Genomic DNA, 230,686 nt, shown 5'->3' on the forward strand with positions numbered 1-230,686 from the left:
TCATTCTCTTCCAGCGTTTTGGGAAACAGATAGAATGCTCCTTCCGGTTTTACACAGCTGTAACCCATAGAAGTTAAGCCTTCAAACAAGATATTTCTATTTTTTTCATAAATAGAAATATCTGCTATATCTGCCGCACAACGCGCAATAACTTGTTGAAACAGCGCTGGTGCGCAAACATACCCCAGCACACGTCCAGCGCCGCAGATAGCAGCATAAACGTCTCCAAAATCATCTACTGTGTTCGGCACTAAAACATAGCCAATACGTTCCCCGGGAATAGATAATGACTTAGAATAAGAATAACAAACCAACGTATTCTTATATTTCGGTGCAATAAATGGAACCTCTATACCATCAAAGATAATTTCACGGTAAGGTTCATCTGAAATCAGAAAAATAGGATGGCCATATTCCTCTGATTTCGTAGTAAGGAGTGCGGAGAGCCGGCTAATGGTTTCAGCCGAATAAACTACACCTGTAGGATTGTTAGGAGAATTAATCACAACCCCCTTCGTATGAGGGTTTAACTTTTTCTCGAATTCTTCGAAGTTAATCTGAAAGTCCTGTACCTGAGCGGGAATCACTACGCACTTAGCACCAGCTCCATGCTCAATAAATACCTGATACTCTGGAAAAAACGGCGCAAAAACAATGAACTCATCCGCCGGCGAAGCTGTTAGCGCCTTAAAGCAGAGCGAAATAGATGCAGCTGCACCAAGAGTAAGATAAAGATTTTTCGCCGAATAATCGGTTCCAAAACGGGCGTTTAAAGACTCCGCGATGGCAGTACGACTGTCTTCACTCCCCTGCGCCGAAGTATAACCGTGAATCGCTGACGGATGCTTAGTATTAATTATATCACGAACGGCGTGTTGTACTGAATCCGGTGCAGGCACATTGGGATTGCCCAGTGAAAAATCAAAGATGTTTTCCCGGCCAACAAGCTTTGCCCGCTGGTTACCAAATTCAAAAATTTCACGAATTGTCGAGCGCTTCTTGCCGAGCGCCAAAATATTTTGATTTAACATAAAAGTACTCCTCCTGAAAAATCATTTTAAATCATGCGGGCAAACTTACAGTTCTATTGTAATTACCCTTTTTACTTTACTGATGATTTGCTGCGATCATATCATAATATATAAACAACTAAAATTTATTCTATGAATCGCCTTCAAATCCTGCTATGGACTGAACTTTTTATACCTGTTCTACTTGGGTTTATTGCTTTTTTGACATATTGTGCTTATGTGTTATAATTAAAGGATATTATATTTTGATAGAAGGTTTTTTTATGTCTATTGTAAAACGTTGGGTTTTATTTTTTTTCGGCCTTTTCTTTGTAGCTCTTGGTATTTCCTGTATCGTTAAAAGCATGCTGGGTACCGCACCGATTTCCAGCACACCTTATATTTTGAGTTTGCGTTATCCTATTTCTCTCGGCGGCTTTACCTTTATCGTAAATATGCTATTCCTACTTACCCAAATTCTGATCTTGCGGCGACAGTTTCCATACATTCAGTTGCTGCAGATTCCCATAACCGGTATCTTTAGCTGTTTCATTGATCTTACAATGTACCTGCTTAGTATAGTGACACCGGAATTGTACATCAGTAAATTTATTACATTACTGGCGGGAACCGGCATCCTCGCCCTAGGCGTTACTCTGGAAATCATCGGCAATGTTGTCACTCTGCCGGGTGAAGGCATTGTCAATGCCATTGCCATTCATTGGCATTTAGAATTTGGCAATACAAAGACCTGTTTTGACACTAGCATCGTCCTCATAGCAGGTATCTTATCCTGGATTTACTTTGGCGAAATCCATGGCATTCGTGAAGGCACAGTGATTTCTGCCTTCATCACTGGTTCCATCGTCAGATTTTTCATCAAACATTTAAGCTACATAGACAAAAGCGGCAGCCGTATCTTCCATCTTCCGTTCACACCATTTCCTGATGATGTTAAAAAAAATCATAGCTATCAGTACAATTGAAGAATTGCCCCTGTATTCTCTTTTGCTTGAGATTGCAGGGGCTTGTTTTTGCTCTTCGATTGCGCCAGGACAACTACCCGCTTGCCTGCTCTGCCCCTACGCCATTTGCCGGCGAGCCAGGATGGCAAAAAGACCACTTTGCGCCATCAGTTCCGAATACGTGCCACGCTCCACAATCTCACCCTTATCCAATACATAAATAATGTCGGCGTTGATCACCGTGCTCAGCCGGTGCGCCACTACAATACGGGTGGCATTGAGCCGGTCAAGACTCTCGGTCACTATCGCCTGGGTTCTGTTATCTAACGCGCTGGTTGCCTCATCAAACATAATCAGCCGTGGCCGGTGCACAATGGACCTGGCAATCAGTATCCGCTGCCGTTGGCCGCCGGAAATATTGGAAGCCCCCTCGCTGATCAGAGTATTCATGCCCATGGGCATGGCTTGAATATCCTCAGCCAGCCCCACCATTTCCGCCGCCTGCCAGGCATCGTCAATGGTCAGCGGCAAAGAACCGATAATATTAGATAGAATATCACCCGCCATCATTTGGCCGTTTTGCAGCACTACTCCCATCTGAGCCCGCACCGAAGCCACGTTTACCTCCGCCAGGTCCTGACCATCATAGTAAATAGAACCGGTCTCGGGTTTTTCAAAACCCAGCAGAAGACGCAGTAAAGTAGATTTACCACTGCCGGATGCCCCCACAATGGCGACGAATTGTCCCGGATGTATATTCATGGATATATTGCGCAATACTGGCGGCATGTCAGGTCCGTAGCGAAAAGAAACATTACTGATCTCAATCTGTCCGCTTAATGCGTCGACCTCGGCTTTGCCATTGATTATTTCCGGCTCAGCCTCCAGTATAGGACGCAGCCGTTCGACCTGGGGCACAATATCAAGTAAATTGGCACTCAACGTTATCATGCCGGTCAACGTGGCGTTAAAGCCGACTAGCGCCGAGTTGAAGCCCATGAATTCCGGCAAGGTTATAAAGGCTGCTTGCATCCCGGTGCCTTCGGGCTCAAGCCAGCGCATTGTCAGCCAAAAAACCAGCATGATCAACAGCACAGGCTGCAACGTGTTGACAATTTCCAGCCAGTTGGACTTCCACCGAAAATCCCTGTTCCATTTCCACTGTTCGCCAAATCTTCTGGACCATAAATAAAAAGCCTGGGCTTCCGCACCCTGCATGCGGAACTTGCTCAAACCGTTAAATATTTGTAATACCTGACCAGCCGTTTCTCCTTCAGCCGCCATCATACGCCGTTTAGCCACTACCATACACCATTGCAGATAAACGGTTATGACAAGATAGATAATCCACACCGTCCCCGCTACCAACGTAAGCTTCCAGCTGTAATACAACATAACTAACAGGCTCCAAAAGGAAAACAGCGTATTAAACAAGGCTGATACAGACGCATTGGATAACAGCATAAATATCTGGCTGACACTATGCATGCGTTGGGCTAAATCTCCGGCCTCATATCGCCGGAAAAAAGCAACAGGCAAAGACAGCAAACGCAGCCACAATGCAGCCTCGGCGACCAAATGCGACCTGTTTTTAACTCTCAGAAAGGTAACACCGCGGGCAAAAGCGACGCCGGCTGTAGCAAATGCGGCTACCATCATGACCTGTACAACGATCACCAAGCCCTGGCGCTCATAATTGGGGATAATATGTTCAAAAATAGTTTGGGTAACAAACGGGGTTAGTATAGGAATGATACCAGCAATAAGGCTAATAAATACAACAGCCCATATATCACCAGGCCAGCACTTTTTAGCCATGAAGCTCAGCAAACCGGACACACTAATTGATTCCTTGGGTAAACCGGCATAAACCGTATAAGCAATAGGCTCAATCTCGTGGGTTGTCTCTTCTCTAACTAGTACCGTTTCCGCTCTGCCGGGATCAAACAAGCGGTACTTATCCGCTGTTACCGGCAATATAGCCACCATACGCCGTTCAGGTCCCCGGAAACCGATGAGTGGCCCGTTATCCTGCCGCTGCCATCCCGGTTCCAGGCAGACCTGGCGAACCTGCATACCAGCCAGCCGGACAACACTTCTCAGCATGGGCATGTCCTGTCGCAACGGATCCTCCCCTAACGGTATAGTGACTTGCTGTTCTGCTACCCCTAAATAGCTGGCTACCGCTCTTACCACCATCAGTAAGGGAGAATGCAAACCTTCCACTGTCACCGCGGGGGCCAATTCGGGCATATCGGTACGCAGCAGATGATTGGCAGCACCGTACAACAGCCGTTCTCGCAGTTGCCCTCTGGCGGCCAGCCGTTCGCTGTCGCGCCTGGCGGCAGTAGCAAAATGCAGTTCAATAAACGAGCTAAATAATTGATGACATCTGGCAAGCGGTTCCCAAAAAACCGCCAAGTCCCCATTAGCGGGCAAGAGAAACACCTCTTCCGTAGCTAGTCCTCTAAGACTGGACTTGTCGGCAGCTGTCAACCACCACTTGGACATCAGCGGAAAATCCGTTTCCTTAGTTAGTACATATTCCGGCAGAGGGCCATACCGCACATCACCGCTCTTCACCTGGACCCAAATCATATTTTTCTGTGGTCTGAGCTTCTGCCCCTGTTGGACGGTGACCGATTCACCGACCTCCAGGGATATAAAAGAACGAGGGGGCGGGTCAATTACTGCCGCGGACAGTAATGCTTCCAGCCATTCCTCCAGCATAAACCAGATAGCTTCCAGGATATGCTCACCACTGCGGATGGCCTTCGCCAGTATTTGGCTGCGCGCCATCTGTTTACCTATCGCCCCCCGGGGCGCAAGAACAAGAAGCTTTACCATCCCTTTGCTCTCTGCAGGCGGCAGCCCAAAGAGTGTTTGCCCTTCCCCGGCCTCAAACAAAAAAATTTTCTGACCTTGCCAGGTGCCTACTGAAGCAACAGCATATACATCCACAGTACCTGAGGAGATCTGCAACATTATCTCTGGGTCATCGAGCCATAAAAAGTCACCCGGCGCCAACTCAATATACTCTGCTTGTTTCGCAGAATTCCCCGTTGTCATATCGGTTCTCCTTTCTGTGCAGCTGTCATGTCGCCGGTGTCATAAGCTACTAATTGCCGATAGGGGCCGTCGACAACAACCATTTCTTCATGCGTGCCTCGCTGCACAACTTTACCATCTTGCAGCACAATAATTTCATCGCAGTCTCTGATGGTGCTCAAGCGGTGAGCGACCACTAAACAAGCGCAACCCCGGCGGCGGATATTGTTAACAACCGTTTGTTCAGTCAAGGGGTCTAACGCGCTGGTCGCTTCATCAAGCACAAGTATCGCAGGATTCATAGCTAATGCCCGGGATATTTCCAGCCGTTGCCGCTGTCCGCCGCTGAAATTTCGTCCACCTTCCTGCACATTTGCCTCGTAGCCTCCCTGCAGCGCGGTGATATCGCTGTGAATCGCGGCATCTTTGGCCGCCCGCACAACTTCAAAACGCGAAAGGGTGGAATCAAACAGCGAAATGTTGTCCGCTACTGTACCGGCGAACAGGACAATTTCCTGATCCACTGCTGCAACAGAATTAACAATTACTTCCCGGGGAATCTGGCGGCGGGGCAAACCATCGAATAGTACTTCCCCCGACCATGGCTGATACAGGCCGCATACCAATTTGGCCACTGTAGACTTGCCGCTGCCTGATCCGCCGACCAGCGCCACCCAGCGCCCAGGTTCGATGGTCAGATTGAAGTCTTCAATCAGCGGCGCTTCCAGCCGGCTATAGCCAAAAGTCACCTGCCGTAATTCCAGCCGGCCGGACAGTTTGGCTTTGCCAATGTCTGGCGGCGGCTCGGCGGGATAGTTGTCCTCGTCAACCTGATAACGTGCCACATCATCAAGACGCTGCATCTGCATCTGGGTCGTCTGCAAGGATTGACTTAGATTAAGCAGATTGTTTAACGGTTCTTGAAATTTGCTCATCAGATTCTGAAAGGCCACAAAAATACCGGCGGTCATCAGCCCGTCCATGATCTGAAACCCTCCCACCGCCATAATGACAGCGGTATTTAAGCCGGTTAAAAAGGACGGTGCAAGCATAAAAACTTGTGAGGACAATTCAATTTTTTGCATTGTTTCCAGCATTTTGCTCTGATAGCCTGCCCATTTGTTAAAAAAATCACCCTCATTGCCGCTCGCCTTTAATGTTTCGATGGTTTGAATGCCGGCAATAGTCGTACCATAGGCTTTAGCCGTATCTTGCTGAACCCTCATCTGCTGCTCAGTCATCCAACGAAACATTAGATAGAGAATACCCACATTAATCAAACTGAAAGCGATACCAATACAAGTTAATGTGACATTATACTGAAACAGCAAGCCTAGATAAAAAATTGCTATCGTCACATCCAAAACTGCCGTAGCGGCAGGACCGGCCAAAACCGACGCCACCGCTTCATTAAACTGCACCCGAGAAGCTACTTCTCCTCCATAGCGCTGTTGAAAAAACTCCATCGGCAGCCGGAGCAAGTGCCAGAAAAACCGGCTGGACTCCCCGATGGTTAGCGCCCCTTGCCAACGAGTAAGGCACCAGGAACGCAGCCAGGTCAGCGTCCCCTGCAGCACCATCGCAATCCCCATGGCCAGCAGTAAATTAAATATCCAATCCGCGTGTTTAAAAGATAATATATCATCTAAAAACACCTGGCTGAACACCGGGATGGCCAGTCCGGGGACAATCAGCCCGGCACCGGTCAGCATTGCAAAAAGCAATGATTTTTCCTGACCGCGAAACCGCCTGGCCAAAACCGGCATAATACCAGGCGGTGAACCGCCTTTTTGAAAACCGGGTCCGGGTTTTAACCGCAGTGTGACACCGGTAAAGGACGTGGTAAATTCCTCCCAAGTCACTGTCCGGTGGCCGCCTGCGGGGTCATTTAGGTAAACTAATTCACCTTTAAAGCCTTCCAACACGAGAAAATGGTTAAAATTCCAATGAATGATCAAGGGCAGTTCACTGCTGCGCAGTCCTTCCGCGCTGTCACGGAAGCCGGCGCCCTCCAGTCCCAGGCGCCGGGCCGCTTTCATTACATTGCTGGCCTTGCTGCCGTCACGGGAAACGCCGCATTCTATCCGCAGCTGCTCCAAAGGGAGAAACAGACCGTGATAAGCGAGAATGATCCCCAGGGACGCAGCCCCGCATTCCACTGCTTCCATTTGTAAAACCGTCGGAGTCTTGATAACTTGTGTTTTCGTCATTTTCAATCACTCCGCAACCATTGGTTTAGTTTCAGGAAGGCCTTAGTAACCGGTGCCTGCCGTTTCACTACAACATTTCCCGTACAGGTCGTCCCCGGTGTGATTTTTTCCGGTGCGCCGTGAATGGAAGACCACAAATAACCTGTCGCCGTCTCGCTGTCCTTGATTAGGTCGACCTTAACCTCCATAGCCGCGCCGCCGGTTTGCTTCAATATCCACGCGGTCAATTCCTTGTTGCCTGTCCAGTTGGTTATGCTGTCAGCCAGGACGGGAAAGTTCGATACACTGCGTACCTGACCGACTAAGCTGCCATATTCTGATGCATCCACCGATCCAGGCGCGATTTGTGCCATCATGCCTGGCTGAATCTTCTTGCCCTCCAGTACCGGCACATAAAACAAGACCATCATTTCGCCCTGGTACTCCTCGTCAAGGCGCACATTTAACAGCGGCGTACCTGGCGATAAAATATCACCCATCCCGTTAACGATCTGGTCGGCGACAACTCCGTCCACTGGACTAACCACTCGGCTGTTGCGCTGCAGTTTGTCCTGCAGTTCATTTAGACTGGCCACCCTAGTTGCCATATCTTCACGAGATATTGTGGTATTCAACTCCCGATTTTGCCTGGCAATCTGGGCCTCAATATCCGGCTGCTCAACCGTGGCGACGACCTGTCCACGATGCACCCGGTCACCAACTTTTACCCGCAGTTCTCCCAACCGTCCGCTGACATTAGAGCTGATATTAACTGAGCCGTTGGCATCAACGATCAGACCTGTCCCATTAACCTTAGTAGCCATCACACCAAAGACCGACCAAACCAGTGCGGATAATACCAGCAGCAATATGGCAGCCAAAGCTATCCAAGCCACGGGCGTAGTCGGAGCAAACAATATATCCAATTGATCCGGTGAACGCAGACGTTCGAGCGCTTCCTGGCGGAAGAGTTTCTGGGTTTGTTCCTTCTGCATATCTTCTTTCAATCCTTCCCGGGTTGACATATACCCTATAAAGCTTGTATTACCTGCACTTTCATACCTGGCATAAATTCGGTATCCTTACCGGCTACAACGACTGTCTCATTTTCCGTCAGGCCAGATTGTATTTCCACAAATTCGTCATCCCTGATTCCAGTTTTGACCGTTCGCCGCTCCAGGCGGCTGTCCGGGTCGATCACCAAAACATAAGGCTCCGCATCACCCATTAGGGAGCCCTTCGGCACAGATAATACCCGTTGTTTGCCTGCAGTGTAAATCTTGACCTGATAGTAAGTACCCGGCTCGATCAAACCGCTGGAATTATTGATTTTATACTCCACGGTACGGTATTGGACCGGCGTCTCCAGCGGTGGTGACACTTGTGCAATTGCTAGCTCAAAATCGTTTTCTCCACCAGGATTCCCGCCTTTTATCAGGGAAGCATAGACCTTCTCCACAACTTTGTTTCTTTTTATCGCCATTTTGAAGTTTCCCGTAAGTGGCTGCAATTGTTCCAGAACATCGCTGGCAACATTATTCCGAAAATACAAGGACGCCAGTTCACCGATCAACACCAGCGATTCACCACTGCGCACGACCGCACCCGGCGTATGATACACCTGCAGTACATCGCCGTCACAGGGTGCCGTGATATGCTGTCTTCCTAACCGGGCAACCATTTCTCCGTGGTATGCCTGTGCCGAAGCCAGTTCTCCCGCAGCTGCCCTGAGGCTTGTGTCCGCCTCATCCAGCTGCTGCTGGGAAACCGCATTCTGCACCGCTAACATCTGGTACCTGCGCAATGTATTTGTCCATTTTACAACATTAGCTTCGACGGAACGGACTTTCCCTTCTGCCTGCAGTACTTCAGCGGCCAATCCGCTATTGGCGATTTCACCCAGCAACTGCCCGGCCCTTACTCTATCACCCGGCTTGACATAAACCTGCTCGATAGTACCATCAGTTTCAAAATGCACATCCAGCATATTCGGCGAATATATATTTACGACCGGAAAGTAAACTACCGGCGCGATATCCCGGAACGAAACCCGCGCGTTTCTTACCCGGACATACTGGGAAGCGGCCATTTTCGCCACATGAGCGCTACTGGAAGTATTTACATAGATGCCATACCCCACCAGTAAACCGATTAGTATAATTGCACTAGCGAAAAACACATAAACATACTGTTTCTTCATCGCACTCTCTCCCAGATACAAAATCACTACATATTTTACAGCCGCCTACAGCATGTATTAGATTCGCTCACCTTGCCGAAAATCTGCTGACTGATTCTCATACTCAGAGTATAGTCCCACCACCGTGTTGTCAGCACAATTCGTACTTTGAGGCAACGCCCAAGCTTCCCGGCTTGGGCGTTACCTCAGGAATTCCAGACCCTTTACTAATTCTCCCGAAAAGACAGAGACCTCAATTCCTTTACTGGCCATCATTTCTGCCAGCGACATATGACCTAGGCTCAATCTGAGTAATCGAATGAGTCCGCGTTCCTCAATGAACCAGCATCAGTTTCAAGTTAATCGTTTTCACTCTGTGCCTCCAAATCCCAGTTGTTCCTTTTATTCATTTTTAAGGCAAAATTGGCATTATTTTATCTCTAGTTTATTCTTCTTTTCGTATTTTGTCTATTTTTTTATGGCTTCACTAAATCGTTAGGCCTTACCTTACATCAACCACAAAAATGTTTTATCAGACTTAATACACTATCAATATTAACTGATAAACAAAAACACTTTGTAATTAAAAATAGGGCTTACCAATTCGATATATCTTTCTCGAAACTAACTTTGTCTATATAATTAAAAAGAAAAGGAGAAATTCGAAAATGGAATATATATATTTAATCTTATTGTGGTGCCTATGGTGTACGCTTCATAGTGTAATGATCTCATTGACCATTACAAATTATCTTAAAAATAGAATGGGAAGCAAATACCGATTTTATCGACTTATATTTAATCTTATATCGCTAACAACTCTAATGCCGGTAGCCTTTTATAGTACAGGTTTAAAAAGCGAGGTGTTATTCCAGTGGAGTGGCTTTTCGCTGATAATCCAGTCATTATTAATGATAATTGTAGTAACACTTTTCTTTGCAGGCTTAAAAAAATATGACATGCTACAGTTTTTAGGAATTAGGCAAATTAAATCTGGAAACTCACATATTCTTTTGTCTGCAACTGGTGATATTGACACATCGGGAATTTTTAGATTAACACGACATCCCTGGTACTTAGCGGTAATCATCTTTATTTGGCTACGCGATATATATGTTTCAACGCTGATTATTAACCTTATTCTTACAGTTTACATAGTAATCGGTACGGTTCTTGAAGAGAATAAGATTATTGCAGAGTATGGAACTAGTTATCGCAGGTATCAAGAAAAGGTATCCATGCTTTTCCCATTTAAGTGGCTATTTTCGAAAAAATTGTTTTAACCCCATCTCTTTGCCGCTGGCCCGCGTTTTTCATTCCACCAAAAGTACCGGCAGGCAGCCGAGCAGAACCTTTTTGTCCTACCGCGTGTTTTTGCCGAATCGGAATTTTATAATGAATCTAACGAAAAAAGGCTTTTTACATAAAATCTCGGTTATACTAAATGGGCTGAAAGATTGTATAATTGCGTCAATTTTTAGCTGTGACATAGTAAAGCAAAAATATTGGGAGCGTGTAATTTATGGAGATGAAACTGAATCCTGTAGTTTGGTTTGAGATTCCTGTGGTGGATATGGAAAGAGGCAGAGCTTTCTATGAGTCAGTATTTGACAGAAAACTTACTATTGTCGACATGGGTTCGAGACAGATGGCTATGTTTCCGATGGAAATGGGTGTTCCTGGCGTTGGCGGGGCGCTGGTGCAGGAGGAACACTTTGTGCCGTCCTATGCTGGAACAATAGTATACTTTTCTGTGACCGACATAACCAATACACTGAACAAGGTAGTTGCGAACAAGGGGAAAGAGCTGATCCCTAAGACTAGTATCGGAGAATATGGTTATTGCGCTTATTTTGAAGACAGTGAGGGCAATCGGATCGGGCTGCACACAATGTAGTAATTCCAGACACTAAATCTGATCTACGTCTTACTTCATTAGAGTTAAGTTGTATAGTGTGAGAACCTGGATTAGAATCCAGGTTCTCATTTTGATGATGCAATTACTTACCGATTCAGTTCATAGAAAATCGCAGTTTAGCTGTAATAAAAATAAGTATTACAATACCAGCACCCAAAAACAGCCAAAGAGTTTGGTAACTTCCCTGAGAAAGCAACAAGCTGCCAAGAGCAGTGCCTAAACCCCCACCACCAAAAAGACCTAAGCCAATTAACGCTGAAGGAAGTCCTTTATTTTCAGTTGCAACATCAAAAGCAATTGTCGCTAAGGTAGATTGAATAAAAATATATCCAAATCCTAAACTAATCGTAGCCAGCCACCCCGCTTGCCAATAAGGGAAAATTACCAAAGTAAGAGCTGTGCATAAAGCAAGAAACTCACCGATTATAATCGTCTTTTTGTGACCATATTTTTGTCCAAACTTGCCAACTTGAGAACCAGCAAGCAGACAAGCAAAACCGTAAAACATCACTACCATCCCAACTTGTACGTAATCCAGACCTGCAATTTCATGCAAAAATGCTCCTAAATAACTATATAGGCCAAGTAATAAAAATCCCGTAACCAATGCAAGCGGAAAGATTATCATTCCCTTAGGCGTCAGGGCTACCCGTTTGATTTCAAGAAAAAAATTGCAGTTTAATGGCTGGGAAGCATCTTTAGGCAGTTTTTTCAAAAAGGTGAGCATACAGAGCGTTAATACGGCAAAAAAAATAAAAGCTACGCGCCAGCTAATGAAGTTAGCGAAAATCCCTCCTAATCCAACACTTAACCCTTGACCAAGAAAAACAATCCCCATAAACCTTCCTACATATTTCTGACGCTCCAATAAGGATACCGTGTCACCTATCACCGCCAATGACACAGCAATCACCCCGGCAGCAAAAAAGCCTGTTATAATCCGCCAAAGACATAACATCCATAAAGAAGTAGCAATGGCACAACCAAGAGTACCCAAAGCAAGTCCACATACAATCCACTGTAGTATCCTAGCTTTACCCCAACGGTCACTAATAAACCCATAGACAGGCTGCATTATCCCATAGGGCATCATATATGCGGTTAGTATAATGCTTACTTGAGAGACCGAAACTCCAAATCCAACTGCAATTGCTGGCAAGATAGGAGAAACAATCCAATTATCCGCCGCAGAAATAAATCCTGCAAAACCTAATATCCAAACTAATTTATTATCTGTCATTGAACATTTGCGAATCATTCGTCTCACCGCATTTTCTAAAAAATCACTCGCCGTTGTTTGTAATGTATATGTGCCACTACAACTACTTAACTTTTAGCATATGGATAACTCCATTATACCGCTAAATGCTAGTAGTATAAATTAAAAAACCATAGTTTAAGCCTGCTACGGCTTCCTATCGGTTTTTTGCCATGTTCTACAATATATAGCCATGTCATTTCCGTCCCAAAAACTGTACTGCTACACAACTTTTGATTGAAAATTTTGGCGAAGCAAAGTCAAAAAACCTCTCCACAAATATGCAGAGAGGATATCTACGATTTCTAAGCATTTATTTAATTTACACTTTCGTTCATCGTTTTTTATTTTGCATCTTTTATAGTGATGATAAAAATGCCATGTAACCCTTTTTAGTTTCGTACACATCGGCCTTGCTTACGACCTCCCAAGGAGCATGCATATTGAGCAATGCCACACCGCAATCTATTACTTGCATACCATAAAGTGACAAAATATAAGCAATGGTACCGCCGCCGCCAAAATCGACCTTCCCAAGTTCTGCTGTCTGATACGCAACGTTATGTTCATCTAAAATTTGTCTTAATTTTCCAATATATTCTGCATTTGCATCATTTGAACCGGATTTTCCCCTTGCGCCTGTAAACTTGTTGAATACCATTCCTTTTGCAAAATAAGCGGCATTTTTCTTTTCAAATGCCGAAGCAAATGTTGGATCAAAGGCTGCGCTAACATCTGATGATAACATTCTCGAATTAGCAAGTGTTCTTCTAAGTATAAGTTCTGAATATCCGCCCATTGCATTTAATACTTCTGCTACTGTATTTTCAAAAAATTTTGATCGCATGCCGGTTGCACCAACACTGCCTATCTCTTCCTTGTCAACAAGGATTGTACAGGCTGTTCTCTTTATGCTGTCAAATTCAAACATTGCTGCTAAGGAAGTATACGCGCATACCCTATCATCATGACCATAAGCCATAATCATGCTCTTATCAATTCCCGCTTCCCTTGCTTTTCCTGCTGGAACCACTTCTAATTCTGCTGAAATAAAATCTTCTTCCTCAATGCCATATTTATCCTTGATATGTTTTAAAATCTGTTTTTTTACAGCATCTTTTTCTTCACCCTTTAATGGCTTATTTCCAATAATTACATTAAGTTCTTCGCCTTCAATTACTTTTTCCGCCTTCTTTTCAAGTTGCTCATGTGATAAATGAATAAGCAAATCTGAAATGAACACCACAGGATCTTTCTCATTTTCACCAATTACTATTTCAACAACCGTTCCATCTTTTTTTACTACAACGCCATGGATTGCCAGTGGTAAAGTAACCCACTGGTATTTTTTTATTCCGCCATAATAATGAGTATCAAGATAAGCTAACTCTGTATCCTCATATAATGGATTCTGCTTAATGTCAAGTCTTGGAGAATCTATGTGTGCCCCTAATATATTCATTCCTTGTTCAATTGGATTTTCACCAATCAAAAATAAAGCAATTGCCTTCTTCATATTTATAGCAAATACTTTATCTCCGGCCTTTAACTTTGTTTTATTTTTTATAATGTCTGCCAGATTTTTATAACCGGATTTTTCTGCCATTTCCACAGAGATTTTCACGCATTCTCGCTCTGTTTTTCCGCCATCTAAGAATTTTAAATATTCATTATTGACCGATTCTAATTCCTTCAATTCTTCATTATCATATTTTGTCCAAATGTTTTTTCTTTCCATGAACAAATACCTTCTTTCTTTCTCTTTTGCACTAACAAGTATTGTATCACATCTCGATTCTGTTTGGAGCTAAAGGATCAAGTTCGTATCATTGTGTAAAAAGGAAGTAGCAGCCCTACAGGAGAAAAAAAACCGCAAAATAGTGGCCGACATAAAATAGCCACCATTTTGCGGTTTTTTATTTACATTTTCCCTAACATTTTCTGCCTCAGGTTATGCCTTTACACTTGCTGCAATCGCATCAGCCAAAGCATCTAGTTCTGCCTCTTGTTCCGCTTTTAATGAGGACTTGAAATCCAACGCATCGCCAATGAGCTCGGATTTTTTGAAGTATTCTGTTACATATTCCACCATGCGGTTTTTCGCCGCCGATGCCCAGCTATGGTTGCCAACTACAGCAAATTTACGGTTTTGGAAATGCAAGCATTTGAGATCATGAAGCAAATTTTCCATGGTAAGGTACAGGTTTAGATTATAGGTCGGTGCAGCCAATACCAAGTGGCTATACTTCCAAGCTTCGGCAACAACGAAGGAAGAATGGGTTTTGGATACGTCAAACATCCGCATATCAGTGATGCCGCGCAATGCCAATTTATTGGCCAAAGCATTGGCAACAGCTGCGGTGTTGCCGTACATAGATGCAAAGGCAATAAGCACGCCTTTCTTTTCCGGCTCGTAACTGCTCCAAGCGTTATATTTGCCCACTATGTATTGAATCATTTCCGGGGTACGATAGATTGGGCCATGTAGCGGTGCAATCATTTCAATGCCAAGCGGCAATAGTTTTTTCAACGCCAATTGGACTTGTGGCCCGAATTTGCCGACGATATTGCTGTAATACCGGCGAGCATCGGCAAGATACACGGCTTCATAATCCACTTCGTCTGCGAAAATGTTGCCGCTGAGAATACCAAAAGTACCGAACGCATCGGCGGAAAAGAGAAGCTTTTCTGTTTGTTCAAAGGTAACTGTAACTTCCGGCCAATGCACCATTGGCGCTTTGAATGATTGTAGTTTGTGCCGGCCGAGATCAATGACATCCCCTTCGCCGACAGTAACATAGTTATCCGGACAAGGCTTTCCATAGAATTGCTCGAAGAAGGTAAAGATTTTAGCGTTGCCGACAATTTTCACATCCGGGTACATTTCCACCAAATCCACCAAGGCTGCGCAGTGGTCAGGCTCCATATGGTTGATAACAAGGTAGTCTAATTTCCGGTTCTGCAGTAAGTATTTTACATTGGTCAGAAATTGCACCCGGATTGATGCGTCGACCGAGTCAATTACTGCTGTTTTTTCATCTAAAATAAGGTAGGAATTGTAGCTCACCCCATTAGGTAGCGGAAGCATATTTTCAAACCGTTCGGTAGAAAAATCGTTGCCACCGATCCAGTACACATCCTTCTTAATCTCTTGTATACATTGCATGACATTCATCCTTCCTGATTTATGATTCCTATTAATTTGTTTTCGTCAGTTTTATTGTAACAAAAGTCTAAAATGTCTTCAATTATGCATTTACAATCTGTTTGAGTTTATGGCTGATTTCTGTAACATGACGTTGCTCTTCACCTTTTAATTTCAAAAATACAGTCTTTGCATCTTCAAATTTGGAACATTTAGCTAATTCATCATAAAGTAAAATTGAATCTTTTTCAGCACCTAAAGCTAATTTAATAATATTTCCCACAGTTGCCAACTCATTGATAATGCGCTCTGCATCCTGTTCAGTCGGAAATACATGGGATTCTACCAGTACAGTTAAATATTTTGAAGTCTCTGCATCAAATAAATATTCCGCACTATGAGCCTCTTTGCAAGCTTCAATCCGATTGAAATACTCTGTAAAGGTACTTAGATGTTCTTGTTCTTCTTCCATTAATATTTTAAATAACGCCTTAGCTTGTGTATCATTAAATTTGTTATATGCCTTCTGATAGAAATTGAAACCTCTTTTTTCAATGTTCATTGCAATTCTCAAGCCTTCAAGATCACTCAATAAATTCTCCATATTATACCTCTCTTTTGAATAATTGTTATCCTTTGATATCAGTTCTATAAAATTTAATATCTTCCTCCTTTTTTACAAAAATTTCTGCATAAAATGTTAAAAATTTTGATAGTGCCAATAAATATGCGCAAAAATCATCGTTGCGCCCCAAAATGTAGGCCGCTTTTTGATAAAAGTCTTTCACCAGGTCCCAACTCGACAAGCGAAAAAAAAAATACCCAGCATAGTTGCTGGGCCGAAGAAAGTGCTCCCACATAGTAGAATTTGACATATGGATTATATATCTTCAAAGTGCCAGTTAGTTTACCTATAAAACATTAACCAATGATATTTTGCCAAGTGCCTTACCTGACTCAAGATACTCATGGGCTTTACTGATGTCAGTAAAGGCAAATTTTTGTGGATCCTGCAGAATGCGTAAACTTCCTTGTTCAATTAATTGTCTCGCCTGGTCTAAGATTATTCCATGACGCTCCCGCTCAATATCAAATAGCATGGGTGCGGTCATCAACAATGCATGAAGAGTAATCGCTTTTGAATGCATCATTCCTATGTTGAGCGTGGCTCTAGCGTTGGTAGTACAAACCGTACCCTTTAGTTTGACAGCATTGAAACTATGAATCAGATTATTTCCGCCCACTGTATCGAAAACTGCATCAAAGCCCTTACCATCGGTAAATTTAGCCACATAACTTTCAACTGATTCATCATTAGCCACAATTACATAATCCACACCATATTCTTTTGCGATAGCAACCTTTTCAGGGTTCGTGACAGTACCGTAAACAACAGCCCCTTGCTGTTTCGCCAATTGTACTGCGATATGACCTACACCGCCTGTAGCACCATGGATTAAAAGTTTTTCTCCCGGTTTCGCTAAGGACTTTTCTACAATTCCTTCCCAGGCAGTTATCGTGACTAGTGGAAATAAAGCTGCCATAAAGTGATCGATATTTTCTGGTTTTTTGGCTATCAATCGAGCATCAGCTAACATATATTCTGCCAATGCCCCCTGCAATTGACCAACTCCGCCGGTACAGCCAAATACCTGATCTCCCACTTTCCAAGGGTCAGTTCCAGCGCCAACAGCTACAATCTCACCGGAGACGTCGGCATTCAAAATGGCAGGCAGCACCGGCCCTATATTGGCAGCCAATCCAGAGCGAATTTTCGTCTCAAGTGGGTTGACACTGCTTGCCACAACTTTTATCAATACATAACCTTCGCGAAGCTCCGGATTATCTACGTCCGCTAGCTCAAATACTTCAGGACCCCCGTATTGACGAATTACCATTGCTTTCATATTTTTATAACCCTCCCTTTCGCAAATTCAAGGCACAGCAGCCCCTTTTATTTATTCATTCCATCTATGACAAAAAGTCTTGGCGGATGGGAGTAAAAATGTCGATAATTACCGAGCCTTCTTCGAGTGCTGTTACACCGTGCAACATATTTTTACCAGCGTAAAAACTATCTCCTTGTTTGAGAATTTTTTTCTCGTCTCCAAGTATTATTTCGAAGCTGCCTTTAGTGATGTAAGAAACTTGCTCATGATCCGTATGCTTGTGGGGCGCGCCAACGCCGCCTTTTTTAAACAGGTTTTCCACCGACATGATGGTATCCCCATAGCTCAGTACTCTTTGCGACTGTTTATCGGTAATTTGCTTATAGCTGACGCTTTGACTTTCTACAATCATTTTGTCCATTTGGCTGCCTCCTAATTATTTTGTCGTTATAGAAGTTTTTTCTGTAACAAGAAAATAAAGAAAAAAATATTTATTCTAATATTTTAAATTTGATTACTAAACTAAAAACACCTTCGGAAAATTTTGATGCTTACTATAAACTTATTGACGAGCCGACCGAAAAATTCCAGCGCGATAATTTGACCTTTATCATGTAAAGGTGTTCCTGGCACAGGTATCCTTCGCATGACTGCCATTACTTTTACATGGTAGTCGTGCCCGCATCATTTCATCAATAAGCTCTTGGTAGCTATGCTCCGGCCCAATAGGCTCCACGCAATAATATAGATCAATCTGCAGCTTATACACATTAGTGCCACTTAATCGCCCGGCACTGAACCCATGATATGATACCGCTTAACAAAGTAACAACTATACCTTCAAGAATAATACCTGCGATAACATTGGTATAATTGGCAAAAACATTGTTATTTTGGATATAATAGCCCATACCATGTGTAGCGCCTAACATCTCTGCAAAATTTAGCATTAATAGAGATGTCGTCATGGAAACTTTTAGTCCCGAAATAATGCCCGGAAAAACATAAGGCAACACGATTTTCCACATCATAGTAGAATTTTTCACATTGAGGACTCTGGCCGAATCCTCAATGCGCTGGTCAATAGAATTTACCCGTATCATCATGTTTAAAAAAGTAGGCCAAAAGATACCAAGAATAATTACAACAACCGATGCACTACGAAAAGTAGGCATTATCGCAACAAGATATGGCGAAAAAACCACCGCCGGAATCGGCGTCAGCACATTGGCAATAGGAAAGCTAAACTCACGCAAACGCTGTATCCGTCCTGCAACAATACCGAGTATTACACCGCCGCTAAGGCCAGAAAAAAAACCAATAAGTAGTATTTCCATAGAATAGGCAACATTAAGTAATAACTCCTTGTACTGAGTCGCGAAAACATTAAACACATCTTCAGGGTTCGGCACTAAAACAGGATGGGCGATATCGAGTTTCGTTGTACATAATTCCCAGATAATAAATACTAACCAGACAATAATAACAATATCTGACGGCGCTCTGCATTTTATATTTTTTCGTTTTAAGTTGATTAACTTATATATATATATTAGCTCAATAAGGGCAATAGTAACCAACAAAGGAGTTATAGACATTACTTTTTTTTGTCCCGGCACCAGAACAAGCAAAATCAATATGACCAGTAATACAGTTGCCGCAAAAAATTCCTTATACTTAAAGTAATTCTTCATTTTCGTCTAACTCCGCCTCAAGATAGAATAATTCCCGCAATTCATTTTTAAGTCTCTCATAGTGTTCTGATTTTATAAATTCGGCTTGATTGCGCGGTCTTGCATAAGGTATTTTGATATCTGCACAGATTTTTCCGGGACGCATAAAAATAATACGGTCGGCCAGAAAAATTGCCTCATCAATATCATGCGTTACAAATACTACGTTTTTTTTTCGTTCGCTATAATACCAAAGGGACTCTAACAGCAATTGCAGCCCGCGTCTGATTTTGGCATCGATAGCGCCAAAAGGCTCATCCAAAAGCAATATTTCGGCGTCCATAGCCAAAGCTCTGGCAATAGCCACTCTTTGCTGCATACCGCCGGAAAGTTGATAGGGATATTTATCCTTCGCGTTTTCCATCCCAACTTTTTTTAAATACTCAACTGCCAATTCCTCAACTTGTTGTTTAGACAAGTTTTTCTTTGCTTGCTGAATCCCAAATTTTATATTTTTTTTGGCCGTTAGCCAGGGAAATAGGGAATAATGCTGAAAAACCACGCTTCTATCAGTCCCGGGACCACGAATAAGTTGATGATCTATAGATACTTCTCCTTCAGTAGGAAGTGCCAGTCCGGCTAAAATTCTAAGCAACGTGCTTTTACCACAGCCGGAATGACCAATAATACAGACGAATTCTCCATTTTCAATCGTCAAATTAATATCATCCAAAACTAATTCAGTATTATCCTTATAACTATAAAAAAGATGGTTCATATGAATAGCTCCCATTTTGTATGCCCCCAAAACTTGCTTCCAGGAAAATTCTAATCAATTAAACTATCACTGCACTGCATGATTAATGCAGTGCAGTGACTCGCTTAAAACTATTTAGCGATTTTTAGCGCGAAATTCATCCACTAATTTTTTCCAGATGATATTATTCGGTTCGCGTTTACTCAATTCTTTTAACGCATCTTCATAAACATCTGTGGCGATATAATTTTTTATATCATATGAGGAATTGGGATCGATTTCTCCTAAAGATTTTAAGGTTTGATGAAAAGCAACAACGGCGTTTTTATTGGGATCTAATGAAACTGTCATCACATTTTCGTAATCAGCAAGACCATACATGCTTGCTTCCACATAATCAGGTTTTTGCCCTGAATATTCAGCCAGTATTTCGATGGTGCTCTGCTTTTCATTTAAATAGTATTGATAACCACGCAATAAGGCAATTTCAAATTTGACCAGAGCATCATGCTTATTATTATAAGCATTGCGAGAGCAAAACTGGCGGCAGCAAGGATAATCAGGCACAAACTGCCTGACGGTTCCCGCCACAATCAAGCCGGATTTTTTGCCAATATAGCCCATTGCATTATTGCAAATATAGAAATCATACTCGCCCTTCCTTACGCCTTCCATACCGACAGTCTCTTTATCAACATAAACGAACTTTACGTCAGTACCAAGCTTAAGACCGCATTGAGTTAAGTAATCCTTTAAAACCATCTGCCCTGTTTCGGCACGCGATACGGCAATAATACGGCCTTTAAAATCTTCGGCAGTTTTCAAAACTCCCTTAAAGTTCTGTGATGCAAGAATTTCACTGCCTTCGGATATTGTACCACCAAAAATAACCATATCCGCACCCTTAGACACAAAGGTACAGGGAGCAACAACGCCAAAAGGAAAGATATCCATATCGCCTGTAGAAACGGCGGTCGTGGCATCATTTTGATTACCAACCTTCTCCAGTTGAACATTGACTCCCTCTTCTTTAAAATAACCCTTTTTGTCGGCAATAATAATGCCAACCGGTTTCATCAAGGTACCTGACATCCCCACTTTCAGTGTTGTGACTTCTCCTGTTTTTGCTGTACTGTTATCCACATTTGTGCTCTTTGATCCCATGCTGCAAGCAGTTAATGACAGCATAAGAGCAACAAGCATTACACTGCCAAACTTCAAAAGTATTTTCATTTAGAATTCTCCCTTTATAAATAAGGCTTACTTCCACACGGATAACGGTTCCTTATAAGTAACTATGCTATTCATTCTTGTTGCAGAATTTGTAACCATACTTCTCAAACCACGCCTTAGCCTGCATAGCGGTAAAATGCTTCCATTCGCTGTCGGGAACATATTCGGTATCGCGGGGATTTGCACCAATTTCAATACAGAGGCTATTACACCCCCATGCCACTGCCTGTTCGCAGGGAGGGTGGACGCTAACATCACCTGTACCACTGGCTAAGCGTATAACTGCAGTAATCTGAGCAAGTCTTCGCTCGGAAATTTGCGGCAAATCAGCGAGGGGCGTTCCTTTTACCGGTACCCGCGCCATGCTACCTATTCGCGTTGCACCATATTCGCAGCCAAGCAAAAACCGGTCCGCAATTTCTTCATTGCTATGTTCTATTCCCAATGGCTCAACACAAAAATTTAGTTTTAAAGGAGAATCCTTTACTGCTTGCATTGTTGCCAGACGGTCAGCTATAGCAAATTTGGTGTTTTTACCCTCACCCAGCCTTAAGGTATGGTAAATGCAATCTACACCGAACTCAGCTAAGCGATTGGCTGTTTCCAAATCAAACTCGCCGATATTAAGCACAAGTTCATACTTTCCCGGTATGTTTTTTTTGACTTTTTTCGCCAAAACACCCAGGATTTCCGGACTATAAAATTCGGTAGTCCGGAGGGTTATCCGACTCGCCCCTACTTCCACGAATTGCTTTACTTTATCAATTATCTCATCATCGGTGTATTTAACTTCCTTCTGAACAATACCCCATTTTTCGCCAAGTGAACAAAATTCACAATTCATGCTGCAAGGGGTAAAGTCGACTCCAATTGAGCCCGATATATAAGCCTTGTCTCCGATAATAATTGATGATACCTCGCGAGCTGCTTTCCCCAAAGCCTCACATTCCGGTGAGTCGGGTGAAATAGATAGTAACTGTATAATACTCTCTCTATCAAGATTTTTACCTGACATCGCATTCTCTTTTGCGTACGCTATCAGTTCCAAATTAGTCATATAATTGGTCCTCCATAATAAAAGATTATTTACATATGTAATTAAACTGGAATGTTACCGTACTGCCATGTGCTTCAGACCCTATTGCCACTATCATTATATAGCAGCATATCTATAATTGCAACTACAAATAAACTTGCAATTATAGATATTTTACTCACAAACTATAATTTTGTTGTTTTGCGGTGCCGCCCAGCGTCTAGCAACGAAGGATTGAGCCTTTTTGACTCCTGCCGCAGCTTGTGGTTGGCAGCAACAACTTTGGTCATCCCTATTCCAGCTTTTAAATTCAATTTTCGCTGATCCTATTATTTTGAAATTGAGTATGATTTTTACTAAAAGCGCAAAAACCACAATTACCTGGACAGGGGGAACCACTTCCACTCCGATCTGCCCCACAATGACAGCTGAATTATCATTGCGGCTCCAAATAATATAAATTCGCCGGCCTTTTCTTTGCATTATTTTACAATTTTCATTATAAGACTAGCACATTTAGTAGAATAGGTCAATTAATACTTGGCATGCGCTATGCAAAGAATTTTGGACACTCTAAAGCTTGATATAAAATATAAATTTTACCACAACAGCTACAAATAACTTTGCCAGCAAAAGGGATCATATCCTCGTCTTGTCTGAGCTATGTAAACATACAAAAAAACGATATGTTGCCTCTCTCAAGCCGAGTTGTTTGAGGAAACATATCATTTTTTCTAAACACATATTGTGGAGTGGCCACTATGTTCATACACTACTTTCGTGGTTTCTTCTCTTTGCAGGAGAACTACTAGCTCATCTAGCAAATCATTGCCAGCCATGTAGATTACTATAATATGGGTGTCCAATACTACACCAACTTTAACCCTCGCGGGCAAAAGCTAACTCTTCCAGGCCATTCATGGCTACCAAGAGACTGCCGCTGCCAAGCTCAATAGAAGTTCGTCTCAGCCCTCAATAAATTGGCTTAATACTTTATTGAACTTATCCTTCTCATCATAGAATAATCCATGACCGCTATATCTAAAAGGTATAAGGTGTGAGTTTTCTATCTCTTGATTTTGGGCTTCTCCCAGGTCGAAATGAACAACTTTATCATGAATTCCGTGAAGTATTAAGGTAGGCACACATATTTCTCTCATATCTGAAAATAAAGTTTCATCAAGCCAAGTTTTAGCAATTGCCGCTGTTGACCACCCTGCGGCCTCTAGTCCTAATTGTAAAAACCAGTTGGAAAATGACTGGGTAACATACTGAAAGAAAAACATATCTCCAAAACCCTGTAGCATTTTTGGACGGTCATTATAAGTATCTTGAATAATTTTAATGACATCTCCTCGTTTTAGGCCATAAGGAAAGTTTGGGCGTTCAATAAGACTCGGTGCGGCTGCGGCGAAAAGGGCAAGCTTTGAAACACCATATCCTTGATGACGTGCCATATAACGAATCGCTATCGCCCCCCCAGTGGAGTGACCAGAAAGCGTAATATCTTGCAATCCAAGCGCCTCAATAACACACCTAATATCGTCTGCTAATCTATCATAAGAATACCCTGTTAAAGGCTTATCTGATTTTCCAAAGCCCCGCGTATCCACACCGATACAACGGTAACCTTTACAGGAAAATTCATTAAATTGGTATTCAAACATCTTATGATTCGCAGGCCAACCGTGGATAAACAGTATAGTCTGATGTCCCTCTGGGTATAAATCTTCAACATAAATTTTTATGTTTTCCTCTACCGAAATATAATATCCCATTTATATTCCCCTCCAAATATCAAGTTCTAATACATTTTATTCTTTTTTACATATTGTGCTATCTAAAGCATGCGAAAAGGATTTCATTTAGCCCGCTTCTGCTTTTTTAGTTCTTTGCCACAGCCATACAAATAAACTGCATGATATAAAAAAATGATTAGAACCTCTCTTTAAGAGGCTTTACTTTTAATACATAGCAGGACTTAGCGTTTTACTTCTACCTTGGCAAGTTTCTCATAATATCTTACCAAACTGCTGTGATCATCTTGGTCCAAACCATCAACTTTAAGCGACTGCATCATTTCCATAACTGCAGAAGTCAATGGTAATGGCACACCGACTTCGTGAGAGGTCTCCAATACGTTATTCAGATCTTTAATATGCAGATTGATTCTAAAGCCTGGTATAAAATTGCGATCCATCATCATCGGAGCTTTAGCATCCAATACGGTGCTACCTGCCAAACCTCCTCTGATGGCCTGATAAACCAGTTCAGGTTCCACACCTGCTTTACTAGCCAATACCAGAGCTTCAGAAACTGCTGCAATGTTAAGAGCTACAATAATTTGGTTGGCTAATTTAGTGATATTGCCTGCACCGGCATCACCGGTACGAACGACCGAGCCAGCCATAGCCTTCAATACAGGATAGCATGTATTGAAAACTTCTTGTTTCCCGCCAACCATAACCGAAATGGTACCGTCAATAGCTTTTGGTTCGCCGCCGCTCACCGGTGCATCCAGCATTTCTACCCCTTTTTCTCCCAGCTTTTGCGCCAATTCCCGGCTGACCAAAGGAGCAATAGAACTCATATCTACCACAATTGCGCCTTTTTTAGCGCCTTCAATTATACCATTCTCGCCTAAAACAACTTCTTTTACATGCGGAGAATTAGGCAGCATGGTAATAATGATATCTGCTTGCTGTGCAACTTCTTTAGGAGTTGTAGCTGCTTTAGCGCCTGCTGTTACAGCTTCAGCCACTGCTTTTTGGTTTCTATCCATAACCACCAACTCGTAGCCAGCCTTAAGTAAATTTTCGCTCATCGGCTTACCCATAATTCCTAGTCCAATAAAACCAATTTTCATGCTCAATCTCCCCTATCTCAATTTGTAATAGTAGCTTCCCCTAAATTGGAATCGGAATCGCTTTCGACAAGAGTGGAAATATTTATATCGTTCAGAATTGTATCAAGCACTAAAAAAACATGGCCACATAATGATAGTGGCCATGTTTTAATTTTAGGACTGTAATGTACCATCAAAATAGATAAACTACTCTCCCTTTCTAGTTATATGGTAGTTTTCCAAAGACCGTGGAGGTTGCAATAAGCATAAATTTCTACGTTCTCTTTATCGCAGAAAACTGCTTCAGGCTTATCTGACGGAGAAAGAGAAATACGCTGAGTATTTGTACCATCAGTAACGGCAATCCATTCGATATAATGTGCTTCAGTCATCGGATGCTCAACACTACCCACTTTAACATACAATTTCCCATCCCTGCGTTCAGCTACAGGAACATGTTTTTCGACAGCGGCATCAGTGGTATTAGCCTCCAATTTTTCCATTGGTTTACCACAGCAGACTAGCTGTCCTCCCCCTTTTTTAATCAGCTCGACAATATTTCCACAAACATTGCAGCGAAAAAAAATAATGTCTTCTTTCATTTTTTCAACCTCACTTTCTTTTTTTCATTTACTAGTTTTTACTACTAGCTTCTTCATATATTTGCCACTTACTATAATAATCCTGCAAACACTCTGTGGTTTTAGTTTTATTTCGACATAATTAATATGTATTTGTTCAGCCCCTCTTTGTGACGGCTGTCATTTGAGCCGAAATACCCTTAAATATCAGTCGTGGCAGTCAATAGTATGCTACTGTTTTCCTTCACCCATGTCAACAAACAGTCTGGTAATATCGGTTTTAGTCAACCGTCCTACCACTTCATAGGTCTTATTTCCGGGCACACTGTCCACACCAACTACCGGGAGGCTGTCTACTTCGTTTTCAATAAGTTTTTTAGCGGCTTTAAACGCCGATTCTTCCGGAGTAGTTACAATAATCTTAGGTAAAGGCGTCATTAAAATTTTTATTGGCATTTCTTTCATATCATTGCTACCAATGGCTACTTTTAAGGCATCTTTTCGTGAAACAATGCCAGCTAGAATACTCCCTGACTCAACCACAAACACTGTCCCCACATCATTCATGAACATAGTAACCACAGTATCATAGGCACTGGCATTAGTAGTAACTACAACGGGAACAGACTGAATGTCTCTGACCTTTATCTGGCTAATTTGCTCGGTTAACAATGTCTTAATGTTTTTTCCAGTGTAATAGTAGCCTACTTTGGGGCGAGCTTCAATTAGGCCGGACATTACCAAAATGGCTAGATCCGACCGCAATGCTTCTCTGGTAACGAACAAGCGCGCGGCTATCTGTTTACCGGTTATTGGACCTGTGGTTCTTACTATTTCGGCAATCTTTTTCTGACGCAGCGTTGTTAAAGCGATCACCTCCCCCTCTCTAAATACGGTAAGATCCTGCTAGCCATGGTTACCAACTATAGTCTTCTTGATCAACCAACCCTCGGCCTGTCAACTTATCCAGCATTATTCGCTGTTCTACCTGGGCCACATGTTTTTTGGTTGATTTAACTGCATCGGGATTAACCGAAATAGAGTCAATCCCGCTTTTAACCAGAAACTCAGTAAAGTCCAAATACACGCTAGGAGCCTGACCGCAAATTGACACGGTCTTACCGTCCCGATGAGCCACTTCAATAAGCCGTCTGACAGCTCGCTTAACCGCCAGATCTCGCTCACTGAAAAGATGAGATACGGTCTCATTATCCCTGTCACAGCCGAGGATGAGCATTGTCAAATCATTAGATCCGATAGAGTAACCATCAACAAATTTATTGAAGCAATCAGCTAAAATTATATTGGATGGAATTTCGGCCATTAGCCATACTTTGAAATCCGGTCCGCGCCACAGTCCTTCATTAGTCATCAGCTGTGTTACCTTTTCCATCTCAGCTACCGTTCGACAGAAAGGTATCATGACGTTAAGGTTCTTGAACCCGTAATCTTCCCTGACTTTACGTACAGCTTTAAGTTCCAATTTAAATGCCCCAATATATTTAGGATCGTAATAACGGGAAGCACCACGCCAGCCTAATAGCGCACTTGGTTCATAAGGCTCGTATTTATCTCCGCCTTTTAAATCGCGATATTCACTTGATTTAAAATCGCTGAATCGAAGTACTACCGGCCGTGGAGCCAACGCCTGACATACCTTTCGTATGCCTTCAGCCAAACCATCTACGACCCGTTCTGGACGGCCTGTTTCCATTAAATAAAGTGGATGTTCATGGATATATGTTGTCCAGATAAACTCTTCCCGCATTAGCCCAATACCATCACATGGTAAAGAGCCATATTTATCAGCTAAATCCGGATCTCCCAGATTCATATATATTTTGGTTCCGGTTACAGGGATAATCTCGGCCACGGTCAGGCTTTCCGCCGGTTTCTCCGCAGCAGCTACCAAATCCTCAATAGTACCTTGGTACACCACGCCATTGCTTGCATCTACCGTTATTGTCATCCCGTCTTTGATAGCTTCAGTGGCTCCAATACCACGGCTTTTTGTTCCTACAATGCAGGGAATGCCCAATTCTCTACTAACAATAGAGGCATGACAGGTCATCCCGCCTAAGTTGGTAATAATAGCTTTGGCTTTTTTCATGGCAGGAACCCAGTCAGGCGCTGTCATTTCTGTAATTAAAATTTCACCATCTTTAAACATATCAATAAGTTCCGGATTATTAACAACTCGTGCTACACCACTGGCTTTGCCAGGACTTGCCGGCAACCCCTGCACAATTATTTTGCGACCAGAGATGATTGGCGTCGAACCGTTGACCATTATTGGGTTATCTTTGTTGCTGCGTGACCAGACAGTCTCCGGCCGGGCCTGCAGTATCCACATTTTTTGGTTCCGTTCGTCAATACCCCATTCAATATCCATATATGATCCGTAATGTTTTTCAATGTCTAAAGCATACTGGGCCAGTTTTTTAATCTCATCGTCACTTAACACCTGGGCGTTTACCAAATTCCTTGGTACTGGCTGCTCCTCACACCCGCCGGTAGCCTTTCGTACCAACATGACAGCCTTTTCGTTAATATTACGGTTTTTAATCTCAAGACAGTTTTTACGTACCCAAAAGCTATCAGGAGTAACAATTCCCTGGACAATGTATTCACCTAAACCCCAGGCTCCTTCAATAAGGATGTTGTTATCATCGCCTGTAGCTACATCCACAGTGAACATTACACCTGCAGCCTTGGAAAATACCATCATTTGCACAACAGCGCTTAACGCTACTTCCAATTGGCCGAAATTCTTCGTCGCCCGGTAGTATACGGCCCGATCGGTAAAGGTAGACGCATAACATTCTTTGATTTTAGCAATCACTTCTTCGACACCGCGGACATTAAGATACGTATCCTGTTGACCGGCAAAGCTAGCATCAGGCAAATCTTCAGCGGTAGCACTTGAACGTACGGCCACAAACGGATCGTTCTCGCCAACTTTGGTAGCCAATTGCTGATAGGCCATACTAATTGCCGTTGCCAATTTTGTCGGCATAGAAGCCGCCATGATTTCTTTGCGAATTTCAGCACTAATATTTCTAAGTTTTTTGCTATCCTCTACGTCATCAAGTTTTTCTAGAAAAACAGCTATTTTTTCTTTTAATTTACTTTGCTCCATAAAATAGTTATAAGCTTCGGCAGTAGTGGCAAATCCATATGGCACCGGTACACCAGTGCTGGAAGTCAACTCTCCTAATGATGCTGCCTTACCACCTACAATCCCCACATCACCTTTATTAATCTCATTAAACCACAAGACTAATTTAGCTTCTTTATTCATTTTTATTGCCTCCCTCTCCACCATATTAATATTTGTTATATACTAATACGCTTATAATCAATATATAGTATATACTATATATTAATTATACTATATAAATTCTATGTTTCCTGCAAAATTAACGATATGATAAATAATATTTTCATTTTTTACCAATTAACTTGAACTGTGTAACCTGTCCACTCTATACTCTAGCATTCACTTTTATTCAATTACTAAGTTAAAGAGCCGAGTTTCCATGCTAATGAAAACCGGCTCTTTATTTTGTATGATTGACTATTATTTTCATATGCTATAGGAACAGTTACAGGACTTATTTCTCCAACTTGGGGGCGGTCAATATAAGCGTCAAATATTAATGATATAATTGATAGTCTCAATTATATCATTGTTTCTTTTTGGTACCAGAACAAAAAAAACACCAGCTAAGCCAAATATGTCATAGCTGATGCATCTAACCTAATGTTATTACTGTTTCAATCCACGCCCCTGTGATGAGGGCGATATAGATTTTTTGTTATCTTTCTGCAATTTTTATTGGTACAAATATAGTTTTACCGTCCCTATAAATTAATACAACCACTTCGTCCCCAATCTTTGCATTCGATACTTCTTTCTTTAATCTATCGGGATCACTCATTTTTTTCTTATTATATTCAAGAACAATATCTCCCCGTTTAAGACCTGCCTTTTGGGCAGGAGAGCTTTCTGCAACTGCACTTATTAATACTCCTTCAGGCTCTTGTAACCCAAAGTAATTAGCAAGTTCCTTAGTAATGGGTTGCATGTAAATCCCCAACCATGGTCTGATAACTTTTCCTTCATTAATAAGTTGGTCTACTACTTGGGTAACAGTTGAACTAGGAATTGCAAATCCTATTCCTTGAGCTTGCGCGTTAATTGCCGTATTAATACCAATTACTTTTCCTTGAAGATTTATTAAAGGACCACCACTATTGCCCGGGTTAATTGAGGCATCAGTTTGTAAAAGATCTGTAAACTGATTTTCATTAATAGTAAGTGGTCTACCTTTTGCGCTTATAACACCAACTGTAACAGTATGGTCAAGTCCATATGGGTTACCAATTGCTATAACCCAGCTGCCTACTTCCAGTTTGTTGGAATCCCCAAATTCCAGAGATGGAAGATCATCACCGGCGTCAATCTTTACTATCGCCAAATCCAATTGTTCATCTGAACCAATTAATTTAGCAGCATAGGGTTCTTTTCTATTGGTTAAATAGGCATGTATTTTTGCAGCGCCGGCAACCACATGATTATTAGTTACGATATAACCATCTTTAGAAATAATAAAACCTGAACCCAATGCTTTTGTTAGTCCCGGTTTTCTTTTATACTGTTCTCCAAAGAAATCTCTAAAAAAGGGATTATTTAGAAACGGATCACCATTGTTTTGAATTTGTGTCTCAGTCTCAATTTTTACTACAGCTGGTCCTGCTTGTTTTACGATAGTTTGGATTGTGTCAGGCCCTAGAAATACATTTGGTGAGGCTGCTTCCAGATTTTGAGCTGCCTCAACAGATGAAACTCTGCCGCCAAGAATCAAACCAACAGTAAAAAAAACAGTTACGCTAATAAGAAGAGCAACGCTTAACAGTGATTTTTTATTGTGCTTCATAATGTTCTACCCCCTTTAAAATCCTTTCATTGAGTTGTTATAATCATCAATTGATGAAATACATCACTCTATATTACATTTTTCACCAGAAGGTAAAATTCCTGCAAAAAGTTTTTTCAAAACTCTACATTTCCTTAATTCTAAAGATTATTTATTCTCTAAATTACATATGTCCTTCATGATTTGGTTACTTAACTTTGTATCATCAACAACTAAAATACGTTGCCTTTCATACTCCAAAGTTATCATCACTTCACGAAGGTAATCGATATAATCCCGTTGACGTAAGCATATCCAGTACTGAACCTGTGGCTCCTCTCATTGATATGTTAACACCTTTACGTCTTCCTTCAAAGACTATTGCGGCAATAACTCCAACACCGGCAGCATCCATATAAAGAGTGTCTTTAAAATCAAGACAGATAGCTGTAGATTCACCTTTAAAGAAGCTGTAGACTTTGTCGCGAACGCAATCAGCATTAACGGCAAGACATTCAAGACCAATAGCAACCACAAAATAATTATAATTCTCTTTCACCAGTCCACCCCCGAAGAATACGTACAAAATATCAATGTAAAATGTATAATAATATCCAATAACGTACGATAAGACTTGGCTTGTGCCAAGTCCTTTAAGACGCTGGCAAAAGCCTTAGTCGTTCTATCCAGGAGAAGTAAACCTTTCCTTCTGGATAATAAAAAATTGCAAGTTTCAGCTACCTTTCATGCTGCAACCTGGCAATCTTAGACTAGAATCTTTAGACCCATGGCTTTGCGTCCCACCTTTTCAGGAGGTTTGCAGGAGGTTTGCCGATATTATTTTTTGTTTTATTCTGCATAACGCTTCAGAATCCTGCTTAGAACAAAAAAACATGCGTAATCTTCTTTAATAGCAGCTTCTGCTTTATCTTAGTACGCGAGTCAAGACTCCCGCCTCTACAGGCGGCATTAATTCAGGTGGAGTAGACTCTCCACCTGAATCCCCAATGTTTCAGCTATGCTGAAAAACGAGTTCACTATACAGATTGTTACTGCTGAGCTTCTAACTTTATCGCGTGACTAACCTATTCCGATCCTTGAAGGCTTCCTATTCAAATTTGATATTAATTTCAACAATCTCTGGCTGGTTACCAAGTCTTATTGGTGGGCCCCACGTACCATAGCCGCACGATACAATAAGTTGATACGCATCTTTTTTCAGATAGCCCCAGTCTTGTTCATATATTCGTTTGGTGATCAGATTATTGGGGAAGAACTGACCATTGTGTGTATGTCCGGATACTTGAAGATCCACACCTTGTTGAGCTGCTTCATTAATGCGTGATGGTTGATGATCCATTACTATTATTGTTTTCTTCTTATCAATATCTTTCATTATATCTGCAAGTGTCCCTGTTCCTTTGGCAGCATATCGGACAGCAGAAAGATCATCACGACCTACTATATAAATTGCATCACCAATCATGGTCCATTGATCTTGAAGGACAGTAATACCGTTATTTTTTAACAGTGAAACTGCTAAGGCCGGTTGTCCGCTAATATATTCATGGTTGCCAAGAACTGCATATGATCCAAAATGGGTTTTTACATTTCGAAGTGGTTCTGCGATCTTGTTGTTTACAACATATGTTGCGTTATCATCAATTTGATCGCCGGCATATAAGACTATATCCGGATTCAGTTCATTTAAGGATTTTGCTAATCGTTCTACTCGGTCAATTCCAATGACTCGTCCCATATGAATGTCTGACACCAAAACAATCTTTAGATTATCGATTCCTTCGGCCTGTTTATTTATCGACATATCATAGCGGGTTATTACCGGGTTTAGCGCATTCCAAGCACCGTAAACTAACATTCCCAGGAGGATAAATAAAACTATATAACCCTGGTTGGTCATGTCTTTAGCTATAGCCGGTAAGAAATTCAATCGTTTATCAGCGACTTTTGTAATATCTACAATAAACCACAACAGCACTGACCAATAGGTTATGGCTAACCACCAATCACCGATGATAAGTAAGCTTTCTGCCTTAGCTATACCCGCCCGTGCCAGTATACGTGAGAGAATAGGAGCGGATGCTACTAATATAAATATAGCCCAATAAAATATTGACGGAACGCTTACCAAGGTTTTTAACCAGTAAAAAAAACGATTGCCAATATATACGTTAGCCAGTCCATAAACGATTGAGAAGGTTAGAAGAAATCCCATATTAGCCCCCTGAAAAAACAATCATTTTTTATATTACAACGTAAATAAAAATCTATAAAATAGTAACAACCTAATGCAAGCATCCCCATAAATCTTTAAAACTCCTGCCATATTTTTTATAACTATGACGGGAGTTTCTTTCGGTTTATTTGAGTAAATATTGTTTAGCCCTGTTGCTGGCACTTATATTGCAGGACTTGTAACTTTCTTTACTTTGAACCCAACCCTCATAATTGATATTAGCACATGAAGTTAACTCCATGTCAAGTTTTTTTTGAGGAGTGCAATATTATCATCCAGGGGCTATTTGTCCAATCTCTGCCGATGAAGATTCCTGCCAGCGCAAGAGTAAGGAAACATGGCGTAATGCCAATATAGTTAATGAAGAGGTTATGGTTGTAACCACCGATTAAAACAGGACCTAACGCCAGAAATGATTTTCCATTCAGGGACGGCCCCAACATCAACACGGCTAACCAAAGCAGTATTGTGCCCGCATAAAGGTGCGGAGTGTAAGGAAGCAGCTTTCAAATAGGTTTGTACCATACGATTTTGTTCTAACGACATACAATCGCCTCCCCGAGAATCTGTTCCACCGCCGAGCGGAATACAACCCACTCCCGCCTTTTTTCTTCAAGCTGCGACCGGCCCCGCTCGGTCAATCGGTAGTATTTCCTTTGCCGATTCCCCTTGGCGTCCGACCAATAGGCTTCAAGCATCCCGTCCAGTTCTAGCGAATGCAATATAGGATAAAGCGTTCCTTCCTTGAAGTGAAACACCCCACCTGAAGTATTCTCCATCTCTTTGATCATTTCGTAGCCGTACATCGGTTTTCGTTCCAGCAATTTCAGAATAAGGATAACCGTACTTCCCTTAAGCAGTTCCTTATTGACCCGCACTCTTGAATCCCCCTCATTTAAACATCGTTATTCAATGCATAGTATATCTATGTATTATAGTAATACACTTCCCAATTTTTTGCAATAGATTGTTCATTTAACAAGACTCAACTCTGTGCAATCTCTCTTAGAGAAAGGAATTTTTGGTCTAGGCCTTAAGGGCAATGTCTATTCCGAGACAATCTGTAAGCTTTGGGCGACTGCAGCATCCGCGGGAGCAAGATCGTACTGGTTCAATTCATGAATATCTACCCAGGCAAACATGTCGTGATCAGTCAAGACTGCATCTCCTTCAACCCACTCAGCCCAATAAAATAGCAAGTTTATCGGACCCCGTGAGTGCTGGTGCCGGACAGACATGAAATGTTCTCGCGCACATACACGCATACTTAATTCCTCAAATATCTCCCTCTCAAGACCTTGTTGGGGAGTTTCATTTTTTTCGATTTTACCGCCTGGAAACTCCCACTTACCATTTAGCTCTGGTGGAAACGTTCGTCTTGTAATTAGAAGTTTGTTATTTTTTTTTATTAAACCGGCTACTACTTCTTTCATAAATGTAATCTCCTATATTATATTTTTATCTTAGTACGCGAGTCAAGACTCCCGCCTCTACAGGCGGCGTTAATTCAGGTGGAGTAGACTCTCCACCTGAATCCCCAATGTTTTAACTATGCTGAAACGAGTTCATTGTAACTGTATAGCTGTTCAACAGTTCTTATATTCATATCAACTCTCTAGCTTGTGTAATGCCTTAATATCTTTTATCAGCATTTCAACGTTTTCTTTCTTCGTAGCCCAACTGGTACAAAATCTCACAGCACTGTGTTCAGTATCGACTTTTTCCCAGAAAGAATAAGAATACTTTTCGCTTAATTTGATTAACACCTCATTCGGTAAAATTGGAAACTGCTGATTTGTCGTAGAATCATATCGGAAAGAAAATCCTTCTTCAGCAAATACCTCTCGAATCATCAGCGCCATATCGACGGCATGCTGAGAAATTTCATAGTATAAACCATCTTCGAATAAGGTTTCAAACTGAATCCCCAATAATCTCCCCTTAGCCAGCATTCCTCCATTTTGCTTGATAATATACCGGAAATCTCTTTTCAAAGCATTATTTATAATTACTACGGCTTCCCCCATCAATGCTCCGATTTTCGTTCCCCCTATATAAAATATATCACATAGCCTTGCAATATCTGGCAAAGATAGATCACTATCTTTAGCAGCCAGACCATATCCTAATCTAGCACCATCCATAACAAGTGGCAATCCACATTCCCGGCAAACTTTACTTAGTGCTTCCAACTCGGATTTACTATAAATGGTTCCATTCTCGGTAGGGTGAGATATATAAACCAATCCGGGCTGCACCAAATGCTCGTGAGTTATATCATTCCAGTGAGCATCATATAGCTTTTTTACATGTTTTGCCTGTATCTTTCCATCATCACTCGGCAAAGTAAGCACCTTATGACCAGTAGCTTCAATCGCTCCCGTCTCATGGATTGCGATATGTCCAGTAATTGCAGCAACTGCTCCTTGATGCGGGCGCAGAATCGAAGAGATGATAGTGGTATTCGCCTGTGTTCCTCCAACTAAAAAGTGTATATCTGCATCCTCTACATGACAGGCTTTTCTAATATAAGCCCTGGCTCTTTCACAGTGTTCGTCCATTCCGTAGCCTGTTGTCTGCTCTTCATTAGTTTCCATTAATCGTATCATTATTCGCTCATGAGCACCTTCTGTATAATCACTCTCAAATCGTATCATCTTTAATCTTCTCCAATTTTTCTAATTTCTTCAGAATTAATAACTTTGTTCCGGTGGGGTAGACTCCCCACCGGAACCCGCCGATGTTCACTGTACAAATCACGGACTATTTTATAATACCCCTACCTTTTTTTGGGGTGAAGCATACTATTCCTGTATTCCCGGTATTTTAGGAAGCTTGTCAAAGCCCTTCTGAAGCTCTTCATCCGTTGGAATGTGGTCGATCATAGTTCCTTCGTGAAAGGAACTGTATGCCGTCATATCAAAAAATCCTGTTCCGGTTAATCCAAAAAGGATGGTTTTTTCTTCTCCTGTCTCCTTACATTTCAACGCTTCATCAATAGCAGTACGAATGGCATGAGCAGATTCCGGAGCTGGCAGGATGCTTTCGTACTTAGCAAAGAAAGTAGCCGCTTCGAATACCTTTGTCTGCTCTACTGATACTGCTTCCATGTATCCCTCGTGATACAGCTTAGAAAGGATTGGTGCCATTCCGTGGTATCTCAATCCACCCGCATGGATTGGTGATGGAGCGAAGGTGCATCCAAGTGTGTACATTTTGGCCATAGGTGTAATCTTTCCGGTGTCGCAGTAATCATACATATACTTTCCTCTTGTCAGAGATGGACAGGATGCCGGCTCAACTGCGATTAAGCGCGGATTCGCCTTACCTGTAATCTTATCCCTCATAAACGGTGCAATTAGTCCACCAAGATTGGAACCGCCGCCAGCGCAACCGATTACGACGTCTGGATATTCTCCAAGCATTTCCATAGCTTTTTCACTTTCCAAGCCGACGATTGACTGGTGGAGAAGTACCTGATTAAGTACGGAACCTAACACATATTTATATCCCTCTGTAGTAACAGCCTTTTCTACTGCTTCAGAAATTGCACATCCAAGGCTTCCGGAAGTGTTCGGATTCGTTGCCAATATCTTTCTTCCAGCTTCTGTAGTGTTGCTGGGGCTGGCGATTACAGTTGCACCAAAGGTTTCCATAATTGATTTACGAAAAGGCTTCTGTTCATAGGATGCCTTTACCATATATACAGTAAGTGGAATTCCGAAATAGCAACAAGATTCTGCAAGAGCGGTTCCCCACTGACCTGCTCCTGTTTCTGTTGTAAGTCCCGTTAATCCCTGCTCCTTTGCATAATAAGCCTGCGCAATAGCAGAGTTGAGTTTGTGGCTTCCAGATGTATTATTTCCTTCAAATTTGTAGTAAATCTTCGCTGGAGTTTCCAGAGCCCTTTCTAGATTGTATGCACGACATAATGGTGAAGGCCGGTAATTCTTGTACATTTCCAAAATTTCTTTAGGTATGTCAATATACCTAGTTGTATCATCGAGTTCCTGATGAGCCAACTTTTCACAGAATACAGGATATAAATCTTCTGGTATTACTGGTTTTCCTGTTGCCGGATTTAGCATGGGATCAGGCTTCTCGCTCATATCTGCGCGCAAATTGTACCATTGTGTTGGCATCTGATCCTCAGTTAAATATAATCTGTGTGGAATTTTCTTTGTCATGATAAACTCTCCCTTCATTCATCTACATTTTGATAAATAAAAAAGACCTTTGTCTCAAATTTCATTGAGGCAAAAGTCTTTACATCTGCGGTACCACTCAAATTGATGCGAAAACGCACCTGCTTTTTCTGCATACACTATTATGATATGCACTTCCTTGGTAACGGGTGAAGTTCCCGTCAGGTACTACTAGGCAGCTGTGCTTGTAGCCGCTTTTCGTCTTGCCCTCTTAAGTCCATTCAGCTAAGGCCTCTCTGTTGCGATTTCACCACCCGCAACTCTCTGTAAGTGACCAGCACAAAACCTACTCTTCTTAATCATCGGTTTTAATATATATCTTATCAGCTACAGTATAAGCTTCCGAAAATATTTTGTCAATTATTTCTTATTTTCTTAAAGATATCTACTATTTTTAGTGATATCTTTGAAAATATTATACATCTTTCTCAGTCGTTTTAAGATCTTTATACAAAAATAACGCTGCATAAACTATATAAATAGCATAAATCTACGAACTGATAACAGCCAACCAGTTTCCGTCTATTTTGTTATGCCGGTGTAGTAATTTACCAGTTCTTGATAGGATTTCAGTTCAGCGGAACCAGTTTCGGTGAGACAATATACCCCGCGGGCGGTCCGCTGAAACCAATGATAATAATTATTCTGCAGAATTCCGGCTGTTTTATTAGCGTCAGTTCCAAGTTCTTTGAGCTGCTTCACGCTTAGCGAACCGTATTTGAGCAGTAATGCAGCAATATGAATGGCAATTTCCCTATATGCAGTTACTATTTTTTTGCCGGTGCTGCCGCCGGTATTAAAGTCTCCATGCCGTCTGGAAAATTCGTCCAGTAATTGCTTTCTTTTCCGCTTGGCTGACCGCCTGCTTATCTCCCTGTTAAAAGGTTCCGGCGCCAGGGCCTCTTCGACAACTACCGGTGTTTTGCCGTTAGTGACCAGCAGCAGGCCAATTTCAAGCCGTCGCAACAAATGGCATATATTCCGCCACTTTACGGTCAATAAGACTTTATTGTTTTTTGGCACTGCTATATATACAATATCGGCAGTACGCTGTCTTTGCACCGCCTGTAATATGACTTCAAGATTGACTCGCAGCTTCATTTCAATAACCAGGAGAATACCGGCATTGTTGATTGCCGTGACATCGCAGTAACTAATTTCACCTTTAACGGTATAGCCCTGCCTGACAAGATAATCCCGTACCGGAATATACAGATCCTCCTCCCGGTTGATTATTGTTGTTTTATCCATCATACACCCCGAATTTTCATACAAGTTGCGCTTCCCCAGGATTAAAGGCGACCTTAATATGCATCCCTACTGATAATCTGCCGATAACTTTCTCTCTTTGAACACGCACTGTCAAAGGCAACCCTTGTGCCTCTACCATAATGCGATACATCCCAATTCCTGGCACTATCTGTGAAATAACACCTCCCATAACTACCCATGGCTTATCCTGATAGGCGAACTGTTCATCGCATACATACAGACAATCTCCTGGCAGGCAACAGACCGTCGCCGCCAGAATAACTTCTCCCGTCCAGGCAAAACGCACACCGTTAACCAGTTTCACAAAAACGGCATCAGCCTGTTGCTCCACCTGACAAGGAACGATATTATCCATTTCGACCAAACTGGCAATTGCCTTATTCACCGGGCGGCGCAAGATTTCTTCCGGCTTATCATCCTGTACGATACAACCTGCCTGCAACACCAAAGCCCGCGCAGCAAAATACAGTACATCGTTAAAATTATGACTGACTAACAGTACTGTAGTACCACGTTCCATAGCCACCTGCCTTAGTTCAGCCAGCAAGGTATTGCGGGTAGGCGAATCAAGAGCGGCAAACGGTTCATCTAACAACAATAGTTCAGGTTCATAAACCAGGGCACGTGCCAAACAAACCCGCTGCGCCTCTCCTCCAGATAAATTCCGGGCCCTTCTTGTAACCAAGTGAGTACAATGAAAAGCCTCTAACGCCCTATTTACTTTTTCTTTGATTATGCTAGGAGACATGCCACGAAACTTTAACGCCAATGCCACATTATTAAATACAGTATCATCTAATAACATTGTCTCTTGAAAAACCATCGCACATCGGCGGCGTAGCGTCTGTTTGTCAGCTCTGTCAACATCTTCTCCGAATAAATACATCTTCCCCACTTTAGAGGACAAATGCATATTAATCAACTGCAACAGCGTACTTTTGCCTGCACCATTAGGCCCGACTACAGCAATAATCTCACCTGCCGATATTGACAATGCTTCAATATTTAATATCTGGCGCTTATTACGAAAAACTTCTATATCAGCTATTTTCAGCACTGTTTGCCTCATACAATTTCCCGCTTTCCATCGTTTTGCATATAGGTCAGCAAAGCGACTATCATATAAGCAACCATCAGCAAAACAAAACTGAAAGCCAGTGCCATGTCGTAATTACCTTTGCTAACTTCCATAACTGTGGCTGTAGTCAGCACCCTTGTCTCGCCTTTAATATTACCACCGACCATCATCGATGCTCCTACCTCTGAGATCACGCCGCCAAAACCGGCCATTACTGCTGCTAATAAACCCATTTTAGCTTCTTTAATTAGTAACCAATTAGCCTGCCACTCGGTAGCGCCCAGTGAAAGTAGCTGAAACCGTAGTTTAGGATTGAGTCCACTAAGCGCCGCAAAACTTAAGCCAGCTACAATAGGACTGGCAATAACAGCCTGGGCGATAATCATCGCCCAGACCGTATACATCAAGCCTAGCATACCCAATGGTCCGTATCTCCATAAAAACAAACTCACAACTAACCCTACTACCACTGGTGGCAGCCCCATACCAAAATTGATAAAACTAAGGCACAGTTTTTTTCCCGGAAAGTCTTTTAAAGCTAACCATAGACCCACCGGAATTCCTACCCCCACACTAATCAGAGTTGCCCAACCAGATACTTTGATAGTCAAAAGGGCAACATCATAGACCTCAGCATCACCATTTACCAAAAGATATAGCGCTTGGAACAAACCTGAAAATATACTATCCATATATAACTATTCCTTTCGCATGCTCAAGGCACAAAACAGAGTGAAACCGTTGCCTTTGAGCTTATTTTTTCCGCACCTTTCCTCAGAAAAGCATAAATTAACAGCACGTTCCCAAATTCTATGGTGATCAAATATAATTTGTCATAAAAGGTTTTTTTATGTTACTATTTTATCAAATTTTCAAATAAAGGTATACGGGTTCTCACCTAAAAACATATATTTTGCCCCAGCTTAGCCATCATCCCTGTTGGCAGCCCCATATCCATAGCAATCGCATAGATGTGTCTAGAGCGAGTATACAAGTGAACTTGTTTCAACATAGCTGAAACATCGGCAGGTTCAGGTGGGGAGTCTACCCCACCTGAACAAACGCCGCCTGCCGAGGCGGGAGTCTTAGTTCACCGCAAAAAATAAAGCGTCAATTCCTGTAAAACCAGGCAATTAACGCTTTTGGTAATTGGGAATAGCATACAATCGCATCTTATTATATAGAGTTTTTCGAGATATCCCTAATTCTTTTGCTACTCGACTAACATTGCCAGCAAATGCATCGAGCTTACTAATTATCTTATCTTTCTCCGTAAATTCCGCTATCTTCTTCCGCTGTTCCCTGCTAAAAATAGTGTCATTTGGTTGTGGGACTGCTTGTTCCCTGAGCGAAGATGGTGCATAAAACACTTCAGGTAAATGCCCCACAGTAATAACTCCATTTTCCGCTAAGCAGGCCGCGTGTTCGATCACGTTTTGTAGTTCTCGAACATTACCTGGCCAGTGATATCTGTTTAAATAAGCAATGACTTTGAATTCCACAGAATATTGGCAACCCTGTTCGCGGCTCAACTTTTCTAAAAAATGTTCAAAAAGCGGTTGTATATCTTCACGCCGCTCCCGCAACGGCGGAATAATGATCGACAACACATTTAATCTATAATAAAGATCAAGCCGAAAGGCTCCTTTTTCTACTTCTTCCAACAGATTTTTATTGGTTGCACAAATCAAACGAATGTTAATCGGGATCGTCTTATCGCTGCCAATTCGCGTTACTTTTCTTTCTTGTATCACTCTAAGTAAGGCGATTTGCTGTTCGAATGGCATGTCCCCGATTTCATCCAAAAAAAGAGTTCCACCAGAAGCTAGTTCGAACTTCCCCGGTTTACCGCCCCGTTTTGCCCCTGTAAAAGCCCCTTCATCATAGCCAAATAGCTCACTGCCAATTAGCTCCCGGGGGATGGCCCCGCAATTGACAGCCACAAATGGTCCATTATGCTTGGCACTTTGATTGTGAATGGCTTGGGCAAATATTTCTTTACCTGTACCACTTTCACCAGTCAGCAAAATATTTGATGTAGTAGTCGCAGCCCGTGTAGCAACATGGATAGCTTCGCAGATTTGAACACTTTTTCCAACAATATCGTTGAACTGTAACGTGGCAGAGTTGCCAATAAAACGATTAACCATATTTTTCACTTGTTTGAGCGATCTGAGGAAAATGATGCCGCCAGTTACCACGTCTTGCTCATTAATTATCGGCTCACGAGAAGCTACACACTGACATCCGCCCCCCTGGATATTCACTGTTATCTCGACATCGTGATAACTTTTACTAGCAGTTAGCATTTCCCCTGATCTACTGTCAAATAAGCGCTTAAGTTCTATTCCTAAAATATGTTGTTCCGACTTTCCGAGCATAGCCTTAGCTGCCGGATTTATTTCGATTACAACCTCATTGTTATCAACTAACAGCACGCCATCGGAAACGGTATTTAAAAAATTGGTTACTCTTTTATTAAGCAAAATCAATTCACAATTTTTTTGCCAAATACTTAACTGCGCCGTAATAGCTTCAGCAATAACTGCTACCATTCCGAGTGTATGCAAATGGGACGCATGAGACGCGTGAGATATATCTAAAACACCAATAATCCGTCCATTTGAATCATAAATCGACGCTGCCGAGCAGGCAAAAGAATGAATTTTTTTGCAATAATGCTCCGCACCTGATACCTGAAGTGGTTCTCCCAACTTGATCACTGTTCCAATGGCATTAGTCCCTACATCTTCTTCCCGCCAGCTAACGCCAGGATAAAAGCATCTAGTCATTGGATTATGCTTATTATCTTCGTCGCATAACATTTCAAGAATACAGCCATTTTCGTCAGTTAATACAATTATAAAGCCGGATCCTTTAAAAAATTTATAAAGCTTAGACATAAAGGGTTTTGCGATCTGAATAAGTTTTTCTTTTTCTTTCAAAACCTTATGCAGGTCCAAAGCATCTAACTCGTGGTGAATTTGATCATCATAAGGATCTACTCCCTCATGATAGCACCTGTCCCACGACTCAATAATCTGTTGACGAGCTTTGCACGTATCGGGATTACCTGTCTGTAAGAATTTTTCCCATTCCATATAAACAGGGTCCATCATAGGCAAAGCAATAATCGTCATACAAATCACTCCTTTCTTGTTAGCCATTCACCTGTCGCAATAATCATCAATACACCAACTAAATCCCCTTTGTTCAGTAAGATAAGACTTGGCTTGTGCCAAGTCCCTTAGGACGCCAGTAAGAAGCCTTTGTCGTTCAATCCAGGAAAAGCTAACCTTTTCCTTTTGACCAGAAAGCCGGGCTTAAGCCCGGCTTTACATGTCTAGAAATTAAATACTTCGTCGATTTCTTCGTCTGTGAAGTCCCAGGTAGTGTTATGTGGTGCACATTCTTCCTCAAAGAACTCCGGCAAGCGGTCATCGGCATTGGTAAAGCCGGCCCGATGGTTGAAGCCGCGCTCAGCCTTGAGAACAGATTTTCCGAGCTCAGTAACATCGTCAGCGGTAAGGGACAGACCGTACTGGGCATTAATCATATCAATCAACGCCTGGAAACCATCGGGAATATCCAGGATAGCGAAAGCAACAAACAGGCACATACCGGTGCTGTCAACAGCGGCAGTGGCAATTTGCAGGTTGCGGGACAGTTCGATATTACCCTCTTTTTTCAGCGGGTCGACATCGCCGCCGATCTTGAGGATATTGGTAGCAACCGCATAACCGGACGTATGGTCAGCGCCCATCGGAGTGGTAGCGTAGGTCAAACCTACACCCTTAACCGCACGCGGGTCGTACGCTGGAATTGCCTGGCCCTTGACGACAGGAACCCTGGAAACGCCATAGACGCGTCCTACGGTTGCTGCACCACAGCCGAGAATCCGGCCTTGGGGAGTTCCCTTGCGAATTTCTTTAATCAGTTCCATGGCAGCCTTGCCATCGCCCCAGGGAATGACACCGCCTTCCATATAAACACCAATGGCAACAGTGATATCAATAGAATCTACACCAACATCATCGCATTCACGGTCGGCATAGGCAATAAGGTCAAGGTCATTAATTTTGGCGTTGGCGCCAAGAGCCCAAATAGTCTCATACTCAAAACCGCTGGTAATATATTTGCCTTGCTTATCAACATAGTGCTGGGAGCAACGCATGATGCAACCGGCATGGCAGCCGTGGCTAGGTTTACCACCGCGGGCTTCCATGGTTGCAGTCATGGTTTCGCCGCCGATGTCATTGGCCCATTCGTTCCGGCCACGACGGAAATTTTCAGTAGGCAGACCGCCGGCTTCGTTCAGAATGTTGACCAGAATGTTGGTACCATATTTGGTTATACCCTGACTGGTGACCGGGTGAGTTGTAAGGGCTTTGGCAAATCGCTTGGCAGCACTCTTGAAATCCTCGCGATTAACAATGGGAACACCGGGAGCGCCAGTATCATCGATAACAACCGCTTTTATCTTCTTGGAACCCATGACAGCGCCCAGGCCGCCGCGGCCAGCGCTGCGGATATTGCTTTCAGGATCGGCAAAGGAAATGTTGGCTGCCGAAAGCTTCATTTCACCGGCCGGACCAATGATGGCCACACCGGCTTTAGCACCGTATTTTGCCTGCAGGACTTTAATGGCTTCGTAGTTACCCATGCCGATGGTTTCAGCGGGGGCATCTTCAATGGTCACATCATTCATTGTAATTTTGACGATGAAATACTTATCTTCTGCCGGAATTCCTTCAAACACAATTGCCTTAATGCCCATTTTGGCCATCTTTTGACCAAACGTGCCGCCAGTGTTACTTTCTTTGATACCACCGGTTAACGGGCTCTTAGCGCCACAGGAAAGCCGGCCAGAATTGGCGGCGTTGGTACCGGTAAGATAGCCGGGTGCAAAAATCAATTTGTTGTTTTTCCCCAGTGGATGACAGGTTGGCTTCACTTCGTCGGCAACGAAGTTGGAAGTAAGCGCACGGCCTGCTATGCCGGCGTACTTCTCGGGAACTTCGCTGGTAGCAACATTTTTCGTTGCCATGTCTACACGGATAAACTTACTCATAAAAAACCTCCTCAACAATTATGATTTTATATAAAAAGAGATGCTAAAAATATTTAGTAAACTATTTTAGTAAATATTTTTTAGAACCTCTTCTTTAATTTTTCTTCAAAGGGTGTCCACCAGAATAAGAAATAAGCACGTAAACAACAAAAAAGGAAGCCCGTGTTACGGACTTCCTTTGCGTAATGGCAGGCGCAAAAATTCCTCTTCGCACCCTGTTTACTATCACCTGGCTGGCGATAGCAACTCGGAACTCTTAATAATGTATATATTTGCTCCATACTTTAAGATTCCTGCAAGGGGAAAATTTTTTTTTTAAAGAAGATTTCTAATATATACTTACCGAGTAATACTTTTTGCAGGAATTTAGTTGGTATAAAGAGAATATATCCTATCAAGAGTTCCGAGTTACTATCGTCAGATCGGCGATAGTAAACAGGGTATGAGAAGGAATTCTCATACCAGCCATTGCGCAAAGGAAGTCCGTTAACTCGGGCTTCCTTTTTGTATTTTGCCTAATTATTAGAGAAAATGTGCTTTCTGTTGATTTTTGGTGGCATCAACGGAAGCACACAAAAGAAACTACGTTCAAATTTGCATAATATAATATACTACTGGAGGTTGGAAAATGGCCGAAAAGTTAGAAGTGGCTCAGAAAAAGTTGTTAAATCTAGTTCAACTTATGCCGACAGAGATGGTAGAGTTAAGCGAAAGCTGGCGGAGGGTATTGGCTGAAACCATAGTGTCTACTATGGATTTTCCGCCGTTTGACAGGTCTCCTTTGGACGGTTATGCGATCGTAGCCAAAGATGTGGAGGGGACTGTACCTGGCAAATCGGTAATTTTGCGTCAAGTGGATTATGTCCCCGCAGGGGAAGTTCCACATCATAATATTATATCAGGAACGGCTTGCCGGATTATGACTGGAGCCCCTCTGCCGCCTGGAGCTACTGGCGTTGTACGTATTGAAGACACAATTGCAGATGGTGATAAGATCATTATTTTGGATGGTCATGGGGCAGAAAAAAATATTTGTTTCCAGGGTGAAGAGATTTCATTCGCTGAAGAGGTAATCTCTGCCGGTACGGCGATAAATGCGGGAGTAATCGGCATGCTGGCAGTGTTGGGAAAAGCGCAGGTATGTGTTTTTCGTAAGCCGCTGGTAGCGATTATTGCCACCGGCAGTGAAATTATTCCTGTAGATTCTCAGTTGACACCTGGAAAAATCCGCAATTCCAATAGTTACATGCTTAGTGCTCAAGTAGCGGATGCCGGGGCAAAAACTGTCCTTATGGGCAATGTGTTAGATAATGTAGATGAAATAGCTCTGGTGCTAGAGAATGCGTCTGCCTGTGATGTTGTAATTACGACAGGCGGAGCCTCGGTAGGTGATCACGATCTGATTGGCGAAGTGTATGAAAGACTCGGGATTACCTTATTGTTTGACAGAGTAAGCATTAAACCGGGAATGTCGATGCTGGCTGGTATAAAAAACGGCAAGCTTTATCTTGGATTATCTGGGAATCCGGCAGCAGCAGCTATTTCATTCGAACAGTTAGTTAGGCCAATATTGATGAAGATGTGCGGCCATAAGTCATGGTGGCGGCCACGGGTAAGAGCGGTATTAGCCTCTCCGTTTAATAAAAGTACAGGGGCAAAACGTTTTGTTTGGTCGCATTGCTGGCAAAAAGATAATGGTATTTTAGCGGAACCTTTACGCCTGCAAAGTAATGGTATGCTGAAATCAGCAATGGTTGCCAACTCACTTATTGTAATTCCGGAAAATACTCCTCCATTGCCGAGCGGAAGCGAAGTCGAGGTTATTTTGCTAGTCAATGCTTAACCGAGTTTAAATATAGTAACAGGTTACCCAATACTTCTTGCATTGGGCAACCTGTTATACTGTCAACTTTTTTAGGAGTAAAGTTAATTGTTATCCTGATGCTTCCCATAAAAGCCCAGATGTATACGGTATGGACCAGGACAGCCCGGTGGTACAAAAGCTACCCGGTCGCCTGCTTGTATAAGATCATTCATAGACTGAGCACGACCATTGATAAAAATTATTTCAATTTCATTTAAAGGAATCTCTAATTTCTCAGCTAGCTCAGTTCCCGAAATTGGCCTTTCAATCTCAAGAATTAAAGGCATGGGCCAGTTCTTTTTCTTGAAGATCGCACTCAATTGAATAAAAGCCCTGACCTCAATGCTTTTTTCTTGTTCTGACATATGTATCCCCCCTTTTTTATAATAATTTAATTAGCTTCCTTAAGCATTGATTCTGTATCACTTTTGCTTTCGCTGGTCACAATAATCTAATCCACACCATTAACGCGCCCCTTACTACCTCTCTAAATTGTGTCACTCACACCTTCCTTCTTCTCGTATAATCCCTGAACAGATTTGACGTTCAATGAAACTCATTTCTGTGTTATTTACTGCAGTGAGGAGATAGGGTAAAGCTTCCGTCACTAGCCCGTGCTTTTCTTCGGGAATCGAATTCAATATCTGTTCGAAGTAATTCTCCATATTACTATTGATTACTTCAACCATCTCATTCCCCTTTTCGGTTAATGTAATCTTCATATATCGTCTATCCTCTTTATCGATTTGCCTTGCTACCACTCCAGCGTTGACAAGATTATCGACCGTACGGCTCATGGTACTTTTATCGAGAGTAAGTAACTCTGATAATTCATTTAGCGATAAACACTTCGACTTGCCAATCTCCACCAAGGTTTGGCATTGCGCAACCGTAATCCCACAACAGGAAGCGTCTGCCTTTTGTAACAAGCCCAGCTTCCGCACACAGGTCCTAACAATGTCCCGAAAAATTTCGGCGATATTCGCATCTGCCAATATAATTACCTCTCTCATTTTGTCTTTTTAACTTAATTTGATGCTGCTATTATTTGTTGACAGACATTGGCTATAAATTCTTGTTTAAAAATTGGGGATATACCGCACTATACAATTCTATATATTGCTAATTAAATTGTAACATAAAACAGTTTGATATCACAACTGTGTTTGATTGTTTATAAACCAAAACAGGCACCGTTTTAAAAACGATACCTGTTTGCATAAAATACACTATCATTTCAAACGGGAGCCTTAACTCGCCGCAAAAGATAAATCTTACTTAAGCACCATCATTTCAGTAGCTTTTACCAAAGCCGTAACTTTGTCTCCGGGAACGAGGTTCAAGTCTTCAACAGAATCTATCGTAATGGCAGCTACCAGTTCGGTACCTTTATAATCCATGACGATTTTAGCCATAACAGTTCCTTTAACAACCTCTTTAACAGTAGCTTCTAACTTGTTTCTTCCGCTGATTTTCATTGTACAACACTCCTTATTTTTAAATTTTGGAAGCTCTTCCTGTAAATAAAATAACATATTATTTGGCAAAAATCAATAAAAAAATCCAAATTTAATCAAATTCAACTAAATTTAAATAATATAATGATATATCTCAATATATCTACGTGTATCTATTAATTAAATCAATTATCTATGTCATTTACTACTTTGAAATAATGGCTGTGTTAGCTATTGTCGGTGGAAGTTGCCAGCACGGACATAAAGTCACTCTTTTGGGAGATGTTGGGACTAACTGTCTTTAGCATAAGCTAACAAAAACACAAAAGCTTCCTACTAATAAACCCAAAAGAGAGCTAACAAATTAGGTAGCTCTCTTTTTGATTCTTACATTCACTATATGAAACTTTACTGAAATTATTTATACTTCGGCATGCTACAACACTTTTCTCTAGATAAGGTACAATAAGTTTCGCAAATTGAAATACGGCTAAAAAAGAGGACAAGTTTGCAGTTCCCCGGTAAAATGAAGTCACCACACACCATTTACCGAAAGGGGAAGAGCAAACATGTCCAAAGAAATTATACAGTTGAATGAAGAAATCATCAAGGTAGAACTGAAGGAACTGGTGCGTAGCAGCGTGGAGGAAACGCTCAATAACTTGCTGGATCAGGAAGCCAAAGACCTAACCCAGGCGGCCCGATATGAGCGTACTGAAACCCGTCAAGGTTACCGCTCCGGTCACTACGACAGGCGGTTGACTACTACCTCCGGCGATGTCACGCTGAAAGTTCCCAAGCTCAAGGGCATTCCTTTTGAAACCGCCATTATCGAACGCTATCGCCGGCGGGAAAGTTCCGTAGAAGAAGCGCTCATCGAAATGTATCTAGCTGGCGTATCCGTCCGGCGAGTGGAAGACATCACCGAGGCTCTGTGGGGCAGCAAGGTATCGCCGTCCACCATCAGTGAGTTGAATAAGAAGGCCTATGTCCACATTGAAGAGTGGCGCAGTCGGCCGCTGCAAAGTGGTAAGTATCCCTATGTTTACGTCGACGGCATTTACTTACGCCGCAACTGGGGCGGTGAATATGAGAATGTGAGCGTATTGGTGGCGATTGCCGTCAACGAAGACGGCTACCGTGAAGTGCTGGGAGCGGCCGAAGGCATGAAAGAAGACAAAGTCAGTTGGCTGGAATTCTTCAAATGGCTGAAAAGCCGCGGTTTAACAGGCGTCCAACTGATCATTGGTGATAAATGCCAAGGGATGCTGGCAGCGGCAAATGAGGTCTTCCCCCAGGCCAAATACCAGCGCTGCACTGTTCACTTTTACCGCAATGTCTTTTCAGTTGTTCCCCGCTCCAAGGTCAAAACGGTTGCGAAAATGCTCAAAGCGATTCATGCGCAGGAAAGCAAGTCCGCTGCCCGGGAAAAGGCGGCACAGGTAGCAAAAAGCTTGCGCGACATGAAACTCAAAGAAGCGGCGGCCAAAATCGAGGAAAGCATCGAGGAAACGCTTGCTTATGCCGACTTTCCCGGCGAGCACTGGACAAGAATCCGGACTAACAATGTGATTGAGAGACTCAACCGGGAGATCAGGCGGCGAACCAGGGTCGTGGGTGCTTTCCCGGATGGGCAGTCCGCTCTGATGCTGGTCTGCGCCCGCCTTCGCCACGTTGCTGGAACCCAGTGGGGCAGTAAAAAGTATATGAATATGAAACATCTAGAAAATACCGACCCTGAGTCGGATTTTAGTGATGACTGATTTTACTACCTAGGACTGCAAACCTTTTTGCGAAACTTTCTTGACACTACCTTTCTCTACTGAATAGGAAGGAACTGCAGCAGTGACCATCTGTTGGATGGTCAGGGGAATGTTAGTTTTGGACACCAGCCGACAGAGAGACAGTGTTAAGCCCCCTTATCCCCGCCTTACCGTTTCCGGCGTTCCATTAGGATATCATAAAACATCTTCTTTTCAGTAATTGTTTTAATTATGCCAGGCTTTTCTTCTTCCATGGCTATTTGCAATTGTTCTTCTAAACTAGCGATTTCTTTACGTAATTCCATTTCTGGTGGAAGCGATCCTGAGTTTCTTAAAGCCAAAAATGCCGCCCGTTGCTCCGGGGGAATAAATCGCAGATCGACAAGTTTTTGAGCTTTTCCCTTACCGGGTAAGTCATCAAAAGCCCCCTGGTCAATTGCCTTTTTAATGTTTCGCTCTATTATCCGGCTTATCCTGTCCATCGTTCATGTTTCCTCCCTGGATTTAATCCAAAAGCCACCACACCGCATAGCGTTCCTAGCGTTATTCAAGAATTACCCGGCCTTCATCCCCATCAACTGTAACGATTTGGCCATCTTGAATAGCCTTCATAACACCTGGTACGTTAATTACTGTTGGGATCCCATATTCTCTGGCAATAATTGCTCCATGCGAAATATATCCTCCAGTTTCCATTATCACAGCACAAGCTTTCAAAAACAGAGGAGTCCAACCTGGGTCGGTAGAAGGGGTCACCAGAACCTCACCCGGCTGCAGCTTGTTTCCCTCGCCAGGATGATTGATCAAGCGGGCTGTACCAGTGGCTTTATCAGCTGCCGCTCCCACGCCCTGCAAGTAATTGCCTGAGGGAATAATAGCAGGCTGCGAGCGCGTTGCCTTATCACCCTGGATACTGTCCGGAGGGATGAGCAACTCATTGGCTTTATGAGTTGCAGGAAGTCAAGGAAGAGCAATCCATTTGGTGCAGAAGGCCAAAAAAGCCAGCAAAGGTAATTTTTCAACCTCTAACCGGCTTATTTTCTCTCTATTTAAATATAGTTTTTGTACAATTGTGGAGAATGAAGCCGCGGAAAGCACAGGAGGGTAACCTTTTCGCGTTATCTAATGATACGACTCGCCGAACCGGGTATGCTGCAGTATTCGACAAGGGCTTCAATGAGTACATCAATATCGCTTTTACTATTCATAGGCGAAAAGCTGATTCGTAGTGCACTGTCGGCCAAAGCGCGGCTTAATCCAAGCGATTCCAACACTGAAGGACCTCGGGCATGATTGGATTTACATGCTGCCCCGCTGGAAATATAAATACCCTTACTGTCAAGATAATATACGACCGTTTCATTTTTTATCCCCGGCAAAGAAAAATTTACGATATGGGGTGCACCCTGGTTATTTGAATGTAAAACCGCACTGGGTATTTTATCAGCGATGGCCCGGATGCAATAATCTCGAAGCCCGGTCATATGCAATATATCCTTGCGCAAATTAGCAAAAGTTACCCGTGCCGCTTCACCGAAAGCGGCGATAAGCGGAGAACTTTCTGTCCCTGAACGCAGGCCGCGTTCTTGCCCGCCACCGAACATAGTAGTATACATATTTATACCCTTTTTCACATAAAGAGCGCCAGCACCCTTAACACCATGTATTTTATGCGCACTAATACTGATAAGATCGGCTCCAATGCCAGCTGCGTTGAAGGGTATTTTCCCAAACCCCTGCACAGCATCGCAGTGCAGCAACGCCGGGGAATGTTTTCGCTTAATTATTGCTTTTATTTCATTTATGGGGAAAATAGAACCTATTTCATTATTAACCATCATAGCACTTACCAGTACGGTTTGTTCATTAATCGACCTTTCCATAGCTTCCATATTTAGCTTACCTCCAGGTGCTGAAACATACTCCACCTCCCAGCCCTGTTTTTTCAGATTCCGTATCGTTTTAGTTACGGCGGCATGCTCAGCTTCAGTGGTTACTATTCGTTTGCCACGATTGGAATTGGCTAAACAAGCACCAATTATGGCGAGGTTGTCGGACTCTGTGCCGCCAGAAGTAAAATAAATTTCTTCAGGCGTTACATCAAGTGCATCAGCAATATTTTGACGGGCTTTCTCAATTTCGAACTTACTTTTCACCCCTAGCCGATGTAATGACGACGGATTTCCGTATACCTCCGTGAGCATGTTCACGACCTTTTCCGTTACCTCCGGATATGGCCTAGTGGTTGCGCTATTGTCCAAATATATCTCTGGCACTTTTCTTCCTCCGTTCTTTTCACTATTTCCAAGCCTACCTAGTGTTGCTATATTATTATGGACAAGCTATAATTCTTCTGGCCCAAAGGCATTCGGCGCACGACGGGCTATTGGCCCAGCAATCCATTTCATTACTATCCGTATAATTACACCCGTCAAGCATCCTGCAATCTGTACAAGAAGGAAAGCGATAATCATTAACAGTCTGTCTAAAATTAACATAACCGGAATCCATCCATATTTCTCGCAATGTTTTTTCATTGACATTTCCTAAATAACACGGGTACATTTGTTTTTGTCTACCATATACATAACACTGATAAGTATGCATTAGTGGGTAACAGGGACTAACGTTTCCCTTATGGTTGATACATAAAGACTTGTCCTGTACAAACTTACAGTACCGTTCTGTTCTTAATTTCATATTGGACATATTAGCCTTAAGAGAAATTAGCAAGGATTCATAAGAGTGACAACCAAACATAGCACCCGTGTCATCAGTATCGTAGACGATTTCGTCCTTCATGGATTCATGATAAGGCAGCAAATTGGTTACGATAACTTGGCTGGCTTTTAAATCCCAGGCCATGCGGATTAACTTAGGCAACCGATCAAAATTCTTCTTCATGGCGACAAACTCAATTCCAAGTTCCGGTTTTTTAGTCCTCCTTTCCCGCTTCATAGCCTGTAAATTTACTATATTGCTATAAACGCTCTGAAAGTTAGCCCCTTGCCGAATTTCATTATATTCTTCCTCTTCAGGGCTATCGAGAGAGGTAAACAAAACATCTACTTGAAGGCCTATTAATTTTTGAATAACTTCTTCCCGTAGAAAGGAACCGTTGGTGATCATTTCCACATTCAAGCCAAGTTCCTTCACAGCCTTCAGCATGTCAAAAATCCTAGGATGCAGCAAAGGTTCACCAAACCCGCCAAAATGAACCGACTCCAGGTCCGGCAATTCTTTTAGGCTATTTAGGATTTTCTCAAAGGTGCTCCATTCCATATGTGTCAATTCATCCTGCCAGGAACTACGAATACACGTTATACAGGCAAAATTGCATTTGGTAGTAACCTCAATATATACTCTTTTCACATCCTGTATCAGCGTAATTAGCCGATATCCACTATCAGTAGGAACAAATAACACTTCTTGATCCGTATCCAAAGAAACGGGTAATTTTACATAACCATCCTTAGCAATCTGAACTTTTTGACCTACCGGCAAAACTTGGTTTATTGTCTTCTTAGATGTTTTTTCCATTTTTCCCTCCCTAAATGAGATTACTGGGGCTTTGGATCATATATTACTGCTGCTTTTTTATGATTATAATCAAATTTATACATGTACGCAATAAAACGTTTACTGTTTTATCTAATTGCCACATCCGCAATTATTTTCTCTGTACTTTTTAGCCGCGCTAAATCTTTTTGTTGTAACTCGCCCCCCTACCAAAAAAAAGCCTAGAACTGAAGTCTAGGCGAATATAAAGCACACATATTTATAAAATAAAAAGCCTGCAAGCACACGGCATCTTGTGATAGTGGCCGTGTGTTTATTTTTTAATAAAATACAGTTTTTTCCGGCAATGTCCATTTTCCGTGGGCCGGGCATCCAGTATAATAATAAGTAATTATGTATTTTTTCCGCTACACTCGGAGGTTACCGGATGAAACCTTTGCTGCAAAGATTAGAAACCACATTTTTCCGGCCTGAACTGGATTTCCGCGTACGGCTGTTTAACCTGCTCGCCATGGCAGGAACCGTCATCAGCCTTCTTGCGATAGTGTTCTCACTGCTGGCTGCCGGCGGACCTTTTATGGCCGTACTCAATTTGTTCATTGCCGGACTTTCCTTCGGACTGCTTCACTATTCCTACACCAGCGGACAATACCAACGGTGTTATCTGATCAGCATCCTCTTTATCTTTTTTATGGGATTTGCCTGTCTCTTCGTTTACGGCGGAGGGTACCGGAGCGGCCTTCCTTCGTTCTTCATTTTCGGCATCGTATTTACCGTATTTATGTTGGAAGGACGGAGGATGATTGCCGTCACCGTTCTGGAACTGCTGTTTTACACCGGACTGTGCGTCTATGGGTATTATGTACCCGGGCATGTTGTCTGGTTTGAGACCGAAGGGCAGGTGCTCGCGGATGTCATCATAGGGTTTGTTTCCGTCAGCGTTGCGCTAGGTATCACGATGCACCTTAGCTTCCGCATGTACAACAGCCAGCAGCGGCAGCTGGAGCAAGCCCGGGAAGAGGCTATCCGGGCTAACCAGGCAAAAAGCATGTTCCTTGCCAGTATGAGCCACGAGATCCGCACGCCCATCAATATCATGCTGGGTATGAATGAGATGGTTCTGCGGGAAAATCCCTCCGCGGAGATCATCAGCTATATCGCCCGTTCTCAGGATGCCAGCCAGATGCTGTTGTCCCTCATCAACGATATTCTGGACGTTTCCAAAATCGAGTCCGGCAAAGTGGAGCTTTGGGAGGAAGCCTATTTTACCGATGACCTGGTGCAACAGTTGATACAGATGGGCAGGGAGCAATCGGAAAAAATGGGACTCTCCTTTTCCGCAGAGGTTTCCGGGTTGCCTGCCATGCTCTTGGGGGATACCCTTCATATCCGTCAGATTGCCGCTAATTTTTTGAGCAATGCCGCGAAATACACTGAATCCGGTTCGGTCAGGCTCTCCGTCACCGGAACGGAACTGCCTGGCGAAGACGGCACCTTGCTTTCCATCGCAGTGACGGATACGGGCATAGGCATCCGTCCGGAAAACATTGACTTCCTGTTTGAGGCGTTCACCCGCAGCAAAGCGGCCCGGCATCTTAAAATCGAAGGCACCGGCCTTGGCCTCGCCATTGTCAAGGAATTGGTAACCCTAATGGGCGGCCGTCTGTCTGTGCAAAGCGAATATGGCTACGGCAGCACCTTCACTGCTGAAATTCCCCAGCGTTACGTTGCAGAGGCGCCTGATTCCACGCGCAAGTCCGCCGTCCCCCTGACCGAGCAGAGCTTTTTCGCCCCCCAGGGACGAATTCTTGTTGCGGACGACAATGAAGGAAATTTGGATGTGGTAACATCGCTGTTGGCCCGGACCCTGCTGCAAATCGACACCGCGCTGAGCGGTCGGCAATGTCTTGAGTTGGCATGCCAAAACCATTACCATGTCATTTTGCTGGATTACATGATGCCGCAGTTGGACGGCATCGAAACCTTGCACAGACTGCGGCAAATGAACTGTCACACTCCCGTCATTGCGCTGACCGCCGATGTTACCGCCGGAACGCGGCAGAAGCTTCTGAACGTGGGCTTTTCCGGCTATCTCGCCAAGCCTGTTCCCTGGACCAAGCTGGAGCAGACCCTGCTGTCCTTGTTACCGGAGCAGCTGGTGACGCACACAACCGTCGGCGTTGGACACACCTGCCCTGATACGGCAGAGGAACTCCGGCAGCAGCTGCAGAAATATGATATCTCTTTAGAAGCCGGGCTTCAGTATCTGAGCCAGAGTCTGCCCCAGTACAAAACCATTTCCAGACTCTTCCTCACGCACACCGGGCAGACCGCAAACCGTCTTACCCGGCTTGCCGAGGCGGGCGACCTCCCGGCGCTTTCCCACTCCGCCCATTCGCTCAAAACCCTTGCCCGGCTCCTCGGCGCCGAGGAGCTTTCCGCCATTGCCCGGCGGATTGAGCAAAAATGCTGCCGCAGAGAAACAAAGTACATGCAAACCGCGCTTCCGCTCCTGCTCTATGAACTGGAAAACGTCCGCCAGGGACTCGCGCAGCTCATGGACCCGGACGGAACTGCATCCGCCAGTGATCTTCCCGCTTCCCTTCCCCCTGATAAAAACCTTGCCGCATTGATTGCCTGTGTGCAGACTCACATTGCCGGCTATCACTGCACAGAAAGCCGGCAGGCGCTGTCGCTGCTGCTCACGCTGGAGCAAGACCCGGGCCGCAGGCGGCTTCTGGAGCAGGCCCGCGCGGCTGTGGATGACCTCAGTTTTGAAGACGCCGAGGCGCTTTTCCAGCAATTCTGCAATAGACGGACAAGAGAGGAGGTTCCCCGTGAATTCCAAAAATAAGATCTTTGTCGTGGACGACGACATCACGCTGCTTAAAGTCATGGAGGAGCTGTTAATGGAATATTATGAGGTGAGCCTTGCCAAATCAGGGCACCAGGCCGTCCGCTTCCTGGAAAAGGGCGGACAGCCAGACCTGATTTTGCTGGATATCGACATGCCGGACATGGATGGTTTTGAAACTCTGCTGAAGCTGCGCGCCGTAAAGTCTGAGACAGAGGTGCCCGTCATCTACCTGACCGGCCTGTGCAATTCTGACAGCGAGGCTTACGGCCTTTGTCTGGGCGCAGTGGATTACATCAGAAAACCCGTGGTCAGGGATGTGTTGCTGGCCCGCATCTCCCTTAACCTAACCCATGCCCAAAACCGCCGCCAACTGGATATGCTGAAGAAAAACCAGGCAGGCATCGGCGGATTCCAGCCCGATAAACTGCTGCAAATGAAGCAGCGTCTGACAAAAACCGAATTCGCCGTTGCCACACTGGTGGCACAGGGATATACCAATGAAGAAGTCAGCCGGATGCTAAACTATTCCCCCGCCTATGTGAAAAAGGTGGTGTCCAGGGTGTTCGACCGGCTGGATATCGGCAAACGCAGCGAGATAAAACCCTTTTTTATCTGAGGCAATAATCCTGAAAGAATGCTGCTTTAAAATACAGGAAAATAATCGGAATATGAAATGAGAAAAAAGATGAACCGGCAGGATAAAAACTGAGAAAGTTTTTAATTGCCAGCTCATCTTGAAATGCAACTCGCCAGGAAACTTCGAAGTAATCAGGGTTTCCAATAAACGGCGCCGTCGTTTTCCACATACCACCGGTCAAGGGACACCTGACGGCGGTTGCTGCCCGGCGGACAATTTTCCCCGTCGTAATATTTAAAGGATTCTTTAATTACCGTCCGTTTTATCGGGTCAGTGCCGTAGCCGCCCCAGGATGCCTCACTGGTATAGGCATGGATATAGACGGAATTTTTCTTGGTTGAACCGGAAAAATTCAGCTTTCTGGTGCTATTGGGGTTGACCTTATACCAGCCTCTTGTTACCCATTTATTGGACGAATCCTCAAAATATACGATTGCCGTCCATATGGTATCAGAATAAGGATTTTCCATGTTGATGTTGATTGCTTCCGCCCGCTGCGGGACAATAACCACCGCCAGCAGAATAAATAAACCAAGTAGGATTTTGGATACGCTTTTTCTCATTACACTTCACCTCTTCATTAAAATCAGGTATGGAAGCTAGCCGGACTTTGAGTTTTTCGGAAAAATATAACGCCTGGGTGTTGTAAACGGCTGTCTGCGGCAAATAATTCACTCCTTGTCGAGGCTCTCCCTTCCTCTTTTTTCAACTATATACTGACAGGGCTAAAAAAAATAGACCCGAAAAGTTTCCTTTGCGTCAAGGCAAAAAAAAAGACGCCTGGTCGGTAAGTGCAGCAGGGCAGGCTTACGATGGGCGGCCGCGGCAGGAAACGAATCATGCTTTCCTGCTTCCGCAACTCCTACGCAGAAAGCTAACTGTGCAGTACCCATCGTTGCTGCACCACCGATAATAGTGCCAACGATAGTGCCGGAAACGATTGTCACACCCGAAGAGCGGCTCCCTATACTAAAATCGTCTGCAGATTTTACTTTGCGCGCTGAATATAATCCAAGAAATAGGACAAACATCATAGATATTATCAAACTCAATAGCAGAATAAAGGTTAATTCCATCGTTATATTCCTCTCCTTGCGACAAGTCTTGAACATATCTAATTGACCAACGATAGGCTTTCTCACTACGATTATATCAAAAATAATGTTATACTTATAATTCTTGGGACAAATTGAGAATACTGTTAAGAAAATAAGGGAGTACGATGCGGGTGCTCGCGGCACCTTGGCAGAAGGCAAAAAAGTACCCAGCTTAATGCTGGGCCAGAGAAGGTGATCCTATAAATTGGAATTTGACATATAAATTATATATCTTTATGGCTGTAATTTCAATCATACTTTTTTCAACTTTCTTTGTAGTTTTGTTGTACTTCCAAAAGCCACCTGCTGAATTACGGCCGATATTTCCCTGACTTGGAATAAAACTTCCCTTATTTGTGAGACTATAAAAGTCAATAAATATTAGAATATTTAAAAGGTATTTTATGGTTAAACAACGAAGTGATATCTTTATTACCTATTATTGTAAGACTCTTGGGGAGGTTTTTATGAATACTCATCCTAACGGTTGCCCAACTTCGGCATCTACGCAAAATACAAAACCAAATTTACAAGACAACTTTTTGAATCAAGCAAGAAAGGAGAATATCCCCGTTATTATTCATTTGGTAAATGGCTTTCCGGTAAAAGGTATCGTCAGGGGATTCGATAATTTCACTGTTACCTTGGAAAATGAAGGTAAACAACAACTCGTATACAAGCATACTATTTCCACTATATTACCGCTTAGGCAATTTTCCTATAATTAATAAGCTTATGAAATGCATACATATATCATAAAAAACACGGCTTTATGAGATCGCCGTGTTTTTTATGATTAATTGAATTATTCGAGATATCGACAGTAAACCAATACCTCCGGCCCTTTAAGTAACGAATCCTTGTGACGTTTTTTCGCTGTTACCAATAATACGGTTCCCACCCAGTGTTACACCATTGTCGCAATCGTTCCTATAATAGTCAAAGTTAGTTTTATTCAAACAAATAACAGGTCATTGATAATGAACCCAACGTACACGAGTCATTAAAAATTATAATCCTGTCTTCTTTCTTTGAAGCACCTATACTATAAAGAAGCGGGTAAAAATGTTCATAAGTAGAAAATGCCATTTCAGCAGACTTTCCTGCCGACTTATAATTTACGACATTCTGGAACTGCCTGTTGATTATGTTTTCCTTAATATAGCGATCAAATTCCATTGCCCATGGATGTCCGCCTTCTATTTCCCAATTAATTTTGGCAAGATTATGCACAACATTCCCGCTGGAAAATATTAATACTCCCTTTTCACGCAAGGCGCTTATTTCCTGACCTATCTTAAAATGAGTTTCTGCACTCGCACTGCGGTCCACGCTTAGCTGGCAAACAGGGATCTCCGCTTTAGGATACATCTTATGTAGTACGGACCAAGTACCATGGTCAATTCCCCAATTATTATCAATTTGCACGTTCCTACTTATCAAACGCTTTGTCAAATGAGCCAACTCAGGCGCGCCTGGAACGCTGTAATCCACCTTGTAAAGCTCGTCCGGAAAACCGTACATATCATAAATTGTTTTGGGCCTTGCAGTATCTGCAACTCTTATCCCATTTGTGTACCAATGGGCGGATATTGCCAAGATAGCGTCCGGTTCTGGAATTTTTCGGGCTATTTCTTCCCACCCTCTTGTATAGACATTATCCTCAATTGCATTCATCGGGGACCCATGCCCTATAAACAATACCGGCATTTTTTGTGTGTCAGACATATTCATTACCTACCTGAATTAATATTTTGAATTCCTTTGTTCCAGCTCTATTTATAGTACTAATCGCGAACCATTATTTTAATTTCCGTATATTATTAACAAAGAACTTGCTAATTTTAATACTATCAACGTTTAATAAATTTGTTTTCTTCAAGTTCCTTGAAAGCTACATTTAGTTCTTCTCTTGTGTTCATAACGATTGGACCACCCCATGCAATCGGCTCCCTAAGAGGCTGCCCAGACATAAGCAAAAACCTTATTCCATTATCTGACGCTTTTACCCGGAATTTACGCCCTTCATTAAATAATATGGCATGCTTTGCCGAAATAAACTCATCGCTGGCCGAACCAAAGGTCCCCTCTCCCTGCAAAATATAAACAAACACTGTTGCATCTTCTTCTGTATCCAATGACCACTCAACACCCGGATTTACTTCCACATCCAAATACAAAGGCTTAACATAGTCACCTTCCATTGCTCCAGTTTTTCCGTTATAGCTTCCAGCTATAATGTGTATCTTCCGCTCACCCTCATCGATAATCGGGATATCAGCCTTTGCTATTCCATGATATTTGGGAACAACCATTTTATTTTTTGCTGGCAAATTGAGCCACAGCTGAACTCCAAGCATCCTTTCACTGGGCTTTGGCATTTCCTGATGAATAATCCCGGCTCCTGCAGTCATCCATTGACATTCTCCATCCAAAATACTCCCCTGATTTCCAAGACTATCCTCATGTTCAATATTCCCCTGTACGAGATATGTTATTGTTTCTATTCCTCGATGTGGATGCCAAGGAAAGCCCTTGACATAATCCGTAGGATTAACAGAGTCGAAAGCATCCAACATGAGAAAAGGATCAAAATCTTCTGTATCACTATGACCAATAACTCGTACCAACCTTACACCAGCACCATCTACTGCCTTTTCTCCCGTTATAATCTTTTTAACAGTACGTAAATGATTAGCCATAATAAACTCTCCTATATCCCTTTTTTATTTAAATAATAATTTTTATTATTAAACAATTTTTGTTACCATTGTTTAGGTTTATTATAATGCAGAATATGGATTTCGTCAATGTATCATATGCATAGTCAATTCCGCAAATTGTTTTCTTTGTAGTTTTTAAACTATTAAATTCCAGCATTGACTTAAGTTTTCGTTTTATAAACCGATGAGTTTTTGCACCTGAATCCGTGATTGCATCACGAATTCATTTCTTCATCTCTGCCTTATTTAACTTACGGTTTGCATTGCAGAACATAAATATACGATTTGCAACATCGTTTACAGCATAATAAAAAACCGTCTGAACATACATTTATACACTTATGTATATTGTTGCCCAGACGGTCGACATCTTTCAAGAACTTGTACTTGGTGTGGTAAACTCCACTTAACCGTCAGTAGTACAAATCCAATATTTAACTTTGTTCCATAACAGTTGCTTGCTGTAAGTTCGTCCGCAGTAACACCCTGGTAACCCGCATGTTATCCACTTCTTCGATAACAAATTCATAGTCTGCATAATTTACTTGTTGTCCAATCCGCGGTGGCATTTCCACCCGGGCTGACATCCAACCGCCAAGCGTATCAACATCCTCGGCATCCAGGTCTAGTCCAAATACTTCATTGACTTCTTCAATGAGCAGACGTCCATCCACCGAGTTGACATGCTCTTCCCGCAGCTCAACAGCTGGCCGTTCCTCATCAAACTCATCCTGGATTTCGCCGACGATTTCCTCTAAAATATCCTCAACTGTCACCAGGCCAGCCGTACCGCCATATTCATCAATCGCAATCGCAATTTGTGCCTGTTTTTTTTGCATCAGTTTCAACAAATTACTAATCGGCATCGTCTCCGGTATGGCCATAATTTCCCGCAACATCTCTCGCAACCCGGGTGTCTCGCCCTTGGCCAACGCTGCCAGTAAATCTTTGATGTGCACAAAACCGATAATGTTGTCTTTATCTGGGTCGCAGACAGGATAACGAGTAAGCTGCTCGTTCAATGCTTTTTCCAAATTGATAGCAAATGAATCCTCGACATAGAGGCAGACCATATCGGTCCGCGGAATCATTACTTCATTTACATTCCGTTCGGCAAAATCGAAAATATTATCGACATACGTCAGTTCTGTCTGATTAATATATCCCTGCTGTTGACTTTCTTCCATCAAAATGCGGATTTCTTCCTCGGTGTGAGCAGCTTCATGCTCATTCGCCAAGCCAATTCCCACCGCCTGCAAAATCCAGTTGGTGATGCTATTTAATACCCAAATGAACGGATACATCAATTTATAAAACGCGATGAGTGGCACCGACGTCCAGATGGTTACGCTGTCAGCCTTTTGGATAGCCAGTGACTTGGGAGCCAATTCACCGAGAATGATATGCAACGCCGTAATAATCGAAAAGGCAATAGCAAAAGCAACCGTATGAATTATAGCTTCTGACAAACCGAAATCGGCCAGCACCGGTTTGATTAAATAGGCGATCGCTGGTTCACCAACCCAGCCCAGCCCCAGAGAAGCCAGTGTAATGCCAAGCTGACAGGCCGATAAATAGGCATCCAGATTGTCAACCATCCGTTTCGCATATTTCGCACGTGTGTTTCCCTCCTGCAGCAGCGTATCAATTCGCGTACTGCGCACCTTGACCATGGCAAATTCAGCAGCAACAAAAAACCCGTTTAACAGTACTAAAAACATTACTAGAAAGATACTCCACATAATAGACGCTGGGTCCAATCAATTCCGATTTTTCCAAAAAAGCCAGGAAAAATCGGCTCACCTCCTTTTTTATATCAATTAAAATTATGAGTCAACTCTTACATTACCCAAGTACCTGCTTTATGCAGCGAAAAAAGAGGTTGGCCTATGCTCAACCTCCTTTTGCTGTCAGCGGCCCAACCGCTGCGCCAGTTCCTGCAATTTTGCCGTCTGCTGAGCGGTAGTTTAAAATGCGGAGGGTTACTTCCCGTGCGCCATACATGTTGAGCACAATTTTATCACTAAACCAGTAACTGCCGAAATTCATGGCCACCGACACCAAGAACATGATCAGCATACCGTCCTTTCCGCCAAACCAGTTGCCAATCGCCAATAACAATCCCGTCAGTGTTGCTAGAAGAAGTACCGTTTTCAGACGGTTCATATAAAATTCTCCACACTCCTCATATTTTTTTGCTGTCGCATTACTACTTACTACGAATTTAGAGAGCAATCATGCGCTCTATTTCGTATTGATAATTATTATACAGGATGATACCTGTCCTTACAATTCCCTTTCCAACTTTGTCCAAACGCCCTTAGACGATCTGGCGCAATTGATCCACACTGAATCGCCACCAGTCATTCAGGCTTTGCCAGGCTTGTTCAAGCTTGCTTTTTCGTAATCAAACCGGCAATTTTGTTTACCATGTAGGGCAAATGAATCGCTAAAATACATTGTTTTTCCCTCTCCAACAAAAAATCGCCTAAACACATTCTAGGCGAACATAACACACATTTATTCAGTTTTCTAAGATATATACACATATATCAGAAAACACGGTTGTGATGGCCATGTTTTTCTATGTAGCCGTATTTAAATTACTGAGCTTTCATTAAACGGTATATAGGTACTCCCAGCGATAGCATAATCAACAACGCCACAAGTATTCCTCCCGGCTTGTTACCCTCCTGCCACAGCCAGCGAGCATAGGAATAAGCATGAATTGCTGCGGCAACGGCTGCTAACATAAAGACATTATCCATTACATTTCCTCCCTGCGAATAGGCGAGGTCTTACGCATCAGGCCAGTCCGGCGCAGCTGTGTTGTCACCTCCACCCTAATTTCGGCTGTGCGATACATTGCATCCCAGTTTAAGTTTTGAAACTCCGCATCTGTAGCATATTTCGGGCGCAAATAATAGCCAAAATCCACAACATCTGCACCCCACTCCTGGGTTCGTGACAGCATTTTGAGTATTCCTCCGCGCACAACTTGCGATATCTGCTGTTCCAGCAGTGAGCCATATTCGCTTGATTCGTAGAAAATACCACTGGGAATGCTTGTGATTTCGCCTTCTAAGAATACGTTAATATCAATCACCGCTTGTCCGTCGACAATATTTACTTTGATCTTAGGGCTGCGGCCAAGCCGCATGTTGGTGTTGATAGCATGTTTGAGTGTCAGCGGATCTTCCACTACCATGAAGCCGCGGGGAAACTGCCCCAGCAGTATAGCCAGCATGCGCGTTTGTTCACTGGGCAGTATGCCAATCAGTTTATCTTCCTTAAAAACTGCTGTTCCTATGATTATCCCTGGATTACTATCTCCCTCAATCGGCACGTCTGCAGGGAGGTAATCGCGTGTTTTGTCACCCGGGATCAAGGAACCGCGTGGCTGCCCTTCACCTGTTAGGGGATTAATTTCATGGAATACGGCATAGGGCGCACCGCTGGAATTCTTGAGGCGGGTATAAAATTCGTGTACGGTAGCCTTGAGGTAGTAGCCGCTTTCATCTGACGTAAAAAACAAAGTTTCAATCCAACGCGATGCTATTGCTTCCTCAATTTTACTATGCTTCATAAAGTCTTTAGCCTTACCCCGTACAACTGATATATACGTGGCACCGCGAAATTCACGGAATCGCTGCAGCGGGGCTAATGCATCAGCCACACCTTTGCGGGCCAAGTCCTCGCCGACTACCAATCCAGTAACATGTGACAAATTAGGAATACGGGCAATAGAAGATTTTAATAGATTGCGGGCTTCGGCCAACGTTGGCGCAGTAATAGTAATAAGCATAGAAGATTTGCCAGCGTCTCTTGTGGCACTGGCATCGCCGCCTAAAGTGCGAGGTATGGCGATTCGATAAGTGACTTCAAGCTGGCCGTCTTCGGCAGCATCTACCCCCAATGACAGTACATAAGCTACCGCGTCAGTCTCAAGCGCTCCGTTACAGCCGGTAGTTGTAAGTAGTATAGCGATTACCAGAAGCGTAGCTATCACTCGGAAGAACATTTTGGCCTCCTCTTTCCTTTCAGCATAGTTATAGCAAATAGTAACAGAGGGATGATATATATGCCGATATCATAATAGGAGTTCATCATAACTCTTTCAATAGTTATGATGCTATTGACATCAGGAGGAAGCATAGCCAGTTCGGTCAAAATAATTGTTACCGTAGGAATGAGCGGCCGCATGGTCGGGAGGTTTCCCAGCCTGGTTATGAGATATAACCCTATATACAGGGTGACAGCTATCGCCAAAATCCCAATAATTACCCAGAGAATGATAAACAAGGACTCAATGCGCTGAATATAACGTGTGAGATAAATAAACCTTGCCATTTCAAAAAAGAGCAGGGTTTTTTCCATTGCCACGGCTTTACCGAATATCATTGTGAAGGCGGCAAAGGCCGTTGCTTTAAGTAGTACACTGCCCCCCAGTCCGAATATTGTGGCTGCTTTTAATACCCGGGAGTTTTGAAAGGAAGAGGCAAGTACAAGCAACAGCAGGGCACCGGCATTAATGCCAAATATTGCGGACTGTTTTATTGTGGCAGCCAGCCCGGCACCTTGCCAGGGAAACAGATAGTAAGGCTTATAAAAAGAGCCCAGCAGCGCAAATACAGTAAGTATACCAATAATGACGAACGGTAAAATAACATATGCTCCCCGCGCCAGGGCTTCGATTCCAAAATATACAAGGACTGCGGCGCTGAGACCGTACCAGCCTACAGCCAACTGAAAATTAATTCCTGGCAAAGCAGTAATTAAGGTGTTTTCGGCGAATTGCCTGATCCAAAAAACATCCATAGAAAAAAACAAGGCGATATAGTAGATACTGATCAGCCAGGCTCCAAAACGGCCTAGTAATTGTTTGGATACATAAAACAGATCTCCGGGAATACGATTAAAAACGTAGATGAGTAAAAACAGCATCGCCATAGTGGTCAGGCCTGACACCAAAGCTACCAGCCAACTCAACTCGCCAAAGTTTTCTATTGTTTGAGATGGCAGGCTTAAAAAAATGCCAGGAAAGGTTACCACAAAAACTAGCGCAATTGCTTCGGCCATCCCCATACGCCCCGGTTGATAACTCATTTTTCATCCTCGTTTCTGACAGGCTGCTCCTTAACCCAAGTGCGGCTATTACTGGGCTGACGCTTGCCATCCTGAGTATTTAAAGCATCAGGCCGCGTCTCCTGCCGGTAAACCGGGCCTCTTATGACTACGTCAAGCCCAGTCGTAGTTTTAGGCGCAATTGGTACCAAGTAAGGCATGCCGAAAGATTTCATGCTGCATAACAGCACAATAACCCATAATAGGGCGGTGGCCAGGCCCACAAGTCCTAAGAGTATTGAGAACAGTAAAAAGAAAAAGCGAAGCAAACGGATAGCAGAAGCCATCCGGTATTCAGGAATGGTAAATGAAGACAAGCCGGTAATGGCAATAATAACCACAACAATCGGACTGACAAAATGTGCGGCTACTGCGGCCTGGCCTAAGATTATGGCACCGACAATACCAATGGTTGAGCCCAATATCCCTGGAACCCTGACCCCGGCCTCGCGGATTAATTCAAAGGAAAATTCCATTACCATCACTTCAAACCAAGCCGGAAACGGCACATTTTCCCGTGAACTGGCTATCGCCATCAACAATTCGGTCGGCAGCGCCTCTTGATGGAAGTAATTAATGGCAATATACAGGGAAGGTAAAACTGTCGATATTAAGGTTCCAAACAGGCGCAGCAGACGCATGAAATTTGCTACCAGCAGACTCATGCTGAAATCTTCCGAGGAATGAAAGAAGGTAAAAAAATTAGCAGGCAGAACATGGATATAGGGGTTGCCGTCTACTATAATAGCGATCCGGCCTTCTGACAAATGAACAGCAACACGGTCAGGACGTTCAGTAGACAAAGTTTGGGGAAAGGGTATAACGGGAGTGTCTACTATAAACTGGCTCAATGTGCCGGAACTATCAAGAAAGTCGGTGCTAATTCCTTTAGTACGCCGTTTGACTTCGGCTACCAGCTGCGGATTGGCCAAAGATTTCATATATAATATTGCAACATTAGTCTGACTGCGGCTGCCAACTTTTATCATTTCGGTCACAAGATCACTGTTTCGTAAAGCTACTCTAATCTGTGCAGTATTTGTCCGTAAATTTTCAGTAAAAGCATTCATCCCGCCGCGCACTGATGACTCGGTGTTGGGTTTTTCAACACTACGATGCTCCCATCCCTTGGTGCTGACAAGCACTACCTCATCAATACCATCAAAGAACAGCGCGGTATCGCCGCTATTAATGCCTTCTTCTACCTTGGCAAAAGTATCTGCTCTTTGGACTTGGTTACTAGGCAAATGCTCCTTTATGATCCGACCGACCAAGTCATCGCCATATAACCGGTGTTTGGCAGAACCAAGCAGCATGAGCGGCTGCAGCACAGCCAGGTTTAACGTATTATTTTCAACCATGCCATCAATGAAAACAGCCATGGTTCTTACCGACGGGTCGGCGGCTATATCTATCTCCCGGATAATAACATCTTTGTTGAGCGGGAAAGAATATAGGGCCTCGATTGTTTGGCGATTTTCTTCTAAGCTGCTGCTGACACGTTTTTGGCTAACATCTTGGCTGCTGTTATCGTAAGCTGTCAGGATAGGCGAAAGTTCAGCCTGCTGTTGCTCTAAAGCACTATATTCTACCTTTAAAGCCGCGATATCTTCTGAGAGCTTACCTTGGCGTACAGAGGTATTTACCTTTTTCAGAAAATCGGTGAGACGATGGGCATAACGCAGTAAAGCCTCAAGTTCCTTTAAGGAAGCAGCTTGGTTAATGGGGCATGGGGTAGGTTTAACCCCCTTTTCATTTGGCGCTTCCTTCAAAACAAAGGGGGGCGGATCGCTGGGAGGTTGGTATAGCAATAATCCTTTTAAAAAGTTATATCCCTTAAATAATGAATTATTAATAATAGACAATCCCCCCTTTTTGTTGCCATTAACACCACTTAGAGCAACAGCGTCCTGTACCCTATGGGTACTTCCCCTTTTGCCAAAGGCTCGTCGCAAGCTGTGTTTTATTTATAGACTACCCTATACATGGAAATATTATCCGATCACCAACATCCTTTCAACGCAAGTGGATTGATCCCTACTCATGAATCTAACCGCCTTTCGCGCATAAAAAAAGCCCTCAGAGTTCACGGCTCTAAAGGCTTCATCGTTATAAATATAATTCTCTCATGATATTATTTTACCCCATAAAAATGCCTTAAAACGGACATTTGCGGGCATTTATAAATAATTTAGCTTTAATGGCTTTCATGTTTTAGGAAAACCTAGTGTTATATTTTGAACTTGTCAACCATGATTTGAAGGTCAGTTGCGATACCGAGCAGTTTTTCCGAAGCGGCGGCCACTTCCTCAATGCTCGCGGATTGTTCCTGCGTAGCAGCTGAAATCATCTGTGCCTGACCAGAAACATCTTTACTTGTTTCGCTCAGATCGGAAATAGTATTGACAATTCGTTCAGAGCCTTCTTTCACTTGACTCAAAAGCTCAGTCGCCTCATATATTTTTGCTGTGACATTCTGTACAGTGCTATAGATTTGTTCAAATGACGTACGGGCTATGCCTACAACTATAGTACCTTGCTTGACTTGCTCATAACCTTGCGCCATAGAAGAGATTGCACTCTCCGCATCTTTTTGGATTTCTCCGATAATAGAGGTAATGTTCTTAGTCGCATCTTGCGATTGTTCAGCGAGCTTTCTTACTTCTTCAGCTACTACGGAAAAGCCACGGCCTTGCTCGCCCGCTCTGGCGGCTTCAATCGCTGCGTTCAAAGCGAGAAGGTTTGTCTGGCTTGCAATGCTGGAAATTACATCAACGATTTGTGTGATTTCCAGCACCCGCTTACCGAGCTTTTCCACTGTGGTGCTGGAATGCCCAACACTTGTTTCAATCACATCCATTTGGAGAACAACATTCCCGACTGCATTTTCACCAGCCGAAGAAGCTTTTGAGGCTTCTTGGGAAAGTGTATCTACAGTCTCTAATATTCCTGCAACATGTCTGAGATTAGTTGAAATTTGTTTGATAGCAACCGAAGCTTTGTCTGTCGCTTCAGACTGATTATCAAAATTGAATACAACATTGGAAACTGATGAGGCAACCTCATTGGACACCTGCGCAGATTGCTCTGCGTTCGAAGATAGATTTTTCGATGTTGAAGCCACCTGATTGGCTTTATCTTGAATGTTAGTAATTAGCTGACGAGAATTGTTCACCATTTTGACGAAAGCGTCCACAAGATTCTGCACTTCATTGTCATAACGATTATTCTGGGAAATAATAGTACTAAAATCACCGGAAGCGATTATATTAGCCCGTTCCGCCAATAACGTAATCGGTCTAATAATCCGGTTTATCATAAAATTCGTCAATATCATGGCGAGCACAACAAGAAACGCCGTGAAAATCATAAGTATTTTTGTTAATTCCTTTACAGGAGCCAGGGCGACTTTTTTCTCGGTATTAACGGTAACAATCCACTTGCTAAAATCAGAAGTAACAACGGCGGCGATAGCATCTTGATCAACGTTGCGAAATTCAACTATACCTTCTTTGTCAAAAATAGGCAATTGAATAGGCTTCCCTTCCGCCATAACTTTTTCATCAGGATGCCAAATAGGTTTCTTGTCCTTGTCGACGATGATAAGCTCACGGTTACCGGTCTTATCGGTTTCCTTAAGATTGGCATTGATTACTTTTATGGTATCATCTACCTTGAGATATCCAGCTAATACCCCTACAATATGCCCATTATCCATGATAGGAACAGCAATTCCCACTACCGGCCGCGTAGTAACCTTACTGATTGCCGGGACTCCAATGCAATACGCCTTTTTATCAGCAACAACGCCTTTAAAATAGTCGCGATCAGCGACATTCACGAATGCCCCGCCAGCACGGACAATTTGCTGTCCGCTCATGTCGATGACAGTGATGGAATCCATATCGGTGAAAATCTTGCTATAGAGGCTAACTAACTCTTGCTGACCAGTCTTGTCCATGGATTTTATCGCCGCGTTTTCAGCCAGATTTTTGAGCAAGTTCAAGCGGTCATTAATTGCCCCATCAACATCTTGCCGAACCGTCACCGCCGTCTGATTCAACCCTAGTGTTATTTCATTCTCCAATGATACTTTCGCATACCAGACCGCCACCCCCCCCAAGATAATCAGGGGAAGAAATGATGTCAGCAACGCGACAATGATTTGTCGTGTTCTTAAACTCAAATTAATCATCCATCCTTCAACAGTATAGTTTTATTCATCATAGTAATACCTGTAGCACTTAGGAAATTCAATTACTTTAGATTTTCAAAGACTATTTAATCTAGATTTTAAACTTCCGGATTTCATGTTGTAATTCTTCTGCCATTTTAGCTAGGCTCTGACTACTAGCTGCGATTTCTTCCATAGACGCTGATTGCTCTTCAGTTGCCGCCGAGACGGTTTGTGTATGTCCAAGTGCGTCTTTGCTTATATTATCAATTTCCTTTACTGCTGAAACAATATGCTGACTATCTGTTGCCATCTGTTGCATATTAGTAGAAATTTCTTTAACTTGTTCAGAAACCTCCGTCACAAGATTGGCGATATTATCAAAAGACTGACCCGCTAATGTTACCACTTCCGTTCCTCTTTCTACTTCCTTAGTACCGTCAGTCATAGCCACAACAGCTCTATCTGTTTCAAGTTGTATTTCTCCAATCAAATCGGCTATTTGTTTTGCAGCTTCTTGGGATTGCTCAGCAAGTTTCCTAACTTCTTCTGCAACTACGGCAAAACCTCTGCCTTGTTCTCCTGCTCTAGCGGCTTCTATGGCGGCATTTAAAGCAAGCAAATTCGTCTGTCCGGCGAGACCAGATATAGTATCAACAATTTGTCCAATTTCCTTAGAGCGCTCTCCTAGCTTCGCAACAACGTTTGCGGAATTATTTACTGTTTTTTCTATATTATTCATTTGTTCGTTAGCTTTGGCAATAGCCCCTAAACCATTTTGTGCCGTTTCAGCTGTTTTGTTTGTAGTGCTTGCAACAACCTTACTGTTCGCAGCCGCTTGTTGGACATTGGCCGACATATGCTCAATTGTAATTGATGTATCATCAATAGCCTTTGACTGTTTTTCTGCTCCACTCGCTACTTCTGCAATTGTTGAAGCTACCTGGGTTGCGGCTTGTGCAGATTGTTCTGCGCTTGCTGTTAACTGTTCGGATGAAGCCGCTAGCTGCTCCGCTGTCTGAGCTACGTTTTTTATAAGAACTCGAAGATTTTCAACCATACTGTTAACAGCTTTAGTTAGCTGACCTACCTCGTCTTTAGAATCAAAGCTAACGTCTTGTACGTTTAAGTTTCCATTCGAAATCTCTTGCACATTAGCAACTACTGCAGTAAGTGGTTTGGATATTATTTTTGCTACCCACCATCCTAATCCTAAAGCAAGTATCATGGATATTAACGGGATGTAAGTGAGCATTTTACTAGCAAAAACAAAATCTAAACCATTCTGGATGTTAATCACATCTGCTGTTTTAGCGTCATATTCTGCAAGTTCGTCACCGAGCTTATTCATAGTATTGAGATGAGGTAAAGCATGATTCTTATAGTATTCGTAGGCATCTAACTTTTGTCCAGTAGATGCTATATCCAAAGATTTTTGGCGTTCGATTCTATAAAAGTTTAATACTTCTTTTATTTGGGAAATACTTTCTCTTTCGGACAGATCAAGATTCACTTTTTCATAATTAGCCATTATACTATCATTTTCATCTTTAAGTTTAACAAACTGTTGAGTAAATTCCTGTTCTTTAGCTTTATCATTATTTAATAATATCAATCGTAGAGTAATAGCTTCTCCCGCTCTAATATTGACTCTAAATGAATTTATCCATTTGATCGGTAGTAAATTATTTTCATAAATTTTATTCATGTCCGTATTTGCTTTTTGATTGAAGTAGAAACCCGTGAAACCGATTAGTCCCATTCCAATAGCCATTATTATAATAAGACTGATAATTTTTGTTGCTGTGTTTAGATTTTTAAACATACAGTTCGCACCTTCTTTCAGAGTCAATACCATTTCTTCGTTATACAAATCATGAAAACCTTATCTGAAATATAATAGGTTGAAACACTACAGCAATGACCCACTCCTTTCAAAATAAATAGGCTACTAAATTGCATTAGAGTTTCTAACTCAATTTGCAACCTGGCAGCCATAACATTTTTGTCTTAGACCCATGGTTTTGCGTCCTTATTTTTCAATAAGTTTGCTTAATACTCAACTATTTTTATGTAAATTTTACCACCATTTATATGGCAAGTCTAGCTAAAACGTTTATTATTTGCTGTTATTTTGTCGTTTTTTACATAAATAGAAAGAATCGGACGAGGTGAAATCGTATCGACCTGATCGAACGGGAAGAAGTCCATCTGTCTAGGAATGCTTGTGAATACATAACGAGCTGAGCATTCGGATGCTCAGCTCTCGGCGTACGGTACTATTCACCATTCGGGGGAGTGCAGTAAAAGCTGCACTCCCCCGAATGTTATTTATGCATTTGTCTGTTGGTTCTGTCTCTCATGCGTTTTATATCTTCTTTCGGCGGCAAGCCAAACATGCGGGAATATTCCCGGCTGAACTGCGACGGACTTTACACCTTTTGTTCACTATATTCACAAAAAAACTCCAGCTATAATAACCAACCATAATCCTGACGGGTATCTACCACTGCGTCCAGGTATACGGTAGTTTCTTTACTCTGATAGATTAGGAGATATCTTTTTTCCAACAGAAGTTTGCGATATTTTCCTGCCGGAATCGACTGATCGATAAGCATGGGGTTTCGTTCCGGGAACTGCTCCAGCGTCTTTACCTGCGCCTGAAAATCTTCAACAAGTCGCAAAGCCCTTCTCGCTTACCGGTGCCAAAAAGCGGGCATGTGACACTAACATTTGTGCCGCATCTTCCGAAACGAAAACTGTATACTGATTACTTTCGTTGTCCATCCAGGACCTCCTGGATAGCCGATTTCATCAATGCTGATACATCATCAATAGAATAACCAGACTTTCCCTTCAATCTACCTTCCTCTGCGGCAATCAAGGCTTCTCTCAACCGCAACATGCTCTCTCTTCTCGCAAACGCTTCAATATTCATGACCACGAGATCTCCCTCGCCGTTTTTAGTCAAGTAAACGGGTTCTCCCGAGCGCTTGCACAACTCAGATATCTTATTATAATTTTTCCGTATCGCAGCCGATGGCTTTATATTCATCGTGCAAAACACCTCTTTTATAGCAGTAATATATGCTTATTATATGCTTATTTACTACCAATGACCGTATTTGTCTATAATAAACCTATCGTAAACTATTCGATTAACTCAATGCCAACCAACTGCATTAAATACCTGGCATTAGTAGTATAGCACCGTCCTAGGCGAATCTTATAGTCAAACTGTATTTCTCCCTCCTGATAACTTTCAAGAAAATGATAATTGACAGCCTGAATACCGGCTTCCTGTTCAAGACCGCACAGTTCAAAATCGTGCGTCGAAATAAGTCCAATAACCCATTCCTTGTTTAGGTTTCTCAGTACGCCAAGCGCTCCCGTAATTCGGTCATTTGAATTTGTCCCCCGAAAAATTTCATCAATTAAGAAAATCATCGGCTGTTTTATCTTAGCCTGTTCAATAATTTTCTTTATGCGCAGCAATTCTGCATAAAAAGTAGAAATCCCATTACCCAAATCATCGCTGATTCTCATCGAGGTAATTATATCCATAACCGAACAGGTCAACTGCTTAGCGCACACAGGAGCCCCCGCATAAGCCAGCACCAAATTAATACCGACAGTCCGCAGCATTGTCGTCTTGCCTGACATATTCGACCCAGTAATAATGCCAAGGCCTTGATTAAGAGTAAAATCATTGGCGACACGTTTATGAGCATCCAGCAAAGGATGTCCTGCTTTTTTACTGTCAAAACACAATTTATCAGTAAGTATCGGAAAACTCCATGTTGGATTCAACCTGGCAAGATTAGCCAAACTAGCTGTTGCTTCAAAGTATGCTACGGCTGAAAGCCAGCGTTCCACTAATTTTCCATCCTGTTTTTTCCACGTTTCAAGGGCAAATACACAATGATAATCCCACAACAGAAAAAAGTTAAACAAGGTATAACTAATAATATTATACCTGACATCAACAGCTTCCGCGATATGTTCTAATTTTTTTATGCTGTGCATTGCTTGCCCATGTCTCCCGCCCAGTATTTCCTGCATCTTTATTAGTTCACTTTCATGAAACTCCTGCTGCTGGATAATAGCAAACAATTCTTTAAACGCTTTGATATTTTCTTTGAACCGGTGAATGGTATCAAGCGCAGCAGATACCTCTTTAAAGCCGGCTACGGAAAGTATTCCCTGACATATTACAAGAATCCCCGGTATCAGTGCTGGCAAAATATCCAGGAATGCTAATATGCACGAAATAACGGTGCCTATTGACACGAAAAGAACGCCTGCGTGCAATCTCTTGCGGGAAAAAAGCACAGCCTCACCTTGGACATATTGAACTAAGCGCGCAGGGTCATATATGATTCCCTTTGACATCATTCCTACGCATTGTAGTTTATCGATAAAATCGCTTTTTTCTGCAAGCTCTTTGACTGCTCTTTGCCGGGCATGTATTACTTCGATATCCGCCTGTGGTCTCTTTAAAAGGCGCTGCAGTTCTTGCCTTCCATAATAGGTATTGGTGGTATTCATCAGCTGAAATAGAGAGTTTTCACCGAAAACATCCAAATCATTGATATAAGGATGCTCTGGGTCCCGAAATTCCGCCCCGCTGTCACTAAACTTTCCCCATGTACCATTCAGGCGGGCCAGATTATTTTCGTTGATTTTAATATAACAACGCATGCATTCAAGCTTTCGATTGGCTGCTTGATGCCAGCCCACAAAATAGAAGAATGCCGTTAACGTTACCAACAGCATAAATATACCAAAGTTACCTTGCCCGTTATAATATAAAGCTGCAGCAAAACCTATTCCTAGAACAAAGCTGGCCAGCCGAAGGTTACTAAAAAGATTTGTCGCTTTAAGCTGCTGTGTTTCCTCTTGTTTATACTGTTCAATCCCGGCCAAGATTTTATTTTTTATTGCCATGATTCCTCCTTCTAATACACTGGGAATAATTCCTTTCTCTGAGGCCAAGCCTTGTTTTAATTGACTAAGGATAATTGAATAGAAACTTGAATCGACACATTTCTTCCTTATCCCTTTGAGTATATTATACCATCAGGATAGGAGTGTTTGCTTTTGTCTACAGTCCTCAATTTAAAACTTCTGATATTTTTCGATGGTATTCTCGTATGAATTGAGTCTTAATATCACCCCAATGGCACTCGTGTTACGGGGGCCTCTCTAACAAAAAATCGCCTAAATATAACTCTAGGCGAACATAACCCCACATATGAGATTACCGCAAAACCAGTAACCCCTTTGAAATCAAGCTTATCTATCCTATCTACATTAATACCGAAATTTCTGAGAACTGGTCATCATTGCACCAATTCCCATTTACAACGTACAGGCGAAGTAATGGCATTTTCCTCTTTCAATTCTTTAAATGCCTTATCAATATCTTTTCGGTTCAACCCGGACAATTTCTCAACATCACCTGCGCTTAAAGGTTTTCCGGCAACTTTCATAGTTTCAATAACGGTGTCTTTAACACTCATCTTCAAACCTCCTAGATTTTTAAGCATCTTTCCGCTACAAAAGTAGAGAGTGGGATTAGCCACGACCCCTACATACGTGCAGTTTTCCCGCATATGGCTTCCGATATTCCTTCAGAGCATTACCCCTGGCTGTGCCAGATTCTAAACAGAACTCCACGCGTACTGGCAACGTGACGAAGTTTTCTACTACAACAACCGTACAACAACGCGGCAAAAAAATTTTGTGACGGTCTATGACGAAAATCCAGCAGCATCTTGACAACTCAGACCGATTGTGTATAATAGTGTTCAATGTAATAAATCGTTTTCTAGGGTTCCGCAGTTCGCTGGTCTGGTCCGAGAGAAAACGACAGTCTACGGACTGTAGCACGGAGGGATAAAAGCCCGGGAGAATAGCTGCAATATCGCAGTTTATTTTACCAGGCTTTTACTTTTTTTGCCTGTATTTTGTCAATACTAAACAGAAGGTGGTAAAGGCTGTGAACAAGACTTGGCTATCCGTTATTATTGCTGCTTTTTTTGAAGTGGGCTGGGTAATCGGGCTGAAGCACGCGGATGGTGCCTTGGAATGGGGAGGGACACTAATTGCTATCATCATTAGTTTTTACCTGATGATTATGGCGGGGCGTGATATTGCCGTTGGAACGGTATATGCTGTTTTCGTTGGACTTGGAACAACAGGAACCGTACTGGCAGAGATTATCTTGTTCGGTGCGCCTGTCAATCCGGCGAAGCTGGCCTTGATTGTACTCCTGTTGAGCGGCGTTATTAGTCTTAAGATGCTAAGCAATCAAAAAAAGAAGGAGGTGCTATAATATGGATTGGCTATTCCTAGTGATGGCAGGTTTTTTTGAGATGATTGGTGTTGCAATGATTAACAAATTACACAAAGACCGCAACTGGAAGGCGTTTGCCCTACTGTTCACCGGCTTTGGTTTGAGCTTTCTATTTTTAGCACTTGCTATGAGGACATTGCCGATGGGAACAGCCTATGCGGTGTGGACAGGAATTGGGGCTTCGGGGGGAGCAATACTGGGGATGCTGGTGTATGGTGAACCCCGAAATGTAGCAAGAATTATTTCTATTGCCATTGTGCTTGGTTCTACTGTTGGTTTAAAGCTGATTGGTTAATCGGCAAATAAGCATTTCGCAATGTCATATTATAGCTATCCGGGCGAGCCAGGGGACAGTGGTTGTGTCTTACTTATTTAATGAACCGACGCCATGCATAAATATTTCGATAGAGCAAATGATTACCTGCATCTATACACCAACAACCTGAACAAAAACTTTACGGGTACGCGGTCCATCAAATTCACAAAAATAGATTCCCTGCCATGTACCCAGCAATAAATTATTGTCTGCAACCGGTACGCTTATGGAACAACCTACCAGCGTACTTTTTACATGAGCAGGAGAATTTCCCTCTATGTGGCGAAATGGAAGTTTGGGAACCATATGTTCAAGCGCGGCCAGCATATCGGTAACCACATCCGGATCGGCATTTTCATTGATGGTTACACCTGCCGTTGTATGAGGAATAAATACTTGGCAAATTCCTTGCCGAATCTGACTACGCTTAACCATTTCCTTGACCTTAGCAGTTATATCGATAAAACCTTCCTTCGGAGTATCCAGATAAAATTGTTCCATTGTATACACCTCTTATTTTGTCTACTATTAAAAATTCAGGAAAGAATGTGATTATGTGATTCTTGTAAGTGCTTGCCTTCTCGGCCATCGCACAAGATACGACGGCGGCTCCAACAACATAGCGTTGCTTATGGAACAAGCTAAACATACTCAATTTATCGCTTTTTGCCCAGAAGTATTGGGTGGATTACCTACCCCGCGACCCGCTGCAGAAATTACTTCAGGTTCTGGCGATGATGTACTTAATGGGCAAAGTACGGTTCTCGACAAAAACGGAAAGGATGTTACCTCTTTTTTTATTTCCGGTGCTGAAAAAAGCATTCAGCTAGCGAACAAACATAACATTACTGCGGCTATACTAAAGCAGCGTAGCCCTTCTTGTGGTAGTCGTCAAATTTATGATGGCACTTTTAGCCATAGAGCCAAACTAGGCATGGGGGTAACGGCGGCTATGCTGCATAAATTAGGCATCCCTTTATATTCTGAAGAAGATATTACACCCGAGCTACTACAAGAACTTCTCAGGTAACAAAATTAATATTGTACTATAGAAAAATATCATTTATTTTCCACATAAAAGGAGTTTCTATGGTTTGGTCTATTACCAATCTCCTTGGTATACCGCTCTCATCTTCCGTGGAAGTGATTTATAAACCAGCTCATAAGAATGATCGATTAACCCTATTATTTCTTTTTCCGGAATACTGCCATCAATAATTAACGTATTCCAATATCGTTTATTCAAATGATATCCCGGTGTTATGCTTGGATATTGTTTTCTCAATACCTCTGAATAGTCTGGATCACATTTCAATGAGAGATTATCTTGTCCGTTTCTCCGTGATATCAGTGCAAACATTTTTGATGCTATCTTAATAACAATGACATCGGGTCCGAAAGGATAATCCTCGAAAGCCCCCGGTTTAGTCAAACAATATTTATATAGGTCTTTGGAATCCAAATCAATTCTCCTTTCTTGCGCTATTGGAAATCCTTCATTTGATTTACTAAATCTTTTCGTTTAAATAGGCTATATTCCTTTATTTATTAGTCATTCCCGACATTGATATTACCCAAATAATTTGCCAAATTAAATCAACTACACTATACTGGTATTATCATAGGAGGTGTCGCCATGTCCAAGAGTAAAAATACAATAAAATGTGGAACTATCAATCCGAATACACTAAAAATTGCCGGTAAACCAAACCGAGCGATGACCCCGGAAGTCAAACTAGCTCCTGTCTGGGTCGACCGAAAAAACGACTACAGCCGTCATAAAGAAAAGCAAAAAATCCGCCGTTATTCCGATGAATATGGAATACGGCGGATTTTTGTTTTTCTATTTGCTTACGCAATTCATCAAAAACAAGCGTCCCCTTGCTTCTTCCAAACAAAAAAAGTTCGCTCACGGATGTGCCACTCATTCCTGCGAGCCTGGCGCTTTTCCAGCATAACCATCAGAAATGCAGCTAAATTCATAGAATGAATAGCGCAAACAACGGCGGAAAGCTGCTAATCATAACGCCGATCCCCCTTATCACTTATCTTGCTGCCGTTAAATAAAAATCGTAGAATAGTTACTATTTCAGAAGGTCTCATGTTTTCTTCGAAGCCTAACTCTTTAAACTCTGCCCAAACGCTTTTTTGCAATTCTGGTGAAACTGCCGATAGGCTCCGAAATTCAGAAACAACAGCTTTGATTTCGCTATTATCCATTAACGCAAGGATACTTTGGCCTTTTTTCATGCCAAGCATCATAAGAAAAACAGCCACCTTTTTTACCGGTAACAAAAAGACTACCTCCCGGAAAGTTTAATAACGGATGATAAACTGCACCCCATAGGTAGCTCGTCGCCACCTATGGGGTCTTACTTTTTTACAATGTTTCATTGGAAGTGATCTGTACGGAAAAGTCACCTTTACTTGTCCGTTTAATGACACCTTTCTTACCGCCACCATCATCCACGGTAATAGCTTGGAGGTTGTGGCTCATCATAAAATTAAGCACATCCTGTTTCACGAAGGCTTCCCATCCCACCTTCTTGGAGTTAGTTTGTCCTGCATTTGCGACCACGTCTTCTGTCATAATTAATCCTCTCCCTTTTCTGCGTCCTTAAACGAGCTAAAAGTTGCTTAGATATTGTGTTTTTGTTATCGTAATTAAATAATAATCGTTATTGTATTATTATGTTTCTGTGTTATAATATTGTTAAATTAAACCATACGGCGATTTCCTATCACCTTGGTGCCATTGTACCATAAAACGACAGCTAAAGGAACATTAGTTCGGAAATTTTATCGAACATACTTGCGGGGAACATATGTACTGTGGTACAATATTTCCAAGCAAACATACGTTCAAAAGAGGTGCTTTAATTATGAGAAAGTCAGTATTACTATCATTAGTTCTTGTTTTTTTGGCTATTACCCCTTTGGCTATTTCTCGTGCTTTTGTTGATAATACTACATATGATACTGTTTACGTAAAATCTGGGGATACTGTTTGGCAAATTGCTAGTAAGTATGCAACTCCCAAAGACGATGTTCGTGAAATCGTTTTTGAGATTAGGAAGATAAATAAATTAGATAATAACGCGAGTGTTTATCCTGGGCAAGCTTTGAAAGTGCCGGTTAGACCCTGATAGATATTGACTTATTGGCAACTAAGCAGAGAAACACGGCATTTGTAAAAATGGCCGTGTTTTATTTTTTTTAGCAAAAGGAAACAAACCGAACCTTCCCCCTGTCTCCTGAAGATGGCAGTGACATGTCAAAAAAACCGTGGTAATATGGTAGCATAGAATACTTTTAATATTTTAGCCGCTACCACTATGCAGGAGGAACGATGAATTATGAGTGATTTCTTCGTTTTTAGGATTGCGGAACAGAAAATACAAGAGGCAATTGAACAAGGCGAACTTGATAATTTGCCTGGCAAAGGAAAACCGCTAATCTTTGATGATGCCCAGATACCACAAGAACTCCGCTCTTCGTATAAAATACTAAAAAATAACGGTGTTCTTCCGACTGAGATGGCGCTAAAACGGGAGATTGTATCATTAGAGAGTCTTCTACAGGTCTGTTTGTGTGAGGATAATAAGGAGAATCTACGCAAACAACTTAGTAATAAACAGGTGCAGCTAGGTGTCCTTATGGATAAACGCAAACGTCGAAAATAAAAGGTTTTCAATCATATAAAAACCATCCTTAGAAAAGGTACAGCCTCCTCAGTTTTCTTGAGGGACTATACCTTTTTAAGCATTAAAGGGACTTTTTCAGTGACCTCATTGGAAATACCGTGTTTTTTATGATGGATTTTATTAATTTAGTTTTCAATCTGAGTGCTCCAATTAAGATTTGCTAAATTTACCTTTTCAATTTTTAGCAGAGCCTTTTTCTTATCCAATCCACCGGCATAACCAGTCAGGTTTCCATCAAATCCGACAACTCGATGACAGGGAATCAAAATTCCAATAGGATTATGCCCGACAGCCCCACCCACAGCTTGGGTAGACATTGAAGCTAAGCCCCGTTTCAAAGCCACGCACTTGGCAATTTGTCCATAAGTAGCAACTTGTCCCAGCGGTATTGTCAACAAAATATTCCAGACCATTTTTTGGAACGGAGATCCTTGAGGATTAAGCCGTCCATCAAACGTTCTGGACTTCCCTGCAAAATAATCGGCAAGATAGTTTCGTAGAGCCTTACAAATCGGTTGATCGGGTGCGTAAATCCACTCGTTAAATTGGCGAGGATAATATTTTTGCCCGATAAACCACAAACCAACGAGAGCCTCATCTTTTAGGGCGGCAGTCATAAGCCCTAAAGGGGTATCTATCGAACGTGAAAGGCATCAACCAGCATGTAATGGGGTTGATGCCTTTTGGCTTTTTAGGTGGTAAGGGCAGCAATAAACTCCTTACAATATGAGTCAAAATATTTATATCTAATTATTTATTTGCCTAATCTCAGAAACGACTTCCAGATCATTGTCCTTAGGTGTTGTATACTTGCTTACAAGTACACAAACAGTATCTCAAGATATTACATAGATCGTCTCATACTTGGTAGCTGCAAAAGAATGAGAAATAATAAGTTGGCAGCTTAATGCGTCGCACATGAAATGCAGGGGTCAAATGAACGGATTATGCGTCCAGGTATAACGTATTTCAAGTCGGCTGATGGAATGATTGTGCCTACCAAAGCCGATTCGACAGGACCACGGCGGCCTTTTGCATCTTTGGGCGAAAAGTTCCAGACGGTAGGTGTGATGATGTCATAATACTCGACCTTGTCATCTTTAATCTGAGCACTATGGAGCAATGGACCCCGCATGGCATCTGTTACAGCAATGGCCTGATTGCTAACCAATTCCTTTTTCTGCTTAATTGGTGGTTCACCGGGTTCAAGTTCGGTGAGCCATTTTTCTACCAGATCTGCTATTAGCTCTGTTTCTAATGATCGAGCCGCAATTCGATCCATAGTAGATGTCCCGCCTGCATAAAAGTTATTAAATATCATGCGCGCCAGGGGGCCTCCTTCGTAAGGTTTGCCATTATAAAGTACCGCTTTTGTCCAGGAATAAGCCTCTGGTTTGTAGGGGGCAGGACAAACTTCGGGATTAATTAGGGATTGAGAACGTTCGTACCATGAATGGGTTATGTCTTCTTGGAGAAGATCTAGCTTCGGTTTAGAGTACTGATCATTAAAAACGCCGTCTTTCCATAGAAGCTGTTCATTTTTACTTCCAAACCGGAAAAGACCAAAAGATAGTAAACGTCCTGGCGTTTTGCCGATAGAAAAATAGTCCTCATAGCAGTGGGCAATTAGTTCAGTATCCGGCATCAGATAACGGCCAATAAACTTACGAATATCCCGGATTAACGTAAGTGCTTGATTAATTTTATCGGCGGTCGGGGCTACCGTTACGCCTCCATGGACAAAACTATGTTGATGAGGTACTTTTCCACCGAAGAGAGTCAACAATTGGTGACATTTTTCGGATATTTGTACTGCTTCAATATAATGAGAGGCTACACGACGATTATCTTCATTAGTTAACCGACAATCGTTACAGTTTTGTTCAAGAAACGGAGGACAGTTTGGCATGACAACGTAGTCCGGCAGACCAAAGAAATAAAAATGTCTGATATGATTCTGCAGAAAATCGGCAGCTAACATGATATTCCTTACATACTGAGCGCTTTCTTGAATTTCATTATTATATAAAGCATCCAATAAGTAACTTGCGACGGCACCGTGAGCAGTTGAGCATATGCCACAAATGCGTTGTGTTAAATAGACAGCATCAGTAACATGATGTTCACGCATAATATATTCAAATCCGCGGAACATGGTACAGCTGACATCAGCTCCCCGAATCACTTTGTTGTCGACAGTTAATTCCACTGACAGCAATCCACTCAGGCGGGTGACTGGACTAAACAGGATTTTTTTGGGACTCATTGGAATCTCCTTTCACTGTTGAATCCGATTTTAGCCCATTTGTTTGGGCATTTTTATTTTTTTGCGGTAGTGGCACAAAAAAAGGAGTGGAGCCGTCTGGGAAATCCTGATTGGTGCAGCCGATACAAGGTGTATTTGCTTTAACGGGCCAATTTACATGGTTGACCCATTGACGGTATGGGCAATCTGCGCCAGTTTTCGGTCCAACGCAACCTAAAGAAAACATACACTCGATATCGCCTAGTTTTTCAGCAAAATCTTTTGTATCAAAATAAGAACGACGTTGGCAATGCCGGTGAATCGTATTGCCGTAAAATAAAGAAGGGCGTCCTAGTGGATCAAGTTCCGGCATGCCATACATGAGTAAATGAGTCAGTGTACCCACAAACCAATCGGGATTAACGGGGCATCCGCTTACATTTATGACTTCTCGGGTTAATATTTTATTGACTCCAACCGAGCCAGTCAGGTTAGGTGCAGATGACGAGGCACCGCCGAAGCTTGCACAAGTTCCGAGGGCTATAACGTAGCCAGCCATATCTCCTAGAGTTGTAACTGCTTCCAAAGCCGTAATCACTCTTCTTTTTGTCCGGGCCACTACGTTGTAAATGCCATTATCTTTAGTTGGAATAGCCCCTTCTACTACCAGGATAAAGTTTCCCTTGTATTTTTTAGCTGAGCCAAACAACAGTTCAAGAGCGTCCGTACCCTGGGAGGCCATAAAGGTATTACTATATAAGAGGTTAATCATATCGGTAAATACTTGTTGCAAATAAGGATAGGTAGTATTCATGAAGGCAATATTGTTGTCTCCGCTATCATTAGTTTCAAGCCATATTACCGGTAGTTTATTTTTACTTTGCTGTAATATATATTTGCGAGCAGCAGGTAAGATTTTTGCCGATAACTCATGATTAGCTATTGTTACGTTGTCTCGACAAAGTTGAATAAATTCATCCTTGTCCATATTACGCCTCAATTCAAGTTTTTAACATGATATGCAAAGAATTTTATAGTGATTACTAAAACACTAAGTATATAAAATAAAAGCCTGCCAATGAGGCAGGCTTAAAGAGATTAACAGCAGCAATCTTCACAACAATTTTTGCTATATAAGAAATTCCATTTTACAGAATGTTTAAGCTCATCGGTAATAATCTCGAATAGCATGTCTCGATGTCGCTGGGTACAGAGCCCAAACATAATTTTCCTATACGTTCCTACTGCGCCGAGTTCACCGAAAATAGCTTTTTGGATAGCATTGCAATCGCTATCTGGCTTTTTGAATTTTTTTGCTCTGCTGCGGGTAGTTCGCAAGTAATTTCTTGGTAAATCATGCGGAACATCTTAAAATGTTTAATTCCTTAGACTCTATCATAGTAACGTACTCCACGTGCATCTCGACTCCATTCATCTATTGTATGACAACTATTTGCCACCACTCTGCAAATGGCTTCCATTCTGCTTTTTTTTACTTCATACCCTACTCTGTCGTGGTGCTATCTTCGCCCTTCAGAATAGTAATTAGCTTCATTGCAGCTCGTGATAATTTCTTCTCCTTGTGATATACGACCCAAACACTAAAATCCGGGCGTGGGACATTCGTAAACTCAATTAACGAGCCGTCTGCAAGCAGTTTTTTGACCATATTTAGCGGCAAGGCGCCACATCCCAATCCCTGCAAAATGGAGTTTTTCATCGCTTCCGCATCGTTGTAGACAATGGACGGTTCATTTTTTTTGCGTCCAAGCGTTTTTTCATATAACGTGCGAAACAATCCCCCTACTTTATAGTCCAACAGAGGATAATCCAAGATGTCCGTGCTGTGATTGAATTTTTCAGCCACCTTCGGATGTACAACCCAAACCAATTGCTCTTTGAACACTTCAAATCCAGTGAGGTAATCCAAAGACAGTTCTTTTTGAATAATTCCCAAATCAAAACGATTTTCCGCAATGCCTTTTGGAACGGTGGCCGCATGAGAGCACATTTCCATGGTAACTGAGCATTGGGGCACTTGTTGTTGAAACATCTGGAGATAAGGCGCCAAAATATAATTGACCGTGGTTGTCGAAATGCCAATTTTAATATTCCCAGGATGAGCGCTTAATGCCTTCTGAGCCTCATCATAGGTCGTCAATAGCTTTTCCGCGTAATCAATCAATTCCCGTCCAGCATCAGTAATAAACAGTTTTTTCCCGACTCGGTCAAATAGCATAACGCCAAAATCTTGCTCTAAAGCGCGTATCTGTCCCGTAATCGCTGGCTGGGAAAAATTCAATTGTTCTGCTGCTTGGGTCATGTTGCCAAGTTTTGCAACCATTAAAAAAGTTTTCAAAAACTGAATGTCCATATTTCACCTTTTTGTCCCATTAGAATGTCAGGTTTGCCATCGTAAAACTATGATTGACGTAGTAACATTATACTCTTCTAATTCCATCTGCTTTCTCCTGCTGAGTAATGTGAAGCTTGCTAAGAAAACCTTATTGATGCAATAACCATTGCCAATTTCACAGATCAATGTACCAGGACTATACTTTAATCAAACCCAAGAAATATTATGAGGAGAACATTAAAAATGGAAATGCTCATATTTTATTTAATTGCTATTTACATTTCAGCAATTGAGACCAGCAAGGAAAGAAAAGAGTACAAAAATTAGTCGATAACTTAGCTGTGTCAGCCCCGATTGCTCATAATTTCGGTAGTTGATCATCATTTCACTCACCTAAAGAACCATAGATAGTTTAAAACAGTAACCTCAAGCCATGGTTGTCTAATATAAAGGCCAAAGAAAGCTATTTTACACAACTCTCTTTGGCCTCTAGTTTTTCTAATCAGCCTATTACTATGTAAATACTAATAAAAATCTCACCTTCTCAAAGAGAGCATATTATCTTATTGAATTCCTGCCGCCTTTAAATACTGATCATCCACAAAATCCTTCACATTTACGTCATTGCGAATTAATTTGTTTTCTTTCAAAAATACCGCGGTTTCCGCAATCGACTTAACAGCCTCATCGGTCAGGCGCAGATCAAAAATTACGTTTTCAAAGCCTGGCCTTAATACCTCAGGCTTAAACCCAGAATTTTTGGCAATAATCTCTAACGCTTTGTCTGGATTGGCTTTAATCCACTTCTCAGCCCGATCCAACACTTTTAGCAATCGTACCGTGATGTCTGGATATTTGCTTAAAAACTCACTGCGACCGACAATTACATTAATATTTTCTTTATATCCCGTAGCATCCGTAACAAGTTTACCGGCTCCCGACGCTACAACATTGGACAGAGTAGGTTCCCAAATAACTGCCGCATCAATATGATTAGATGCAATCGAGGATAAAATATCTGACGACGCCAGATTTACTTGCTGAATATCATTCGGCTTTAGCCCAGCCGACTTCAGATAAATATATAGCAACTGATGGGAAACAGAACCTACCACAAAACCAACCTTTTTTCCTTTTAAATCTGCAGGTGAATTAATGTTTGCACCGTTCGCAGCTATTAATCCGGTTATTTTTGTCCCATTGCTATAAACGCCAATGGCCTTAACATCAACATTATTGGATTTAAGCTGAATAGCCGGTTGATCGCCAACTTGCCCAAAGTCAATGCGGTTGCCAGCAAATGCTTCATTCATAGCCGGACCGGAAGCGAATTTTTCCAGTTCAAAAGTAATCTCGTCTTTTTCAAACTCTTCTTTAAGCCAGCCCATTTCCCTCGCAACTACGATCTGAACATGCCCCGGCTGATAGCCATAATGAACGGTTAGCGGAGTTTTCGCCACAGGTTTTTCTGCTTTCTCGGTTGCTGTCTTACCACCGCAGCCAGACAACGCTACCGCGAAAAAAACTATCATGCATGCCAATACAATATTGCGTAAAAATTTTTTCATTATACCATCTCCCTGAAATTAAATATATAGTTTGCTAAAGATCTACTCTGTATAGATACTCTGTCCCTCAACAATAGTTTCCAACACTCGGATATCCTTCAATTCCACTCTGCCAGATAGCGGATTGTCTGATAAAATAACTAAATCGGCAAATTTACCCGGTTCAATCGAACCCCTGGTTGTCTCAGTGAAACTTTGCCATGCAGCATGTATGGTCAGTGCCTTCAAGGCGTCTAATGGTGTAATCCTTTGCTTTTCACCAATGATTTGCCCGCTCGCCGTTTGGCGCTGTACGGCTGACCATGCTAAAAACAGCGGATTTATGGGCACCACCGGCGTATCGGAATGAATGGTAAAGCGCATATCCCTGATAACGGCTGAATGCGCCGGATTCATGCGAAAAGCGCGTTCAGGCCCTACAAAGATTGCCGCATGACGATCACCCCAATAATACGTATGCAGACTAAAAAAAGAGGGTATTATTCCCAATTGTTTCATCCGGTCTAACTGGTCTTCTCTTACCGTCTGCGCATGCACGATAACGTGACGCGTATTTTGACGGGAATATTTTTGTTGTGCCCCAGCAAACGCATCCAATGCAGCATCAATGGCGGCATCGCCATTACAATGAACCGCCACCTGCCAGCCTTCGCAGTGGAGTTTTTCAATCTGCCCAAACAGATCATCCCGTTTGATTGCTGGCCAGCCGCTATAATCGGTTGGCAAATCATGCGGAATGACATAATAGGGCTTACTCAAATAGGCTGTATAAATTTGAATGGAACCATCGAAAAATAATTTGCCCGAAGTTAGAGAGAGTCTGTCCGGATCAACTCCTTTCAGTATATTCTGTTGCTGTATCTCATCGAGAATGTGCGGGCATGCCCAAACAATAACCCTTAGCGGCAGTTCTTTTTGCTTTATGGCTGTTTTTAAATTACCCAGAAAATCAATATCAGACAGATAGCCTACCTGTGTAGTCGTGATTCCTCGTGCCGCATACTCCACCGCCGCTTGCTGAATGGCTGACAGCTGCTGGCTATGTGTAAGTGCTAACGCCTCAGCAATATATTGAAATCCTGTTTCTACAAAAAGCCCCGTCGGCTCATTAGTAAGGGCATCACGTTCAATATATCCACTCTGCGGAACACCTGCCTCTCTATTAATACCCAGCCTCTTCAGCGCCGCTGAATTTACCACAAAGCGGTGCATGGAGCAATGAATTGCTGCAACTGGATGATCTGTTGAAACTTTATCTAAATCCAGGCGATTGGGATGTCTGTTTTCTGCGAGCAGCGTATCGTCATAGCCAACACCCACAATCCATTCCCCTACTGGGGTTTGCTTTGCTTTTTCCTGCAGGCGCAAAATTACTGCAGCCATGTTGCTTGTAGTTCCAATCGGCGGGCTAGCTAAATCTACACGATATAAGGAATTTGCACCTGACATAGGAAAATGGCTGTGCGCATCAATAAAGCCTGGCAGCATGGTTTTGCCGTCCAAATCAATAATTTGCGTCCCTGCCGTACGCAGGTACAAAATATCCTTTTCCGAACCTATGGCTTGAATGCGTCCGCCACTAATAGCTACAGCCTCGGCGATCATATCGCTGCCATCCATGGTAATAATCGTGCCATTTATATAGATCGTGTCCATCTCATATCTAGCTCCTTTTATCAACTCATACCTGCCTACCAGCCCGTATGTTCCGTTCTGGAAATTAAGTCATCCTGTAAATCTGCCGACAAATCAACAAAGTAAGCACTGTAACCAGCAATTCTCACAATAAGGCTACGATATTTTTCTGGATCTTTTTTAGCTTCGAGCAAAGTTTGCCGATTAATAACATTAAACTGAACATGCCACAAACGCAAATCACACCAAGTTCTAATGAAGGATACCAGCTTTTCTGTGCCTTTTTCGCCCGCCACCACCGACGGACTCAGCTTTACATTGAGAAGCCGCGACGCCCGTTCCCGATAATCTGGATTTTTTGAGGCATAGTTAGAAAGCAGCACTGCGGTTGGCCCTTTACTGTCCGCCCCTTGCGAGGCCGATGAACCATCAGACAGTGGCGTATATTCCTTTCGGCCATCCGGCGTAGCGCTCACTACCTTGCCAAACGGCACATGAGAAGTAAACGGCACTAAGCGAAGATCGAGATGAACTCCTAATTCTTTAGAATATTTACGAGTAAATTCCAAGCATTCCTTATCCAGCTGCTTAGCGATAGAATCCGCATACTCATTGTTATTGCCGTACTTAGGAGCATGCAATAGGAGCTGTCTGGTAAATTCATGCCCTTCAAAGTTCGTTTCTAGCGCAGTTATTAATTCCGGGATACTCAGGCGTTTTTCTTCATATACCAATTTTTTAATAGCTGCCAGAGAATCCACTACCGTAGCATATCCCATAAATTCAAAATACCCTAAGTCGATGCCACCCTCAATGCGCGATTCGTGAATATCTTTATACTCTTTCATGCAAAGATCATGCAGCGCGGAACCTAATGGCCAAGCAAAATGCTGCGGACGAAGCCGGATAATGACATGCTGCTGAATAAAGGCCTGTTTCAAAAAGTTGATGTGCTGCTTAACATACGCCTGCCAAAAAGTTTCCCAATCCTGCCATGCTGCTGGATCACCCAACGCCAACCCAATTTGCTCATTACCGTATTTTCTCATTTTGCCATTATGCAGTGTCATTTCTAATGCTGCCGGGAAATTGATATATGCGCAGGGACTCGTATACGTATCACGGTTTGGCATCCTCGCTTCCGAACAACCAGATACCGCATAGTCATAGGCTTCCGCAAACGTTGCGCCTTTTGACAATAATAAGGGCACCACTTCTTCATCATTGATCAGTTTAGGAAAGCCCGAGCCTTCCTTAATTGTTTCCGCCACTTCATAGAGATAGCGTTGCGGTGAACGCGTATGAATTCTTGCCGCTAAATCCGGATAGTGCAAAGGAAATTCCCGCTTGGATTGTAAAAAGAGATATGTCAGAGTGTTGGTGGCATCTTGTCCGCCAGGCGTTTGTCCCCCAATGGTCACTGCCTCCCAATGAGCATAACCTTCATTAAATGACCCGCCGGTGGGAGAAATATATAAATCAATAAACTGCGCCATAGCCAACCACATGCATTCTAAGAGTTCAAGTACCTTTTCCTCAGTAAGTACGCCGACTTCCATATCCCTTTGATAATACGAATACAAATACTGATCCATTCGACCATTAGAAATAATCGTGCCCGTTTTTTGTTCCATGCGGGAAAACATTTGCGTAAACCATTGGGATTGCATCGCTTCCCGGAAATTACGCGCCGGATTTTCCGGCACCCATTCGCACACTTCAGCAATTTCTAATAATTCCTGCCTACGCACAGGGTTTTGTTCCGAGTTCGCCAGTTGGCGCGCCAGTGCCGCATGGCGCTTCGCCCAGAGTATAATTGCTTCCGATGCCAAAACAACTGATTGCAGAAAAGGAGCTTTCTCCAAAGAATCTCGTGCGCTAAGAGGGTCCAGTCGCGATAATTCTTCTTCCGCTTCCTCTTTAATTTTCTTAAATCCCTTTTTGAGTACTTTTTCATAATCATGTACCCACTGGATGGAGGAGCGAAATGAAGCGGTCTCATTGACGATAAATCGAGATTCCAGTACATTGTCGGGATTATAAGTATATTTGAGAGTTTCCTTTGGTAACGCTTGAACCAAGTGTTCATGAAAGGTCTTACCTCGCCAATATGGTGCGATTTCATTAACCACAATCTGCACATCTTCAGGTGCAATATTGAACGGTGCGCCGACCCGTTTAGGAAGTTCTGCTAAGCCAATATCTAAAAAATCGCCATCTAATTCTGGATATAAAATACCATAGCGCCCAATGCCGCCGCTCCGTCCTACCAGCAATTGATGCTCATCAATATAGACGGTAATGTGTTCTGCAATGTGTTTCATGGCCTTCGCCCAGCGTAAAATAAGCGGCTCCCCCTCGGTTTGCCGAAAAGACTCCGTAAAATAACGAGCCCTTTCTACGTCAATTACCGGACGTAAATTTTTAAAGCCTTCTAAAATAGCATTCGTTCTCGGACGATGCTGCGCCGCTTTTCCGGCGATTTCCTGCTGAATGCGTTCTTCTTGCGGTGATAATACTACCATAAAAATTCCTCCTCTAAGTTGTTGCTATATCTGCTAAATACACTCCTGTAGACCAAGTTCCATTAATAAGCGCGTCAAAAGATACAACCGGGGAACTATTGATTTTACATCTGCGCCTTCCTGAACCGTATGGTTCTGTCCATTACTGACGGGACCCACACTGCATAATGTTGCTTCATTAACAGCTGCCGCCCATCCGGCATCTGTCGCGGCAGCACCGCTGGCGAGCGTAAGCGTAAGCCCAATTTCTTGATAAACCTGTTGGGCTAATCCGGCCAGTTTTAGGTTCTTTGCCGATTGTACAAAAGGCGGGAAGGCCAACTGAAAGCTAGATGTCACTTGCGTGCCGGAAATTTGCGTTTTCTGAGCTAATGCCCATGCGGCTTGTTCTACACGATCCATTTCTTCAGGACTATGCGCATACACACGCATAACTGCTCTAGCTTGATCAGGCACCACGTTCTTTTCGACGTTATCCATTCCCGCTTCCAAAATGCGTGTAGTAATAATGGTACCGGCTTCTTGATTTGCTAATTGATTCAGGTGCAATACCTGATATGCTAACTCATCTGCTGCGTTGTATCCTTGCCACGGATAGGCCGCATGAGCCGTCCGCCCTTTTACCTCCGTTACTAAATTACCGCTGCCCACACGCTTTGTGCAAATTCCATCACCTGGCAGACCCGCTTCAGCGCACAATACACAATCATGCTCGCGCGCCAGTTTCATGATTAGTTCCCTAGTTTCATGTGAACCATTTTCCTCTTGACAGTTGGCTAGTAGGGTGATTTTTTTATACGCTGTATATCCTAGATTCCGCAAAATTTCCAACGCATGCAAACATTGCACAATGCCTGCTTTATCATCCGAAACACCCGGACCATGAGCTATCCCTTCGTCATCAATATGGAACGGTCTCTCTACGGCGGCCCCTACTGGAAATACCGTATCCATATGTACTAAAAGCAGTATGCTGCCCCCTCCATTTCCTTCAATCGTTCCCACCACATTGTAGCCGTCCTGTCCATCATTCACAGGGTACGTAACCACTGTCGCACCCAGCCCAATCAGTTTATTTACTATAAAATCGCCCATTTGCGCCAAGCCATCTTGGCAACACGTGGGTGAATCAATCGCAACAAGGGCTTGCCAATCCTTAATAAATGAGACTTCCACCTGTTGACAAGCTGCTAAAACCTGTTCAGAATCTTTCATGTTATCCATCCCCTATTCTTGTCGCATTGCAGGTATTACTTCATGCTCTCCAAGGCTTTCTGAATTGCAGCCGCAATGCGATCGGCCTCATTTTGCGTAAGAATAAGCGGCGGAGCCATGGTCAGCACGTTATTGTGTCCCGGCACACTACGATTCATTTTCCCTATAAGTACTCCCTCTGCAGCGACTTTGCCAACCACTTCAGCCATATACGCCTCACTGGCTGGAGTCTTAGATTGTTTGTCAGTTACCAGTTCTATACCGATAAATAGTCCTTTGCCACGAACATCTCCAATCATTGGCAAATCAGCAAACTCCCTTAGCCGATTTGCTAAATAGTTTCCAATACGAGCGCTATTTAAAATTAGTTCCTCTTCCTCAATGATCTTTATGTTTTCTAACGCTGCTGCGCAAGCGCCGGCGCTGCCGCCAAACGTACTGATGTCACGGAAATAATCCAAATGCTGTTGAGGTTCATGCTTAAACGCATTGAATAGTTCTTCGGTTGTTATAGTTGCTGATAGTGGCATATAAGAACTAGTAATACCTTTGGCCGTCGTGAGAATATCCGGTTTCACCTCCCAATGACTGTGACCAAAGGCTTTGCCTGTCCTGCCAAATCCAGTCACCACCTCATCCACAATTAGCAAAACCTCATACTTACGGCAGATCTCTTGAATCACGCTAAAATACTCATCGACGGGAATAATAATGCCCCCACCAGCAGTGATGGGTTCTAAGATCAACGCGCCAACACTATCCGGACCTTCTTTTCGAATGACGTCTTCTAAGGCGTGCGCGCACTCTAAATTGCAGCCAGGGTAATTCTTATTAAACGGACAACGATAGCAATATACAGGCGGAATACCAGCGAAACCAGGAACCAACGGTTCATATCCCTTTGTCCGCTCTCCCTGACCCGTAGCGCTTAACGCACCCAGCGTTGTACCATGGTAATCCCGCTCACGATATAAAATCTTGTATTTATCCTGCTTAGGATGAACGAGACGATTATACTGCCGGGATATCTTAAAGGCCTTTTCATTCGCTTCTGAACCGCTGTTCGACAGATAAACCCGCTGAAAATGCGGCAGCAATTCAGTCAGTTTTTTAGCCAGTAAAATAGCCGGCGGATTCCCTGCACTACCAGCATAATAAGAAAGCTGCAGTAATTGTTTGTGAACGGCTTCAGCGATCGAACTCCGGCCATATCCTGCATTGACACACCATACGCCACCGGCCAGAGCATCCAAATACTCTCTGCCATGAACATCCTTCACATAAGCACCATGCCCTTCCACCATAATGGGTGGTTCTTTACTTTCAAATGCTTTGTGCTGCGTAATATGGTGCCACAAACATTCCCTATCCATTTCAATAAGTTTTTCTGTGCTAACATTATATTCTCTCATAGTACATCCTCCTAAAACTAAAAGGTCGGAAAGCAAGTTATGCTCTCCGACCTTTAGTTGTTTCTAATCAGTCGTATAGTGAGTTATGAGGCTGTTATGGCGCTACAACCTTTAGTTTTTTTCTAATCAGTTATAACATGTTCGCAGCCACTGTCATCTTTTTCTCTTACGTGTTAGATTGATGCGAAATGAATACATATCCGCCCGATACAGACTTTTTTCATATTCCCACGGTTTACCTTCCAAATCAACCACCAAACGTTTAGAAAGTAATGCACAACTGGGTGCAGCCGACAAATTCAATAACTTTTTTTCTTCTGCTGTAGGAATAATCGCCGTAATGGTTTGCTTAGCTTCCCATAACGTAATGCCTATCTCATTTTCCAAAATCTCATAGGTAGATGCATTATTTAAGTCTACCTCAGCCAGTTTTTGCCCTATTTTCAAAGGATAATACTGCTTTTCCACTACGATCGGCACATCATTCGCTAGCCGCAGTCGATTCGTTTCATAAATCTCCTTAGTCCCAAATATAACAGCAACATCTTGCGGTGAAGGGACAATGCCTTGACTTAACAATCTAATGTTTGGTTTCATTCCCATATCCTGAACGATTTCAAAATACGTACTAAGATTCCCCAACCATTCTTCGATTGATCTCGCCGAAACGAAGGTACCGAGACCTTGCTTTGTTTCGAGCACTCCTTCCTCCGTCAGCGTACGAACAGCTCTCCTAATGGTTGCCCGGCTGACGCTAAACATTTCCATAAGTTCATATTCCGAGGGTATCTTCTCTGTATAAGTCCCTTTTAATATTTCATTGCGCAAAACATTTCTAACCTGCAAGTGCAGGGGCATTGCGTCCGTTTTATCTACAGTAAACATTACCCACCTTTACGTTTATAAAAATTATCTACCAAACGTTAACGTAGTTATATTATACCATCATCAGGATGTCCGTACAAGTTGGTTTTTTATTTTTCCTCAACTGATTTTGCCAGCTGTCGCATGACAGATTCACTCAGCATTACGTTTCCCAAAGGATACTCTCGGCCTAGTGATTGGTACTTCGGCTGCCCCATACGATGATACGGCAAAAGTTCATAACTAGCATTGGTGGTGGTGACTTTTGTAAGATTATCTAAACTAAGTCGGTTGTCTACCCCGGTATGCTGCTTATGCCGCAAGCCAATCAAGGCATTTTATGTCATAAATGAGCGTGTCCAAATACTCACAGACTTTTTTTAAGTTTTCCCCGGGAAGGACCACCGGAAAACCGCGCGACTTTGTGGGACCCATGTCACCTTTTCTATGCGCTTGTCCTTTATGGTTTGATTGAGTTGCGCCGCAATAATGATTGCTTCCGGGATTTCAAGAATAGGCCATCTTCCTTCGCGCTATTCTTTTGATAAACTATGGAAAAATGCTTTTAATTCCAGTTTGGTATCAGCAGGCATAAGTGTATCCAGAATACCAAGGATTGCGCCCTGTATCCCGTACAGCATGTGGAGGCAGGCGCCGGGGTCGCGCTGGAGACGGATGCGGCGAAACGCTTCCTTCGCACCAATCTCCCGGAGCTGCTCCGGCGTTTCAATGCCGACAGCCAGCAGATTTGCTTCTAATATTTTGCCTATGTTGGGCAGTTTGGACAATTTGCTCATACAACGCATCCCTCTTATTCCTGTGCAATCTCACCCTGTACCGTAATTCCTAAACGCAGTCAAGCGCCTGTATCAATTTTATTCATGCAACAATCAAACCCACTCGTCCAACGGGTGGGTTTGTTCGCTCCTATAAGGGGCTGCTACCGACCAGCGCCTAAAAACGCCGGCTTTCACTTTGTTCAAGCCTTAACGTCTTTGACTCGTTACCACCCTTAAGAAAAACAGGGGGGACAGGGATTTCATTATAAGTTATTTCTAGTTAATTAAGCTTTTTGGCGAAATTCATTATCTACGTACCATATCCTTTGTAATCTCACTCAGGCTAAAAGCACCACACATCGCCATCGTATCCTTTAATTCTTCAGCCAATTTTTCAATATAAATCTTCACGCCCTCCTTTTCACCGCCATAGACAGCTGTTACAAACGGACGACAGATTAGGACACCGTCTGCACCAAGTGCTAGGGCCTTGAAAATATCTGTACCAGAACGGATACCACCATCAACAAGAATCTTCATCTCGCTTCCGACAGCCTCTGCGATTTCAGGAAGCACTTCCGCAGTTGACGGACACTGATCCAGCACCCTGCCGCCATGGTTAGAAACAACAATTGCTTTTGCTCCTGCTTCTTTGGCCTTCAGTGCGCCCTTTATGTTCATTATCCCTTTTACAATAAACGGAACACCTGCAATTTCGGAAATGCGACGAAGCTCATCAACTGATTTCCCACCAGCCGGAGGTGTCATATTTTTTAAGAAAGGCAATCCGGCTGCATCTATATCCATGGCAACAGCAAAAGCTGCTGCCTTATGTACCAGATCCATTTTCTCGTTAATTGTATCCATATTCCATGGTTTAATAGTAGGAATACCACGACCATTCACCTTAGCTATTGCCGCTGTTGCACTCTCCATGACTTTCGGATTTGTACCATCACCGGTAAACGCAGCTATTCCATTTTCCATGCAGGCAGAAACCAGAATATCATTATAAGTCATATCGCTAAATTTATCACTGTAGTGCATATTTACCGCACCAACAGGTCCCGCAAAAAATGGATATTTGAACGTCTGTCCAAATAATTTCAATGTTGTATCTACTGGTCTGCTCTGACAGAGTGTATCCATATTGACACGAATCTCCTGCCATTTCTGGTAGTTGCGGATGGCTGTGTCTCCAACGCCCTTTGCCCCTGGTCCAGGAATGCTGTTTTTACAGACAATACCATTGCAGACATTGCATGCCTTGCAGTAACTACCGATACAGGTACGTGCATTTTCCAGTACTTCCTTATAATTCATAATTTTCTCCTTCTTTCCTTATCTTTTTAAGTAATTTACTGATTAGAATTATATTATACACTATTTGCGGTTTCTCTTCTTTGCAGGAGAATTACTGACTCGACGTATGTACGAAAGTTATCAATCGATTATCGATGTTAGCAACATCCTCCTCAAACATCTTCATTATCGTATCAGGATTGACCGGCATCCCTTTCACCGTAGCATCCATATCCATGGTCGCCCGTGTATCAAGTCCTACCAGCGCAGCGACCAAAAATCCGCCAAATTCTCACAGTAGGAAGATACCGAAATCCGTTCCAGCAGCCGTTCGAGCATGAAATTTTGCAAAACGTTTGCGCTGAGATATTATTTTCGCCCCTCATTTTGTTTTAAGTACATTTCTATAATACCAACACTGAAGCATAGCGACAAATTCTTTTTTTCGTTTTCCCGCCCCCTCATTTCCGTTCTATCAACGCTACGTACTCGACGTGTCATTTGATAGCTACGTGATACTGATTCGCGAAATTGAAGTTTCGCGGAAAGGTTCGACAATATTTTACCCGGGGGTTCCTATACCTTTCTGGCTACTACAGCTATCCAGTCGCTACTCTCCTTATATTCTGTACCGTCAAGAGCACTGCAAACGTATTCTATTTCAAAGCCATTATTGTTCAATACCTGTGAAATCGTCGGCAATGAATAGTCGTGAAACCAAAGCCGGTATGTTTTAATCTCGCCGGCTTCATCTATAACAGTATATTGATCTAGCCAAGTATCCTGTTTGGGATAACCAAATCCCTGTTCCAGAACTATATGCCTATTGGGCCGCCAAAAACCACCATCAGAATAGTACCACCTGTTTTTTATTCCTTCACTCATCCTTAAATTATGAGTGGAGACATCAAAAATAAACCGTCCGCCATCTTTCAATGCTCTGTGAATAAGCCCAAGCAACCGATTCCGCGTCTCGTCAGAAAAGGTACATAACTCCCCATATATTTGTTGCACACAATCGAACACACCATCATAGTCAATATCAAAAAAGCTTCCGCAAATATAATCAATGCTTAACCCTTGCTCTCCAGCTTTCTTCCGCGCATAATTGATTGATCTTCTCGAAATATCAATACCCGTTACCTTTATGCCATGCATACAAAGTCTACTGCTATACAGACCTGGTCCGCATCCCAAATCAAGCACCTTATCACCTTGGTTTATAATTGAAGCACCAAGAAGATGCTCTACTGTTTTTTCAATAGACTCCGTCCTTCTACTCGCACCGTCAACATTGGGATTTAAATGATTTTCAAGCATACTCTTTGAAATGTGCGGGTCATCCCAAAATAAAGTCTCGCCTGGTTCAAACAGTTTTGGTCTTCTTCCCGAGTCAGCCAAGCATTCAAAAATCTTTTGAAACATCTTTTCGTTTTTCTCCATCAAAATCCTCCTACTTTCAGATAATCTCTAAAATATAGCTCATCCCAATCGCCCAGATACCTAACATGAAGATGATATACTTTTTCAGCAAATCCATCCGTTGTATATCCTTTATTAAATACAAGTCTCAAATCCGGCCCATACTCACTTGACATAAGTATCCAGCCATTAGTTTTTAGGGTTTCAATTAGATTTGTAATGTGACAATTATTTTCTAATTCTAATAAAATATCCACAGTCGGCTTTGAAATCATTCCTTCTACCGCACTGCTTCCAATATGGTTGATACGTTTTATATACACATTGTTGATACAATTAAAAAGTTGTCTTTCTTCGATTTTATACCATTCTTTATATTGGGGATTGTACTCTTTTAGGATAATGGGAAATAACTCCCACAATTCTTTCAATGACATCGCTGATAAGTCTTTTTTCAATGCTTGCCACCTCATCAGTAGGTTTGCAAAAGTTTACTGCTCCAAGCAATGATTTTATCGTAATATGAGGCTAAATCCGTTCCATTCATTGCGGTTAGCTTTTTTCTATCCATACAAATATTCATTATCTCTTTATCTATCCCTTTTAAATGTTTTTCCAGATCTGTCTTGCTGCTTATATATTGATTTGTTTCATCAAAATATTTGGCCTGCAAAATAAAAAATGCCGGCTTGTAAAGTGCCGATAACGTTTCGGGGCTGTCTTTAAAGATGAAATTATGGCAGCACGCATGATACAGATTGCACGCACCTATTTTTATAGCACGTTTAACATCATCTTTGCTAATGAGCGGCAGCAAATAGTCTATACTACCGTAGATTGGCTGCGTATCATAATAGAATTAAAATAAATCGGATTTTTCCCAATTTGAAATTTCACTTTGTCCGGAAATAAATCCGCAGGCTTTTTCCTTATAAGGCATTTGGGAAATTATAGCCCGATATTTTTGCAGATCTTTCATAGTTAGCTCATTCAGAATAACCACAATATCTATATCACTGCTATCATTCGCTTCTTTTCGTTTGTAGCTTCCCTGCAAACCGATAAAGGCAACCCTATCTCTATATTCATTTTTTATTTTTGTTACAAGTTCATCTATCCAATCATTTATAAAGAAGGGCATTTTTTCACCTCGCAATTTGTCCAAAGCATTCCATCCAGCATACATAATCAGTTGCGGCGTACAAGGTGTTTAATTTCTATTGCCGCCTGTTCCGCTGTAATATCACTCACATCAATTTTTTTTGTATCCATAGAATGGTATAAAGCAAGTCGGGGTATGCTTCTTTCAATAATATCACGATTACGGATACCTGCCTCCACATCGTATTGCAGGCGAGCTGCCAGTGCCTGCTCGGAACATATTAGCGATATTTTATGAAGTTCAAACTCCCAACCTTGCAGCCGCATCAGTAATTGATTGAAAATATCCTCTTGATGGATTACCCAGCAGAAAATTACATACTCGTACCCAGTATTATTCAAAAACGATTTGAGCAGATAGCAGATGTTGTCCAGCACCATCGCTTTGTTTTCTTCCGAAACAACAAACGGGTTCATATTCCAACACCAGTCACCATCCAACCAAACTCCCGGCGGCAAAATCTTAAGCAGCTGTCTACATACCGCGCTCTTGCCAACCCCCATTGTACCATTGATAATTATTAGCTTTTTCATTTTTCAAAATGCTCTCTTTCGGCTTCCAATTCTTTATTAGGCTTAATCAATAAAAGTGCATCCATCGTGGAGTATCACCACGAAAGTTAGCGACCCTATAAAATATCTTATTCCCCTTTGTAGCGGTTGCCATATGAAATTGCACAAACAGTTAAAACGTGAAGAATTGGCAAAGAAAGTATGATTTCACAGTATAAGCATAATGCCACGTAACATCCATAATAGCATTTATACTTGATTAACAGTTCACCCGGGCCAACTGCACGACTTCATATCAACGCGGCCATCCATTAGGAATGTCACACCTTCGGCTACCAAAAGAGCCTTGCGTATATTTGCATACATGCCGCCTGTAATGGAGCCGTCCGCCATAACGACCCGTTGCCACGGCAAATGCTCCGGGCAACAACGCATAGCCCAACCGACCACACGCGCCGCGCGGGGGCGTCCCAACATCCGGGCGATCTGGCCATATGATACCACTCTGCCGTAAGGTATTTGCTCGACAACGGCGTACACTTGCTTAAAAAATGGATTCAAAATAAACTCATCCTGACTTGTTTATAATTATCTTCATTATAAAACACAATACCAAATTACAAAAGATTATTATTTTTCGTAACACCAAATGACAAGTAAACTATAATTTCTTTGTATATAACTTTAATTCTGTAGCCTTTGTAAAATAAACTTTCTTTTGATATGTTTTATTTGTGACTGAGCCGATTCCCACTGGCGTACACTACACTGAGGTTTAAACTAGACAACATAACAAAAATGAAAAAACTTACATTTCTCTGTAATACTTCTCAAATTTTTCCACGCTTTTCTACCGTCTTAACCAGCTTGGTCAGTGTCTTATTTACCGGTGTAGGTATGCCTATTTTTTTCCTTCCTCCACTATAGCGCCATTGATCGCGTAATCCTAACAAAGGAAGGATAAGGTACAATAAGTTTCGCAAATTGAAATACGGCTAAAAAAGAGGACAAGTTTGCAGTTCCCCGGTAAAATGAAGTCACCACACACCATTTACCGAAAGGGGAAGAGCAAACATGTCCAAAGAAATTATACAGTTGAATGAAGAAATCATCAAGGTAGAACTGAAGGAACTGGTGCGTAGCAGCGTGGAGGAAACGCTCAATAACTTGCTGGATCAGGAAGCCAAAGACCTAACCCAGGCGGCCCGATATGAGCGTACTGAAACCCGTCAAGGTTACCGCTCCGGTCACTACGACAGGCGGTTGACTACTACCTCCGGCGATGTCACGCTGAAAGTTCCCAAGCTCAAGGGCATTCCTTTTGAAACCGCCATTATCGAACGCTATCGCCGGCGGGAAAGTTCCGTAGAAGAAGCGCTCATCGAAATGTATCTAGCTGGCGTATCCGTCCGGCGAGTGGAAGACATCACCGAGGCTCTGTGGGGCAGCAAGGTATCGCCGTCCACCATCAGTGAGTTGAATAAGAAGGCCTATGTCCACATTGAAGAGTGGCGCAGTCGGCCGCTGCAAAGTGGTAAGTATCCCTATGTTTACGTCGACGGCATTTACTTACGCCGCAACTGGGGCGGTGAATATGAGAATGTGAGCGTATTGGTGGCGATTGCCGTCAACGAAGACGGCTACCGTGAAGTGCTGGGAGCGGCCGAAGGCATGAAAGAAGACAAAGTCAGTTGGCTGGAATTCTTCAAATGGCTGAAAAGCCGCGGTTTAACAGGCGTCCAACTGATCATTGGTGATAAATGCCAAGGGATGCTGGCAGCGGCAAATGAGGTCTTCCCCCAGGCCAAATACCAGCGCTGCACTGTTCACTTTTACCGCAATGTCTTTTCAGTTGTTCCCCGCTCCAAGGTCAAAACGGTTGCGAAAATGCTCAAAGCGATTCATGCGCAGGAAAGCAAGTCCGCTGCCCGGGAAAAGGCGGCACAGGTAGCAAAAAGCTTGCGCGACATGAAACTCAAAGAAGCGGCGGCCAAAATCGAGGAAAGCATCGAGGAAACGCTTGCTTATGCCGACTTTCCCGGCGAGCACTGGACAAGAATCCGGACTAACAATGTGATTGAGAGACTCAACCGGGAGATCAGGCGGCGAACCAGGGTCGTGGGTGCTTTCCCGGATGGGCAGTCCGCTCTGATGCTGGTCTGCGCCCGCCTTCGCCACGTTGCTGGAACCCAGTGGGGCAGTAAAAAGTATATGAATATGAAACATCTAGAAAATACCGACCCTGAGTCGGATTTTAGTGATGACTGATTTTACTACCTAGGACTGCAAACCTTTTTGCGAAACTTTCTTGACACTACCAAAGGAAGCTGCTGCTTCTGTTGTTTATAGCCATAAACTTCTGGAACCACACGCCTAGAAGCGTATACTTTTCATCAGACAACCAAAAGCTCCTACCTGTAAAATCAAGTAGGAGCTAGTTTAGTAGTCAAGGATTATGAAAATCCTCCAATTCCAACTTGGCAATTTCTTTAATTTCCTCATCTGTAGCATTCTCCACGATCATACGCATTATTTCAGTTTCTAACGCTAAGCGTACAGAATACCAATCTCGCATCATCTTTTTTTATCCTGCATAAAACTCATGCCTAACGGATCGGAAGACATTCCTGGATTTTCCGCTACAAAAATTCCCAACGCCTTTTTAATGACTAAAACCCCATTAGCTTCCAGAGTTTTAACTGCTTCTCTTATTGAGGTACGGCTAACACCAAACTGTATTGCCATTGTGCGTTCGTCAGGTAATCTATCCCCCGGGGATAGTTCCTTCTTGAGTAGAATTGCATCTCGTATTTTAATCGCGATTTCTTCTGATTTAGGTTGAGCCCCTTTTTTCATATATCAGAACCCTCACAGGCCACATTGAGGCAATACTTAGGAAGGGTGGAGCGCATCTATCATACTTTTCCTCATATAACTAGAGTTTTGGTCTTCTTGCCTGTATTTTTTAAAATTTATAAGCGTTATCTTCTTTTTCATATTCTACTATCTCCTAATATTTTTCTTAACTAGTAATTTTATGTTTAAATCGCATCCAAACAGCAATTTAGAGACACAAGAAAGAAGAAATCACTTACCACAGTTCAACCACTTTAAGAGTTCAACTACTTCGTAACTGTTGTTCCTTACCTGTCCAATTCGAATATGTGGTTTACTTTTTCCATGAAAATCGCTACCACACGTAGCGATGATCCCGCTCTTCCGACAAAACTGGAAATAATGATCTTCCTGTTCTTTCGTATGCCAAGTAGTAAAAGCCTCGATACCCATAAGTCCGAACTCCAAAAGATCACGAAGCAAGGAATCATCAGAAATGCTGAGAGTAGCAGCCGGATGCGCCAGGACAGGAACACCTCCACTCTGTACGATAAGACGAATAACATCTTGCACCCCCGGAATGTATCGAGGAGCGTTATATGGTCGACCAGTAACGATCCAGTCAATGCAAAATTGCAATATATGGTTGTCCTGAAATCTGTATTGATTCAAAAGCCGATTATGGGTATTACGGTCATCAAGAAAAATAGCCTGGCTATAACAAATCGGCATGGGCTGCGGGCCATTCTCCAATACCTTTTCTTTATCTAAATAAAACCCCGCCTCACGTAATCTGGCAATCTGCGCATCAATGTTTTCTTTGCGGCCTTTTTCAATTATATCACACCAATGCGTTATGTCGGGGTGGGTATAATCAATGAAATACCCTAGAACATGCAGCCATTTTTCTTTATATATAGTAGAAAATTCGCAGCCTGGTATGACTTCAATTCCACAATTTTTGCCCCAATATATTGCTTCTTCAACATTATAAACCGTATCGTGATCAGTTATTGCGATAGCTTGAAGCTGATTAGTTTTCGCTAGTTTGACTATTTCTTGTGGTGAATATTCCCCATCGCCACTTGCAGCTGTATGTATATGTAAATCTACCATATTTTCCCCGTATAATATTTAATTTAGAATATCCTGACTGATAAGTAAGCAGTTATTGGCAAAACCTAGGAACGGCGGATACGTCTTATAAAAATAAGCTGAGCCTCTGTAAATCTTCGGTTGTTTCGTTTTCTTTTATTTTTACAAAACCTTTTCTCTTCTGCCTAGTTAATGTAACCAATTCTATAAAGATAAATCAAAATTGGCTTTTTAGCTTGCGCAAATAGTAAGCTATACGATAATACTCAATTTCATATCCTTCATTAAGCATTTTTTGTGCTATACGTCGGGGACCGTAACCTAGGTTATGGTAGTCTTTGATAATTATCTCAGCCCTTTTGTCTAAGTTGATTTTCTTTTCATGTTTTGCCTTAGTTGTTACAGATTGATCGTCAGGTTCAAAGGGAAGATGCTCTTTGTCCACTATTACGTAAATAGTATCCTTGCCTTTGATGTCAGATATTAAGGGAGTTGATGCGTCTATGCTGTAGTTTATAACATCTCTCAACTGACGTATATTTCTAGGATAGTTTGCACTCAAAATTGCTTCTTCAGCATCTTTATTAAAACTTAGATTAAAATTTATTCCATGAAGATTCTCTACGGCACGAATATATTTATCTACAAAATGATTAAATAAACTCCTTTTTTCCTCAAAGCTCCTCTCCATTAATGATGGAATATATAACTCGTATTGTGCCAAACGTTGATAAAGTTCTGGCAGCATTTCTTCTTTTAGGTTTTTTGTAGAGGCTGCTATGATTATTACATCAACAGCTATATCTCGACTGCAGCCAATCCTTCGAATACGACCGGATTCGATTGCCTTGAGAAGAAGCGTCTGGTACTTTTCCAGGGCATGAGCTTCATCAAGAAATAAAATCCCACCATTGGCTTGTTCAAATAATCCCTTTTTCTGTTTGGAGCCTGTATAGGCTCCTTCTTCACTTCCAAATATCTCTACGGCAGCAATATCAGGATTTGTAAATTGGCCACAGTTTATTTCAATAAAAGGGGCTTTCTTATCAAGCACACCAACATCTATGGCGTACTTATATATAAGATTGGCTAGCATTGTTTTACCAGTTCCAGATTCACCAATTATGATGGAATGTCTAGGGCCCGCTAATGATCCTACAGTTCTTTTAGCCCTAACTAGTACATTCTGAAGACTCCCCGTATTACCAATAACAGAACTAATATTGTCTTCCGGTCTACTTAGGGTCAGATGGAGTTCCAAACTCTTTATTCTGTTATTAAGTTCTTCAATCTCTTGAATATCTTGGAACACCGAAAAGGCTCCTTGAAATTCGTTATCTATGTATATTGGATAAGAGCTTATCACATATTTCTTTTTTCCAACATAATGAATCTTTTTGTCTAGCAAAGCATTCTTATTCTTTAATACCTTAAGTACGGCCGCTTGCGGATAAAAAGCTGCAATATGTTTACCTATCATATCTGACCGATTACTATTGGCATAGTCAGCAGATATTTTATTTGAGTAAACTAAAATTCCATCACTATTTACTACATTAATACCGTCTTTGCAATAATCAAGTATCTTCTCAAGTAGTTTATGTTTATACAAATCTTCGTACTTTAAAATAAAATCACCCGCATTACAACATTTTTTCAATTTATTCTAACATTTATAACAAATATAAGCAATGAGTCTTGCGGGAAAAGCAACAGCTGTGGATTTGGCATGGTTCTTGCTTGTATTTATGAGCCAAATCAGATTAGGAGGTTCTATCTATGTCCAAATTAATTGAAATCCGCTGGCATGGCAGGGGCGGGCAGGGCGCCAAAACGGCTGCTTTGTTATTAGCTGACGTAGCTTTCAGTACAGGCATGTATGTGCAAGGGTTCCCAGAGTATGGTCCTGAACGTATGGGTGCACCCATTACTGCTTACAACAGAATAAGTGATACAAGGATTAGGGTTCACTCCAACATATATGAACCTGACTATGTTGTAGTAGTAGACGAAACATTGCTTGATTCAGTGCCTGTTACCAAAGGTTTAAAAAATGATGGCGCTATTATAATCAATACCGATAAGACACCAGAGGAAATGAAAAAGCTCTATTCTAACTATGCTTGCCGGATGCATACCATTGATGCTAGAAAAATATCAGAAAAAGCACTTGGCAAGTATTTTCCTAATACCCCAATGTTGGCAGCAGTTGTTAAGATTAGCAACCTTATGGATGAAGCAAAGTTTATTGAAGAGATGAATTTGTCATTTGAACATAAGTTTGCAGCTAAACGGAGTATGATCAACGGGAATATGAATGCCCTTATATCCGCACTTAAGGAGGTTAAATAATGGCTAATAATATAACTATTGATGAAACCATTGTCTGGCAAAAGATAACTCCTGGTGGAGACATTTATGCGAGTGGCAATTCAGAAGAGTTTCATACGGGGGACTGGCGAACCACTAAGCCAATATTTATCGAGGATAGATGTATTCAATGTTTACTCTGTGTCCCTGTATGCCCAGATATATCGATACCTATAAAAGCAGAAAAACGAACAGATTTCGCCTACAATCATTGTAAGGGCTGCGGTATTTGCGCAAGAGTCTGCCCGGTCAATGCAATTGAAATAAAAGCGGAATAAGAGCAGGAGGAGGAAAAAGAAATGTCTATAAGAGAGAGATTATCCGGTAATGAAGCCGTAGCCCATGCAATGAAGCAAATAAATCCTGATGTAGTAGCAGCATTCCCAATAACACCATCGACAGAAGTTCCCCAGTACTTTTCGCAGTATGTAGCAGATGGAATAGTAGACACAGAATTTGTACCTGTAGAAAGTGAACATAGTGCCATCTCCGCATGTGTTGGCTCACAAGCTGCTGGTGCAAGAACAATGACAGCTACTTCCTCCTGTGGTTTGGCGTTAATGCATGAGATTCTCTATGTTGCTGCATCAAATAGATTACCAATAACCATGGCGGCTATAAACAGAGCTTTGTCTGGTCCTATCAATATTAATGCGGATCATTCAGATACTATGGGGTCAAGAGATTCCGGTTGGATACAGATATATTCGGAAACTAATCAAGAAGCTTATGACAACTTCATACAAGCAGTTAGAATTGCAGAACATAAGGACGTTAGATTACCCATAATGGTTTGTCAAGATGGCTTCATTACTAGTCATGCAGTAGAAAATATTGAGCTTATTGAAGATGAAAAGGTAAAAGAATTTGTTGGAGAGTATGAGCCCGAAAACTACCTCTTAAATGAGAAACAGCCTATGTCTGTAGGCCCCTATGATACCCCTGCTTACTATATGGAGCATAAAAGATTGCAAGCAGAAGGAATGCGGAAGGCCAAAGAAATAGCTTTAGAAGTAGCCGCTGAGTTTGAGAAAATAAGCGGTAGAAGATACGAATTGTTCGAAAAATATAAGCTTGAAGATGCCGAGGTAGCTATAGTGGTTATTAACTCAATGGCTGGTACTGCGAAAGATGCAATTGATCAGCTAAGAAATGATGGAAAAAAAGCAGGACTACTAAAGATAAGATTATTTAGACCATTTCCTGCAGAAGAAATTGCGGAAGCCTTAAAACATATTAAGGTCTTGGCTGTAATGGATAGATCAGAGAGTTTTAGTAATCAAGGCGGTCCTTTGGGAGCGGAAATCAAAGCTGCTCTATATCATATTGAAAAAGCTCCTATAATAATAAACTACATTTACGGCTTAGGTGGTAGGGATATTAAAGTAGAAGATGTCAATAGTGTGTATAAGTCACTTCTGTCGATAATGTCAACTGGTATAACTGGAGAAACCTACAGATACCTTTCTGTCAGAAATGAGGAGGAGAAATAAATGGCGTACAATCTTAAACAAGAACTGACAAAGCCCGAAAGATTAGCATGTGGGCATAGAATGTGTGCAGGTTGTGGTGCTCCAATAGCAGTAAGAGGGGTAACACGCGCAGTAAAAGAAGATGATAAACTTGTTGTAGGTTGTGCAACGGGCTGCTTAGAAGTTTCAACATTTATGTACCCCTATACTTCGTGGAAGGATTCTTTTATTCATAATGCATTTGAAAACGCTGGAGCAACTATGAGCGGAGTGGAGGCAGCTTATAATTCCCTTAAAAGAAAAGGTAAAATAAAGGGTGAATATAAATTCATTGCTTTTGGGGGTGATGGTGGTACATACGATATAGGTTTTCAATCACTTTCTGGAGCCATGGAAAGAGGACATGATCTGGTTTACGTATGCTATGACAATGGTGCTTATATGAATACTGGCATACAAAGATCATCTGCAACCCCCAGGTTTGCAGATACTACCACCACTCCATCCGGTGCTGCATCTGTTGGTAAATCGCAGTCGAGAAAAGATCTAACGCAGATAATAGCCAACCATCATATACCTTATGTAGCACAAACAACTTTTACAAAGAACTTTAAAGACTTGCATGAAAAGTCTGAGAAGGCGATTTATAAAAAAGGAGCCGCCTTTATGAATATATTAGCTCCATGCCCTAGAGGGTGGAGATATCCTACTGAGGATCTAATGGAGATGTGCCGGCTTGCAGTAGAAACTTGTTATTGGCCACTATTCGAAGTTGAAGATGGAAATTGGAAGCTTAGCTATATTCCCAAAAATAAGCTCCCGATTGAGGTTTTTCTCAAGCCACAAGGAAGATTTAAGCATTTATTCGCAAAAGATAATGAACATTTGATTGAGGAGTTCCAAAAAGAAGTCGATCAAAGATGGAGTGAATTATTAAAAATGTGTGATGTGAAGCCTTAATAGTCCCGGGAATTCGTTAAACGTTAACCGAATAATCCTGGGGTCTGCGGCAAATTTTGTGTGATTAATAATTTCTTAAGTCAAGTGGAACAAGAGAACCGATGGTATAGACTAACAGGATCGACAGCGCCGCTACTCTGTGCGAACAATGGCAAAGTCGGAGTAAACATGAATGCTGAAATGTACATGAAAACAGCGCTAGCCAGGAGTAAAATAAATTTTTTTGTCCATAAAGGCTCTGAATGAGATTGCTTTTTCAATATATTTCGAATCCTCTTTTCTTTATTTATAAGACTTCGCTAATATTGGAATTCTTCCAACGTCAACAGTTTAAACTTCTGCATACATTGGGTATGTTTGGCCTTCCACTGAAAGAAGATATGAAGCGCACGAAAGCGAATTATAACCAAGATCGATGCATAGAACCATTCGGGGGAGTACGGCTTTTACCGCACTCCCCCCGAATGGTTTTTGAACAGTTGATATAATCAGGCAAACTTTGGAGAGAGGCATGGCATAACAGTCGCTATTCCATGTGGGACATTGGCACTGTATTCTCCGCCCCTTTTGGGACTGGTAGGTAATAGGGATCATCCCTCTCCCTCCTCTCTTTGCCAGTTTCACCTATCCAAATAGAACCCAATAGCAAGACGGCGCCAATCAGCTGTTGCAAAGTCATTTTCTCTCCTACCACCAAAGCTGAAATTAATAGTGATGTAAGAGGGTCGACATAGCTCAATACGGCGATACTTTGGCCTTTTAGTCCTTTCATTCCGACAAAGAACAGATAGAATCCAACCCCGCCATGAAGGATACCCAGTACAAGCATCAATATAACCGTGTCGCCGGTGATCGAAAAAAAATTGAAGCCATCCGTGAACAGCACAAATGGGTACAGTATCGTAACCGACAAGCCAAGCTGCAGAAGCGTATTTGCCAACCCGTCCAGGTCCCGAATAAACTTATTAACCAGCGTCAAAATGGCGTAGAAACCCGCCGCAACCAGTCCGTAGCCGATGCCGAGCAGATGATTCCCGGTTGTTTCCATCCTGCTGTTTTGCAAAATGAGGAACAAGCCGAGCAAAGCAATGCCGATACATACTGCCTTTCTGAGCGACAACTTTTCTTTCAAAATGAAAGGTGAGAGCATAATAACTAAAACAGGTGCAAAATAATAGCTCAGTGCCGCATTGGCAATCGTTGTTTCCTTATACGCCTGAAACAAAAAAATCCAGTTGCCGCTCAAAGCAACGCTCGCTATGAACAGAGGGGCGACATTCTTCTTCACCTTACACCATAATACTTTCTGCTTCGTCCCTACGAAGACGACTAACAGAAACAGGGCGCCGATCAAGCTCAAGAACAACGCGATTTTACTAGAAGGCATGTCGATATATTTTGCAAACACGCCAACTGCGCCGAAGATGATCATCGACAGCACGAAATACAGTTTTTCCTTCACGATATATTCCCGCTTTCTTCTGATTGATGAGATAGTGCATAACAGCAACATCTATAACATAGTTCATTCACATTCACTTGAATTTATTTCATTTATAAGTTATCATATTTTTACAAATTACAAAAATGAATATTTGTCATGATTTCAATGATAAAACCAGATGAAAGGTAAATAAGCATGGACATGAATATTCAGAAATACCTGGCCTTTGTAAAAACTGTAGAACAGGGAAGTTTCACAAGAGCGGCAAGTGCGCTCAACTATTCGCAGTCTGGTATTAGCCGAATGATTAGTGACTTAGAAAATGATTGGAAAGTATCGCTTCTGGAGCGCGGCCGTTCGGGCGTTCGGCTAACTTCTGATGGTCTAAAGTTATTGCCATTTGCCCAAAGAGTGTGTAACGAATACCAGGAGTTACAAGCACAAGTCGATGAAATAAATGGTCTACAATCCGGGTTGATACGAATTGGGACTTTTTCAAGTGTGGCAACGCACTGGCTCCCCAACATTATCCGGGAATTTCAAAAAAGTTATCCTAATATTGATTATGAATTACTGCTGGGTGACTACAGCGAAATTGAACGCTGGATTTTAGAAGGACGGGTAGATTGTGGTTTTCTCAGGCTCCCTGCACACCCGGAATTGGAAACAATTTTTTTAGATCAGGATAAGCTATTAGTGGTTTTACCAGAAAACCACCCTTTAACTAAATGCAAACAAATCCCAATTAATGCGTTATGTGATTACCCCTTCATGTTATTAGAAAAAGGAGCGCGGTCTGAAATATCAGAACTTCTTGAACAATGGAATGTATTGCCCAACATAAAGTTTACTACCTGGGATGATTATGCTATTCTTTCAATGATCGAAGGCGGACTTGGTATCAGCATTTTACCTCAACTCATTTTGCATCGCATTCCTTATCAGGTAGTTATAAAAGAATTGGAAGTGCCAGCTTATCGTAAAATATGTCTTGCAATGAAAGAGAAAAAAACGGCTTCCCTTGCTGTTACTCGTTTTTTAGAATACCTTCCATACAGACATTCTTCGCCTGTGTACACGTAGCCTATTTTGGGTCTCTACTAAATGGCAAGCAGGGCAAATGTCAAGACACTTGCCCTTTTTAGAATTTTCCCCTGCGATCAAATCCAAAAAATTGCTTGTTGGGACCAGCGGCCCAAACCCTGCGACTTCGGGACAGCATGGAGGTGTTGACAAACCCCAGCAAATTCATCACAAAACGTCGAAAATAGCATAAGAGCCCCGCGTATGTGCGAAGGTTCACTCAAAAAAACAGTGCCCGGGAGACTATCCTAGGCACTTAACATTCGTTTAAGTTGAAAGCGGTCGCTGACAAGAGGCAGCGGGAACATATACCACTTTTTTCAGCAGAACAACCAGCGGCGGAGCTTCCCTCCTGGAAATGCTCCGGGAACAAGGGACATTCGATCCCAATCAAGTCGAAAAAGCGCTAATTGAATCGGACGGCCATCTTAGTGTATTAAAAAAATCAGAATATCAAAACCCGACAATGAAAGATTTAAATAACTCCGTAGGCCAGCCCCCAGTAAGCCATCTAGCCGGTACGGAAGTTATAATTGATGGGAATGTTATCGACCAAGGATTAGCCAAGAGCGGTTTAACGCTTCAAAAACTAGAGAACCATTTGCGCAACCTAGGCATCAAAAGTGTTGAAGATGTAACGCTGGCAATGTTTACTCCCGAGGGTAATCTATATGTTGATAAGAAAAGCGATGCCTTATTATAAGGCGTTTAACGATCCGCACGAATGCCTACTGGAGCCTTTCTTCGTCCACGGCCGGCACGCCGCAACTTTCCGGCTATTCTCAGCCCGGCTCCGGCATAGCCAGACTGGTTTTACACCCTGACACACCTGACTTCATCAGGACAGAGTAGAAGGGTGAAACTCCACCTTCGCCGGGTAGAGAGGCCACCCAATTGGTGGCCCGAACCCCCAAGACCCCGGCGAGCGGATTTCCCGCACCGGGTTCTTCAAAAATTGGCTCACAGCACTGCGTACATTTTCGCTTAGTTTTATCGTAAACCTAGAAGAGAGCTTTTAAGTCTCCAAAAACATATTTCTTGTTGAATTTACAAATGCAATCTTATATCACTTCTCTTGGACTTCCGTCGAATGCAATGCCTCTACCTCCTCAGTAATAAGCTGGTTTCCACGCTTAACTTTGCACCCATGCAAGAAATAGTATAAGCACATAATGGTGATAGTGCCGATAGCCATAATTACATACAGTCCGCGGAAACCAATTATCGGAACCAGAAACCCTAAGAAGAACGGACCGATTCCAACCCCTCCATCCGTAAGGGAAAAAAAGGTTGATGTGGCTAGCCCCATGCGATATTGCGGCGATACATTGATAGCAATTGCTTGACCACTTGATAGGAAGGTCCCCCATCCTAAACCCAGAAAAGTGGCGGCCAATAAAAGGACAAAACCATGATGAACCTGACTGAGGATAATCAGTCCAACTGCGAACAGTATAAATGATGGATACATCACAATATTCTCCCCTTTTTGATCAAACAAGCGACCGGTTACCGGTCGGGAAATTAAGATGACCACAGAATAAGCAACAAAAAAGGTGCTGCCGGCATCAATCAAATTGATTTCCCTTGTATACGGGGCCAGAAAACTGAGAATACTCGAAAAGCAAAAACCCAGCAATGCGCCGATAATCGCAATCGGCAAGGCTTTAAATTCAATGAAATTATTTAATGTAAATTGTTTCATATTGTTTAGTTGCTCTTCTGTCAACTCAGGGGCAATTACTTTTAGGAAAAATACGGCAATGTAACTAACGGCCAATAAAATAGCGCACAAACCCATAATCATGTCAAAACTTACATGATTATTAAGATATATGCCCAGAAAAGGGCCGATAGCCGAGGCCAGAGTGGTACTCATGGCATAATAGCCCACACCTTCTCCACGTCGCTCTTTTGGTATAATATTAGCCACAATTGTCCCCGTCGCTGTTGCAGCAATGCCAAATCCTGCTCCGTGCAAAAATCGAATAAAAAAGAGAAACGGCAGGTTGGTTATTTTAAAATATAAAAAGGTTGACAGTAAGTAGATGGTCAAACCGATATAAAGCATTCTTTTCCGCCCTACCTGCTCTATCGATCTTCCGGTAAAGATCCGGGCAAAAAGGGCCGCTAAGATAAAAATACCGGCCGCAAACCCAGCTTCGCTTGGTGAGGCCTGTAATTTGTCCATCGCGTAGATTGCGATAATCACCATCAATATATAATACACTACATAAATGAGAAAATTGGCTATCGAATCAATCACAAAATCCTTAGTGCATAATTGAGGCTCGTCCATTTGCATATTACCATCCTTATTTCTTAAATTATTGTATTGGGAGATAAGTTTCGAAAGCAGGCTAAATTTCCCTTATTTAACAACAAGAACGGAAATTTTCGCATACTGCACGATGGCTGACACTGCCCATAAATTCCTTAATACCGGTTAATCCCCGGCATCTCATAATGATAAGATCACAGTTATGTTCTTGGGCATGCTTTAAAATAATATGAGCGGGTGAACCCTCCAACAAGTACGACTGATGGAAATTAGGAAGCTTAGACAGCTCTTACTCTGCTTTGGCAATGATCTTTTGTCCTTCCTGGTAAATGGCATCCTCGATGACTTGTGAGTTGTCTAAAACGGTATAAGGTAATGGAGGTTGCCATGACATGGACTATTTCAAGTTGCATTGATGAATCTAGCTTTGCAAATTCCATCGCTTTTTCCAGGGCCTTTGGGGCTAAATCTGAACCATCACTGGCACCTAAAACTTTAGAGTACAACAAAATTTTCACAACCTTTCGTTCCATAATCATTTACGGAACCATATTTATGATAACATTGAATATTTATAAATAAAAATACATCATACTCAAACCACCCTTGTTAGTGGTATCGCGCTCGGCAGGAATACATCAATTTTTTGTTAATCATAAGAAACCTGTTCATTCCCGGATAAAATTCGTATAAATGGCTTCTTCTTTCTCAGGGAATGGCACACCAGCCTTGATGCCAGCTTCTTTACATTTCAGGAACCAGGCCATGTTTCTTGCCAGTACGCGCATGGTCTGCAGCCCTTCCAAATCTTTTTTCACCTCTTCCGGCGTGGCACCGTGAACCATATTCCAATAACGCGATGAGATAACAGGCATTTCCGATAGGGTGAAATACTTGTTGAGCTGGTCAAAAGTCGCGGTCGTCCCGGCTCTTCTGGCGGAAACAATGCCTGCCGCCGGCTTTAAATAAAAGGACTGCCGACCGGAACGCAAGTCTGTATAAAAGGCCCGGTCCATGAAAGAAGTAATCGCACCGGTTGCGGCCGCATAATGTACGGGAGAACCAAAAATAAATCCATCGGCATCCTTAGCGAGATCAAGAAAGTCGTTGACACGATCCGAAAAAGTGCAACGCCCGGTTTTTGCACAAGTTTTGCAGGCAATACAACCGGCCAGGGGCTTTACTCCAATCTGGAAGACCTGTGTTTCAATTCCCTCACTATTTAGCGTCTTCGCTACTTCATCAAGTGCAGTATAGGTACAGCCGCTGGCGTGTGGGCTACCATTGACTAATAAAACATTCATAGTTACTTACCTCCATTAGAGCCTTTAACGAAAACATTGAAGAAATACGATTTCTTCCTGTTAATTGCCCGCTCTTTTTGCATATTCTGCCGGGTAACGATCTCCCGAAATTTCGATCTTCGCAAGCGCGTCGTTCAAATCACGCAGTTCTTCGGGAGTCAGTTCGATGTCCGCTGCTCCTAGATTTCCTTCCAGACGCACCAACTTCCGCGTGCCGGGAATGGGAGCAATCCACGGCTTCTGCGCGAGCACCCAGGCGAGCGCAATCTGGGCCGGCGTTGCGTTTTTAACGGCGGCCACATCTTTTACAAGGTTTACAAGACCTTGGTTTGCCGCAATGTTTTCCTGCGTAAACCGTGGGACGATGCGGCGAAAATCTGAACTGTCGAAGCTTGCATCTTTCTGAATAGCGCCTGTCAGGAAGCCCTTTCCTAACGGGCTGAAGGGAACGAAGCCAATTCCCAGTTCTTCCAGCGCCGGCAGCAGTTCTTCTTCCGGCTGGCGCCACATCATGGAGTATTCACTTTGAATAGCCGTTAACGGGCAGACGGCATGGGCGCGGCGAATCGTCGCTACTCCTGCTTCTGATAGGCCCCAGTGTCGGATTTTCCCTTGCTGCATCAGTTCCTTCATGGTCTCTGCCACTGCCTCGATAGGAACGTTTGGATCCACCCGGTGCAGATAATAGAGATCGATTGTATCAACTCTAAGGCGTTTTAAGGACTTTTCCGCCGATTTGCGGATCTCTTCCGGACGTCCGTCCACTACCTGTTTCCCGTTAATGTTTTTAATGCCGCATTTGGTTGCAATGACCATCTTACCATGATAGGAAGCCAACGCTTCACCTACCAGACTTTCATTGTCATCATAAATCTCCGCCGTATCAAAAAAAGTCACGCCCAACTCAATCGCCCGGTGAATGACGGCGATGGCTTCCTTTTTATCCGAGGCCGGACCATAACCATGGCTCATGCCCATACAGCCAAGGCCAATGGCTGAAACCGCTAAACCGCTTTTACCCAACATACGTTTTTCCATGTTTTCAGCTTCTTTCTGTTTAATAGTTTTTGGACTATTTCCATATCTGCATAGCCCGGAGCAGTTTTCGTCTTGCTGAAGTTCTTTATGAATACCCAGTTTGCAACATAAACTTACCTCATACCGATTCTGGACAGCCAGGGTTCGATTTTACTGGCATCATTAGCCGTAAGTCCTTCCAGGATGTTTGCATTGGGGCAAAGGCTCTTAATGGCATCCATGCTTTTTGCGATATCGCCGCTGTAACTAGTACAAAATGGAATTACCGTCTTACCAGAAAGATCATAGGATTCCAGGAACGTGTAAATCGGCATGGGGGCCGTCCACCAGATTGGATACCCTACAAAAATCACATCATAGCCAGCCATATTGTCTACTTTAGTAGAGAGTTTCGGTCTGGCATTTGTTTCTTTTTCCTTTTTGGCAACCTCGACACATTCATTGTAGTCTGTCGGATAAGGTACGACTGTTTTAATCTCAATCATGTCTCCACCGACAAGATTGTGGATTTGTTCAGCGACTCTTTTTGTGTTTCCGCTATGGGAAAAATAGGTTACAAGAATCTTTTTACCTTTGCTATTTGCGGTTTTGTCTTCCGTAGTCTTGGCATTTGGAGCAGTATCTTTGTCTGTGACAGTTGCTGCCGTCTGTTTGGGGGGAGAGGCTGAATTTGCCATATTGCTATTGCCGCAGGCAGTCAGAGAAAAAATCATCAGACTGGACAGAGCCAAGATAAAGAACTTTTTCATTTTTAAGACCTTCTTTCCTATTAATTTTTACAATTCAACTATTGGGAATAAGCTCCAAGAAAGAGTAAATATCAACTTTTTATACAGCATTATCGTTTTGTGAAAAGGTTTCAATCCAGAGATATATTGCGCGTTAGATTTCTATATTATCGGTTGTGGCTTCCACCTATTTTATGTTGCCGTTAGTTTCCAAACCGTGGTAAGACTTAAGCTGAGGATACCAGTGAGGCACTAAAGCCCATAGATATGTTGGACATGGCTTCGCCCTGGTGTCCGGGAGAAGCCAGCATCGCCGTTATCGCATAGGCGGTGACGACGAAAACACCCGTTCCGACCCCGAGTATGACGCGGGAAGCCATCAGGAAGCCAAAGCCCGGAAGGGCCAGCGTCGCAACGATGCCAAGTAAAAAGATCGCGAGAGCCAGCAGCAGTTGCTTACGCTGATCCATCCTCGCCGTCGCTACCATGAGAAGGGGAGTGCCGATTGCGCTTGCGAGCGCAAAGGCGGTAATCAGCTGCCCTGCTGTTACTACCGATACACCGGCGGAAGCAGCGACTTTATCCAATATACCCACGATGACGAATTGCGATGTGCCAATCAGAAAGCTGATCATGGTCAGCATGTAAATTTTCCAGGTGTTGTTCATAATGCTGTATGCTCCTATATCTGTATTTGCTAAAGTAATTCATGGTAAAGCAATGAACAACTTCAGTATCTTTAATTATGCGCCAAATGAAACAGCAAACGTTAGCTCATTCATGCCAAATGATTGCCTAATCCTGTTATCCCATTACACAACAAATGAATATCCGTGTGAATTGTGGATCAGGCATTTCCATATAAGAAAGGAAGCCGCATAAATCAAAGGCTTCCTTTCTTCGTTGAATTACATTCCCATTCCCTTATCCAACGCCTCTTTCATTGCTTTGTTTCCTTGAATCTCGCCTTTTTGCCATGCACCGGCACCATAGATAAGACCTCTGATCTTAGCACCTGGCAAACAATCGGTAAAGCCACGAAGCCCATCCATCGTTCGCTCCATAGCGGCTTTTCCGTCAGCTGCCGTTGCGATGAAGTAAAATTCCTTGTTACGGATTTCTGTATAACGCGGCAGTGTGCGATCGATTAGGGTTTTAAGCTGTCCATCCATCGTATAAAAATAAACAGGCGTCGCAAGGACAAGCACATCGGCAGCTACCATCTTATCAAGAATAGCGGACATAGCATCCTCCTGTATACAAGCGCCTGTTGCCTTACAGGCATAACAGGCCATACAGTAACCGATTGCCTGGTTATGGACATAGATTTTTTCTACCGTATTTCCGGAGGCTTCTGCTCCTTTGATAAATTGATCGCATAGCGTATCGGAATTTCCCCCGATTCGAGGACTTGCTGATAATACGAGTACATTTTTTGGCATTTTTTATTCCTGCTTTCGTTTATTTACTAAATCTACCGTTATTTTCTCGCTTCATACTGTCAGATGGTCGCCTAAAATTATTGGAACCCATATGCTCCTCCCCAAATTGAACCGCTGCTTCTAACCATCCCTCTGCCGTAGTGCCAATACCAAGTCCGAAACCATGGCCAATATTCGGATACTGGTGAAACTCAACAGCAACACCGGCCTCTCTTAAAACATTCGCACGTCTTTTCATAACTGCCGGATTAGCAATCTGATCGTTTTCGCCAACGGCAACAAAGGTCGGCGGATCATCCTTGGTATAGGTCGAGTGACCAGTATAAGCCATGACTACCGTGGACGGTTTTGGAAACTCATAATAGCCAAAGCCAGAAGGACCATAAGAACCGATATTCGCTGCCATTCTTGCCCCTGCAGAACTGCCCCATACAGAGTAATCTTCCGTAGCGACATTCAACAATTCCGCATTTCTAAAGATATAAGAAATTGCGGCTGCCAAATCCTCGCAGGCGGCTTTCTCGCTGCCTACACGATATTGGATTACAAAGGCATTGTATCCTTTCTGACTCAACGTTATGGCGTAGGAAAAGCCTTCATGGACAGAACCCACATAAGAAAAACCACCGCCAGGGCACACTACGGCAAAGGGCGCCCTCGGTTCGCCCTTGAAGAAAAACAAGCCTGTAGATTTTTTGCTTGGATCAACCTGTACTTGCTGAGCTGTATAGAAAGGATAGAATATTTTATCTCCATCCTGGACTTTGTCTATCATGTAGTTAATGGTATCTACTACCACTACGGGATCAACATTATTGTGATAAGGAAGAAGGGAACTAACGTGATTCAGTTGCATATTTTCATCATAATGCCCTCGTGTGAGTGGCAGTATAAATTGGCCAAATCCTTCAAACGCGGGATGCTTCACAATGTCAGAAATGGTATTATTGACTTTCACATGAGCATACTTGCTCTTGTCATTTACGCTCTTTCCTTCATATGAACTTTTACGGCTAATTGATTCGGGCATAACTGTTGCCTCCTCCATAGAAGTATCGATACCAGCATCGCTTTTCGCACAACCGGAATAAACCAGCATCAAACCGAAAAAGAGACTACCTGCTATGATTCGGCTCACAAACTTCATTTCGACACACCTTTCTAGCACCTGTAACCAGAGATATAAGCTTTGCCACCTTCATTATGCAACTAATCGGCAGACAGCCGCTATCTCATTTATATCAAATAATTGCCTAATCCTATCACGTCGAGTTGCAAGCAGCTAAATATGTATTATAATAGACTTACTCAAGCTGAAAGAACAGGAGGCTCTTATGTCTGAATCAATCGATAGACAGCAGGACGAACTCGCCAAAGTCATTGAATGCTATTCCGGCCAGGACGGTGTTCATGCGACTGCTATTCCGTCTTTATTTTTTAACCGCCAGTCTGCAATTACCGGACCCGTTTATGGAGTTTTCAAGCCGTCCTTATGCATTGTCGTTCAGGGTGCGAAGGATGTATGGCTGGCTCAGGAGCGCTTTCGGTACAGTCCTGCCGATTACCTTGTTGCATCCATTGACGTGCCTGTTATCGGCCAGGTTGCGGAAGCCGCTCCCGACCTTCCGTATCTGTCTCTCAAACTGGAATTTACGCCAAAGCAGGTTTTGGATGTTCTCAGCAATTTAGAAGCTCGCCTTGATTCGAAAGAAAATTCCAGTCGCGCTATTTTTGTCAGCCGGATTGAGACCTCTTTGTTGGATGCGGTAATCAGGCTGGTTCGTTTGCTGGACAATCCCGTCGATATTCCGGTGCTTGCTCCTCTCGTGACGAAGGAAATTCTCTATCGGGTTCTGAGGGGACAGCATGGGGGAAAATTAGAACAGATTGCTATGGAGGGAAGCTATACCTATCGAATTAACAACGTCATTGAACGCCTCGTGCATCGCTATGATCAGTCTTTTCGGATTGAAGATCTGGCGGAAATGGCCAATATGAGTGTTTCTTCCTTTCACCGGCACTTTAAAGAGGTAACCGCGATGAGTCCTCTTCAGTTCCAGAAACAACTACGTTTATACGAAGCAAGGCGCCTCTTATTATCCGAGTCAGCCGATGCCGCTGAGGTCGCATTTCGGGTAGGCTATGAGAGTCCATCGCAGTTCAGCCGGGAATATTCCCGTATGTTTGGCCTTCCGCCCAAAGAAGATATGAAGCGCATGAAAGCCAATTATAACCAGCAGATCGATGCATAGAACCATTCGGGGGAGTCGGTAAAAGCCGCACTCCCCCGAATGGTTTTTGCACAGTTGATACAATTAGGCAATCATTTGAGAGAAATGGGATAACGGTCGCTATTCCATGTGGGGCATAATAAGTTTGAGTGAAACCGCTCTAAATAATAAGACGCGTCTGCGTAAATTAGGAGGACATATGAATGAAGAAAACGTTAACTCTTGTTTTAGCTGTGATTATTATATTAGCCGGTTTGGCGGGCTGCGGCAACAGTAAAAATCAGTCCAACAACAGTTCGCAGCCGCAGCCTTCCAGTACCGAACAAAGCAAGACAACATCTCCCCTTGCCGAAGCCTCAGCTGCAAATAAAGCAGGCAAGAAGACTCTGGTAGTATACTTTTCCCTGCCAGAAACAACGAATCCCAATAATATGACCAAGGAAGAGGCAAACAGCACGGTAGTAGTGGGCGGTGAAGTTTTAGGCAACACCCAATATGTGGCATATTTGATTCAGAAAAATACCGGCGCCGATATCTTCCGTATTGAACCAAAAACGCCGTATCCCACTAATCACAAAACATTGGTAGATTTGGCCAAAGCAGAACAGAATAATAAAGCAAGACCGGAGCTTGCGAAAAAAGTAGAGAATCTTGGACAGTATGATGTGATTTTTCTAGGATACCCCAACTGGTGGGGCGACATGCCGATGATTTTGTACTCTTTCCTTGAAAGTCATAATCTGTCCGGCAAAACCATTATTCCGTTCAATACCCACGGCGGCAGCGGATTTTCTAATACTATCAGCACCATTGCCGCATTACAGCCGAATGCCAACGTTATTAAAAACGGCTTTACTGTTTCCAGAAATACCGTGCAAAATTGTGCAGATGATGTTGCTGCCTGGGTGAAGGAATTAGGGTATTAAAAGAGAGCCTTTCACATTGTTCAGCACGCCCGTTGCATTATCGGCTTCCTGCTTGCCCACTCTCATTTCAAGCACGGTTATCAGGCTCCTCAGCTGCGCTTCGGTCAGCCCTACATTCAATCCCACATTGAAATGGGAACGAAGCTGGTTATTGACGCCGTTTATGCTGGCCAAGGCCGAAATGGTCGCGATCTCCCTACTTTGGAAATCCAGGTTGTCGCGTCCGAAGATATCCCCAAACAAATGTCCTTTTAGAAACTCATCAATGGCGGGAGCGAATGTATAGATTGCCCCGCTAGCGGGTGCACCTATCAGGCTTGTCTGAACTTCTGTGCCAAGTTCGATGCTGCTTTTGCCGGCAGGCAAGGGGCTCGCTTCCCTGCCCAATTCATCCTTGATACCTTTGGCTTCCCGTTCTTTCATTACGCTCATGAAGGTATTGATTCCATTCAGGCTGCGCGGAAATCCACAATAAGCGTACATCTGCACAAGAATTTCTTTAATTTCATTTACAGTCAATCCGGCATCCAAGCCTTCGTTTAACGCAGTTTTTAGCCTTTCTAAATCGCCTTTGGCAGTAAAAGCCGCAATGGTAACGATGCCCTGTTGTTTGGCAGACAGGTCTTGATCGCTTGCCGCCTGCAAAACCGGAGTTAATCCGACTAATGAGAAGAAAATTCCTGCCAAAAATATGGCAATTTTATGCTTCATCCACATTACCTCTCTTTGTTTTCAAGTTTATTTACGATACTCTTTATCGCTGACCTTTTCCAGCCAATCAACGCTTTTGCCATTGACTACGCCGGTAATAGCCATATGCGTCATGGGTGTGGTTGGCGATGCTCCATGCCAATGTTTGACGCCGGGCGGGCACCAAATTACATCGCCAGCGTGAACTTCTACAATCGGACCACCCCACTCCTGTGTCCAGCCAACACCATAAGTAACGACCAGTCGCTGCCCTGCCGGGTGGGTGTGCCAGGCGGAGCGGGCTCCGGGTTCAAAAGAAACGTAATTGCCCGAAAATGGAGTCGAATCGCTTACGGAAAATAAAGGATCAACACGTACATTGCCAGTGAAATATTGACTTGAACCTTGGTAGGAAGCCTGTGCGCCGGCTCGGGTGACTGTTTGCGAATTTTTATTTGCTTCGGCAGCTACGCTGTTGCCCGTAAAAGCGCTCGCAGAAACGAGCAGAGAAAGCGACAGGATTACGGCTGTTAGTCGTCCCATTATTCTCTCTCCTTTTATGTTAGTATGCTAAACTTAAAACTATGCAATTGCCGGCATTGGCAATTGAGTTACCGTCTGCTGCGTTCCTATATACTGATTTCAATAACTGAAACTCTTCCGCCAAGCCAGGTTCCAACCAAGCTGCCGATGTTTTCCACCCGCAGCATAATGGTAATATGCTGGAACATGTAATCACAAATGCTTTCCATAGAACCCAGTCAATTTATCAACGGCCTGATTCACATAGTTCGGCACCCAATACGTCTGAATATGGGTTGCTCCCTTGATCAGGAATAATTCCTTGTCATTTGTGCCAGTTGCTGCTGCAAAGGCCTGTTCGGTCATATAGAAGGTATCCGCATTGCTGCCGGCCATCATCAGTAACGGCTGGTTGATCAGATCCATATTATTGGCCGCATCAAACGTGAATAAGTCAAGGTTGCTGCTCACCGTATAGCGGAACGTGGAATTCGGATGTGCGTGCGTCTTACCATAGTACTCATAGCCTTCACTATACAAATCCGGCATTTTGGCAAGCTGTTCTTCACTCAGCTTCATATCTAACATGTCTGGAGTATATTGTACTTCACCGCCGGCAACTTCCTGCGCTCTGGCCGCCGAGGCTTGCTGCAAACGCTTTTGAATAGTAGCCGTCTGAGAATCCAAGAAACCGTTACGGCGAACAATGCCCGTATTGAACATGCTGAGCGTTGCCACCGCTTTGAAACGCTTGTCAGTTTGCGCTGCCTTCAGCGTGTAGCCGCCACCGCCACAAATTCCCAGGATACCCAGGTGATCTGCGTTAACTCCCGGGTAAGAAGAAATGACATCTGCCATACCATGAATGTCTTCAACCCGATAGGCCGGTTTATCAACATTGCGTGGGTACCCGCCGCTTGCTCCCTGGAAAGAGGCATCTGCCACAATGGTGATATAGCCTTTTTCGGCCATACGCTGTGCATATAAGCCCGCTACCTGTTCCTTGACTCCCCCATTAGGATGGGCAACAACAAGTGCCGGATATTTTTTCTTACTTGCCTGATCATAGCCTGCCGGCGTATACACATTGGCCGAAATCTTTATGCCATTCAAATCATAAGTGATGGGATGAATATTCACCTGACCTGAGACATTCCTGGTAATTGCGCCTTGATAAACCAGACCAAATGGATTTTCATTCGGGCTTTTGATTGTGCTTGGATCTATTTCCTGAAAGGCTCTCTTTTCCATTATCACTGCAGGATGACTGCCTCGCTTCACCTCCTGTGCATTAACTTCCTGCCCGCCATATCCAATGCCCATCAGCCCCAATGCTAGCATTGCTATGCTTACTTTTAATTTCAATTTCATAAAAATTCCTTCCTTTTTCTTTAGAATTGCCGTTGCCAAATGCCGCAGCTTGATCCTGCCAGCCCTCGGCAGTTACGAGATCATCACCATTATGTAGAGAAAGATTCAAGTCAGTATTTCTTGGAAGTCCTTTATTCCGTCATACCAATATCCCCCCTTCCATGTGAAACAAGCTTGATTATCCTTAGTATATACTAGGAGAAAAAGCGACTGATATCCCATTACTATCAAATGATTGCCGAATCATCTCACAAGTATTTTATCTGAGCCGCTTTTTGCTGATATAAATTCAATCTACAGTGAATATTTCAGAGTGAATAATCCGGAGCAAAATGAGCCATGTTTCTGGTAAAAGAGCACCATATCTCCGGAGTTTGAGCGCCACCATTTCGGAATAAGATCCACTGGTAAACTGCTTTGTTAGAATCTAACACTATTCATAGAAATCCCTATTTATAGAAATACAATTGGGAACGAATCGTAAGACTGTAGCTATATGATTTCACAAAAATACCGTTATCCTCTTTCTTGTGAGAATAACGGTATTCCTCAGATATTTTTATTTAAAAGTTCAATCAATTGAAATCAATTCATACTTTTCATTTCCCATTTTAAGGTCACGCATAGCCGCAAGCTGATGAAGCCCATGGCGCGATTCGATACGTTCTACAAGATCATGATTATCGATTCGCTGATAAACCATGTCGATAGATGCTTGGTCAATTGCCAAAATATCTGCAGATGCAACAATACCGATATCACCAATCGTCGGCGCAGCTGCACTGACACCAGCACAATCACAGTCAACCGACATACGGCGCATAACATTTAAAAAGATAATATGCTTACCAAAATAATCTACAGTTGCTTTACCAGAATCCGCCAACAGTTCCATGAAATAATCCTGCATCGGCCACTGCCCGAAATCCGTTGGCATTTTGTCTACTACACCATGTACTTGACGTTTGCCAACTTGTCCCGAGGCACAACCAATCGCAATATTCTTTAAAGAACCGCCAAATCCTCCCATAGCATGTCCTTTGAAATGTGTGAGCACAATCATGGAATCATAATTGGTAATGTGCGCTCCCATTGCAACCTCTTTCAAATGTTTTCCACCGCGTACCGGAAGTGCTACATCACCTTCTTCGTCCATGATGTCCACAGGACAAAAAGTCCAACCATTTATTTCAAGAGTCTTTCTATGATCTTCTGTAGTATAGCGACCGCCCCGATAAAGCGTATTTGTTTCCACAATGGTACTGTCTGGTACATGTGCTTGGAAAGCTTTCACCATATCTCGTGGTAAAATATTTGGGCCATGCGGCTCACCAGTGTGTAGCTTAATTGCCACCTTACCATAAATCCCTTCATCAATAACATCATACAGCTTCATCAGATGTTCGGCATCAATATGCTTCGTAAAATAAACTTTTGCACAAGAACCATTGCCACCAGCTTTCGGCATGTAAGTACTCCCTATAACCGGAGCCTGTGCAAAAGCATTTCCCAAGCCAGGAATTTGTGATAAAGCCAAGCCAGCAGCGGCTGCACCTGTCATTTTTACAAAGTCACGACGATTGATATTTTTCATCTAAATACACCTCCCAAATTTTATTATTTATATTCTATTCCTTGGACTAAGCTCCAGGTCAAGATAAAAATGTATATTTTTACGTAAAATTATTTTACAACATATGCTCATAGCAAACGCACTTGACTTGGAGCCTACTTCAAATGATAGAGTTTAGCTAAGAAATGGAGGGGATGCCGCCCATGAAATACTAGGCTTGTATGCCTCTTTCGCACAGTACCTATCAGCTTAATCCTGCTTCTTATAGTAAACCATGTTGCTGGTCACCATAACCGGAGTGCTCATTTCACAAACCATTTTCTCCGGCTTTTCATAGGGTAGTCATCTTTGGATGCATCAACTGCATGGTGTATCAGCTTACCTTGGTTTTATCCTTATTGCAATACATCTTGGTTTTCATTGGAAAGAAATGCAGGAAAAACTATGTCGTTGGCTTGGAATAAGCTACACATCCTTTGCTTATGTATTTTTGAGCCGCATCACTGCATTGATGATTATCGGCTATGGCATCCATGCTTCATTCCTGCGGGCTTCTTTGCGGATTATATGGCGATTATGGGGTGCTACATTGCAATCACGCATTATCTGACACAACTATTGCAAAATCGCAAAATACAAAGACTGACTACTGCTTATAACACCCTCTTGCTTACCAGAACAGGCCGGTCAAGGTGATCCAAAACATCACCCCAACCGGCCTGTATTCTGTTTATATTCAATTAGACATTTGACCTCTGTATCTTCAAGCAAACCCACCGTCAATCTGCCCTCTTCATGTACTACTACTTTTCTGATGTAATACTGCGTCACAAGTGTTTCTCCCTACGCGCAGGACAACATATACATCTGTTTCCAAAGACTAATAAAGCCTTGCGCCGCGAGGCTTTATTGGTTGTGTCTTCTTTCCAGCCGAACTACTGACTCAATGTGTGTTTTGATAGCCAGGTAATACTGATCCGCAAAATTAGAGTTCGCGAAAAGGTTTGGTTTATTTACCCCGGGGGTAAATAGAAACAATGACCCCCTTTTGTTTTAGGAATAAATAGCTTTGACCATATTAAATTATTGCACTGGAACCCTGTAAACATATCACTAATATGTGTTTCCTATTACCGTCAAGAAGCTTTATCGTTATAAATGAATGTCCCGGCTCTCAATAATAGGAGTTGGAGCGCCTTGTTTAGCTACTTTGATCATTGTTCGCCCCAAAATTTCCGTTGTTGTAACAGATTTCGGAAAAATTCGTTTTAATACAGGATAGAAACTACCCAGAACACTATACATTACCCGATATAACTTTGTTCTCGATACAATACCATTACACGGTTGAATATACGCTGGACGAAACATATAGACGCCATTAAACGGCAACCGCATCAATGCGTTTTCAGTTTTCCCCTTTACTCGCGCCCACATAACACGTCCTTGCTCGGTGCTGTCGGCACCTGCTCCCGATATATAAATAAAAGTCATTTGAGAATTAAGTTTAACCAGAATTTGCGCTACCGCCATTGTAATATCATAGGTAACCAACTGATATTCTCGTTCTTTCATACCTGATGAACTCACTCCGATGCAGAAAAAGCACGCATCATAGCCCGTTAAATCGACCTCAATTGTCGATAAATCAAGCAAATCTGTGTGTAAAATCTCTTTCAGCTTCTCATGTTGAATCCCGGTCACGCTGCGTCCTACCGTCAGAATAGCATCCACTTCAGCATCACAGAGACACTCCTGTAAGACACTTCTGCCAATCATGCCGGTAGCGCCAAAAATGATGACTTTCATTCTATTTCTCTTCTCCTATCACACGTTATCAATTTTCAACAATTGATTGGAGAGTAGTTAATAAAACTTACTCTCCAATTGATTGTCACCGTTAATTTTTAGGCAACACTGTCGTTCCTCACGTATTGTTCATGCCAATTAGATTAATAAACTGGACTGCCTGATTAAAATAAGGAATCGCACGATGTATCACTCATTTGTATTTCCTATAACGAAGTTTTTCAAGTAATTTGTCACATTGTTTCTGAACCGCGGAATATCGCTGCTGTATACGCTCAGTGGATCTGTCACCTTCCCCTTTGCCAGCTCTCGCAACACTTTCACGCTATCACCCGCACCACCGCCGCCATGAGTTACGACTGGCACAATGGTCTTTCCCTCGAAATCATATGCCTGCATAAAACTGGCCACCGGCCGGGGAAGCGTCCCCCACCACAAAGGATAAACCAGTACAATCGTATCATACTGTGCCAAATCCGGCGGCTTATGCTTCAGAACAGGAAAGCTCTGATTCGCTAGCTCATCCCCCGCAATCTTAGTGGTTTCATTATAACTGGCAGGATAGTTTTTCTCTGTCTGAATCGATGCAATATCTCCGCCTATTGCATTCTGTATCATCATAGCTAAAACCTGAGAATTTCCATAAAGAGCTCCATTTTCCTTCAGCAAAGAAGCACCAGATACGGCATCCACTTGCTCAGGAAAATCAGTATTGCCTACCCGGCTAAAATATACAGTCAACACCTTGCCGGAGAAATCAACTTTTTCACCCGCAATGGTCTCTTGCAGATTTATATTTACCGGATGATACCAACGTTCTATATAGGGCAGGCCAAAGATGCCGCCAATCATCAGCACAAGTGCCAATCCGGTCAAATAACAGAATTTTTTTCCCTGCATATACCTCCCCATATGCATGAGCACATGGAAAAGCAATGCTGCCATGGCAGCAATTGCAGCACCTAGATGCAGAGCGCGAACATTCCAGTCGGAAAGGAACCTTATATTAGGAAACAAATGTGTCGACATTGCGACTCCGCTAATTCCCAGTACCAAAACACTGATACCGAAAACGCCAATAACCACAACGCCTGCTATCCTTTTCCGACTATACCTGCCTCGGCCAACATTCATGTAATAGTCTTTATTGAGCACATTATGAATAATGAGCAGAACAAAAAAGACACAGCCCAATATTTCATGAATACGGCTCGCAGAAGCCATAAAGCCGGCTTCATAAAAGAACAGCCCCAGCAATATCACATCGATAAATTTCTTAATAGCATTTTTCCCCATATCATCATCCTGCTAAAATACTTTACCCGTAAATAACTTATTCTAATATCATTTTATTTTAGTTTGCCATACACTTCGTCATCCACCGGTTCCAGCCATTCATTGGAACTATCTTCTGCAGGCACTTCCACAGCCAGATTAGAAAACCAGCTGTCGCAGGCTGCTCCATGCCAGTGTTTTACTTCCGGCGGAATATTTACCCATCTCCCTGACGCAGCTCTAAAGCTTCTTTTCCCCATTCCTGATAATAGCCCCGACCGCCTGTTACTAACAGAATCTACCCGCCTTTATGATGAATATGCCAGTTATCCCGGCAGTTTATCTCCGATAGAAAAAATGACTCCTTTACTTAAATCCGTTGTTTCACTCATGTATATGCCTCCTATTCTTTTCGTTCGGTCGTGTTTTACCTGTAAAAACCTTTTACTTATTTTCCTCCATCCGGGTCGTAGCTTCATTGACACATCGAAGTGCATTCAAGCTTCTTGGGTATCCGATATACGGCAGACACTGGGATATGATTTTAATTAAAAACTGCTTGTCATTGCCAATACGCATGTTTGCCACTGCATGACTGGTAAGCTGTGGTTCACAGCCACCCTGTGCGGACAGAAAGCAAAAGGTAATCATCTCACGCATTTTGGAATCAAGGCCTGTACGGGTGTAATAATCTCCAAAGCAGTTATCTGCCAGCCAGTGATTAATATGGCGCGATTCCTCCGGTCCTGATTTATAAAACTCTGCCATTTGAGGGCCGAAAATGTCTACCTGCGCCTGGATTCCCTTTTCCAGACGGTTTTCTGTCGTTGTGGTTACCTGCCCTTCCAGCGGCAGCTGAATGCCCTGCTCTACCAATACATCATTGGTAGCATGTAAAAAATCAAATACCCTTCCAATGCCAAGATAGGCGACTGCCTGATATACCACCTCTTTTATTTCAACCGGCGTGACGCCGAAATTTAGGGCCGCCTTCATTATCGCCTTGTATTCATTCACGCACTGTGCACCAACAAGTGTTGCCAGAATCGCTATCATCCGCGTGCAGTCATCCAGGTCATCACTGTTTACGACTTCATCAAAAGCAAAGTTGTCAAACCGCTCAATAAATTCCGGATCTGTTTCTAAAAATTTCGATACATCCACAGGAAACATTCTTTCATGATACTTCCTGGAAAACTCCGTAATTGCCATACATTTACCCCCTTCGTAACTGCTGTATTATTGTTTAACGTTTAGTACTCGGAGTAAGCTCCAAGTCAAGATCGTTTTGCAGTTTGTAATAAATTCAGGTAGCATAAAATATTAGCTATCTGCCTAATGTTTTTATATCACCGCCAGTATAGAACATGGAGTCCACTCCAAGTCAAGTGTTTTTAATGGGAGTACATATCTTTTTTCTTTTTCGGCCTGCTCCCCTACCCAGACTACCGCATGACTTCCCGGCAGGCTACGGTTCTAAACTATTCAATGGTCAATAACGATTTCCGCTGGCTTTTGCGATCTACAAAACAGGGCCGTCGCACTTTGTTATGAAGTTTGAAAAGATTTAGTGTAAAAAAATTAAAATTCATATAAACATAATGAACTAATTCTTACCCAAACAGTCTTTCGATCAAATCAGCGAATATTAAAGTGTACGTCCCGGTGGTTCTTTGATGGTTCCGGCCCACCAACCTCTTGTACGAACTGGATATCTTGTGTGGTCATTTCCTGCGGCAATTCTTCCGTCATGTGCCCATCTTCAGATGCAAAGCCATCAAAAGTCGCCGAACGGATTAATGTATTGGGGGCCTAAATTCACACGGAACATTGGTCTGACACAAGGAGCATCCTGCTGACGTTCCAGGCTTTCCCCCATAAGAAGCAGCTAATTTTTTCATCTCATCGCCATAAGCAAAACTTCTGCATTTTGTCTTATCATGCCCTTCTTGGGACAATGCCCCGGCGGGGCATCTTTTAATGCAGACTCCGCAAGTACCTTTACTAAAAAATAGACAATTTGCATTATAAGGTCTGTCAGTTCGGCTATCCGGCGTAAGTTTTAATCCGGTTACGACAGACAGTAGCCGGACTGCAATCCCTTTTTCTGAGATGAATCCTTCATTTAAACTAAACGTTCCCAAGCCCGCAGCATAGGCTATATGACGCTCTGACCAATTCGAACCTAACGCCAAATCAGGACCGAAAGGTTTCATCACGAACCATTTCGCAATAGTGGGTGCTACTGTTCTATAGCCCTGCTTATTTAAATAAGTTTCTATGTGTTCTGCTAGCTTTGGAAGGAACAGATGACCGAAAGAATTGAACAAAGCCCATTCCTTTGACGGCCCTTCTGTTTGAGGCCGGTTGGATATTCTAATTTTTTCATTGATTGGCAAAAGAATGCTGATCACGGTTCCTCCGGAATAGGTGCCCTGTCCAAAAGCCAATTCAAACGCTTCCTTTGGGGTAAGGTGCTCAGGATAAAGAAGCTTTTTATATTCCTCAAATAATGAATCATCAGCAGATGCGTATTGAATAAGCGGTTCATCATAATAATGATCTTTCGTTTCAGCAGACCAGTTTTCTACGCTCTCTGAAATATATCGAATAATTTCAGCTCTAATTATCTCTTTCATAAATTACTCCCCTCTCAATTTCTGATAATTGGGCAGATAACGCAACAGTGTACATACACTAATCAAGCCGCATGCAACCTTTATCCTGCTGTAATAGGTGCTGGAGATAACGGCTTGCTTACACCCATCCAGTTGTGTCTCCGGTTTGGGCGGTCATAAGCATCGCTTTTACAAGGCATCCCTCTAAAAAAGCCAGACATTCAAATTCCAAATACAATGAAGCATTTTTATCAAATAAGATCCGAACTTCGCAGGGAAATTCATCGTCTTCCTCATGATAAATAATTTGAAGAGGAATTTTCGGCAATACTTGCAGGAGCCATGAATAGCCGCCTGATTTCAGCTTGCCATTAAAAACCCCACCTAACCTGCACATTGTTTCACTGAAGGCTTCATAGTTCCCACTAAAGGTTTTACCGAGCGGATCGGTCATCCATTTTATATCGGTACTGAATATAATTTCTGTGCCGGTATGATAAGAAATCGGCACATAGGAAAATGCAGGTTCACCTGCGCCTGGGGACAATGTATAATAAGCCAGCACACTGCGGTTGTTAACATTAACCGACTTACCGTCAGTCGGATTAACGCCGCGGGAACTAATCTCATATTCTCGACCCAGAAAATTGACAGATAAGGTACCATCCGGCCGGAGCGATAGACCAAGCCGTTCGGCAACTTCTAAAAAATCGCATTTGCGCAATTGGGGAATGAGGCCTTTATAAATTTGTTCATAGCCACTACCCATAAAATACTCCTTTCTATTTTTGATTAAAAATACATCTCGTTCCGTCAAGACGAAAACATTTAGTACATGACACACATTTGGAACGGCCAAGATCTCCGCTCTGCCAGCGTTTTATCAGATCACTTTCACGAATCAACGGCCGGCAGAAGGAAAAGTATTCAATCGTAGTTTGCTTGAGAATCTCCATCAGGGCGGCAAAATCCCGGTTACCGCCCACCAGTATCACTGGTACATTGATTTCGCCGGCAATTTCCGCCGCATAGGTTCGAAAGTACGATCCCTGTTCCGCCGTAATCGTCCGGATCGTCCCCTCGCCAGGCCGCGACGAGCTTATGCCGCCGCTGACTTCAATTGCATTCACGCCGAGTTCGGCCAATTTATGGCACACATATTTGCAGTCGGCAAAGGTCAGTCCCTGCTCCATGAAATCATCACAGTTGATTTTGATAAGAACCGGATAGTCCGGACCCACCTTGTCTCTGATTGCCTGATAGGTTTCGCGAACCATTCTTGTCCTGTTCTCGATATTACCGCCATATTCGTCGCTTCTCCGGTTATAATAGGGAGTTAGGAATTTGCTTAAAAGGTAGCCATGGGCCACATGCAGCTGAACACCGTCGAACCCTGCCTTCTTGGCCCGGAGAGCCGCCTCGGCGAAAGCTTGCTGAACAAGGATGATGTCCTGCGCAGTCATTTCCTGAGGAGTGGTTTTAAAACCCAGGTCTGTCACTGCGCTTGGCCCCCACATAACTTTTCCGCTTGTACTGGGAGAAGTTTGAGAGCCAAGACTAACTATTTGAAGAATAATCTTTGCATTATACCGATGGCTCATCTCCGTTAGCCTTTTATATTCTTCGATAAATGAATCATCGTAGATGCCCATCTGACCTGGATATGGTTCTTCTAAATCACTTACATAGGTCAGACCGGTAATAATGGCGCCGACTCCGCCCTTTGCCAGATTCTCATAAATCTGAAACAGTTCTTCTGTCATATGCCCCTTTTCATCCGCAAAACCATCATGAGTAGCCGAACGGATAAATCTGTTTTTTAGCGTCATCCCTGCTAATTGTGTCTGGTCAAACAATGATTTCATTTTGATCTCACTCCTTTTGATATTTTGAACCGTTAAACTGCCTTAGGATTTCCGGCCATACATGGCACTCTTGTATGGCATATAAAAGCAAGCTTGTCATTTCAATTCGTTAATTAATAAACCCCTCTTAAGGCAACCTAACCGGGCAAAATTTTCATGCAAATAAAACAGCAATACTGGTCAGTAATAAAAATAGCAATTTCTCCAGAATTCATACGCTCACCCTCTTTACCATATTTTTTATGTTTTCAAAATACTGACCTGATTTTGGACTTGCAATCATTCCTCAATTTTCCATTAGGGCTCCACCCTTTGTCTGCTGCATCCTTTCCTGCTTTCGTCAGCATTATCTCCCGGGTACGCGAATCTTTGCCAGGGTTGACAACGATAAATCCCGCCTCAAGCAAAGGTTTCATATTACGGTTCAGAGTAGTCCGGTCAATACGCATCCTGCCAGTTCATTCATAGTAGTTGGCTTTAGCATTTCAAGATGTCGTAGAAGCGACAGCCGGGCAACGGTTAATCCGCTAGGCTTTAGTACGTCATCATAAAATTGGGTAACTACCCGAGAAGCCCGGCGGATGTTCATACAGTAACATACGCCGGGAGGTTTGGGATAAATTTTATCGTTCATGATAATTACCCTTCAGTCTTTTTGTTTATGTGTATATACGCATATTTTTGTTTATTATACTATTTTTACCTACACCGTATTAAGCGCTCCTTTTGCCCTGTCGACAAAATACCTGATAAGTCATTTGGTGTAAAGGTGTTCACTCACATTCGATTCTTCCTTGATACTATGCCATAAAGGTGTATATACACCGTTTCGGCACTACGCGCATATACACCTTTATTTCATCGTGCTTTCCCTTCACAAGGCGTCAATTATTCAAATGTATCTTAAACACTTTGCAATACAATATTCGCACAAGGACCTGTCACTCAGTATATACTTACTTTTGGCAGGACAATAATAATTATTATCTTGTTCAATGATCTTCTGATTATCGCTAAAAAGCATGCCCGGAGGATGCAGTGGTTTTCTTGCGACAAAAGTTAAATAGGTTGATATAATCCGAATATATTCCTTAAAATCGGGTTGATCAGGTATATGGTCATCCATATATTGATTGATTCGAAGAGTAAAGTCTTCAAGCTTGTTGGAATCGATTTCTTCCGACATAATGACACAGTTTCGGTTTTTGATTTCAGAGAATATCTCCAGGTTATACTTGGCAACAGATTGGATTATATATTGAGCACTTCCCAGTGGGCTCTGTTTCTCATCATATTCGTTTACCTGTGTCAAATATTCAGAATCGATGTTGTCCGCTTCTCCTTTTAATGCAAGGAACAGTTCCCAAGAATTCATAGTTCTCCTCAATTTCAAACCAATATTATAGTGAGAGACTTCCCTCAATTGCTTTCAGGTCTCTTCGGAGCTTCTCCAATTCATCAATATTTTTGCTTATTCTGTAGAATAACAGATATCCTTCATATATAGCCAAGGCATGATCGGCAATTAGGACTGCTTTTTCCTCAGATATCCCGGATCTTCTGAAGACATCGGCAAATATGCCTACAACTTTTTTTATCGATTCATAATATCTATCCGCAATATCCGGCTCCAAAAAAGCAATCTCCATGCCTAAAACAGCTAAAGGACAACCAAAGCTTTTTTTCTGTTTCGCTCTTTTTATCATATCGCCGATCAGTTTTTCAATAAAATCTTCCCATGTTCTGCCTTCTGCAGTTTTTGATATTTCGGATATTTTAATTCTGCTGTAGTAATCGGCGACTTCCATAGCCAACTCTTTTTTACTTGCGAAATAAAAATAGAACGACCCTTTCGACACACCTGCTTTACTTAATATATCATTAATTCCGGTTGCATTATATCCGTTTTGCAGGAATAAATGAGCGGCACATTCAACTAAATGTTCTTTGGTCTTTTCCCCTTTGATATTTGGCCTCACTAATCTTCCTCCATTACTTGGGTCGTAGTGCAAATCAAAAATAAACCAACCGGTCTAATTTGATAATACGGTAACCATCAAGTTTTGTCAACGAAATATTACTTCATCCTAAAAAAATATCATACTAAAATATGAAATCGTGTGAGGTCCATTATTGTATTTGATGCACTGTACTTAATCTTTTAAAAATTGCAATACATACAATTCTATTATTGATTGCATGTATTTGTAATGTTAAAATTATAAATCATAATACCATTAAGCCGTTTAGGAGCACAAGAACATATGAAAAACAAAGAGAAAATAAAGATTGCATTTTACGCCGCATTTCCGTACACAGTACCCATTTTTGCAGGTTTTTTATTTCTTGGTATAGCCTACGGGATTTTTATGAATTCTTTAGGCTTCAGCGCAATGTATCCGGTTTTGATGAGCCTGACAATATTTGCAGGCTCTATGGAATTTGTGGCGGCAAATTTATTGCTCGGAGCCTTCGATCCAATAAACGCATTGTTGCTTACTTTGATGGTGAATGCACGCCATTTATTTTATGGCATTTCCATGCTGGATAAGTACAAGGGCACAGGGAAGAAAAAATTCTATCTGATTTTTGGACTGTGCGATGAATCTTTTTCGATCAATTGCACCGCTGATATTCCGCAAGATGTGGACAAGGGCTGGTTTATGTTCTTTGTTACGTTACTCAATCATTTATATTGGGTTTTGGGAGCTGCGATTGGCGGTGTTTTTGGCTCTCTCGTACAATTCAACACCGAAGGACTTGAGTTCATTATGACAGCTCTTTTTGTCGTCATATTTATCGAACAGTGGCTGAAAGAAAAAGCGCACTACAGTGCGCTTTTAGGGCTTGGGCTTTCGCTGGCCAGCCTTATTGTTTTCGGTGGCGAAAACTTCATCCTTCCTGCTATGGCCGCAATCTTAGGAATACTGACTGCACTTAGAAACTGGTTAGAGAAAGAAGGTGCTATTGCCTCACGATGACTTTAAGCCAACAGATTATCACAATTGCTATGGTGGTTTTAGGAACAATGCTAACAAGATTTCTTGCCTTTGTCGCTTTTCCTCCCGGCCGGCCTACACCAAAATATGTACAATTTCTTGGTGCGCTACTTCCCTCTGCCGTGCTAGGCCTTCTGGTAATTTTTTGCTTTAAGAATGTGAAATTTCATACCGGCAGCCACGGTGTTCCCGAACTCATGGCCGCAGCGGTGGTGGCCCTGCTTCATATTTGGAAAAAAAACATGCTTTTTTCTATCGTCGGCGGCACATTAGTCTTTATGGTTTTGGTGCAAACAGTCTTTTAACGAACGTATGCGGAAGGGCAGCATAAACAAAAAACGCTGTATCAGCAGATAGGGAGCGAAAAAAATGAAAGCTTGTATTCTCATGGGAAGTCCAAGGAAAAAAGGGAATACCAATGCCCTATTGGAGCCCTTTATTGAAGAATTGGCGCAGCATCAGGTCGAACACGACCTAATTTGGCTTTATGACAAACGGATCGAGCCTTGTATCGCTTGCCGGGTCTGCCAGAAGGACTGGAAAATTTTTGGCTGCCGCTACAATGATGATGTTCAAGAAATTTTTGATACCATTATCGCTTGTGATGTCATTGTGCTGGCGACGCCGATCTACTCGTGGTATTGCACGCCGCCGATGAAAGCCCTGCTGGATCGCCTGGTGTACGGCATGAACAAGTATTATGGCGATAACCAGGGTCCGGCGCTTTGGGCGGGAAAACAGCTGGCGATCATCACAACTTGTGGCTACCGCCCCGAAAAGGGCGCTGACTTATTTGCGGAAGGTGTAAAACGATACTGTAAGCATTCGCAATTACAATATTTGGGAATGCTTGCAGAAAGAGATTTAGGTTATCAATCAATTTTTATGGATGCGGAAAAAGCGCAGCATTCCTGCTTCTTTGCCCAAGAGCTTTTTAAACATACCTGGAGATGAACCGGACTGTATATCTTTGTTAAACAGTTTGTACTCTTTTATAAAGTTATTGTGATGATTGATTATGAATATACTGAACCGATAATATTTGAATATTGCAAATAAACCCGTTTGATTGAGGTAGGGCATCCGGAAAAATAATGAAAAAACCGTTATCTATACTATAGTTTTTCTTTTAGGGATAACAATAATTTTAAGCATTAGCCAGTTTAAGCGCCAAAAACAAAGCACAGAAGCACCGGCCGACATATCAATCTCTCAAAATAAGAACATTTCGCTAGAATATCTCTGTCAAAAGGCAGCATGACAACCCGCATGCTGCCTTTTGTAAAGTTTTTTTACTAATGTAAGATTTGTTTAGGTGTTTCATATCCCTGCAAAATAAATAACGGCTGGAACAGTGATTACTGAAAGTATGGTAGTTAGTAGCAGACCGCTGGAAACCAGACCACTGTCCACATCATATTGGTATGCATAGATTATGGTGATGCTACCTACAGGCATTGACAGCATGACAATAAGTATAGCAAAAATTTCGGGATCGTCTATGAATGGTCTATAAACGAGACTGAGCAGGAGCGGAATCGCCAAAAGGCGAAGAAAAGCAAAAGCCCAAAGCCTGGAGGAAGCTACCAGATCGGATATTCTGGCACTTGCCAGTGAAACGCCAATAACCATCATTGAAAGAGGCCCTGTCATGTCACCTACCATTGTCGCTGTTTGTCCCATAAAGGCCGGCAGGTGAATGTCCAATATGAATACGAGCATTGCAATTAAGCTGGCGATCATGCCCGGATTTACGAACATGCTGCGGAAGTTGACTTGAAATTCTTCATTGCTCTTAGAAGCTTTGGTAAATATATAGATGCCATAGGAGTAAACCATGATGTTATTGAAAAAAACGAATACAGCACCGTATAGTATGTACTGCGTGCCAAAAATCGCTCCTATAATCGGTATGCCCATAAAGCCGAAATTTGAAAAAACTGTCATGGCATTATAGATGATCTTTTCATGTCTCGGTGCTTTCAATATCTTGGGCATAAGCAAGCCTAGAATTACGGAAGCAACATAACAGCTTATGACCAGAAGGGCGATAAAACCGATATCAGCAGGAGAACCTATCCTTTTAGCTGAAGCGACACTTGAAATGATCATTGCCGGGTTGGTAAAGTTCATGATGAGACTGGATATTTTTTTTGTGCTATTGTCATCCAAAATATTCTTTTTAAGTGCGATCGCCCCAAACAGCATGATAATAAAAAGCACAACCATTTGATTAAAGAAGACAAGATACAATGTTACATCACCTCACTCAGTCAACCTAGGGGCTTTCCATTAGAATTCAGTATTTTCATTTATTACTTTTGAACGATTAAAACGGCAGACGGGAGCACCATAACCGCAAGTTATACTGGACCGCAAAAAGGAACCCATTCGGGGGTCCCTTATAATCTGCTTGTTTTTACTTCTACGATCCAACCTTCTTGAGCCTTGCTTTTTTACTCAATAAGCAAAAAAGCATATCGATTCATAGCTTCACTATGATCCTTTAATACATGGATTGGATATCCGATATTTTTAACAGTCGAGAAAACATCGATCCCCATGGCATCAGCACCCAGACGTGCCATTTTAGGATTTTTACATTCTGCTCGGTTAACACCACAACTTTCGCACAATTCACAAGAACCAAATGATATTAAAAAGGTTTTATAATACCCTGAAAGAAATACGTCCCTTTCAAGTCCAAGTAGTTTTATAGTTGTATCTCTAATCCAAGATTTAATCTCCTCTGGTTTTTCTAACTGCTTTTCCATGTGGAACACTGCCACATCATTGTATTCAGATATCATTTTCTTACATTCTTCTATAGTCGGAACGTTGGGAGGGCACGTACAGCTTTTCCCATATGATGAACAACCGAACATACAACGAAATCGCACCCATTGGGCTACAACAATATCTTTTGCATTTATCCATTTGAAGTCAATAAAACTATCCTGCTTGAAAACAGCTTCCAGTTTTTCTTTATTGACCATTTCATAATTCCTCCATATATTACAAGCCTGATTAACTACATTACTTGATACAAGAAAAAATAACCTTACTCCGATAATATCCGGTTGTGAGATTCGTAAAATCTTGCATAGATCACCTAAATCGCATATGCATATGCGGATTGAATAATTTTAACCTATTTTATCACCCCCTTGTACATACAATCAACAAAAAAATTGTATGTGATACAATTTACTTCAAGGATGATCCGCGAGTAAAACATCATTGAAATCACATACAATAACTCATTATAATGTATGTATTCTAAACCAAAAGGTGGATATTGTATGCCAATAAATTCTTTTGATACTTACCCTATGTCTTGGAAACCGAATAAAAAAGATCTTAAGCGTCCATTTTTCTTGTCTATAGCGTCCCTACTGGAACAAGACATCACCAATGGTTTTTTGGCTCCTGGCGCCAAGCTGCCCCCCCAGCGTGAACTAGCCGATTTTCTCGATATAAACTTTACTACAATCACCCGTGCCTATAAAATCTGTGAATCCAAGGGGTTAATCTACGGCGTCACCGGCAGCGGAACCTTTGTCGCACCCAATGCGGCCCGTTCCATCATCATTTCAGCGGAAAAAATTTCACAAAACGGCATTGATCTTGCCTTTGTAGCCTCCTTTGAACAAAGCAATCATATCGTGGCTGAGATTATCCCAAAGGTTGTTAATAAAAGCTATTTGGAAAAGCTGCTTAATTACTCTGATCCGACAGGCATTCCCCATCAGAAAAGAGCAGGATTAAACTGGATGGAGCCTTTTGGCATCTGCTCTGATCCGGAACATGTGGCAATTGTTTCCGGATCTCAGAATGCCTTGGCCATTGCAGTCACTGCGCTATTTAAGTCAGGCAACCGTATCGTCACCGATTTATATACTTATTCTAACTTTATTGTCCTGGCGAAAATGTTTAACATCCATTTGGTGCCGATTGCCGGCGATCAGGATGGAATGCTGCCGGACGAACTGGAGAGACAGTGCCGACAGACGAATATCCATGGCATTTTTCTGATGCCTTCCTGTTGCAACCCTACCACCATCATGATCTCTGATGATCGCAAACGAGAGTTGACCTCTGTCATTCGTAAATATAATTTAATCCTGTTGGAGGATGACACGCATGTCTTTCTGACTGCTGGAATTATCCCGGATTATCAGCAGCCTATGTTTAATCTTTTACCCGAGCAGACCGTTTATATTTGCGGTACTGCCAAATCGATCTGTTCCGGCTTAAGAATAGCCTATATGGTATTTGGCGACGCTTTTCGTGCGAAAATTTTCAAGGCGATTTTTAGTATCAATGTTAAAACCTCTTCTTTAGACGCAGAAATTATTACAGAACTCATTCTCTCCGGCAAGGCGGCTGAAATTGCTTCTAGAAAGAAGCAGTGGGCCCAGGCCTCGAACGCTATCTACAAGGAGTATTTTTTAGAGCATGAGCTTACTGGTCATCCCCTCAGTTTTTATCGCTGGCTCCCGCTGAAAAGGCAGTACGATGCAACGCAAATGGAGTCAGATCTGGAACGGATCGGCATCAGTGTTTTTCATTCCAATCGCTTCCTGAGCGGAAAAGCCTCTTCCAACCAGTATCTGCGTATTGCTCTTTCATCTACAAATACTTTGGATGAACTAAGATTGGGACTAGAAGCTTTAAAACAGTATATTATTCGACATGATATGGAATAAAAACATTTCCTTGTCTTCTCTGGGGTACATTGGCATTCCTGTTCCTGACATGTTTTTGTCCGCCAAAACGCCAGATTTGTTCATAAATGGTTACTTTGTGGCCGGATGAAAGAAAGGGCTTAAATCAAATAAATACTCTATGAATCAAAAATGCCGCCTATAAATAAATGGTTATCTGCATTGGTGACATTACTTGGAGCCAAGGGACCGTATATCAATACAGAAAAAACGAGAGTCAGCTATAAGGCAAACTCTCGTTTTTCTGTAAAACATACGTTCTTACGGCATACGCAAGTTCTGTTTTCTGCAGCGGCCAGCAATTTACTCCTCAGATTGTAGAAGAGTTCTGGTCCAACCTTCGCGATGACCCGCCCAAATCCGTGGGGTAAACCGCATGGTCTGATACTTCCATTCGCCGTTGACCTTTACATAGTCTTCCAAATAAGCACCGGCGAGCCACATTTCCTTCTTAGTTTTGCGGAACCTATAAGGTCCTAATAAGTACCATGTTCCGGTCGCTTTGTCGCCATCCACCTGGATTCGCGGGTTAAACATGTTATGCTGCGAAAAGTCAATGGCCTCTGCAAAACCCTGGAATAGTTTACGAATTCCCTCTCGGCCTGTGCCGGTTCCCCACGTTCCAGTAGGATCTGTCCACACGCCATCTTCGACGAACAATTTCGCAACCTCGTCCGGATTGTGATCGTCGTCACAGAACCCAGCATATGTGTACTTGAGATGTTTGATCGCCTCGATGTCCAATAAACATTGTAATTCCTTCTGATCCATAGTCATTCTCCTCTCATTTGATTTATTATTTGCAAAGGCGCTTTTGGTACCAGAAGCGTCTTTGCACTACCCGTACGAAAGCTATGCCCCGCAAAAAATACGTGCCTACTCTTGGGGTTTAAGGTTCCTGTTAGTTGCAACTTCTTGTCCGCCTTTATTTACTACGTTGTAATTGATGGCAGTAAACCATTCAGATTGTTTCTTGTCTACAAACTCATCCTCAGCGGCATCAATAGTTTTATAATCGTCTCCGCTCAGATACCACTCGCATTCTGTCATGGTTCTAAACGACATCATGGACATGGCATCAACTTTCTGCCCTGCTTCCTGCCAAAGCGGATTGCTCTTGTCGGTAGGCCCCACATTTAATAAAAGGGCGTATCTGCTTACATATTTCTGCGTGTCAGGTTTGGAGTATACAAGATCTGCATGTTCCCAAAGCAAACGCTTCTGGAATTCTTCGCGAGTCCCGCCATTCCTGTAATAGAATTTTACTACAACAATGGGAGAAGGAATTTCCGGTCCAGGAATTATAACATACTCCGCCGACGCGAATACGAGAACTACGCGCAAGAATACCCGCTCATCGAATATAATCCTTTTATTATACTTGTCTGTCACAAAGAATTTTGCTGTTTCCGATAAGCTTCTATAGCAGATATGCGCCATGCCGTCCCATTTAGGACGAATGTAAGGAAGAACCTCCGCTGCCGGAGTCATGGACAACATACCATCTGATTTTAGTGGCGGTAAGTAAGGAGGCGGAAATTGTGAAGATGGTCCCCCTGTGATACGGTGAACCTGGTTGTACATCATGACGTAATCCGTACTGGGATCTTCCGGGCCCTCTTTGTGAGCAAATTTGGGACCATGAATTTTACGCCAGTACTCGTCAAAGTGTTCAAACATCAAGTTAGGATTGGACTCCAAAGCGATCTTCTCCGGATACTTATCCGGTTCAACAATCGGATTACCATTTTTGTCACTAGTGTTATTCGGGAACATCTCTCTTTCGTTCGGCGACGTGTTATCGACGCGAGTTAAGGGGAAGGGAAGACATATCAAGGGTTGCCCAGTTCCTTCAGGACGCTTATACATGATACAAAACACCTCCACGTTTTTGGATTTCTCGAAGTCTTTAGTGAGCAAGTTATTTGCTATACACAAAACCGCCTTGTCCAATTACTTACAGCTCCCGGCCGAGCTCAAAGCCCCTCGACACGGCTTCACCGGCAAGACCTACCTTGAGAGCGTCGCCTATTATCCTTACGTTGTAGCCTTCTTCTTTTAAAGCATTGGCAAATCCATTTACAGATTCTGCGCCTACCGCCAAAACGACGGTATCCGCCGGAATCTCCTCGTTGACTGCGCCGCTGACCTTAACGGCTCCGTCCATTATCTCCTTGACAGTTGTACCAGTGCAAATTCTCACTTTATTTTCAGACAGTTCTTCCAGTAGACCCCAACGCGGAACAATTATTTCATCCATGGCGATATTATCAAGCATCTCCACCAATGTCACGGATTTCAGATGAGCGGCAAGATGGTTGGCGGTCTCAGCGCCTACGCAGCCACCACCGATCACAACGATGCGGTTTCCTGTATTGACAGCCCCGGAGAGAACGCTATGAGCCGTGACCACGTTCGCCTTATCAGCGCCCGGTATTCTCGGAATGATGGGTTCTGCGCCTGTCGCTGCAATGATGATATCCGGATTCTCGGCCTTTACCAAATCGAGCATAACCTCGGTGTTTAAAGCGACGGGTACGCCGAGCTTATTTAGCTCGTTCAACTGCCAGTTGATAAAGTTGATAATCTCGCCCTTGCCCGCAGGAACAGCGCCCAGTCTGAACTGACCGCCCGCCCAGCGATTCTTTTCGTAAACCTTGACTTTGTGCCCGCAAGAAGCTGCTGAAACGGCTGCCGCCAAACCTCCTGGCCCCGCACCGATAACCATTACATTTTTGGGATTCTCAATCTTGATATCGGGATATTCGCTCTCCATTCCCAAGGTGGGATTAAGTATGCATTTGATGGGCTTGTTAAGCATCAAATTACCTATGCAACCGTGGTGGCAGCCTATGCAGGTGCAAATATCGTCGAATCTGCCTTCCTTCGCCTTGTTGGGAGTTTCGGGATCGCTGAGGGATTGACGGCCCATGGAGACCAGATCAGCTTTACCGCTGGCGAGAATTGTATTGGCAATACGAGGATCATTTACCCTGCCCACCGTAATGACGGGCACTTTGCTGACCTTCTTGACCTCGGCCGCCAGATCGGCAATCCACCCGTGCCTGCAATACTGAGAGGGAATGACCGCGTCAAAGGTTCTGTAAACGCCGGCAGTGACATGCACATAATCAATGCCCTCAGCCTCGATATACGGAATAATGGTCTTGGTGTCCTCAATGGTTCTTCCGCCAGTGACATACTCGTCGCCGGAAATGCGGTAGCCGACTATGAAATCATCGCCGCACTTTGCACGAATATCAGCGATGATTTCCAGGGCAAAGCGTATGCGGTTTTGCAGGGCGCCGCCGTAAATATCCGTGCGTTTGTTGGAGTAAGGAGACATGAATTGGGCGATTAGATATCCATGGCCGCCATGAATCTCGATACCGTCGAAACCGGCTTCTTTTGCTCTGCGGGCACAGTCGCCATACTGCGAGACGGTGAGCTTTATCTCGTCTATAGTCATCTCGTGCGGCATATCCGAACTGAATGGACACGGGATGGCCGAAGGCGCCCAAGGGGCTTGACCACATACAGCCTTGCTCGTCTGGCGGCCGCAATGATATATCTGGGCAATGATAAGGGCACCGTATTTGTGTATCCGCTTGGTGAATTCTGCGAACCCGGGTATCTGACCGTCATTCCAAAGGCCGGGAAGATTTGTAAAACCCTTGCCTCCCGGTGTAACTGCGAAATCCTCGGTGATGATCATTGCGAATCCGCCTTTTGCCTTGGCCTCGTGATAAGCAGCAAATTTTTCGGTAGCGGTACCGTCTGCATTGCAGTAATTGGTAACCATAGGTGGAACTACACAACGATTTTTGAGCGTTTTACCCTTAATAGTTAACGTACTGAACAGATTATCCAACATAAGAATCTCTCCTCTCAAATATTCATCTGCGGTAATCATAATAGGAAACGCATAAAATTTGTCGTCTTATAGATTAATTAATTTATTTCTTCTGGTGATTTCTTCCCCAAGCCGAGGGATTCGAAAAGCACTACGTATATCAGCAGTACGTAGATGAGCAAATCCATAAAGGCGAGAGCATCACCTCCAAAAGAGCCTAAAATGACTGGTTCATGCGACACATTGACAGCAAAGCCGTACCTGTTATAGGCCAGGAAACTAATAATGGCACGAACGAAGGTAATACTTACTCGTATCAAGCGATCTCTTCCTGGCTTGTCGGTAACAGGATATTTTTCGAACATTAAAGCTCGTACTAGTACCCAAAGCACATAAGCAACCCCAAATTCTGCTGGCTATTACCGTTGCTAGCGACAGTACCACATTCTCCGGATTGGCCAAGTAATGTTGAAAAGTAACCGGCCGGTCACTTATTGATATTATATCAAAAAGTAACCGGCCGGTCAACGATGAATATTCAGGTAATTAAAAACGTTTTGGTTTTGTATGATTTAGATATCAAATCCCAGGATAAACAAAAACAAGTCTAATATTGTTAACTCTAAATTTATTTTAGAAATTACTTATACTATTTTTTACTGATAGGTTATAATTAGTTTATTAATACTAGAAATAGGTGAATATTTTATTATGGCAATATCAAAAGAAAAAAGCCAGCAAATACAAGCGGAACGCCGTAAACAGATTCTTGACACGGCATTAGTTCTATTTGACGAAAAAGGATATGTTAATACACGCGTAAGTGACATTGCAGATATGATTGGGGTAAGCAAAGCTCTTGTGTTTAAGTATTTTCCGGCAAAAGTGGATATTTTTATTGCCATTACGGAATATATAGAGTCTTGCTTAATAGAAGTTTTAAGTGGCCCTACTCCAACAGATTCATTGAAAAATTTCGGACTTAGGCTTACTTCTACGACAGAAGACTATATACCACCTATGAGAATCTATATAGCTACTTTCATAAGGGGAGAGCTTCCCATAGAAATGAAGGAGAATTTTCTTCGCGATAATTTTGCAAAACAATGGATAACTCCTATCATTAAAAAAGGACAAGCTACCGGTGAATTTCGTGAAGGCGACCCGCAAGAACTTGCCGATGCCTTTTGGCTTTATATGTTTGGAGCAGTTGCAAATTATATTCACAACCGTAATAATGCAGCGTATATGCCCGATATTGATATTCCCCTTAGAATGCTGAAAAAGTAGTAGAAGAGGAAAACTACTATTTGGTTAAAGTAAAGGACGGCTCTGGATTTGTATTCTCATCCAGAGCCGTCCTTTTGCTGTTGCCTCCGATTATATTTTATCAATTAAAGTCGTGTTCTGTGGAATGTCTTCTTAAACGCTTCTTCATCCATATTTTCCATACTGCATTTCAGCGTTTCGATCATCTTTTTTTTATCTCTGCCCAAAAATCCGGCGATTGGCGTGGCGTTCAGGACGTGGTTTGCCCAGAGATACGTCCCCGGCAGATCCACGTTTTCAAGAAAAGTTTTCTGCTCCAGCAGAATCTCTTTTTCACCCGCTTCGTTAAACGTGCCGTCCTGCACTTCATCATACATGGGAGTTCCAGGAAAAACCGCTAAGGTGGTAAAGATGATGATTCCCGGCTTGATCCTGTTCACCAGACTCACTGCGTCAAGGGCACTTTTTTCCACGCCTTTGCCTTTTCCGCCAAGTCCGGGCATCAGCAGCGGATGATTCGATTGCGTGTTTGGCCATAGTGAGTCCTCCAGAACTGCGCGACCAAGACCGGTTAGATCGGCCTTTTCTGATGTCAAGCAATTTCTTCAACCGCTTAAGGATCGGTAATGCCTCCAGTCAGTAATAACTGGTATGGACACAACCTGCTTGACGGCTGTCTTCCTCCGGAATACATTCATATAGATAATCCTTTTTTCTGTTTTCTTCACAACTATTGTAATCACGAACTCTTACTTATTTTTTCTGATTCAAAATACATCTTCTTCCATAAAGCTCGAAACATTGATTACAAGAAACGCATTTAGGTGCTTTATAATCACTTTTTGCCCATTGATTTATCAAATCAGGTTCGCTAATCATAGGACGACCTAAACCGAAATATGCTATGTTAGTATTGCGTAAAATCTCATTCATAACTTCAATATGCCTATTGCCGCCAGTAAGAATGACTGGAATTGAAACAATTTTTGCCAGTCGTGCTGCATGCTCTTTAAAATATGATTCTCTGTCTTTTGAAAGCACGACTTTCGTTCTCGCTGCGCCTAAGTTATTTTTAATAACATTTGGCGATGAATCATTACCACCGCTAACCTCAATTCCATCAATTCCTGCTTCTTCAAGCATCTTAGAAACGATGATACTTTCTTCACTAGTTAAGCCATCTTCCATAAAGTCCTCAGAATTAATTTTAATAAATATTGGAAAACTGTTTTCTACAGTCTTTCTGATTTCATGATAAATTTCAAGAATAATTCTGGCACGATTTTCAATATTTCCGCCATATTCATCTGTACGAGTGTTGTAATGTGGACATAGGAACTGACTGAGCAAATACCCATGTGCTGCATGAATTTCTACTCCATCAAAGCCTGCTTGTTTAACTCTTCCGGCTGCCTTTCCAAACGATTTAATCAAATACTTAATATTTTCTTTACTCATCTCCACTGGCACAATTCCAGTTGTCTCGTTTTCAACAGCAGAAGGCCCCCAAATAACAGGACTTGGCGGGTTTAAGTTAGTCCTTGAACCACCATATGCTAATTGCATAATAAGATTAGCTCCATGACTATGAACTCTGTCTGTCAGTTTTTTATATTCGGCAATAAAGCTATCATCATAAATCCCCATCATACCAGGGTTAGGTTGTTCATCCTTTTCAACATGGGCGTAACCTGTGAATATTGTACCTATTCCCCCCTTTGCAAGTTCTTCATAAATATGAAATAGTTCATCTGTCATATGACCATCCACTGTTGCAAGTTCTTCCCAGACAGCGGCTTTAAAAAATCTGTTTTTCAACTTCATATTTTTGATAGTTGTATAATCAAATAAATTTTTCATTTCCTTGCCTCACAATCTTGAATTTTTTATATACTTATTGTATAATCGATTAACTTCAAAAGAAAGTATGCACTTTTATGTTAGATACTATCTAAAAGGAGAGTATTGAGTGTTAGATAAAAGTATTGTAGATATTAAGCCGTTTGCATATGCTATATCATTAATCGATGGCAAGTGGAAAATGCATATCCTTTTCTGGCTATGGAAAACAAACATATTGCGTTATGGCGAATTAAAAAAAGCTTTAGGCACTGTTACACACAAAATGTTAAGCAATCAATTAAAGGAATTAGAAGCAGATGGATTAATTATCCGCAATGAATATCCTCAGGTTCCACCAAAAGTAGAATACACTTTATCAGAAAAAGGGCTGTCTCTTATGCCAGTTTTACAAGCACTTTGTAATTGGGGACATGACCATATTGAAGATAACTAGTATTAAAAATCCTGATTCAACTCGCGGTCCTATTCACATAGCCCCCTCACTGAAAGCCTAGACTATCAGCTGCTCATCAAAAAGAATAGTATAGGAAGTTCGATCACAATGCACACTGTTGTAGTCAGAACAAAAGCCGCGGTGGCAATATCGACGTTTAAATGATGAAGTTGTACCGCAATAACTGTATTGGTAGCCGTGGGCATCGCAGCCAAAATAACGATGGTATTCACAATAATCTCATCTACAAACAAAACTCTTGCAATCAGGTATGCCGTGGCAGGTGTCAAGATCAATTTAATAGGGATCAAGTCTTTGATTGTTACATAATATGTACGCATACCCGTGGTGTCAATGACATAGCCAATGGGCAGCAGCGCTGTCCAGGCTCCCAAATGCACCAGCGGGTCGACTAACGCCTCTAACTGCGCCGGACGGCCAATGCTCATAAGATTTAATCCCAAGCCGATGGTCATCCCTATCACTGGCAATTGATTGCGATTGAGGAACAGATTGGCCATGGAATGCCCTTCAAAACTGCCTCCAATGCTCTTTTGATAATAGTATTGCGCTAAGGGAAAGCAGAACGTGAACATCACTATGTTCTGGAGCATCATCACCATCTGAGTATAGGCAAAACCTACTTCGCCGTACATGATGTAGGCGCATAAGCCGCCTAAAGTGACTGTGTTTGACAGGATGGCACTAAGGATGTAGCTGCCTTTGTCAAGTTCGCTGCTGAATTTAGTAGCTACCCGAAAATAAGCCGCAACGCCTGGAATCACACAAAGCAAGACGCCTATGACCGGCAGCCAGACCAAAACATAATTCAGATGCAACTTCCACATGGTCAGTATCGTCAAAAGGGGATACGCCGCACAAATGTAGAGCACGGTCATACGCCGGAAAAACTCTTGGCCCAGCCAAGATTGATGACGACATACATTGCCGAGAAATAGCGGGATGATCAAGTCGATAAACAAGTAGATTATTTTGGTCTGTAAGTCCATGGTCAATGCTCCTATCACGATATTACATATGTCATTTGGTAATTTGGATCGCGGGTTTCGGTAAGTTATTTGTACCGATCTTACTTTTTCCCTACCGATGTTCATAGAGGCTACATACAAGCTAATATCTTATGTATTGCGTATTATTTATCGCAAATGCCGACCGAGAACGAAATGAAATCCGGACAAAAAATATTACCGCACAGCGTCTCACCATGTGGTAATATTGAAAGAATTTTAGCTAAGACATGTTAAATCTGGAACAGCGTTAAAAGGATGTTGAAACGTCATACATAAAATAAGTATCGCCACTAAACCATACACGATCAAAAATATTTTTACATTGACTATATCAATCACGGTATTACTCTCCTTTGCTATTTGATATTATCGCTAGTTTTGAATCGCGTCGGCCAACGCTTTACTTCATTCTATTACCGTGCAAGCATTAAGTAAAATATCCCTTATCCATAAACGTTATGGATGTAATCAATAATGAATTAAGTAAAAGTAGAATGCCCAAAAGAGTCCTTAAACTTTTCTTGAATAACGACCGTTAAAATCTGGCTTAATGCTATTTTCCAACTTCAACCTATAACCACTTGTCGTTAACTGCTTTAATCTTACAATCTGCGCTTATTTGAATAGAACTAGCTGCAATATAAAAAAACAACCGTTACATAATATTGATCATGGAAATCGATTGCTAAAACTGAAAAAACGAAGTATGATTGAACTGGTGATTTAAATGGATATTATTCATTTGCTATACTTTTTTGAAGTGGCTCGGCAGGAAAGCTTCACCAAGGCTTCGGAAACTTTGTATGTTTCGCAATCCACCATCAGCAAACTTATCAAGAACCTGGAAAACGAACTGGGTGCACCTCTCTTTCGTCGCACTCCTAAGCGGATAATCCTAACCGATGAAGGCCGGTTACTTTTTCCCAAGGCTCAAGCTATTCTCAACATCTTAAATAGCATTGAGACCGAGTTTTCCGATTTGACTGGTACTCCACCGGGACGTCTAAAAGTCGCAATCTCGCCCTTGGTTCAAGCCATAAACCTTTTCCCCAAGGCGATTGCCGAATTCAAGTCGATGTATCCTCAGGTTACCATCGATCTGTTCGAAGTGGGTTCGAGAAAGGTAGAAAGTGGGTTATCTGATGGCACCATCGACGTCGGCGTCATTATGTTTCCCTCTGAGAGCTCACAAGAACTTGAGGTAGTCCCCTTTTTTAAAGATCCCATGATGCTAATCGTACATCCTGGTCATTCCTTGGCCGCAAAATCGCCTGTCAGTCTTAACGATTTGCGGGATGAACCTCTTGTGCTGTACCAAGAAGACTTTGCCCTGCACCACCAAATCATCGAAAAATTCCATAGGTTTGGTCTCGAGCCTAAAGTGATGTGCGAAACGGCGCAGTGGCAATTTATGGTAGACATTGTCTCTTCCAAGCTAGCCATTGCATTTCTTCCGAGGACAGTATGCGAAAAACTAGATCCGCAATTGGTCAAAACCTTACCATTAGCAGAAGAATTTAAACCGTGGCATCTGGCCATAGCCTGGAGGAACAACACCTATCTGTCCTTCTCCACTAAAGTATGGCTTGCGCACATATTTAAGGTGTTTGGTATCGCAAAAAATTGATATCTTCCCAAAGGACCAATAATGTAACCTAGGGGTTAATGTGAATATATAGAAGAAAACCATGAACCATCAGACGAATAATATTCTCTCACATGTAAAGCCTTGACCCGGGGACTAGCACGTCCAAAACGTCCGATAAAAAACATAATCTCCAATGAGAAACCCAGGATTTCCTCGAGAACGCGGAATCCCTGGGTTTCTCATTGGAGATTATGCAGCATATACAAGCCTAGATGGGCATAAATCTCTCAAAAGAGGATCTTCATCTTATCCTCACGCAAGTGGTTGCACTTAAAAATACCATAACGTCTAATCTCTTGAACCTTACATTTGTAAACATCCAGAAACTTTCTAAGCTATGCTAGACGGAAGCAAGGGGACGTAAAATCTGCTTCGCAACAACACTTGATTTTATGCTTTCTGGAGGGGGACCGGGGTCTGGCACAACAGAAGCAAAGTGTACGTCCCGGTGCTTCTTTCCATCATTCACTTTTTCCTTTATGTCCGCCCACATAATCCGCCCGTTCAAGAAAGGTTCCACCAGCCATCGACCCAGCATAAAAGATCGTTTTTTTGCCAAATCGCTTCCGAAGATCATCTACTACTCTATCTATGGCATGGTTCTTTTCTTCTCCTTCAAAAAATAGTTCCAACTGCTCATGTCCTTGTGACACGATTTTCCCAGCAGTAATATTTACCGATCGTACCGGTTCACCCTGCCACCGTTTAATAAACTCCTGGCGTGCCGCTTCACTAATGATATCCGTTGAGTGTTCTGGGCGAACTAGCTTAATTCGTGCAGTAAAACCCAACTTAAAATTCCTATCCGAGTATCCTATTCCCAAATATACCTCTTGGCATTTTTCCTGGTGCTTACGCAGCCTAGTGCATACATCTCCCACCATTTCCTTGATGATCATTAGAATTTCTGCTCTTACATAATAATCCCGCATTAATATCTGGTTTTTACTATAGGATTTACTTTTCGGCGGTTCCTTCTGGCTAATGATGCTAGCATCCAAGCCCCATGCGTGGTAATATAACTGCAACCCCATTACGCCTAGAGTTTTCTGCAACCACACTGGATTGGCGTGAGCCAGCCCCTCAATCGTATAAATACCCATTCGCTTGAGTTTCTGATCATATCCTCTGGATATGCCCCAGAACGCAGTCAGCGGCTGTATTTTCCATACCGTTTCCGGCACCGTCTCATACGTCCATTTTGCAATCCACGGCGGACGCTTTTTAGCTTCATTATCCAGTGCCAGTTTTGCCAAAAGCGGATTATCGCCAATGCCTACAGTCACAATAAGACCCAACTCATCCTTCACCAACTTTAAGATGGTTTCCGCAATCGCCTCAGCGGGTCCAAACAAATTTAACGATGCGGTAACATCCAATATGGACTCATCAATACTATAGACGTGTAGATCTTCATCTGTTACGAATCGGCGGAATATATTCTGTATTGCCTGGTTCACATTGATATATAACGCCATATTTGGTTCTACTACCATAATCGGGGAACGCTTGGGAATTTCAAAGAGTCGATTTCCGGTCTTGATATTATATTCCAATTTAACTCTCGGGCTGCTGGCCAGTATGATCGCACCGGTTCTCCTTACATCCGATACTACAGCAATATAGGCTTCTAGCGGGTCAAGCCCCCGCCGGACCGCCTCTACGGACGCAAAGAATGATTTTACGTCGACGCACAATACGCTCCTGCGGGGAAAACGAGAAAAATCAACGAGCCCCATCGCGTTTGCCTTCTTTCTCTTTCATCTGCTCGTTGTGCTCAGACAGAAGCATTCCCGCCCACTTTACCATACACCGGTCGACGTAAACTATCCGAGCCATCTGCTGGTAAATAGGGATACTTAGTAAATCTATAGTATGTTCGCTCATCACTATCCACCTCCATATATATAATATCAGAACATATGTTCTGTGTAAATGTCGATGGACTTGGTATTTTTTGCTGACATGAATGGAAATAAAGCCGAACAAGATGGTCATCAAAACCACCCTAGCCTGCGTTTCCTTTCACTCAATCTCCATACCATCAAGCAAACTAACAATCACTTGTTCCCTGCCAACTACTATTATTTTCTCTATCAAGGCAAAGAAAAAACGTGGACAGGGTTAAGCTTTCCTATCCATTTTGAATAAAGTGATAGCTAAAAAAATCGGATCGCCTCACTTTTATTGCTATTTTAACCTAGTCGATGCATAAAATTGTGATATATTGGCGATTTCACATGAAAACAGCGCATACAATTTATAACGTATGCGCTGAATATTTATGGTATAATGCGACGTAGAAAATGCTTATTAGGTGTGTGAAAATAATTTACACGGGATGGTTAAAAACACATCATTATTAACCTTAAACCCATTTTTCTCGTAATAACTTGATATTTTTTCTGTTGTTTGAACTAACCATTCCGAGTTTGGGAAATGCTCAATGCAGCGTTTTACCAATTCTTTGCCTATTCCCTTGTTTTGAAATTCTGGTAAAACAAACAAATCATAAATTATAGACCTAAACATTTTATCACTCAATACCCGCACTGCCCCAATCAAACGCTCATTTTCCCATGCTGAAATTACAAGAGTTGAATTAGTAAACGGAATATTATAATTTTTTTATCATATCTGAAGTTTCTGAACCATCTGACCAACCTACAGACATAAATAATTTATGTAATTGTTCAGATGGCAAATCTTTTTTCGTTTCATTATAAACAATACCCATACTTTTCTATCCTTCTGATAATATAAATTTTCTACGCATTCACATTATCCGACAAATGTTATCTACATTGTAGCATCATTAATATAAAAAAGCTATCGCCATATTAATGTCGACAGCTTGAACATCAGGCCCAAAAGCCTGATGTTTTCTTCCTACGTCTTCTAAGAAGCAAGGGGACGTAAAATCAGCTTCGCAACAACACTTGATTTTATGCTTTCTGGAGAGGGACCGGGGTCTGGCACAACAGAAGCAAAGTATACGTCCCGGCGCTTCTTTCCAGCCTGGCATTTCTTCTCAAGCCCTCCGGACTCACCTCACGGTAGACGCCCTGCCCTCCGAGTATCCTCGGCCCCTGATGCATTACCCCCAGGTTCGGATATGAGCCCCCCAGTCCGGGGCTGGTGGGACTTTAACCCACCTGATAATCGCGCTGCCACGCGCACACTATAGCGTAATCCGACTCCCTGCCGTCTATTTGACTTTCTCGTCTTCGACTTGTCCGCCATACTCTCGTTAGAGAGGACGGCAGAGTCTCCCAAGTTCACACGGAGTAACGTTGTATAGCATGCCAAGAACTTTGATCCCGGAGCGCCAGACTTAACTCGCCTTTATCGCTAAGCCCAGTATTGTCTTCTGCTCGTCCCATACATCGACCATTCCCATTAGGAATTTCGGGATTCTACATCTTCAGCTTACGCTTTCGGCCTACTACCTTTCCTGCCTACGCTTAGACTTGACGTTACCGCTTCAGTCCCAAGACTGGATACAGGGTGGCTGGCTAGGCCTTCCCAGGCAGGATTCCCACCCGCTATACTCCGTGCGCTTCTTGGCGCACGGGACGTTCATTTTGCTTCGTTTGAAGTATTTTAAAAGAGAAGCAAGAAGAACGTCCCCTAGCTTCTCCGCAAGCAATAAAACCATAGAGCGCAAGTCGACATAGCCAATGATGGCAACCGCCGTGACGGGTTCGGAATTCAATACAGCTTTACCTAATGTTTTCTAGCTACGTCAAGGGAAACATGTGTCAGGTGAGCAATTCCAGTGACACAACCATTTTCCGCACTTTCTCCCGGTTGATCTCTGTCAACTGGGCTATTTGTCTGCCTGATATTTTGCTTCGGACAATCAACAACTCAATCAACTCTTTTACGATAAGTTGATTTTCATTCTTTTTCAAATCCCCCATTGACCATGCCTGGCTCTCTAGAAAACTCTTTAAAATATCCTCTGCATTTTCGGTTTCATCCGGCATATCCAAAAATAGATGCTGTGCCTCCTCAGCCAAATGAAATTCGTTAAATCCTTGCTGTGCGCTCTTTCTATCAGAAGAAAAGCGCACAAGTATGTCTTCCATCTCAGGCAGCAACGGCATACTATCGTTGTAGCCCATATACGACGGATAACTGCTCCAAAGATAGTCTGGCGACAGGCTTTGTTCCGGACCGAACGGATTTTTATGTATGTACCGTATAACACTCAGCAAATAGGCCTCATCATCAATTGGTTCACTGCGAAAACGGTCTTGAAATACATGCCCAACCCGATTGTATTTTCTATTAAAGTAGGCTGCATAGGTTATACCGATCCGCTTCATAAACCTGTCTAATAACTGACCTGCTTCGTGAATAACCATATGCACATGGTTGTCCATAACACAATACGCATACAGGAGGCTAGCTTCCCCTTCTTTTTTTTGCAACAGAATATCGATAAATTTTAGCTTGTCTTCTTCATCCAGAAAAATCGACTTACGTTCGTTGCCGCGCAGCATAACATGATAAATTCCTGTTGTACTTTTGCTTCTTGCCTGCCTGGCCACTCCTATCACCCCACTTCATTGAAACACAAATCACTACGACCAAAGGCACCGACCTGTATCATGGCTACGACCTGCTATCAGGAGAACCCGTTCCAATTGATGCGGGAACGAGTCCTCCGGCACAGGTATTATTTTAAATGACTTTATTCTCTATTGATTAGTCGAAACATCTTCAATAGAGTCTACTACATCTCTGGAAAAGTTGATTTTTCTATTTGCATAAATCCAGACTGAATCATTTGTTTCTGAGCGCGCTGGTTTGCCCCAGCTAAGCAGTACTTGCCCCTTAGTCATACCGGTTTCAACATTACCGTTTTCAATCTGATACCAAACGTTGTGGGACCAGCCGAGAGTCAGTCGCGGATCTTCGCTAAACAATGCGTCTTGCCACGGTTGTGTTCCTGTCCAAGAAGCAACGGGAATATTGGTCCAACTGTAAGCTATGGGCAAAATTGCCTTTTCCCCGTTAACTGAAACAACCAGCCAGATGGGTTCCTGAGACTGATTGCCTGCATATACATCCACCACTGTAACAGGGCTGCCAATTGGGATGGATACTGCCATAGGGCTTTTATCTGAACCTGGAATGTACATTCCTGTTAATTCCCTAAATTTTGGATAAATGGTTTTACCCAAAAACTGTTGTCTGGCTTTCATCAGATCATCTGTTAAAACCAAACCTTCCAGTTGGCCGCGCATTGTCCGACCAACCAATTTTTCTCCTGTATCATTTACTGTCATATAAACCATAAAATCCTGCTGATTAGGACCGGCCGAATAGGGAATTACTTCCGAAACTGTTACTTGTTTTCCGACATGTGGTGCATAAGGAATACGTACCGATCGATCACCCTCAAATCCTTGAGTAGCCTGATCTACTGCAAAAATTTCGTATCCGTCAGCTTGCTTATCAGCAGGCAAAACAAGAAATGTGAAGCTATGCCCTGTCCATTGTTCTGTTTTTAAATTAACTGAAGTTGTTGCATTGGAAGATTCCGCCCAGACAGAACCTACCGTTCCGAGGGCTATTAATAAACTCAATACCAGCAACAAGCGCAAGTTAAATAATTTCATAATTTCCTCCTTAATTAGTCTCTATTGCCAGCAACATTTCCAATACAGAGTATATTATCTGTGCAAAGTACTATCTTGTGTTATTGTAGCACAATGCAAGGCGAGTGTCAAAAGAACCGTCCCCATGACAATTTTAGCCAGTACTGGTGTTGTCGGGCTGCTGTAGTCAATGGGAATACGCTGGCCGCTGGGAACGATGATATAGATAGGAACGCATGCATCAAGTTCCCTACGCTCATCCCATGAAAGCAAGCATTCCAAGACTTCGTCAGATTAATGCGCTCTAAATCGGCCCGGCTAGTTATGCCGCATATATAAGGTCCGAGGCCAGTCAATCAATGTTGCCGTAAGCGCCTCATCTGACACATCTGGCCATTCAGACGCCATCTCATGCATAAACATAAGCCGCTGTCTAAATTGCAGATACAGACGATGTTAGGGAAGTCATTTTTGAATTAGGCAGATAAATAAATTAGATATTAATGCGAAGGTTTGTCCTGGGCAAGCTTTGAAAGTGCCGGTTCGGTCGTGAAGATATCTATCCGCTTTAAAAATTTAATCACCGCAAATTAGTAGCCATATTAACTGGCTATTACTTTGCGGTGTTTTTATTTTTGCACTGCTTATTTCAATGATCTCAACTTTTTACTGTACCTTTCCTCATCATAAGGTGCATTATTTTTCATTACATCATATATTTCCTCAATAAGAACAGCAGCAATTTTTTCTTTGGCGATTTTCTCGGTGTATCCTAATTTTTTTAATTTTTCCAATGTCATTCTTGTAATTGGCGGGTTATTCTCTCGAATCTGATTATCAACAGCTGCCAAAATAGTCCTGTTTAAATTCCGATTGGTCATATTCTTAATCTCCTAATAATCATTTTCTCCACCATCACCAGATTATCTTTCCTAATCCGGTGGAAATGGGTATCTTAGGTTCTAGCTTTCTTTTCATCCCACCCAATTCGCATTCTCGGCATACGTCAGTAGCCGCGCCGGAAGATGTGTCAGCATGAGAAAGTAACTTTACCATCCGCAGCAATACAAAAATATGAATATCAAACGCCTGCCTCTGGTCTGTCAGATTATCGGCTTCCTGTAATATACCAAGAAACTCCGTGCAAATCCGGTTGCAGCCGCTGTATGGGATAAAGCCCTTGTCTGAATTGTAGCGAATGGTAGCGGTAATATGATCTTTTATTTCAGATAGCTGCTATTGTCTGTCATGGCAACCCCCTTTCTAATTATTGGATCAACAATTCTTCTCTGCATAAAATATACTAACAGAAACCCTCTCGGGCGATTTTTATTATGTAATTGTATTGCTTATGAACCAATTTTTTGAATGCTATCTCTGATAGTTCGTTATACCTTGCAGCACCCTCTTCATAAAGGAATTCATAGATCAGGTCACAGTAATCCTCATCTTCCCGCCGCATCTTATTATAACGTTTCTCTAACTCATACGAAAAATCCAAATTATATGTAAAGCTCTCTATTTTATCTATTGCCAAATCATAGGAAACGGCAGAACATCACCTTGTATCCTGCATACTCTTGAATTAATAAACTACCCTAATTGGTAATAGTTCTTCGTGTAAGAAGCAAATCCTCCGGAATTATTTTTAATAAATACTCTTATGTTGTTCTGCAGGAAAAACAACGCAAAAAACGAAGTGTTAGTATGTAGAAAAAATTGAAAGAACAGAGCAATTCAAAAATCAAACAATCCAAACACCACCACTCCGCTTGAAAAAATGCCCTCCCATTATTTTTTCTAGTTCAAATAATTCAAGTTGTTATCTCAGCATAAGATAACAACTTAAATTACCAAGGCTAAGTAACACATGCTACATTTATCATGAATACCAAAAATGAACTGTTTTTCTAAGATTGTGGCGAAAATTTCTACACAGGAAGGTGCATTATGAGTAAAACAAATAGCGGACATCACCGCTCCAGATTGCAACGTATCGCACGCAGGGTTATGCTTGAAAGGAGTCTTCTTCCAGATTTTTCATCGCAAGCTATCGCTGAGATGAACGAACTTCCCAAAGCAATTCCTAGCGATGATAAATCTATCCATGACCTAAGAAATTTGCTATGGTGTTCAATTGATAATGATGATTCGCAGGACCTGGATCAGCTTACGGTTGCTGTTGAGTTGCCTGAAGGAGCCGTAAAAATCCTTGTTGCCATCGCCGATGTAGATGCCCTTGTGAAAAAGTCATCGGCCATTGATGAGCATGCAAGACATAATACAACTTCTATTTATACAGCCGCACAGATATTTACCATGCTGCCCGAAAAACTTTCTTACGATCTCACATCCTTAAATTATGATGAGGACCGCCTGGCCCTTGTGGTTGAAATCGTCCTCTTCGATGATGGAACTATAAAAAGTTCGAATATATATAGAGCGGTAGTCCGCAATCGGGCTAAACTTGCATACAACAGCGTCGCCGCATGGCTTGACGACAACGGCTCAATGCCGCCGGAAATCAGCAAGGTAGTTGGTCTGGCCGATAATCTCCGGCTACAACACCGGGTGGCACAAAAACTTAAAAACCTTCGTCACATTCACGGCGCGCTTGACTTTGAAACAATTGAAGCACGCCCTGTGTTTGACGAACAAGAAATTAAAGATTTAGAAGTTCAAAGCAAGAACAGCGCCAGGGAACTCATTGAAGATTTTATGATTGCAGCCAATGGCGTTACCGCTCGTTTCCTTGAAGCTAAGAAGTTTCCGTCGCTGCGGCGTGTTGTTCGCACACCTCATAACTGGAAGCGAATCGTTGAAATTTCCGCCAAGCACGATTTTGTGTTGCCCAGGGATGCCGATTCACGGGCATTGGCTCAGTTTTTGGCAGTTGCAAAAACCTCCGACCCGCTTCGCTTTCCCGACCTTTCTCTCAGTATTATCAAATTGCTAGGTGCAGGAGAATATGTCGTCGAACGTCCTGGAGAATCTCCCCTCGGGCATTTTGGTCTTGCGGTCAAGGATTACGAACATTCCACCGCGCCTAATCGCAGGTATCCAGATTTAATCACTCAGCGTTTGTTAAAGGCTGCAATTTCAGGAAGCCCAATTCCCTATGATATCTCTGAATTAGAAGAGATTGCCAAACACTGTACCGAAACTGAGAATATTGTGCAAAAAGTCGAACGCCAGGTTGCAAAATCGGCCGCGGCAATCTTGCTGGAGGCTAGAATAGGCGAAAAGTTCGATGCGATTATTACTGGCGCCTCAGAAAAAGGAGTATGGGTTCGTTTGCTGAATCTACCTGTCGAAGGAAGGCTGATGGAACACTTTTCCGGCCAGGCCGTGGGGCATAAAGTTCGGGTAAAATTAATTCATACCAACGTGGATGAAGGATATATCGACTTTAAGAAAATAAATTAACTAAAACCTAGTCCCCCCTACTTTTCTGCAAGTTCTCCATTTTGGGTCAAATCTACTTTTATAAATTTTATAGCGATAACACACAGTTTGCGTCCGGGTGTTTTTACTTAGGCTATTAACTTCACGAGAAAATATCCAACAATAAGATTAAGCAAACATAACACTGGTATGCCTATAGTAAATAATCGATGGCGTGTCTTATGGCGGAAAACGTGCATGCCAAGCAAAATCCCTGACGCTCCAAAGGCTGCAGCACAAACAAAAAAAGTTCGCTCACGGATGCGCCACTCATTCCTGCGAGCCCGGCGCTTGTCCAGCATAACCATCAGAAATGCAGCTAAATTCCATAGAATGAATAGCGCAAACAACGGCGGAAAGCTGCTAATCATATCGCCGATCCCCCTTATCATTTATCTTGCTGCCGTTAAATAAAAATCGTAGAACAGTTACTATTTCAGAAGGTCTCATGTTTTCTTCGAAGCCTAACTCTTTAAACTCTGCCCAGCTGTTGTTTCTGAAATTCTGGTGAAACCGCCGATAGGCTCCGAATTTCAGAAACAACAGCTTTGATTTCGCTATTATCCATTAACTCAAGGATACTTTGGCCTTTTTTCATGCCAAGCATCATAAGAAAAACAGCCACCTTTTTTACCGATAACAAAAAGACTACCTCCCGGAAAGTTTAATAGCAGATGATAAACTGCACCCCATAGGTAGCTCGTCGCCACCTATGGGGTCTTACTTTTTTACAATATTTCGTTGGAAGTGATCTGTACGGAAAGTCACCTTTATTAGCTTGTTCTTCTTTTATTACATCTTCTGTCATAATTAATCTCTCCCTTTTCTGCATGATAATGCCAGCAACATCCCGCCTTAGGCAAAACTTTATTGCTAAAACTATTTGAGGTAACCATTGAAAGCTCACTAGTCTTACCAAAAACACCCGCTAGTTCTTTTCGCTATTAAATAACTTATTTCCTTTCACTTGTTTCGACGGATGAGAATATTGACAGAAACCACTATAAATACGGTCAATCCTCAATAGTAAGGAAACAGAGCGAACCGTCCCCTTGTATCCACTCAGCGAAATTCCGCTGTCAAACGGAACCGTGCCTATATTCTCCACTAACGGCCGCATGAATTGCCATAAAAAGCTCATCTTTCATCACTACTCTTAACTCCAACGAGGCCCGGCAGCAAGCCCTTATCAAACAAAGATGTCACTTTATTCCTGCCATTCTGTTTACTTAGATATAATAGTTTATCCGCTCTTTTAACCAGTGCTTCATCCGTATCATTCATCTCGACCAGAGTGGCTCCTACCGATATAGTAACCCTAATCTCGTTAGAATCAGAACGAAATACTGTTTGTTCCGTCAGCGCTCGAACTCGCTCCGCAACCTTAACGAGTTCTTCTTTATGATAGGTATTTATAACGGCTAAGAACTCTTCCCCTCCCCAACGAAAAGCAATTCCCTCTTTGATGATACCATTTTGAATAGTTTTAGCCACCATTTCGAGCACCTTATCACCCACGTCATGACCATACTGATCGTTAACTTTCTTAAAATGATCAATATCTGCAAATAGTACGCCAAAAATTGGCCTACCAATTTTTTGAACTTCACTCATTTTATTTGATAACTCAAATTCAGCATACCGCTTGTTTCCCAGCCCTGTCAAAGAATCCAACAAAGCTAGCTCTTTAAATTGCTCTAGTTGTTCCACTAACTGTACTTTTTGTGAATTATCGCTAAAAATCTCTACAGCTCCAATTATCTCATCTGAAGCATTACGTACTGGCGAAATTCGAACTGAAACAGGAATGCGATATCCCAGTTTGTGCTGAAGATACACTTCGGCTTCTCTCAAGCACCCATCCTTTATAGTCTTAGCTAACGGACATCCCCCGGAGCAAAGTAAGCATCCCTCTCCATCTGTATGATTTAGTATATTGCCATAGCAGTGGCATCCAACAATATCGTTAGAGGAATATCCCGTCACCTTTTCGGCGCTGTGGTTCCAGTATATTATTTTTCTATCATTATCAACAAAATACACCCCGTCATAAAGATTATCTAACAATGCTTTATAAAAAGAAAGTTTCAAACCTTCACCTCCCACCCCTTTAATATATATTATGTCAACATTCATTTTTTGTGCCATCAAAACGCTAATACTACGTACAACCGGCGTTAAGGAGGAGGCTATTTCAGGCAAGAACGTATGTTCGTCATATTTTGAAAGTCTATGCAAATAATAACGCGAGTGTTTATCCCGAGCGGGCTTTGAAAGTGCCGGTTAGGTCTTGATTTCTGCTTTAAAAATATGATCACCGCAAAATAGTAGCCATATTATTAATTGGCTATTACTTTGCGGTGTTTTATTTTTTGCTATATTATTGCTGAGCAAAATTTGTTGCCGATAACCCTGTCCCCCGGCATTCCCAGTATTTTACTTTCCGCTTCAAGACGCATCCACCATCCTCTTGTCTGCATCTATCCTTTGCATCAGTAAGGAAACGGCAGAACCGTCATCTTGTATCCTATTGGCAAAGTATGAATCCATGTTTTGTACACTTTATTGACGATTGGCAACTATATTGTTATAATCGACTACTATAGTGGTATAACCAAAAATAGCCAGTTACAAGTAATACCGCCCTCACCCGAAATCCATTGCGATAGGAGCTTCTACTATGTGCAGACGTGATATATTTCTCGGATTGATTGTAGTTGTTATTTGGGGTCTCAACTTTATTGCTATCAAAGTGGGCTTGCAGGATGTGCCGCCGCTACTGCTGGGGGCGCTACGGTTTCTCGTCGCCTCTCTCCCTGCGATCTTTTTCTTACCTCGACCACCAGTGTCCTGGCGCTGGCTCGTTATCCTGGGACTAACGATCAACGTCGGCCAGTTCGCTTTTCTGTTCCTGGGAATGAAGCTAGGTATGCCTGCCGGTCTGGCTTCCCTGGTGTTGCAGTCCCAAGCCTTTTTCACCTTGGCATTGGCTGTCACAATGTTGGGAGAACGCTGGCGTTGGCATCATCTGGTCGGTCTCACGTTAGCCGCTTGCGGCATGGCTATCATTGGCTCGCAGCAGGGAGGCAATATGACAGCAGTCGGCTTCTGGTTAACCTTGGCTGCTGCTGCCAGTTGGGGTAGTGGCAATGTCATCATGCGGCAGGCTACCCAGGGAGTACCCCCATTTTCCATGCTATCCCTGGTAGTTTGGGCTGGCGCTGTAGCCATAGTCCCCTTAGCTCTCTTGTCCTGGTGCATCGAAGGTCCTATCGCTTGGCAAGCAGCCTGGCGGTCCCCCTCCCTGAAGGTTGCTGCCTCAGTACTCTACCTGGCTTATTTCGCTACCCTCGTCGGTTACGCCTTATGGGGCAAATTGCTTTCCCGCTACCCCGCCGCCGTGGTTTCTCCCTTCGCACTGCTGGTTCCGGTTCTCGGCATGAGTAGCTCAGCTTGGTTGTTAGGGGAGGCTCTATCCCTTTGGCAAACCTTGGGAGCTTTGCTGGTGATGACAGGCCTGGTAGTCCATGTGTTTGGTGCAAAATGGCGAAAGCCAAAAGCTGAAATCCCCTACACTCAGGAATAAGAAACCCTGCACTTTTTTGAACTATAGGTTCCAAAACGCGGTATATAGTAAGCCGGACGGAAAAATACGCCAGGTAGTTTCAAGGCGTTCATGCGGTTGGCAAAAGTCTCCGCATCCAACCACGGGGCGCCAACAAAGTCAAAAGGTCTGGTAGTGCCTACTCCTTCTGATAGGCAAATCGAAATAGATGTAGCTGCCCCAAGCGTCATATACAGATTTTTTGCCGAGTAATCGGTTCCAAACCGGACGTTTAAAGACTCGGCAATAGCACTGCGGCAGTCTTCAGTACCCTGCGCCGAAGTGTAGCCGTGAATGGATGCTGGATGCTTTGTAGTAAAAGATGGTGTCTCCAACAGGTTATTTTGACCTATTGGGAGACACCATCCTCGTGTTTATGGGTAAAAAAACTTTTGTACAAATTCAGCGAAGTTGTTCTGATGCTTTATTCCTATACTCCTGTACTTCAGCGGTTAATTGGTAATCATTCTTTTTCAGCACGGCAAGATATTCACTCATGACCTTTGAAAAACTTCCCTTGTCAGGGTCAAACTCTGTTACCAAATAGGTTTGTCTAGCCTCAGAAACCATCTGCTTGGTATCGTAACTAAATAGAGGTGTATTATTTGCGCCATATAAGGCAAAGACCAAATAACGTTTTAGCAGTTGCCGCATATCTTCCACTTTGGCTGAATTACTATAATCCCTGATAAACTGTTCCTGCGCCATCGCCCGTTTAAGTATCTCATTCCAGCTTATCATGAGTGCCGCATCCTTGATCGGTGTTTTATCTGATTCAACCGACATAATATCAATGAACACAGCAATGTCTGGTGTTACGGCTTTTGGGTACTTCTTATAGGCGGAATAGTCTATAACTGGAAAATACATGCCTTCGGCTGTTTCTATTTTGAAGCCGCTGCTTTTGGCTTCCAACACCAAAGCTTTTGCCTCCTGGTTCTCAATGCTGTCAATAGCTTGGTTTGTTAACCCATCCCGATAACTCTTTGTCAATGCTTTTTGTACTGCTTCGCTATCACCAAACTTATCCTGTAGTTTAGGCAGCCTTTCTTTTTGAACCTTTTCAAGTCCAATAATCATATTTGCTGCGCCAACTTGCGATACTTTCGTAATATTTTCATCAAGATACTTACTTATCTCAGGAACAGGAACCGACCTATTCTGCAGAAGTGCATTGTAATTATCCATTATGACCTGTTCATTGGCGGCCGCATCTTCGGCAATTTGCTGCTTCGCAGGTTCTGGCGGCAGGCCACCGCTTTTATTAGTACAGCCATCTATTACCAAAACTAAAATAGCAATCATGCTGATACTTATTATCTTTTTTATTAAACGCACTTTAAATCCCTCCACAATGAAAGTATTCACTTCATTGAACGTTTTCAGTATCTTTAAAGTAACGAAAGTACAATAATAAAACCAAAGCCGGCAGGGTGATTTCACTTCGCCTCACCGTCTTATTGTCTATTTTCTGCTTCTATCGCAATTGCCAGCACAACTCTTTTATTTATCGAATACAGAGGTACATGCCGGACACCGTATCGCCTTGATATTTACAGTAGAAAAGCAATGGACACTCTTTCGTTGTCGGCATTTCTGGTGCCTCCGGCTTGGCACACAGCTTATTTACCTGTCTTATGATAAGGAACAGAGCAAATGCTACAATGACAAAATCAATAATAGCATTGATGAATAAGCCGTAATTCAAAGTAGCGGCGCCTGCAGCTTTTGCTGCTGCAATTGTAGGGTAGTTAGTCCCTGACAAATTATTGCTTACCTCCTGAAAATACTAGTTAATTTCAAAGTAATAATAGCATGGCTATAATTCCTGCGTCAATCAGAGTAAATAGTTGCAGCGGATATAGTTGTTGGGAAACCCTATGGCCGCATGTTATAATGCCTTAAATAGTTAAACCCCATTGGATTAGCCATTACGGCTCCCTCTGGGGTTTTAGCATTATTCTTCACTATTTCGTTAAAAGCTTCTTTTTGCCTCAAGATAGTCTTATTAGTTTCTTTCTCCAATACACTCTCCCTTGGTGTTTCGTATCGAACGCTGTATCAACTATAACTGTCAGCCAGTTTCCGCCGCCATGACAGTTGAGGGTGAGTTGTCAGATACACCCCGGTGACAATCCACAGACCGCCAATAATCTCACGCCAACTTAATTGCTCTCCTAAAAATATTACCGCCAACAGCATCCCAACCAACGGCATTATGTTGGTAAAAATAGCTGCCCGGCTCGGACCCACTTCTTTCACCCCGCAGTTCCACCAGGTCATAGCCAGGACGCCGCCGCCGAAAATTAGGTAGGACATTGATACTATTCCAGTGGCAGTTATATTCACCGCAGCAGTCGTTCCATCCCACAAAGCAACAATACCCATTAGAACAGTACCGGCTACTCCCGCCCAGGCCGTAACCGCCAGCGGCGAGAATTCCGTCATGATTTTACGGCCTAACAAGGAGTATACAGCCCAACAAGCCTGACTGCAGAAAAACAGTATGTCACCATAATTAAACGAAAAATTGCTGATGGCTTCCAGCGAACCATGGGTTACTAGAAATATCACACCTGTCACGGAGATGACGATTCCTCCCCACTGGACTGCATGCAACTGTTCCTTCAAAAAAACGGATGCAAGTATGGCGGTTAATACCGGAGTTGTCGCCGATACTAACGTGCAGTTAATGGCAGTAGAATATTGCAGCCCGGCAAATTGCAGCGTATTGTTAAGGGCAATGCCGGTAGCGCCCATTAAGAACAGTGTGAAAATCCACCGCGTGGGAGGAAGGATTCTTTTATCCTTCATAAATAAAACAATTAATAATACCGCGCTAACACCTATATAACGAATTAAGGTTATTATTATCGGTGATATTTCTTTGAGCAGTGATTTTACCACTACCGGCTGTGCACCCCAAATAATGGCGGCCAATACCAACAGAAGGTAACTCGTATTACAAATATTCTCCATCCCCTTAGCGTAAAAAAATCTTATATATAAACTTTTATTTACCGGGTAAAAACAGTAAGCCTATACTGCATACCAGACTACAGCCCTCATTGTTTCCCCGCCTATGATTTAACTACTATTATACTAGGCATTTACAGGGTGAAAGAAATTACAATCTGTTATTGTTATAATAATTAACTTTTATGATACGTTTTGGCAAGTGCCCCCTTTACCTCTCCATATCAAAAGGTAAAACAAAAACCGGATGATTAATCCGGTTTTTGTTATCTTCCTGTTTGTTGATTTTTCCGGGTATTTTCTTAGCGGCTGCTTCACCAAAACTTTGTGACCAAAAGAATATCCCAATGTTAGGACAATTATTTGTCAAAGCCTTCCTTGATTCAGTATTTATCACTATCAGCTTTATTTGCAACTTGGGCACCGGCTTGCAATACATCACTTACTCTGTTTTCGCCAGCATAGCTGGGAGATTAGGAGTTTCGTTTATCCTTGCCTTAAGTCTAAGACTTTTACGTCTTTAATCTGGGAGGCCAGACTATTAACACTTTCAATGGCTAAACGCAGATTTCCATTTTCCATATTTTTCTCTAGCTCCGGATAAGCACTCAAAATAGCTTTTTGTATTTTTTCTTCGGCCACATACCCCTCAACCATAACCGATATTTTATCAGTAAGATCTTCTCTTGATACCGTTATTAGTACTCTTCCCGTAGTACCGTCGATCTTTCCTACCTCATCAGCAATAACTCTGCCATAAATATTCATGTCTCCCGCAACAATCATGTCATCAGTTCTCCCTTTTAGGTTGATAGCCTTAAAGGGCAACCAGCACGCACAGTCGGCCCATCGCGCTTTATCTCCAGAGCGGTAACGAATTAGTGGCATACCGTCTCTTCGGATTGTAGTAAAAACCAGTTCACCTTGATTAGCCGGATTGCCTGTTATTGGATCAATAATCTCTGTAATAAGATGCAGATCATTTAAATGAATAGCAGTACATTCTGGTAAGGCAATTGTTTGGGCGCTTCCAATTTCTGTCGATCCGTAACTATCGAAAACTGCTGCATCCCAGTAACCTGTGAACAACTTTTTGTGCTCAGAAGTTAAGAGTTCACCTGCAAGTATAATCTTGTCAAGGGCACAGCGATATCCTAAACATTCCGCCTCGCGTGTCAGGGCCGTCATATAGGATGGAGAGGAAAATACTACATTGGGCGCAAAGCGTTCCATCCATTTTATAGTCTCTCCTGGGTTATTGGCACCAACAGTTAGTGGTAGCCCCCCTGCACGTTCAACTGCACGTTGCACACTTGCCCCACCAATCCATAGACCATGTCCAATAGGTAATGCAATCAGAGCCACAAGCCTACCTGAGTGAGCAATGCGCAAAGCCATACCGTAGAGGTTAGAAAGAATCTGCATTTCCCTAAAAGTATAATATACCCGCTTAGGTTCACCGGTTGTTCCAGATGTAGTAAAAACGGCAGATAGTTTTTCCTCAGGCACACACAAAAAATCCTGCCACTGGCGAATATCTCTCACAGTAGTAAATGGGAGTTTCCTCAGATCTTCAATGGCCTGTATATGTTCCGGGCGTATGCCATACTGACTAAACATTCGTTTATAAAAAGGTGAATGATTAGACACATAGTTTATAGTGTCGTGCAACCGCCGTCTTTGGATGATATTAATAAACTCCGGATGCAGCCCTTTTTCTATAAAACGATGTAAAATTTTACCCGCTCTTTTTATAACCCCTGGCTGGCAGTTATGTTCTTCAAATCTTCGCAACGCTTTGTCCACAGTTTCTGCGATCATATATTCTCCTAACATTCCCAGCTATTATAAATACCTTATAGTTGTGTCCGGTCTTGCTCCCTTTATGCGCTTTGTGTGACAAGTATATTTGTTCCCCTCCCTACCAATACTGATATAGTGTTGAGGAGGCACCAGCCTATGTACATCCTCTTTTTAAAATGTGTCATTAGTGGATTTCTTCTTGCCGCCCCCATTGGTCCGATAAATCTTATTTGCATTAAGCGTACACTAAGTAGAGGACGTATATCTGGTCTAGTTGTAGGGCTAGGAGCAGCAACCGCCGACGCCCTGTATGGATACGCTGCCGCCGCCGGGCTAAACTTTCTACTTTCGTTCATCAATCAATATGAAACGGCCTTCCGGTGGGGAGGTGGAATGTTTATTGCATATCTTGGTTGGAGAACATTTCAGTCTGTGCCGCAAAGTCCGTCTATCGATAAAAAGACCACAAAAAGCTTGTATAAGGTATTTGCTGGGATATTTCTACTCACTCTGACTAACCCCGTAACTATTTTCTCTTATATTGCCACCTTTTCATCCTTTGGTATTGCCGTATTAGTAACCTCTTGGCCGAAAGCAGCCTTAGCCGCTCTTGGGGTTTTTCTCGGCTCATTACTCTGGTGGATTATTCTCATAAGTGTGACCTCCCTCTTTCGTGACAAAGTTACGCCTAAAACTATAAGCTACATAAATAAGATTGCGGGTGCACTAATTATCTTAATAGGAATTACCTCGATAAAAATTAAGTAGAAGCTACGGGACGGTTCTTTTGCTTCCCCGTAGAACCTTTTTTCTAAACACTAAACGAAATAAATGAAGCACCCGAACTGTCCCGCTGCTTTTGTCTAATACGCGAAATAAGAGTTTCGCGAAAAGGTTACGCCCCCCTTTTTGAACAGGGGGGCGCGTTAGCTTTCGGGACTACACTTTTTCGCAAAATCATTGGTACATTGATTGGGGTGTGCCGACAGATACTGCTGATAATTAGTTTCTTAACTTCCTTTATACGTGACTGTTGCTGATTTCCACCTTTAGTTGCAATACATTAGTAAAGAATTCGGCAGGCACAAGCGTCTTCTCATTAACTAACTCAGGTGCATAGTCCAACTGGATAGTCGATTTTGACTTTTCATAGTTTTTACTACCTATTCGCATAGTCGCTGTTGAATTCATAGCATTTCGAAGTTCCACAGCATTTTGTCCACCGTCCCAAATTACGTCATATCCTAAGCTTTCAGCTATAACACGAAGCGGAAGCATTACAATATTCCCTCTTGTTATAATACTATCGTCTTTGTCTAACGCCAGTTCGCGTCCGTTTACAGAAATAACGCCTGCGCCAACATGAACCTTTATATCAGCCCTCGCAGGAAGCAATACTACCTTGGTTGCTTTAGCCTGCCCAGGCATGCTCATGGTCATTACATCATACCATACAACTAATTCCGAACCTTCTTTGATAGCTGTTGTTTGCTCAAATACATCAGGACTAATTGTCACTAATCTGTCTCCGTTTGTGCAAAGTACCTGTACGCTGCCATCTTGATTCTCCTTAACGTTAGCCACTTTCATATACATGCCCGCACTGCCTTTTGCGGGCGTACCAACGATTAAAGCAATGGCATTACCTTGAGGAGGCATGCTTTTTGTAACCATTGGCCCGTAATAAGCTGTTACTGCATCACCCGGCTTCAAGTCCTGAAACTCAATAGGGGTACCGTTTTCTGCACTTACAATATTTGTGGTGTCATTACTATTTAAAACTATATCCTTGTAAGAACCTTCGCCTACAATCCTGATTCGTTTACTGTTAATTTCTTTTATTTCGCCTTTTGACGAAATTATATTATTAGCAATGTTCCCATCCATTTGATTAGCAACGTTAGTGACCGATTCTTCCGCAAGCGCATTAATGCTATCGCCACTTGTCATAGATGATGCCATAATCAACGTTGATTGTGACTGCCAATTAATGCCTGTGTATTTAAGTATGGTTTCTACTTCGGCCAATCTGTCCGCTCTATAAGCGCCCGAAAGACTTTGCATGCCTTTTAGTTCGTAGACCCCATCATTATCGATATCAATCGGTTCTAATTTGATAAAAGGAGCAGACATTATCTGCGTTTCTTTTTGAACTTTACCTTCTTTATCATAAATACCTAACCGCAGATAATCTTCCCGGCGCTCACTTACTCCAACGGTTAGTGTTGTTTCATCGGTTGTATTAGTAAGGGCTACCTTCCAGCCATCTACAAATTTGCCAGTAATGTTATTAGCATTGTTATCCTTAATGCCGAACAGTTCTTTTGGCTCACTGCCATTAAAAGATACGATATTATGATATGACCAGCCACCGCTGCCGCCTGATGCTGTTTCTACATAAACGTCAGCTATTTTATCACCCGTAAAATCGCCAGCGAAAAGATGTGGCTGATAACCGCCTACTTTATCAAGCCAATAAGTAGTAAGGGACTCATCTGCGCCGCTTTTTACCGTAACACTAAGATCTTTAGCAGCAGGCAAATTGGACGGTATTTTATGGCCAGCAAGATATATCTTATCGGCTATGCCGTCACCAGTTACATCTACTTCAAGAGTATCCAAAATGTTATAGTCGGCAGGTAAGTTTATTTCCGTTGCCGGAATAGCTGGCAGGGGAGTTGGTAAAGCCTTCGTAGCACCAACAACTTGCCCATTGCTATTATAAACAGGTTTTGGTATGACGCTCGCATTCACTGGTATCATCGGTGTAATAAATGAGCTTAGTACAATCGCTACTGTAAGAACTTTTATTTTTTTCACGTTTCAGGTCAACCTCCTTCTTCATTATTATAAACGGTGAACAAAGCAAAAAGTAACTGCTTCGTTCACCGCTGCTGAAAACATTTTTTAGGCTAATCATCAAAGCAACTGTAGGGACGATTCCGTTAGCCAACTCTACTAACATGTTTTTTCCACTTTCTTATCTTGGTTCTAAAACTCTTGAACGGGGCAAGCGAATTATAGAGTTTTTCCGGAAAGACTCTGAGCAGTCGTGTTCATCTGGTATTCAATCAGCTCTTTATACTTCTGACCGATTTCCGAAGCTGGGTTAACAAATACCCCTGAAGCCTTTCCTTCTTCTACGATTTTCCCTTTATCCATAAGAACAATTCGATCTGCAACCCGCAATGCAAAGGACAGCTCATGCGTTACGACAATCATGGTGCTGGATCGATACCGTGCCAGTTCTTCCATAACAACCAATACCTCGCGAACCAAGATTGGATCGAGTGATGCCGTCGGTTCATCCCACATCATCAGTTCTGGCTCATAAGCCAATGCCCTTGCAATGCCAACACGTTGCTGTTGCCCCCCCGACAATTCATTTGGTTTATGATGTAAATGCTCTTCCAGGCCAACCTTAGCCATCGCATCATTAGCTTTATTTTGTGCTGTATCACGATCCATTCCGCCCATTACCAGACCAAACATTACGTTTTCCAGAGCCGTTAAGCGACCAATCAGATTAAAGTGCTGAAAAACAAAACCGATGCGCTTACGAATTTTTTGTAGTTCATCTGGATCCAGTGTAAGGATATTAACATCATGAAGTAAAATGTTGCCTTGGTCTGGCTCGATAAGACGATTAATTGTTCGAATTGTTGTCGACTTGCCGCAACCTGATGGTCCCATCAAGACAAGAATTTCTCCGGTGGTAACTGAGAGATTTAGCCCATCTATAGCTTTGATACTGCCAAATTGTTTATGTAAGTCTTGTATAACAAGCATGTTAACACCCGCTTATTTAAACTTCACCTTTCTCCGGTTAAGCTTTTGGAGCAAGCCGGGACGAGCATTAGGAATCACAATCTCACGCATTATTTCATCAAAGGATAACCCTAATGCTTCACCTGCGCTGACTTCTTCACTCGCAACCGGATTAATTTTTTCAGCATTATTCGCTATAAATAAACCCAGTGCGGCTCCTAAGATCGGGACTGCGAACCATGGTACATACGGAATACCCCCGCCTGATAAAACAAACATAGCTGTGAGAAGCAATGCCCCCATGCCCATACCGTATAGGCACTCAGAAGCTGCAAAAACATTTTCAACCCCCTGTATCAACCTTCTCCAACCTTTAGTTGGCAGCTTTCGAATAACATTTCGTTGTCTCAGGATGACGGTCATAACTGCGGTGTGATCTAATGTTAAGAGGACAACGGTTGCAACCAGCGAAACTAATCCGGCTAAAACGGCTTTTACCTGAGTCAAAATTGTCATGACTTCCGCGCGGGGATCAGGTTCTATGACCCCCAGTGGCGATGTGTAGAACGATAAATTCGAGTTTCCAACGACCCGATAAATTGTTGGCGCTGCCAACTCTGTTGCGACATTACCTTTTGTCAGTATCTGGAGGCGCTGACTGGCTATAACCTGTCCGGCAATAAACTGATCCATAAGCTTCACTGACCGGCTAATCTCTTCATCGCTTAAATTAGGTACGGCAGCTCCGAGATACTGTAACTGTGCTGCTACCAGTGGGGTATTAAACTGTTGTATTTGTCCTAACCGCCCTCCAGTTGCATCAAGGGTTTGACGCGTTTTTTCTGTATCGAAATTACGTAAGCTGGCAATTGTATTATTGCCGTTAGCTACGATGCTATCAATGGCAGTCCGAGCTCGCCGAGCATCAGCTGCAACGTTATCCAATGTTCGTAATCGTGTTTGAAGATTAATAAGATTTTGCTGCATAGCAGTCATTTCGTTAATACTAGGCGCTACATCAGGTTTTAACAACCGAACGACTTGCAGCGTATTTACAAGGCTGCCCATTGCTTGGGCCGAGTTGCCTACCTGCAGTTGAATCGCCGATGTGTCCAAACTAGCTAAACCACTGGTAGCTGCTTGAATAGTAGCCCCTGCATTACTTAAACTGGTTAACGTTTGTTCAACTGCTCCCAAACTAGTGTTATAGTTATCAAGCGACGTATTGGCGATTCCAATCATGCTTTGCGCATCCTGGACAAATCCAGGTATTTGGCCGACTAGCTTAGATGTCTCTCCTAGCGCATTGCCAAGTTCACTCCGAGGATTGCGAAAATTTGCCGTTCCAATAGGTGAGGCTATTGTAGAGTTACTAACCAAAAAACCCTGACTTTCAGACAACTTGCTAGCATCGCCCTGAATTACCATGCCCTCGGCAGTGCCATCGTTCTTTATTGCTGTTACCTGAACTAAAACATTTGCCTGGTCAACAACTGCACCTGCGGCAAGAATATTGGGTGACGCTCCTTGAAATGCAATTACATCGCCAGGACGCATGGTAAAACCTGAAGGCAAGCGAATGACAGCTTTTGTCGCATAAGCAGTTAGAAACTTTTTGAGTTCAATCATAGTACTAACGAGATAAGCCATATCATTGCGCTTGGTATCAGCAGATACGCTTTCCGCAAATCCAATCGCCCTATCGGATCGCAGTGCATCTGCAAGCTGCTCGCCCATGCGAATAGGATTGTCTGGCTCACCGCCAACAGGAAAGGCTATGTCAATTAATTGATATTGACCTAAGACTCTCTCTATTTCAGCATTCACAGCAGAAGATTGCTCCAATGACTGTACAAGTACTGTGACTGATTTTCCGTCGCGGAAAGCAAACAATACCCCCTTTATTTGCATTACTTGATCAATTACCAAATCTTTTGCCCCATCGGGTACAGCTTTTAAGGTTATCCGTGGCTCGGTCATAATACTGATTCCTGACCGCCCGGGAACACTCCCAAAAATTTGGTCAATTGTCTCATATGTTTGTTTCGTTTTGTATTCCGCTGGTATACCAACCATAAAGCTTGTCAAACCCGTGATAGTTGGTCCTTCCTTGAGCCTGGCACCAGGAAATACCTGACTTATGATTTTTTCTATTTGTGCCCGTCCCTCTTCTTTCACTTCCTCCCGCACATTAACTAGAAAGTCAAACTCGCCGTACTCGCCAACAAGTGAAGTAATGGTCTCTGAAAAATAGGAATTCGCCGTCATAGCCAGTACTCTAGCCAACGCACTACCAATAACGATACTAACAATCAAGAGAATCACTATATCACGGTTAAATGAGTTGCGAAAAAAGGTACGCAACACCTGTTTTCGTAAAGTAGTCAATGTTTTGGCCATGAATGCGAACCCCTCTTGAAAATAGTAAACCGTCCTGCAATTACTTTTAAGTATTTGCAGAACTTCTTATTTTACTCACCTGATTTAGCTGAGTTATTTTTGCTTTTACAAACTGTAAATAGCTTGAACTTACCCTATCTGCTTTCCATCAGATTTCACCAACCTACCGATTGGTATGTTTACCTATTATTTTTGTTTATTATCAGCCAAAATCCGGGCAATCTATATTTAGTATCTCTTTCTAAGAAAACAATTCCACGACAAACTAAAATTATCAGCACCGGAGGAATTATGGATAAAAAGCATACCTTCTCTACGAGCTTTTTTGTATTGGCATTAATAGTCGCTTGGCTTTTTAATGATCTAATTTATAAGCCGTTCATCATTCGGGAGACACAAGTCAGTTACAATGAGTTTATTCAAGACTTAAATGATAACAAGGTCGAACAGGTTATTTTATCAAGTGACCGGATTATATTCACCTTGAAAGCTGACGAAGGACAAAAAACATCAATAGCTAACGTAGTTGCTATTAACGACCCAAAGCTGATCGACCGGCTACTTGCTTCAGGTGTATCATTTTCCGCTCAACCGCAAACAAAAAGTTTGTTTGCGTCAATACTTGGCTGGATTCTTCCCATGCTACCCTTGCTTTTAATTTGGTACTTCATCTTTAAACGTATGGGCGGCGCAGGAAATGCCATGTCGCTAGGGAAAAGCAAGGCGAACGAAATTCAAGGTGAAATGATTGGTATAAAATTTAAGGATGTAGGCGGTGTCGGTGAAGCTGAAGTCGAACTACGCGAAATTATAGAGTATTTAAAGCGACCACAGAAATTCAGCCACATGGGCGCAAAACTTCCCAAGGGAGTTATGCTAGCAGGGCCTCCTGGCACAGGCAAAACTTTGCTTGCCAAGGCTACTGCAGGTGAGGCAGGTGTTCCTTTTTTCTTTTTAACCGGCTCTAGTTTTGTTGAAATGTTTGTTGGTGTAGGAGCTGCTAGAGTTCGTGATTTATTTCAGCAAGCGCAAAAAAAAGCACCATGCATTATTTTTATTGATGAAATCGATGCCATTGGGCAGGCTCGGACAAGTATAGGGCGAATTGGCGGTAATAGTGAGCAGGAAAATACTCTTAATCAACTCCTTGGCGAAATGGATGGCTTTAAGTCTAATTCCGGCGTAGTAATTATGGCAGCTACTAACCGGCCTGAAATTCTCGATCCTGCGTTAGTGCGACCAGGCCGTTTTGACCGTCAAATCCAAGTAACGTTACCTACAGAACCAGGCCGCCTTGAAATACTAACAATCCATACGCGGGAGATGCCGCTGGCATCAGATGTAAGCCTTGAACGTCTAGCCAAAATTACCGCAGGGTTCTCGGGAGCAGAGCTGGCTAATATTGCTAACGAAGCATCACTACTTGCAATACGCCGTAATTCAGAAACAGTGTCAATGCATGATTTTGATTTGGCTATTGAGCGTATTGTGGCCGGTCTTCAACGAAAAACGCCGCTTTCCGAAGATATACGTAAAAAAGTAGCTTATCATGAAGTAGGGCATGCCCTTACTGCCTACTATCTGTCTGGAACTGATCCAGTTCATAAAATTAGCATTATCCCGACAGCAAAAGGTGCTCTAGGCTATACCATGCAGATGCCTGAAGAGGATCGTTATCTTATCGGTGAAAACGAACTTCGGTCACGAATGGCTGTCATGCTTGGTGGACGGGCGGCCGAACTTATCGTATTTAAAGAAGCCACCACCGGCGCTTCTAATGATTTAGATCGAGCAACAGAAATGGCGCGCCGAATGGTGACGGAATTTGGCATGTCTAAAAAGCTTGGGCCAGTTAGACTCGCAACCTCTACAGGTTCCTATTTACAAACCGGATTAACCGCAAGAACCGATTTAAGTCCCGCAACAGTTGCTTCGATTGACGAAGAAATTGGATCATTGCTGAAGGAATCACAAGAAACTGCTATCAAAATTTTGACAGATCATATTGAAATATTACATCACGTTTCACGTTTTCTTCAGGATAAGGAAGTAATGTCTGGAGATCAACTTGCCGAAATTGCAAAATCAATGGTGCAACGCTAGCATGCGGCATTCTTCAACAGTAACTTTGTTTATTTATCTTTCATAACAATCATCTTTCGCCATTAGTAGTGATACGGTTCTCTCTGCCTATACTTAAATAACTCCCTAACAAATCAACTCGCCCGGTTTATAGCCGTCAGGCAATTCTTCTTCACTTAAAAATTTGAAATTGTCATCACGCAGTATTGGTAAAAATACTGCGTAGGGAATCCCGGAAAACTCACCGGCATAATTACTTGCTCCGAACCACCTACCCTCTTTGCTGCTCAAATTTGCGTATTTTCCTGGAAATTTTGAATATGAGTTTCCAAAAGACTAATTGAAGGTGCTTAATGAAACACTTGAAAAATGTTTCATTTTAATGTAATATAAGGACGATATTTCATATTTTCAGGAGGATTTATTATGTCCCCTATTAAAAGAGTCAGGCTATCTGATACAGTAGTCGAAGAAGTTTTAAAAGCTCTTGAAAATGGTCGATTTAAACCTGGGGAAAAAATTCCGTCAGAAGCTGTTTTGACAAAAGAATTTGGCGTCAGCCGGACAACCCTACGAGAAGCATTTCAAAAACTTGAATTATTGGGCAAAATGTCTATTCGCCAAGGTGACGGAACATACGTAAATGATGATCAGAAACCTACTATATACAACCATATCAACTCTGCTTTCGTATTCGGCAATACAGATGTAACCAAGCTTTTAGAGGCTAGGGAGTGTTTAGAGACTTATGCAATAAAATTAGCCACTAGTCGTGCTACTGCAGAGGATGTTGCCAAACTTTATGTAACTATTGGCACGGAAAAAGCTGATCTCAATCCCTATACTTTTCCTGAACAAGACTTCTTATTTCATCAGCTAATCATAGAACTCAGTGATAATTCAATTCTCTCAAATTTTTGGACTTCGATTATGCCTTTGATTAAGGAAGAACAATCTCACATAGTTCATATACCTGGTGTAATGGAGCAATCATGGGAATCCCACAGACAGATTATTAAATCTATTGAACAAAAAGATGCCAAGAAGGCCCAAATGTGCATGCAAAAACATTTATCTTTATTACTTGGAATTGTTTTATCAGATGTTTCACATAGGAAAAATCAGGATAATAATAAGTAATAGTAGTTTTTATATGCCCATTGGAATTGTACCAATTAATCATATATCTTACTATTACTAAATTAATGACAGGATTTATCTAAATTATACAAAAGGAAGACATCTTTGTGCATTAACACAAGAAGTCTTCTTTTTTCTTGAAATCTCCCGTTATCGAATAAGATTAATCATTAAAGTGAGGTCAGTAATGGAACAGCTTTCTCCTTGATTTTTTTTCTGATCTTGATCTCAAACTTATACTACCTCTGCAATCTTCTCTAGATTAGTTGCTGAAGTAGCAATTTGCTCTAATGAAGCCGAAATTTGTTCAGTTGCAGCCGCCTGTCGATCACTTAGCTCTGTAGTCTGCATGATACTATGCATAATCCCTGAAAAATCTTGTTGAATTGTTGATATAATGTTCTTAATATCTTTTACTGACTCTCCACTATTGTTAGCCATCTTACGAATTTCTTCAGCTACCACTGCAAAACCACGACCGTGTTCCCCGGCTCTTGCTGCTTCAATAGAAGCGTTTAACCCACCTTCAGAGTAACTCCAACTATTTCTCTCGGCACTATGACCTGAACTTTCTCGCTAGTCTTTAAACACTTGTCAAGAGCAGTGCCCTCCAGTACTTTGTCACCTTCTTTTATTCCTAGTTGAAATGTCTTGGCATTTAAAAACATAACTATATTACGTTTATCATCACAGATAGTAACAGTGCAATCAAGAGGAATCAGAGATTGATATTTATCGGCAGCTTTGATAACACTTTGCAGTTCCGTCATTGTTAATCCCCTTTATACGTAATATCTATTTAGGACTATCATCTACTTCCTTGCCAACTTCTTTACACATTTTTCTAAGATACTTTTCAAACATTTTGAATTTCAAGTGTTGCATGGCTTCTATATCCATAATCCACCTTTATTTTTAGATTATGATATTTTGTTTCTATATTATAAACGTTTGTTTCAATTCAAATCTATCTAATCAGGACCACCTGTAAAACGGATGTTACATATTGTGCCTCTAAATAAGAATTTGGGGTTCAACTGGCATCGTGAAGAACGATGCCAGTTGCTAGGTAAGTCAATTAAATTTAACATTAAGTCCCATAAATCCTTCAAGGTCATGCCCTTCAAGTCCCTTGCTCTTTCCATCGACTACATATAGATCGAGAAAAGTAGTCTTGCTTATAGGATGCTTATAATAGTACATCCAGCCATTCCAATCTCGAGCGACAGGAGCATGGCTCGTATCTAAATTGATTCCGACACCATCGATAAATGGTACTATAGCAGAGTACAGAGTATTGTAAGGATCAACGGAGTATCTCTGCACATTCACGTAGCTAGCAGTCAGACTGTCTTTACCCATTAAATAGGTAGCGCCAACAACATATGCCTTATTATCTGTTGCAGCACTGGACTTGGCATATTCGCCATTAATGATAAAATTAGAAACGCCGCTGTAAGAAAGGTTGGCGGCTACCATATTCTTGTTGCCAGCCAATCCTTTATAAGGGCTTGTTCCTAGTGGTTCAAACTGATGGCTAACATAAGATGCCCCTACTGATAACTTATCGGCAAGCTTTGTTTTTACATCAACACCATACCATGTTGCCCGAGTATCGCCATAGTAATCAAGAGCAGCAGATTTGGTAGTTGTACCGACAACAACAGAAGTGTCAAAAGCGCCAATTTTGCCGCTGGCTGTCAGTCCGTCAAACCTATTGTCCCACTGTGCATCGTCACCAGTACAAAGGAGCAGGCCTTGCCCTAATACTACGCCCTGACGGCCAAGTTTATAAGAAATGCCGTTGCTGGAATATGTAATGCCATATTGGTCAAGCGCTTGATATGAAGCAGTTTTGTCTGATTGCCAGTCTCGCGTAGTAACGCCGGCACTGCCGAAGGTATCCCTAATGCCAAAACGGACAAATGCGGAAGTGTTCTCGTCTATCTTGTCATCAATGTTGAGGCGAATTCTTGTTCTCCAGAAGGTATCCTTATCCTTTGTAGTTCCGACGGCGTCCTTAATTGTATCTTTAAAGGCCAATCCTCTCAGGAAAAAGTCACCGCTGATTTTAACCTTTTCTAGATCGTTTACTTTATTCTCTACAGTGGTCATGCGAACACCGAAAGTTGCAAGCTCTTTATTAAATTCTATTGATAGATTATCGATCAATTTTTTGTCATTATTATTTGCCTTATCAATTTGTTCAATAGCCTTTCCCACCATAACTGCCATTTCATAGCGAGTTAATGTTTTGTCACCATGGTAGGTGCCATCACCATAACCGTCAATAATTCCATCTTTTGCAAGCTGATTTATTGCGTTGTATGCCCAATGTTTAGCCGGGACATCAGCAAATGGACCAGCTAACACTTGTGAAGTACCACACATTAATACCGCAAACGAAAGGGCACAAATTAGTCTTTTTTTCATTAAACTTCCTCCTCAATAATCTGTAGTGTCTATCACTGCATCGCTCATACATCTACAATAACCATTGAACATATGCGTTTTGAATGGATATTCCATCATACATTCCATTTGAAACGCCCTTCTTTCTGCCTGCATAACATGCGAATTTGTTCATAATTACAGAACGATGTTCGCATGTTATAACAGACAGATGTTTGAAACTTTTTGGGAAAGATTCCTATTAGAGATTAGTTCACCTTTGAATCACAATTATTCGCGACTGCTTCGCCTCTATTTTCCTTAACCGGCTTATTGGCCCAATATCCGGCAATAATAGAACCCGTTAAATTATGCCAAACGCTGAATATGGCACCCGGAACGGCGGCCAGCGGTTCTAAGTGAGCGATTGCTAGTACCACTGCCAAGCCGGACATCTCAATCCCAATTTCAAAGGTGATGGCCCTTGCCTGCCTTTCACCCAGGCCAAGCGCTTTTGATGTTCCGTAACCGAAAAGCAAACCCAGTCCGTTATGCATCGCAACGGCGATAAAGGCGATCAGGGCTACCGTCATTAGCTTGGCGGCACTCATGGCCACCACAATGGCAATGGCCAAGATAATTGCGATTACGGAGACGACCGGGACAATTTTCATAATGCGGTCCACGAAGCTTCCAAAGAGGCCGCGCAGTACCATTCCCGTTATAACCGGACCTAAAACGATTTTTACTACATCCATAAACATAGCCTGCGTATTGACGTGAACTTCCGCACCGGCAAGCAGCATAAACGTGGTCGGTAACAATAATGGCGCCAGAATGATATTAAAGCTGGATACAGTTACCGATAAAGCCGTATCGGCTTTGGCCAGAAAGCTCATTACGTTGGAAGCAGTGCCGCTGGGACAGCAGCCGACTAAAATGAGTCCGGCCGCCAAAGCAGGCGGTAATCCCAGAACCTTTGCCACCCCAAAGCCGACAATAGGCATAATGAGGTAGCGCAGGACAATACCGGTTATAACGTCTCTGGGCCTGGACAATACCAGTTTAAAGTCTGCCACCGACATGGACAGCCCCATTCCGAGCATAATAGTGCCCAGCAGGTAAGTTACCAGCGGCCCTTGCATTTTTAATGAATCAGGGTATAAAAAAGCCAGACCGGAAAACAAAATAAGCCATAGAGGAAATAATTTTGTAATTGCCATTGCAATTTTTTCTAATAACTTCATTTCAAAATCCTCCATATCGTTAAATTAATTAAAAACACAATATTTAACTGTTAGTACCAATCAACACCTCGGCTGTCCTTGCCTAGAAATCTCTCAACCATTGGAATTACTGGATACAAAACGGTCAAACATTCCCATTGAATCTTGCCATAGTAACCGGTACAGTACTGCCCCAATACTGTCATTCCCAATGAATCACCAACAAGAATCATTTCAATCGGTGTCTTATCAATTACTGAAGCCAATAGAACATCGTAGGCTGTAACATGGTAACTTTTTCGTCGAACCCGTCATTGCCTTGCATTGTGCATTGTGATTTTTGCCTTTGCTATAAAATAAACCCTCCTTCAAAAATTATATTTATGGTCCCGCTTTTGCGAAACACATAGCCAAAAATGGAAACGGTACTACATATAGAACTGAGTACATAAATTCGATAACGATAATTCCCTTAGCTTGAGATGACATTCTTAAAGTTATTTACAGACAATTACAAAAATTTTTTCTTTTTTAAATTTACGTTTGTATTAATATTTAACAATGGTACCTTGCTTATCGCTTCTATTTTCGCAACCAAGATATACCCTTAAAACGTTAGGGATCTCAAAGTCCCTATTTCCATAACCGATCTTGTCGACAGCAAAGTCCATACTGTCGGTAAATGTGTCCACATTGGCCGCCAGTATCGCGGCGCCGGTAGGTGTCGTCGTCTCAAAAGGAACAATGCCTGATTTCACTGGGATATTCCTAAGGATTTCCACCGTCGCCGGCGCCGGAATGGGAATTATGCCGTGAGCGCATTTCACAAACCCACCTCCCAGTTGAACACTAGAGGCCATAATTTTGTCCATTTGTAAGTAATCTAAACACACAGCCGCCCCCACAATATCAACTATCGAGTCAACGGCACCTAACTCATCCCGACTCTATGTTTTTAATATTCTGAAAAAAATTATGCAAAGATATAAAGGCATTGGTTCCTACCATTACCATCAGCATTACGACAATGAAAGGAGCAACGAAAATCCTAGTACAAATTGTAATCCGCATAAACTTTATTCCCCACTATGTTAGATCTCAATAATCCATCCATCTGGCGCTTGAATATCGCCGAATTGAATGCCGCACAAAGTATTATATAATTCGGTGGTAACTGGTCCCACAGCAGTGTCACTATGAAAAATGTGGAGCTTACCTTTATAGTGGATGCCACCGATAGGAGTAATAACTGCCGCCGTGCCGCATGCTCCCGCTTCCTTAAATTCGTCAAGGTTGTCGATCAGAACGTCCCGCTGGGTAGCTCTCAAATTCAGGTACTCCTGCGCCAAATAGAGGAGGGAATATTTCGTTATACTTGGCAGAATCGACGGAGACTTTGGTGTTACGAACTCATTTTTTTTGGTAATTCCAAAGAAATTGGCTGAACCAACCTCCTCAATTTTCGTATGGGTCTGCGGGTCAAGATAAACGCAATCGGCAAAGCCGCCTTTCTTCGCAAGATGATAAGGATAAAGGCTGGCTGCATAGTTACCGCCGACTTTCGCAGCTCCAGTCCCGCAGGGAGCCGCTCGGTCGTATTCGGCAACAATAAAATTAACTGGCACCATGCCACCTTTGAAGTAAGGTCCGACAGGTAGACAAAATACGCAGAACAGGTATTCAGAAGCCGGACCCACACCGATATTATCACCTACTCCAATCAGTAAGGGTCTGATATACAGCGTCCCCCCGGTACCATAAGGAGGAACATAACCTTCGTTAGCCCGCACTACCTGCCGTACGGCATCAACAAATTTTTCCTTCGGAATTTCTGGCATCAGTAAGCGATTGGCACTACGGTTCATCCGCTTGGCATTTTCATAGGGGCGGAACAGTTGGATACCGCCATTTTTCGTCCGGTAGGCTTTCAGCCCTTCAAAACATTGTTGACCATAGTGCAAAGCGGTCGAGGCTTCACTGATAGTAATCATATTATCAGTAATCAGGTTTCCCTCATCCCATTTGCCGTCTTTCCAATAAGAAATATAACGAAAGTCCGTTTTAATGTAACCAAAACCCAAATTATTCCAATTGATATTTACTCCCTTACACATATTTCCTCCTAAAAAATCCAGTTTCTACAGCGTCAATTAAATTTTTAATGTAACTACATCATCCACGGATATTTAGTATAGGGCTTACTTGTAAAGACTGGATATGTGTAGGTACTAGCCTTTTCAGCCAACCCTTCAGGTATTACAACACCAATGATTGGTACCGCTAATTTCAATGCAGCCTCCTCTGTAATGGCTAATCCGTCTTTAATATGTTGTTCAGTGGTCTCACCAGCCAAATTTGTATTACTAATAATTCCTGATATAGTTAGGCATGAAACCTGCTCAATACTATGAAATACCTCAACGATAGCGGTCACCGTACTCGTGAAGGGGCGAAAAGTATTTACAACTAGCATAGCTTGGTAATGACTAGCTAGAAACAACTGGTTAAATTGGCCCAATACAATAGCAGAACTTCCTCCCCCGACATCAATTACCACCTGGTAATCTTGTTGTTCCATTACCCTCGTAAAGTTATCCGGCAAAATCGGAAGATCGGCACTTTCCCAGCGTTGTTCCGGGGCTACGACCTCTATGCCGTTTTTTTCGAGTAAGCTTCGGCTTTCTCGTGTACGAAAATAAGGTTTCACAAGATCAATATCTACGATTGCCGTCTTAAAGCCCAGCGATTTCATTTGCATTGCACAATTAATAGCCAGCTCGGTCTTACCGCTGCCAAATTCCCCGAGGAAAATTTTTACTCTTCTGTCGTTAATAAATGGACTGTTGGATTGCTGCATAATTTTCCACCGCCTGTACCAGTTTGAGAAATGGCTTTATTTTCTATTTATTGAACTGCGAACATTTCCAGCTTTATACGCCTTATCAAGCAATTGAACAACATGAACACAATCTTGATTCATTCCATTTTGAACCAACCCGTCAACAATATGCATTCGGCAAGAACCACAGCTAGTTACAACCATATCAGCCTCCGTAGAAGCTACATCGGCAATTTTGCGATCATTAATTTTTCGAGAAATATCATAGTGAGCCAAACTGAAGGAGCCGCCAGCCCCACAGCAACGCGCCGGTTCTTGCATTTCGACGAATTTCACTCCAGGTATGGAGGTGACAATTTTACGCGGCTGAGCAGTCACTTTAATTCCCCTAGCCATATGGCAGGGATCATGCATGGTTACCGTAGCATTTATTTGGCCCAAATTATCTTTGCGGAATTTAACGATATCAATTAAAAATTCACTAATTTCGTAGGTCTTAGCCGCTAATTTTCTAGTCCGTATCTGTAAGTCCGGAACATCATGGAACAGTTCTGGATACTCGATTTTAAATGCCTCTGCACAAGAACCGCAGGCGGCAACGATATAATCAGCATCAACACATTCAAATGTCTCAATGTTATGCTTGGCAAATACTTTAGCCAGTTCAACGTCACCAGACATGTAAACAGGTGTACCGCAGCAGTGTTGTTTCGCTGGTATGGTAATTTCCACATCATTGGCTTTTAGTACATTAATTACCGCCTGACCGATATCAGTGTATACATAGTTAATGGTGCAACCAGTAAAAAATGCCACTTTCATACGGGGCTTATCCACATTAATATTTTCAGAAAATTGGCTGCGTAACGGTGTGGCAGCGAATGGGGCTAAAACCCGCCGACGATCAAGTCCGGGCATGGGAAATCGGGCAACAACAGCCATTCGTCCGGGCAATTTTTTCATTTGCATCGGGCCGAATAGACCAGCCGTACGCAGAGCGAAATTGAATAGAGTCCGGTTGGAAAGTAATTTAAAAACATATTTTTTTATAGGGTTTAGGCCCCTGGCTTCAACCGCGGCTTGGCGACCACGTAAGATAAGCTCGTCAGCTTTGACACCACAAGGGCACTTGGCAGCGCAGGCTTTGCATGACACACACATAGCCATACGCTTGTCAAATCCTTCGGAGATTTCGGCATTACCGTTTATTGCAGCCTCCATAAGTGACAATTTGCCCCGGGCGACCGCCGATTCTGTCTGAATTTCTTTATAAATTGGACATACCTCCATGCAATTGCCACATTTCATACAGTTAGCAAGGGCATCTTCAACGTCTGTCAATAGCTTTTTATGCGCTCTCATCCTTAACACTCCCCAACTAGTTTTCCCGGATTGAGGATACAGTTAGGATCCAACGCTTTCTTAATCGTACGCATGGTTCTCATGCCGACTTCGCCGAATTGTTCTTCCATATATTTTAATTTTCCCAACCCAATTCCATGCTCACCACTGAGAGTACCCCCAAGCTTGATTGCCGTGGTAAATATCTCATCCATGGCTTTATACACTCGTTCCATTTCCGCTTTATCGCGAAGGTCGCAAACGATAGTAGGATGTAAGTTACCATCGCCCGCGTGGCCAAAGGTTCCAATTGTGACTTTATGTTTCGCGGCCGCTTGATTTACCGCTCGGATCATCTCCGGTACTTTACTGCGAGGAACAGTCGCATCTTCTGTGAAAGTCGTGGGCCGCAGTTTGGCCAAAGCCGGAAGAGCCGCTCGCCGGGCTGCCCATATTTTATCACGCTCTGCAGTATCTTTAGCTACCTGGATTTTATCAGCATGGTTAGCTTTAAGAACTTCAACAACTTTAGCAGCTTCTTTTTCCACTACTTCAGGAATACCATCAACCTCAATAAGTAAAACAGCCTCTGCGTTAGTTGGCAGACCCACTTTGGCATAGTCTTCTACCGTTCGTATTGTAGCGTTGTCCAGTATTTCCAGGGTAGCAGGTATAATTTTGTTAGCGATGATTGCAGCGATAGAATTGCCGGCATTGTCCAGTTTGGAAAAAATAGCCATCATAGACTTTTTTGTTTCAGGAGCAGGTACCAACTTAACAATGATCTTGGTTATAATCCCTAAAGTCCCTTCCGCGCCGGTAAATAACTTTGTTAAGTCATATCCAGCTACGTCTTTAACATTTTTGCCACCAGTTTTGAGAATACTACCATCAGCAAGGACAACTTCCAAACCCATTACATAATGTTTAGAAACCCCATATTTAAGCCCGCGCAAACCGCCGGCATTTTCCGAAACTGTGCCACCGAGCGTTGCAGTGGTTACGGTACCTGGATCGGGAGGATAGATAAGCCCAAACTTCTCCACTGCTTTGTTGAGATCGGAAACGATTACACCCGGCTCAGCAGTGGCAACTAGATTTGCTTCATCGATTTCAATAATTTGATTAAATCGGGTCATAAGGAGAACAATACCGCCTTTTGTTGGCACAGTACCAGCACTCAGATTAGTACCTGATCCCCGAGGGTAAACGGGTATCTTTCCGGCATTAGCTAACGCTAATACTCGGGAAACTTCATTTGTATTTGCAGGCAACACGACGGCATCTGGCATATGGGAAAACCCGGGGGTCGCATCGTAGGAGTAACATAGAAGATCTTCTTTACTTGTTAAAATGTTTTCCGTTCCCACTATCTTTCTTAATTCATTTATCAAGATGATCTCCATACTTTCTTCACTTCTTTCCCTTTTTTATTAACAGATCAGCACTGTGGCGTTACAACTAGAGAAACGAACACGCATACGCGTGCCCAAATATAAAGAGAGACATCGAAAATTTCTCTGTATTGCGATTATTACCTGACTACCGGAACTGTGTTGGCTGCAGCAGTCATTACTGTAATAGTATAATTTTCTCGCCCGATCTTTTCTTGAGCAATAGCAAGCGCTTCTTCGGCAGTCGCTGCCGGAATCATGCCGGCTTTTCTAATAAACTCGGCATTTTCCTTTTTGGTTACAACGATAAGCGAAATCTGGCGAGCTATATCCAATAACCTGTAAGCCAGAAATCCGGGAATAGTAAAGTTTGTCCGCAAAGCCATCTCATGAGCTAGCATGGTCGGGTATTTAAACCAATCACTAAATTCAGCCGGTTCCATAATATCTGGCAACTCCATAAAACAAATAACAACGCCTCCCGGTTTCACAGCCATATAGGCATTGTCAATTGTCTTTACACCCTGGTACAAATTAATATCTTTGGGAAAGCCGCCTGCGGTCGAAACTACCAGGTCAGCTTGCGCAGTAATGGGAACTCCATAGATTTCATCTACCATTTTAGTTCCCGACAGCCAAGCGTCATGCCAGTGCCCGGCCACAAACTTGGCAAACTTATTCTCCGGTGTAAAAATGGCGTTTAGTAAAAAGTCCGGCTTAGCCAAAGCAGCTTGCTCAATCATGTCTTCATTCATTTCATTTCCATCAAGCTTGCCGGAAATAGAATTCGGGTTAAGACCTTTGCCTACTTCTTTATTCATGCAAAACAGATGATTCTCCTGAATTGTTTTAAACCCGCTAATACCGGGCAATATGGCCTTTCGGCCGCCGCCAAAACCAGCCATTAAATGGTGAACAATGCCACCGGTCAAAATTACCTTGTCAGCTTCGGCTACACTCCTATTGATGTAACAATCGACTCCACCCTTTGTCTTACCTGTGTATACGAGCTGGTCTTGATTATGGCAGTCGTGATTGAAGATGGAAACCCGCTTGTAAACCTGCTCTCCACACAGCACAACAAACTCCTCTTCCGTGTTCAAACGGTGAGCCCCTGGAGCAATGACAATAAATATGTTTTTATCAGAAATACCTGCCTCATTCAATTCATCCAGTAGAACCGGAAGAAATTGATCAAACCTTACCCAAGCACGAGTAATGTCACTAACTACTATGGCAACTCTATCACCAAGTTGAACAATTTCCTTTAATGGAGGAGTACCAATTGGATTGCGCAGTGCCTCGCGGACCGCTGCAGGCACATCTGTTATTGCAGCACAGGACTTGCCCAAAACATTGTTAATTATCTTTTCCTCCGACAGAGCCACTGCTATCTTGCCACTGCCATAACCAAACTCAAAGACTGATTTAGACATAATATTACCTCCCATCTTTCGTTTATCGGCCTCGCGTCGGGCGACTGGTTTACACCAGTCACCCAGCCGTCATGAGCATTACTCACCTTATTTCCTCCAATATAAATTCCACCAGGAGAGAACTTAAAACGCAGGGCTTGCTTATTAAACAACAAAATTAGATATTTTTATTACTCCGCTTTAAGTTTCATTACATAATCGTAACCTTTGTTTAAAGCTTCTTCATTTGCAGGTACCATTTTAGGTTTCGAAGCAAATTTCTTCGCGAAAGCGCTCATGAGTGATGCTTTCTCTACCACACCCGCAGCAGCCAACAATGCCCCCAAGGCCACCATATTGATCATCTTTATGTTTCCCAACTCATTGGCAATTTCGTTAATAGGTACAAGATAGCTTTTGATATCCTCACGTTGGACGTTTTTAGTAACAAGTGAACTGTTAATGATCACAGCCCCATTAACCGCGACTGCTGATTCGAATTTGTCCAGTGATGGCAAGTTCATTATTACGGCTGAAGTCGGCTTGGTAACAATAGGAGCTCCCACAGATCCTTCATCAATGATAACAGAACAGTAAGCGGTGCCTCCACGCATCTCTGGACCATAAGCTGGCATCCACGACACATTTTTATTCTCAAGCATTCCAGCATAAGCTAAAAGCTGCCCCATAACCATAACCCCTTGACCGCCAAAGCCAGACATAATAATTTCGTGTCTCATGATTTCACCGCCTCAACATTTTTATAAACACCGAGCGGGAATTGCGGCATCATGTTTTCTTTCAACCATTTTTTTGCCTCTACCGGTGACTTACCCCAATTTGTTGGGCACGTACCCAATACTTCCACTAAGGAAAAGCCTTCGCCGCGAATTTGCACTTCAAAAGCTGTTTTTATCGCAGCTTTCGCTTTAGTCATATTAGCTGGATCATTAACAGAAACCCGCGTAATATATTTAGCTCCATCAAGGGTTGCCAATAGTTCGGACAACCGGATAGGTGACCCCGCCGATGAAAGCTGTCGTCCGTAAGGAGATGTTGTTGTTACTTGATTTACTAGTGTTGTTGGCGCCATTTGGCCTCCAGTCATACCATAAATAGCGTTATTTACAAATATCGTCGTTATCTTTTCACCCCGAGCGGCGGCATGCACGATTTCTGCCATGCCAATCGCTGCAATATCACCATCACCTTGGTAAGTAAAAACTACATTTTCCGGATGTACACGTTTAATACCGGTGGCAACCGCCGGCGCACGCCCATGAGCTGCTTCTTGAGAATCTATGTTAAAGTATTGATCTGCCAATACCGAGCAACCAACAGGTACAACACCTATCGTTTTTTTCTGGATCTCCAGTTCGTCAATCACTTCCGCTACCAACCGATGAATTATACCATGCTGACAACCAGGGCAATAATGCGTTGGCACGTCAGTTAAAGCTTGCGGTCTAGCAAACAGCTTCTCAGTCATTTATTTGCCCCCTATCCTTGTATTAATAATTTAACAATTTGTTCATAAACATCTTGCGGACTCATCATCATACCACCAGTACGTCCCAAAAAATGCACCGGCTTGGAACACTTTATTGCAAGATTAACATCTTCAACCATTTGTCCAGCACTTAGTTCTATTGTTAAAACATCTGATGCGTGATTAACCGCTTTCGCTAATGCCTCTTTCGGGAAAGGCCACAAAGTAATAGGACGGAATAAACCTACTTTATATCCATTTGAACGAGCCATTTCCATTGCTGAATAAGCAATCCGTGACGATATTCCGTAAGCGACGAGTACTAGATCAGCATCGTCAGTTAAGGTTTCTTCCCAGCGAACTTCGTGCTTTTGAAGCATTGCGTATTTTTTTTGTAGCTCATTATTTACATTTTCTAGTGCTTCAGGTTGAAGATAAAGAGTATTTATCCTGTTAGGTTTATTCCTGTCACCTATCCCCACTGTAGCCCATGGTTTATCAATTGGTATTAACCGGAGATCATCAAAGCCAACGGGTTCCATCATTTGTCCAAGGGCACCGTCGCCTAAGATCATTACCGGATTTCGGTATTGGTCCGCTAAATTGAAAGCAAGCACAGTTAATTCGGCCATTTCCTGCACACTGTTTGGCGCAACTACGATACAGTGATAATCACCGTGGCCGCCGCCTTTAGTTGCCTGAAAGTAGTCTGCCTGCCCAGGCTGTATGCCGCCGAGGCCCGGTCCACCTCTCATGATATTTACAATTACGCAGGGTAATTCACCAGCTGCAATGTACGAAATTCCTTCTTGCTTAAGGCTTACTCCCGGGCTTGACGAAGAAGTCATTACTCTAGCACCGGCTCCTGCCGCACCATAGACCATATTAATGGCGGCTACTTCGCTTTCTGCTTGTACAAATACACCTTCAACCTGCGGTAACCGCTTTGCCATATATTCAATTAGCTCAGACTGCGGTGTAATTGGATAACCAAAATAGTAGCGGCAACCAGCGATAACAGCAGCCTCACCGATCGCTTCGTTACCTTTCATCAATATCTTTTCTGACATTTTTTCACTCCCATTCTACTTATGAATTTCAATTACTACATCTGGACAGGTCTTTGCACATAACGCGCAACCTATACAATCGGAAGCATCAGGGCAAGATGCGGGATGGTAGCCTTTGGCATTAAAATCTGAAGACATAGCAATAATGTTTTTGGGGCATGCATCCAAGCATAATTCGCAACCTTTACATCTTTCTACTCGAAAAATTGGTTTTGCCATACTCTTTCCCTCCTTAAAGATAATAGAGCTTTCAAAAACGCGAAAGCATTCATTATAGTTAAAGGCTGTGCCTTTAAACTTTGGAATTAAAATTCCCAGATCTCAATCAGGTAAATATTGAACCGCATGGTCAGGATATTTTATTGGTCTTGCACCATATTCCTAGGCGTTCGGCTCCTTTAATTAATTCTTCACGAAAGTCGGGGTGAGCGATATTAATAATCCGCTCAGCCCGTTCCCAGGTAGAGCGTCCAGCCAAATCTGCCATTCCCCATTCAGTTACCAAATAATGTCCCTGTGTGCGCGGGTTTGTTACCGTCGTACTTGTCGGCAGGCTAATTTGTACCCTGGATTTAGCTGTTCCGGTCTTTTTATCCGTATATTTGGATGTAAAGCAAATAAAGCTTTTACCACCTTTCGACATGTATCCACCGGTCAAAAAGTCCAATTGCCCACCAGTGCCGCTAATCTGGCGACTCCCGGAAGATTCCGAGTTGATTTGACCATATAGATCGACTTCAATGCAGTTGTTGATTGTTACTAGGTTGTCATTTAAAGCCATGACATGTGGATCATTCGTATAATTAATGGGGCAAGAGGCCAGCCCTAAGTTATCAGTTACCCATTCGTATAAATTCTTACTCCCGAGGCAAAAAGAAAATATACTTTTGCCCTTATCGATATTTTTAAGTTTATTGGTTATTTTACCGGCTCGTGCCATCGTCATATAAGCATCTACTAACATCTCTGTATGGATGCCTAAATCTCTTAAATCAGACTCGGCAATCATTGTGCCTACTGCATTAGGCAATGCACCAATACCGAGTTGGATCGTCGATCCGTTTCGAATTTCGTTTACTATATATTGAGCAATTTTTTTATCGGTTTCAGAAACATCTACCGGGTTAACGACCGGCAATTCCTGGTTGTCGCCTTCAACGATGTAGTCCACGTCACTTATATGAATGCAATGCTCAGACCCACAGGACACAGCCGGAAGGTTCTCATTAATCTCAAGGATTACAGTTTTAGCTCGCTCACATATAGCTTTAGATGCTGAATTAGTAAGTGAAAAACTAAAATAACCATGCTTATCCATAGGACTTACGGCAAACATTGCCACGTCAACTTCTAAGCTTTTGCGGTAATATAACGGCATATTGCGATAAAGCATTGGGATATAATTGCAAAGTCCTTGATCACTTAATCTTCTTTCGTATCCAAGCTGATGCCAGCTATTGTAAATAAAATGTTCTTGCAAAGGATCAGCTGTGACTATTTCTAATGGCTCCATTATTACGCCACCTCTTACCTTTACGTCCCTTAATTCTGTTTTACGTGTCGCCAAAGCCTTGTCAAGTAGTATGGGCCGCGCTAATGCGAAGTTATAGTCCACCCACTCTCCAGACTGAACAACCTGTACTGCTCGCTCTGCTGAAACCAATTTAGACTTATATTCTTGTAGTAAATCCACAATCTTGCCTCCACCCTGATTTCTTATAAGTAAAATAGATATTATGATAATATCATCATACCATTAGACTAATAATCTGTCAATTGCGAAATATATTATGATATTATTTTTAATATTTAAAGGTACTTCATCAGATATGAATATGTTTCAGATAAGTAAGGCTTACCTCTACTAAATAAACTAGTACCTTGTCAGCTCTAAAACAGTAGAATAATGGCGAGTCTATTTTTCGCAAGGCAGGCGCAGGAAGAAGGCATATCGGGAGTATTCCGACTGATGACAACGCGAGCTTGCGGAAAATAAACCGTCAGTATCCACTGGATTGGAGCTGACAAGGTACTAGTTTGAAGTTCATCTAAACCATCTATCAAACAATAAAAAAATGCGATTAAACCGGACAAAATGCCGACCCGGCATTTGCTAAACCATTCATTGACCCCGTAGACGCTGCCATTGCTTTAGACGGAATATCATGAAATATAAAAGTATTTAGTATATAATAGTTTATATAAAGGTGATAGCAAGATAAGAATTATATGGAAAAATTTGAATTTAATATTCAAAAGTAAATTTTTTAGTCACTTTTGATCGTTCAGCAAATACTTTTGTACTGCTAACCCATATCTACCAGTAGAGAGAACTTTTTGAAAAGACCATCTGGTTATAGTGATTGTAGATTGATGACCTGCAATTCACATTGTTTTGAGTATGAACAGCGAACTCTACCGATTGAGGCATTGTATTTGCTGAGTGGCTCAGACTTTCACTAACACAAAAATTCATTTACATTCAGATTGGAGATCGAGTATGGAGGAAAAGAAAACTATAGCTCAACAAATTGCTGTTGAGTTATCTAAGCAAATTAATGATGAAAAATATAGTTTAGGTGAAAAACTTCCTACCGAGAGAGACTTAGTTGATGAATTTAATGTAAGCCGAAACACAGTGCGTGAAGCAATTAAAATATTGGCTACGAAGGGCATTGTAACGGTAAAACATGGTTCTGGAATCTACGTTCATGATTCAAAATTAAATAATGTTTCCGATTTCGATAGCTTGAAGGAACATTCCTTAGAATTAGATAGCATATATGAATTTAGAATGATATGTGAACCTGAGATAGCAAGATTAGCTGCTATAAGAGCAACACCTGAGGAAATTCAACAAATATTAAAATGTGCAGAAGAAATTGTTAAATTAGTGAATTCAGATGAGCTTTTTTACAAAAAGGATGAAGAATTCCATTGTCTAATAGCAAATGCTTCTCATAATAACGTTTTTATAACGCTATCGCCTTTAATAATGTCATTTGTAATTACTGGTATCCTTATTTCTAATGCAAATGGTGGTGCTCAGATTTCTAAGAATAATGCCCGTGAAGGACATTTGGCTATAGCAAAATTTATTGAAGCCCGTGATGAAATTGGTGCATATTCAGCTATGCGAATGCATTTAGGAATAAACCAAAAGTTTATTAGAGAAGTGATTAATCTAAAATAGGCTAAAAACGCCTGAGGCCATACCTCACCAAGCAGCTCATTTTTTGAATTCGCTGACCCTATCGGAGTAGGTTATGGCCTCAATTTGCTTACACATTTTATAACATTATCAGACCAGCTCTTGGCTGGGTTCTCTTAATACATTTTTCAGGCAATTTTTGTATTGGTATTATGATAAGATTATTGACGGCTGGCGCTGTAGAAAGCAGCGCCAGCTATTATAAGATAAAAAATTTTAATACAACTTGGGAATTTCAACATCCTTATTGAAACTATATTCAGCAGAGGGGAAACTTCCATTCAAAGTTTCCTCGTGGAATAAGTTTAGACCATCGACCATAGCTTTACGGACCTGCGCAAATTGTTTTACAAATTTAGGTTTAAAATCTCCGTACATACCTAGTAAATCTTGTGTTACCAGTACTTGACAGTCAACATCGGGACCTGCCCCAATACCAAGGACCGGAATTCTAAGCTCTTTTGTTAATTCTTTAGCTACAACACTCGGAACACATTCAACCACAATAGAAAACGCGCCGGCTGCTTCGATAGCTTTGGCATCTTCTATAAGTTTGCGAGCACTCTCAGGGGTTCCGCCCTGGACCCTAAATCCGCCAAGTGATGTGGACGTCTGAGGAGTCAGACCTATATGGCCCATTACCGGGATTCCGGCCTTTACCATCTTGGTAATGGTGGGAGCCAGGTCGACACCGCCTTCTAGTTTGATACAATCGCAATTGGTTTCCATGAGCATACGATTTGCACTTGCAATAGCTTGCTCAGCACTAACATTGTAGGAGCCAAATGGCATATCCCCGACGATAAATGTATTGGGAGCTCCTTTAACTACGGGTTTTATATGATGAATCATATCTTCCATAGTAACTCCAACTGTGCTACTATACCCCAACATAACCATTGCCAAAGAATCACCAACCAGAATAACTTCGCAATTACTTTCATTGACAATTGATGCAGTGGTGTAGTCATAGGCAGTTACATATGCGAACTTACGACCTTCGTCCTTATAGTTTTGAAAATCTAAAATAGTCATTTTCTTTTTTGACATAATATTACTCCTCCATATAGTTGTTTTTATGATAATCACCTTACATGATAAATCTCCAAATGCATCATTTTTTATTATTACATTTTTAACTTTGTATGATTATTATCTTCCCTGTCTTGTTAGTATCAGATTGGTGATAACTTCATTTGCCGGAGTTGGAATACCGAGTTTTTTACCTTCTCTGACAATTGCCCCATTTATTGAATTAACTTCCGTAACCGACCCACGCTCGATATCCTGATACATGGAAGCCTTGTTTTGGGCTGTACCATAACAAACCTTCTTTACATATTCATGAATGTCTTCAACATCAAATTTTATTCCTAATGCCTTGGCAACTGCAGCGCCTTCATCAACCAGCATTTTCTGAACCGCTGCTGCCGGAGCAAGTTCCGGTATTTCTCCATTTTTTCTTAATGTCAGCGCGCCAATTGCATTAATTCCTACATTAACAAGGAGTTTCGTCCATATAAGACTCGTTACATTATTGGAAATTTCAACTTTGAAACCTCCATTTTCTAAATCTTTTGCTATTTTTTCAATTCGTTCCGTGATACCTCCGTCAATTTCACCAATATGAATTACGCCCATTGATGACTTGACATAGCCGGGTTTAACAACAGTACTTCCAAATGTAGTAGTACCAGCTATCACTCGTTTTGGGTCTACAATTTCTGAAATTGTCTCGACATTTCCAACTCCATTTTGCATCGTCAAAATCAAGGTGTTCGGACTCATAACTTTAAGACAGTCTTTTGCAGCCTGTATATTATCATAGGATTTGACTGCATTAATAATTAAATCTGGGACTCCACCATCTTCAATATTATCAGTAATTTTTATATTAAGAATTTTTTCACCTTGACCATAATCAATGTGCAACCCATTTTCTTTTATTGCTTTGATGTAATCTTGTTTCACTTCAACAAATGTCACATCTTGCCCCGCATTACATAAAACAGTTCCAAATATAGAACCTATTGCTCCAGTTCCAACAATCGTGACTTTCATGTTATCTTTTCTCCTTTTAATTGCCTACCACTATTCAATTTCTGCGACAATGTTTATGACAGTGCCATCCCTATCTTTTAATCTGAGCGGAGTGGCAAAAGCGGAGATAATCTTTTTGCCGATAATCGGTTCCGGATTGTAGTCTTCATAAACGAGAATAGTTGGCTGAGGAAATGTAACCGGGTTAAGAAATGCATTATGTGTTTTGAAGCCGTCCTTGATCCCATTCGGGATATTTTCAATACTCAGTGAATCAATAGCAACAGCTTTCACTTTAGGCAGTTCTTTGCGGATGAACTCAGCGGCTTCGGGCGAACAAGTCGGAAAATCAGTACTATAGGTTTGGAAATCACGTTCTCTATACTTGTAATAACCAGTATTGAATAAAAGCATATCCGCCTCGTAAAGGGCTTCACCTGCAGCCTTGAGTTCATCAATTGAAATCAAGTGATTGGGTTCACACTTGGCATTGATAACCAACGGCTTTTTATAGACAAAATTTTCAATTGGAATTTTATCAATGCCTACTCCTTCTGAACAATAATGCCAAGGCGCATCCACATGCGTACCGGCATGGGTATAAATTGTAAATATAGTGCCATTCCAGTAATCACCCCTTTCGATCTGTTCTTTCGGTGTCAGTTGCGGTTGTGGTACAACCGGGTGTACAGGCATTCCTTCAAAAATGGGATATCCTAATTCTACATATTTACTCATAAATTTATCATCCCCTCAAATATTTATAGAGTTTTGTCATGAGCAATTGGATAATCTCTAAGTCCATTTTTCCTTTCATCATGAATTGGCGAATAAACAATACTCAACATGAAGAAAGAAAAATATCCCCTCCTTTACAGAAAATTTTATTTTTTGTCCTCCTTTCTTTGTAATTTCGGAATATAACTGAAGGCAAAATTCAAACAAATTAATCATTCAAACATCAGCAACTGAAATTTCACAAAGATATAACTACTGTGGCCACATTGAAGTGGCTTTTTTGTTTTTTGTTGAACGGCTTATCAAATATGTGGTTATACCAATTTTAGTTCAGTAAAAATATTGATAAAATATTCAATCTTTTTCATCGTATCACAATTTTTAATAAATTGGAAGTACCAATTTATTAAATTCTTCGGTTTTCGGTATATGTGGTTGTGCCAATTTCAATTTAACAAATATATATTATAGAATGATAAAATATTCAACATATTTTACAGTTATTTCATTACAAATTTTAAGTAAATTGGAAGTATCAATTTATTTACTTTTAGGTGCCTTAATTCTGTTTTCGTGCGCCAAAGCCTTGTCAAGTAGTATAGACTGCACTAATGCAAAGTTATACTCCACCCACTCTCAGACTGAACAACCTATACTGCTCGCTCTACCGAAACCAATTCAGACTATACTCTTGTAGTAAATCCAAAATCTTTCCTCCATCCTTATTTCTTACAAGTAAAAATAACTAATATGATATTATCATCATATCATTAGACCAATAATCTGTCAATTATGAAACATATTATAATATTATTTTTACAAAACTAATAACGTAATAAAAAAGACATTAGTAGCCCTATGTCACAAGAGGGATTTACTAATGCTTTCTTTTTATAAAATAAATAAATCGTAAATTGTGAATATACCGGGCCGAAATATGCATGTTGACCGCGCGAATTGAGCATACGAATCGCTGAGATTATGCATGATGGCCGCGCTGGTTAAAACTGCCCCGTTGACTCTTACAATTTAACCAGTTGAAGAGAATCCGCTTTGCCTGATAATAAAATTAAGCAAGATATGTCAAATCACTGACAACAACAGCATAAGGAGCTTGTCCGTTAAATTCTCGGTTTAATTCATTTTTAATCGGATCTTCATTACATTTTTGTTTGCGGTTTAAATTGAGCAACTGTGCATTTCGAGACTAAACCAAGCTTTTTCATGATTCTTCCGATTCTCCGGCGAGATACCTGTCAGTTTGATTTTTGTAATTCTTTCTTGATTTTTCTGGTTCCGTACACATCGTGATTATGATGAAAGATGGTCTTAATTTTACTTTCTAACTCAGATTCATCCACTTTTACGGTTGCTTCATAATAATAAGTACTTCTTGTAGCCGATCCAGTCTTCTAACATTTATCATCAAAACGGTCAATCCTCAATAGTAAGGAAACAAAGCATCCCCTTGTATCTATTGACAAATCATAGGAAACGGCAGAACCGTCACCTTGTATCCTCCTCAGTATCGGCTGTCCGGCAGTAACTAGGCCAACGAGAGGAACCGGAATAACCGTTTTTTGTCGCCACAAGGCTTCATTAAATAAATGGCAGCATTATTGCTACCTATATATTTTTTAGCAATTAATCATCTTATTAAAATTCGCTTAGCTGCTTCCGCAGAGATTTTCTCTTTCAATACTTCCGCCTGTTCTTTTATATGAGCGTTAATAGTGAGAATATCTTTAATAAAAATGTAGTCCTTAATTGAGGAAAGATTTATTTCAACTGTAACCAAAGCAGAATATACTCCGGCATACGCCAACAAACCGCATGCTAACGATTCACTAGCCGCATTTGGGTTACCGAACTGAACAACATCAATTGCATATTTCATAACCTGAAGGCAATTCTGCCCTACCGAGAGTGAAAAACGTGCAGCTTCCTTAGTCGCTTCTTGCACAGTTTGGTTCCTAATTTTAATCTCTGCTTCATTACTTTTTGGAAGTTTGTAGGCGTTGACAATTCCTATATAAGAATAACCGTCCCCATCAACACCACGTAATAACTCTTCTTTTAATCTTGTACCTTCTTGTTTAAGTTTTACAATGGACTCTTGCTCATTTTTGAACTTTTCTTTACCTTCCGTTAGGCTACACACCATTAAACCCAAACCAGCCCCTAATGCACCGGCTAAAGCAGCTACCCCACCACCTCCTGGCATAGGCGAATCAGAAGCAAGATCGTCCACAAAGTCGGTTATACTCTTATCTATCAGCATTTCTTTTCACTCCCTTTTACGTATCTCTTTGAACCTTACAGTAGCCCTTTGCAGTAAGCAAAGAGCTACTATAAAATCGGCTATGACTTTTTTATTTCCCAACGCATCCAATCTTTCCGGACTCTTGAGCAACTGCTACTATAGTTGCGTTTGCGCCACATTTGGGGCAAGTTTCAGGTTTTTTCCCATCCTCCTCTAACTCAAGAATCCAACCACATTCAACGCACTTATACATCATATCAGCCACAACAAATTCCTCCTTTGTAATATACTTACATTTGTAACTATTCTTCGTTAATTTCAATTGTCCTTTAAGTTTTCTAAATGAATATAGTATACATAGCAGCCGACAATTATTTAGAAAAGCTTTTTATAATTGGACCAAAAGCCAAAAAGCTCATTTATATAGTGTAAAGTATAGCGATCCGTGCAAAAATGCACTCCCGTTGACAAAAAATCGACTAAAATCAATGGCTCGTGGTTTAGTGGGATCGCGTTTTATATGACCTAACGATTCTAGCTGAGTCAGATAGGAATGCACGGTAGAACTACTGCTAAGGCCAACGGCTTCCCCTATTTCACGGACAGACGGTGGATAACCTTTAGCCTGAGAAGGTTTTCTTTTATATGATCGAGTATTTGTTTTTGCTTTTTATTTAGTGAACTAACAGTCATTTGCACACCACCTCTATACTTGTCTTCCTTTGTCCCCGTGAGTTACACTCTCGATAATCGGCAAAACAAATTAGTAAAATTTCGTTGTCAGGCGGAACCGTCCCGATTGGCACCGATTGGTAACGGCAAAAAAATCAATCATAAAACTTGGCGGCACACTATAATCGAATCATCCGCCAAGAAAAAATGGGGCTGATCGCCAATTGAACTTTAGTGCGACAGCCCCTTTGTGGTATCTTTTATTTTCGTCAAATTACTGCTGAGTAAATTTCTATGAAACTGGCGGTTATTAAAGGGCTATATTGACCGATTGAGCATAAGTTTTCTTACCTAGTGTAAAGGTGCGCATTCTGATTTGTCTGGGTGACCGCGCCCTCACACTGCTCACTTATCTGGCCATGCAATTGTCCGGAAGTTCACTTCCGGACAATTGCGCCCCTAGCAGAATTAACTATTTTTCGCCATTACCAGCGATTATTACCATGATTCCGGAAATGCCATATTGGTATATAGCTCTTCCAGCTTTGTTTTGTGACCTTTTTCCATTAAGGACAGATCTTCAAATATTTTCTTCTGGCCGGGATCACTGCTTGCAGTGGCAAATTCTGAGTACATTATCATTGCCTCTTCTTCATTTTTCATTGCTAAAGCAACAGCATCAGCTGGCCGCATGTCTAAAGTCAGTTTCGGTTTTTCAACGCTTTCGGAAATTGTATAGTTAGCACCTTCATAAAAATGAAGGGCACTAATATCTCTGTTGAGAAAGCCTTCTAGTGCCTTCTTATGCCCTTGTTCTTCATCGGCTAATTCACGAAAGAGCTTTTTCTGAAATTTATCGGTAGTTTTTTCGGACACTCCTTTATAATACTCATATGCCTCCCCTTCATTACTAATTGCTAAACTCAATATTTTTTTATACTCTTCCTTTGTCATGTTAACACTCCTCCCTAAATTAAAATATGGTTAATATATTCCATATATTAACCCCAATCCCTTTAATACTTAGTGATTTTTTTAACTTTTTTAAATGTTCGACTACGTTTAAAGAATAGTCCTTAATTTCATACCCAATCCCAACGGCTTGATGTCCTAAAGAAATCAAAATATGAGGTCGCTCCCAAAGCTATCTAGAACAATATCCAACTCTAATTTTAGTCCTCTATTGCGCCAGATGGCTGAACAAGAACTATATGACTATCAAAAAGGTAAGCTTGCTGACATCATTTTCGGCAACCACTGAAAAGATCACTAGTATTACCAAAAAAGTCCACTATCTCTTTTCGCCAATAAATAGCTTATTTCCTTTCACTTTTTCGAATGAACGAGAATATTAACAGAAACCATCGTAAATCCTGTCAAACCTCAATAGTAAGGAAACAAAGCATCCCCCTTGTATCTATTGCCAAATCCTTGGAAACAGCAGAACCATCACCTTGTATCTTTCTGACGGTTATTTAAAGAATCATTAACCGCTTCGAGTATATGCTATTACCTTGAATAGCAGTAGTCCTGTCTCCTTCTAGCACTCATGAGCGGTCAATCCTCAATAGCAAGGATACAAAATCCCCGTCACCTTGTATCCTCCCTTGAAATCCTTTATGTTTCGTGACAAAAAAATCGCTTAGGTAAAATCTAAGCGATCAGAAACACTTTTCTTAATGTAGCTGATTTAACCTTGTGTCGCGTGTTAGTATTGAAACTCATAACTTTCTTCAATAATTTTGACAAACCGAGCCACATATTCGTTGGCCGGGGTTGGCACACCTAACTGCGCCCCATAGGCAGCAATTGCTCCATTGAGGAAATCAATCTCGGTTTTGCGCTTGTAGCGAATATCCTGGGCCATCGACGGCAGATGCTCTCCGGCCCGTGCCACCGAGGCCACCATGTCAGCCATAAGTGCGGCATAGTCCAGCTGAATTCCCTTCTGTGCCGCCACAGTAACTACCTCTTGGGTAATTTCCTCCACCAGTTTCATTCCCAGCGGATGGTTAAATAAACTCTTTACGTTTATCCGCAGGATGGCGCAGGGTCCGTTTACGCACGCATTGATCACAGCTTTTGCCCAAATATGCTTCTGAACATTCTCCGTAAACTCTGCTGCGATCCCGCCGGCATGAAAATGAGCAACCATGTTTTTTGCCGCTTCCTCAGACCCCCGCGTCTTATCCACACTGCCGAGAACAATCGCTGTGCCGGCACCAACATTGGCTTTTACACTTCCCGGTGCTGTTAAGGTTCCGGTCATCCACATGACGCCCTGCATAATTGGTTTGTGTGGAAACATTTCTTTTAAGATATCTTCATTGCCAAGCCCGTTTTGCAGCGAGCATACAATAGTATCTTCCCGAAACAACCCTTTCGCTCCATTCACCGCAGCCACGGTATGGAAGCCCTTAACAAGAATAATCACGACATCAGCCGGACCGGCCTCTGCTGGATTTGCGCAAGTTGCCAACTGTACGGTTTCGTTTTGGTCAATCATTTGAAGGTGCAAGCCCTCGTGCTTAATTTTCTCCATATGTTCCTGATACGGGTCGACCAGGATAACGTCCTGTCCGCCTTTTTTCAATACTGCGCCAATGATACTCCCCATGGCGCCTGCGCCCAATATTGCATATTTCACAATAATCCCTCCAGTAAGTGTCTTGGTTTTAACAGGATTTTTTATTCTTAAACTATCTTCCAGCCTTCCACCTGCAGAGTTTTTATACTAAAGAAACTTTGCACTGTAATAACCAATGGACGGGGTGACCTCAAACTCACGGGGGACATAAATATCGATTCCGTAGCATCAAGTCATCCTCCCATTATATCAATATAAATTATTTCGCACTTATGGTGGGATAAACCTGCTGATTTCGACTTTTTCAGTGGTTTCGAACGTTCCCTTGCTTCAAAATCAACATTATATTGTAATATTGGAAGGAATTAGTCAATTTGCGCAGAAAAAATATTAGCAGGCTAGTTGAGAGGATGATATTTTATGAAATATAAATTTTCTGATTTGGTTAATATACAAAAACTTAACAGTCTGATGGAAGACTTGTATCGTACGACAGGAATCACATCATCAATTACCGATGCTGAAGGAAATGTATTAGTGGCTATTGGGTGGCAAGAGATTTGTCTGCGTTTTCACAGACAGAATTTGCATACGGAAAAACTATGTATACAAAGTGATACTTACATTAAACAGCATCTTGAGGATACTAAACTGTATCCATGTTATAAGTGCGCAAATGGTTTAATTGACAAAGCGGCTCCCATAATAATTGATGGGGTATATGTAGCTTCAGTATTCTTGGGGCAGTTTTTTTGGGAAAAACCTGATATCAGCTATTTTGAACACCAGGCTGAGCGCTACGGTTTTGATAAAGAGGCTTATCTGGCGGCGCTTGCCAAAGTCCCTATATATACCCCTGAAAAAATTGACAGCATTATGCATTATCATATTAAGATTGCAAAAATGCTTGCTGAATTAGGTATGTCCCACCTTCGCCAGATTGAACAACAAACGCAAGAGTCGCAACGAAGTGATGAACAAATATATAAGATATTTAACAGCACGCCGAACGTTGCTATCCAAAGTTATAATGAATATGGCAATATCACATTTTTGAACAGTGCCGCGGAGCATATGTACGGATTTAAGGAGGTAGATGTAATCGGGAAATCTCTGAATACAACAATATTTGATGACAGAGAGGCGGAACGCTTGCTCAATATTATAAAAGAAATCGACGTCACCAATATGCTATACGGGCCTATAGAATGGAAAATAAAACATAAAAGCGGAAACGAGAAATATGTTTATTCGACCTTGTTTCCGATAAGGTTATCTAACGATAAAAAAGAGTTTGTCTGCATGGATGTGGACATAACTGAGAAAAAACAGCTTGAAAAAGAAATGGCACGGCTCGACCGCTTAAACCTTATCGGCGAAATGGCCGCTAGTATCGGTCACGAAGTCAGGAACCCTATGACAACAGTACGTGGTTACTTGCAAATGTTCCAGCAAAAGGCAGAATCCGCTAAGTCTCATGAGCAGTTTGGTATCATGATTGAAGAACTTGATAGAGCAAACGCCATAATTACAGAATTTTTATCTCTTGCTAAAAATAAGGTCGTCGAGATGAAATGTGGCAATCTAAACAATGTGATTCATACCCTCTTTCCACTTGTGCAAGCCGACGCGTTATGCATGGGGCACGAATTTATAGCGGATACGGGTAACATCCCAGATAGCTATTTTGACGAAAAAGAAATACGCCAGCTTATTCTGAACTTGGTGCGAAATGGTCTAGAGGCTATGGAGCAAAGTGGTGCCGTAATTATTCGCACATATCGAGGTAACGACGAAATTATACTATCAATTCAGGATACAGGACCAGGCATCACGGAAGCAGTTTTAGCGAAGCTGGGCGATCCATTTGTGACGACGAAAGACAATGGAACCGGACTGGGTCTGCCGGTATGCTTCCGGATAGCGGATAGGCATGGGGCGAAGATTAATGTTGATACAGGAGCAACGGGAACAACGTTTACCATTAATTTCCCCTTACTATAACTAGTAACTAGCAGTATCTAGCTGTTACTAGTTATAGTAAGGGTTATGAAATTTTCTCAAAGCCTGCACCCCTTTGAAATCAGACTATTTGTCGTGTATATCGCTATATTATTGTGATGATGATATCTTTTTTAGTGACTCGACAATCTGTGCTGCATGCCCATCTATTTTGACTTTTCGGTAAATATCACGGATAGTGCCCTCCTGATCAATTATAAAAGTAGATCGTTCAATACCCATAGTTTTTCCACCATACATATTCTTCTCTTTAATCACTTCGTATAGGTTACATACAGTACTATCAACATCACTAAGAAGCGTAAATGGCAGAGAGTATTTTGTTTTGAATTTTTCATGGGATGATTGACTATCTCGGCTAATCCCAATGATTTTTCCGCCGCAAGCAGTGATTGCTGCATAAACTTCGGCAAATTGTTGAGCTTCTTTGCTACACCCTGCCGTGTTGTCTTTAGGATAAAAGTATAAAATAACAAAATTCCCTTGATAGTCAGCTAGATTATGAAGATGTCCACCTTCATCCGGTAACGAAAAATTGGGAGCTGATTGTCCGCTAATTACACACATGCCTGATGCACTTCCTTTTATTATTTTCATATCAATAAATAGCATCTTTTCACTGGTGAACTCATTGGGACAATGAGCCTGTCCCGCTGTCCCAATGAAATTTCGTTGTCAGGCGGAACCGTCCCGATTGGCACCGATTGGCACGCTAATTCCCATTAAATTATGGAAATAAATGCAATTAATACAACTTCTCTATCTAACTATATGTGTCCTGCTATGATTTGTTAAATTTCAATGCCCTTCCCGCACGCGGCTCTTCACAAAAATCTTCATTTCCGATATTCCTAACACAAAAAAACCAGACCAAGTCTGGGCAAAAATAAAGTACGACATTTTCTAATAGAAAAGCTTAGACATTGGAAGTATTCCAAGAGAGAATCAACTTATGTAGTACATTATATCACATCTACTAATATCGAAATTTCTGAAAACCCTGGTTATCACTTCATCGGTTCCCATCTACAACTACAGGCGAAGTGATGGCATTTTCCTCGTTCAATTCTTTAAATGCTTTATCAATATCTTTTCGGTTCAACTCGGACAATTTTTCAACCTCACCTGTGCTTAAAGGCTTTCCGGCAGTTTTCATAGTTTCAATAACTGTTTCTTTGACGCTTATTTTCTAAACTTTCTAAATTCTGTACATCACAATAAATCGAACAACAGGAATTAGAATGACCTATATTGTTCGACTTCCTAACTAATATTCAATAGATTCTACTAACCGTTTACGATGGTCCCGCCGTTTACGTGTAGTACCTGTCCCGTCATATAAGACGAATCTTGTGAGGCTAAAAAGAGATACGATGGTGCAACTTCAGCCGGTTGTCCAGCGCGTTTCATGGGGGTGTCTTGTCCAAATTGGGCTACATGTTGCTCGTTAAACGAGGCAGGAATGAGGGGTGTCCATATTGGTCCGGGTGCCACACCATTTACACGGATCCCCTTTCCAACTAGTGACTGCGAGAGGGAACGAGTAAAACTAACGATTGCACCTTTGGTTGTGGCATAGTCCATCAATAGCTCATGACCCTCGTAGGCAGTAATAGACGCCGTATTAATTATTGCAGTTCCACTCTTTAGGTGAGGTAAGGAGGCTTTGCTAAGATAGAAGTAAGAAAATATATTTGTACGAAACGTCCGTTCAAGCTGCTGTGTCGAAATATTCTCCAAAGTTGTTTGCACATGCTGTTCTGCGGCGTTGTTAACTAGGATGTCTAAGTGGCCAAATTCGGTAACTACTTTAGTGACTGCTTCCTGACAAAAAGTTTCATCACCAACATCACCAGCTATGAGAAGGCAGCGTCGCCCTATTTTTTCAATATCGCTTTTAGTTAAATTGGCATCCTCATGTTCGTTGAGATAGATTATGCCGATATCAGCGCCCTCTAGCGCGAATAGGAGTGAAACTGCTCGCCCAATTCCACTGTCACCGCCGCTAATTATCGCTACCTTTTGATTTAATTTACCACTAGGCTTATAGCCTTGCCTTACAGAAATTGGGCGGGGATTCATGGCTAACTCACTGCCTGGTTGTTGATCTTGGTGCTGAGGTGGAAACGACGTTTTATTAGCTTGTTGATTATTACTCTCCATGTGTAGACTCCTTTTAGTAATAAAAATACTTTAGATACTTTTGCTTTGAGAAATCAGTACCCTATTACTATGCCGACAAATGTTATAAGCTATGCAACTCCCCTTCACACCGCTTTCGATAACCAAGTAGATGGGGATGTTAAAACTCATGACATATATCTCCATTTAAAACATACTATTGACTTTGTAAAATGGATATATGCGTCCTTCCATAAACCGCATAAATGTCATAAAAAATAGCCAGCACGCCGTGTAATTGCGACATTGCTGGCTTTCTTCGTTTCCGTAATAGAGAGTTATAGGATGTAAATCATCTTCGAATAACGGCAAATCACATCGTCATATTTAATTAAGCTGATTTTATTTCATAGGGTACCCCACCATTTGATGCTACCACTGCCCATACATATTGTACCAAGCTAGTGGTATGGGGGCTGTGTTATTTTTTCTGTGTGCCTCCTATTGCGGGAATAAAATTTCCCGTAGTCTCCGCTTTTTTGTTTATTTTGGTCTGCGGAAACTTAGAGCGGGGAAAAAAACGCTCAGCGGGGGAGAGAGCGTCAGGCGACAAAATGCGATAGACTAAAGTGAATCAAGAAAGTCGTGCCTTGATTTCCAGTTTTTACATCAATGGTGGCATGGTGTCGGGTGGCAATGCGGTAGCAAATTGGTAGGCCCAATCCCGTTCCAGTATCCTTCGTCGTTAAAAATGGTGTTCCTAGGTTTTGTAGGATATCCTCCGGCATACCGATACCCTGATCTTGCACCCACAAGACAACTTTCTTTTTTTCAAAACTTGTTCCGATAACAAGTATGCCCCCCCTTGGCATGGCCTCCAAACCGTTACGTACTAAATTCAGTATTAACTGGCGGATTTCATTTTCATCCAGAGCAAGCGTGGGTAATTCTTGTAATTTAAGACTTACAGCGACATTAACGGCGGCGGCGTCAGCCTCAATTAAAGGGGATATTTTTTTTATTAATGTATTCAAACAGTGGTTTTTCAGTTCAATCCGTTTATCTTTGGCTAATAAGAGGTATTCGCTGATAATGGTATTAGCACGGTTCAGTTCTTCCAACATTAAAACCAAACGATTTTCATACTTATGTAACTCAGCCTCACGGGCCATTATTTGCAAATAGCCGCTAACCGTTGTTAAAGGGTTGCGTATTTCATGGGCGACACTGGCAGCCATCACTCCCGCCATGTTCAGCTTGTCAACACGGGTGGCAAGGCGCTCCAGTTCTTTACGGGCAGTGACATCCCGGATAATGCCGTCAAGGTAAAGCAAATTTCCTTTTTCGTCATAGTGGGAAACACACTTATTCTCAATCCATATTATATGGTTATCTTTGCTAATTAAACGCAGCGAAAGAGGCAAAGAACTATATTCTCCCGTGGCGTTAATGAAAGCCTCATACACAGGCAGATCATCAGGATGAATCAAACTACGCAGCAAGCCGGCATCGTCATAATATTCACCGGCACTATAGCCGGTGATGGGAAGTATGGACGGACTGATATACTCCAATTTAGGTTCAGGAAAAAGCCGGTAACGATAGATGATGTCTACTGCACCTTCCGTTAACAGCCGAAAGTAAGCTTCCCGCTCAAGCAAATCGGCGCGGGTTTTTTCAAAATACACAATTAACGTACCAGAAGCAATAACTAGCCGTAATATTCCGCCAATGGCGTAATTCGCGGAAGTTATCCAGGGCAATCCTAACCCGAGGGTATAAAGGGTGCTAGCGGTAAGCAGGCCCCAGAGGATAAAGGCATAGCCGGTAATGCGGTTGCCGATGCCCTTTATTTTTAAATCATAGATAAAAGAACGACCAATAGTGATCAGGATTATGCCGGCAAACATGGCGGGAAAAGCGTGTTTAAATAAAAAGGGCAAATCCAGGAAAGCGGCGGTAATGCTGATTACGGTTACGGCGGTAGCGCCGTACACCCACCAACGGTTAAACGGCCTGCCGACAAAAAGATATTGTCCCCACAGAAACAATAGGATTGTGCTGTTATACGTTATTTGAAAGATAATAAATCCGGTCAGCGATTGTTTCCAATCAAGCATCCCGGAGTCAAAAAGGAGCAGCCGCACGGAAAAGGCGACCCAGGTTATGATCCAAATCCCCATATAACGTTCACGGTATAGAACGTAAAGATAACTGTAAGCAAGAATCATACAAAACATTCCGGCTACCGCGCATAATATTGCCAAGCTCGCGTGATTCACGAAATTTCACCTTATTTCAAACATTATTGATCGGTTCAAACAATTAACAATATTATTTTACTACTTCCCATTGTAATAATTACTCGAAATGAGTAATAACTTACCAAACTTATGCAAAATAGAAACCCTTTATTCAAATGATCTATTTGAATAAAGGGTTTCTTGTCAAAAAAGATCATTTTTCATGACACAATGATAGGTAATGCAGCCTATTTCCTTAATTTTCAATCAAAGGAGGTGATTGGCGATAAAAACATAATACCCTCTGCGCGATCGTCCGCTACAAAAAAATCAAAAAAAGGAGCGAAAAAAATTATGACAAACGTAGTTAACTTATCTGACAAATCCCTCACCATCGGAATTGCGACAACACCGCAAGAAAAAAAGGAAATTTTCCGCTTTCGTTACCATGTTTACGCAAAAGAAATTGGCCATCGGCTCGCATCCATTGACCATCGTAAAGAAATGCTATGTGATGAATTAGATGAAGGAGGAATACTGTTATATGCTAAGACAGAAACAAATTTGGTCGGTACTTTGAGAGTGAATATTGGATATCTTCAAGACTTCCCTCCATATATAGTGCGTAATTTTTTATTGGACAGGTTTCAGAACTTTAATAGTTATAATGGCAGTCAACTCTATGCATATAATTCAAAAGGCATTATATCTTCAAACTACCGTCGCTCTGGAATACACCATTTGTTGGAAGAAATAAGTTACAAACTTTATTGTGATAACCACGTTCATTTTAGCTTCGGTAATTGCAATTCTTATTTGCTCCCCTTTCATGAACGCTACGGCTACCGACGTTACACACGCAATTGGGCCGACCCGGATTACGGCCTGCAAGTACCACTTGTCTTATTAATAGACGATATCGCACACTTGCAGACTGTAAACTCCCCCATGCTTAATGTGGCTTATAACAGAACCGTACCGAATGATCAAACCCGCAAATGGTTCTACCGGGAATTTCCCGAAGCTGCAAAAGTAATCAGCAACCGTGCGGTCACGGAAGATGCTTATTGGGCTTACCTGCGCAAATGTCTACAACATTCTCCTCATAAGGCAATTCCGGTGCTCCACGGAATTCCTGAATCGGCGGCCAAAAAATTCGTCCACAGTTGCGGAGCAATTCTTAAATGCCACACCGGAGAGCCGATAATAACCTGCAGAGATTCCGGTAATGAACTAAATATTTTACTTGCCGGAAGACTGGAAACGTCGGATGGTAAATATATATTACCAGGACAGTTTTTTGGCGAAGTCGGTTTAGTTAATCGTACTAAGCATACATCAAATGTTTTTGCGAGCACTGATGGAGAAATCCTTGTTTTATCTTTCCAATATTTTAAGAAATTCAGTAATACTTACCCTGATATTTCCCGTAAGATTTTACAAAACTTAGCGGCAACAGGTAGCCTTAAATCCGAGACAAGTTCGTCGTTTTAGGTTTCGTTCCTTACTTCTATATATGTAAATTACCGCTTTAAGTAAACTGAAAAATCCGGTTCATTTTTTGAGCCGGGTTTTTCTCTGAAATCTGAAATCGTAATCTTGTCCTTGGGTGATCTTCAATCCTCTCTCATTTCAACCAACATTCTGTAATTGCGTGGATACTTAAGGTACCAGCCCCCCAGAAATAAATCTTTCGGCCCAAACCGGTTAATTTTTTAAGCTCACCCGCACTCAAAGGTTTTCCGGCAGCTTTCATAGTATCAATAACAGCGTCTTTAACACTTATATTAAAACCTCCTAAAATTTTTTTAAGCAACACCTCAGCATTTCGTGTAAAGGGTGCACCTCCAACATATGTTCGCCCCGTTTAGAACGTCTATCCAGAACATAAAAACACACATTTGAAAGTAGTCCCGACCCTCAAACCCTTGCTATTCATGGGGTTTTCGGACTATCAACGCAACTGACTCAACATGACTTGTAAATTGAAGGCGCATCTTAAAAAGATGCGCCTGTTTGTTTTTAAGATACTACGTTTTATTATAAATTACCTGCAATGCAACAAAATCAACACTTCTTATTTATTTCAAAATTTATTTAACGAAATTACTTTATTTATCATTACTGTTTTTTCTCACAACATATCTTGTAAACTTCATCGCCGTTGGCAAATAGTAGACATTGCCAACGGTCTTTTTTTTTCAAAGAACAAAATCTATGTAAAGGGGACGTATGCATACATCCCTCGAAGCGGGTTCCCGCGACACTCTCTTTAGAGAGTGTTTCGGCCACTACTCGAGCGGCCATCGTCAAGCGGATTGAACAGTATATCCGATATAAATACTCAAAACAAAAATAGCCGAGCTAGCCCCGGCTATTTTATTTTTTGTCAAAACAGGAAATTAATGTTATTTTGTGGTATCAATTATAATATTACATAATTTTACAATAAATCAACAATCAATAAGGAATGATGCCAACTGAGCGAACCCCAAAGAAAAAGCATCCTTTCATGATGTCATTATGAGAGGAGATGTAATTCCGGATAATGAATTTTAAACGGGTTTTACTTATTGGAATTACCAGCCTCTTCCTATAGGTCTATCAGCTTTTAGGGATGCTGCTTGGCGCACGTCCAAGACTTTCTTTATTTCTCAATATGGGACATTAATTAACAAGATGACTAACAAATACTTCACCTTTCGCGGTAACATCCCATTCATCCGAAATCATATCAGCTTCTTCATCAAGAATTTGGTTCGTAGCGGCTGGTAGTACAAGATAAAAAACATTTTTCGGTTGCTCAATTACTTTAACCTCCAGAGCATCGGGGAATTTAGCCCCTTTTTTCAACTTACCCATTTCTCTTTCCATCACCGCTTTGGGATTAGCCATTAACTTCTTGCGAAAGTTTTCGTCTTTCGTGGCTCTTTCTATTAACCCATTAGGGAAATCAAGCCAAGCGAGCAGTTTATTTTCACTCATTTTGCTTACCTCCTATATTTAAGTCGTATTATTGCTATCGCTAATAATCATTAGATTTACCTTTAAAATACAATGCTACTCGGTAAGTAAAAATAAAAAACCGCCCACCCGAAGGTAGACGGCACACCTGTGTGATGTCCAGAGGCTAAATTATTTCTCCAAAAACCATTTCCCATCATCATGGAACAGATTGACCTGCTTATTACTGATCCGGCAAACACACCTCATACCGTGCCCACCGCCGATCAGTGACGGTGCCATGCGAACGTCCATTATACGGTCGATTTCGAATTTGCGGCCGTCTGGCCAGTGCATGATTAATGACTTAATATTACCAAATTTATCGTGTTGGGCTGTGTAAAGCGACAATAAATGGAAAAACCGCACCCCAGAGGATGCGGCCTAAAAAGTTGCGGTTGCACAAAATAAATAAGCCCTCGACCGGATAACCGTTTAATGGCACTAGCACATTTAGTACCTATTAATATTTCTTCCGTTTCCTGCCCGCAAGATTTACGATTATAGATATTACTCCTGTTTTACTGTCTACTGAAAACCTGATTAAATGAATCTCAAAGTTTTCCATTTTTCGAAAATGTTTCTGTATGACCGCATCTGCAACTAATTCGCATAATCTCCCTCCAATATGGTAGTATAGCAAAGCTATTCTATGCATTTGGCAAGATTCCTGCAAATTAAGAGATTTATCCCAATAACTCCAGGAAGGGGTAATATTTATAAACATAAACGCAGATAAAATAGTCTCTGCAAACGCAACAATAGTTTTACCTAGTGGGGTATATGAGTTTGTACTGGCCAAAATTACGTGAATAAAAAGCTATCAAAATGAGAATAGCTATCTTATCAACATTTAGGAGGCGAATTTAATTGTTCCAACAAACAAATCCATTTCTGCAGCATGCCGTAAATCACGGGCAATCACTAATTTCAGAGGTCAACAACGCTAGATCATTGTCCCAGGATATTGCGTCGAATTGCGATAATATTGTCACCGCTATTAATTCTGGTAATCCACAAAATGCTGTTAACTTAGTACAAAATATTCGAAGTAAAGCTACCCAGGTTGCACAGTCCACCCAATTTTTAAATTACGCCATCAATGAGCGTCTTGATATGGCTTCCTATGTGTTAGATGCAATTCAGTATAAAACCAGTGAATTATCCAACGCCATCAAAAGTATGAGAAGTACTGCCGCCAATTATCAAAATCAATCTGGAATGCAACAATCATGGCAGTACGGCGTACCAATGCAACAGCAACAGCAGCCGATTTCGGGGTACAATCCTTCAATGCAATAGATTAATGAAAGCAACTCAGCCTCAACCGCCGAGTTGCTTTTGTGTTTTTGAATATCTAGAATTAGATATTCTAGACTATGCTATTCTTGAAGATCATTTAATTTGTACTAATTATTTCATAATAGATTTTAAACTCTTTTTAAAAATTACAAGGTACTATATAACCATGTCATAAACAATCATTTAGTTTTACGGCATATTCTTTAATAAAGAAAGGAAGATATCTTTGAAACAGTCTATACGTAAAGCGATTCTGACATTGGTAGGAACATCACTGGGCATGTACATGATGGTCGCGCCACTCGCAGTAAATGCGTCGGCGAATCCCACGGTAAATCAACCTAATCAAACACAAACAGTAGACCAGAAGCAGCAGTCCGCTTCAAAACATGATAAAATTGGTCAAGATCAACTAACTAAACGTGCAAAAGCAAGCCACGATCGCCACAAAAATGATAAAAATACCCAAAAATCCCCGGTAGAAGTGGTTAAATCCTGTGCTAGTGAATTGGGCTTTAATGTTCGAAATGACACTTTTACCTTAGTAAGCCAAAATCAGAATACTGCTGTTGTCCAAGTTTTACATGATGGGAATTCCTATGACGTCACTTTAACGAAATCAGATAATGGTGCCTGGGTAGTTTTATCCGTAGAGTAACTATTATATTAGGCGTGTCGCTGTACGTTTTTATAAATATACAGCGACACGTTTTTCATTTTATCAATTACCCGATAAGCCGGAACCAATGGCAATCCCAATCAAAAGAGCTGCAATTTGGCGCAAATTCTGATCATGACGGTCTTTCTCCCGCTCTTGCCGCTCACGCCATTCCCTTTCACCTTCATGCGGCCGGCGCTTCATTTCTCTTTCATGCCGCTCGTTTTCCTGGCGTTTGCGTTCATCGTGCTGACGTTGGCGGTCATCATCACGGCGGTCATCGCGGTCAAGATATGCGATTCGCTGTGAACCATCGTTATGTAATGGTCCTGGTGCTGCTGCAGCTACTGAGGAAAACATTCCTACTTGAAGTAAACCAAGCATTGAGTATATGATAACTTTTTTGCCTATAATTTTCATGCATATTTGTCATTGTCATCCATCCTCCTCGTTTATTTTTCTTGCAGCTTCAGGGTGATGCTGCGCAAATTCATGAAATATTCGGTTCCCTCATAGTCTGAGTTATACTTGGGAGCAACCACTACTGTCAGCTTGCCCTTTGCTAGAGCTGAGCCGCAGTTGTCGTTGATGGTGTACACCGACCAGTCGCCTTTATCTTTGCCGGTAGGCTTGGCGGAAAACTTCAGGTTTACCGGTTCTTTGTCGTTTTGGCGCAAGCTCAGTATGCCGTGGGCTGGCGGCTCGCCGCCGGGGCGGGAATACTCAATCAATATCTCATAGAAACCGGCTTTCGGGACATCCACTGTCCAACTGACCTCGGCATTTTTCTTCCAACCGCCCAGGTTAAAGGGTTCTTGTTTCGTTTCAACTATGACTCCGCGGGATTTTTCCAGATTCGCATCCTTGGGCAGCAGTTTGATCGCTGCCGTCTCCCCGCCGCCGCAGCCAGTCAGTGCCACCATCAGGAAAGCAGCGGCAACCATTAGAAAAATTAAACGTTTTTTCATTTGTGTATTACACCTCGTTTTGTATAGTAGTTGGTTAGTGGCTGGTTGGATAGGAGAGGCCGTCAACCTACCGCGCCATTAAGATCAACAAGCAGTGTATCAAGAGTTCTATAGAGGATGATCAGACCGTCGTGGATGCCGGGCAGTTGGGCGTTCATCACCCGGAAATTCCCGCCGTTGATATTAGCATAGTAGAAGACACCGGCGGCAATCTCTACACCGTCAACCGTTCCGGTGAATGGCCGGCGGTAGAAGCTATAGCCGCCTAGGGTCGCCGTGTCGGTCGCGTAAGACCACTCAATCCGATTGCCAGCCAGCGGCACTTCGCTGAGTGCCTGTTTTTCAAGCTTAGCCCGAACCTTTCTATCGTCCAGATTATTTCTCGCCTCGCCCAACCTGTCAATAAACGCCATCCACTTTCTGGCCTTGAGCTTCACGCCCCAGGCTGTCTCTTCGGCGGTGACACCTTCTGGCAGCCACAAAGAAAATCCATGCACTGACTGATAATGTGTGGCATTAGGAAATGGTGGCGCTACGGCATCAGGAGCTTCACTTGTTTCTTGCGTGACGGCCTGTTCACGCGTAAGCTGCCGGTTGCCCTGTGCATCTACGCTATAGTGCCTGGCGATGACCTTATCCTTCGCCGGGTCATAAGCCTGTTCCATAATGGTCAGCAGCCTGAGCCTGCTGTTTTCAAATACATAGGTCTCCGCTGTGCTGTCAGTGGCGCTGCTGCGGTTATGAGAAAAAATCGTTTTGCTGTCCGCGTCAAATCTTGGTGATGACAGCTCGCTTAATTCCTTGTGCAAGACAAAATTTTGCTTTGCTTGATCCCATAGCCAGCACGTATAGTACACATTGGCCATGCCGCGGGAGACCATCATTTTCAAATCAGCATAGCCGTCAAAATTCATGTCCTCCACGATCAGCCGGTCGCTGTCAGCAAGCGGTATATAGTTGGGGTCATAGGGGATTTCGAGCAGCAATTTGCGGGATGGACCGGCGGTATACACGTTGATCCTATCTGACTCGATTGTCCAGAACACATTAGGTGCGTCTTTGCCGACGGTAAGCGGGGTATGCTCTGTACCGAGTCTGCTGCGTTCCTCACAGGCCAGCGCTAACGGCTGACCGGCAAAAACGACTGTCATCACCAGCGCCAGCAGGATTTTACTTAACTTTTTCATGATCTCACCCTTTCCTTACTTCATATCTTTGCATCGCGGGGACGGTTCTTCTTCTGATGCATTCCGGGCGGAGCAGAGCCCCGCCCCTACTCTTGACGCTGGAGTAGTGCTTCTTGTGGGAAGTAATGTTCACCTTCTTGGAAAGTGTCGTCAATCTGCCAGCGTGCTGTTCCGTCTCTAAATATTATCCACGCATCTCCGCTGGCATCACTATAACTACTTTGCCATTTAACTAGATAATACTCGCTTCCCTCTCGTGCATTTTTTTGCCGTACGCCTTTAAGAGAAATTTCACCCTCCGATGAATCGATCCTGGCCCCTTGTCTGGCTGCAGCCGAGTGACTACCGTAGAGCGTATCCCCTTCCAGCCAGATTTTGATTGAAAATGATCTGCCTGCCTGTTCATTCTCGTAAATCCATGTACCCTCTATCGATTGGGCTAAACCTACAAAAGCATTGGCCAGCATGAGAACCAAAGCCAGCATGCAGATAAGGATTTTCTGTTTTTTCATTTTCATTTTCATTTTCTCCTTTAGTGCGCACGTTAGCGCTTCATATATATTTCTTAGAAATCATCGCTCCTGCGATGCGATGTAAGACAACCGACTAACCTCACGCGAAAGCCTCTGGGGGACAATAGCATGTCGGTAAAGTCAGGATTAGACAGCATCTGCTTTCAAGTAGCCTGGCGAGTCAGGCCATATATGGTAAAGCCTGTGGGCTGAATCCGGGTCTGTGGCTGTGGAACGCTGCCGGTGTACTTACCGGTATCAATGGGTATCTTCAATATGAAGAGGATTGGAGATAAGCAGGCCTACTGACGCACCTGCGGTAAGCAGGGTAACGACCAACCGGATACCTAATGGATACACTATAGGGAGTTGTCAAACGTGACCTGCCTAAGTGCCGTTCTCGACATATGGCAGAGAGCCCTAAGAGTAGCCCAACGGCCTTCTGTAATGGAAGGCACATGGTGAAGGGGGGCAGTATTCCAAGTTCCATTTTTTTTGAAAGGAGTTGCTTTGAATGGAGCAATCAAAACTCACGAAAAGACTGGACGGTTATCGCCGTAAAACGATAACTCATTTGGAATATGGAGAGCCGTGTGCGATGAAAGTCGCTTGCCCGGTTCGGGAAGGGGCGGGTTAGGTTTGTTAATCCACCTATTTCATATTTGTACTGATTTGTATTTCTCTGGCAACAACGATGCATTCTTCCCCGCTATCGAGATAATGCTGATAGAGGTGATAGCCCATCTGCTGCTGCAGGTGAAGAAACTCCGGCAATACGTGTTCCCGGGTGAAAAAGAGCCGCGCGATATCCTGCGCCGCGCAAAGCTCCGGCAGCAGGGACAGCGGCAGTTCTTCTGCCAAGACAATTCTTTTGCCAGTATGGGCGGCTCTGAATTGCCCGGCATATACACCCTTGTACAGGATGGTCTGATATTCCCGGTTGTCGTAGGAAGCCTGCAGCGTAAGTAAGCCTTCGGCCTCATCTGGGTCAATCTGCCGGAGCACTACATTGCCGTATAAAAAGCGTCCGCCATACGACTTGCGTTCCATTGCCGAAACTCTCCTTCCAGTGCTGCATCCGTCTTGCAGGCAGATGGATGCAAGACTATTTTCTAGTTATACCCCTTATTATCAAGCACAAAATTCAGTTCCTTGATAACTAAGTCATTTTCATAGACATATACCTGTGAACCATTGGAGTAACGTTTGGAGTCTGGTTTTCCATATGCTTCCATTAGACTCTTCTCGGTCATTCCTACTGTAACACCCGCACTTGTGGCAAGATGCGTTGCCTGTGATTCGATGAACCAAATGGAACCACTGGATTTCAGAAAGGTAACTTGATAGATACCATGATAGTCATACAAGCAAAAATTTCCGTTATTCCATGTAAAATCTTTCTTAGTTGTCGGTTCACCATATTTATCTACAACATCTTGAATTAGACTGCCCAGCGAAATTCCATCAATCATCAAGTCATCATCAGATAATCTAGCAAAGCATGTACTGCCTAATACCAAACTCATTACTATAACGGCTATGGCAATAATATAAATTTTCCCTTGTACCATTTTTCATCATCCTCCCGTATCAAAGTGATATTGTGGTGACGACGATTTTTTCAAGTACAATGTTTCAACAAGGTCAAGTATAACCTGAATTTCTCTGGTTACGCGCTGGCGCTGCTCGGAGAGCGTTGTATCGCCGCCGGAGGCTTCAAACGCATCGCCACCGCTCAGTGCCAAATAGAGTTTTTTATTTTTAAAAGAGATATCCAGCGGACAGCCCAGCCTGCCTGCCGCCAGCACGATACCTTCCAGCACTGGCGGAGTCAGGATGCGCAAGGCCACTGTCGGACTGGGAGCATGGATGGAAAACTGGCGGTTGAAGGCGTCCAGCTCAGTTTGGATGGCCTCGCTGCTTTTGGGCCTGCCGCCGCGCCGGTCATATACCTTGACCGGTTCATTGGAAATAGTGTTATAGTCAAAAACCATGAGCCGCCCGCGAAACACGCTGACATATACTGTCCGTGTCTGCAATTCATCGTCACTATCGCGGTACGTCTCCTCCCGCTCTTCCTGTAGATGGATGTCTGACTGGATGAAGTGATGTCCGTGATAGTCTGCCGCCAGATAATCATTGCCGTTATATATGTCATATTGGGGAAACAGCGCCGCCGTTTGGATTATGCTTTCGTCCAGTTTGTTCGCCGGTTGAAAATCCACATTGTCCAAAACCGACTGCAGCCCCTTGGCCACAACCTGCTCTTTGAAAGCGTTCTTGTAACGCAGATTGACAGGCACTTTCGCCAGCCAAAAACCGATGAGGATAATGGCCGCCACAACCCAATAGCCGTAGAAGCCCGCCTCACCCAAGGCATCGTACAAGTCCTCCGCGAGGAAAAATCCCAGAATAACCAGGGCAACCGCCGTAACCAGTAAAAGCGCGTCTAACACCTGCGATTTCAGCCGCAGCTTTTCCAGCGCGATGAGCTCAACCGAGCCGGTGGCATAGGTTTCTTTAAGGCTTTGCCGCTGCTTCTGTACGCTCTGCGTCCCGCCGATGAGGGTGCCAATCAATGCGGCAGCTCCCAGCAGGATCGCCAGTATCGGCCCGAATAGTAAGATAAAAATACCGAGTAGAATGATGACGCCGATGATACCGTGGATGATACCGCCGTCCATAATCATGTCCAGCGCCGGAGAACCGAAGTTCTCTAAAAAGGCGGCAGCAATAAGCAGGGCGACAGCGGCAAAAGACATACGCAGCCACTTAACCCACGAGTACGGACTGTCAAAGCCTAATGCTTTTTTGATTCGGTTCATAATGGTTCCTCCCCGATGCGGGCGGATAGTATCCGCCCGTTGCCTTACACCGGCAGCACGGTTATCAGAAGCCCGCCCACTACCAGGCTCAACAGATTAGCAACCCAAACAAATGTTACGCGGCGCAGGCGGCTGTGCTCTTTGATAAATAACAGCGCACCCGCCGTTTCCGCTAGGAACACGCCGCATTCCATCAGGATGAGGCTGAGCATCAAATAATTCGCCAGCGGCAACCCATCGTTAAGGGATATGTTCAGCATGCCTTGAGTCAGGATATTCATCGCCAGGAAAACCAGCCAGCTTCTTTTTTGACGGAAGCCGAACAGGAAGAATGCCAGGCTTTCAATGGCTAGTGTAAATACTACCCGCATACCTACCAGCAGGATGGAGCGGGAGAGCAGCTTGCCGGCGGCTATGGTTTGCGCGGCAAAATCCAGCGTAATAACCCGGTCGTAGCCACGCAGGTACTCGCTGGTTACCTTTTGCTCATATTCACTGCCGCTGCCGGAAACCTTCAGCGTATATTCGCCTTTGGTGCCGATATTCTGGTCGTAAAACACATAATAGGTTTCCCACGCAGTCCGGCTTTTCGACCCCGCCACTACACCCTTCTCGGTCACAAGGGAAACGGTTGCGTCGTCCGGCGCGTTCTGCATGATAATTACCAGCGCGGGCGGCTGCGCTGAATTCGCATAGCCGACAGCCGGCATCAAGCATATAACTGCCAGCAGCATCAGGGGAACGATTCGTTTGCCGCACCAATTCAAAACTGTTTTCAGCAATTGAACGCACCTCCAATGCTATAGCTTAGCAAATACTGCACACCATAAATGGAGCCATTAGGGGCGGTATACAGACCTAAACCGACATGGGTATACTGACATACATACTTTTTTTCATGATGCATCACACATCCTCGTCTTGGTTCCTCATTGCCTCTTCCGGCGAAACTTCTTGCTCCCGCACCAGCCGCAATTTGCCTTGTTCATGGGGGTGGTACTCTCGTTCGATCAGCTTCTTGCCGTCCTTGCTGGCGGTGCGCTCGATCCTTTGGATCGGCGACAGCTTGCCGTTTTTCCAGGTGTAAGTCGCTTCTTCACTGTCGGAGGCGCTGATATGGGTATAGGAACGCACAGTCTTGCTCTCCGGATTGAATACCAGCGAGGCAAGCTGACTTAATGCCTCATGCAAAACGAATTTCCGGCTGGTCGTATCCCACAGCCAGCAGTCGTCATACCGGTTGGCACGGCCCACGGAGGCGGCGATTTTCAAATCCATATAGCCGTCAAAGTTCATGTCCTCGAATTGAACCAGCGCATTAGAGGCATAATTGGCGTAACCGGGGGTACTATAGGGGATTTCCTGCAAAAGGGCGTGCCGTTCATCTTGGCTGTAAATAGCGATCTTGCCCTCGCGGACGACAATTTCTACGGATGGCGCGTCTTTACCGATTGCTGTTGACAAAGCCTTGCCGTCTTCACAAGCATGGCTCAGCGGTATGTTTAGGGTCAATGAGCATAGCAGTACGGCAGTTAGCGTTCGGATGAATTTTCGCATAATAAGCAACTCCTTTTTGCATGTTTAGAGACTGTTCAAAAAGGTTCAGATGCTAGGCGGACGAGTTCGGGCACCGGAGGCGTACGTTTTGTGTACGTCGAGGATGCCCGAACGAAGGCCAACAACGCAGATGGGCCTTTTTCAACAGGCTCTTTTAATCTCTAATTACGAGCAGTAGAGTCATGGCCAAATACAAGCTCATCAGCAGGGCCAGCAGCAGGCTGCCTATGATGAGGAACCGGCGCGGCCAGGGTAACAGCCACCTCTGCCCTACAGTGATAAGAGCCACAACGGCCATCACGCCCGCGCAGAATAGCAGAGCCGCTAGATAAGCTGGCACAGCATTCCCTCCTTGCGCTTTTCTTAACTATATACCGCAGGAGATAAATAAAAATAGACCTGAAAAGTTACCTTTTTGTCAGGATATAAGAAAAACTGCCTGTATAGTAGGCAGTTTAACCGGCGCGCCGAGGGCGTCGCCCTACGAAAATTTGTGCAAAATCACATTCGTGCGTTTGTCGTGGCTAATAAAAGCACCCTTTTACCGCACTGCGTTTATCAATGTCCAGGCGGTCGAACAGGCGGGACACTACTTTTGAACGCAGCATGAGCAGCATTTCGAAGCCGTCCATACTCGGCATGTCAATATCAAGCAATATCAAATCCGGCGAGCCACCCTTCTCCAAAAAGCGGGCAGCCAGCGCCCCTCATTTGGCAAGACTTACCTCATACTCTTTCCGGAGCAGTTCTTCAATGACGGTAAGTAAACCGATATCGTCATCTACCACGAAAATTTTACCTTTCGTTGTCACAGGCTTCCTCCCCTTTCTGCTCTATCCGGCGGAACGTCTGCAAAAGCCCCTCCGCCTCTTCAAAATTAAGCTGGTCGACAGCCATCTCGATCTGCTCCAGGAGCAACCGGCGTTCAGCATCCCCTTCCAGCGCGAGCAACTGCGTCAGCGCCTCTCTACTGGCTGCGCGCTGATAATTGGCGATAGCGGCGGCTGCGTGCGCCAGCAGTTCTGCTTTGCCCGGGACAGGCGCTGCCGGCGGCTCTTCGGCAGCGACAGACGCGTTTGCCAAAAATCGGCTCAGTCCCTGGCAAACCAGGTTCAGTTCATGGATGAGCAGCGGCAGGGCAGGTTCGAGATAGGCCGTTTGCCCGGCGGCGCATTTCTCTTCCAGCCGCCGGGCAAGAGCGGCAAGTTCTCCGGCGCCAACCAGCCCGGCCTGGCTTTTCAGGGAATGGACGGTGCGGGCAAAGGACTGGTGATCCCCCTCCGCGGCAAGGTTACGCAGCAACTGAGGAATAGCTGCCGTATGGGTGAGAAAAATACCAGCAATGGCTTGATACTGGGCTAGATTGCCGCCGACAAAGGAGAGTCCGTCAGTCAGCGAAATGTCATAGGGCAACAGGCATTGTGCCTGCTGCTGTACCATCTCGTCCGTACGGCTCCCATCTACATCGGCATGTACCAGTGTTACCAGTTCCGCCGGTAAATAGGGCAGCAGCGTCTGCTCCAGACAGCTGCCGCTGACAGGCTTGGTGAGATAGTCGGCAAAGCCTGCTGCCAGCAGCTTTTGCCGTGTGCCGGGTGTAGCATCGGCAGTCAGGGCAATGACTGGCGTATGGCAGTTCATTTGCCGCAGTCTGCTTACCGTCTCAATACCATCCATGTGCGGCATCATATAGTCCAGCAAAATAGCATGGTACTGATTTTGACGCGCCTTGTCCAGACACTCCTGACCGCCCGACACGGTGTCAAGCTGCAGCAGCGTCCGGGCTAGCAGGGCCTTCAGCACACTCAAATTGCCCTCATTGTCGTCCACCGCCAGAATGCGTCCTTGCGGCGCAACAAAGCTCTGCGCACAGGGGTGCGGTTCTATATCCCCCTGTGCGCTATCGTCAGCATAGCGCTGGGGAATTTCTACCGTAAAGGTACTGCCCTGACCGTATTCGCTGGCAACCGCCAGCCGTCCGCCCATCCGCTCAGTCAGTTCCCTGACAATGGCCAGGCCGAGGCCGGTGCCTTCGATTTTGCTGTTGCAGGCCTCTTCACTGCGGACAAAGGCGTCAAAGATGGTAGGCAGCAACTCCGGCGAAATGCCTTGGCCGGTATCGGCCACCGCGATGGTAAGCAGTGTGCCGCTTTTGTCCGGCAGTTCCCTGCCGGTCAGACTCAGCCTTACCGAACCGGCAGCCGTATATTTCACCGCATTGCTGATAAGATTGGCGGCAATCTGCCGCAGGTGCAGACTATCGCCCCACAGCGCGGACGGCAGTCCGGTGGCCTCGGCGGCAAAGGACAGACCTTTTTTTTCGCTCTGCTCCCGGCCCAGTTGCACCAGATTTTGTACTAATGTCTCGGTAAGGTAGGCTTCCTCCACAAGCTCGAGCTTGCCGCATTCGATTTTGGCAACATCCAAAATGTCATTAATCAGAGCCAGCAGCATCCGCCCCGCATCCTGAGCCCTGGCGGCATAGCCGGCAAGCTCCGCCGGGGGGCGCGACCTTACGATCATTTCGTTCATGCCCAGCATAATGTTGAGAGGGGTGCGGATTTCATGGCTCATACTGGCGAGAAACAGACTTTTGGCCTGGTTGGCCCGGATGGCTTCCTCACGGGCCTGCTCAAGCTGACGCTGCTGGATGTTGTACAGCCGAAAGCTTAAGTGCATAGTGATGCCTAAAATGACGCTGACAGTCACAAAGCCGAAAACAATGTCGGCAATAACCTCTTCTTCGGTTTCAAACCAAACGATATGGGACGGCACAGCATAGGCATACAGACAAAGCAGGCCGTAAAAGATAATCTCCAAAGCGGCGACAATAAACATTTTCCGGCCTTCCAGCATAAACACGGTAAACAAAATGCTGAAAATAAAGAAGGACGGCATGCCGCTGCGGTGGCCGCCGCCAGCCACAAACAGCAAGGCAAAGCCTGCGAAAAAGATAACGATAATGGTAATCAGGTAACAGCGCTGATACTGGCCGCTGGTATTGGAATAGTAAAGCAGCCCGCCGGCAAGGCAGGCACTGCCAAAATTGATAACCACCATGGGGAAGTCGCCGACAATTGCCGACGAAAACACCACATTAAGCAGGCTAATAACAATACCCGACATGGCGAGCAGATTGAACAGCCGCACCCGGAAATCCAGTTCGGGCCGGAAAAACGTGCGGAGCATGAAGGGCAGCGTGAGTTTCATTAGTGTATCTTTGATGTACAAAAAAATCACCCCTCATTTATATTTTACCATAATTGAGGAGTGATTTCCCTTTTGTTTACAGTCTGAGGTGGTCAAATGGACCACCTCCCCTTTAAGCACACAAATCTCTGACCAAATATTCTTCCTTAGCTGCATCCCAGCCGTCAACGGCAAGAATCTGCTCCACTCTCCGTTGCAGTCCGCTGTAGCGCAGATACACAATAATGTCAATGGCTTCCCCGATCATGTACTGGTGTGCCCTTGCCTCGGCCCGCGCTACCAACTCTTCCATACGGGGTAGTTGTCTGCCGCGCGCTGTTGGCATGGGTCAGAAACAGCAGAAACAGCAGCAGAAACAGGGTCTACCGTAGAAATGCAGGGGGTGATAATGTCTGTGCAGCCTTTTCGCAATATAATAGCTTTGTGTTGCTGTTTGCCCCGGCGGGGCTTCCGTTAAATACTATAAATTTCATTTCATTTAATTCTCCTTTTTAAACTAACTGATAGAATAAACCGTGTTCTGTGCAATACCAAATCAGCATTCCATGTCCTCTTTTGGGGATACGCACATTTAAATTCCACTCGGGATACTGCTTGATTAAATGGATACGATCGCCCGTGGCAAAAGCCACAAAAGAAATGTAATGCGTCTTTGTCATAGGGTGATCACTCGTAATATACCAATCGTCTTCTATGACTTGGACAGACAGTTTTTCACTTTCTTCCGCTTTTTTCATTGCCTGAACCGTTAACTTTTTGCCGCAGCATGAAACCTCTGCTTCGCCGGTGCAAAGTGAAATGTTATTGCATATTGAGCAGACATAATATCTGGTGTTTTTCATATTGCCTCCTACAAAATCATTCGGAGTCATATCGCCGACTAGCAATTTTTTTGTATCAACTCCGAGAATATCTGAAAGCTCTGGAATAAGCGAAATATCCGGACACCCCAACCCACGCTCCCACTTGGAAACGGTTTTGTCACTAATATTCATTTTGTCCGCAAGCTGTTTTTGCGTCATATTGCATTCCTGTCGCAAGGTGCGGATTATATTTCCGACTTTAGTGTTTTGCATTGTTCTGCACCTCCATGTAATAAATTGTACAAAGACTTCTTCTGCTATACAATAAACTCTCCGTAGAGTTGTCTGTTTTAAAGTAAAAAATGCCAAGCATCGATAAAAATACTATATATAGAAAAGCCGAGAAAGCGCAAGGAGGTATTAATACCTCCTTGCGCTTTCTCGGCTAAATGATTTGCTCATAAGCTTTTAATAGATCCATGCTAATTTTCTTTCCGTAACCCCTCGAAATGCCATATACTTTTTCGCGAAACTCGCTTATCTTCACGTATTACGCGACCCCAGGGGGCTAGATAGCTTTCATAAAATATGTTCCCATATACTACAAAAGCACACTACCCTTGAGGCATTTAAATGACAGAAACCCGCGAAGCCTTTAAAATCAAGCCTTAAGCTTCTCTATCAACGCTACGCACTCAACATGCATCGTATTAACATAACAAGTTAAAAGAAAACACCTCTCGGCTAACACATGGTCTGGTGATCAAAAAATCATTATTTTTTCTTTCACCATGACGCACTCAACGTGTGTTTTGATAGAAACGTGATACTAATACGCGAATTTGGAGATTCGCGTAAAGGTTCGGTACCCCCTATTCTTGAAGAGATTACAAATTCTTATCGCCTTTTTGTACGCAAAACATCAGTTCTTTAGGTTTTCCAACGCCCGAGCAAGTTGATCGGTACAAGACGTCTTGTTACGACAAGTATTTCCCTTGAACGTCTTAATAACTTCTTCCACTGACATCCCTTCAATTAATTTGCTAATAGCATTTAAGTTTCCCTTACAACCTCCTATAAACTTCACATTGTAAATCTTTCCATTTTTTACGTCAAACCGGATCTCCTTGGCGCATACTCCCTTAGTTATATATCTTGCCATAGCCTCACTCCTCTAAGAGCCTAAGATAGTCAGCTCATATTACCATACCGCTATCCAAATTTGAATGAACGTGTTTGAAGGACTTCTTGAGACATCGCCAGACGGCTATATTTCCCTACTCCACTACCCTTATGCTAATAATTGTAGTGCGCAACTTATATTCAAAGCTTCCAAAATGAAATCGTAAGCCATCACATGTTAATAAAACTACTCCAGATTCCTCCGTAACCCTTTGGGTTATTCTATATATCATATTCTTATATTAAAAATCAGCTCTTCTTTTATTAAACTTTTGACGAATAATGGTTTCTGGCATCTAGTCGACAAAAAAGACCTCACAAAATCAAGGGTTCTGTGCAAAAAATAAAGCTCTTTTTCACTCAACCATCATCCCATTGCAAACGACATCCTTAGCAATTCCTGAAGCATATTTTCTTCTCCCGCAATATCAAGTAGAATTTATATTTTAAAATGTCTGACTGTGGCAAGCATTTCTTCGGCCAGATTAGTAAGCGCCTGACTTGCACTTGCGACTTCTTCCATGGAAGCAAGTTGTTCCTCCGTAGCTGCCGAAACGCTCTGCGCTTCGCCCGCCGCATTCTTACTAAGATCGTCAATTTTCCTGACCGAACTTACAATCTGCTGGCTGCCAGTTGCCGTCTCACTGATAGCTACTGAGATTTCTTTAATCTGGCTCGAAACCTGAGTCACTAAATCTGCGATTTCCCTAAACGCCACACCTGCATCATTGACAGCTTCAGTTCCTTTCTTAACCTCTCTAGTCCCATCGGTCATAGCTACAACAGCTTTTTCAGTGTCCACCTGAATTTCCGCAATCAGTACCTCAATCTTCTTTGCTGCGTCCCGGGACTGTTCCGCCAACTTTCGCACTTCTTCAGCCACCACTGCGAAACCTCTGCCCTGCTCACCCGCTCGGGCAGCCTCGATTGCGGCATCGAGTGCTAGAGGGACGAGGGGACAGGTTGTTTATCCCAGTAATCTTGTTCGGCGCAGTAGCGCGGGGTAAGGTTCTTCGAGGTTCCCGGGTTCAGGCTTGCTTGACACAGGTGAACAGATGAAAGCCTACTTTCATATACCCGTTCCAGGGAATCATTTAGTGGGACACCGTACCTGTCCCCTCGTCCCGTTCATCTTCTCTTAGCAAGTTCTTCAAAATATGCCGCCTATGCCCGACCATCCGCAACCAAACGTCCCCAGATTCGATTATCCCACACGATTCTTTTCAGGACGGTTATACAAAGACATCTCTCCGGCGAGATATAACGGATTTCTATGGAATGGGCACTCCCAAAAACTGCCGTGCTAGCTTTAGCACATGGCCCTCTCCTCTAAATATACCGCATTCTCTGAGCAAATCTCCCGGAAGCAGTAACAACCATAGTCAATATGAATCTTGCCATTTTAAAAATATATCTGCCAACTGTTGTGATGGAGTGACCCATGTGGCAGAGATAGCTCTCGCTTTGAGTATCGTAGGACGTGTTCTCACGCCTGCCAATGTCGCTTCGAGCCTTCTGCTGAAATCATTTTGCCAATATCCATAGGCAAAAGAAATAGTTGATATATATCCCCGTTTTTACTATATAATCTGATTGTAAATTTTCAGTTGTCATAACCTGATTTTACAACAAAAACGGCTTCCGGCTATTTCTGGTTACCGTTTTTTTGTTTTTAGGAGCTGTCTTAATGCGACAGCCCCTTTATAAATTCCTTCACATTTTTATGCAAATATAGCACTACAAAACGAGTAAATTTTTACTCATATTCAAAAACCATTACACTTGACACTGACCCCAGACTTTCCTTGTCAAACTCGACTTCCTGTTTGCCTACGTGCTGACCGCCCCCCATTTTCTCGAGGAAATCTTCTACCCCTGCAAGGGGGAAATTAAGAACCTCTGTTTGAAAGTGCATAGGAATAATCAACGAAGGATTCAGCAACTTTGTGACTTCTACCGCCTGCTCAGGTCCGATGGTAGCAAATCCGCCTACCGGGAGCAGCAAAGTGTCAACATGGCCTATCTCTTTCATCTGCTCAGGAGTTAACATGTGCCCTAAATCCCCGCAATGACAAATATGTATCCCATCCACAATAAACTTGTAAATCGTGTTTTTCCCGCGTTGCGCACCATTCCGCTCGTCATGGAAAGTGGCAACACCTACCATTTCAATCCCTTTATGGGAAAAAGTGCCGGTCTTATTTACGTGAAGAAAGTCTCCCTGCACCGCTTGGGTATAATTATGGTCATGATGGTCATGGCTTGTAGTAACAATATCCGCCGCCACTTCCGGCACCTTATAGCCTACGGTCCCGTCAAAGGGGTCCGTCAAGACACTTACACCATTATCGGCGGTAATTAAAAAACAAGAATGTCCAAACCATTTAATCTTCATTTTTATCTCCTTTCCTATACGCTCGCTGTTTAGCCAGCGCAGTGCCTTCCAATTGCCATTCGCGTATTAGGGATCGGCCTCCAGACCATGATATACAGACTTAAGGCAATTATCTAAAAACTACTATAGCTCCCATCACAAGCGTCATCACTATAAGAATTGGAGGCAATATTTTTTCCAATTTATCTTTACTGAACCTTTTAAGAATAATTGGTGCCAAAAACGCTCCTGACATTGTCCCCAAAACTAAGAGCCCGACAAGCATCCAGTTCACATTTCCAAGGCCAAGATGCATTACAAAGCCGGCGATAGATATGCCAACCAGAACAAATACGGAAGTTCCAACAGTTTCAAGTGCACCGCATCCTAAAACCGTAAGGCCCGCAACGATTGGGGTGGTACCGCTCACACCGACCAACCCGGACATAACTCCTCCAAGAAATCCATATATTACGGCTTTGATCGTATCAGACGCATTGCGTTCGTAATTTGTTATTTGCTCATCTTTTAATTTATCTTTATTTTTTTTATGATATGCCATGATCATTTGAACGCCTAAAATCAAGAGCAATATACCAGTAAGTTTAGTGTAAAGACTTTGTGGTAAGAGATCGGAGCATAAGGAACCAACAATAGCCCCTATGACAGCTCCGCCCATCATTATCAGCCCGAAGTGAAGATTTACATTGCCCGCTTTCCAGTGACTAAACGTTCCTATCGTGGTCGTAGGTATAATAGTGGCAAGCGAAGTGGCTGCGGCAATCGCAGGTGGAACATTGAAAAAAGCAGTAAGTATTCCCACATAAATACCACCGCCGCCGCCGCCCAAAGAGATTATTAACAGCCCTATCAAGAATCCGACCAATGGTAAAGCAATCATTTCCATTCCCCTAATTCCTCCATTAAAAACATCACAGCCTACACATACTGCAAAACAAACCTTGACTTCATATTCTTTCGCAACTAATATTATAACAAAGAAATAATTAGATTAAAAACACGTATTTCAACTAACTTATATTCGATTTTCAACTACATTTTTTTTTACGAAAGGGTCGATTACGATGGACATTCGCCAACTCAAGTACTTTCTGGCCGTTGCGGAAGAAGGACTAGTTACTAAGGCGGCCGACCGACTACACATCACCCAGTCTCCCCTTAGTCAACAGATGATTTTATTAGAACAAGAATTAGGCGTACAACTTTTGCAAAGAACTAAAAAGCACATTGGCTTGACAGAAGCGGGTTACGTATTGAAACGCAAAGCAGAACAAGTCCTGGACTTAATTCAGTCGGCCATGAATGAAGTACGGGAAACTGCAAACGGAATACGGGGAAAATTAACTATCGGAATAATCAATTCATCAGGAAGGTTATTGTTACCAGAAGTTATACGAATGTTTCTCCAAACTTACCCTTTGGTTTCTTTTGACCTACGACAAGGAGATACCCAACGCATATTGGAACTGCTAAATTCTCATCTCATTGATATTGGCTTTGTCCGTCTTCCGGTTGATTCGTCTCTTTATGATTATGTTGCCGTCCCCACCGAAGGCATGGTTATGGCAGCGCATTCTCAAGTCATTACTATAGAGGATGAGGAACTACCCCTTATTAATCTAAAAGATCAGCCCTTATTAATACATCGACGATATGAAACAATTATTTTTGACTACTTCCACCAAAACGGCTTTGAACCTAATATTCTTTGCACTAGTGACGAAATAGTTCCCCTTCTAACTTGGTCTCTATGTGGACTTGGTGTCGCCATTGTTCCTGAATTTGCCATCAATCTTTTATCAAATTCCTCTCTAATAGTAAAAAAAATAACAAAACCTGTTGTTACAACATCCAGCGCACTAATCTGGCGCAAAAAGGAAGTATTGCCGATAACTGCAACTCATTTTATTAACATGTTCCGAGAAAAAGATCTTCCTTCTTGCTCTTAACCATCATATGATATAGCTCATACCGCTCGATGCACTCCGCTCGAATCTCCTCCAATAAAAGCACCGTCAAAACCGATATAGCGCCATAGTATCGACTATTGTTTATGCAACGCGGTACCGCACGGCGGTGGTTTTCCGTAGTCTATCAGCGATACTCACAAACCAAAAGAAAACCCGACAAATCTTTGATCCGCCGGATTTTTTTCTATACCGCCTAATGGAGTTAAAAGAACTTACACATTGCTAAACCATTACTGAGCCATACTGAAAAGGTCAACGTACATAGAAAGTTCATATAAGTAAACGATAAGCATAAATCTTGGTGTTTTCTCCTTTAATCACTACTGGGTATTCTTCTTGTGTGCGTATCCAGAGGACATCGAATAAAACTGGTAATCCACGCCATTGACAAATAGAAAAAGCCCTGAATTTGCCTCTCCCATGAAGGAAAGCAATTCAGGGCCTACGTTCTTGCTTTAATCCTATCATTATCTGCAATTGGAATCAAAAGAATGTCCCTTTGCTTCTTTCACTGGATTACTTTTGATCAATTTATACCCTGTCGGAGTATAAATCTACAATAGCAACCAAACTGTCCCCTTGTCTTCCGTTGTCCCCGTGAGTCACAATTTCCATAATCGGCAACACAACTCAGCAAAATTCCGCTGTCAAACGGAACCGTCCCTATTGACACCTCGGGAAGCATAGGGGGAAGCATAGGGTCAGGGCTTGCGTTATTGCATTGTTTACTCTAATTTCAACAATAATGTCCAAGCTTTCTTTGTTTTGAGCATCCCAGTGTATCTGCTACGGAGTTACTGATAGTTTTTCCGCCATCTCATTCTTGGCATTTTTTTCATCTATCTCACAATCTCTTTACATCTAAGATGATAAATCATTGTACTATGCAGTAACGCAAGCCTGACCCCGCTTCTATGACCCCGCTTCTGCTCCTAACGCTCTTATGTCAAAAACAATATCTCTTTCCCATGTTTTTCCTTAAATAATATGTTTCTACATATAATGCTTGACTCCTCTTAAGAGAAAACGAGGTCTAAACCTTTATTCATCAAGGTTTAGACCTATTATTTGTTGTTTAAATGTTCCAACTAAAATGCGAATCATCAGAACCGTCCCTCTGCTTCCCTTTCTTTTCGATATTAAATAACTTATTTCCTTTCCCTTGTTTCGAATGAACGAGAAATATTGACAGGAACCATCGTAAATACTGTCAAACCTCAATAGTAAGGAAACAAAGCATCCCCATTGTATCTATTGCCAAATCATAGGAGACATCAGAACCTTCCCCTTGTATCCTTTTGTATGGATTATCGTTGCCAATCAGGATACTGCGAAGAATCCTCGTCTTCTTCC

The 230,686-nt window shown here is 42.6% G+C and carries 233 protein-coding genes, 6 pseudogenes, 4 riboswitches and 1 other annotated feature (2 of these 244 only partly in view); of the genes and pseudogenes, 46 read left to right on the forward strand and 193 right to left on the reverse strand.

The features are described 5' to 3' along the window. A protein-coding gene (locus SALPA_RS01330; RefSeq protein ID WP_145088742.1) for a pyridoxal phosphate-dependent aminotransferase crosses the window boundary here: on the reverse strand, positions 1-1,031 show its 5' portion. 163 nt of this gene lie to the left of the window's left edge; only the first 1,031 of its 1,194 coding nucleotides appear in the window; its start codon is at positions 1,029-1,031; the stop codon falls past the left edge of the window. 263 nt (positions 1,032-1,294) lie between these two features. Between SALPA_RS01330 and SALPA_RS01335 the strand changes: the two genes are divergently transcribed. Continuing rightward, complete coding sequence (locus SALPA_RS01335; RefSeq protein ID WP_145088745.1) at positions 1,295-1,996, forward strand: YitT family protein; 702 nt, start codon at positions 1,295-1,297, stop codon at positions 1,994-1,996. Positions 1,997-2,092: 96 nt separating this feature from the next. Here the strand turns inward: SALPA_RS01335 and SALPA_RS01340 are convergent, their stop codons facing one another. The 4 genes from SALPA_RS01340 to SALPA_RS01355 are packed head-to-tail and all read right to left on the reverse strand — an operon-like array spanning position 2,093 to position 9,412. Next, positions 2,093-5,044 (reverse strand): NHLP bacteriocin export ABC transporter permease/ATPase subunit, encoded by a 2,952-nt coding sequence (locus tag SALPA_RS01340; RefSeq protein ID WP_145088748.1) that lies wholly within the window; start codon positions 5,042-5,044, stop codon positions 2,093-2,095. Then, the gene (locus SALPA_RS01345) at positions 5,041-7,233 is read right to left on the reverse strand and encodes an NHLP family bacteriocin export ABC transporter peptidase/permease/ATPase subunit (RefSeq protein WP_145088752.1); all 2,193 of its coding nucleotides are present in this window, start codon (positions 7,231-7,233) and stop codon (positions 5,041-5,043) included. Before SALPA_RS01345 ends, SALPA_RS01340 begins: the two co-directional genes overlap by 4 nt. A 2-nt stretch (positions 7,234-7,235) precedes the next feature. Then, a complete protein-coding gene (locus SALPA_RS01350; protein ID WP_145088755.1) occupies positions 7,236-8,237 on the reverse strand; it encodes an NHLP bacteriocin system secretion protein in 1,002 nt (333 codons plus the stop codon). A gap of 5 nt (positions 8,238-8,242) precedes the next feature. Further along, the gene (locus SALPA_RS01355; protein WP_145088758.1) at positions 8,243-9,412 is read right to left on the reverse strand and encodes an efflux RND transporter periplasmic adaptor subunit; all 1,170 of its coding nucleotides are present in this window, start codon (positions 9,410-9,412) and stop codon (positions 8,243-8,245) included. A gap of 647 nt (positions 9,413-10,059) precedes the next feature. On the opposite strand from SALPA_RS01355, the gene SALPA_RS01360 reads away from it, so the two are divergent. Then, the gene (locus SALPA_RS01360) at positions 10,060-10,674 is read left to right on the forward strand and encodes an isoprenylcysteine carboxylmethyltransferase family protein (RefSeq protein WP_145088761.1); all 615 of its coding nucleotides are present in this window, start codon (positions 10,060-10,062) and stop codon (positions 10,672-10,674) included. Between the two features lie 239 nt (positions 10,675-10,913). Then, the gene (locus tag SALPA_RS01365) at positions 10,914-11,288 is read left to right on the forward strand and encodes a VOC family protein (RefSeq protein WP_222427804.1); all 375 of its coding nucleotides are present in this window, start codon (positions 10,914-10,916) and stop codon (positions 11,286-11,288) included. A gap of 115 nt (positions 11,289-11,403) precedes the next feature. On the opposite strand, the gene SALPA_RS01370 is transcribed toward SALPA_RS01365, so the two are convergent. The 14 genes from SALPA_RS01370 to garR all read right to left on the reverse strand — a co-directional run bounded on the left by SALPA_RS01370 (position 11,404) and on the right by garR (position 25,166). Continuing rightward, positions 11,404-12,549, reverse strand: coding sequence for an MFS transporter (locus SALPA_RS01370; RefSeq protein WP_222427805.1), 1,146 nt, complete (start codon positions 12,547-12,549; stop codon positions 11,404-11,406). Between the two features lie 376 nt (positions 12,550-12,925). Then, positions 12,926-14,305, reverse strand: a complete 1,380-nt coding sequence (locus SALPA_RS01375; protein WP_145088768.1) for an aminopeptidase — start codon at positions 14,303-14,305, stop codon at positions 12,926-12,928. Between the two features lie 213 nt (positions 14,306-14,518). Then, entirely contained in the window at positions 14,519-15,733 is a 1,215-nt protein-coding gene (locus SALPA_RS01380) for an FprA family A-type flavoprotein (protein WP_145088771.1), read from the reverse strand. 82 nt (positions 15,734-15,815) lie between these two features. Continuing rightward, a complete protein-coding gene (locus tag SALPA_RS01385; protein WP_145088774.1) occupies positions 15,816-16,316 on the reverse strand; it encodes a ferritin family protein in 501 nt (166 codons plus the stop codon). Between the two features lie 307 nt (positions 16,317-16,623). Beyond that, positions 16,624-17,619 carry a zinc-dependent alcohol dehydrogenase family protein gene (locus tag SALPA_RS01390; RefSeq protein ID WP_145088777.1) on the reverse strand — a complete coding sequence of 332 codons (996 nt, stop codon included), beginning with the start codon at positions 17,617-17,619 and terminating at the stop codon, positions 16,624-16,626. A 64-nt stretch (positions 17,620-17,683) separates the two neighbouring features. Beyond that, a complete protein-coding gene (locus SALPA_RS01395) occupies positions 17,684-18,022 on the reverse strand; it encodes a cupin domain-containing protein (RefSeq protein ID WP_255450712.1) in 339 nt (112 codons plus the stop codon). Positions 18,023-18,211: 189 nt separating this feature from the next. Further along, entirely contained in the window at positions 18,212-18,370 is a 159-nt protein-coding gene (locus tag SALPA_RS01400; protein ID WP_222427806.1) for a hypothetical protein, read from the reverse strand. 1 nt (position 18,371) lies between these two features. Then, positions 18,372-19,295, reverse strand: coding sequence for an ABC transporter permease (locus tag SALPA_RS01405; RefSeq protein WP_145088780.1), 924 nt, complete (start codon positions 19,293-19,295; stop codon positions 18,372-18,374). Further along, entirely contained in the window at positions 19,279-20,052 is a 774-nt protein-coding gene (locus tag SALPA_RS01410) for an ABC transporter ATP-binding protein (RefSeq protein WP_222427807.1), read from the reverse strand. The genes SALPA_RS01405 and SALPA_RS01410 overlap by 17 nt, the downstream gene beginning before the upstream one ends. 114 nt (positions 20,053-20,166) lie before the next feature. Continuing rightward, positions 20,167-21,264, reverse strand: a complete 1,098-nt coding sequence (locus SALPA_RS01415; protein ID WP_145088786.1) for an ABC transporter substrate-binding protein — start codon at positions 21,262-21,264, stop codon at positions 20,167-20,169. A 67-nt stretch (positions 21,265-21,331) separates the two neighbouring features. Then, on the reverse strand, positions 21,332-22,321 hold the full coding sequence (locus SALPA_RS01420) for a radical SAM protein (protein WP_145088788.1): 990 nt from the start codon (positions 22,319-22,321) through the stop codon (positions 21,332-21,334). A 153-nt stretch (positions 22,322-22,474) separates the two neighbouring features. After that, entirely contained in the window at positions 22,475-22,783 is a 309-nt protein-coding gene (locus SALPA_RS29405; RefSeq protein WP_222427808.1) for a hypothetical protein, read from the reverse strand. 482 nt (positions 22,784-23,265) lie between these two features. After that, positions 23,266-24,078: an alpha/beta fold hydrolase gene (locus SALPA_RS01425; RefSeq protein ID WP_145088791.1), complete on the reverse strand. Its 813-nt coding sequence runs from the start codon at positions 24,076-24,078 to the stop codon at positions 23,266-23,268. A 203-nt stretch (positions 24,079-24,281) separates the two neighbouring features. Then, the gene (gene garR / locus SALPA_RS01430; protein ID WP_145088794.1) at positions 24,282-25,166 is read right to left on the reverse strand and encodes a 2-hydroxy-3-oxopropionate reductase; all 885 of its coding nucleotides are present in this window, start codon (positions 25,164-25,166) and stop codon (positions 24,282-24,284) included. 44 nt (positions 25,167-25,210) lie between these two features. Here garR and SALPA_RS32475 point away from each other — a divergent pair, with 44 nt between their 5' ends. Continuing rightward, positions 25,211-25,279: a hypothetical protein gene (locus tag SALPA_RS32475; protein WP_370516697.1), complete on the forward strand. Its 69-nt coding sequence runs from the start codon at positions 25,211-25,213 to the stop codon at positions 25,277-25,279. Between the two features lie 90 nt (positions 25,280-25,369). Here SALPA_RS32475 and SALPA_RS01435 read toward each other — a convergent pair whose 3' ends face one another. The 6 genes from SALPA_RS01435 to SALPA_RS01460 form a co-directional block, all read right to left on the reverse strand. Further along, positions 25,370-25,747 carry a desulfoferrodoxin gene (locus SALPA_RS01435; RefSeq protein WP_145088797.1) on the reverse strand — a complete coding sequence of 126 codons (378 nt, stop codon included), beginning with the start codon at positions 25,745-25,747 and terminating at the stop codon, positions 25,370-25,372. 210 nt (positions 25,748-25,957) lie between these two features. Continuing rightward, the gene (locus SALPA_RS01440) at positions 25,958-26,602 is read right to left on the reverse strand and encodes a helix-turn-helix transcriptional regulator (protein WP_255450713.1); all 645 of its coding nucleotides are present in this window, start codon (positions 26,600-26,602) and stop codon (positions 25,958-25,960) included. Between the two features lie 40 nt (positions 26,603-26,642). Then, the gene (gene ppsA, locus SALPA_RS01445) at positions 26,643-29,027 is read right to left on the reverse strand and encodes a phosphoenolpyruvate synthase (protein ID WP_145088800.1); all 2,385 of its coding nucleotides are present in this window, start codon (positions 29,025-29,027) and stop codon (positions 26,643-26,645) included. 517 nt (positions 29,028-29,544) lie between these two features. Next, complete coding sequence (locus tag SALPA_RS01450) at positions 29,545-30,666, reverse strand: S1C family serine protease (protein WP_145088803.1); 1,122 nt, start codon at positions 30,664-30,666, stop codon at positions 29,545-29,547. A gap of 253 nt (positions 30,667-30,919) precedes the next feature. Then, the gene (locus SALPA_RS01455) at positions 30,920-31,204 is read right to left on the reverse strand and encodes an STAS domain-containing protein (protein ID WP_186450850.1); all 285 of its coding nucleotides are present in this window, start codon (positions 31,202-31,204) and stop codon (positions 30,920-30,922) included. Positions 31,205-31,392: 188 nt separating this feature from the next. Beyond that, positions 31,393-31,477: riboswitch (cyclic di-GMP riboswitch) on the reverse strand. A 276-nt stretch (positions 31,478-31,753) separates the two neighbouring features. Then, the gene (locus SALPA_RS01460; protein WP_145088809.1) at positions 31,754-32,881 is read right to left on the reverse strand and encodes a metallophosphoesterase; all 1,128 of its coding nucleotides are present in this window, start codon (positions 32,879-32,881) and stop codon (positions 31,754-31,756) included. Positions 32,882-33,162: 281 nt separating this feature from the next. On the opposite strand from SALPA_RS01460, the gene SALPA_RS30680 reads away from it, so the two are divergent. Continuing rightward, the gene (locus tag SALPA_RS30680) at positions 33,163-33,294 is read left to right on the forward strand and encodes a hypothetical protein (RefSeq protein WP_255450714.1); all 132 of its coding nucleotides are present in this window, start codon (positions 33,163-33,165) and stop codon (positions 33,292-33,294) included. Between the two features lie 144 nt (positions 33,295-33,438). Here SALPA_RS30680 and SALPA_RS01465 read toward each other — a convergent pair whose 3' ends face one another. The 9 genes from SALPA_RS01465 to SALPA_RS01505 all read right to left on the reverse strand — a co-directional run bounded on the left by SALPA_RS01465 (position 33,439) and on the right by SALPA_RS01505 (position 44,528). Further along, entirely contained in the window at positions 33,439-33,780 is a 342-nt protein-coding gene (locus tag SALPA_RS01465; RefSeq protein WP_145088813.1) for a PadR family transcriptional regulator, read from the reverse strand. A 168-nt stretch (positions 33,781-33,948) separates the two neighbouring features. After that, positions 33,949-34,335: a (deoxy)nucleoside triphosphate pyrophosphohydrolase gene (locus SALPA_RS01470; RefSeq protein WP_145088816.1), complete on the reverse strand. Its 387-nt coding sequence runs from the start codon at positions 34,333-34,335 to the stop codon at positions 33,949-33,951. A gap of 174 nt (positions 34,336-34,509) precedes the next feature. Further along, positions 34,510-35,559 (reverse strand): low specificity L-threonine aldolase, encoded by a 1,050-nt coding sequence (locus SALPA_RS01475; protein WP_145088819.1) that lies wholly within the window; start codon positions 35,557-35,559, stop codon positions 34,510-34,512. A gap of 147 nt (positions 35,560-35,706) precedes the next feature. Then, a complete protein-coding gene (locus tag SALPA_RS01480; protein ID WP_145088822.1) occupies positions 35,707-37,089 on the reverse strand; it encodes a TrpB-like pyridoxal phosphate-dependent enzyme in 1,383 nt (460 codons plus the stop codon). A gap of 62 nt (positions 37,090-37,151) precedes the next feature. Then, positions 37,152-37,419 (reverse strand) — a binding site (T-box leader). Positions 37,420-37,629: 210 nt separating this feature from the next. After that, positions 37,630-38,361 (reverse strand): DUF2161 family putative PD-(D/E)XK-type phosphodiesterase, encoded by a 732-nt coding sequence (locus SALPA_RS01485; RefSeq protein WP_145089781.1) that lies wholly within the window; start codon positions 38,359-38,361, stop codon positions 37,630-37,632. Between the two features lie 13 nt (positions 38,362-38,374). Next, positions 38,375-39,448, reverse strand: coding sequence for an ABC transporter ATP-binding protein (locus SALPA_RS01490; protein ID WP_145088825.1), 1,074 nt, complete (start codon positions 39,446-39,448; stop codon positions 38,375-38,377). Next, on the reverse strand, positions 39,445-40,149 hold the full coding sequence (locus SALPA_RS01495; RefSeq protein ID WP_145088828.1) for an ABC transporter permease: 705 nt from the start codon (positions 40,147-40,149) through the stop codon (positions 39,445-39,447). The genes SALPA_RS01490 and SALPA_RS01495 overlap by 4 nt, the downstream gene beginning before the upstream one ends. Positions 40,150-40,590: 441 nt before the next feature. After that, positions 40,591-42,597, reverse strand: a complete 2,007-nt coding sequence (locus SALPA_RS01500) for a sigma-54-dependent Fis family transcriptional regulator (protein ID WP_145088831.1) — start codon at positions 42,595-42,597, stop codon at positions 40,591-40,593. A gap of 203 nt (positions 42,598-42,800) precedes the next feature. Next, positions 42,801-44,528, reverse strand: coding sequence for an aldehyde ferredoxin oxidoreductase family protein (locus SALPA_RS01505; RefSeq protein WP_145088834.1), 1,728 nt, complete (start codon positions 44,526-44,528; stop codon positions 42,801-42,803). A 628-nt stretch (positions 44,529-45,156) separates the two neighbouring features. Here SALPA_RS01505 and glp point away from each other — a divergent pair. After that, positions 45,157-46,371, forward strand: a complete 1,215-nt coding sequence (gene glp / locus SALPA_RS01510; protein ID WP_145088837.1) for a gephyrin-like molybdotransferase Glp — start codon at positions 45,157-45,159, stop codon at positions 46,369-46,371. Positions 46,372-46,454: 83 nt separating this feature from the next. Here the strand turns inward: glp and SALPA_RS01515 are convergent, their stop codons facing one another. The 3 genes from SALPA_RS01515 to SALPA_RS01525 form a co-directional block, all read right to left on the reverse strand. After that, on the reverse strand, positions 46,455-46,757 hold the full coding sequence (locus SALPA_RS01515; protein WP_145088840.1) for a MoaD/ThiS family protein: 303 nt from the start codon (positions 46,755-46,757) through the stop codon (positions 46,455-46,457). Positions 46,758-46,889: 132 nt separating this feature from the next. Further along, entirely contained in the window at positions 46,890-47,405 is a 516-nt protein-coding gene (locus tag SALPA_RS01520) for a MarR family winged helix-turn-helix transcriptional regulator (protein ID WP_145088843.1), read from the reverse strand. A gap of 261 nt (positions 47,406-47,666) precedes the next feature. Further along, on the reverse strand, positions 47,667-47,870 hold the full coding sequence (locus tag SALPA_RS01525) for a molybdopterin-binding protein (RefSeq protein WP_145088846.1): 204 nt from the start codon (positions 47,868-47,870) through the stop codon (positions 47,667-47,669). A 548-nt stretch (positions 47,871-48,418) separates the two neighbouring features. On the opposite strand from SALPA_RS01525, the gene SALPA_RS01530 reads away from it, so the two are divergent. Beyond that, positions 48,419-49,612, forward strand: a complete 1,194-nt coding sequence (locus SALPA_RS01530) for an IS256 family transposase (protein ID WP_145088854.1) — start codon at positions 48,419-48,421, stop codon at positions 49,610-49,612. A gap of 167 nt (positions 49,613-49,779) precedes the next feature. On the opposite strand, the gene SALPA_RS01535 is transcribed toward SALPA_RS01530, so the two are convergent. From SALPA_RS01535 to SALPA_RS01550, 4 genes are all read right to left on the reverse strand, one after another. Continuing rightward, positions 49,780-50,094 carry a DUF1992 domain-containing protein gene (locus tag SALPA_RS01535; RefSeq protein ID WP_145088856.1) on the reverse strand — a complete coding sequence of 105 codons (315 nt, stop codon included), beginning with the start codon at positions 50,092-50,094 and terminating at the stop codon, positions 49,780-49,782. A 61-nt stretch (positions 50,095-50,155) separates the two neighbouring features. After that, positions 50,156-50,458: a PEP-utilizing enzyme gene (locus SALPA_RS01540; protein WP_255450750.1), complete on the reverse strand. Its 303-nt coding sequence runs from the start codon at positions 50,456-50,458 to the stop codon at positions 50,156-50,158. A 272-nt stretch (positions 50,459-50,730) separates the two neighbouring features. Continuing rightward, positions 50,731-51,888 (reverse strand): cysteine desulfurase family protein, encoded by a 1,158-nt coding sequence (locus SALPA_RS01545; protein ID WP_186450852.1) that lies wholly within the window; start codon positions 51,886-51,888, stop codon positions 50,731-50,733. A gap of 55 nt (positions 51,889-51,943) precedes the next feature. Then, positions 51,944-53,152 (reverse strand): tungsten cofactor oxidoreductase radical SAM maturase, encoded by a 1,209-nt coding sequence (locus tag SALPA_RS01550; RefSeq protein WP_145088865.1) that lies wholly within the window; start codon positions 53,150-53,152, stop codon positions 51,944-51,946. 406 nt (positions 53,153-53,558) lie between these two features. Here SALPA_RS01550 and SALPA_RS01555 point away from each other — a divergent pair, with 406 nt between their 5' ends. Continuing rightward, the gene (locus SALPA_RS01555; RefSeq protein WP_145088868.1) at positions 53,559-55,985 is read left to right on the forward strand and encodes an ATP-binding protein; all 2,427 of its coding nucleotides are present in this window, start codon (positions 53,559-53,561) and stop codon (positions 55,983-55,985) included. Beyond that, entirely contained in the window at positions 55,969-56,604 is a 636-nt protein-coding gene (locus tag SALPA_RS01560; protein WP_186450853.1) for a DNA-binding response regulator, read from the forward strand. The genes SALPA_RS01555 and SALPA_RS01560 overlap by 17 nt, the downstream gene beginning before the upstream one ends. Positions 56,605-56,756: 152 nt before the next feature. Here the strand turns inward: SALPA_RS01560 and SALPA_RS01565 are convergent, their stop codons facing one another. Together SALPA_RS01565 and SALPA_RS29410 are read right to left on the reverse strand one after the other, a co-directional pair. Next, on the reverse strand, positions 56,757-57,188 hold the full coding sequence (locus tag SALPA_RS01565) for a DUF1036 domain-containing protein (protein ID WP_145088873.1): 432 nt from the start codon (positions 57,186-57,188) through the stop codon (positions 56,757-56,759). Positions 57,189-57,350: 162 nt separating this feature from the next. Continuing rightward, positions 57,351-57,572, reverse strand: a complete 222-nt coding sequence (locus SALPA_RS29410) for a hypothetical protein (RefSeq protein ID WP_222427810.1) — start codon at positions 57,570-57,572, stop codon at positions 57,351-57,353. A 617-nt stretch (positions 57,573-58,189) separates the two neighbouring features. On the opposite strand from SALPA_RS29410, the gene hfq reads away from it, so the two are divergent. Continuing rightward, positions 58,190-58,450, forward strand: coding sequence for an RNA chaperone Hfq (hfq, locus tag SALPA_RS01575; RefSeq protein ID WP_145088879.1), 261 nt, complete (start codon positions 58,190-58,192; stop codon positions 58,448-58,450). 223 nt (positions 58,451-58,673) lie between these two features. Here hfq and ygiD read toward each other — a convergent pair whose 3' ends face one another. The 4 genes from ygiD to SALPA_RS01595 form a co-directional block, all read right to left on the reverse strand. Continuing rightward, positions 58,674-59,456, reverse strand: a complete 783-nt coding sequence (ygiD, locus tag SALPA_RS01580; RefSeq protein ID WP_370516694.1) for a 4,5-DOPA dioxygenase extradiol — start codon at positions 59,454-59,456, stop codon at positions 58,674-58,676. A 119-nt stretch (positions 59,457-59,575) separates the two neighbouring features. After that, a complete protein-coding gene (locus tag SALPA_RS01585) occupies positions 59,576-60,424 on the reverse strand; it encodes a pirin family protein (protein WP_145088882.1) in 849 nt (282 codons plus the stop codon). A 367-nt stretch (positions 60,425-60,791) separates the two neighbouring features. Then, positions 60,792-60,876, reverse strand: a riboswitch (ZMP/ZTP riboswitch). A gap of 3 nt (positions 60,877-60,879) precedes the next feature. Next, positions 60,880-62,187, reverse strand: coding sequence for a hemolysin family protein (locus SALPA_RS01590; RefSeq protein WP_145088885.1), 1,308 nt, complete (start codon positions 62,185-62,187; stop codon positions 60,880-60,882). 151 nt (positions 62,188-62,338) lie between these two features. After that, complete coding sequence (locus SALPA_RS01595; protein WP_255450716.1) at positions 62,339-62,611, reverse strand: hypothetical protein; 273 nt, start codon at positions 62,609-62,611, stop codon at positions 62,339-62,341. A gap of 88 nt (positions 62,612-62,699) precedes the next feature. Between SALPA_RS01595 and SALPA_RS29415 the strand changes: the two genes are divergently transcribed. Further along, positions 62,700-62,852: a hypothetical protein gene (locus tag SALPA_RS29415; RefSeq protein ID WP_222427811.1), complete on the forward strand. Its 153-nt coding sequence runs from the start codon at positions 62,700-62,702 to the stop codon at positions 62,850-62,852. A gap of 196 nt (positions 62,853-63,048) precedes the next feature. Here SALPA_RS29415 and SALPA_RS28125 read toward each other — a convergent pair whose 3' ends face one another. The 10 genes from SALPA_RS28125 to SALPA_RS01645 all read right to left on the reverse strand — a co-directional run bounded on the left by SALPA_RS28125 (position 63,049) and on the right by SALPA_RS01645 (position 75,265). After that, positions 63,049-63,213 carry a hypothetical protein gene (locus tag SALPA_RS28125; RefSeq protein ID WP_186450854.1) on the reverse strand — a complete coding sequence of 55 codons (165 nt, stop codon included), beginning with the start codon at positions 63,211-63,213 and terminating at the stop codon, positions 63,049-63,051. Continuing rightward, on the reverse strand, positions 63,213-64,466 hold the full coding sequence (locus SALPA_RS01600) for a Ger(x)C family spore germination protein (protein WP_145088888.1): 1,254 nt from the start codon (positions 64,464-64,466) through the stop codon (positions 63,213-63,215). Before SALPA_RS01600 ends, SALPA_RS28125 begins: the two co-directional genes overlap by 1 nt. Then, positions 64,451-65,551 carry a GerAB/ArcD/ProY family transporter gene (locus SALPA_RS01605; RefSeq protein ID WP_145088891.1) on the reverse strand — a complete coding sequence of 367 codons (1,101 nt, stop codon included), beginning with the start codon at positions 65,549-65,551 and terminating at the stop codon, positions 64,451-64,453. The genes SALPA_RS01600 and SALPA_RS01605 overlap by 16 nt, the downstream gene beginning before the upstream one ends. After that, positions 65,548-67,434: a spore germination protein gene (locus SALPA_RS01610; RefSeq protein WP_255450717.1), complete on the reverse strand. Its 1,887-nt coding sequence runs from the start codon at positions 67,432-67,434 to the stop codon at positions 65,548-65,550. Before SALPA_RS01610 ends, SALPA_RS01605 begins: the two co-directional genes overlap by 4 nt. Before the next feature lie 365 nt (positions 67,435-67,799). Beyond that, a complete protein-coding gene (locus SALPA_RS01615; RefSeq protein WP_186450855.1) occupies positions 67,800-69,755 on the reverse strand; it encodes a methyl-accepting chemotaxis protein in 1,956 nt (651 codons plus the stop codon). A gap of 100 nt (positions 69,756-69,855) precedes the next feature. Further along, positions 69,856-71,568: a methyl-accepting chemotaxis protein gene (locus SALPA_RS01620; protein WP_145088899.1), complete on the reverse strand. Its 1,713-nt coding sequence runs from the start codon at positions 71,566-71,568 to the stop codon at positions 69,856-69,858. Positions 71,569-71,721: 153 nt separating this feature from the next. Continuing rightward, positions 71,722-71,806, reverse strand: a riboswitch (cyclic di-GMP riboswitch). Positions 71,807-72,214: 408 nt separating this feature from the next. Beyond that, on the reverse strand, positions 72,215-72,427 hold the full coding sequence (locus SALPA_RS01630; protein ID WP_222427812.1) for a hypothetical protein: 213 nt from the start codon (positions 72,425-72,427) through the stop codon (positions 72,215-72,217). A gap of 86 nt (positions 72,428-72,513) precedes the next feature. Further along, a complete protein-coding gene (locus SALPA_RS01635) occupies positions 72,514-72,798 on the reverse strand; it encodes a type II toxin-antitoxin system Phd/YefM family antitoxin (RefSeq protein ID WP_145088903.1) in 285 nt (94 codons plus the stop codon). A 95-nt stretch (positions 72,799-72,893) separates the two neighbouring features. After that, on the reverse strand, positions 72,894-74,690 hold the full coding sequence (locus SALPA_RS01640) for a MutS family DNA mismatch repair protein (RefSeq protein ID WP_145088906.1): 1,797 nt from the start codon (positions 74,688-74,690) through the stop codon (positions 72,894-72,896). A 395-nt stretch (positions 74,691-75,085) separates the two neighbouring features. Next, entirely contained in the window at positions 75,086-75,265 is a 180-nt protein-coding gene (locus SALPA_RS01645) for an SMC-Scp complex subunit ScpB (protein WP_145088909.1), read from the reverse strand. 297 nt (positions 75,266-75,562) lie between these two features. Next, positions 75,563-75,658, forward strand: a riboswitch (guanidine-I (ykkC/yxkD leader). 86 nt (positions 75,659-75,744) lie between these two features. On the opposite strand from SALPA_RS01645, the gene SALPA_RS01650 reads away from it, so the two are divergent. Together SALPA_RS01650 and SALPA_RS01655 are read left to right on the forward strand one after the other, a co-directional pair. Beyond that, positions 75,745-76,080: a multidrug efflux SMR transporter gene (locus SALPA_RS01650; RefSeq protein ID WP_145088912.1), complete on the forward strand. Its 336-nt coding sequence runs from the start codon at positions 75,745-75,747 to the stop codon at positions 76,078-76,080. Between the two features lies 1 nt (position 76,081). Continuing rightward, complete coding sequence (locus SALPA_RS01655; protein WP_145088915.1) at positions 76,082-76,396, forward strand: multidrug efflux SMR transporter; 315 nt, start codon at positions 76,082-76,084, stop codon at positions 76,394-76,396. A gap of 132 nt (positions 76,397-76,528) precedes the next feature. On the opposite strand, the gene SALPA_RS01660 is transcribed toward SALPA_RS01655, so the two are convergent. Continuing rightward, positions 76,529-76,918, reverse strand: a complete 390-nt coding sequence (locus SALPA_RS01660; protein WP_145088919.1) for a secondary thiamine-phosphate synthase enzyme YjbQ — start codon at positions 76,916-76,918, stop codon at positions 76,529-76,531. 55 nt (positions 76,919-76,973) lie between these two features. Here SALPA_RS01660 and SALPA_RS01665 point away from each other — a divergent pair, with 55 nt between their 5' ends. Further along, positions 76,974-77,447 (forward strand): DUF523 domain-containing protein, encoded by a 474-nt coding sequence (locus tag SALPA_RS01665; RefSeq protein ID WP_145088922.1) that lies wholly within the window; start codon positions 76,974-76,976, stop codon positions 77,445-77,447. A 72-nt stretch (positions 77,448-77,519) separates the two neighbouring features. Here SALPA_RS01665 and SALPA_RS01670 read toward each other — a convergent pair whose 3' ends face one another. The 4 genes from SALPA_RS01670 to SALPA_RS01685 form a co-directional block, all read right to left on the reverse strand. After that, positions 77,520-77,879 (reverse strand): MmcQ/YjbR family DNA-binding protein, encoded by a 360-nt coding sequence (locus tag SALPA_RS01670; RefSeq protein WP_186450856.1) that lies wholly within the window; start codon positions 77,877-77,879, stop codon positions 77,520-77,522. A gap of 401 nt (positions 77,880-78,280) precedes the next feature. After that, a complete protein-coding gene (locus tag SALPA_RS32480; RefSeq protein ID WP_370516695.1) occupies positions 78,281-78,400 on the reverse strand; it encodes a DUF1294 domain-containing protein in 120 nt (39 codons plus the stop codon). A gap of 33 nt (positions 78,401-78,433) precedes the next feature. Next, positions 78,434-78,712: a hypothetical protein gene (locus tag SALPA_RS01680; RefSeq protein ID WP_145088931.1), complete on the reverse strand. Its 279-nt coding sequence runs from the start codon at positions 78,710-78,712 to the stop codon at positions 78,434-78,436. Between the two features lie 85 nt (positions 78,713-78,797). Continuing rightward, positions 78,798-79,007, reverse strand: a complete 210-nt coding sequence (locus SALPA_RS01685; RefSeq protein ID WP_145088934.1) for a hypothetical protein — start codon at positions 79,005-79,007, stop codon at positions 78,798-78,800. A 292-nt stretch (positions 79,008-79,299) separates the two neighbouring features. On the opposite strand from SALPA_RS01685, the gene SALPA_RS01690 reads away from it, so the two are divergent. Both SALPA_RS01690 and SALPA_RS01695 read left to right on the forward strand, forming a co-directional pair. After that, positions 79,300-79,563, forward strand: a complete 264-nt coding sequence (locus tag SALPA_RS01690) for a LysM domain-containing protein (RefSeq protein WP_186450857.1) — start codon at positions 79,300-79,302, stop codon at positions 79,561-79,563. A gap of 210 nt (positions 79,564-79,773) precedes the next feature. Continuing rightward, a complete protein-coding gene (locus SALPA_RS01695) occupies positions 79,774-80,100 on the forward strand; it encodes a DUF1992 domain-containing protein (protein WP_145088940.1) in 327 nt (108 codons plus the stop codon). Positions 80,101-80,246: 146 nt separating this feature from the next. Here SALPA_RS01695 and SALPA_RS01700 read toward each other — a convergent pair whose 3' ends face one another. From SALPA_RS01700 to SALPA_RS29435, 21 genes are all read right to left on the reverse strand, one after another. Next, on the reverse strand, positions 80,247-80,738 hold the full coding sequence (locus tag SALPA_RS01700) for a methylated-DNA--[protein]-cysteine S-methyltransferase (RefSeq protein WP_145088943.1): 492 nt from the start codon (positions 80,736-80,738) through the stop codon (positions 80,247-80,249). A 287-nt stretch (positions 80,739-81,025) separates the two neighbouring features. Next, positions 81,026-82,387: a nickel-dependent hydrogenase large subunit gene (locus SALPA_RS01705; RefSeq protein ID WP_145088946.1), complete on the reverse strand. Its 1,362-nt coding sequence runs from the start codon at positions 82,385-82,387 to the stop codon at positions 81,026-81,028. Continuing rightward, positions 82,362-83,354, reverse strand: coding sequence for a hydrogenase small subunit (locus SALPA_RS01710; RefSeq protein ID WP_145088950.1), 993 nt, complete (start codon positions 83,352-83,354; stop codon positions 82,362-82,364). The genes SALPA_RS01705 and SALPA_RS01710 overlap by 26 nt, the downstream gene beginning before the upstream one ends. A gap of 516 nt (positions 83,355-83,870) precedes the next feature. Next, positions 83,871-84,725: a LysR family transcriptional regulator gene (locus tag SALPA_RS01715; protein WP_222427813.1), complete on the reverse strand. Its 855-nt coding sequence runs from the start codon at positions 84,723-84,725 to the stop codon at positions 83,871-83,873. A gap of 560 nt (positions 84,726-85,285) precedes the next feature. Further along, positions 85,286-86,290, reverse strand: a complete 1,005-nt coding sequence (locus SALPA_RS01720) for an ABC transporter substrate-binding protein (RefSeq protein WP_145088956.1) — start codon at positions 86,288-86,290, stop codon at positions 85,286-85,288. A 42-nt stretch (positions 86,291-86,332) separates the two neighbouring features. Beyond that, the gene (locus SALPA_RS01725) at positions 86,333-87,946 is read right to left on the reverse strand and encodes an amidohydrolase (protein ID WP_145088958.1); all 1,614 of its coding nucleotides are present in this window, start codon (positions 87,944-87,946) and stop codon (positions 86,333-86,335) included. 35 nt (positions 87,947-87,981) lie between these two features. Beyond that, a complete protein-coding gene (locus SALPA_RS01730; protein ID WP_145088961.1) occupies positions 87,982-90,450 on the reverse strand; it encodes a pyruvate formate lyase family protein in 2,469 nt (822 codons plus the stop codon). A 33-nt stretch (positions 90,451-90,483) separates the two neighbouring features. After that, the gene (locus SALPA_RS01735) at positions 90,484-91,665 is read right to left on the reverse strand and encodes a M20/M25/M40 family metallo-hydrolase (RefSeq protein WP_186450858.1); all 1,182 of its coding nucleotides are present in this window, start codon (positions 91,663-91,665) and stop codon (positions 90,484-90,486) included. Positions 91,666-91,700: 35 nt separating this feature from the next. Then, entirely contained in the window at positions 91,701-93,077 is a 1,377-nt protein-coding gene (locus tag SALPA_RS01740; RefSeq protein ID WP_145088967.1) for an aminotransferase, read from the reverse strand. A gap of 153 nt (positions 93,078-93,230) precedes the next feature. Beyond that, on the reverse strand, positions 93,231-93,962 hold the full coding sequence (locus SALPA_RS01745) for a GntR family transcriptional regulator (RefSeq protein ID WP_145088970.1): 732 nt from the start codon (positions 93,960-93,962) through the stop codon (positions 93,231-93,233). Positions 93,963-94,051: 89 nt separating this feature from the next. Next, positions 94,052-94,273 carry a hypothetical protein gene (locus SALPA_RS29420; protein ID WP_222427814.1) on the reverse strand — a complete coding sequence of 74 codons (222 nt, stop codon included), beginning with the start codon at positions 94,271-94,273 and terminating at the stop codon, positions 94,052-94,054. Between the two features lie 201 nt (positions 94,274-94,474). Beyond that, positions 94,475-94,738 carry a TfoX/Sxy family protein gene (locus tag SALPA_RS01750; RefSeq protein WP_145088974.1) on the reverse strand — a complete coding sequence of 88 codons (264 nt, stop codon included), beginning with the start codon at positions 94,736-94,738 and terminating at the stop codon, positions 94,475-94,477. A gap of 288 nt (positions 94,739-95,026) precedes the next feature. Continuing rightward, positions 95,027-96,043, reverse strand: coding sequence for an alpha-hydroxy-acid oxidizing protein (locus SALPA_RS01755; protein ID WP_145088977.1), 1,017 nt, complete (start codon positions 96,041-96,043; stop codon positions 95,027-95,029). Between the two features lie 91 nt (positions 96,044-96,134). Continuing rightward, positions 96,135-96,299 carry a hypothetical protein gene (locus SALPA_RS29425; RefSeq protein WP_222427815.1) on the reverse strand — a complete coding sequence of 55 codons (165 nt, stop codon included), beginning with the start codon at positions 96,297-96,299 and terminating at the stop codon, positions 96,135-96,137. A gap of 299 nt (positions 96,300-96,598) precedes the next feature. After that, a complete protein-coding gene (locus tag SALPA_RS01765) occupies positions 96,599-97,465 on the reverse strand; it encodes a class I SAM-dependent methyltransferase (RefSeq protein WP_145088980.1) in 867 nt (288 codons plus the stop codon). Beyond that, entirely contained in the window at positions 97,465-97,902 is a 438-nt protein-coding gene (locus SALPA_RS01770; RefSeq protein ID WP_186450859.1) for a GrpB family protein, read from the reverse strand. Before SALPA_RS01770 ends, SALPA_RS01765 begins: the two co-directional genes overlap by 1 nt. A gap of 14 nt (positions 97,903-97,916) precedes the next feature. Further along, a complete protein-coding gene (locus SALPA_RS29430; RefSeq protein ID WP_222427816.1) occupies positions 97,917-98,117 on the reverse strand; it encodes a hypothetical protein in 201 nt (66 codons plus the stop codon). Positions 98,118-98,303: 186 nt separating this feature from the next. After that, the gene (locus SALPA_RS01775) at positions 98,304-98,609 is read right to left on the reverse strand and encodes a nucleotidyltransferase domain-containing protein (RefSeq protein ID WP_186450860.1); all 306 of its coding nucleotides are present in this window, start codon (positions 98,607-98,609) and stop codon (positions 98,304-98,306) included. A 23-nt stretch (positions 98,610-98,632) separates the two neighbouring features. Beyond that, on the reverse strand, positions 98,633-99,139 hold the full coding sequence (locus SALPA_RS01780; RefSeq protein ID WP_145088986.1) for an AAA family ATPase: 507 nt from the start codon (positions 99,137-99,139) through the stop codon (positions 98,633-98,635). A gap of 246 nt (positions 99,140-99,385) precedes the next feature. Beyond that, positions 99,386-99,679, reverse strand: a complete 294-nt coding sequence (locus tag SALPA_RS01785) for an MGMT family protein (RefSeq protein ID WP_145088989.1) — start codon at positions 99,677-99,679, stop codon at positions 99,386-99,388. A 269-nt stretch (positions 99,680-99,948) separates the two neighbouring features. Further along, positions 99,949-100,101, reverse strand: coding sequence for a hypothetical protein (locus SALPA_RS29435; protein WP_222427817.1), 153 nt, complete (start codon positions 100,099-100,101; stop codon positions 99,949-99,951). Positions 100,102-100,192: 91 nt separating this feature from the next. On the opposite strand from SALPA_RS29435, the gene SALPA_RS01790 reads away from it, so the two are divergent. After that, positions 100,193-101,386, forward strand: a complete 1,194-nt coding sequence (locus SALPA_RS01790) for an IS256 family transposase (protein ID WP_145088854.1) — start codon at positions 100,193-100,195, stop codon at positions 101,384-101,386. 178 nt (positions 101,387-101,564) lie between these two features. Here SALPA_RS01790 and SALPA_RS30685 read toward each other — a convergent pair whose 3' ends face one another. The 4 genes from SALPA_RS30685 to SALPA_RS01805 form a co-directional block, all read right to left on the reverse strand. Continuing rightward, positions 101,565-101,696 (reverse strand): hypothetical protein, encoded by a 132-nt coding sequence (locus tag SALPA_RS30685; protein WP_255450719.1) that lies wholly within the window; start codon positions 101,694-101,696, stop codon positions 101,565-101,567. Beyond that, entirely contained in the window at positions 101,693-101,974 is a 282-nt protein-coding gene (locus SALPA_RS01795; protein WP_145088992.1) for a FadR/GntR family transcriptional regulator, read from the reverse strand. The genes SALPA_RS30685 and SALPA_RS01795 overlap by 4 nt, the downstream gene beginning before the upstream one ends. 231 nt (positions 101,975-102,205) lie before the next feature. Beyond that, the gene (locus SALPA_RS01800) at positions 102,206-103,069 is read right to left on the reverse strand and encodes a PHP domain-containing protein (protein ID WP_145088995.1); all 864 of its coding nucleotides are present in this window, start codon (positions 103,067-103,069) and stop codon (positions 102,206-102,208) included. 196 nt (positions 103,070-103,265) lie between these two features. Next, positions 103,266-104,708 carry a sigma 54-interacting transcriptional regulator gene (locus SALPA_RS01805; protein WP_145088998.1) on the reverse strand — a complete coding sequence of 481 codons (1,443 nt, stop codon included), beginning with the start codon at positions 104,706-104,708 and terminating at the stop codon, positions 103,266-103,268. A 119-nt stretch (positions 104,709-104,827) separates the two neighbouring features. On the opposite strand from SALPA_RS01805, the gene SALPA_RS01810 reads away from it, so the two are divergent. Genes SALPA_RS01810 through SALPA_RS01825 form a run of 4 tightly spaced genes read left to right on the forward strand, consistent with a single transcriptional unit; the run spans position 104,828 to position 107,850 of the window. After that, positions 104,828-105,400: a 2-oxoacid:acceptor oxidoreductase family protein gene (locus SALPA_RS01810; protein ID WP_145089001.1), complete on the forward strand. Its 573-nt coding sequence runs from the start codon at positions 104,828-104,830 to the stop codon at positions 105,398-105,400. Next, positions 105,400-105,696: a 4Fe-4S dicluster domain-containing protein gene (locus SALPA_RS01815; RefSeq protein ID WP_145089004.1), complete on the forward strand. Its 297-nt coding sequence runs from the start codon at positions 105,400-105,402 to the stop codon at positions 105,694-105,696. Before SALPA_RS01810 ends, SALPA_RS01815 begins: the two co-directional genes overlap by 1 nt. A 21-nt stretch (positions 105,697-105,717) precedes the next feature. Further along, entirely contained in the window at positions 105,718-106,911 is a 1,194-nt protein-coding gene (gene porA / locus SALPA_RS01820) for a pyruvate ferredoxin oxidoreductase (protein ID WP_145089007.1), read from the forward strand. Then, positions 106,912-107,850, forward strand: a complete 939-nt coding sequence (locus SALPA_RS01825) for a thiamine pyrophosphate-dependent enzyme (protein ID WP_145089010.1) — start codon at positions 106,912-106,914, stop codon at positions 107,848-107,850. A gap of 526 nt (positions 107,851-108,376) precedes the next feature. Here SALPA_RS01825 and SALPA_RS01835 read toward each other — a convergent pair. After that, entirely contained in the window at positions 108,377-109,312 is a 936-nt protein-coding gene (locus SALPA_RS01835; protein WP_145089013.1) for a DMT family transporter, read from the reverse strand. A 177-nt stretch (positions 109,313-109,489) separates the two neighbouring features. Between SALPA_RS01835 and SALPA_RS01840 the strand changes: the two genes are divergently transcribed. Together SALPA_RS01840 and SALPA_RS28130 are read left to right on the forward strand one after the other, a co-directional pair. Further along, complete coding sequence (locus tag SALPA_RS01840; protein ID WP_145089016.1) at positions 109,490-110,377, forward strand: LysR family transcriptional regulator; 888 nt, start codon at positions 109,490-109,492, stop codon at positions 110,375-110,377. A 358-nt stretch (positions 110,378-110,735) separates the two neighbouring features. Continuing rightward, the gene (locus tag SALPA_RS28130) at positions 110,736-111,080 is read left to right on the forward strand and encodes a YetF domain-containing protein (protein ID WP_186450861.1); all 345 of its coding nucleotides are present in this window, start codon (positions 110,736-110,738) and stop codon (positions 111,078-111,080) included. Between the two features lie 363 nt (positions 111,081-111,443). Here SALPA_RS28130 and SALPA_RS01850 read toward each other — a convergent pair whose 3' ends face one another. The 9 genes from SALPA_RS01850 to SALPA_RS01885 all read right to left on the reverse strand — a co-directional run bounded on the left by SALPA_RS01850 (position 111,444) and on the right by SALPA_RS01885 (position 118,317). Continuing rightward, positions 111,444-112,676 carry an MFS transporter gene (locus tag SALPA_RS01850; RefSeq protein WP_145089020.1) on the reverse strand — a complete coding sequence of 411 codons (1,233 nt, stop codon included), beginning with the start codon at positions 112,674-112,676 and terminating at the stop codon, positions 111,444-111,446. 76 nt (positions 112,677-112,752) lie between these two features. Beyond that, a complete protein-coding gene (locus tag SALPA_RS32485; RefSeq protein ID WP_222427818.1) occupies positions 112,753-112,911 on the reverse strand; it encodes a universal stress protein in 159 nt (52 codons plus the stop codon). 25 nt (positions 112,912-112,936) lie between these two features. Next, complete coding sequence (locus SALPA_RS29440; protein WP_222427819.1) at positions 112,937-113,191, reverse strand: universal stress protein; 255 nt, start codon at positions 113,189-113,191, stop codon at positions 112,937-112,939. Between the two features lie 135 nt (positions 113,192-113,326). Next, positions 113,327-113,962 (reverse strand): flavodoxin family protein, encoded by a 636-nt coding sequence (locus tag SALPA_RS01860; RefSeq protein WP_145089023.1) that lies wholly within the window; start codon positions 113,960-113,962, stop codon positions 113,327-113,329. Positions 113,963-114,022: 60 nt separating this feature from the next. Then, positions 114,023-115,000 (reverse strand): aldo/keto reductase, encoded by a 978-nt coding sequence (locus SALPA_RS01865; RefSeq protein ID WP_145089026.1) that lies wholly within the window; start codon positions 114,998-115,000, stop codon positions 114,023-114,025. Positions 115,001-115,113: 113 nt separating this feature from the next. Continuing rightward, positions 115,114-115,749 (reverse strand): flavodoxin, encoded by a 636-nt coding sequence (locus SALPA_RS01870; RefSeq protein ID WP_145089030.1) that lies wholly within the window; start codon positions 115,747-115,749, stop codon positions 115,114-115,116. Between the two features lie 206 nt (positions 115,750-115,955). Beyond that, positions 115,956-116,396 (reverse strand): MFS transporter, encoded by a 441-nt coding sequence (locus tag SALPA_RS01875; RefSeq protein ID WP_145089033.1) that lies wholly within the window; start codon positions 116,394-116,396, stop codon positions 115,956-115,958. A 240-nt stretch (positions 116,397-116,636) separates the two neighbouring features. Continuing rightward, positions 116,637-117,170: a flavodoxin family protein gene (locus SALPA_RS01880; RefSeq protein WP_145089036.1), complete on the reverse strand. Its 534-nt coding sequence runs from the start codon at positions 117,168-117,170 to the stop codon at positions 116,637-116,639. A gap of 19 nt (positions 117,171-117,189) precedes the next feature. Continuing rightward, positions 117,190-118,317, reverse strand: coding sequence for an alpha/beta hydrolase (locus SALPA_RS01885; protein WP_222427820.1), 1,128 nt, complete (start codon positions 118,315-118,317; stop codon positions 117,190-117,192). A 187-nt stretch (positions 118,318-118,504) separates the two neighbouring features. On the opposite strand from SALPA_RS01885, the gene SALPA_RS01890 reads away from it, so the two are divergent. Together SALPA_RS01890 and SALPA_RS01895 are read left to right on the forward strand one after the other, a co-directional pair. After that, on the forward strand, positions 118,505-119,422 hold the full coding sequence (locus SALPA_RS01890; protein WP_145089039.1) for an AraC family transcriptional regulator: 918 nt from the start codon (positions 118,505-118,507) through the stop codon (positions 119,420-119,422). Between the two features lie 182 nt (positions 119,423-119,604). Continuing rightward, on the forward strand, positions 119,605-120,327 hold the full coding sequence (locus SALPA_RS01895; RefSeq protein ID WP_145089041.1) for a flavodoxin: 723 nt from the start codon (positions 119,605-119,607) through the stop codon (positions 120,325-120,327). Here the strand turns inward: SALPA_RS01895 and SALPA_RS01900 are convergent. From SALPA_RS01900 to SALPA_RS01915, 4 genes are all read right to left on the reverse strand, one after another. Beyond that, a complete protein-coding gene (locus SALPA_RS01900) occupies positions 120,316-121,038 on the reverse strand; it encodes a carboxymuconolactone decarboxylase family protein (protein WP_145089044.1) in 723 nt (240 codons plus the stop codon). The two genes, SALPA_RS01895 and SALPA_RS01900, sit on opposite strands and share 12 nt — an antisense overlap. Positions 121,039-121,065: 27 nt before the next feature. Beyond that, a complete protein-coding gene (locus SALPA_RS01905) occupies positions 121,066-121,560 on the reverse strand; it encodes a cupin domain-containing protein (protein WP_145089047.1) in 495 nt (164 codons plus the stop codon). 192 nt (positions 121,561-121,752) lie between these two features. Beyond that, the gene (locus SALPA_RS01910) at positions 121,753-122,910 is read right to left on the reverse strand and encodes an alpha/beta hydrolase (RefSeq protein ID WP_145089050.1); all 1,158 of its coding nucleotides are present in this window, start codon (positions 122,908-122,910) and stop codon (positions 121,753-121,755) included. A 571-nt stretch (positions 122,911-123,481) separates the two neighbouring features. After that, positions 123,482-124,504 (reverse strand): DUF362 domain-containing protein, encoded by a 1,023-nt coding sequence (locus tag SALPA_RS01915; protein WP_145089053.1) that lies wholly within the window; start codon positions 124,502-124,504, stop codon positions 123,482-123,484. Between the two features lie 331 nt (positions 124,505-124,835). Between SALPA_RS01915 and SALPA_RS01920 the strand changes: the two genes are divergently transcribed. After that, positions 124,836-125,093, forward strand: coding sequence for a hypothetical protein (locus SALPA_RS01920; protein ID WP_145089055.1), 258 nt, complete (start codon positions 124,836-124,838; stop codon positions 125,091-125,093). Positions 125,094-125,188: 95 nt separating this feature from the next. On the opposite strand, the gene SALPA_RS30690 is transcribed toward SALPA_RS01920, so the two are convergent. The 11 genes from SALPA_RS30690 to SALPA_RS01970 all read right to left on the reverse strand — a co-directional run bounded on the left by SALPA_RS30690 (position 125,189) and on the right by SALPA_RS01970 (position 134,062). Beyond that, positions 125,189-125,314: a hypothetical protein gene (locus SALPA_RS30690; protein ID WP_255450720.1), complete on the reverse strand. Its 126-nt coding sequence runs from the start codon at positions 125,312-125,314 to the stop codon at positions 125,189-125,191. 321 nt (positions 125,315-125,635) lie between these two features. Next, complete coding sequence (locus SALPA_RS01925; protein ID WP_145089058.1) at positions 125,636-126,292, reverse strand: NAD(P)H-binding protein; 657 nt, start codon at positions 126,290-126,292, stop codon at positions 125,636-125,638. A gap of 189 nt (positions 126,293-126,481) precedes the next feature. After that, entirely contained in the window at positions 126,482-127,588 is a 1,107-nt protein-coding gene (locus tag SALPA_RS01930; protein WP_145089061.1) for a flavodoxin, read from the reverse strand. A gap of 53 nt (positions 127,589-127,641) precedes the next feature. Next, positions 127,642-127,827 (reverse strand): hypothetical protein, encoded by a 186-nt coding sequence (locus SALPA_RS30695; protein ID WP_255450721.1) that lies wholly within the window; start codon positions 127,825-127,827, stop codon positions 127,642-127,644. Between the two features lie 184 nt (positions 127,828-128,011). Then, positions 128,012-128,779: a carboxymuconolactone decarboxylase family protein gene (locus SALPA_RS01940; protein WP_145089064.1), complete on the reverse strand. Its 768-nt coding sequence runs from the start codon at positions 128,777-128,779 to the stop codon at positions 128,012-128,014. Positions 128,780-129,363: 584 nt separating this feature from the next. After that, on the reverse strand, positions 129,364-130,206 hold the full coding sequence (locus tag SALPA_RS01945) for a (Fe-S)-binding protein (protein WP_145089067.1): 843 nt from the start codon (positions 130,204-130,206) through the stop codon (positions 129,364-129,366). 118 nt (positions 130,207-130,324) lie between these two features. Next, positions 130,325-130,954 (reverse strand): DUF3786 domain-containing protein, encoded by a 630-nt coding sequence (locus tag SALPA_RS01950; protein ID WP_145089070.1) that lies wholly within the window; start codon positions 130,952-130,954, stop codon positions 130,325-130,327. 13 nt (positions 130,955-130,967) lie between these two features. Then, positions 130,968-132,050 carry an NADH:flavin oxidoreductase gene (locus SALPA_RS01955; RefSeq protein WP_145089073.1) on the reverse strand — a complete coding sequence of 361 codons (1,083 nt, stop codon included), beginning with the start codon at positions 132,048-132,050 and terminating at the stop codon, positions 130,968-130,970. A gap of 424 nt (positions 132,051-132,474) precedes the next feature. Further along, a complete protein-coding gene (locus SALPA_RS01960) occupies positions 132,475-132,684 on the reverse strand; it encodes a hypothetical protein (protein WP_145089076.1) in 210 nt (69 codons plus the stop codon). A gap of 258 nt (positions 132,685-132,942) precedes the next feature. Next, positions 132,943-133,425, reverse strand: a complete 483-nt coding sequence (locus tag SALPA_RS01965; protein ID WP_145089079.1) for a DUF2115 family protein — start codon at positions 133,423-133,425, stop codon at positions 132,943-132,945. 25 nt (positions 133,426-133,450) lie between these two features. Then, positions 133,451-134,062, reverse strand: coding sequence for a TetR/AcrR family transcriptional regulator (locus tag SALPA_RS01970; RefSeq protein WP_222427821.1), 612 nt, complete (start codon positions 134,060-134,062; stop codon positions 133,451-133,453). Positions 134,063-134,314: 252 nt separating this feature from the next. Here SALPA_RS01970 and azlC point away from each other — a divergent pair, with 252 nt between their 5' ends. From azlC to SALPA_RS01985, 3 genes are all read left to right on the forward strand, one after another. Then, a complete protein-coding gene (gene azlC / locus SALPA_RS01975; protein WP_145089082.1) occupies positions 134,315-135,031 on the forward strand; it encodes an azaleucine resistance protein AzlC in 717 nt (238 codons plus the stop codon). After that, positions 135,028-135,354, forward strand: coding sequence for a branched-chain amino acid transporter permease (locus tag SALPA_RS01980; protein WP_145089085.1), 327 nt, complete (start codon positions 135,028-135,030; stop codon positions 135,352-135,354). The genes azlC and SALPA_RS01980 overlap by 4 nt, the downstream gene beginning before the upstream one ends. Before the next feature lie 64 nt (positions 135,355-135,418). Continuing rightward, positions 135,419-136,003, forward strand: a complete 585-nt coding sequence (locus SALPA_RS01985) for a flavodoxin family protein (RefSeq protein WP_145089088.1) — start codon at positions 135,419-135,421, stop codon at positions 136,001-136,003. A 366-nt stretch (positions 136,004-136,369) separates the two neighbouring features. Here the strand turns inward: SALPA_RS01985 and SALPA_RS01990 are convergent, their stop codons facing one another. Together SALPA_RS01990 and SALPA_RS01995 are read right to left on the reverse strand one after the other, a co-directional pair. After that, on the reverse strand, positions 136,370-137,278 hold the full coding sequence (locus SALPA_RS01990; protein WP_222427822.1) for an AEC family transporter: 909 nt from the start codon (positions 137,276-137,278) through the stop codon (positions 136,370-136,372). Positions 137,279-137,505: 227 nt separating this feature from the next. Then, the gene (locus SALPA_RS01995; protein WP_145089094.1) at positions 137,506-138,045 is read right to left on the reverse strand and encodes a DUF2284 domain-containing protein; all 540 of its coding nucleotides are present in this window, start codon (positions 138,043-138,045) and stop codon (positions 137,506-137,508) included. A 306-nt stretch (positions 138,046-138,351) separates the two neighbouring features. Here SALPA_RS01995 and SALPA_RS02000 point away from each other — a divergent pair, with 306 nt between their 5' ends. Beyond that, positions 138,352-139,758, forward strand: coding sequence for a PLP-dependent aminotransferase family protein (locus SALPA_RS02000; RefSeq protein ID WP_145089097.1), 1,407 nt, complete (start codon positions 138,352-138,354; stop codon positions 139,756-139,758). Positions 139,759-140,079: 321 nt separating this feature from the next. Here SALPA_RS02000 and SALPA_RS02005 read toward each other — a convergent pair whose 3' ends face one another. The 4 genes from SALPA_RS02005 to SALPA_RS02020 all read right to left on the reverse strand — a co-directional run bounded on the left by SALPA_RS02005 (position 140,080) and on the right by SALPA_RS02020 (position 143,994). Beyond that, a complete protein-coding gene (locus tag SALPA_RS02005) occupies positions 140,080-140,547 on the reverse strand; it encodes a nuclear transport factor 2 family protein (protein WP_186450863.1) in 468 nt (155 codons plus the stop codon). 105 nt (positions 140,548-140,652) lie between these two features. Beyond that, positions 140,653-141,645 carry an EthD domain-containing protein gene (locus tag SALPA_RS02010; protein WP_145089103.1) on the reverse strand — a complete coding sequence of 331 codons (993 nt, stop codon included), beginning with the start codon at positions 141,643-141,645 and terminating at the stop codon, positions 140,653-140,655. Between the two features lie 88 nt (positions 141,646-141,733). Continuing rightward, positions 141,734-143,650, reverse strand: a complete 1,917-nt coding sequence (locus SALPA_RS02015; protein WP_145089106.1) for an FAD-dependent oxidoreductase — start codon at positions 143,648-143,650, stop codon at positions 141,734-141,736. 77 nt (positions 143,651-143,727) lie between these two features. Beyond that, positions 143,728-143,994 carry a hypothetical protein gene (locus tag SALPA_RS02020; RefSeq protein WP_222427823.1) on the reverse strand — a complete coding sequence of 89 codons (267 nt, stop codon included), beginning with the start codon at positions 143,992-143,994 and terminating at the stop codon, positions 143,728-143,730. Positions 143,995-144,340: 346 nt separating this feature from the next. Here SALPA_RS02020 and SALPA_RS02025 point away from each other — a divergent pair, with 346 nt between their 5' ends. After that, a complete protein-coding gene (locus SALPA_RS02025; RefSeq protein ID WP_145089112.1) occupies positions 144,341-144,919 on the forward strand; it encodes a TetR/AcrR family transcriptional regulator in 579 nt (192 codons plus the stop codon). A 104-nt stretch (positions 144,920-145,023) separates the two neighbouring features. Here SALPA_RS02025 and SALPA_RS02030 read toward each other — a convergent pair whose 3' ends face one another. Together SALPA_RS02030 and SALPA_RS02035 are read right to left on the reverse strand one after the other, a co-directional pair. Beyond that, the gene (locus tag SALPA_RS02030) at positions 145,024-145,494 is read right to left on the reverse strand and encodes a hypothetical protein (protein WP_145089115.1); all 471 of its coding nucleotides are present in this window, start codon (positions 145,492-145,494) and stop codon (positions 145,024-145,026) included. A 157-nt stretch (positions 145,495-145,651) separates the two neighbouring features. Further along, positions 145,652-146,758: an NADH:flavin oxidoreductase gene (locus tag SALPA_RS02035; protein WP_145089119.1), complete on the reverse strand. Its 1,107-nt coding sequence runs from the start codon at positions 146,756-146,758 to the stop codon at positions 145,652-145,654. Between the two features lie 109 nt (positions 146,759-146,867). Between SALPA_RS02035 and SALPA_RS02040 the strand changes: the two genes are divergently transcribed. Further along, positions 146,868-147,194 (forward strand): helix-turn-helix domain-containing protein, encoded by a 327-nt coding sequence (locus SALPA_RS02040; protein ID WP_145089122.1) that lies wholly within the window; start codon positions 146,868-146,870, stop codon positions 147,192-147,194. 65 nt (positions 147,195-147,259) lie between these two features. On the opposite strand, the gene SALPA_RS02045 is transcribed toward SALPA_RS02040, so the two are convergent. Further along, complete coding sequence (locus SALPA_RS02045) at positions 147,260-148,204, reverse strand: AEC family transporter (RefSeq protein ID WP_145089125.1); 945 nt, start codon at positions 148,202-148,204, stop codon at positions 147,260-147,262. Positions 148,205-148,952: 748 nt separating this feature from the next. Between SALPA_RS02045 and SALPA_RS02050 the strand changes: the two genes are divergently transcribed. Next, a complete protein-coding gene (locus SALPA_RS02050) occupies positions 148,953-149,852 on the forward strand; it encodes a LysR family transcriptional regulator (RefSeq protein ID WP_145089127.1) in 900 nt (299 codons plus the stop codon). Positions 149,853-150,334: 482 nt separating this feature from the next. On the opposite strand, the gene SALPA_RS02055 is transcribed toward SALPA_RS02050, so the two are convergent. Beyond that, positions 150,335-151,612 carry a Y-family DNA polymerase gene (locus SALPA_RS02055; RefSeq protein ID WP_145089130.1) on the reverse strand — a complete coding sequence of 426 codons (1,278 nt, stop codon included), beginning with the start codon at positions 151,610-151,612 and terminating at the stop codon, positions 150,335-150,337. A gap of 226 nt (positions 151,613-151,838) precedes the next feature. Between SALPA_RS02055 and SALPA_RS29445 the strand changes: the two genes are divergently transcribed. Further along, positions 151,839-152,024 (forward strand): hypothetical protein, encoded by a 186-nt coding sequence (locus SALPA_RS29445; protein ID WP_222427824.1) that lies wholly within the window; start codon positions 151,839-151,841, stop codon positions 152,022-152,024. A gap of 162 nt (positions 152,025-152,186) precedes the next feature. Here the strand turns inward: SALPA_RS29445 and SALPA_RS02060 are convergent, their stop codons facing one another. The 6 genes from SALPA_RS02060 to SALPA_RS29450 form a co-directional block, all read right to left on the reverse strand. Beyond that, on the reverse strand, positions 152,187-152,489 hold the full coding sequence (locus SALPA_RS02060; RefSeq protein WP_145089133.1) for a GNAT family N-acetyltransferase: 303 nt from the start codon (positions 152,487-152,489) through the stop codon (positions 152,187-152,189). A gap of 1,145 nt (positions 152,490-153,634) precedes the next feature. Beyond that, on the reverse strand, positions 153,635-154,429 hold the full coding sequence (locus SALPA_RS02065) for a transposase (protein ID WP_145089136.1): 795 nt from the start codon (positions 154,427-154,429) through the stop codon (positions 153,635-153,637). Between the two features lie 150 nt (positions 154,430-154,579). Beyond that, a complete protein-coding gene (locus tag SALPA_RS02070) occupies positions 154,580-155,503 on the reverse strand; it encodes a hypothetical protein (RefSeq protein WP_145089139.1) in 924 nt (307 codons plus the stop codon). Positions 155,504-155,557: 54 nt separating this feature from the next. Further along, positions 155,558-155,764, reverse strand: coding sequence for an ATP-dependent helicase C-terminal domain-containing protein (locus tag SALPA_RS02075; protein ID WP_145089142.1), 207 nt, complete (start codon positions 155,762-155,764; stop codon positions 155,558-155,560). A gap of 362 nt (positions 155,765-156,126) precedes the next feature. After that, on the reverse strand, positions 156,127-156,363 hold the full coding sequence (locus tag SALPA_RS02080) for a hypothetical protein (RefSeq protein ID WP_145089145.1): 237 nt from the start codon (positions 156,361-156,363) through the stop codon (positions 156,127-156,129). 34 nt (positions 156,364-156,397) lie between these two features. Further along, positions 156,398-156,538: a hypothetical protein gene (locus SALPA_RS29450; RefSeq protein WP_222427825.1), complete on the reverse strand. Its 141-nt coding sequence runs from the start codon at positions 156,536-156,538 to the stop codon at positions 156,398-156,400. 894 nt (positions 156,539-157,432) lie between these two features. On the opposite strand from SALPA_RS29450, the gene SALPA_RS02090 reads away from it, so the two are divergent. Beyond that, a complete protein-coding gene (locus SALPA_RS02090; protein ID WP_145089151.1) occupies positions 157,433-158,908 on the forward strand; it encodes an RNB domain-containing ribonuclease in 1,476 nt (491 codons plus the stop codon). A 107-nt stretch (positions 158,909-159,015) separates the two neighbouring features. Here SALPA_RS02090 and SALPA_RS02095 read toward each other — a convergent pair whose 3' ends face one another. The 3 genes from SALPA_RS02095 to SALPA_RS02105 all read right to left on the reverse strand — a co-directional run bounded on the left by SALPA_RS02095 (position 159,016) and on the right by SALPA_RS02105 (position 161,074). Continuing rightward, positions 159,016-159,297, reverse strand: a complete 282-nt coding sequence (locus SALPA_RS02095; RefSeq protein ID WP_186450866.1) for a DUF1294 domain-containing protein — start codon at positions 159,295-159,297, stop codon at positions 159,016-159,018. Positions 159,298-159,398: 101 nt separating this feature from the next. Beyond that, positions 159,399-159,569, reverse strand: a complete 171-nt coding sequence (locus tag SALPA_RS02100) for a hypothetical protein (RefSeq protein ID WP_145089154.1) — start codon at positions 159,567-159,569, stop codon at positions 159,399-159,401. A gap of 494 nt (positions 159,570-160,063) precedes the next feature. Next, positions 160,064-161,074 carry a sensor domain-containing diguanylate cyclase gene (locus SALPA_RS02105; protein ID WP_222427826.1) on the reverse strand — a complete coding sequence of 337 codons (1,011 nt, stop codon included), beginning with the start codon at positions 161,072-161,074 and terminating at the stop codon, positions 160,064-160,066. A gap of 532 nt (positions 161,075-161,606) precedes the next feature. On the opposite strand from SALPA_RS02105, the gene SALPA_RS02110 reads away from it, so the two are divergent. Next, positions 161,607-162,512, forward strand: coding sequence for an EamA family transporter (locus SALPA_RS02110; RefSeq protein ID WP_145089160.1), 906 nt, complete (start codon positions 161,607-161,609; stop codon positions 162,510-162,512). Here the strand turns inward: SALPA_RS02110 and SALPA_RS30700 are convergent. The 6 genes from SALPA_RS30700 to SALPA_RS02135 form a co-directional block, all read right to left on the reverse strand. Next, positions 162,503-162,865, reverse strand: a complete 363-nt coding sequence (locus tag SALPA_RS30700; protein WP_255450722.1) for an exo-beta-N-acetylmuramidase NamZ domain-containing protein — start codon at positions 162,863-162,865, stop codon at positions 162,503-162,505. The two genes, SALPA_RS02110 and SALPA_RS30700, sit on opposite strands and share 10 nt — an antisense overlap. Positions 162,866-162,932: 67 nt before the next feature. Then, positions 162,933-163,868 (reverse strand): hypothetical protein, encoded by a 936-nt coding sequence (locus SALPA_RS02120; RefSeq protein ID WP_145089167.1) that lies wholly within the window; start codon positions 163,866-163,868, stop codon positions 162,933-162,935. A gap of 169 nt (positions 163,869-164,037) precedes the next feature. Next, on the reverse strand, positions 164,038-164,295 hold the full coding sequence (locus SALPA_RS02125) for an MscL family protein (protein ID WP_222427827.1): 258 nt from the start codon (positions 164,293-164,295) through the stop codon (positions 164,038-164,040). Positions 164,296-164,591: 296 nt separating this feature from the next. Then, the gene (locus SALPA_RS02130) at positions 164,592-165,509 is read right to left on the reverse strand and encodes a DMT family transporter (protein WP_145089170.1); all 918 of its coding nucleotides are present in this window, start codon (positions 165,507-165,509) and stop codon (positions 164,592-164,594) included. Positions 165,510-165,717: 208 nt separating this feature from the next. Beyond that, positions 165,718-165,903, reverse strand: coding sequence for a hypothetical protein (locus tag SALPA_RS29460; RefSeq protein WP_222427829.1), 186 nt, complete (start codon positions 165,901-165,903; stop codon positions 165,718-165,720). Positions 165,904-165,992: 89 nt separating this feature from the next. Further along, positions 165,993-167,327: a phenylacetate--CoA ligase family protein gene (locus SALPA_RS02135; protein WP_186450868.1), complete on the reverse strand. Its 1,335-nt coding sequence runs from the start codon at positions 167,325-167,327 to the stop codon at positions 165,993-165,995. A gap of 138 nt (positions 167,328-167,465) precedes the next feature. Here SALPA_RS02135 and SALPA_RS02140 point away from each other — a divergent pair, with 138 nt between their 5' ends. Next, positions 167,466-168,077: a LysE family translocator gene (locus SALPA_RS02140; protein WP_145089176.1), complete on the forward strand. Its 612-nt coding sequence runs from the start codon at positions 167,466-167,468 to the stop codon at positions 168,075-168,077. Between the two features lie 252 nt (positions 168,078-168,329). On the opposite strand, the gene SALPA_RS02145 is transcribed toward SALPA_RS02140, so the two are convergent. From SALPA_RS02145 to SALPA_RS02155, 3 genes are all read right to left on the reverse strand, one after another. After that, on the reverse strand, positions 168,330-170,129 hold the full coding sequence (locus tag SALPA_RS02145) for a stalk domain-containing protein (protein WP_145089180.1): 1,800 nt from the start codon (positions 170,127-170,129) through the stop codon (positions 168,330-168,332). Between the two features lie 198 nt (positions 170,130-170,327). Further along, positions 170,328-171,098, reverse strand: coding sequence for an amino acid ABC transporter ATP-binding protein (locus SALPA_RS02150; RefSeq protein ID WP_145089183.1), 771 nt, complete (start codon positions 171,096-171,098; stop codon positions 170,328-170,330). 12 nt (positions 171,099-171,110) lie between these two features. Then, a complete protein-coding gene (locus tag SALPA_RS02155) occupies positions 171,111-173,477 on the reverse strand; it encodes a hypothetical protein (RefSeq protein ID WP_145089186.1) in 2,367 nt (788 codons plus the stop codon). A gap of 15 nt (positions 173,478-173,492) precedes the next feature. On the opposite strand from SALPA_RS02155, the gene ftsH reads away from it, so the two are divergent. Then, complete coding sequence (gene ftsH, locus SALPA_RS02160) at positions 173,493-175,580, forward strand: ATP-dependent zinc metalloprotease FtsH (RefSeq protein WP_255450723.1); 2,088 nt, start codon at positions 173,493-173,495, stop codon at positions 175,578-175,580. Between the two features lie 105 nt (positions 175,581-175,685). Here ftsH and SALPA_RS02165 read toward each other — a convergent pair. Beyond that, positions 175,686-175,856: pseudogene (locus tag SALPA_RS02165) on the reverse strand (radical SAM protein); the annotation flags it as partial. A gap of 129 nt (positions 175,857-175,985) precedes the next feature. Between SALPA_RS02165 and SALPA_RS02170 the strand changes: the two are divergent. Further along, on the forward strand, positions 175,986-176,699 hold the full coding sequence (locus SALPA_RS02170; RefSeq protein WP_145089189.1) for a FadR/GntR family transcriptional regulator: 714 nt from the start codon (positions 175,986-175,988) through the stop codon (positions 176,697-176,699). Between the two features lie 234 nt (positions 176,700-176,933). Here SALPA_RS02170 and SALPA_RS02175 read toward each other — a convergent pair whose 3' ends face one another. From SALPA_RS02175 to SALPA_RS02250, 16 genes and pseudogenes are all read right to left on the reverse strand, one after another. Then, a complete protein-coding gene (locus SALPA_RS02175; RefSeq protein ID WP_255450725.1) occupies positions 176,934-177,164 on the reverse strand; it encodes a hypothetical protein in 231 nt (76 codons plus the stop codon). 50 nt (positions 177,165-177,214) lie between these two features. Beyond that, complete coding sequence (locus tag SALPA_RS02180) at positions 177,215-177,469, reverse strand: hypothetical protein (protein ID WP_145089194.1); 255 nt, start codon at positions 177,467-177,469, stop codon at positions 177,215-177,217. 304 nt (positions 177,470-177,773) lie between these two features. Next, the gene (locus SALPA_RS02185; RefSeq protein ID WP_145089197.1) at positions 177,774-179,132 is read right to left on the reverse strand and encodes an S-layer homology domain-containing protein; all 1,359 of its coding nucleotides are present in this window, start codon (positions 179,130-179,132) and stop codon (positions 177,774-177,776) included. Positions 179,133-179,359: 227 nt separating this feature from the next. Further along, the gene (locus tag SALPA_RS02190; RefSeq protein ID WP_145089202.1) at positions 179,360-180,337 is read right to left on the reverse strand and encodes a bile acid:sodium symporter family protein; all 978 of its coding nucleotides are present in this window, start codon (positions 180,335-180,337) and stop codon (positions 179,360-179,362) included. Positions 180,338-180,387: 50 nt separating this feature from the next. Then, positions 180,388-180,606: pseudogene (locus SALPA_RS02195) on the reverse strand (3-methyl-2-oxobutanoate hydroxymethyltransferase); the annotation flags it as partial. A 258-nt stretch (positions 180,607-180,864) separates the two neighbouring features. Further along, positions 180,865-181,242, reverse strand: a pseudogene (larC, locus tag SALPA_RS02200) (nickel insertion protein); the annotation flags it as partial. A gap of 165 nt (positions 181,243-181,407) precedes the next feature. Continuing rightward, positions 181,408-182,430 carry a branched-chain amino acid aminotransferase gene (locus tag SALPA_RS02205; RefSeq protein ID WP_145089212.1) on the reverse strand — a complete coding sequence of 341 codons (1,023 nt, stop codon included), beginning with the start codon at positions 182,428-182,430 and terminating at the stop codon, positions 181,408-181,410. Positions 182,431-182,483: 53 nt separating this feature from the next. After that, complete coding sequence (locus SALPA_RS02210; protein WP_145089215.1) at positions 182,484-183,173, reverse strand: hypothetical protein; 690 nt, start codon at positions 183,171-183,173, stop codon at positions 182,484-182,486. Positions 183,174-183,209: 36 nt separating this feature from the next. Further along, entirely contained in the window at positions 183,210-184,517 is a 1,308-nt protein-coding gene (locus SALPA_RS02215) for a (Fe-S)-binding protein (protein WP_145089218.1), read from the reverse strand. A gap of 2 nt (positions 184,518-184,519) precedes the next feature. Then, positions 184,520-185,902, reverse strand: a complete 1,383-nt coding sequence (locus SALPA_RS02220) for an FAD-binding oxidoreductase (RefSeq protein WP_145089221.1) — start codon at positions 185,900-185,902, stop codon at positions 184,520-184,522. Between the two features lie 128 nt (positions 185,903-186,030). Continuing rightward, positions 186,031-187,326: a nickel-dependent lactate racemase gene (gene larA / locus SALPA_RS02225; protein WP_145089224.1), complete on the reverse strand. Its 1,296-nt coding sequence runs from the start codon at positions 187,324-187,326 to the stop codon at positions 186,031-186,033. Between the two features lie 170 nt (positions 187,327-187,496). Further along, positions 187,497-188,045, reverse strand: coding sequence for a 2-oxoacid:acceptor oxidoreductase family protein (locus SALPA_RS02230; RefSeq protein WP_145089227.1), 549 nt, complete (start codon positions 188,043-188,045; stop codon positions 187,497-187,499). Next, positions 188,042-188,794 carry a thiamine pyrophosphate-dependent enzyme gene (locus SALPA_RS02235; RefSeq protein WP_145089230.1) on the reverse strand — a complete coding sequence of 251 codons (753 nt, stop codon included), beginning with the start codon at positions 188,792-188,794 and terminating at the stop codon, positions 188,042-188,044. The genes SALPA_RS02230 and SALPA_RS02235 overlap by 4 nt, the downstream gene beginning before the upstream one ends. A gap of 11 nt (positions 188,795-188,805) precedes the next feature. Beyond that, entirely contained in the window at positions 188,806-189,864 is a 1,059-nt protein-coding gene (locus SALPA_RS02240) for a 3-methyl-2-oxobutanoate dehydrogenase subunit VorB (RefSeq protein ID WP_145089233.1), read from the reverse strand. A gap of 15 nt (positions 189,865-189,879) precedes the next feature. Beyond that, complete coding sequence (locus SALPA_RS02245; RefSeq protein WP_145089236.1) at positions 189,880-190,083, reverse strand: 4Fe-4S dicluster domain-containing protein; 204 nt, start codon at positions 190,081-190,083, stop codon at positions 189,880-189,882. 130 nt (positions 190,084-190,213) lie between these two features. After that, a complete protein-coding gene (locus SALPA_RS02250) occupies positions 190,214-191,557 on the reverse strand; it encodes an acetyl-CoA hydrolase/transferase family protein (protein WP_145089239.1) in 1,344 nt (447 codons plus the stop codon). A gap of 807 nt (positions 191,558-192,364) precedes the next feature. On the opposite strand from SALPA_RS02250, the gene SALPA_RS02255 reads away from it, so the two are divergent. Then, on the forward strand, positions 192,365-193,057 hold the full coding sequence (locus SALPA_RS02255; RefSeq protein ID WP_145089242.1) for a FadR/GntR family transcriptional regulator: 693 nt from the start codon (positions 192,365-192,367) through the stop codon (positions 193,055-193,057). 234 nt (positions 193,058-193,291) lie between these two features. Here SALPA_RS02255 and panB read toward each other — a convergent pair whose 3' ends face one another. From panB to SALPA_RS02290, 10 genes and pseudogenes are all read right to left on the reverse strand, one after another. Further along, positions 193,292-194,125 carry a 3-methyl-2-oxobutanoate hydroxymethyltransferase gene (gene panB / locus SALPA_RS02260; RefSeq protein ID WP_145089245.1) on the reverse strand — a complete coding sequence of 278 codons (834 nt, stop codon included), beginning with the start codon at positions 194,123-194,125 and terminating at the stop codon, positions 193,292-193,294. A gap of 102 nt (positions 194,126-194,227) precedes the next feature. Next, entirely contained in the window at positions 194,228-195,136 is a 909-nt protein-coding gene (locus tag SALPA_RS02265; protein WP_145089248.1) for a ketopantoate reductase family protein, read from the reverse strand. Positions 195,137-195,166: 30 nt separating this feature from the next. Further along, entirely contained in the window at positions 195,167-195,853 is a 687-nt protein-coding gene (locus SALPA_RS02270; protein ID WP_145089256.1) for a cyclase family protein, read from the reverse strand. Between the two features lie 1,075 nt (positions 195,854-196,928). Then, positions 196,929-197,247 (reverse strand): annotated as a pseudogene (locus SALPA_RS30705) (IS3 family transposase); the annotation flags it as partial. An 18-nt stretch (positions 197,248-197,265) separates the two neighbouring features. Further along, positions 197,266-197,445: a hypothetical protein gene (locus SALPA_RS29465; protein WP_222427831.1), complete on the reverse strand. Its 180-nt coding sequence runs from the start codon at positions 197,443-197,445 to the stop codon at positions 197,266-197,268. Between the two features lie 56 nt (positions 197,446-197,501). Then, complete coding sequence (locus SALPA_RS02275) at positions 197,502-198,134, reverse strand: cyclodeaminase/cyclohydrolase family protein (RefSeq protein ID WP_145089259.1); 633 nt, start codon at positions 198,132-198,134, stop codon at positions 197,502-197,504. A gap of 91 nt (positions 198,135-198,225) precedes the next feature. Beyond that, on the reverse strand, positions 198,226-198,381 hold the full coding sequence (locus SALPA_RS28135; protein ID WP_186450869.1) for a hypothetical protein: 156 nt from the start codon (positions 198,379-198,381) through the stop codon (positions 198,226-198,228). A gap of 219 nt (positions 198,382-198,600) precedes the next feature. Continuing rightward, positions 198,601-198,809 (reverse strand): annotated as a pseudogene (locus SALPA_RS29470) (LexA family protein); the annotation flags it as partial. A gap of 477 nt (positions 198,810-199,286) precedes the next feature. Then, the gene (locus tag SALPA_RS02285) at positions 199,287-199,742 is read right to left on the reverse strand and encodes a ferritin family protein (RefSeq protein ID WP_145089262.1); all 456 of its coding nucleotides are present in this window, start codon (positions 199,740-199,742) and stop codon (positions 199,287-199,289) included. 754 nt (positions 199,743-200,496) lie between these two features. Beyond that, positions 200,497-201,435 (reverse strand): ketopantoate reductase family protein, encoded by a 939-nt coding sequence (locus SALPA_RS02290; RefSeq protein ID WP_145089265.1) that lies wholly within the window; start codon positions 201,433-201,435, stop codon positions 200,497-200,499. A 360-nt stretch (positions 201,436-201,795) separates the two neighbouring features. Between SALPA_RS02290 and SALPA_RS02295 the strand changes: the two genes are divergently transcribed. Further along, positions 201,796-203,379, forward strand: coding sequence for a PocR ligand-binding domain-containing protein (locus SALPA_RS02295; RefSeq protein ID WP_145089268.1), 1,584 nt, complete (start codon positions 201,796-201,798; stop codon positions 203,377-203,379). 108 nt (positions 203,380-203,487) lie between these two features. On the opposite strand, the gene SALPA_RS02300 is transcribed toward SALPA_RS02295, so the two are convergent. The 4 genes from SALPA_RS02300 to SALPA_RS02315 form a co-directional block, all read right to left on the reverse strand. Then, positions 203,488-203,994, reverse strand: a complete 507-nt coding sequence (locus tag SALPA_RS02300; protein WP_222427832.1) for a peroxiredoxin — start codon at positions 203,992-203,994, stop codon at positions 203,488-203,490. Between the two features lie 415 nt (positions 203,995-204,409). Next, entirely contained in the window at positions 204,410-204,553 is a 144-nt protein-coding gene (locus SALPA_RS02305; protein ID WP_255450726.1) for a hypothetical protein, read from the reverse strand. Positions 204,554-204,684: 131 nt separating this feature from the next. Continuing rightward, entirely contained in the window at positions 204,685-205,560 is an 876-nt protein-coding gene (locus SALPA_RS02310) for an SDR family oxidoreductase (RefSeq protein WP_145089271.1), read from the reverse strand. 560 nt (positions 205,561-206,120) lie between these two features. Then, the gene (locus SALPA_RS02315; protein ID WP_255450727.1) at positions 206,121-207,758 is read right to left on the reverse strand and encodes a PAS domain-containing sensor histidine kinase; all 1,638 of its coding nucleotides are present in this window, start codon (positions 207,756-207,758) and stop codon (positions 206,121-206,123) included. 234 nt (positions 207,759-207,992) lie between these two features. Between SALPA_RS02315 and SALPA_RS02320 the strand changes: the two genes are divergently transcribed. After that, the gene (locus SALPA_RS02320; RefSeq protein WP_222427833.1) at positions 207,993-209,255 is read left to right on the forward strand and encodes a Crp/Fnr family transcriptional regulator; all 1,263 of its coding nucleotides are present in this window, start codon (positions 207,993-207,995) and stop codon (positions 209,253-209,255) included. Between the two features lie 133 nt (positions 209,256-209,388). Here SALPA_RS02320 and SALPA_RS02325 read toward each other — a convergent pair whose 3' ends face one another. From SALPA_RS02325 to SALPA_RS29475, 3 genes are all read right to left on the reverse strand, one after another. After that, entirely contained in the window at positions 209,389-209,577 is a 189-nt protein-coding gene (locus SALPA_RS02325) for a hypothetical protein (RefSeq protein ID WP_222427834.1), read from the reverse strand. Between the two features lie 851 nt (positions 209,578-210,428). Further along, entirely contained in the window at positions 210,429-210,746 is a 318-nt protein-coding gene (locus tag SALPA_RS02330) for an NHLP leader peptide family RiPP precursor (protein ID WP_145089285.1), read from the reverse strand. A gap of 150 nt (positions 210,747-210,896) precedes the next feature. Continuing rightward, a complete protein-coding gene (locus tag SALPA_RS29475) occupies positions 210,897-211,115 on the reverse strand; it encodes a hypothetical protein (RefSeq protein WP_145089288.1) in 219 nt (72 codons plus the stop codon). Between the two features lie 519 nt (positions 211,116-211,634). Between SALPA_RS29475 and SALPA_RS02340 the strand changes: the two genes are divergently transcribed. Further along, positions 211,635-212,066: a hypothetical protein gene (locus SALPA_RS02340; RefSeq protein WP_145089291.1), complete on the forward strand. Its 432-nt coding sequence runs from the start codon at positions 211,635-211,637 to the stop codon at positions 212,064-212,066. A 226-nt stretch (positions 212,067-212,292) separates the two neighbouring features. After that, positions 212,293-212,724 carry a hypothetical protein gene (locus SALPA_RS02345; RefSeq protein ID WP_145089294.1) on the forward strand — a complete coding sequence of 144 codons (432 nt, stop codon included), beginning with the start codon at positions 212,293-212,295 and terminating at the stop codon, positions 212,722-212,724. A gap of 63 nt (positions 212,725-212,787) precedes the next feature. Here the strand turns inward: SALPA_RS02345 and SALPA_RS02350 are convergent, their stop codons facing one another. The 4 genes from SALPA_RS02350 to SALPA_RS02365 all read right to left on the reverse strand — a co-directional run bounded on the left by SALPA_RS02350 (position 212,788) and on the right by SALPA_RS02365 (position 215,397). After that, positions 212,788-213,144 (reverse strand): hypothetical protein, encoded by a 357-nt coding sequence (locus SALPA_RS02350; RefSeq protein ID WP_145089297.1) that lies wholly within the window; start codon positions 213,142-213,144, stop codon positions 212,788-212,790. A 32-nt stretch (positions 213,145-213,176) separates the two neighbouring features. Beyond that, positions 213,177-213,692, reverse strand: a complete 516-nt coding sequence (locus SALPA_RS02355) for a hypothetical protein (RefSeq protein WP_145089300.1) — start codon at positions 213,690-213,692, stop codon at positions 213,177-213,179. A gap of 62 nt (positions 213,693-213,754) precedes the next feature. Beyond that, entirely contained in the window at positions 213,755-214,843 is a 1,089-nt protein-coding gene (locus SALPA_RS02360; RefSeq protein ID WP_145089303.1) for a hypothetical protein, read from the reverse strand. A 122-nt stretch (positions 214,844-214,965) separates the two neighbouring features. Continuing rightward, complete coding sequence (locus tag SALPA_RS02365; RefSeq protein WP_145089306.1) at positions 214,966-215,397, reverse strand: hypothetical protein; 432 nt, start codon at positions 215,395-215,397, stop codon at positions 214,966-214,968. A gap of 508 nt (positions 215,398-215,905) precedes the next feature. On the opposite strand from SALPA_RS02365, the gene SALPA_RS30710 reads away from it, so the two are divergent. After that, the gene (locus tag SALPA_RS30710) at positions 215,906-216,028 is read left to right on the forward strand and encodes a hypothetical protein (RefSeq protein WP_255450728.1); all 123 of its coding nucleotides are present in this window, start codon (positions 215,906-215,908) and stop codon (positions 216,026-216,028) included. A gap of 14 nt (positions 216,029-216,042) precedes the next feature. Here SALPA_RS30710 and SALPA_RS02370 read toward each other — a convergent pair whose 3' ends face one another. The 14 genes and pseudogenes from SALPA_RS02370 to SALPA_RS02435 form a co-directional block, all read right to left on the reverse strand. Continuing rightward, a complete protein-coding gene (locus SALPA_RS02370) occupies positions 216,043-216,441 on the reverse strand; it encodes a hypothetical protein (protein ID WP_145089309.1) in 399 nt (132 codons plus the stop codon). Positions 216,442-216,503: 62 nt separating this feature from the next. Continuing rightward, the gene (locus SALPA_RS02375; RefSeq protein WP_145089312.1) at positions 216,504-216,962 is read right to left on the reverse strand and encodes a DUF4309 domain-containing protein; all 459 of its coding nucleotides are present in this window, start codon (positions 216,960-216,962) and stop codon (positions 216,504-216,506) included. A 6-nt stretch (positions 216,963-216,968) separates the two neighbouring features. Continuing rightward, the gene (locus tag SALPA_RS02380) at positions 216,969-218,216 is read right to left on the reverse strand and encodes a DUF3137 domain-containing protein (RefSeq protein WP_145089315.1); all 1,248 of its coding nucleotides are present in this window, start codon (positions 218,214-218,216) and stop codon (positions 216,969-216,971) included. A gap of 44 nt (positions 218,217-218,260) precedes the next feature. Next, a complete protein-coding gene (locus SALPA_RS02385) occupies positions 218,261-218,998 on the reverse strand; it encodes a hypothetical protein (protein ID WP_222427836.1) in 738 nt (245 codons plus the stop codon). 124 nt (positions 218,999-219,122) lie between these two features. After that, positions 219,123-219,773: a hypothetical protein gene (locus SALPA_RS02390; protein WP_145089318.1), complete on the reverse strand. Its 651-nt coding sequence runs from the start codon at positions 219,771-219,773 to the stop codon at positions 219,123-219,125. 154 nt (positions 219,774-219,927) lie between these two features. Further along, complete coding sequence (locus SALPA_RS02395; RefSeq protein ID WP_145089321.1) at positions 219,928-220,113, reverse strand: hypothetical protein; 186 nt, start codon at positions 220,111-220,113, stop codon at positions 219,928-219,930. A 184-nt stretch (positions 220,114-220,297) separates the two neighbouring features. Then, the gene (locus SALPA_RS02400; RefSeq protein ID WP_186450871.1) at positions 220,298-220,459 is read right to left on the reverse strand and encodes a hypothetical protein; all 162 of its coding nucleotides are present in this window, start codon (positions 220,457-220,459) and stop codon (positions 220,298-220,300) included. 109 nt (positions 220,460-220,568) lie between these two features. After that, a complete protein-coding gene (locus SALPA_RS02405; RefSeq protein ID WP_145089327.1) occupies positions 220,569-223,004 on the reverse strand; it encodes an ATP-binding protein in 2,436 nt (811 codons plus the stop codon). Between the two features lie 91 nt (positions 223,005-223,095). Next, positions 223,096-223,308, reverse strand: a complete 213-nt coding sequence (locus tag SALPA_RS02410) for a hypothetical protein (RefSeq protein ID WP_145089330.1) — start codon at positions 223,306-223,308, stop codon at positions 223,096-223,098. A 166-nt stretch (positions 223,309-223,474) separates the two neighbouring features. Beyond that, positions 223,475-224,059 (reverse strand): helix-turn-helix domain-containing protein, encoded by a 585-nt coding sequence (locus SALPA_RS02415; RefSeq protein ID WP_145089333.1) that lies wholly within the window; start codon positions 224,057-224,059, stop codon positions 223,475-223,477. Between the two features lie 649 nt (positions 224,060-224,708). Beyond that, complete coding sequence (locus SALPA_RS02420) at positions 224,709-224,948, reverse strand: TIGR03905 family TSCPD domain-containing protein (RefSeq protein WP_145089336.1); 240 nt, start codon at positions 224,946-224,948, stop codon at positions 224,709-224,711. Positions 224,949-225,407: 459 nt separating this feature from the next. Continuing rightward, positions 225,408-225,914: pseudogene (locus tag SALPA_RS02425) on the reverse strand (methyl-accepting chemotaxis protein); the annotation flags it as partial. An 810-nt stretch (positions 225,915-226,724) separates the two neighbouring features. Continuing rightward, positions 226,725-227,363, reverse strand: a complete 639-nt coding sequence (locus SALPA_RS02430) for an MBL fold metallo-hydrolase (protein WP_145089339.1) — start codon at positions 227,361-227,363, stop codon at positions 226,725-226,727. A 109-nt stretch (positions 227,364-227,472) separates the two neighbouring features. Next, entirely contained in the window at positions 227,473-228,249 is a 777-nt protein-coding gene (locus SALPA_RS02435; protein ID WP_145089342.1) for a sulfite exporter TauE/SafE family protein, read from the reverse strand. A 178-nt stretch (positions 228,250-228,427) separates the two neighbouring features. Between SALPA_RS02435 and SALPA_RS02440 the strand changes: the two genes are divergently transcribed. After that, the gene (locus SALPA_RS02440) at positions 228,428-229,312 is read left to right on the forward strand and encodes a LysR family transcriptional regulator (RefSeq protein ID WP_145089345.1); all 885 of its coding nucleotides are present in this window, start codon (positions 228,428-228,430) and stop codon (positions 229,310-229,312) included. A 1,328-nt stretch (positions 229,313-230,640) separates the two neighbouring features. Here the strand turns inward: SALPA_RS02440 and SALPA_RS28140 are convergent. Next, on the reverse strand, positions 230,641-230,686 hold the 3' portion of the coding sequence (locus tag SALPA_RS28140; RefSeq protein ID WP_186450873.1) for a hypothetical protein. Its footprint extends 131 nt past the window's final position; 46 of the gene's 177 nt are visible here — the last part of the coding sequence; its start codon lies beyond the right edge, outside the window; it ends in the stop codon at positions 230,641-230,643.

The sequence above is a fragment of the Sporomusa sp. KB1 genome, from assembly GCF_007830295.1.
Taxonomy (GTDB): domain Bacteria; phylum Bacillota; class Negativicutes; order Sporomusales; family Sporomusaceae; genus Sporomusa.

What these genes read in the sequence shown, in the direction of transcription:
- SALPA_RS01335 (WP_145088745.1), top strand. Translation starts at nt 1,295, where the DNA reads ATGTCTATTGTAAAACGTTGGGTTTTATTTTTTTTCGGCCTTTTCTTT.
- SALPA_RS01340 (WP_145088748.1), bottom strand. Translation starts at nt 5,044, where the DNA reads ATGACAACGGGGAATTCTGCGAAACAAGCAGAGTATATTGAGTTGGCG.
- SALPA_RS01345 (WP_145088752.1), bottom strand. Translation starts at nt 7,233, where the DNA reads ATGACGAAAACACAAGTTATCAAGACTCCGACGGTTTTACAAATGGAA.
- SALPA_RS01350 (WP_145088755.1), bottom strand. Translation starts at nt 8,237, where the DNA reads ATGTCAACCCGGGAAGGATTGAAAGAAGATATGCAGAAGGAACAAACC.
- SALPA_RS01355 (WP_145088758.1), bottom strand. Translation starts at nt 9,412, where the DNA reads ATGAAGAAACAGTATGTTTATGTGTTTTTCGCTAGTGCAATTATACTA.
- SALPA_RS01360 (WP_145088761.1), top strand. Translation starts at nt 10,060, where the DNA reads ATGGAATATATATATTTAATCTTATTGTGGTGCCTATGGTGTACGCTT.
- SALPA_RS01365 (WP_222427804.1), top strand. Translation starts at nt 10,914, where the DNA reads ATGGAGATGAAACTGAATCCTGTAGTTTGGTTTGAGATTCCTGTGGTG.
- SALPA_RS01370 (WP_222427805.1), bottom strand. Translation starts at nt 12,549, where the DNA reads ATGACAGATAATAAATTAGTTTGGATATTAGGTTTTGCAGGATTTATT.
- SALPA_RS01375 (WP_145088768.1), bottom strand. Translation starts at nt 14,305, where the DNA reads ATGGAAAGAAAAAACATTTGGACAAAATATGATAATGAAGAATTGAAG.
- SALPA_RS01380 (WP_145088771.1), bottom strand. Translation starts at nt 15,733, where the DNA reads ATGCAATGTATACAAGAGATTAAGAAGGATGTGTACTGGATCGGTGGC.
- SALPA_RS01385 (WP_145088774.1), bottom strand. Translation starts at nt 16,316, where the DNA reads ATGGAGAATTTATTGAGTGATCTTGAAGGCTTGAGAATTGCAATGAAC.
- SALPA_RS01390 (WP_145088777.1), bottom strand. Translation starts at nt 17,619, where the DNA reads ATGAAAGCAATGGTAATTCGTCAATACGGGGGTCCTGAAGTATTTGAG.
- SALPA_RS01395 (WP_255450712.1), bottom strand. Translation starts at nt 18,022, where the DNA reads ATGGACAAAATGATTGTAGAAAGTCAAAGCGTCAGCTATAAGCAAATT.
- SALPA_RS01405 (WP_145088780.1), bottom strand. Translation starts at nt 19,295, where the DNA reads ATGAAGAATTACTTTAAGTATAAGGAATTTTTTGCGGCAACTGTATTA.
- SALPA_RS01410 (WP_222427807.1), bottom strand. Translation starts at nt 20,052, where the DNA reads ATGAACCATCTTTTTTATAGTTATAAGGATAATACTGAATTAGTTTTG.
- SALPA_RS01415 (WP_145088786.1), bottom strand. Translation starts at nt 21,264, where the DNA reads ATGAAAATACTTTTGAAGTTTGGCAGTGTAATGCTTGTTGCTCTTATG.
- SALPA_RS01420 (WP_145088788.1), bottom strand. Translation starts at nt 22,321, where the DNA reads ATGACTAATTTGGAACTGATAGCGTACGCAAAAGAGAATGCGATGTCA.
- SALPA_RS29405 (WP_222427808.1), bottom strand. Translation starts at nt 22,783, where the DNA reads ATGCAAAGAAAAGGCCGGCGAATTTATATTATTTGGAGCCGCAATGAT.
- SALPA_RS01425 (WP_145088791.1), bottom strand. Translation starts at nt 24,078, where the DNA reads ATGGGATATTATATTTCGGTAGAGGAAAACATAAAAATTTATGTTGAA.
- garR (WP_145088794.1), bottom strand. Translation starts at nt 25,166, where the DNA reads ATGAAAATTGGTTTTATTGGACTAGGAATTATGGGTAAGCCGATGAGC.
- SALPA_RS01435 (WP_145088797.1), bottom strand. Translation starts at nt 25,747, where the DNA reads ATGAAAGAAGACATTATTTTTTTTCGCTGCAATGTTTGTGGAAATATT.
- ppsA (WP_145088800.1), bottom strand. Translation starts at nt 29,027, where the DNA reads ATGAATAAAGAAGCTAAATTAGTCTTGTGGTTTAATGAGATTAATAAA.
- SALPA_RS01450 (WP_145088803.1), bottom strand. Translation starts at nt 30,666, where the DNA reads ATGAAGCACAATAAAAAATCACTGTTAAGCGTTGCTCTTCTTATTAGC.
- SALPA_RS01460 (WP_145088809.1), bottom strand. Translation starts at nt 32,881, where the DNA reads ATGGGATTTCTTCTAACCTTCTCAATCGTTTATGGACTGGCTAACGTA.
- SALPA_RS01470 (WP_145088816.1), bottom strand. Translation starts at nt 34,335, where the DNA reads ATGAAAGAAGTAGTAGCCGGTTTAATAAAAAAAAATAACAAACTTCTA.
- SALPA_RS01475 (WP_145088819.1), bottom strand. Translation starts at nt 35,559, where the DNA reads ATGATACGATTTGAGAGTGATTATACAGAAGGTGCTCATGAGCGAATA.
- SALPA_RS01480 (WP_145088822.1), bottom strand. Translation starts at nt 37,089, where the DNA reads ATGACAAAGAAAATTCCACACAGATTATATTTAACTGAGGATCAGATG.
- SALPA_RS01485 (WP_145089781.1), bottom strand. Translation starts at nt 38,361, where the DNA reads ATGATGGATAAAACAACAATAATCAACCGGGAGGAGGATCTGTATATT.
- SALPA_RS01490 (WP_145088825.1), bottom strand. Translation starts at nt 39,448, where the DNA reads ATGAGGCAAACAGTGCTGAAAATAGCTGATATAGAAGTTTTTCGTAAT.
- SALPA_RS01495 (WP_145088828.1), bottom strand. Translation starts at nt 40,149, where the DNA reads ATGGATAGTATATTTTCAGGTTTGTTCCAAGCGCTATATCTTTTGGTA.
- SALPA_RS01500 (WP_145088831.1), bottom strand. Translation starts at nt 42,597, where the DNA reads ATGACGATTATTGCTTTGCCTATGATGGACCCTGTTTATATGGAATGG.
- SALPA_RS01505 (WP_145088834.1), bottom strand. Translation starts at nt 44,528, where the DNA reads ATGAGTAAGTTTATCCGTGTAGACATGGCAACGAAAAATGTTGCTACC.
- glp (WP_145088837.1), top strand. Translation starts at nt 45,157, where the DNA reads ATGGCCGAAAAGTTAGAAGTGGCTCAGAAAAAGTTGTTAAATCTAGTT.
- SALPA_RS01515 (WP_145088840.1), bottom strand. Translation starts at nt 46,757, where the DNA reads ATGTCAGAACAAGAAAAAAGCATTGAGGTCAGGGCTTTTATTCAATTG.
- SALPA_RS01520 (WP_145088843.1), bottom strand. Translation starts at nt 47,405, where the DNA reads ATGAGAGAGGTAATTATATTGGCAGATGCGAATATCGCCGAAATTTTT.
- SALPA_RS01525 (WP_145088846.1), bottom strand. Translation starts at nt 47,870, where the DNA reads ATGAAAATCAGCGGAAGAAACAAGTTAGAAGCTACTGTTAAAGAGGTT.
- SALPA_RS01530 (WP_145088854.1), top strand. Translation starts at nt 48,419, where the DNA reads ATGTCCAAAGAAATTATACAGTTGAATGAAGAAATCATCAAGGTAGAA.
- SALPA_RS01535 (WP_145088856.1), bottom strand. Translation starts at nt 50,094, where the DNA reads ATGGACAGGATAAGCCGGATAATAGAGCGAAACATTAAAAAGGCAATT.
- SALPA_RS01550 (WP_145088865.1), bottom strand. Translation starts at nt 53,152, where the DNA reads ATGGAAAAAACATCTAAGAAGACAATAAACCAAGTTTTGCCGGTAGGT.
- SALPA_RS01555 (WP_145088868.1), top strand. Translation starts at nt 53,559, where the DNA reads ATGAAACCTTTGCTGCAAAGATTAGAAACCACATTTTTCCGGCCTGAA.
- SALPA_RS01565 (WP_145088873.1), bottom strand. Translation starts at nt 57,188, where the DNA reads ATGAGAAAAAGCGTATCCAAAATCCTACTTGGTTTATTTATTCTGCTG.
- hfq (WP_145088879.1), top strand. Translation starts at nt 58,190, where the DNA reads ATGAATACTCATCCTAACGGTTGCCCAACTTCGGCATCTACGCAAAAT.
- ygiD (WP_370516694.1), bottom strand. Translation starts at nt 59,456, where the DNA reads ATGAATATGTCTGACACACAAAAAATGCCGGTATTGTTTATAGGGCAT.
- SALPA_RS01585 (WP_145088882.1), bottom strand. Translation starts at nt 60,424, where the DNA reads ATGGCTAATCATTTACGTACTGTTAAAAAGATTATAACGGGAGAAAAG.
- SALPA_RS01590 (WP_145088885.1), bottom strand. Translation starts at nt 62,187, where the DNA reads ATGTGGAGTATCTTTCTAGTAATGTTTTTAGTACTGTTAAACGGGTTT.
- SALPA_RS01595 (WP_255450716.1), bottom strand. Translation starts at nt 62,611, where the DNA reads ATGAACCGTCTGAAAACGGTACTTCTTCTAGCAACACTGACGGGATTG.
- SALPA_RS28125 (WP_186450854.1), bottom strand. Translation starts at nt 63,213, where the DNA reads ATGGATAATGTCTTTATGTTAGCAGCCGTTGCCGCAGCAATTCATGCT.
- SALPA_RS01600 (WP_145088888.1), bottom strand. Translation starts at nt 64,466, where the DNA reads ATGTTCTTCCGAGTGATAGCTACGCTTCTGGTAATCGCTATACTACTT.
- SALPA_RS01605 (WP_145088891.1), bottom strand. Translation starts at nt 65,551, where the DNA reads ATGAGTTATCAACCGGGGCGTATGGGGATGGCCGAAGCAATTGCGCTA.
- SALPA_RS01620 (WP_145088899.1), bottom strand. Translation starts at nt 71,568, where the DNA reads ATGTTTAAAAATCTAAACACAGCAACAAAAATTATCAGTCTTATTATA.
- SALPA_RS01635 (WP_145088903.1), bottom strand. Translation starts at nt 72,798, where the DNA reads ATGAATATAAAGCCATCGGCTGCGATACGGAAAAATTATAATAAGATA.
- SALPA_RS01640 (WP_145088906.1), bottom strand. Translation starts at nt 74,690, where the DNA reads ATGGCAATAAAAAATAAAATCTTGGCCGGGATTGAACAGTATAAACAA.
- SALPA_RS01645 (WP_145088909.1), bottom strand. Translation starts at nt 75,265, where the DNA reads ATGAGTGTTAAAGACACCGTTATTGAAACTATGAAAGTTGCCGGAAAA.
- SALPA_RS01655 (WP_145088915.1), top strand. Translation starts at nt 76,082, where the DNA reads ATGGATTGGCTATTCCTAGTGATGGCAGGTTTTTTTGAGATGATTGGT.
- SALPA_RS01660 (WP_145088919.1), bottom strand. Translation starts at nt 76,918, where the DNA reads ATGGAACAATTTTATCTGGATACTCCGAAGGAAGGTTTTATCGATATA.
- SALPA_RS32480 (WP_370516695.1), bottom strand. Translation starts at nt 78,400, where the DNA reads ATGAATTTAGCTGCATTTCTGATGGTTATGCTGGAAAAGCGCCAGGCT.
- SALPA_RS01685 (WP_145088934.1), bottom strand. Translation starts at nt 79,007, where the DNA reads ATGACAGAAGACGTGGTCGCAAATGCAGGACAAACTAACTCCAAGAAG.
- SALPA_RS01690 (WP_186450857.1), top strand. Translation starts at nt 79,300, where the DNA reads ATGAGAAAGTCAGTATTACTATCATTAGTTCTTGTTTTTTTGGCTATT.
- SALPA_RS01695 (WP_145088940.1), top strand. Translation starts at nt 79,774, where the DNA reads ATGAGTGATTTCTTCGTTTTTAGGATTGCGGAACAGAAAATACAAGAG.
- SALPA_RS01700 (WP_145088943.1), bottom strand. Translation starts at nt 80,738, where the DNA reads ATGACTGCCGCCCTAAAAGATGAGGCTCTCGTTGGTTTGTGGTTTATC.
- SALPA_RS01705 (WP_145088946.1), bottom strand. Translation starts at nt 82,387, where the DNA reads ATGAGTCCCAAAAAAATCCTGTTTAGTCCAGTCACCCGCCTGAGTGGA.
- SALPA_RS01710 (WP_145088950.1), bottom strand. Translation starts at nt 83,354, where the DNA reads ATGGACAAGGATGAATTTATTCAACTTTGTCGAGACAACGTAACAATA.
- SALPA_RS01720 (WP_145088956.1), bottom strand. Translation starts at nt 86,290, where the DNA reads ATGAAAAAATTTTTACGCAATATTGTATTGGCATGCATGATAGTTTTT.
- SALPA_RS01725 (WP_145088958.1), bottom strand. Translation starts at nt 87,946, where the DNA reads ATGGACACGATCTATATAAATGGCACGATTATTACCATGGATGGCAGC.
- SALPA_RS01730 (WP_145088961.1), bottom strand. Translation starts at nt 90,450, where the DNA reads ATGGTAGTATTATCACCGCAAGAAGAACGCATTCAGCAGGAAATCGCC.
- SALPA_RS01735 (WP_186450858.1), bottom strand. Translation starts at nt 91,665, where the DNA reads ATGAAAGATTCTGAACAGGTTTTAGCAGCTTGTCAACAGGTGGAAGTC.
- SALPA_RS01740 (WP_145088967.1), bottom strand. Translation starts at nt 93,077, where the DNA reads ATGAGAGAATATAATGTTAGCACAGAAAAACTTATTGAAATGGATAGG.
- SALPA_RS01745 (WP_145088970.1), bottom strand. Translation starts at nt 93,962, where the DNA reads ATGTTTACTGTAGATAAAACGGACGCAATGCCCCTGCACTTGCAGGTT.
- SALPA_RS01750 (WP_145088974.1), bottom strand. Translation starts at nt 94,738, where the DNA reads ATGAGCAAATTGTCCAAACTGCCCAACATAGGCAAAATATTAGAAGCA.
- SALPA_RS01755 (WP_145088977.1), bottom strand. Translation starts at nt 96,043, where the DNA reads ATGAATTATAAGGAAGTACTGGAAAATGCACGTACCTGTATCGGTAGT.
- SALPA_RS01765 (WP_145088980.1), bottom strand. Translation starts at nt 97,465, where the DNA reads ATGGAGAAAAACGAAAAGATGTTTCAAAAGATTTTTGAATGCTTGGCT.
- SALPA_RS01780 (WP_145088986.1), bottom strand. Translation starts at nt 99,139, where the DNA reads ATGAAAAAGCTAATAATTATCAATGGTACAATGGGGGTTGGCAAGAGC.
- SALPA_RS01790 (WP_145088854.1), top strand. Translation starts at nt 100,193, where the DNA reads ATGTCCAAAGAAATTATACAGTTGAATGAAGAAATCATCAAGGTAGAA.
- SALPA_RS30685 (WP_255450719.1), bottom strand. Translation starts at nt 101,696, where the DNA reads ATGATGCGAGATTGGTATTCTGTACGCTTAGCGTTAGAAACTGAAATA.
- SALPA_RS01795 (WP_145088992.1), bottom strand. Translation starts at nt 101,974, where the DNA reads ATGAAAAAAGGGGCTCAACCTAAATCAGAAGAAATCGCGATTAAAATA.
- SALPA_RS01800 (WP_145088995.1), bottom strand. Translation starts at nt 103,069, where the DNA reads ATGGTAGATTTACATATACATACAGCTGCAAGTGGCGATGGGGAATAT.
- SALPA_RS01810 (WP_145089001.1), top strand. Translation starts at nt 104,828, where the DNA reads ATGTCCAAATTAATTGAAATCCGCTGGCATGGCAGGGGCGGGCAGGGC.
- SALPA_RS01815 (WP_145089004.1), top strand. Translation starts at nt 105,400, where the DNA reads ATGGCTAATAATATAACTATTGATGAAACCATTGTCTGGCAAAAGATA.
- porA (WP_145089007.1), top strand. Translation starts at nt 105,718, where the DNA reads ATGTCTATAAGAGAGAGATTATCCGGTAATGAAGCCGTAGCCCATGCA.
- SALPA_RS01825 (WP_145089010.1), top strand. Translation starts at nt 106,912, where the DNA reads ATGGCGTACAATCTTAAACAAGAACTGACAAAGCCCGAAAGATTAGCA.
- SALPA_RS01840 (WP_145089016.1), top strand. Translation starts at nt 109,490, where the DNA reads ATGGACATGAATATTCAGAAATACCTGGCCTTTGTAAAAACTGTAGAA.
- SALPA_RS28130 (WP_186450861.1), top strand. Translation starts at nt 110,736, where the DNA reads ATGCTCCGGGAACAAGGGACATTCGATCCCAATCAAGTCGAAAAAGCG.
- SALPA_RS01850 (WP_145089020.1), bottom strand. Translation starts at nt 112,676, where the DNA reads ATGGACGAGCCTCAATTATGCACTAAGGATTTTGTGATTGATTCGATA.
- SALPA_RS29440 (WP_222427819.1), bottom strand. Translation starts at nt 113,191, where the DNA reads ATGGAACGAAAGGTTGTGAAAATTTTGTTGTACTCTAAAGTTTTAGGT.
- SALPA_RS01860 (WP_145089023.1), bottom strand. Translation starts at nt 113,962, where the DNA reads ATGAATGTTTTATTAGTCAATGGTAGCCCACACGCCAGCGGCTGTACC.
- SALPA_RS01865 (WP_145089026.1), bottom strand. Translation starts at nt 115,000, where the DNA reads ATGGAAAAACGTATGTTGGGTAAAAGCGGTTTAGCGGTTTCAGCCATT.
- SALPA_RS01870 (WP_145089030.1), bottom strand. Translation starts at nt 115,749, where the DNA reads ATGAAAAAGTTCTTTATCTTGGCTCTGTCCAGTCTGATGATTTTTTCT.
- SALPA_RS01875 (WP_145089033.1), bottom strand. Translation starts at nt 116,396, where the DNA reads ATGAACAACACCTGGAAAATTTACATGCTGACCATGATCAGCTTTCTG.
- SALPA_RS01880 (WP_145089036.1), bottom strand. Translation starts at nt 117,170, where the DNA reads ATGCCAAAAAATGTACTCGTATTATCAGCAAGTCCTCGAATCGGGGGA.
- SALPA_RS01885 (WP_222427820.1), bottom strand. Translation starts at nt 118,317, where the DNA reads ATGAAGTTTGTGAGCCGAATCATAGCAGGTAGTCTCTTTTTCGGTTTG.
- SALPA_RS01890 (WP_145089039.1), top strand. Translation starts at nt 118,505, where the DNA reads ATGTCTGAATCAATCGATAGACAGCAGGACGAACTCGCCAAAGTCATT.
- SALPA_RS01895 (WP_145089041.1), top strand. Translation starts at nt 119,605, where the DNA reads ATGAAGAAAACGTTAACTCTTGTTTTAGCTGTGATTATTATATTAGCC.
- SALPA_RS01900 (WP_145089044.1), bottom strand. Translation starts at nt 121,038, where the DNA reads ATGAAGCATAAAATTGCCATATTTTTGGCAGGAATTTTCTTCTCATTA.
- SALPA_RS01905 (WP_145089047.1), bottom strand. Translation starts at nt 121,560, where the DNA reads ATGGGACGACTAACAGCCGTAATCCTGTCGCTTTCTCTGCTCGTTTCT.
- SALPA_RS01910 (WP_145089050.1), bottom strand. Translation starts at nt 122,910, where the DNA reads ATGAAATTGAAATTAAAAGTAAGCATAGCAATGCTAGCATTGGGGCTG.
- SALPA_RS01915 (WP_145089053.1), bottom strand. Translation starts at nt 124,504, where the DNA reads ATGAAAAATATCAATCGTCGTGACTTTGTAAAAATGACAGGTGCAGCC.
- SALPA_RS01920 (WP_145089055.1), top strand. Translation starts at nt 124,836, where the DNA reads ATGCATCAACTGCATGGTGTATCAGCTTACCTTGGTTTTATCCTTATT.
- SALPA_RS01925 (WP_145089058.1), bottom strand. Translation starts at nt 126,292, where the DNA reads ATGAAAGTCATCATTTTTGGCGCTACCGGCATGATTGGCAGAAGTGTC.
- SALPA_RS01930 (WP_145089061.1), bottom strand. Translation starts at nt 127,588, where the DNA reads ATGGGGAAAAATGCTATTAAGAAATTTATCGATGTGATATTGCTGGGG.
- SALPA_RS30695 (WP_255450721.1), bottom strand. Translation starts at nt 127,827, where the DNA reads ATGGGGAAAAGAAGCTTTAGAGCTGCGTCAGGGAGATGGGTAAATATT.
- SALPA_RS01940 (WP_145089064.1), bottom strand. Translation starts at nt 128,779, where the DNA reads ATGGCAATTACGGAGTTTTCCAGGAAGTATCATGAAAGAATGTTTCCT.
- SALPA_RS01945 (WP_145089067.1), bottom strand. Translation starts at nt 130,206, where the DNA reads ATGAAAGAGATAATTAGAGCTGAAATTATTCGATATATTTCAGAGAGC.
- SALPA_RS01950 (WP_145089070.1), bottom strand. Translation starts at nt 130,954, where the DNA reads ATGGGTAGTGGCTATGAACAAATTTATAAAGGCCTCATTCCCCAATTG.
- SALPA_RS01955 (WP_145089073.1), bottom strand. Translation starts at nt 132,050, where the DNA reads ATGAAATCATTGTTTGACCAGACACAATTAGCAGGGATGACGCTAAAA.
- SALPA_RS01960 (WP_145089076.1), bottom strand. Translation starts at nt 132,684, where the DNA reads ATGAACGATAAAATTTATCCCAAACCTCCCGGCGTATGTTACTGTATG.
- SALPA_RS01965 (WP_145089079.1), bottom strand. Translation starts at nt 133,425, where the DNA reads ATGAATTCTTGGGAACTGTTCCTTGCATTAAAAGGAGAAGCGGACAAC.
- azlC (WP_145089082.1), top strand. Translation starts at nt 134,315, where the DNA reads ATGAAAAACAAAGAGAAAATAAAGATTGCATTTTACGCCGCATTTCCG.
- SALPA_RS01980 (WP_145089085.1), top strand. Translation starts at nt 135,028, where the DNA reads ATGACTTTAAGCCAACAGATTATCACAATTGCTATGGTGGTTTTAGGA.
- SALPA_RS01985 (WP_145089088.1), top strand. Translation starts at nt 135,419, where the DNA reads ATGAAAGCTTGTATTCTCATGGGAAGTCCAAGGAAAAAAGGGAATACC.
- SALPA_RS01990 (WP_222427822.1), bottom strand. Translation starts at nt 137,278, where the DNA reads ATGGTTGTGCTTTTTATTATCATGCTGTTTGGGGCGATCGCACTTAAA.
- SALPA_RS01995 (WP_145089094.1), bottom strand. Translation starts at nt 138,045, where the DNA reads ATGGTCAATAAAGAAAAACTGGAAGCTGTTTTCAAGCAGGATAGTTTT.
- SALPA_RS02000 (WP_145089097.1), top strand. Translation starts at nt 138,352, where the DNA reads ATGCCAATAAATTCTTTTGATACTTACCCTATGTCTTGGAAACCGAAT.
- SALPA_RS02005 (WP_186450863.1), bottom strand. Translation starts at nt 140,547, where the DNA reads ATGGATCAGAAGGAATTACAATGTTTATTGGACATCGAGGCGATCAAA.
- SALPA_RS02010 (WP_145089103.1), bottom strand. Translation starts at nt 141,645, where the DNA reads ATGTATAAGCGTCCTGAAGGAACTGGGCAACCCTTGATATGTCTTCCC.
- SALPA_RS02015 (WP_145089106.1), bottom strand. Translation starts at nt 143,650, where the DNA reads ATGTTGGATAATCTGTTCAGTACGTTAACTATTAAGGGTAAAACGCTC.
- SALPA_RS02020 (WP_222427823.1), bottom strand. Translation starts at nt 143,994, where the DNA reads ATGTTCGAAAAATATCCTGTTACCGACAAGCCAGGAAGAGATCGCTTG.
- SALPA_RS02025 (WP_145089112.1), top strand. Translation starts at nt 144,341, where the DNA reads ATGGCAATATCAAAAGAAAAAAGCCAGCAAATACAAGCGGAACGCCGT.
- SALPA_RS02035 (WP_145089119.1), bottom strand. Translation starts at nt 146,758, where the DNA reads ATGAAAAATTTATTTGATTATACAACTATCAAAAATATGAAGTTGAAA.
- SALPA_RS02045 (WP_145089125.1), bottom strand. Translation starts at nt 148,204, where the DNA reads ATGGACTTACAGACCAAAATAATCTACTTGTTTATCGACTTGATCATC.
- SALPA_RS02050 (WP_145089127.1), top strand. Translation starts at nt 148,953, where the DNA reads ATGGATATTATTCATTTGCTATACTTTTTTGAAGTGGCTCGGCAGGAA.
- SALPA_RS02055 (WP_145089130.1), bottom strand. Translation starts at nt 151,612, where the DNA reads ATGGGGCTCGTTGATTTTTCTCGTTTTCCCCGCAGGAGCGTATTGTGC.
- SALPA_RS29445 (WP_222427824.1), top strand. Translation starts at nt 151,839, where the DNA reads ATGAATGGAAATAAAGCCGAACAAGATGGTCATCAAAACCACCCTAGC.
- SALPA_RS02070 (WP_145089139.1), bottom strand. Translation starts at nt 155,503, where the DNA reads ATGAAATTATTTAACTTGCGCTTGTTGCTGGTATTGAGTTTATTAATA.
- SALPA_RS02080 (WP_145089145.1), bottom strand. Translation starts at nt 156,363, where the DNA reads ATGACCAATCGGAATTTAAACAGGACTATTTTGGCAGCTGTTGATAAT.
- SALPA_RS29450 (WP_222427825.1), bottom strand. Translation starts at nt 156,538, where the DNA reads ATGGTAAAGTTACTTTCTCATGCTGACACATCTTCCGGCGCGGCTACT.
- SALPA_RS02090 (WP_145089151.1), top strand. Translation starts at nt 157,433, where the DNA reads ATGAGTAAAACAAATAGCGGACATCACCGCTCCAGATTGCAACGTATC.
- SALPA_RS02095 (WP_186450866.1), bottom strand. Translation starts at nt 159,297, where the DNA reads ATGATTAGCAGCTTTCCGCCGTTGTTTGCGCTATTCATTCTATGGAAT.
- SALPA_RS02105 (WP_222427826.1), bottom strand. Translation starts at nt 161,074, where the DNA reads ATGGCACAAAAAATGAATGTTGACATAATATATATTAAAGGGGTGGGA.
- SALPA_RS02110 (WP_145089160.1), top strand. Translation starts at nt 161,607, where the DNA reads ATGTGCAGACGTGATATATTTCTCGGATTGATTGTAGTTGTTATTTGG.
- SALPA_RS02130 (WP_145089170.1), bottom strand. Translation starts at nt 165,509, where the DNA reads ATGGAGAATATTTGTAATACGAGTTACCTTCTGTTGGTATTGGCCGCC.
- SALPA_RS02135 (WP_186450868.1), bottom strand. Translation starts at nt 167,327, where the DNA reads ATGATCGCAGAAACTGTGGACAAAGCGTTGCGAAGATTTGAAGAACAT.
- SALPA_RS02140 (WP_145089176.1), top strand. Translation starts at nt 167,466, where the DNA reads ATGTACATCCTCTTTTTAAAATGTGTCATTAGTGGATTTCTTCTTGCC.
- SALPA_RS02150 (WP_145089183.1), bottom strand. Translation starts at nt 171,098, where the DNA reads ATGCTTGTTATACAAGACTTACATAAACAATTTGGCAGTATCAAAGCT.
- SALPA_RS02155 (WP_145089186.1), bottom strand. Translation starts at nt 173,477, where the DNA reads ATGGCCAAAACATTGACTACTTTACGAAAACAGGTGTTGCGTACCTTT.
- SALPA_RS02170 (WP_145089189.1), top strand. Translation starts at nt 175,986, where the DNA reads ATGTCCCCTATTAAAAGAGTCAGGCTATCTGATACAGTAGTCGAAGAA.
- SALPA_RS02180 (WP_145089194.1), bottom strand. Translation starts at nt 177,469, where the DNA reads ATGACGGAACTGCAAAGTGTTATCAAAGCTGCCGATAAATATCAATCT.
- SALPA_RS02185 (WP_145089197.1), bottom strand. Translation starts at nt 179,132, where the DNA reads ATGAAAAAAAGACTAATTTGTGCCCTTTCGTTTGCGGTATTAATGTGT.
- SALPA_RS02190 (WP_145089202.1), bottom strand. Translation starts at nt 180,337, where the DNA reads ATGAAGTTATTAGAAAAAATTGCAATGGCAATTACAAAATTATTTCCT.
- SALPA_RS02205 (WP_145089212.1), bottom strand. Translation starts at nt 182,430, where the DNA reads ATGTGTAAGGGAGTAAATATCAATTGGAATAATTTGGGTTTTGGTTAC.
- SALPA_RS02210 (WP_145089215.1), bottom strand. Translation starts at nt 183,173, where the DNA reads ATGCAGCAATCCAACAGTCCATTTATTAACGACAGAAGAGTAAAAATT.
- SALPA_RS02215 (WP_145089218.1), bottom strand. Translation starts at nt 184,517, where the DNA reads ATGAGAGCGCATAAAAAGCTATTGACAGACGTTGAAGATGCCCTTGCT.
- SALPA_RS02220 (WP_145089221.1), bottom strand. Translation starts at nt 185,902, where the DNA reads ATGGAGATCATCTTGATAAATGAATTAAGAAAGATAGTGGGAACGGAA.
- larA (WP_145089224.1), bottom strand. Translation starts at nt 187,326, where the DNA reads ATGTCTAAATCAGTCTTTGAGTTTGGTTATGGCAGTGGCAAGATAGCA.
- SALPA_RS02230 (WP_145089227.1), bottom strand. Translation starts at nt 188,045, where the DNA reads ATGAGACACGAAATTATTATGTCTGGCTTTGGCGGTCAAGGGGTTATG.
- SALPA_RS02235 (WP_145089230.1), bottom strand. Translation starts at nt 188,794, where the DNA reads ATGACTGAGAAGCTGTTTGCTAGACCGCAAGCTTTAACTGACGTGCCA.
- SALPA_RS02240 (WP_145089233.1), bottom strand. Translation starts at nt 189,864, where the DNA reads ATGTCAGAAAAGATATTGATGAAAGGTAACGAAGCGATCGGTGAGGCT.
- SALPA_RS02245 (WP_145089236.1), bottom strand. Translation starts at nt 190,083, where the DNA reads ATGGCAAAACCAATTTTTCGAGTAGAAAGATGTAAAGGTTGCGAATTA.
- SALPA_RS02255 (WP_145089242.1), top strand. Translation starts at nt 192,365, where the DNA reads ATGGAGGAAAAGAAAACTATAGCTCAACAAATTGCTGTTGAGTTATCT.
- panB (WP_145089245.1), bottom strand. Translation starts at nt 194,125, where the DNA reads ATGTCAAAAAAGAAAATGACTATTTTAGATTTTCAAAACTATAAGGAC.
- SALPA_RS02265 (WP_145089248.1), bottom strand. Translation starts at nt 195,136, where the DNA reads ATGAAAGTCACGATTGTTGGAACTGGAGCAATAGGTTCTATATTTGGA.
- SALPA_RS02270 (WP_145089256.1), bottom strand. Translation starts at nt 195,853, where the DNA reads ATGAGTAAATATGTAGAATTAGGATATCCCATTTTTGAAGGAATGCCT.
- SALPA_RS02275 (WP_145089259.1), bottom strand. Translation starts at nt 198,134, where the DNA reads ATGCTGATAGATAAGAGTATAACCGACTTTGTGGACGATCTTGCTTCT.
- SALPA_RS02285 (WP_145089262.1), bottom strand. Translation starts at nt 199,742, where the DNA reads ATGACAAAGGAAGAGTATAAAAAAATATTGAGTTTAGCAATTAGTAAT.
- SALPA_RS02295 (WP_145089268.1), top strand. Translation starts at nt 201,796, where the DNA reads ATGAAATATAAATTTTCTGATTTGGTTAATATACAAAAACTTAACAGT.
- SALPA_RS02300 (WP_222427832.1), bottom strand. Translation starts at nt 203,994, where the DNA reads ATGAAAATAATAAAAGGAAGTGCATCAGGCATGTGTGTAATTAGCGGA.
- SALPA_RS02305 (WP_255450726.1), bottom strand. Translation starts at nt 204,553, where the DNA reads ATGAAAACTGCCGGAAAGCCTTTAAGCACAGGTGAGGTTGAAAAATTG.
- SALPA_RS02310 (WP_145089271.1), bottom strand. Translation starts at nt 205,560, where the DNA reads ATGGAGAGTAATAATCAACAAGCTAATAAAACGTCGTTTCCACCTCAG.
- SALPA_RS02315 (WP_255450727.1), bottom strand. Translation starts at nt 207,758, where the DNA reads ATGTTTTGTATGATTCTTGCTTACAGTTATCTTTACGTTCTATACCGT.
- SALPA_RS02320 (WP_222427833.1), top strand. Translation starts at nt 207,993, where the DNA reads ATGATAGGTAATGCAGCCTATTTCCTTAATTTTCAATCAAAGGAGGTG.
- SALPA_RS02330 (WP_145089285.1), bottom strand. Translation starts at nt 210,746, where the DNA reads ATGAGTGAAAATAAACTGCTCGCTTGGCTTGATTTCCCTAATGGGTTA.
- SALPA_RS02350 (WP_145089297.1), bottom strand. Translation starts at nt 213,144, where the DNA reads ATGAAAATTATAGGCAAAAAAGTTATCATATACTCAATGCTTGGTTTA.
- SALPA_RS02355 (WP_145089300.1), bottom strand. Translation starts at nt 213,692, where the DNA reads ATGAAAAAACGTTTAATTTTTCTAATGGTTGCCGCTGCTTTCCTGATG.
- SALPA_RS02360 (WP_145089303.1), bottom strand. Translation starts at nt 214,843, where the DNA reads ATGACAGTCGTTTTTGCCGGTCAGCCGTTAGCGCTGGCCTGTGAGGAA.
- SALPA_RS02365 (WP_145089306.1), bottom strand. Translation starts at nt 215,397, where the DNA reads ATGAAAATGAAAAAACAGAAAATCCTTATCTGCATGCTGGCTTTGGTT.
- SALPA_RS30710 (WP_255450728.1), top strand. Translation starts at nt 215,906, where the DNA reads ATGGAGCAATCAAAACTCACGAAAAGACTGGACGGTTATCGCCGTAAA.
- SALPA_RS02370 (WP_145089309.1), bottom strand. Translation starts at nt 216,441, where the DNA reads ATGGAACGCAAGTCGTATGGCGGACGCTTTTTATACGGCAATGTAGTG.
- SALPA_RS02375 (WP_145089312.1), bottom strand. Translation starts at nt 216,962, where the DNA reads ATGGTACAAGGGAAAATTTATATTATTGCCATAGCCGTTATAGTAATG.
- SALPA_RS02380 (WP_145089315.1), bottom strand. Translation starts at nt 218,216, where the DNA reads ATGAACCGAATCAAAAAAGCATTAGGCTTTGACAGTCCGTACTCGTGG.
- SALPA_RS02390 (WP_145089318.1), bottom strand. Translation starts at nt 219,773, where the DNA reads ATGCGAAAATTCATCCGAACGCTAACTGCCGTACTGCTATGCTCATTG.
- SALPA_RS02410 (WP_145089330.1), bottom strand. Translation starts at nt 223,308, where the DNA reads ATGCCAACAGCGCGCGGCAGACAACTACCCCGTATGGAAGAGTTGGTA.
- SALPA_RS02415 (WP_145089333.1), bottom strand. Translation starts at nt 224,059, where the DNA reads ATGCAAAACACTAAAGTCGGAAATATAATCCGCACCTTGCGACAGGAA.
- SALPA_RS02420 (WP_145089336.1), bottom strand. Translation starts at nt 224,948, where the DNA reads ATGGCAAGATATATAACTAAGGGAGTATGCGCCAAGGAGATCCGGTTT.
- SALPA_RS02430 (WP_145089339.1), bottom strand. Translation starts at nt 227,363, where the DNA reads ATGAAGATTAAATGGTTTGGACATTCTTGTTTTTTAATTACCGCCGAT.
- SALPA_RS02435 (WP_145089342.1), bottom strand. Translation starts at nt 228,249, where the DNA reads ATGGAAATGATTGCTTTACCATTGGTCGGATTCTTGATAGGGCTGTTA.
- SALPA_RS02440 (WP_145089345.1), top strand. Translation starts at nt 228,428, where the DNA reads ATGGACATTCGCCAACTCAAGTACTTTCTGGCCGTTGCGGAAGAAGGA.